This window comes from Pseudochrobactrum sp. XF203 (assembly GCF_020341615.1).
Taxonomy (GTDB): Bacteria; Pseudomonadota; Alphaproteobacteria; order Rhizobiales; family Rhizobiaceae; genus Pseudochrobactrum; species Pseudochrobactrum saccharolyticum.
The window spans coordinates 519043-749728 of the sequence record NZ_CP084392.1; the positions used below are offsets into that span (position 1 = coordinate 519043).

The 230686-nt window shown below is 51.1% G+C and carries 185 protein-coding genes, 2 tRNA genes, 1 pseudogene and 2 riboswitches (2 of these 190 running past the window's edge); of the genes and pseudogenes, 109 read left to right on the forward strand and 79 right to left on the reverse strand.

The window, feature by feature from the left end; all coding sequences use genetic code 11:
• Positions 1–893: the 5' portion of a LysR family transcriptional regulator gene (locus LDL70_RS02235; RefSeq protein WP_116086726.1), read on the reverse strand. The gene continues 16 nt to the left of window position 1, outside the view; 893 of the gene's 909 nt are visible here — the first part of the coding sequence; its start codon is at positions 891–893; its stop codon lies beyond the left edge, outside the window.
• A gap of 123 nt (positions 894–1016) precedes the next feature.
• Here LDL70_RS02235 and LDL70_RS02240 point away from each other — a divergent pair, with 123 nt between their 5' ends.
• The 3 genes from LDL70_RS02240 to LDL70_RS02250 all read left to right on the forward strand — a co-directional run bounded on the left by LDL70_RS02240 (position 1017) and on the right by LDL70_RS02250 (position 4637).
• Positions 1017–2219 (forward strand): M20 aminoacylase family protein, encoded by a 1203-nt coding sequence (locus LDL70_RS02240; RefSeq protein WP_225686600.1) that lies wholly within the window; start codon positions 1017–1019, stop codon positions 2217–2219.
• 27 nt (positions 2220–2246) lie between these two features.
• Positions 2247–3557: an MFS transporter gene (locus LDL70_RS02245; RefSeq protein ID WP_022709539.1), complete on the forward strand. Its 1311-nt coding sequence runs from the start codon at positions 2247–2249 to the stop codon at positions 3555–3557.
• Between the two features lie 147 nt (positions 3558–3704).
• Positions 3705–4637, forward strand: a complete 933-nt coding sequence (locus LDL70_RS02250) for a glutaminase (RefSeq protein ID WP_116086730.1) — start codon at positions 3705–3707, stop codon at positions 4635–4637.
• A 45-nt stretch (positions 4638–4682) separates the two neighbouring features.
• Here the strand turns inward: LDL70_RS02250 and LDL70_RS02255 are convergent, their stop codons facing one another.
• The 5 genes from LDL70_RS02255 to LDL70_RS02275 all read right to left on the reverse strand — a co-directional run bounded on the left by LDL70_RS02255 (position 4683) and on the right by LDL70_RS02275 (position 11852).
• Positions 4683–7226, reverse strand: a complete 2544-nt coding sequence (locus tag LDL70_RS02255; protein WP_225686608.1) for a hypothetical protein — start codon at positions 7224–7226, stop codon at positions 4683–4685.
• A 305-nt stretch (positions 7227–7531) separates the two neighbouring features.
• Positions 7532–8764, reverse strand: a complete 1233-nt coding sequence (locus tag LDL70_RS02260) for a Gfo/Idh/MocA family protein (RefSeq protein WP_225686610.1) — start codon at positions 8762–8764, stop codon at positions 7532–7534.
• 106 nt (positions 8765–8870) lie between these two features.
• Positions 8871–10052 carry an ABC transporter substrate-binding protein gene (locus tag LDL70_RS02265; protein WP_225688323.1) on the reverse strand — a complete coding sequence of 394 codons (1182 nt, stop codon included), beginning with the start codon at positions 10050–10052 and terminating at the stop codon, positions 8871–8873.
• 58 nt (positions 10053–10110) lie between these two features.
• Positions 10111–11121, reverse strand: coding sequence for an N-acetylglucosamine-6-phosphate deacetylase (locus LDL70_RS02270; protein WP_225686612.1), 1011 nt, complete (start codon positions 11119–11121; stop codon positions 10111–10113).
• The gene (locus LDL70_RS02275) at positions 11103–11852 is read right to left on the reverse strand and encodes a glucosamine-6-phosphate deaminase (RefSeq protein WP_225686614.1); all 750 of its coding nucleotides are present in this window, start codon (positions 11850–11852) and stop codon (positions 11103–11105) included. The genes LDL70_RS02270 and LDL70_RS02275 overlap by 19 nt, the downstream gene beginning before the upstream one ends.
• A gap of 212 nt (positions 11853–12064) precedes the next feature.
• On the opposite strand from LDL70_RS02275, the gene LDL70_RS02280 reads away from it, so the two are divergent.
• Positions 12065–13252 (forward strand): ROK family transcriptional regulator, encoded by a 1188-nt coding sequence (locus LDL70_RS02280; RefSeq protein WP_225686616.1) that lies wholly within the window; start codon positions 12065–12067, stop codon positions 13250–13252.
• A gap of 187 nt (positions 13253–13439) precedes the next feature.
• Here LDL70_RS02280 and LDL70_RS02285 read toward each other — a convergent pair whose 3' ends face one another.
• The 6 genes from LDL70_RS02285 to uxaC form a co-directional block, all read right to left on the reverse strand.
• Positions 13440–14279: an ABC transporter permease gene (locus LDL70_RS02285; protein WP_022710252.1), complete on the reverse strand. Its 840-nt coding sequence runs from the start codon at positions 14277–14279 to the stop codon at positions 13440–13442.
• Between the two features lies 1 nt (position 14280).
• On the reverse strand, positions 14281–15180 hold the full coding sequence (locus tag LDL70_RS02290; RefSeq protein WP_075654311.1) for an ABC transporter permease: 900 nt from the start codon (positions 15178–15180) through the stop codon (positions 14281–14283).
• 8 nt (positions 15181–15188) lie between these two features.
• A complete protein-coding gene (locus LDL70_RS02295; RefSeq protein WP_225686618.1) occupies positions 15189–16268 on the reverse strand; it encodes an ABC transporter ATP-binding protein in 1080 nt (359 codons plus the stop codon).
• A 59-nt stretch (positions 16269–16327) separates the two neighbouring features.
• Positions 16328–17506 carry an extracellular solute-binding protein gene (locus LDL70_RS02300; RefSeq protein WP_022710249.1) on the reverse strand — a complete coding sequence of 393 codons (1179 nt, stop codon included), beginning with the start codon at positions 17504–17506 and terminating at the stop codon, positions 16328–16330.
• 119 nt (positions 17507–17625) lie between these two features.
• Positions 17626–19122: a mannitol dehydrogenase family protein gene (locus LDL70_RS02305; protein ID WP_225686620.1), complete on the reverse strand. Its 1497-nt coding sequence runs from the start codon at positions 19120–19122 to the stop codon at positions 17626–17628.
• A complete protein-coding gene (uxaC, locus tag LDL70_RS02310) occupies positions 19119–20519 on the reverse strand; it encodes a glucuronate isomerase (RefSeq protein ID WP_225686630.1) in 1401 nt (466 codons plus the stop codon). The genes LDL70_RS02305 and uxaC overlap by 4 nt, the downstream gene beginning before the upstream one ends.
• A gap of 233 nt (positions 20520–20752) precedes the next feature.
• Here uxaC and LDL70_RS02315 point away from each other — a divergent pair, with 233 nt between their 5' ends.
• From LDL70_RS02315 to LDL70_RS02330, 4 genes are all read left to right on the forward strand, one after another.
• Positions 20753–21463, forward strand: coding sequence for a GntR family transcriptional regulator (locus LDL70_RS02315; RefSeq protein WP_370637750.1), 711 nt, complete (start codon positions 20753–20755; stop codon positions 21461–21463).
• A 70-nt stretch (positions 21464–21533) separates the two neighbouring features.
• Positions 21534–22742, forward strand: a complete 1209-nt coding sequence (uxuA, locus tag LDL70_RS02320; protein WP_225686639.1) for a mannonate dehydratase — start codon at positions 21534–21536, stop codon at positions 22740–22742.
• Between the two features lie 3 nt (positions 22743–22745).
• Entirely contained in the window at positions 22746–24278 is a 1533-nt protein-coding gene (locus tag LDL70_RS02325) for a UxaA family hydrolase (RefSeq protein WP_225686641.1), read from the forward strand.
• 62 nt (positions 24279–24340) lie between these two features.
• A complete protein-coding gene (locus LDL70_RS02330; RefSeq protein WP_225686643.1) occupies positions 24341–25219 on the forward strand; it encodes a sugar kinase in 879 nt (292 codons plus the stop codon).
• Positions 25220–25288: 69 nt separating this feature from the next.
• Here the strand turns inward: LDL70_RS02330 and LDL70_RS02335 are convergent, their stop codons facing one another.
• Complete coding sequence (locus tag LDL70_RS02335) at positions 25289–26866, reverse strand: ABC transporter substrate-binding protein (protein ID WP_225686645.1); 1578 nt, start codon at positions 26864–26866, stop codon at positions 25289–25291.
• Positions 26867–26889: 23 nt separating this feature from the next.
• Positions 26890–27474 (reverse strand): MarR family winged helix-turn-helix transcriptional regulator, encoded by a 585-nt coding sequence (locus LDL70_RS02340; protein WP_225686647.1) that lies wholly within the window; start codon positions 27472–27474, stop codon positions 26890–26892.
• A gap of 185 nt (positions 27475–27659) precedes the next feature.
• Between LDL70_RS02340 and LDL70_RS02345 the strand changes: the two genes are divergently transcribed.
• The 9 genes from LDL70_RS02345 to LDL70_RS02385 all read left to right on the forward strand — a co-directional run bounded on the left by LDL70_RS02345 (position 27660) and on the right by LDL70_RS02385 (position 46467).
• Positions 27660–28367: a creatininase family protein gene (locus LDL70_RS02345; RefSeq protein WP_225686649.1), complete on the forward strand. Its 708-nt coding sequence runs from the start codon at positions 27660–27662 to the stop codon at positions 28365–28367.
• Positions 28368–28474: 107 nt separating this feature from the next.
• Complete coding sequence (locus LDL70_RS02350) at positions 28475–29449, forward strand: ABC transporter permease (RefSeq protein WP_225686651.1); 975 nt, start codon at positions 28475–28477, stop codon at positions 29447–29449.
• Entirely contained in the window at positions 29449–30330 is an 882-nt protein-coding gene (locus LDL70_RS02355) for an ABC transporter permease (protein ID WP_225686652.1), read from the forward strand. Before LDL70_RS02350 ends, LDL70_RS02355 begins: the two co-directional genes overlap by 1 nt.
• Positions 30327–32006, forward strand: coding sequence for an ABC transporter ATP-binding protein (locus tag LDL70_RS02360; protein ID WP_225686654.1), 1680 nt, complete (start codon positions 30327–30329; stop codon positions 32004–32006). Before LDL70_RS02355 ends, LDL70_RS02360 begins: the two co-directional genes overlap by 4 nt.
• Before the next feature lie 72 nt (positions 32007–32078).
• Positions 32079–32381 (forward strand): hypothetical protein, encoded by a 303-nt coding sequence (locus LDL70_RS02365; protein WP_225686663.1) that lies wholly within the window; start codon positions 32079–32081, stop codon positions 32379–32381.
• 197 nt (positions 32382–32578) lie between these two features.
• Positions 32579–33685, forward strand: coding sequence for an agmatine/peptidylarginine deiminase (locus tag LDL70_RS02370; RefSeq protein WP_225686665.1), 1107 nt, complete (start codon positions 32579–32581; stop codon positions 33683–33685).
• 2 nt (positions 33686–33687) lie between these two features.
• Positions 33688–34146: a hypothetical protein gene (locus LDL70_RS02375; protein WP_225686667.1), complete on the forward strand. Its 459-nt coding sequence runs from the start codon at positions 33688–33690 to the stop codon at positions 34144–34146.
• Between the two features lie 421 nt (positions 34147–34567).
• Positions 34568–42709, forward strand: a complete 8142-nt coding sequence (locus LDL70_RS02380; protein WP_225686674.1) for an SdrD B-like domain-containing protein — start codon at positions 34568–34570, stop codon at positions 42707–42709.
• Positions 42706–46467: a TonB-dependent receptor gene (locus tag LDL70_RS02385; RefSeq protein ID WP_225686676.1), complete on the forward strand. Its 3762-nt coding sequence runs from the start codon at positions 42706–42708 to the stop codon at positions 46465–46467. Before LDL70_RS02380 ends, LDL70_RS02385 begins: the two co-directional genes overlap by 4 nt.
• Before the next feature lie 151 nt (positions 46468–46618).
• On the opposite strand, the gene LDL70_RS02390 is transcribed toward LDL70_RS02385, so the two are convergent.
• Together LDL70_RS02390 and LDL70_RS02395 are read right to left on the reverse strand one after the other, a co-directional pair.
• Positions 46619–47545: an alpha/beta hydrolase gene (locus LDL70_RS02390; RefSeq protein WP_221720325.1), complete on the reverse strand. Its 927-nt coding sequence runs from the start codon at positions 47543–47545 to the stop codon at positions 46619–46621.
• A gap of 49 nt (positions 47546–47594) precedes the next feature.
• Positions 47595–48230 carry an NAD(P)H-binding protein gene (locus LDL70_RS02395; protein ID WP_225686678.1) on the reverse strand — a complete coding sequence of 212 codons (636 nt, stop codon included), beginning with the start codon at positions 48228–48230 and terminating at the stop codon, positions 47595–47597.
• 111 nt (positions 48231–48341) lie between these two features.
• Here LDL70_RS02395 and LDL70_RS02400 point away from each other — a divergent pair, with 111 nt between their 5' ends.
• The 4 genes from LDL70_RS02400 to LDL70_RS02415 all read left to right on the forward strand — a co-directional run bounded on the left by LDL70_RS02400 (position 48342) and on the right by LDL70_RS02415 (position 52970).
• Positions 48342–49256, forward strand: a complete 915-nt coding sequence (locus LDL70_RS02400; RefSeq protein ID WP_028233662.1) for a LysR family transcriptional regulator — start codon at positions 48342–48344, stop codon at positions 49254–49256.
• 324 nt (positions 49257–49580) lie between these two features.
• Positions 49581–50495, forward strand: a complete 915-nt coding sequence (locus LDL70_RS02405; protein WP_225686680.1) for a DUF3313 domain-containing protein — start codon at positions 49581–49583, stop codon at positions 50493–50495.
• 439 nt (positions 50496–50934) lie between these two features.
• Entirely contained in the window at positions 50935–51606 is a 672-nt protein-coding gene (locus LDL70_RS02410; RefSeq protein WP_225686682.1) for a response regulator transcription factor, read from the forward strand.
• Positions 51607–51611: 5 nt separating this feature from the next.
• A complete protein-coding gene (locus LDL70_RS02415; RefSeq protein ID WP_225686684.1) occupies positions 51612–52970 on the forward strand; it encodes a HAMP domain-containing sensor histidine kinase in 1359 nt (452 codons plus the stop codon).
• A 731-nt stretch (positions 52971–53701) separates the two neighbouring features.
• Here the strand turns inward: LDL70_RS02415 and LDL70_RS02420 are convergent.
• Together LDL70_RS02420 and LDL70_RS02425 are read right to left on the reverse strand one after the other, a co-directional pair.
• Positions 53702–54319: a class GN sortase gene (locus tag LDL70_RS02420; protein ID WP_370637752.1), complete on the reverse strand. Its 618-nt coding sequence runs from the start codon at positions 54317–54319 to the stop codon at positions 53702–53704.
• Positions 54316–56478: a marine proteobacterial sortase target protein gene (locus LDL70_RS02425; protein ID WP_225686693.1), complete on the reverse strand. Its 2163-nt coding sequence runs from the start codon at positions 56476–56478 to the stop codon at positions 54316–54318. Before LDL70_RS02425 ends, LDL70_RS02420 begins: the two co-directional genes overlap by 4 nt.
• A gap of 251 nt (positions 56479–56729) precedes the next feature.
• On the opposite strand from LDL70_RS02425, the gene LDL70_RS02430 reads away from it, so the two are divergent.
• The 11 genes from LDL70_RS02430 (at position 56730) to LDL70_RS02480 (ending at position 71424) form a co-directional block, all read left to right on the forward strand.
• Positions 56730–57497 carry a helix-turn-helix transcriptional regulator gene (locus LDL70_RS02430; RefSeq protein WP_225686695.1) on the forward strand — a complete coding sequence of 256 codons (768 nt, stop codon included), beginning with the start codon at positions 56730–56732 and terminating at the stop codon, positions 57495–57497.
• Between the two features lie 300 nt (positions 57498–57797).
• Positions 57798–58013, forward strand: a riboswitch (cobalamin riboswitch).
• Positions 58014–58112: 99 nt separating this feature from the next.
• Complete coding sequence (locus LDL70_RS02435) at positions 58113–59084, forward strand: DUF1852 domain-containing protein (protein ID WP_075654335.1); 972 nt, start codon at positions 58113–58115, stop codon at positions 59082–59084.
• Positions 59085–59110: 26 nt separating this feature from the next.
• Entirely contained in the window at positions 59111–60139 is a 1029-nt protein-coding gene (locus tag LDL70_RS02440) for a methionine synthase (RefSeq protein ID WP_225686704.1), read from the forward strand.
• A gap of 321 nt (positions 60140–60460) precedes the next feature.
• Entirely contained in the window at positions 60461–60961 is a 501-nt protein-coding gene (locus LDL70_RS02445; RefSeq protein WP_022711055.1) for a flavin reductase, read from the forward strand.
• 222 nt (positions 60962–61183) lie between these two features.
• On the forward strand, positions 61184–61717 hold the full coding sequence (locus tag LDL70_RS02450) for an RNA polymerase sigma factor (RefSeq protein ID WP_225686706.1): 534 nt from the start codon (positions 61184–61186) through the stop codon (positions 61715–61717).
• A 115-nt stretch (positions 61718–61832) separates the two neighbouring features.
• Positions 61833–62747, forward strand: a complete 915-nt coding sequence (locus tag LDL70_RS02455) for a FecR domain-containing protein (protein WP_225686714.1) — start codon at positions 61833–61835, stop codon at positions 62745–62747.
• Between the two features lie 107 nt (positions 62748–62854).
• Positions 62855–66352, forward strand: coding sequence for a TonB-dependent receptor domain-containing protein (locus tag LDL70_RS02460; RefSeq protein ID WP_225686724.1), 3498 nt, complete (start codon positions 62855–62857; stop codon positions 66350–66352).
• A 924-nt stretch (positions 66353–67276) separates the two neighbouring features.
• Positions 67277–67645: a hypothetical protein gene (locus tag LDL70_RS02465; protein WP_225686726.1), complete on the forward strand. Its 369-nt coding sequence runs from the start codon at positions 67277–67279 to the stop codon at positions 67643–67645.
• Positions 67646–67917: 272 nt separating this feature from the next.
• On the forward strand, positions 67918–68898 hold the full coding sequence (locus tag LDL70_RS02470) for an acyltransferase (protein ID WP_225686728.1): 981 nt from the start codon (positions 67918–67920) through the stop codon (positions 68896–68898).
• Positions 68899–68975: 77 nt separating this feature from the next.
• Positions 68976–69254, forward strand: coding sequence for an HNH endonuclease signature motif containing protein (locus LDL70_RS18025; protein ID WP_225686730.1), 279 nt, complete (start codon positions 68976–68978; stop codon positions 69252–69254).
• Positions 69255–70173: 919 nt separating this feature from the next.
• Positions 70174–71424, forward strand: coding sequence for a site-specific integrase (locus LDL70_RS02480; RefSeq protein ID WP_225688336.1), 1251 nt, complete (start codon positions 70174–70176; stop codon positions 71422–71424).
• An 80-nt stretch (positions 71425–71504) separates the two neighbouring features.
• Here LDL70_RS02480 and LDL70_RS02485 read toward each other — a convergent pair whose 3' ends face one another.
• Entirely contained in the window at positions 71505–72056 is a 552-nt protein-coding gene (locus LDL70_RS02485) for an Arc family DNA-binding protein (RefSeq protein WP_225686740.1), read from the reverse strand.
• A gap of 127 nt (positions 72057–72183) precedes the next feature.
• On the opposite strand from LDL70_RS02485, the gene LDL70_RS02490 reads away from it, so the two are divergent.
• The 13 genes from LDL70_RS02490 to LDL70_RS02550 all read left to right on the forward strand — a co-directional run bounded on the left by LDL70_RS02490 (position 72184) and on the right by LDL70_RS02550 (position 81069).
• Positions 72184–72414, forward strand: coding sequence for a hypothetical protein (locus LDL70_RS02490; RefSeq protein WP_225686742.1), 231 nt, complete (start codon positions 72184–72186; stop codon positions 72412–72414).
• Entirely contained in the window at positions 72411–72815 is a 405-nt protein-coding gene (locus LDL70_RS02495) for a hypothetical protein (RefSeq protein ID WP_225686744.1), read from the forward strand. The genes LDL70_RS02490 and LDL70_RS02495 overlap by 4 nt, the downstream gene beginning before the upstream one ends.
• A 100-nt stretch (positions 72816–72915) precedes the next feature.
• Positions 72916–73512 carry a hypothetical protein gene (locus LDL70_RS02500; RefSeq protein WP_225686746.1) on the forward strand — a complete coding sequence of 199 codons (597 nt, stop codon included), beginning with the start codon at positions 72916–72918 and terminating at the stop codon, positions 73510–73512.
• Complete coding sequence (locus LDL70_RS02505; protein ID WP_225686756.1) at positions 73509–73802, forward strand: DUF6074 family protein; 294 nt, start codon at positions 73509–73511, stop codon at positions 73800–73802. Before LDL70_RS02500 ends, LDL70_RS02505 begins: the two co-directional genes overlap by 4 nt.
• Positions 73803–74043: 241 nt before the next feature.
• The gene (locus tag LDL70_RS02510; protein ID WP_225686758.1) at positions 74044–75411 is read left to right on the forward strand and encodes a hypothetical protein; all 1368 of its coding nucleotides are present in this window, start codon (positions 74044–74046) and stop codon (positions 75409–75411) included.
• A 32-nt stretch (positions 75412–75443) separates the two neighbouring features.
• Positions 75444–75614, forward strand: coding sequence for a hypothetical protein (locus LDL70_RS02515; RefSeq protein WP_225686760.1), 171 nt, complete (start codon positions 75444–75446; stop codon positions 75612–75614).
• 3 nt (positions 75615–75617) lie between these two features.
• Positions 75618–77018 (forward strand): dGTP triphosphohydrolase, encoded by a 1401-nt coding sequence (gene dgt, locus LDL70_RS02520; protein ID WP_225686770.1) that lies wholly within the window; start codon positions 75618–75620, stop codon positions 77016–77018.
• Between the two features lie 82 nt (positions 77019–77100).
• On the forward strand, positions 77101–77535 hold the full coding sequence (locus LDL70_RS02525; RefSeq protein ID WP_225686772.1) for a hypothetical protein: 435 nt from the start codon (positions 77101–77103) through the stop codon (positions 77533–77535).
• A gap of 129 nt (positions 77536–77664) precedes the next feature.
• Positions 77665–78369: a hypothetical protein gene (locus tag LDL70_RS02530; protein WP_225686774.1), complete on the forward strand. Its 705-nt coding sequence runs from the start codon at positions 77665–77667 to the stop codon at positions 78367–78369.
• A gap of 18 nt (positions 78370–78387) precedes the next feature.
• Entirely contained in the window at positions 78388–78597 is a 210-nt protein-coding gene (locus LDL70_RS18030; RefSeq protein ID WP_225686776.1) for a helix-turn-helix domain-containing protein, read from the forward strand.
• A 115-nt stretch (positions 78598–78712) separates the two neighbouring features.
• Positions 78713–79720: a hypothetical protein gene (locus tag LDL70_RS02540; RefSeq protein WP_225686778.1), complete on the forward strand. Its 1008-nt coding sequence runs from the start codon at positions 78713–78715 to the stop codon at positions 79718–79720.
• A 344-nt stretch (positions 79721–80064) separates the two neighbouring features.
• Positions 80065–80562 carry a terminase small subunit gene (locus LDL70_RS02545; RefSeq protein WP_225686780.1) on the forward strand — a complete coding sequence of 166 codons (498 nt, stop codon included), beginning with the start codon at positions 80065–80067 and terminating at the stop codon, positions 80560–80562.
• 96 nt (positions 80563–80658) lie between these two features.
• A complete protein-coding gene (locus LDL70_RS02550) occupies positions 80659–81069 on the forward strand; it encodes a hypothetical protein (protein ID WP_225686782.1) in 411 nt (136 codons plus the stop codon).
• A 117-nt stretch (positions 81070–81186) separates the two neighbouring features.
• On the opposite strand, the gene LDL70_RS02555 is transcribed toward LDL70_RS02550, so the two are convergent.
• From LDL70_RS02555 to LDL70_RS02575, 5 genes are all read right to left on the reverse strand, one after another.
• Positions 81187–81528, reverse strand: coding sequence for a hypothetical protein (locus LDL70_RS02555; protein WP_225686784.1), 342 nt, complete (start codon positions 81526–81528; stop codon positions 81187–81189).
• Between the two features lie 3 nt (positions 81529–81531).
• A complete protein-coding gene (locus LDL70_RS02560) occupies positions 81532–81963 on the reverse strand; it encodes a Panacea domain-containing protein (RefSeq protein ID WP_225686787.1) in 432 nt (143 codons plus the stop codon).
• Between the two features lie 112 nt (positions 81964–82075).
• Positions 82076–82849 carry a DUF4145 domain-containing protein gene (locus tag LDL70_RS02565; RefSeq protein ID WP_225686790.1) on the reverse strand — a complete coding sequence of 258 codons (774 nt, stop codon included), beginning with the start codon at positions 82847–82849 and terminating at the stop codon, positions 82076–82078.
• A gap of 459 nt (positions 82850–83308) precedes the next feature.
• Positions 83309–83384, reverse strand: a tRNA-Thr gene (locus tag LDL70_RS02570).
• A gap of 221 nt (positions 83385–83605) precedes the next feature.
• Positions 83606–84571, reverse strand: coding sequence for a nitronate monooxygenase family protein (locus tag LDL70_RS02575; protein WP_151158480.1), 966 nt, complete (start codon positions 84569–84571; stop codon positions 83606–83608).
• 397 nt (positions 84572–84968) lie between these two features.
• Between LDL70_RS02575 and LDL70_RS02580 the strand changes: the two genes are divergently transcribed.
• The gene (locus tag LDL70_RS02580; RefSeq protein ID WP_225686793.1) at positions 84969–85985 is read left to right on the forward strand and encodes a hypothetical protein; all 1017 of its coding nucleotides are present in this window, start codon (positions 84969–84971) and stop codon (positions 85983–85985) included.
• Here LDL70_RS02580 and LDL70_RS02585 read toward each other — a convergent pair whose 3' ends face one another.
• Together LDL70_RS02585 and LDL70_RS02590 are read right to left on the reverse strand one after the other, a co-directional pair.
• Complete coding sequence (locus tag LDL70_RS02585) at positions 85986–87608, reverse strand: cisplatin damage response ATP-dependent DNA ligase (protein WP_225686796.1); 1623 nt, start codon at positions 87606–87608, stop codon at positions 85986–85988.
• Complete coding sequence (locus LDL70_RS02590) at positions 87605–88621, reverse strand: ligase-associated DNA damage response exonuclease (RefSeq protein WP_225686799.1); 1017 nt, start codon at positions 88619–88621, stop codon at positions 87605–87607. Before LDL70_RS02590 ends, LDL70_RS02585 begins: the two co-directional genes overlap by 4 nt.
• Positions 88622–88813: 192 nt before the next feature.
• Here LDL70_RS02590 and LDL70_RS02595 point away from each other — a divergent pair, with 192 nt between their 5' ends.
• The 3 genes from LDL70_RS02595 (at position 88814) to pdeM (ending at position 93123) form a co-directional block, all read left to right on the forward strand.
• A complete protein-coding gene (locus tag LDL70_RS02595; protein ID WP_225686801.1) occupies positions 88814–89782 on the forward strand; it encodes a methyltransferase in 969 nt (322 codons plus the stop codon).
• Positions 89783–89887: 105 nt separating this feature from the next.
• Positions 89888–92416, forward strand: coding sequence for a ligase-associated DNA damage response DEXH box helicase (locus LDL70_RS02600; RefSeq protein WP_225686802.1), 2529 nt, complete (start codon positions 89888–89890; stop codon positions 92414–92416).
• Positions 92413–93123 (forward strand): ligase-associated DNA damage response endonuclease PdeM, encoded by a 711-nt coding sequence (pdeM, locus tag LDL70_RS02605; RefSeq protein ID WP_370637755.1) that lies wholly within the window; start codon positions 92413–92415, stop codon positions 93121–93123. Before LDL70_RS02600 ends, pdeM begins: the two co-directional genes overlap by 4 nt.
• 105 nt (positions 93124–93228) lie before the next feature.
• On the opposite strand, the gene LDL70_RS02610 is transcribed toward pdeM, so the two are convergent.
• The 4 genes from LDL70_RS02610 to LDL70_RS02625 all read right to left on the reverse strand — a co-directional run bounded on the left by LDL70_RS02610 (position 93229) and on the right by LDL70_RS02625 (position 100140).
• Entirely contained in the window at positions 93229–94083 is an 855-nt protein-coding gene (locus tag LDL70_RS02610) for a TIGR02186 family protein (RefSeq protein WP_370637756.1), read from the reverse strand.
• Between the two features lies 1 nt (position 94084).
• The gene (locus tag LDL70_RS02615; RefSeq protein WP_022711093.1) at positions 94085–95005 is read right to left on the reverse strand and encodes a sulfite exporter TauE/SafE family protein; all 921 of its coding nucleotides are present in this window, start codon (positions 95003–95005) and stop codon (positions 94085–94087) included.
• Positions 95006–95490: 485 nt separating this feature from the next.
• Positions 95491–98964: a peptidoglycan-binding protein gene (locus tag LDL70_RS02620; RefSeq protein ID WP_225686804.1), complete on the reverse strand. Its 3474-nt coding sequence runs from the start codon at positions 98962–98964 to the stop codon at positions 95491–95493.
• 414 nt (positions 98965–99378) lie between these two features.
• The gene (locus LDL70_RS02625; protein ID WP_220159138.1) at positions 99379–100140 is read right to left on the reverse strand and encodes an outer membrane protein; all 762 of its coding nucleotides are present in this window, start codon (positions 100138–100140) and stop codon (positions 99379–99381) included.
• 814 nt (positions 100141–100954) lie between these two features.
• Between LDL70_RS02625 and LDL70_RS02630 the strand changes: the two genes are divergently transcribed.
• The 5 genes and pseudogenes from LDL70_RS02630 to LDL70_RS02650 all read left to right on the forward strand — a co-directional run bounded on the left by LDL70_RS02630 (position 100955) and on the right by LDL70_RS02650 (position 107636).
• Positions 100955–102748, forward strand: a complete 1794-nt coding sequence (locus LDL70_RS02630) for an acyl-CoA dehydrogenase C-terminal domain-containing protein (RefSeq protein WP_225686806.1) — start codon at positions 100955–100957, stop codon at positions 102746–102748.
• Positions 102749–102800: 52 nt separating this feature from the next.
• A complete protein-coding gene (locus tag LDL70_RS02635; protein WP_225686808.1) occupies positions 102801–104009 on the forward strand; it encodes an acetyl-CoA C-acetyltransferase in 1209 nt (402 codons plus the stop codon).
• Between the two features lie 14 nt (positions 104010–104023).
• Entirely contained in the window at positions 104024–106240 is a 2217-nt protein-coding gene (locus LDL70_RS02640) for an FAD-dependent oxidoreductase (protein WP_225686810.1), read from the forward strand.
• A 173-nt stretch (positions 106241–106413) separates the two neighbouring features.
• Positions 106414–106653: pseudogene (locus LDL70_RS02645) on the forward strand (helix-turn-helix transcriptional regulator); the annotation flags it as partial.
• A gap of 41 nt (positions 106654–106694) precedes the next feature.
• Entirely contained in the window at positions 106695–107636 is a 942-nt protein-coding gene (locus LDL70_RS02650; RefSeq protein WP_225686812.1) for a thermonuclease family protein, read from the forward strand.
• A 56-nt stretch (positions 107637–107692) separates the two neighbouring features.
• On the opposite strand, the gene LDL70_RS02655 is transcribed toward LDL70_RS02650, so the two are convergent.
• Positions 107693–109342, reverse strand: coding sequence for a lysine--tRNA ligase (locus LDL70_RS02655; protein WP_225686814.1), 1650 nt, complete (start codon positions 109340–109342; stop codon positions 107693–107695).
• 281 nt (positions 109343–109623) lie between these two features.
• Here LDL70_RS02655 and LDL70_RS02660 point away from each other — a divergent pair, with 281 nt between their 5' ends.
• The gene (locus LDL70_RS02660; protein WP_028233671.1) at positions 109624–110031 is read left to right on the forward strand and encodes a tellurite resistance TerB family protein; all 408 of its coding nucleotides are present in this window, start codon (positions 109624–109626) and stop codon (positions 110029–110031) included.
• 43 nt (positions 110032–110074) lie between these two features.
• Here LDL70_RS02660 and LDL70_RS02665 read toward each other — a convergent pair whose 3' ends face one another.
• Positions 110075–110968, reverse strand: a complete 894-nt coding sequence (locus LDL70_RS02665) for a transporter substrate-binding domain-containing protein (RefSeq protein ID WP_225686815.1) — start codon at positions 110966–110968, stop codon at positions 110075–110077.
• A 280-nt stretch (positions 110969–111248) separates the two neighbouring features.
• Between LDL70_RS02665 and LDL70_RS02670 the strand changes: the two genes are divergently transcribed.
• On the forward strand, positions 111249–113192 hold the full coding sequence (locus LDL70_RS02670) for a glycosyltransferase family 2 protein (protein ID WP_225686823.1): 1944 nt from the start codon (positions 111249–111251) through the stop codon (positions 113190–113192).
• Between the two features lie 225 nt (positions 113193–113417).
• Complete coding sequence (locus LDL70_RS02675) at positions 113418–114725, forward strand: ATP-binding protein (RefSeq protein ID WP_370637758.1); 1308 nt, start codon at positions 113418–113420, stop codon at positions 114723–114725.
• A 29-nt stretch (positions 114726–114754) separates the two neighbouring features.
• On the opposite strand, the gene LDL70_RS02680 is transcribed toward LDL70_RS02675, so the two are convergent.
• A complete protein-coding gene (locus LDL70_RS02680; protein WP_225686825.1) occupies positions 114755–116023 on the reverse strand; it encodes a GNAT family N-acetyltransferase in 1269 nt (422 codons plus the stop codon).
• A 333-nt stretch (positions 116024–116356) separates the two neighbouring features.
• Here LDL70_RS02680 and LDL70_RS02685 point away from each other — a divergent pair, with 333 nt between their 5' ends.
• The gene (locus LDL70_RS02685) at positions 116357–117355 is read left to right on the forward strand and encodes a glycosyltransferase family 2 protein (RefSeq protein WP_225686827.1); all 999 of its coding nucleotides are present in this window, start codon (positions 116357–116359) and stop codon (positions 117353–117355) included.
• A 142-nt stretch (positions 117356–117497) separates the two neighbouring features.
• On the opposite strand, the gene LDL70_RS02690 is transcribed toward LDL70_RS02685, so the two are convergent.
• A complete protein-coding gene (locus LDL70_RS02690; RefSeq protein WP_225686829.1) occupies positions 117498–118793 on the reverse strand; it encodes a lipopolysaccharide biosynthesis protein in 1296 nt (431 codons plus the stop codon).
• A gap of 274 nt (positions 118794–119067) precedes the next feature.
• On the opposite strand from LDL70_RS02690, the gene LDL70_RS02695 reads away from it, so the two are divergent.
• From LDL70_RS02695 to LDL70_RS02715, 5 genes are all read left to right on the forward strand, one after another.
• Positions 119068–120624: a GumC family protein gene (locus LDL70_RS02695; protein ID WP_225686831.1), complete on the forward strand. Its 1557-nt coding sequence runs from the start codon at positions 119068–119070 to the stop codon at positions 120622–120624.
• A 15-nt stretch (positions 120625–120639) separates the two neighbouring features.
• Positions 120640–121959, forward strand: a complete 1320-nt coding sequence (locus tag LDL70_RS02700) for an O-antigen ligase (RefSeq protein ID WP_225686833.1) — start codon at positions 120640–120642, stop codon at positions 121957–121959.
• Positions 121960–122003: 44 nt separating this feature from the next.
• Positions 122004–122735, forward strand: coding sequence for a polysaccharide deacetylase family protein (locus tag LDL70_RS02705; RefSeq protein WP_213599815.1), 732 nt, complete (start codon positions 122004–122006; stop codon positions 122733–122735).
• Between the two features lie 136 nt (positions 122736–122871).
• A complete protein-coding gene (locus tag LDL70_RS02710) occupies positions 122872–124116 on the forward strand; it encodes a glycosyltransferase family 4 protein (protein WP_225686837.1) in 1245 nt (414 codons plus the stop codon).
• Entirely contained in the window at positions 124113–125240 is a 1128-nt protein-coding gene (locus LDL70_RS02715) for a glycosyltransferase family 4 protein (protein WP_225686839.1), read from the forward strand. Before LDL70_RS02710 ends, LDL70_RS02715 begins: the two co-directional genes overlap by 4 nt.
• Before the next feature lie 155 nt (positions 125241–125395).
• Here LDL70_RS02715 and LDL70_RS02720 read toward each other — a convergent pair whose 3' ends face one another.
• Positions 125396–125956: a GcrA family cell cycle regulator gene (locus LDL70_RS02720; protein ID WP_022711114.1), complete on the reverse strand. Its 561-nt coding sequence runs from the start codon at positions 125954–125956 to the stop codon at positions 125396–125398.
• A gap of 606 nt (positions 125957–126562) precedes the next feature.
• Here LDL70_RS02720 and LDL70_RS02725 point away from each other — a divergent pair.
• The 4 genes from LDL70_RS02725 (at position 126563) to LDL70_RS02740 (ending at position 130426) form a co-directional block, all read left to right on the forward strand.
• Positions 126563–127756, forward strand: a complete 1194-nt coding sequence (locus LDL70_RS02725; protein WP_225686841.1) for an aspartate aminotransferase family protein — start codon at positions 126563–126565, stop codon at positions 127754–127756.
• Between the two features lie 12 nt (positions 127757–127768).
• Entirely contained in the window at positions 127769–128695 is a 927-nt protein-coding gene (gene argF, locus LDL70_RS02730; RefSeq protein ID WP_116086858.1) for an ornithine carbamoyltransferase, read from the forward strand.
• 196 nt (positions 128696–128891) lie between these two features.
• Positions 128892–129890 (forward strand): Hsp33 family molecular chaperone, encoded by a 999-nt coding sequence (locus LDL70_RS02735; RefSeq protein WP_051139033.1) that lies wholly within the window; start codon positions 128892–128894, stop codon positions 129888–129890.
• On the forward strand, positions 129887–130426 hold the full coding sequence (locus LDL70_RS02740) for a GNAT family N-acetyltransferase (protein ID WP_225686843.1): 540 nt from the start codon (positions 129887–129889) through the stop codon (positions 130424–130426). The genes LDL70_RS02735 and LDL70_RS02740 overlap by 4 nt, the downstream gene beginning before the upstream one ends.
• Here the strand turns inward: LDL70_RS02740 and apaG are convergent, their stop codons facing one another.
• A complete protein-coding gene (gene apaG / locus LDL70_RS02745; protein ID WP_022711120.1) occupies positions 130427–130837 on the reverse strand; it encodes a Co2+/Mg2+ efflux protein ApaG in 411 nt (136 codons plus the stop codon).
• Positions 130838–130914: 77 nt separating this feature from the next.
• Complete coding sequence (locus LDL70_RS02750) at positions 130915–132111, reverse strand: O-succinylhomoserine sulfhydrylase (protein ID WP_225686852.1); 1197 nt, start codon at positions 132109–132111, stop codon at positions 130915–130917.
• 89 nt (positions 132112–132200) lie between these two features.
• A riboswitch (SAM riboswitch) is annotated at positions 132201–132280 on the reverse strand.
• A gap of 152 nt (positions 132281–132432) precedes the next feature.
• On the opposite strand from LDL70_RS02750, the gene LDL70_RS02755 reads away from it, so the two are divergent.
• The 12 genes from LDL70_RS02755 to LDL70_RS02810 all read left to right on the forward strand — a co-directional run bounded on the left by LDL70_RS02755 (position 132433) and on the right by LDL70_RS02810 (position 143038).
• A complete protein-coding gene (locus LDL70_RS02755) occupies positions 132433–133524 on the forward strand; it encodes a 2'-deoxycytidine 5'-triphosphate deaminase (protein WP_213596759.1) in 1092 nt (363 codons plus the stop codon).
• Positions 133525–133636: 112 nt separating this feature from the next.
• A complete protein-coding gene (locus LDL70_RS02760; RefSeq protein ID WP_225686854.1) occupies positions 133637–134482 on the forward strand; it encodes a glycosyltransferase family 25 protein in 846 nt (281 codons plus the stop codon).
• 140 nt (positions 134483–134622) lie between these two features.
• Positions 134623–135618, forward strand: a complete 996-nt coding sequence (locus tag LDL70_RS02765) for a GlxA family transcriptional regulator (RefSeq protein WP_225686855.1) — start codon at positions 134623–134625, stop codon at positions 135616–135618.
• Between the two features lie 101 nt (positions 135619–135719).
• Positions 135720–135986 (forward strand): DUF6460 domain-containing protein, encoded by a 267-nt coding sequence (locus tag LDL70_RS02770; RefSeq protein ID WP_022711125.1) that lies wholly within the window; start codon positions 135720–135722, stop codon positions 135984–135986.
• Positions 135987–136058: 72 nt separating this feature from the next.
• On the forward strand, positions 136059–136553 hold the full coding sequence (locus LDL70_RS02775) for a CAP domain-containing protein (protein ID WP_022711126.1): 495 nt from the start codon (positions 136059–136061) through the stop codon (positions 136551–136553).
• A 297-nt stretch (positions 136554–136850) separates the two neighbouring features.
• Entirely contained in the window at positions 136851–138209 is a 1359-nt protein-coding gene (locus LDL70_RS02780; RefSeq protein ID WP_225686857.1) for an MATE family efflux transporter, read from the forward strand.
• Positions 138210–138546: 337 nt separating this feature from the next.
• On the forward strand, positions 138547–139845 hold the full coding sequence (locus tag LDL70_RS02785) for a cell wall hydrolase (protein WP_225686859.1): 1299 nt from the start codon (positions 138547–138549) through the stop codon (positions 139843–139845).
• Positions 139846–140056: 211 nt separating this feature from the next.
• The gene (locus LDL70_RS02790; RefSeq protein WP_022711129.1) at positions 140057–140482 is read left to right on the forward strand and encodes an AtpZ/AtpI family protein; all 426 of its coding nucleotides are present in this window, start codon (positions 140057–140059) and stop codon (positions 140480–140482) included.
• A 180-nt stretch (positions 140483–140662) separates the two neighbouring features.
• Positions 140663–141415, forward strand: a complete 753-nt coding sequence (locus tag LDL70_RS02795) for a F0F1 ATP synthase subunit A (RefSeq protein WP_022711130.1) — start codon at positions 140663–140665, stop codon at positions 141413–141415.
• A gap of 181 nt (positions 141416–141596) precedes the next feature.
• Entirely contained in the window at positions 141597–141824 is a 228-nt protein-coding gene (locus LDL70_RS02800; RefSeq protein ID WP_022711131.1) for a F0F1 ATP synthase subunit C, read from the forward strand.
• Between the two features lie 111 nt (positions 141825–141935).
• On the forward strand, positions 141936–142547 hold the full coding sequence (locus LDL70_RS02805; RefSeq protein ID WP_022711132.1) for a F0F1 ATP synthase subunit B: 612 nt from the start codon (positions 141936–141938) through the stop codon (positions 142545–142547).
• An 11-nt stretch (positions 142548–142558) separates the two neighbouring features.
• The gene (locus LDL70_RS02810; protein ID WP_225686861.1) at positions 142559–143038 is read left to right on the forward strand and encodes a F0F1 ATP synthase subunit B; all 480 of its coding nucleotides are present in this window, start codon (positions 142559–142561) and stop codon (positions 143036–143038) included.
• Between the two features lie 147 nt (positions 143039–143185).
• On the opposite strand, the gene LDL70_RS02815 is transcribed toward LDL70_RS02810, so the two are convergent.
• From LDL70_RS02815 to LDL70_RS02850, 8 genes are all read right to left on the reverse strand, one after another.
• Positions 143186–143896, reverse strand: a complete 711-nt coding sequence (locus tag LDL70_RS02815) for a ribonuclease HII (protein ID WP_225686862.1) — start codon at positions 143894–143896, stop codon at positions 143186–143188.
• Between the two features lie 198 nt (positions 143897–144094).
• Positions 144095–145279: a PA0069 family radical SAM protein gene (locus LDL70_RS02820; protein ID WP_075654373.1), complete on the reverse strand. Its 1185-nt coding sequence runs from the start codon at positions 145277–145279 to the stop codon at positions 144095–144097.
• Positions 145280–145549: 270 nt separating this feature from the next.
• On the reverse strand, positions 145550–146098 hold the full coding sequence (gene moaB, locus LDL70_RS02825) for a molybdenum cofactor biosynthesis protein B (protein ID WP_151158448.1): 549 nt from the start codon (positions 146096–146098) through the stop codon (positions 145550–145552).
• Positions 146099–146110: 12 nt separating this feature from the next.
• Entirely contained in the window at positions 146111–147034 is a 924-nt protein-coding gene (locus tag LDL70_RS02830; RefSeq protein WP_225686864.1) for a 4-(cytidine 5'-diphospho)-2-C-methyl-D-erythritol kinase, read from the reverse strand.
• A 9-nt stretch (positions 147035–147043) separates the two neighbouring features.
• Positions 147044–147232 carry a membrane protein gene (locus LDL70_RS02835; RefSeq protein ID WP_022711138.1) on the reverse strand — a complete coding sequence of 63 codons (189 nt, stop codon included), beginning with the start codon at positions 147230–147232 and terminating at the stop codon, positions 147044–147046.
• Between the two features lie 113 nt (positions 147233–147345).
• Entirely contained in the window at positions 147346–148200 is an 855-nt protein-coding gene (locus tag LDL70_RS02840) for a S49 family peptidase (protein WP_221720398.1), read from the reverse strand.
• A gap of 82 nt (positions 148201–148282) precedes the next feature.
• Positions 148283–149464, reverse strand: a complete 1182-nt coding sequence (nhaA, locus tag LDL70_RS02845) for a Na+/H+ antiporter NhaA (protein WP_225686866.1) — start codon at positions 149462–149464, stop codon at positions 148283–148285.
• A 152-nt stretch (positions 149465–149616) separates the two neighbouring features.
• Positions 149617–150399, reverse strand: coding sequence for a tRNA1(Val) (adenine(37)-N6)-methyltransferase (locus LDL70_RS02850; protein ID WP_225686868.1), 783 nt, complete (start codon positions 150397–150399; stop codon positions 149617–149619).
• Between the two features lie 279 nt (positions 150400–150678).
• On the opposite strand from LDL70_RS02850, the gene LDL70_RS02855 reads away from it, so the two are divergent.
• The 4 genes from LDL70_RS02855 to glyS all read left to right on the forward strand — a co-directional run bounded on the left by LDL70_RS02855 (position 150679) and on the right by glyS (position 157237).
• Positions 150679–151695 (forward strand): polyprenyl synthetase family protein, encoded by a 1017-nt coding sequence (locus tag LDL70_RS02855; protein WP_225688347.1) that lies wholly within the window; start codon positions 150679–150681, stop codon positions 151693–151695.
• Between the two features lie 238 nt (positions 151696–151933).
• Entirely contained in the window at positions 151934–153784 is a 1851-nt protein-coding gene (locus LDL70_RS02860; protein WP_225686878.1) for a tetratricopeptide repeat protein, read from the forward strand.
• 216 nt (positions 153785–154000) lie between these two features.
• Positions 154001–155026, forward strand: a complete 1026-nt coding sequence (locus LDL70_RS02865) for a glycine--tRNA ligase subunit alpha (RefSeq protein WP_225688349.1) — start codon at positions 154001–154003, stop codon at positions 155024–155026.
• 60 nt (positions 155027–155086) lie between these two features.
• Complete coding sequence (gene glyS / locus LDL70_RS02870) at positions 155087–157237, forward strand: glycine--tRNA ligase subunit beta (protein ID WP_370637799.1); 2151 nt, start codon at positions 155087–155089, stop codon at positions 157235–157237.
• A gap of 77 nt (positions 157238–157314) precedes the next feature.
• Here the strand turns inward: glyS and LDL70_RS02875 are convergent, their stop codons facing one another.
• Together LDL70_RS02875 and LDL70_RS02880 are read right to left on the reverse strand one after the other, a co-directional pair.
• Complete coding sequence (locus LDL70_RS02875) at positions 157315–158415, reverse strand: quinone-dependent dihydroorotate dehydrogenase (protein ID WP_225686889.1); 1101 nt, start codon at positions 158413–158415, stop codon at positions 157315–157317.
• On the reverse strand, positions 158412–158777 hold the full coding sequence (locus LDL70_RS02880) for a DUF952 domain-containing protein (RefSeq protein ID WP_075654378.1): 366 nt from the start codon (positions 158775–158777) through the stop codon (positions 158412–158414). The genes LDL70_RS02875 and LDL70_RS02880 overlap by 4 nt, the downstream gene beginning before the upstream one ends.
• A 248-nt stretch (positions 158778–159025) precedes the next feature.
• Here LDL70_RS02880 and LDL70_RS02885 point away from each other — a divergent pair, with 248 nt between their 5' ends.
• Positions 159026–159502: a hypothetical protein gene (locus LDL70_RS02885; protein ID WP_225686891.1), complete on the forward strand. Its 477-nt coding sequence runs from the start codon at positions 159026–159028 to the stop codon at positions 159500–159502.
• A 56-nt stretch (positions 159503–159558) separates the two neighbouring features.
• Here LDL70_RS02885 and pip read toward each other — a convergent pair whose 3' ends face one another.
• Positions 159559–160515: a prolyl aminopeptidase gene (pip, locus tag LDL70_RS02890; RefSeq protein WP_075654379.1), complete on the reverse strand. Its 957-nt coding sequence runs from the start codon at positions 160513–160515 to the stop codon at positions 159559–159561.
• Positions 160516–161049: 534 nt separating this feature from the next.
• Between pip and LDL70_RS02895 the strand changes: the two genes are divergently transcribed.
• Complete coding sequence (locus tag LDL70_RS02895) at positions 161050–161700, forward strand: response regulator (RefSeq protein WP_022711153.1); 651 nt, start codon at positions 161050–161052, stop codon at positions 161698–161700.
• Between the two features lie 21 nt (positions 161701–161721).
• On the opposite strand, the gene LDL70_RS02900 is transcribed toward LDL70_RS02895, so the two are convergent.
• Positions 161722–165219, reverse strand: a complete 3498-nt coding sequence (locus LDL70_RS02900) for a PAS domain-containing hybrid sensor histidine kinase/response regulator (RefSeq protein ID WP_225686899.1) — start codon at positions 165217–165219, stop codon at positions 161722–161724.
• 232 nt (positions 165220–165451) lie between these two features.
• Here LDL70_RS02900 and mscL point away from each other — a divergent pair, with 232 nt between their 5' ends.
• Together mscL and LDL70_RS02910 are read left to right on the forward strand one after the other, a co-directional pair.
• A complete protein-coding gene (mscL, locus tag LDL70_RS02905) occupies positions 165452–165868 on the forward strand; it encodes a large conductance mechanosensitive channel protein MscL (protein WP_022711155.1) in 417 nt (138 codons plus the stop codon).
• 151 nt (positions 165869–166019) lie between these two features.
• On the forward strand, positions 166020–167096 hold the full coding sequence (locus LDL70_RS02910) for an AbrB family transcriptional regulator (protein WP_225686901.1): 1077 nt from the start codon (positions 166020–166022) through the stop codon (positions 167094–167096).
• 35 nt (positions 167097–167131) lie between these two features.
• On the opposite strand, the gene hemA is transcribed toward LDL70_RS02910, so the two are convergent.
• Complete coding sequence (hemA, locus tag LDL70_RS02915) at positions 167132–168376, reverse strand: 5-aminolevulinate synthase (protein ID WP_225686910.1); 1245 nt, start codon at positions 168374–168376, stop codon at positions 167132–167134.
• Positions 168377–168653: 277 nt separating this feature from the next.
• Here hemA and LDL70_RS02920 point away from each other — a divergent pair, with 277 nt between their 5' ends.
• Positions 168654–169370: a TetR/AcrR family transcriptional regulator C-terminal domain-containing protein gene (locus LDL70_RS02920; RefSeq protein WP_151158436.1), complete on the forward strand. Its 717-nt coding sequence runs from the start codon at positions 168654–168656 to the stop codon at positions 169368–169370.
• On the opposite strand, the gene LDL70_RS02925 is transcribed toward LDL70_RS02920, so the two are convergent.
• The 5 genes from LDL70_RS02925 to proC form a co-directional block, all read right to left on the reverse strand.
• Positions 169333–170868, reverse strand: coding sequence for an FAD/NAD(P)-binding protein (locus tag LDL70_RS02925; RefSeq protein ID WP_225686912.1), 1536 nt, complete (start codon positions 170866–170868; stop codon positions 169333–169335). The genes LDL70_RS02920 and LDL70_RS02925 overlap by 38 nt on opposite strands.
• Before the next feature lie 156 nt (positions 170869–171024).
• Positions 171025–171735, reverse strand: coding sequence for a polysaccharide deacetylase family protein (locus LDL70_RS02930; protein WP_213596797.1), 711 nt, complete (start codon positions 171733–171735; stop codon positions 171025–171027).
• Positions 171735–172475 carry a glycosyltransferase family 25 protein gene (locus LDL70_RS02935; protein WP_225686914.1) on the reverse strand — a complete coding sequence of 247 codons (741 nt, stop codon included), beginning with the start codon at positions 172473–172475 and terminating at the stop codon, positions 171735–171737. The genes LDL70_RS02930 and LDL70_RS02935 overlap by 1 nt, the downstream gene beginning before the upstream one ends.
• Positions 172476–172658: 183 nt before the next feature.
• Positions 172659–173006 (reverse strand): hypothetical protein, encoded by a 348-nt coding sequence (locus LDL70_RS02940; protein ID WP_213596801.1) that lies wholly within the window; start codon positions 173004–173006, stop codon positions 172659–172661.
• A 412-nt stretch (positions 173007–173418) separates the two neighbouring features.
• Entirely contained in the window at positions 173419–174231 is an 813-nt protein-coding gene (gene proC / locus LDL70_RS02945) for a pyrroline-5-carboxylate reductase (protein ID WP_225686922.1), read from the reverse strand.
• A 574-nt stretch (positions 174232–174805) separates the two neighbouring features.
• Here proC and LDL70_RS02950 point away from each other — a divergent pair.
• Together LDL70_RS02950 and folD are read left to right on the forward strand one after the other, a co-directional pair.
• The gene (locus tag LDL70_RS02950; protein ID WP_225686924.1) at positions 174806–175423 is read left to right on the forward strand and encodes a hypothetical protein; all 618 of its coding nucleotides are present in this window, start codon (positions 174806–174808) and stop codon (positions 175421–175423) included.
• A 141-nt stretch (positions 175424–175564) separates the two neighbouring features.
• The gene (folD, locus tag LDL70_RS02955) at positions 175565–176482 is read left to right on the forward strand and encodes a bifunctional methylenetetrahydrofolate dehydrogenase/methenyltetrahydrofolate cyclohydrolase FolD (protein ID WP_225686925.1); all 918 of its coding nucleotides are present in this window, start codon (positions 175565–175567) and stop codon (positions 176480–176482) included.
• Between the two features lie 58 nt (positions 176483–176540).
• Here the strand turns inward: folD and edd are convergent, their stop codons facing one another.
• The 3 genes from edd to zwf all read right to left on the reverse strand — a co-directional run bounded on the left by edd (position 176541) and on the right by zwf (position 181070).
• Entirely contained in the window at positions 176541–178355 is a 1815-nt protein-coding gene (edd, locus tag LDL70_RS02960) for a phosphogluconate dehydratase (protein WP_225686934.1), read from the reverse strand.
• 225 nt (positions 178356–178580) lie between these two features.
• Entirely contained in the window at positions 178581–179306 is a 726-nt protein-coding gene (gene pgl / locus LDL70_RS02965) for a 6-phosphogluconolactonase (RefSeq protein ID WP_075654390.1), read from the reverse strand.
• A gap of 288 nt (positions 179307–179594) precedes the next feature.
• Positions 179595–181070: a glucose-6-phosphate dehydrogenase gene (gene zwf, locus LDL70_RS02970; RefSeq protein WP_225686936.1), complete on the reverse strand. Its 1476-nt coding sequence runs from the start codon at positions 181068–181070 to the stop codon at positions 179595–179597.
• Between the two features lie 323 nt (positions 181071–181393).
• Between zwf and LDL70_RS02975 the strand changes: the two genes are divergently transcribed.
• Positions 181394–182143: a glucose 1-dehydrogenase gene (locus tag LDL70_RS02975; RefSeq protein ID WP_225686938.1), complete on the forward strand. Its 750-nt coding sequence runs from the start codon at positions 181394–181396 to the stop codon at positions 182141–182143.
• Positions 182144–182201: 58 nt separating this feature from the next.
• On the opposite strand, the gene LDL70_RS02980 is transcribed toward LDL70_RS02975, so the two are convergent.
• From LDL70_RS02980 to aceA, 4 genes are all read right to left on the reverse strand, one after another.
• The gene (locus tag LDL70_RS02980; protein WP_225686940.1) at positions 182202–183500 is read right to left on the reverse strand and encodes an FAD-binding oxidoreductase; all 1299 of its coding nucleotides are present in this window, start codon (positions 183498–183500) and stop codon (positions 182202–182204) included.
• A gap of 109 nt (positions 183501–183609) precedes the next feature.
• Positions 183610–185043: a glutamine synthetase family protein gene (locus LDL70_RS02985; RefSeq protein WP_213596819.1), complete on the reverse strand. Its 1434-nt coding sequence runs from the start codon at positions 185041–185043 to the stop codon at positions 183610–183612.
• Between the two features lie 623 nt (positions 185044–185666).
• The gene (locus LDL70_RS02990; protein ID WP_022710500.1) at positions 185667–185900 is read right to left on the reverse strand and encodes a hypothetical protein; all 234 of its coding nucleotides are present in this window, start codon (positions 185898–185900) and stop codon (positions 185667–185669) included.
• Between the two features lie 165 nt (positions 185901–186065).
• The gene (gene aceA, locus LDL70_RS02995; protein ID WP_075654394.1) at positions 186066–187355 is read right to left on the reverse strand and encodes an isocitrate lyase; all 1290 of its coding nucleotides are present in this window, start codon (positions 187353–187355) and stop codon (positions 186066–186068) included.
• A gap of 254 nt (positions 187356–187609) precedes the next feature.
• Here aceA and LDL70_RS03000 point away from each other — a divergent pair, with 254 nt between their 5' ends.
• From LDL70_RS03000 to LDL70_RS03020, 5 genes are all read left to right on the forward strand, one after another.
• On the forward strand, positions 187610–189037 hold the full coding sequence (locus LDL70_RS03000) for a short-chain fatty acyl-CoA regulator family protein (RefSeq protein WP_225686951.1): 1428 nt from the start codon (positions 187610–187612) through the stop codon (positions 189035–189037).
• 392 nt (positions 189038–189429) lie between these two features.
• Positions 189430–190542 (forward strand): polyamine ABC transporter substrate-binding protein, encoded by a 1113-nt coding sequence (locus tag LDL70_RS03005; protein WP_022710503.1) that lies wholly within the window; start codon positions 189430–189432, stop codon positions 190540–190542.
• A 150-nt stretch (positions 190543–190692) separates the two neighbouring features.
• Positions 190693–191838, forward strand: coding sequence for an ABC transporter ATP-binding protein (locus LDL70_RS03010; protein ID WP_225686953.1), 1146 nt, complete (start codon positions 190693–190695; stop codon positions 191836–191838).
• Between the two features lie 179 nt (positions 191839–192017).
• Positions 192018–192929 carry an ABC transporter permease subunit gene (locus LDL70_RS03015; protein ID WP_022710505.1) on the forward strand — a complete coding sequence of 304 codons (912 nt, stop codon included), beginning with the start codon at positions 192018–192020 and terminating at the stop codon, positions 192927–192929.
• A complete protein-coding gene (locus tag LDL70_RS03020; protein WP_022710506.1) occupies positions 192929–193753 on the forward strand; it encodes an ABC transporter permease in 825 nt (274 codons plus the stop codon). The genes LDL70_RS03015 and LDL70_RS03020 overlap by 1 nt, the downstream gene beginning before the upstream one ends.
• A gap of 61 nt (positions 193754–193814) precedes the next feature.
• Here the strand turns inward: LDL70_RS03020 and LDL70_RS03025 are convergent, their stop codons facing one another.
• Positions 193815–195797 carry an AsmA family protein gene (locus tag LDL70_RS03025; protein WP_225686962.1) on the reverse strand — a complete coding sequence of 661 codons (1983 nt, stop codon included), beginning with the start codon at positions 195795–195797 and terminating at the stop codon, positions 193815–193817.
• Positions 195798–195947: 150 nt separating this feature from the next.
• A complete protein-coding gene (locus tag LDL70_RS03030; protein ID WP_225686964.1) occupies positions 195948–199202 on the reverse strand; it encodes an ATP-binding protein in 3255 nt (1084 codons plus the stop codon).
• Positions 199203–199663: 461 nt separating this feature from the next.
• Here LDL70_RS03030 and LDL70_RS03035 point away from each other — a divergent pair.
• The 3 genes from LDL70_RS03035 (at position 199664) to LDL70_RS03045 (ending at position 200672) form a co-directional block, all read left to right on the forward strand.
• Positions 199664–199740, forward strand: a tRNA-His gene (locus LDL70_RS03035).
• A gap of 236 nt (positions 199741–199976) precedes the next feature.
• Entirely contained in the window at positions 199977–200150 is a 174-nt protein-coding gene (locus LDL70_RS03040) for a hypothetical protein (protein ID WP_225686966.1), read from the forward strand.
• A gap of 84 nt (positions 200151–200234) precedes the next feature.
• Complete coding sequence (locus LDL70_RS03045; RefSeq protein ID WP_225686968.1) at positions 200235–200672, forward strand: hypothetical protein; 438 nt, start codon at positions 200235–200237, stop codon at positions 200670–200672.
• Positions 200673–200881: 209 nt separating this feature from the next.
• Here LDL70_RS03045 and LDL70_RS03050 read toward each other — a convergent pair whose 3' ends face one another.
• The 6 genes from LDL70_RS03050 to LDL70_RS03075 form a co-directional block, all read right to left on the reverse strand.
• Entirely contained in the window at positions 200882–201286 is a 405-nt protein-coding gene (locus tag LDL70_RS03050; RefSeq protein ID WP_225686970.1) for a hemin receptor, read from the reverse strand.
• Positions 201287–202287: 1001 nt separating this feature from the next.
• Positions 202288–202791: a hypothetical protein gene (locus tag LDL70_RS03055; protein ID WP_225686972.1), complete on the reverse strand. Its 504-nt coding sequence runs from the start codon at positions 202789–202791 to the stop codon at positions 202288–202290.
• Positions 202792–202925: 134 nt separating this feature from the next.
• A complete protein-coding gene (gene xseA, locus LDL70_RS03060) occupies positions 202926–204557 on the reverse strand; it encodes an exodeoxyribonuclease VII large subunit (protein ID WP_225686979.1) in 1632 nt (543 codons plus the stop codon).
• A gap of 167 nt (positions 204558–204724) precedes the next feature.
• Complete coding sequence (locus tag LDL70_RS03065) at positions 204725–205597, reverse strand: LysR family transcriptional regulator (protein ID WP_022710512.1); 873 nt, start codon at positions 205595–205597, stop codon at positions 204725–204727.
• Positions 205598–205939: 342 nt separating this feature from the next.
• Positions 205940–207313 carry a glutamate--cysteine ligase gene (locus LDL70_RS03070; protein WP_225686981.1) on the reverse strand — a complete coding sequence of 458 codons (1374 nt, stop codon included), beginning with the start codon at positions 207311–207313 and terminating at the stop codon, positions 205940–205942.
• Positions 207314–207517: 204 nt separating this feature from the next.
• On the reverse strand, positions 207518–208255 hold the full coding sequence (locus tag LDL70_RS03075) for a 16S rRNA (uracil(1498)-N(3))-methyltransferase (RefSeq protein WP_225686983.1): 738 nt from the start codon (positions 208253–208255) through the stop codon (positions 207518–207520).
• Between the two features lie 474 nt (positions 208256–208729).
• Here LDL70_RS03075 and LDL70_RS03080 point away from each other — a divergent pair, with 474 nt between their 5' ends.
• Positions 208730–208870 carry a hypothetical protein gene (locus LDL70_RS03080; RefSeq protein WP_162994564.1) on the forward strand — a complete coding sequence of 47 codons (141 nt, stop codon included), beginning with the start codon at positions 208730–208732 and terminating at the stop codon, positions 208868–208870.
• Between the two features lie 134 nt (positions 208871–209004).
• Here the strand turns inward: LDL70_RS03080 and LDL70_RS03085 are convergent, their stop codons facing one another.
• The 3 genes from LDL70_RS03085 to LDL70_RS03095 all read right to left on the reverse strand — a co-directional run bounded on the left by LDL70_RS03085 (position 209005) and on the right by LDL70_RS03095 (position 211701).
• Positions 209005–209226: a helix-turn-helix transcriptional regulator gene (locus LDL70_RS03085; RefSeq protein WP_022709447.1), complete on the reverse strand. Its 222-nt coding sequence runs from the start codon at positions 209224–209226 to the stop codon at positions 209005–209007.
• A 469-nt stretch (positions 209227–209695) separates the two neighbouring features.
• The gene (locus LDL70_RS03090) at positions 209696–210520 is read right to left on the reverse strand and encodes an aldo/keto reductase (protein WP_022709446.1); all 825 of its coding nucleotides are present in this window, start codon (positions 210518–210520) and stop codon (positions 209696–209698) included.
• Positions 210521–210867: 347 nt separating this feature from the next.
• Positions 210868–211701, reverse strand: coding sequence for a L,D-transpeptidase (locus tag LDL70_RS03095; RefSeq protein WP_225686985.1), 834 nt, complete (start codon positions 211699–211701; stop codon positions 210868–210870).
• A gap of 303 nt (positions 211702–212004) precedes the next feature.
• Between LDL70_RS03095 and LDL70_RS03100 the strand changes: the two genes are divergently transcribed.
• The 4 genes from LDL70_RS03100 to hisG all read left to right on the forward strand — a co-directional run bounded on the left by LDL70_RS03100 (position 212005) and on the right by hisG (position 216135).
• Positions 212005–212655 (forward strand): DNA-3-methyladenine glycosylase I, encoded by a 651-nt coding sequence (locus tag LDL70_RS03100; RefSeq protein WP_225686987.1) that lies wholly within the window; start codon positions 212005–212007, stop codon positions 212653–212655.
• 123 nt (positions 212656–212778) lie between these two features.
• Entirely contained in the window at positions 212779–214302 is a 1524-nt protein-coding gene (gene hisS, locus LDL70_RS03105) for a histidine--tRNA ligase (RefSeq protein WP_225686989.1), read from the forward strand.
• 1 nt (position 214303) lies between these two features.
• Positions 214304–215446: an ATP phosphoribosyltransferase regulatory subunit gene (locus LDL70_RS03110; RefSeq protein WP_255618299.1), complete on the forward strand. Its 1143-nt coding sequence runs from the start codon at positions 214304–214306 to the stop codon at positions 215444–215446.
• Positions 215443–216135, forward strand: a complete 693-nt coding sequence (hisG, locus tag LDL70_RS03115) for an ATP phosphoribosyltransferase (protein ID WP_151158395.1) — start codon at positions 215443–215445, stop codon at positions 216133–216135. Before LDL70_RS03110 ends, hisG begins: the two co-directional genes overlap by 4 nt.
• 75 nt (positions 216136–216210) lie before the next feature.
• Here the strand turns inward: hisG and LDL70_RS03120 are convergent, their stop codons facing one another.
• The 6 genes from LDL70_RS03120 to LDL70_RS03145 all read right to left on the reverse strand — a co-directional run bounded on the left by LDL70_RS03120 (position 216211) and on the right by LDL70_RS03145 (position 223678).
• A complete protein-coding gene (locus tag LDL70_RS03120; RefSeq protein WP_075654409.1) occupies positions 216211–216612 on the reverse strand; it encodes a DoxX family protein in 402 nt (133 codons plus the stop codon).
• A 329-nt stretch (positions 216613–216941) separates the two neighbouring features.
• Positions 216942–218333, reverse strand: coding sequence for a class II fumarate hydratase (gene fumC, locus LDL70_RS03125; RefSeq protein ID WP_151158393.1), 1392 nt, complete (start codon positions 218331–218333; stop codon positions 216942–216944).
• Between the two features lie 180 nt (positions 218334–218513).
• Entirely contained in the window at positions 218514–218765 is a 252-nt protein-coding gene (locus LDL70_RS03130; RefSeq protein WP_075654411.1) for a hypothetical protein, read from the reverse strand.
• A 732-nt stretch (positions 218766–219497) separates the two neighbouring features.
• Entirely contained in the window at positions 219498–221141 is a 1644-nt protein-coding gene (gene groL / locus LDL70_RS03135; RefSeq protein ID WP_075654413.1) for a chaperonin GroEL, read from the reverse strand.
• A 109-nt stretch (positions 221142–221250) separates the two neighbouring features.
• Positions 221251–221547, reverse strand: a complete 297-nt coding sequence (gene groES, locus LDL70_RS03140) for a co-chaperone GroES (RefSeq protein ID WP_022711248.1) — start codon at positions 221545–221547, stop codon at positions 221251–221253.
• A gap of 412 nt (positions 221548–221959) precedes the next feature.
• The gene (locus LDL70_RS03145; RefSeq protein WP_370637763.1) at positions 221960–223678 is read right to left on the reverse strand and encodes a hypothetical protein; all 1719 of its coding nucleotides are present in this window, start codon (positions 223676–223678) and stop codon (positions 221960–221962) included.
• Positions 223679–224228: 550 nt separating this feature from the next.
• Between LDL70_RS03145 and LDL70_RS03150 the strand changes: the two genes are divergently transcribed.
• The 5 genes from LDL70_RS03150 to LDL70_RS03170 form a co-directional block, all read left to right on the forward strand.
• Entirely contained in the window at positions 224229–225077 is an 849-nt protein-coding gene (locus LDL70_RS03150; protein ID WP_151158391.1) for a TIGR01459 family HAD-type hydrolase, read from the forward strand.
• Between the two features lie 55 nt (positions 225078–225132).
• On the forward strand, positions 225133–226155 hold the full coding sequence (locus LDL70_RS03155; protein WP_225688351.1) for a bifunctional riboflavin kinase/FAD synthetase: 1023 nt from the start codon (positions 225133–225135) through the stop codon (positions 226153–226155).
• A 105-nt stretch (positions 226156–226260) separates the two neighbouring features.
• A complete protein-coding gene (locus LDL70_RS03160) occupies positions 226261–227082 on the forward strand; it encodes a MipA/OmpV family protein (protein ID WP_075654414.1) in 822 nt (273 codons plus the stop codon).
• 367 nt (positions 227083–227449) lie between these two features.
• Positions 227450–230356 carry an isoleucine--tRNA ligase gene (ileS, locus tag LDL70_RS03165; RefSeq protein WP_225687005.1) on the forward strand — a complete coding sequence of 969 codons (2907 nt, stop codon included), beginning with the start codon at positions 227450–227452 and terminating at the stop codon, positions 230354–230356.
• Between the two features lie 316 nt (positions 230357–230672).
• Positions 230673–230686 carry the 5' end (the start) of a hypothetical protein gene (locus LDL70_RS03170; RefSeq protein WP_075654416.1) on the forward strand. Its footprint extends 655 nt past the window's final position, so 14 of the gene's 669 nt are visible here — the first part of the coding sequence; it begins with the start codon at positions 230673–230675; its stop codon lies off the right edge, out of view.

Below are 230686 nucleotides of genomic sequence, written 5' to 3' on the forward strand. Positions count from 1 at the left end.
TCTTCCATTCTCTCACGAATGAGATTGCGCAGAATGGGAAACATCGGCGGCTGTGAACGACCGGACAGACGAATGATGGCGAATTGCGACGTGTCTGAAACCGGACGCACAGGAACTTCCACCAATTGTCCTGATGTTATCAGCTCATGTGCCGGTGCGATAACGCCGTAATAAATGGTCTGACTGCTCAATGTGGTCTGAAGCAACCCGTCAATCGCGTCGGAGTGGAAAGTTACGCTCTCATCGGGATGGGCTTCCGGTCCGTAGATCGCGACCATATTGCGTATCTGCTCCGGCGCGAGGATTGTGGTTGCCAATGGCCATGGCCGCAGATCAGAAAATTTGACTTGTTGATTTTGCAGCAAGGGATGCCCCTGACTGACCAGAAAACCTGTGCGCAATGCGGGCAGCATTTCAATATGCAGATCTGCGGTTATCGTCACACCTCTGATCTCCACGACCAGCATGTCCAGCGTTCTCTCCCGCAATGCCTGCACCTGCAGCGGAATGGAACCGCGCATCAGCAGAATATGCAAAGACGGATTGGTGGTGGAAAACCGGCTCAGAAGCGGCGCTGTGAGCAGGGCGCTTGGTGTTGATCCAAGCCCGATCCTGATCCTTCCCGCACTGCCTTCATGCTGCTGTTTGACCACACGATAAAGCTCTTCTGTCTCGAACAATACGCGGCGTGCATGGTCGAGCACCACATTGCCAAAAGCCGTGACTTCACAGCGCTTGCCGATGCGGTCGACCAGCTTCATTCCCAGCTCGGCTTCCAGCTGCGCAATACTGCGCGACAGTGCCGGTTGGGTGAGATGCGCATGTTCCGCTGCCCGTGTGAAAGAGCCTTTCTCAGCAAGCGCAATAAAATGTCGTAATTGCTGAATGTTCATGAAACTTTCCTAAACTGGTATGCCTATTATGCATGATTATCAAATTTACTATGCATTGGACAAATGAAAATGCACCTCGTAGCTAACATCGGTAATGGTTTTTAAGTCTAGGAGGGTGGAGTCATGAAAAACATCAGAACGCTGATTGAGCGCGATGTTGAGGAGTTTGTTGCGCTGAGGCGTGATCTGCACCAGCACCCTGAACTGGCATTTAACGAAATCAGAACCGGTGGCATTGTCGCTGATCTGCTGGAAAAATGGGGCTATAAGGTTGAGCGCAATATCGGCACGACCGGTATTGTCGGCCAGTTGCGCAACGGTGATGGCTCAGCGGCCATTGGTCTGCGTGCGGATATGGATGCGCTGCCGATTTTGGAAGCAACCGGTCTGCCTTATGCCAGCGTCAATAGTGGTGTGATGCATGCCTGCGGACATGACGGTCACACAACAATGTTGCTCGCTGCTGCAAAAGCGCTGGCCGAGCGCCGCAATTTCAACGGTACTGTTAATCTGATCTTCCAGCCTGCTGAAGAATATGGCCGCCCTGATAGTGGTGCAGCCCGTATGGTTGCTGACGGCTTGTTTGAAAAATTCCCGTGCGATGCCGTTTTCGGTATCCACAATATGCCGGGTTCGCCGCAAGGCCAGCTGCAGTTCTATGATGGTGCGATGATGGCATCGTCCGACAGTGTTTCCATCAAGATCACCGGTCGTGGCGGTCATGGTGCGCAGCCGCACACAACGGCCGATCCGATTGTTGCTACCGCTGCTATTGTTGTGGCCTTGCAGACTGTTGTCGCACGAAATGTTAATCCGCTGGATGCGGCTGTTGTTACTGTCGGTGTTATGCAGGCAGGTATGGCGAATAATGTCATTCCTGAGACTGCACAGATCGAGCTGACGGTGCGCTGTTTCAAGCCGGAAGTCCGCGATCTGCTTGAAGACCGTATTCGTGATCTGGTCGCCACGCAGGCACAGAGTTTCGGCGTCAAAGCCGATATTGATTATGTTCGCGGCTATCCTGCCTTGCAGAATTCCACTGAAGAAACTGAGTTTGCACGTGAGGTCGGTCAGCGCTTTGCCGCTGAGGGTAATTTTGTTGCCCAGACCACCCCGATGACCGGTAGTGAAGATTTTGCCTTCATGCTCGAAAAACGTCCGGGTTCTTATATTTTCCTCGGAAACGGCGATCAGCCGGGCCCTGTGAGCCGTGCGCTGCATAATGACGGCTTCGATTTTAATGACGCGAATATCGTTGAGGGAGCCGCCTATTGGGTGGCCTTGACGGAGGAATTTCTGAACGGCACCACAGGCCGTAAAGACTAAAACTATTATATCTGTTGGAGGATAACCATGAGCGCTTCTGTTATGCACGCGCCGCATACGGCTTCGGACGATCTGTCCGGCCAGTCTGAAAAACCACCGGTCAAGGCAATTGCTGCGGCCGTTGCCGGTAACGCTCTCGAATTTTACGATTTTATCGTTTATTCGTTTTTCGCGGTTTATATCGGGCAGACCTTCTTCCCGCTCGGCAGTGAAACAGCAAGCCTTTTGGCCTCAGTTGCGGTTTTCGGTGTGGGCTTTTTCACCCGTCCGCTTGGCGGCGTTCTGATTGGTGCTTTCGCGGATAAAGCAGGGCGTCGCGCTGCAATGATCCTGACCGTGACGCTGATTACCGTCGGTACCTTGGGTCTCGCCGCAACACCAAGCTATGAAACCATTGGTATTGCCGCGCCGATTATCGTTCTGCTGTGCCGCCTGTTGCAGGGGCTGGCACTGGGCGGTGAAGTCGGGCCGGCATCTGCTATGCTTATTGAAGCTGCACCACGCGACAAGCGCGGCCTTTATGCCAGCTGGCAGATTGCCAGTCAGGGTATCGCCGTTGTTGCCGGTGGTCTGATGGGCGTGCTGGTGTCATGGTATCTGCCGCATGAAGATCTGGTGTCATGGGGTTGGCGTATTCCGTTCCTCGTCTCGCTGGCACTTATTCCGATCGCGCTTTATATCCGCCGCGCTTTGCCGGAAACTCTGGAAAAGCCGAGCGATAAAACCGGTACGCAGATTGTGACTTCGGTTTTCTCCGATCACACACGTTTTCTGGTGCTGGGTATTCTGGTGATGATTTCGACCACCGTGTCGACACAGGTAGGCAACTACATGACCACCTATGCCATTCAGACCCTGAAACTGCCGGCAACACTGGCGCAGGCCGGTACAGTGCTTGGCGGTACGATGACTTTCATTTTCGCCCTTGTTGCCGGTTATCTTGCTGATAAATACGGCCGTAAAGGCGTGATGATCTGGCCGCGTATCGTGCTGATGATCGTTATTATTCCGCTGTTCTTCTGGCTGTCGGAATCCAAAGATGCGACTGTGCTGCTGATTGTAACCGCTGCGATTACACTGCTCACCTCGATGACAGGTGCTGCAAGCCTTGTCGCTATTCCGGAAATGATGCCGATTGCTCTGCGTGCCACCGGTGTTTCCCTGATCTATGCGATCGGTGCGACATTGTTTGGCGGCACCACACAGTTTATTATCACATGGCTGATCGGCATTTTTGGTGCTGTGGCACCGGCATATTATGTGGTTGCAACCAGTGTGATTTCGCTTGTGGCAATGTTTATGATGCCGGAAACCCGTAATTTTGACGTTAAACGTTAAAAGATCGCGCATTTGAGAATGGACAGAATGGCTGGCATTGTTTAGCCATTCTGGCTCACAAGCAGGCGGTGATGCGGTGTAAACCGGTCACCGCTGCTTTCATGACTGTTGGTTACGCAATAGCGGTATCTCAAAGGTGTAAAATAGTTGAAACAGCGTTTGCGCGCCGTACTCGATGAAATCGAGGCTGAAATCAAAGATACCGGTATCCGTGGCAAAGTCGCTGATTATATTCCGCCTCTTGCACAGGTTGATCCCGCGAAATTCGGCATATCCATTATGCTTCATGACGGCACATTGATTTCTGCCGGTGACGCTCAGGAAAAATTCTCGATCCAAAGTATTTCCAAAGTATTTGCTCTGGCGCTGGCTCTGGGCAAAAGAGGTGACGGCATTTGGCAGCGTGTCGGCCGTGAGCCTTCAGGCGATCCTTTTAACTCCAGTGTCTTGCTTGAGCTGGAAAAAGGACTGCCGCGCAACCCGTTCATCAATGCCGGTGCCATTGTTATCTCGGACATTTTGCTGAGCTCGCATCAGCCGCGTGAAACGATCGGCGAGATTGTACGTTTTGTGCAATCCATCGCTGAAGACGACGATATTTATATTGATGAAGTGGTGGCAAAAGCAGAAGACCGCACCGGTTTTAATAATGCGGCGCTGGCCAATTTATTGAAAGCTAATAAAAATCTCGACAATCTGCCGCCTCATGTACTGGGCGTGTATCACCACCAATGTGCTTTGGCGATGTCCTGCGAGCAGCTGGCGCGGGCAGGGCTGTTTCTTTCTGCATCCGGCCGCAATCCGGTCAGCAATCACCGTATTGTCAGTGTGGAACGTGCCTTGCGTATCAACGCGCTGATGATGACCTGTGGTCACTATGACGGTTCAGGCGACTTTGCATTCCGTGTCGGCGTGCCAGCCAAAAGCGGTGTCGGTGGTGGTATTCTCGCTATCGTTCCCGGTATTTCATCCATTGCTGTGTGGTCGCCGGGGCTGAACCAGCACGGCAACTCGCTGCTTGGCACACGCGCTTTGGAAATCCTGTGCCGCCGCATGGGCTGGTCTGTGTTCGGGAGCTGAAGCGGTGATCTCTGTGAAGTTTACCTCGGGCAAAAACGAAAACCCTCATTCCTGAAGGGGGCTTACACAGAAGCTTCGTTTTGAAACCGGATTGCGCCAGCACTTTGTTGCATCGATATGGCGAAGTCCGGCTGTTGTTGCCTCGTTGAGTAACCACGTACCATCTCTTTGATAGACGACGCTGCGGTCACCATCGGGCCATACATAGACTTCGAGCCTGATCTGACGGCGTTCTTCTTTGAGTTGCCCGGCAGCTTGGTAGAATGAAAATTCACGGCATATCTTGTCGGAATAGACAGACCCGCGGTCATCTTCAACGCGGCACTGCACGCGGTTATGGGAATATAGTCCCTTGCTCCAGTCGGTCAGCAATTTCTGGTTTGCCAGACAAGCCTGCTCAATATTGTCCATGCAGCCCATGTCATAGGCTCTGGAAGCTTCTGATATCATGTCACCTGAATTTTGCAGATCGTCAGGTGTTACAGAGGCTGCGCTGTCGGGGTTATCATGCGCCTCCAGCAACATATTTCCGTATTTGAGGCAGGCCTCGCCATCTGTCGTCTTCACGTAAGGATGAAAACATCCGTTCCGATAGGCTATAGCGGCTTTTTGTAAATCTGCTTCTATACCAAGTCCTGAGGCATAGATATTTCCGGCCAGTTTGCATGCATAAGGTGACAGCCCTAAATCTGCAGAATTGCAGGCAAATTCCGACCATTGCAGTGCATTGGCATAGCGGCTCTTCTGACTTAGTGCGAATTTGGCTGCATCATAGCAAATACGCACATCCGCAAGTCTTTCGCTGGCGTGAGTAACCTGATATCCGCACGTTCTGGTGTAGACATCCATCGCGGCGTTAACTTCACCGGCAGAGCTCAAACTATCTGCTAAGGAAAGGCAGGTACTGGCGGGGTTGTCATCAAAGCGACAACCGGTACGCAGCACGGATAACAGAGTGACGCTTTTGTTTTCCTCAGGTGACTGATTTGTCTCCGGATTATTTTGCGCTTTTGTAGCGATAAGCGATGCTAATGCCTGACAGCCATTGATATTTTCTTTATTACACGCATTCGCCAGCATTGTTTCAATATTGTGTACCTGATCTGTGCTTTCCAGAGAAGCATAGGCGGATACCGCAGCGCTGCACGCCTGCGGACCGTTGGACGTTTTGTCTGTCATGCATGTCATAACAAGCGTGTCGTAGAGTGTGCGCTGGGCAGGTTTTGCCGTTTCGAGATTTGGATCAAGCGCAACACCAAGACTGTCACAAATGCTGTCCTTGTCAGACTGTCCGGCGCACAACTTGATTGCTCTGGCTGCTGCCGCATTCCGGTCTTCAGCAGACCAGTGATCAGTTAGTTTGGTCTGTACTGCGCAGGCCGCCGGATCACCCGCGATACAGCCGCGTTCAAGCAAACCTTTTGCTTTTGCAATTCTTGTATCCGTGGCCGGCGGCGTTTTGTTTGCCTGCAGAAAATCACGATATTTATAATAAGCAGGTTTACAGTGTACAATATTGGGTTGTTTCGGGCCGGGCGTACAAATTTCTTCGGTCAATGATCCGAGTGAATAATTCTCGTCGGCTGTTGCAGATGTATATTCACCACGGGCTTGCACAACATATCCGAAGGCATCAGGAACTTCTTCACAAGCCCATGCAATACCGGATCTGCATGCTGTGAGTTTCGCGGTAAAATTCGATGCGGCCTCTGCAAGCGTAGGCTTTGTATAAGTTGCGGTGCCGCGGGCAAGCAGAATGCAGCTCACAGCCTGACGCGCGTCGCAGCCCGGCTTGGCAAGTTCAGGCAGTACAAGATCTTCAGCATTGCCGGTGCCGCCCTCGACCGCGCGAAACTGCGCATTCTCCAAGGTATTGTCTGTGCGGTTGATCGCCAGCTGACAGCCGCGAATGTCTCCGCCCATACAGCCCATCAGAGCGTAATGTGTAACCTTTGCAGGTAAAGTGCCGTCCGGATCTTCTATATTGTAGATCGCTTCAGCATAGCTGCTGCAGGCTTCGTTCAGTCCCAGATCGCAGGCTTTCTTAAGATTAGCTGCATCTCCTGTCTGCCCCATCAAGTTGCGGGCGGCCGCAAGACGGTCGGAGACAGAGGCAAAGCGATCATTCTCTCCCTCTGAAAATTCCTTTTCATTTTTCACTAATGCTTCAATGAATTCGGTTCCAGTTGAGCATTCGCTGTTTTCAGGAAGATTACTGGTGCGCCCCATAATATTGCCGTGCGCCCGAATATTCAGCAGGCCAAGTGAAAGCGCATATTGACCGTCAGCCAATCGGTAAGCGGCCATGGACGGGCGATATTCTTTCAGAGCAACGGCTTGCTTGTTCAAAACTGTTAGCGTGTCTGTTTTAACCGCGATCAGATGGCAGGTATTGGGAGGAGCCTGAAAACTGTGACCGCTGTCAGAACGCTTGGTGAAATCGCAAAAATGACTGATTTTTTCGACTGGCACAAAACCTGTCGCACGTTGCAGGCCTGTTCCGGTTGCATAGTCGACTGCAAAATAGGCTAGATTATCTGCCCCGAAGGTGACGTCCTTTACCTGAACCTCTTCGCCTGATTTTAGCATATGGGCAGGAGATTTTCCCGGAGCAGCCATCACTGATGTGGCTTCACATATGTGTCTGATACTCAGTTCCTGATAGGGAGGTAAATTTTGGGATAGAGCAGAATGAGTGACTGTGAAAACCGACAATAGCAGCACCGATAAGCGCACAGCTTCTTTTTTGATCCGGCTTATACTGATCACTCTGCAAATCATCATGCTTCCTTCGCAATAATTCCGACAATACAATGCCGGAATACATGCTTCATGTAACATAGATAATTATGATCTGAATATATTATCCTCGCGCGATCAAACACATGCGGAGTTCACAACTCAATGACCTGTCTGCTCACTCTGGCTTGTTCTGCAGTCAGCGCCATCAAATGACTTGTGACTGATTTTTGAGCGGCGGTTCTGATTTCATGTCCATAAGGAGCACGTAGCGCAGTGGCGAAATCTTCCATCAATCGCAGATCGCCGCCCATATGATCACCGGCAAGTGTTTCAATTTGAATTGTAATATCCGGCCGGTCATCAAAGAATTTAATCGCCAGACAGCCGTCTTCAAAACAACCGGTCAGTTCTCCCTCGCTGCCGCCGATATGAATATGGCGTTCGGTACGCTTGTTGAAGGCATGAACTTCAAAACTGGCTGTAATATTATTGGTAAATTCAATACCGACAATCTGCCGGTCAACTACCGTATTGTCACTGTGATAAACGCAGCGGCCATAAGGCCCGTTGCGGATCGCCTGTGTGCGCGCCTCAAGACTGGTGTCAACGGAGATCATGGAAACTGGCCAGCCGGTGTGTTCACCCAGATAAATCCGGCGTGCGGAATAGGGGCATGTCATTTCCACCAGACAGCCATCGAGACAGCGCTCAGCAGCGCCTTGCGGGGCATTTTCAGGTGTAAATTGTTTCAGGCTGCCGAAACTGGAAATACGTAACGGCGTTTCATCCGTCAGCCAGTGCAGAATATCCATATCATGGCTGCATTTCGCCAGTATCAGCGGACTGCCGTCTTCTAAGCGCCGGAAATTGCCGCGCACATAACTGTGCGAATGATGATAATAGCCGATATTTTCGGAAGCACGAATACTTTGCACAGTCCCGAAAGTCCGGTTCTCAATCAGCTCTTTGATTTTAGCAAAGAACGGTGTGTAGCGTAGCACATGACAGATCATCAGAAAGCGCTGGTTGCGGTCGGCGGCTTCTGCCATGCGCTGACAGGCTTCAACCGTGGAGGCCATCGGCTTTTCCAGCAGCACATTGAATTTGCGATCTAGAGCGGCAACGGCAACAGCTTCATGATCCTTGTCGAGATTAGCGACGACAACGGCATCAACATTCTTGAGCGCGTTGAGCATGGTGATACTGTCTGAAAAGCAGTTCTCCGGCGCAATGCCATGCTTGCTGGCAAATGCAGCAACCGCATCCGGTCTGATATCGCAGACGGCGGTAAATTTCATGAGATGCGGGTTTTTCAGGGCAATATCGCCATAGGCATTGCCGCGATAACCGGCACCGATAAGAGCAACCTGCGGGATTTGTGTCATAATGCTATCCGCTGTAACGGTAAAAAATGCGGAGCTTTAGAGCGCTGTATATCGAATAGACACACAAGGCTGCAGGCTCCGCAGTCTGGGGGTGAAGGTGTAATGGTTATGATTTGCGTGCGCCGACCAGCTCATCCCACTTTCGGAAAGCCTGCACCATTTTTTCCGGTTTCAGCGGCAGCTCAATCGGATTATTGGCAATCAGGTCATCATATTCAGGACGTCCGAATTGCTTGATAATATCCTGACTATGCTGCGGGGCCATGGATAGCGGTACATTTTTCACTGCAGGGCCCGGATAGAGCGAGCCTTCATTATAGGCAAAGGCCTGTGCTTCCGGTGTGAGCAGGAACGCCATGATATCCAGCGTCACCGCCAGAACATCCTCTTTCACGCCTTTCGGAATGCACATGAAGAAGGCATCGGAAACCCAGTGGAAGCCTTTCAGTGTGGAGATTTTAGCTGTTTCCGGTACAATGCCGACCGCGCGCGGATTAATGTCCCAACCGGTGGTGGTCACGATAATATCGCGTGAACCTTCGCCGAACTCTTTCATAGTTACGCCGGTACCCGCCGGATAATAATCAATATAATCGCCGAGTTCCGCGAGATAGTTCCATGTCTTCTCCCAGCCGTTGATCGGATCGGTCGGGTCTTTATCACCAAGAATATAAGGCAGCCCCATCATGAAGGTGCGGGCAGGGCCTGAATTTGTCGGACGGGCATAGAGGAAACGGCCCGGATTTTCTTTTGCCCAGGCCAGCAGTTCTTCTACACTTTCCGGTGCTTTTGCCACACGCTCCGGTGCATATTCGAGCAGCGGGCCCGAAGGGTAATAGGTGACAACCACACCGTAACCGGCACCCTGAATTTTATGCAGGTTCAGGGCTGCGGGCTCGTAATTGGCCTCAATATCAGGGAAAGTTTCATTAAATTCCGGCAGGATTTGCATCCACGTGTCTTCGACAAGACCGGCTGCGAGACCGTCACTGCCGGTCAGTACAAGATCAATATCAACGCGGTTGCTCTTTTGCTGTACTTTGAGCTTGCCGGCCAGTTCGGTCACCGGTGCTTTCAGGAACACAATACGGGAAACCTTATCCGGATTGCGCTCGGCATAAAGTTCAAGCGCAGGCTGGACGAGCGACAAAGCCCCGCCGACATCCATCAGCTTCACTTCGACCGGTTTGGCAGGCAGCGGCATTTTGCGAGCAAAACTTAAGCCGCTTCCGGCCAGAAATGCGGTGGCAGATGCACCTGTAATCAGCACGCGCCGGTTCATTCTCAGATCATTGATTTTCATCCTGTTCCCCTTTTTATTTTTATAAGTTGAGCGGTTTTGATGCTTATGCGTCATGCTCCGGAAAGGTTGCTTTCCGTATAAACAGATCAGATGTCCATTCGATGAAGCTCACAGGCTGCTTAATGTCTCGGGCAGCGAGAACAGGCGCCAGAAGTGCCTCAACATTACCGGATGCCATGCGCACTGCTTCATCAAAGGAGGCAATGCCCCATGCCACAAGATTACGTACAGCCTGATCGAGACACAGCGTTGAACCGGCGAGACCGGCACCATTCGGATTTTTGACCATGCCATTATCGTGGCGCTCAATCCGCATATCCGCGAAATGATAAAAGCCTGTCCCAGCCGCTGCTGCGGAAACCGCATCGGTTACCAAAACGGAGCGTGAAATTCCTTTTGCCCGTATCATGACTTTGAGCGCTTGCGGCGGAATATGGAACCCGTCGGCAATGAAGCAGGCGGTAAGGCGGTCTTCTGCCAATTGAGCAAACAGCGGATTATCCAGCTTTGGCATATGCTGCGGCAGGCCATTGCCGAGATGGGTGGAAAGGCTGGCTCCGGCCGAGGCCGCTTGAGCTGCAGTCTCAAAGTTACAATCAGAATGGCCGATGGCTGTGAGAATATTGCGAGCCTTCATGGCTGCAATGAATTCTTCAGAACCGGACAGTTCCGGTGCAAGCGTCACCAGCAGGATCGGTGTGGTGATCCGCGCTTGCAGCTCCTCAATCAGGCTGGCATATGGTGGTGTCATAACGCCAGCCGGATGGCATCCGGCAAAACCCTGTTGCGGGTTGAGAAACGGCCCTTCAATATGCAGGCCTAAGCACATCAGACGGCCAAGTCTGCTATGCTGAATGGCATTATCCAGCACTTGAATACGCTGTAACAGCAAATCCGGAGCAGCAGTGATCAGCGTCGGTAAACAGGCGGTGACACCTGACGCGAGCATAGCTTCTAATGCATGGTCGAGTTCAGATGCGGTAAGCTTGCCGGAGTTGAAATCAACACCGGCAAAGCCGTTGACCTGAAGATCGGTTAAGCCTTTGGTGAGCATGATAAAAGCGATGCTGATTGTGTGTCGAGCAAAGCCACAGTGTTGTTGTGGTTTTGCAGAATGGATGCCGGATGAAGCGGTGTTACTGGTCCTGCAAGGGCATTTTTAACAGCCTGCGCCTTACGTTGATCCGGCACGGATAGAATGATCAGGGACGATTTCATAATCTGTTTAATGCTCATGGAGATAGCCTGAGCAGGCACATCTTCCAGCGTGGCAAACCAGCCTTCACCCATTTGCTGGCGGCGGCAGGCTTCGTCCAGATCAACAATAATATAAGGTTTGTCAGTCTCGAAATCGGCTGGCGGATCATTAAAAGCCAGATGGCAATTTTCCCCGATACCTGCAAAGCAAACATCAATGCTTTCATTCATGATCAGTTTGCTGAGCCTGCCGGCTTCTGCTTCCGGATTGTCTTCGGCGTTGATTTCGTGGAGTGTGACTTTACCGCCGAGCGGTTCAACAAAGCGCTCAATCAGATAACGGCGGAAGCTTGCCGGATGGCTCTTTTTCATGCCGACATATTCATCCAGATGGAAAGCGGTGACTTTGGACCAGTCAATATCCGGTTCGCGGATCAGTACTTCCAGCATTTCAAACTGGCTGGCACCGGTAGCAACAATAATTGAGGCTTTCCCCTTGTTGCGCAGAGCCGATCTGATGGCTTCCGCACCACGTTTTGCCGCAGCCTCTCCCAATTGTTGTTTCGTGTCGAAAACACGTATTTCCACGCCACTCTCCCCGTTTTAAAAGACAAAGCATCAGCATTCCCGCGCATGACGCAGGCTGCAAAGCTCTGATTGTAAGGCTGATCGGTAATGTCGCTTTTTTAAGCTGGCACTGACCTCTGCCTCCTCCCAACTAAAAGAATACACCTTCATTTTAGGCTTGCAAGTTATTTTTGAATAATATTATTCAAAATAATAATATGGGATGAGTTGCTATGCAGAATTTTCAGAATCTCCGCTTTTCCGATGCCCATCAACGTGATTGTGCCCGTGTTGTCAGCAGTCTGCTGGAGGCGGACGGGCAGTCCCGCGCCAGCCTTGCGGCTGCACTGGATCTGACATCCATGACAACCTCCCGCATTATTGCGGATTTGCTGGATAATGGTTTTGTAACGGAAGACGTGGCGGAAAGGCGCGGACGCGGGCGCCCCGGAACACTTGTACGGCTGAATGCACAGCGGATCGGCTTCACTGTTATTAAAATGACCAGCTATCTGGTGGAGGGCGCTTTGCTGGACTTGCAGGGTAATATTATTGCCTCGCAGACCAAGCATTTGAATGCTGATGCTGATAATCAGCAGATGACGGTTTTTCTGCAACAAATGATACAGGCATTGCGGGCTTCGCAACCGGATATGATGGTGCATGTCGGCACGACAATTCTCGTGGCTGGTATTGTCGATGTTAAAAAACGGGTCTGGCTGATTACGTCCCGCTGGCCGCAGGTGCGGGACTTTAATCTCGCTGAAGCCTTGAACCCTGTTACGCCGCTTGTCTGTTTGTTCCGCCAACTGGATATCGAGCTGGATGTGCATTTCAAAGCAGAGACTGCGCCGGTCAATACAGCCGCATTATTGCATTGGGGCTGGGGGATCGGGCTTGCCTATTGTTCCCGCGATGTTGCCAGCATTGCCCATCAGGGGCCTTTTGGTGAAATCGGTCATTGGCGTTTTGATACATTGCAGGATCGCCCTTGCGGTTGCGGTAACCGAGGTTGTCTGGAAACGGCGGTTGCCTTGCCGGTCTTGTTGCAGCAATTGGGGCTGGATGAGCTGACAAGTTTGGGTCAAGAGCAGGATATCGGCGGATATTTGCAGGATGCATCACTTGCAGACCATGCTGATATGCAGCTGGCAATCCGTCTTGTGGCGCGGGCACTGGGCAATATGTGCCGCATTTTGTTTCCTGACAGAGTGTATCTGACAGGACCATTCACCTCAAACAAGGCTGTTTTTACCCAGCTATGCAGTCAGTTTCAGGCAGAAGGGCTGGTTGGTGCTTTAAAATTGCCCGATGTGATTATGGTGCAAACCGAAAATCAGGACATTTTGCACAGCGCTATTCGTCCGCTGATTGAGAGTGCTCTCGGAAATTTACCCGCTATTGCGGCGGGAGAATTATAGCGTATCCCGAAAAGTGTGAAGCGCCTTCGCGGGGAAATCAGTCCACCGGACTGATTTCTAAATCCCGCTTCGATCAGATAAGATATGCGTTGAAACAAAGAGTTAGAGCGATTTTACCGATTTAGTTTTAACGGGAACCGCTCTAAACCCGCCGTCAGATCATGTTATTTGACGGCGGGTGTATTTTTTAATTATTAGACTGTTTGGCGCGGGCAACAATCTGTGTCGGATTGACAAAGCGCAGTGCCAGTAACAGCCATACCAGAGTGGTAATCATATAGATCACTGCCATGGCATCAATAGACTGGACTGAGCGTACGCCCGAGGCAAAGACAGAATAATAGAGCGCCACAACAAGGGTCTGGCTGGTTGGTCCTGCGGTGAGGAAGGTCAGCTCAAACATGGCGACTGTGCGAACAAGCACCAGCAGCAATGCAGCCAGAATGCCGGGCAGCAGCATCGGCATCAGCACATAGCGAAACAGCTGGAATTTATTCGCACCAAAGACATGGGCAGCTGCTTCCACTTTCGGATCAATCTGCTCGATGAACGGGATCATCACCAGAATAACAAAGGGAACGGTCGGCACCAGATTGGCCAGCACAACGCCCCAGAATGTCCCGCCTACACCCGCCTGATAGAGCACGGTTGCCAGCGGAATACCGAAGGTGATCGGCGGCACCAGCAAAGGCAGCAGAAACAACAGCATCACCAGATTGCGGCCGGGAAAGTTGCGGCGCGCCATGGCATAGGCTGCCGTAACACCGAGCAGACCGGACAGAGCCACAACCGTGAAGACGATTTGAAAGGTGACAATCAGCACATCACCGAGCTGGAATTCCCGCCATGCGGTGAAGTACCAGCGCGTTGTCAGTGCCTGCGGCAGCCATGTACCGAGCCAGCGCGTTGAAAAAGACGAGAGCACGACTGTTGCGATCATTGCCAGCAAGTTGATGACAAAAAAGGCAACAATGACCCATACGGCGGTGATCCATAATTTGGATCCGATAGAGGTATCTCTGATCATATTAGCCTTTACCTCCGCTTGTCGCACCGCGATAAAACAGACTGCGTATGCCAAGGACTGCCGCGACAATAGCGAGCTGCACAGTGGCCATAATCATGGCAACGGCGGATGCCATTGAATAATCATATTGCTCAAAGGCTGCCTGATAGGCGGCAATGGAAATAACGCGTGTCGGTCCTGCCGGAGCGCCAAGCAACACGGCGGACGGGAAGACTGCGAAAGCCAGCACAAAAGACAGGCAGAAGGTAATTGCCAGTCCCGGCATCAGCAGCGGCAGAAGGACGTGCCGGAAGCGCTGCCAGCTTTTAGCGCCGTGAGTTGCTGCTGCCTGTTCCAGCGCCGGATCAATACCGGTGACATAAGACAAAGTGAGCAAAAAGGTGAAAGGAAAGCCGGTAATAATCAGCGATGCGAAGACGCCCCAGTAATTATTGGTCAGCTTTAAGGGGCTGTCGACAAGACCGATAAACATCAGCGTGCGGCTGAACCAGCCCTGAGGCCCAAGGTAATTGAGCAAGCCTTCAGCTACCAGAACTGTACCCAGCGTGACCGGCAGAACAAGAATGGTGGTGAGCAGGCGCTGACGGCGCATCAACCGGACACGGAATGCCACCGGCACAGCAATCAGCAGGCTGATCAGCGTGACAGGGATGGCCAGCCACAATGTCGTTCCGATGGTTTTATACAAAAACGGATCGGAGAAGAATTTGATATAATTGGCAAACATACCTTCCCCCTCTTGCGGGGTGAAGGAGAGCAGCAAGCCATAGATGAACGGATAGATAAAGACCCCCAGCAGGAAGATAACCGCAGGCAGAACCAGCATGGTTGTGCCGTCGATCCCTTTGACGGCGAGCCTTTGTCGCAATGACAGTTTTTCAAGATCGGAAGAGGTGTTCATGTGTCACCTCACGCCGGAAACACAAGGGCACGGGCAGGGTCGATAGTCAGCGCGATAGCGCTGCCCGGTGCTGCATTTGCTGAAGCGTGAAACACCAGTTCATGTGCATTATCGGTGCTGGCAGTGCCGACAAAATCGCGGCCGCGATATTCAATTGTCTCAACTTTAGCCAGAATATTTGATTGGATGGTTGATGCATTTGCAGCTGTGGTGCTCACATCATCCGGTCGCACTGCAAGAACAGCATTTTGCCCGACGGTCAGCGGTACCCGCGCGGTACCGGAAATCTGGGCATTGCCGATATCGAGTGTCACCTTGCCGTTCTGTTCGGCGATAACTTTACCGGAGAGGCGGTTGCGGTAGCCCATGAATTCGGCCACATCCAGATGATCCGGGTGTTCATAAAGCTCGACCGGAGAACCGACCTGCCGGATTTCACCATCGCGAAGCACCACAATCCTGTCGGCCAGCGACAGCGCTTCATCCTGATCGTGGGTCACATAAATTGTTGTTGCGCCAAGCTGATTATGAATGCGGCGGATTTCAGCACGCATTTCCAAGCGTAGCTTGGCATCAAGATTGGACAATGGTTCGTCCATCAGAACCAGAGGCGGTTCAATCACGATGGCGCGGGCAATGGCAACACGCTGCTGCTGACCACCTGATAGCTGCCCCGGTAATTTGTCTTCCTGACCATGCAAACGTACCATGGCAATGGCGGCTTCCACACGGCTGTTCATTTCCGCTTTGGGGGTGCCGCGCATTTTCAGGCCGAAACCGACATTCTGGCGTACAGTCATATGCGGAAACAGCGCATAATTCTGAAACACCATGCCGAAACCGCGATCTTCCGGTTTCAGGGTGTCGATACGGGTTTTATCAATAAAAATACCACCACCCGTTGTTGCGAGCAGTCCGGCGATACAGTTCAATGCTGTGGATTTTCCGCAGCCGGACGGGCCGAGCAGGGCAATAAATTCGCCTTTCCTGATCGAAAGGGAGATGCCTTTTAATGCCTGATGAGCTCCGAAAGACCGGCTGAGCTTTTCAAGCCGGATTTCCACAAAGGGTAGTGACGCAAGTTGCATGAAATACCTCATTGCCGGATGTCACCTGAAAGGCAGATGACATCCGTCGTTTACCGGTTTTATTTTGGCTGGCTGGCGACTTCTTCGTCCCAGCGGCGGAACGCGACGACCATGGCATCCGGATCAAGCGGCAGCTCCACCGGATTATTGGCGATCCAGTCGGCATATTCTGCGCGGCCATATTCCGCGATGGCATCCTGACTGGATTGCGGTGCCATGGAGAGCGGTACATCTTTGACCGCAGGACCCGGATAGAAATAGCCTTCATCATAGGTATAAGCCTGCTGCTCAGGGGTGAGCAGGAAGCTCATCAGATCAAGCAAAACAGCGAGTTTTTCATCGCTGACACCCTTCGGCACGCTCATGAACTGCGCATCGGCAACCCAATGGAAGCCATCCAGTTTGGCAACGGCTGCCTCTTTTGGCACGACACCAAGCACACGCGGATTGATGTCCCAGCCGGTTGTGGTCACAGTCATATGACGGGTGCCTTCGCCAAGCTCTTTCATCAGAGCGCCGGTGCCGGTCGGGTAATATTCAACATATTTATGCAGCTCTTTCAGATAAGCCCATGTCTTATCCCAGCCTTTGACCGGATCGCGCGGGTCTGCATCACCGAGCAGATATGGCAGCCCCATCAGGAATGTGCGGCCGGGGCCGGAATTGGCCGGACGGGCATAAGCAAATTTATTCGGGTTTTCTTTTGCCCATGCGAGCAATTCTTCCGCATTGCTTGGTACTTTTTTCACATGCTCAGGCATATATTCGAGCAGCGGGCCCGACGGATAATAGACGACTGCAACGCCGTGATCCTTGGCAAAGGCCTGCATGCGCCATGCCGGTTCCAGATAAATGGATTGCAGGTCAGGTAAGGCTGCGGTGTGGTCAGGAAACAGCTTGACCCACAGGTCCATTTCCAGTCCGGCAGCCAGCGCATCTGCGCCGGTCAATACCAGATCAATATCGAGACGTTTGGCGGCCTGCTGCGCTTTCAGCTTGCCCGGAAGTTCCGGTGCCGGTGCTTTGGTGAAAGTAATTTTTGAAACCAGTTCCGGCTTAGCTGCAGCATAATTTTCAATTGCTTTCTGGGTCAGCGCCAGATTGCCGGCGACATCAACAATGTTGATTGCGACCGGCGATGTCGGCAATGCCAGTTTGCTCTGTGCCCAGAGCTTTGTTGCCGGAAGTGTAGCAAGAGCTGCCAGACCACCCAATGTCTGTCTGCGTGTGAAATGCATGACTGTTCCTCCCCGTTGATTTTTATTGGTTGTACGGCCTGCCTCCTCAGAAAAGCCGTTCTTTTATTTTAATATATTAGTCTATCAATTTTGCAGGGCAAGCAAAAAATATCCCGTTCTTACGCCTTGGTGCTTACGGACTTGAAATTCTGAACTGTTTTAGCCGCGCCGTTTGTCAGTAATGTTTCAAGCTGCTGTAAAATGACGGATTTGAAATGTGCATTTTGGGCGAGTTCAGGTGCGAAAATACTGTCAAAAGCCAGCAATGCATTCAGTATATCCTGCGCAGTGGTGAGGCCCGCCGTTGCCTGTAAGAGTTGTTCACGTAGCGGATCGCGAATGTCGATAGCTTGTCCGTGTTCATCTTTACCGGTCACAAAGCGCATCCATGCGGCGACACCAAGTGCGAGGCGGTCAAAAGACTGACCGGCCAGAAGACGGTTCTGGATTGTATTGAGCAGGCGCTGCGGCAGTTTCTGCGAGCCGTCCATAGCAATCTGCGCAGTCCGGTGATGCAGAGCCGGATTACAGAACCGTTCAATCAGCTGGTCTTTATAGGTTGAAAGATCAAAATCCGGCAGAGCGGGCAGTGTCGGCGTTATCTCCTCATCCATCATGGCTCGGATGAATGTTTTAAAGCCGGCTGCGGCCATGGTCGCGGATACGGTTTCATGACCGGCGAGAAAGCCAAGATAGGCAAGTGTGGAGTGACTGCCGTTGAGCAGACGCAGTTTCATCAGCTCAAAAGCGGCGACATCGCGGACAAAACTTGCGCCGGATTTTTCCCATGAAGGGCGACCGGAAGGGAAATGATCTTCAATCACCCATTGGCTGAACGGTTCTGTGCAGACCGGCCATTGATCTTTCACGTTCAAAGCACGGCTGACACTTTCACGATCCTGATCGGTGGTTGCCGGTACAATGCGGTCAATCATACTGGACGGGAATGCAACATGTTCCGTGATAAAGTGACTAAGTTCCGGATTGGTCAGTTCGGCAAGCCGGACAGTCACACGCTTCAGTGTTTCACCATTGGCTGGCAGATTATCACAGGAGAGAATTGTGAAAGGCTGTAGTCCTGATGCGTGTCTTCTCCTGATAGCTTCGACCAGAAAACCGGGGGCAGAGCGCGGCGCATGCGGGTGTTTCAGGTCATGGACAATATCGCTGTTGCTCTCATCCAGCGTGCGGCTGGCGGGGGCGTAGCAATAGCCTTTTTCGGTCACAGTCAGCGTGACAATGCGGATATCCGGCTGGCACATGGCTTGCAGCACGGCTTCCGGATTTTCCGGTGCGACCAGAATATCGGTGAGACAGCCGATAACATGCAGTTTTTCACCGGCACCATCACGCACGGCAACACTATAGAGATAATCCTGCGGGGCGAGCGCATCTCTGGTGTCGGGACTACGCAGAGAAACGCCGGTAATGCCCCAGCTCGGGTCATCCTGCAGGATATTCTCCGTATACACCGCCTGATGCGCACGGTGAAATGCACCGATGCCTAAATGGATTATCCCTGTTTTCAGATCGGCACGATTATAGGCAGGCTTGCCCACAGTTGCAGGCAGATCGGTCAAGGCTTTATCGGATAGAGAATTGAGTGTTCCGGTCATAATTTATAAGCCTGTTTAGCCAGCCGGTAGCTGAGGTCATGAGCGACTTCATAGGCTTCTTCCTCATCAAGGCGGTGCTCAGCAACAAGACGGGCAAGGAAGGTACAATCCACACGGCGTGCCATATCATGGCGGGCTGGAATGGAGAGATAAGCGCGGGTGTCGTCATTGAAGCCGACAGTATTGTAGAAACCGGCACTTTCCGTTGTCAGTTCACGATAGCGTCTGATCCCCTCCGGACTGTCATGGAACCACCATGCGGGGCCGAGCTTGAGAGCAGGGTAATGCCCTGCCAGCGGTGCGAGTTCGCGGCTGTAAGCCGTCTCATCCAACGTGAACAGAATGAGCGTCAGGCGCGGATCATTGCCATGTGCATCCAGCAGAGGTTTAAGCTCTTTTACATAGCCGGTCTGGTTCGGAATATCCGCACCTTTGTCAAAGCCGAAAGCGGAGAAAATTTGCGGATTATGATTGCGATATGAGCCCGGATGGATCTGCATCACCAACCCGTCATCAATGCTCATGCGCGCCATTTCGGTCAGCATCTGCGCGCGGAACAATTCCGCATCTTCCGGTTTGACCGGCTGTTTGATGATGCGTTCAAACAGCGCTTCCGCTTCCCTTGCCGAGAGATTGGCTGTCTGTGCAGTCGGGTGACCGTGATCGGTGGATGTCGCGCCGCGTGCCTTGAAATAGGCGCGGCGGTTGCGGTGCGCCTGCAAATAACCCTGATAGGTCATCGGATTATTTGTCAGTGCGATAAATTTTTCCAGTTCACTATGAAAGTCCGGACGGGATGCATCAATCACTGCATCCGGCCGGTAGGCGGGAACAACGCGGCCATGCCAGCCTGAGCTAAGGATCGCATCATGATGTGTCAGGGGATCATTGGCGGAATCCGTAGTGGAGATCACCTCAATATTGAAGCGGTCATATAGCGCGCGCGGACGCATTTCCGGCGTCGCCAGCCTTTCGGAAATCAGATCATAAAGTCGGTCGGCATTGTTCTCGCTGAGACGTTCTGTGATGCCGAAAACGCTCTCCAGAGAATGTTCAAACCAGAGGCGGGACGGTGTGCCGCGAAACAGAGGCCAGTGTTTTGCAAATAATCGCCAGATGGTGCGGCTGTCGGTTTCCACCGCTGCGCCATCCAGACGGGCAATGCCTAATTGCTCCAGCGGAATGCCCTGTGAGTAGAGCATACGGCAGATATAATGATCGGGTTTGACAAACAGGGTTGCCGGATCGGGAAAAGCGGCATCTGTCGCATACCATGACGGTTCGGTATGCCCGTGCGGGGAGATGATCGGCAGCTTTTCGACCGATGCGAACAAGCGTCGCGCTATGGCGCGGCTGTCTGCCTCCGCAGGCAGAAGGCGATCCGGATTGAGTGCCATTGCTGGTCTTTTCCTCCCTGACAGACTTTGAGGTCTGTTTTCCGTCATTGCCGTCCGGCTTTTTCTGTCCGCGGTTTTTGATCCGTCTTGTACAGAATTTGCATCCGGCGCTTGGCGAACAGTAAATAATAATATATTAGTATGTCAACAGCGCATGGATTTTTTGTTTCGGATCGCAGTTGCGAGCGGATAAACAAGACCTGAAGACTTGAGATTCAGGCAGGAGAACAAGATTGAACACGCAGCCGACATTCGGGCAGATATCCTCAGGAAGGCGGCCTGCCGCAGGACGTGAAACCGCAGCAAAGCTGATTTATCGCGCATTACAGGCGGATATTGTTGCAATGAGGCTGCTGCCTGGCACGGCGCTGAACGAGAAAACTTTTATTGAGCAATTCGGTGTGAGTCGCACGCCGGTGCGTGAGGCACTTATTCGTCTGGCTGAAGAAGGGCTGGTCGATATTTTCCCGCAGTCAGGCACTTTCGTGGCGCGCATTCCGGTTGATCTGATACCGGAATCTGTGGTGATCCGTCAGGCGCTGGAAGGAGCGACGGCGGAACACGCGGCATTATCATCGACACCGGATGCAGTCGCTAAGCTGGATGAGCTGATTGATATGCAGCAATTTCATGCCAGCCGTGAAAAGCTCGGATTGTTTCATGAAGCAGACGATGCTTTCCATGAGACTGTTGCGGAAATCGCCGGTTATCCCGGCATCTGGCAACATCTGAAGCTTGTGAAAATCCAGATCGACCGTGCACGGCGCATGACCGTTCCGGTGCTGGGGCGTATGGATCAGGTTTTGCGCGAACATAAACTTATCAGGGATGCCATTGCCGCCAAAGATGCACCGGAAGCGATAAAGGCGATGAAGCATCATCTCAGCGCGGTTCTGCCTGATATTGACGAGTTGCGGAAAAGCCATCCGGACTTCTTTGTCTGATCAGGCGTTCGTCTGCTGTCGCAGATTTTCAAAATCATAAAATATAAAAACTTATTCGGAGGAGGGGTTAATGCGTCAAGCGTGGAGATGGTTCGGGCCGGATGCCGGTGTGCCTTTGGATGCTGTACGTCAGGCCGGAGCGACAGATATTGTATCTGCTTTGCATGATGTGCCGATCGGACAGGCATGGACATCCGGTCAGATTGCAGAACGCAAGACGCTGATTGAAAATACCCCTGCTGACCGCACGCCGCTTGTCTGGTCTGTGGTGGAGAGCATCCCGATTTCAGATGCGATCAAGCGTGAAGGCGGTGCTGCAAAACAGGATATTGCTGCATGGATTGCCTCAATGGAGGCTTTGGCGGCACATGATATTAAAGTCATTTGCTATAATTTTATGCCGGTTGTGGACTGGTGCCGCACCGATCTGGACTATGTCACGCCAAGCGGCGCGACAGCCATGCGTTTTGATCAGGATCGTTTTGCTGCTTTTGATCTGCATATTTTGCAGCGTAAAAACGCGGAACGGGATTATTCCGAAGCTGATCGTCTTGCTGCCCGCGCAACCTATGAGGCGATGAGCGAGGCTGAGATTAATCAGCTGATTTTCAATATTGCCAGTGCTTTGCCGGGTTCGACAACCGAGCCGCTGACGATACCGGCTTTCCGCGACAAGCTGGAAACCTATGCCCATGTCGAAGCTAATAAGCTGCGGCAAAATCTGATCGCTTTTTTGGAAGAAGTGACCCCTGTTGCGGACGAGCTGGGTGTGCGCCTGACTCTGCATCCGGATGATCCGCCGCGCTCCCTGTTCGGACTGCCGCGCATTGCTTCAAATGAAGCCGATTATGCCGCGATTTTTGATGCGGTGCCGTCACCGGCCAATGGTATGTGTTTCTGTTCCGGCAGTCTTGGTGTGCGGGCGGATAATGATCTGCCTGCAATGGCGCGCCGCTTTGCATCACGTATCTATTTCTCGCATTTACGGGCAACCACGCGACAGGGTGACGGGCGCAGCTTCTATGAAGCCGCTCATCTTGAAGGTGATGTGGATATGGTTGCATTGCTGCGTGCGCTGGTCGAGGAAGACCGCAAGCGGGATAGCGGATCAAAGATTATTTTCCGCTCCGATCATGGTCACCGTATGCTGGATGATCTGGCAAAACAGGTGACACCGGGTTATCCGGTTATCGGGCGGTTACGTGGCCTTGCAGAATTGCGCGGGGTAATCACTGCATTGGATGCCGGTGCTTTGTGTCCGGCAAAGGCGGGCGGGTGAGCGATGACCCGTCAGAACAGTCCGGTTATTGTCCTTCATTCGTCTGACCATGTGGCGGTTGCGCGGGTGACAATCCGCGCCGGAGAGCCTGTCGGCAGTGGTGAACTTGTAGCCGCTAATCTGATCGGCAAAGGGCATAAAATTGCACTTGTACCCATCACAAAAGGACAGGAAATCCGCAAATACGGCAATGTGATTGGTGTCGCGACAGAGGATATTGCTGCGGGTGCGCATGTGCATCTGCATAATCTGGCAATGCTGCCATCACAGCACGAGCATGAATTCTGTGTTGATTATGCGGAGCCGGAACTGTTTCCGGAAGCGGAAAGACGCAGCTTTCTGGGTTTCGACCGCGGTGCAGGGGGGGGTGGCACGCGCAATTATATTGGTGTGATTGCAACGGTAAACTGTTCAGCCACTGTTTCGCAATATGTGGCGGATCATTTCAACCGCATGGGCGGCTTGAAAGACTATGACAATATTGACGGTGTTGTGGTGCTTGGGCATGCGGGCGGCTGCGGGATCAATACACAGTCGGAAGCCTATCGGGTTCTGACCCGCACGATACAGGGCTATGCCCGTCATCCCAATTTCGGCGGTGTGTTGCTGATCGGGCTGGGTTGCGAAACCAATCAGATTGCTCCGATCCTTGAACATTACAAGTTGGAAGAAGGTGAGCGTTTGCAGACGCTGACCATCCAGCAATATGGCGGCACACGGAAGACAATTGAAGCGGCGGTTGCAGCGATTGAAACAATGTTGCCGGTTGTGAATGCAGCGCAGCGCACGCAGCAGCCTCTGTCGCAGCTTAAACTCGGTTTGCAATGCGGTGGCTCGGATGGTTATTCGGGCATTTCCGCAAATCCGGCACTCGGCTATGCATCGGATTTACTTGTGCGGCATGGCGGCACCAGTGTTTTATCGGAAACGCCGGAGATTTACGGTGCTGAACATTTGCTGACCCGCAGGGCGGCGCGGCCGGACATTGCTGAAAAGCTTTTGTCACGGATTGACTGGTGGCGCGATTACACGCAGCGCAACGGCGATGAACTTAATAATAATCCGTCTCATGGCAATAAGTTGGGCGGGCTGACCACAATCCTTGAAAAATCGCTCGGTGCCGTGGCGAAAGGCGGCTCTATGCCACTGCGTCAGGTTTATGAATATGCGCAGACGATTGATGAAGCGGGTTTCGTATTTATGGATACGCCGGGCTATGATCCGGTCTCTGTAACAGGGCAGGTGGCAGGGGGATGTAACCTCATCTGTTTCACCACAGGGCGTGGATCCGTCTCGGGTTTCAAACCGGCGCCAAGTATTAAAATCGCAACCAATTCAGATATGTACGAGCATATGAAGGAAGACATGGATCTGAATTGCGGTGGCATTGTTACCGGTGAAGAGAGTATTCAGCAGGCAGGCGAACGAATCTTTGAGGAGATTATCGCTGTTGCTTCCGGCCGCAAGACAGTGAGCGAGATTTACGGCTATGGCGACAATGAATTTGTGCCTTGGCAACTCGGGGCAACGACCTGAAAAGCAAATAACGTTACGGGGGAACGGTGAGGAAAAAGCTCTTTTTGTCTGCCGGTGAATGTATGATTGAAATGTCCTCACTGGGAGGCAGTGAGTTTCATCTTGGCTTTGCAGGCGATACTTTAAATACCGCATGGTATGCCCGTGCTTGCTTGTCTCCGCAGGAATGGGATGTGTCGTATTTTACCCGTATCGGTACGGACAGTTTTTCTGCCAAGATGAAAGATTTTCTGAACCGGAACGGGATCGGTACTGACTATATTGAGGAAGATGCGCAGCGTCAGGCTGGTCTTTATCTGATTGAAGTTGAGAACGGCGAGCGCCATTTTACCTATTGGCGCAACCAGTCGGCAGCACGTCTGCTGGCGGTCAATCAGCCATTGCTCGCCAAGGCTTTTTCCGATGCCGATATTATATATTTTTCTGCGATTACGCTGGCTATTCTTTGTCCTGAGCAGCGGACAGTATTTATCTCTCATTTGCGAGATGCTTCCCGCGCGGGAAAAACGGTGGTCTTTGATACCAATATCAGGCCGCGTTTATGGGAGAACCACGATATTTTGCGAGAAACGATCATGCAGGCAGCAGCGGTTGCGCAGATTGTGTTGCCGAGTTTTGATGATGAAGCGGCAATGTTTGGTGATCGTAGTTTAGAGGATTGCGCTGTCCGCTATCGCGCTGCCGGTGCACAGGTCGTTGTGGTTAAAAACGGCGGCGGTACAATGCTGATTGCTGATGACAATGGCACACGTCAGATCACGGATATTGAGCCGCTCATACCGGTGGACACAACTGGTGCCGGAGATTCATTCAATGGCGGTTTTCTTGCGGCACTGCTGAGTGGCAAAGATATTGAGACGGCTGTCAAAGCCGGACATGCTGTTGCCTCTCAGGTGGTGATGCAACGCGGTGCATTAATGCCGATGGGGCAATTAGTGTAATATACAAAAGTCATTTATTTGCAGAGCCTTAATAAAAAAGGCCGGTTTAAACCGGCCTTTTTTATTCATTTATTTTATTGGTTTGATATTCATCGCCAGCGTGTCTTCATCCGCACGCGGTGTCAGCTCCACCTTGTCCTTCTTCACAGCCCATGCGCTGAGCTGGATCGCAAGCGGCAGATCAGGGCGGTCTGTTGCCACCAGATTATTCGCCTTTTCAAGCAATGTGCGGCGCTCATCTGCATCCATCGCTGCCGCTGCATCTTCAATCAGCTTGTCCATTTCCGGATTGGCATAGCCGTGCACGTTAAATGCACCCAGCGATTTTGCCGGTTCATTGGAATGCATCAGCGATGACAGCATATAGTTGGCCTCACCGGTCAATGTGCCCCAGCTTGCCATATAGAGTGAATATTCACCGCGGGTTTTCGCAGGATTGAACACCGCTGCCGGAACACCGTTTACATCCGCAGTAATGCCGATAGCTGCCAGCATCTGGGCGACTGTAGGTCCCAGCTCATTCGGCATACGGTCATTCGAATAGCTCAGTGTAATTTTGAAACCATCCGGATAACCGGCTTCTGTGAGGAGCTCTTTTGCACGATTAATGTTGAATTCCGGTGCCTGCAACGACTTGTCATAGCCGAAAATATTGGAGGTCACCAATTGTGTCGGTACGGCTGCCATACCTTCCAGTGCAAATTCAACAATGGTTTCGCGGTCAATTGCCAGATCAAAAGCTTCTCGCACACGCGGATCAAGCAACGGGTTTTTATCCAGCTTGCTGCCATCCTTGGCAAATACCATCGGGCTTTTTTCGCGGAAGTCAAATTCGAGATAGCTGATATAGATGCTCTCGTTTTTGACAACCGTCAGCGATGAATCCTGTTCAAGTACAGGCACATCCGAGGCCGGCACTTTGGAAATAACATCAACCTGACCGGCTTTCAGCTGGGCAACACGGGCAGCATCGTTCGGAATTTCCTTACGGATAACACGATCCCATGGCTGTGCACCGCCCCAGTAACCGTCAAAACGCTCAACAACCAGATCCTGTGTCGGCGCCCATGAAACGAATTTATAAGGGCCGGTGCCGATCGTGGCTTTACCGGTATTGAAGCCTTCTGCTGCGGTTTCCTGCGTTGAATAGGCAGCCGCCGCTTTATGCGAAGTGATAAACAGACGGATAAAATCATTCGGCAATGTCGGTGCCGCAGAATTTGTTGTCACGCGCACAGTCAGCGGATCAACCACTTCTACCGATTTAACACGGCGCACAAAAATCGTTGCTGGATTTGGCCCTGTTACATGCGGAATACGCTCGATGGAGAATTTAACATCTTCCGCTGTAAAATCCGAACCGTCATGGAACTTCACACCTTCGCGCAGTTTGAATTCCCATGTCGTATCATCAAGTGCCTGCCAGCTCACGGCCAGCGACGGCTCAAGCTCAAGATTATTGCCTGAGCGGATCAGCGTATCGAAAATATGTTTCGTCGCTTCGGCATTGGCAGCGGTCGCCGTAAAATGCGGGTCCATTGAGGCAGGGCCGGCTTTAATTGCCATGACCAGATCGGCGGCAAAAACCTGTCCGGCGCTAAAAAGCAATGTTGTGCCAAGCATTAAAGCATGCAGTGTTTTTTTCATGTGAATAGTCCAGTCCCCATTTATTAGTCTTGTTCAAACTCTTCATCACGCTCCGGCAGATCGGAGGCAATTGTTTCCGGCCATTCGCGGGAGGCGATCACCAGCTTGGTCAGCAATTCCGAAAGCATCATGCGCTCAGCAGGGCTAAGTGTTTCCAGCATCAGGCGTTCCCGCTCCAGCATCGGCGTCATTTTCGCTTCAACAATGGCGCGCCCTTCATCGGTCAGGCACAGCACCACACGGCGCAGGTCATCACTGTCACCCTCGCGTTGCACTAGTTTCAGACGGGTCAGCTTTTTAGTGGCGCGGCTCAGTGTGTTTTTCGGAAAGCCGGAACCGGCAACCACTTCGGACAAAGTCGTGCGGTCGCGCAGAAACAGCGAATACAGCACCACAAATTCCGGCCGCAGCAGATCATGATCAGTACCGATCAACCCGTAGATCGGATTGTTATAATGCAGTGCCAGATAGTTGATCCGAAAGGACAGCCAGCACGGATTTTCCCATAATTTTGTATGCAGAATATCGCTTTCGCTGATGCGGCTGTCCGCCGCCTCGCTACGCCCCGCGCGCCCCTCTAACAGAGCGATTGCTACGCGTTCCTCCATCACTTCTCCCCGTGACAGTTTAGCAATTAAGTTCCATTCAGAACAAGATATAGCTTGTTTTAAGGATGTCAAACGTAATTTTTGTTCCAATTGGAACTTGTATGCGAAATATTTTCATGGATAATAGTTTTCAGAAACCCATGAGCGCAGACTCGGGAACACATTTGAAATGAGAGGAATTTCACATGCATATTAACGCCATGCACTGGGCACAGGTTGAAGAGCGCGTCAAACAGGACGATCGCTGCATCCTGCCGATCGGCAGCGTTGAGCAACATGCCCGCATCAGCCTTGGCACTGATATGATCCTGGCGGAAAAAGTATCGCTTGATGCCGCAGAGCCGCTGGATGTACCGGTATTTCCCGTGCTCCCTTATGGTCTTGCATCCAGTTTCGCCGATTTTCCGGGCACAGTATCCCTGAGCCTGCGCACCTATATCGGTGTGATTGAAGATATTCTCGACAGCATCTACCACGCCGGTTTCCGCCGTATTCTGATCGTCAACGGACATGGCGGCAATGCGCCTGCCGGTACTGTTGTGTCTGAGTGGCTGAACCGCAACCGCGATGCCAGCGTCAAAATGCACGATTGGTGGCGCGCACCACAAACCATGGGCAAAGTGCTGGAAATCGACAGCCGCGCTTCGCACGCCTCATGGATGGAAAACTTTCCGTGGACACGTCTTGCAGGCGTTCAGCAACCGGAACATGCGGTAGAGCGCATTGATTTCGGTGCCATGGCACGCGTTGACGCCGGTCGCAAACGTGCGCTGCTGGAGAGCTGCGAAGGCAATTATCACGGTCTTTTTGAACGTCCTGATGCTGACATGCTGGCGATCTGGGATGTTGCTGTGCGTGAAACCCGCTTTGAACTGGAAAACGGCTGGCACTGATAATCATAAATTTCCGGACAGGAGAAATCCTGTCCGGCGTTAGAAATAGTTAAGCGGATACGGCGGGAGGAAACTGTCTGTTATCCGCTTTTGGGGGAGCATAGCTGATGATTGCATTTATTGTCAGACGCTTATGGCAGGCAGCATTGGTGATGCTTGTCATGTCGCTATTGGTGTTTATGGGGGTCTTTGTCATCGGCAATCCTGTCGATGTGCTGATCTCACCAGATGCGACACAGGAAATCCGTGACAGGGTGATCGCCCAATACGGGCTGGACCTGCCGGTATGGCAGCAATATCTGCAATTCATGAGCAATCTGCTTCATGGCGATTTGGGGCGCTCCTTCGTCTATAATATGCCTGTCTCCGAGCTGATCGCATCACGCCTGCCTGCGACTGCCGAACTGGCGCTGACTGCTGTGTTCATGGCCAGTCTCATCGGTATTCCGCTTGGTATTTATGCCGGTTACAAGCCGGACAGCTGGGCGTCGAAAATCATTATGGCGCTGTCTATTCTCGGCTTTTCCGTTCCGACTTTCTGGATCGGGCTGATGCTGATTATGGTCTTTGCCGTGCAGCTTGGTATTATGCCTGCGGGCGGACGCGGGGCCACGGTTTCCGTGCTGGGCGTTCCTGTCAGCTTCCTCACGCTTGACGGTCTTCATCATCTGGCACTGCCCGCCATTAATCTCTCACTATTCAAATTATCGCTGATGATCCGTCTGGCAGCGTCCGGCACGCGTGAAATCATGCTGACTGACACGATTAAATTTGCCCGTGCCGCCGGTATTAACGAGCGCACAATTCTGCATCGCCATGTGCTGCGCCTGATCTCTATTCCGCTTGTGACCGTCTTTGGTCTGGAACTTGGCTCCACCGTTGCTTTTGCCGTTGTTACCGAAACAATTTATTCATGGCCGGGTCTTGGCAAGCTGATCATTGACAGTATCACCTCACTCGACCGACCGGTAATGGTTGCCTATCTGATGCTGGTTTCCCTGCTTTTCATCACGATTAATCTGATTGTGGATCTGTCCTATGCCGTGCTTGATCCGCGCATGCGTCAGGGAGGTGGCAAATAATGACATTGCTCAACAGCAGATCATTACAATTCTGGTCGGAGTTTAAACGCCATCCGGTACCGGTCATTGCCGCCCTCGTGGTACTGATCATTATCTTGCTGGCCGTCTTCGCACCGCTGATTGCACCGCAGGATCCGTATGATCTTTCCAGCCTTGTGCTGCGGGACGGACGCCGTGCACCCGGCTATATCGGTCAGGGCGGTTACACCCATATTCTGGGAACCGACGGGCAGGGGCGCGATCTCTTCTCCGCTATTCTTTACGGCTTGCGCATTTCACTGGAAATGGGCCTGCTCGCCGGTGCGATTGCCTTTGCCATTGGCGCATTGGTCGGTTCAACAGCAGCCTATGTCGGCGGTCGTTTTGAAGCTTTCATCATGCGCGTCATCGATCTGCAGCTCTCCTTTCCGGCGATTTTGCTCGCCTTTGTGGTGGCTGCGCTTCTCGGGCAGGGCAAAAGCCAGCTGATTATCGCTCTGGTCTTTTCACAATATGCCTATTTTGTGCGTACGGCTCATGGTGCAGCCTCTGCTGAACGCCATAAAGACTATGTCGAGGCGGCACTGTCTGTGCCGATGAGCGGCTGGTTCATTGTGACCCGTCATATCCTGCCCAATGCTATGCCACCACTCATTGTTGTGGCAACAGTACAGGTTGCCTCGGCAATTTCTTTGGAAGCAACCCTGTCATTCCTTGGTGTTGGTCTGCCGCCGACAGAACCGTCGCTTGGTATGCTCATTTCCAACGGCTTCCAATATTTGCTGTCCGGCCGCTACTGGATTTCGATTTATCCGGGCATTGCACTGATCATTCTTATTATGGCGATCAATCTCGTTGGCGATCAGATCCGCGACCAGCTTAATCCGAGGTTGAACAAATGACAGCTCATCTTCTTGAAGTCATTGATCTGCATACGCATTTCGAAACCCGTGCCGCTACGGTCAAATCTGTCGATGGTGTTTCTTTCTATCTCGACCGCGGGGAAATTCTGGGACTAGTGGGTGAATCCGGTTCCGGTAAATCCATCACCGGTTTTTCTCTGATCGGGCTGATCGACAAACCGGGACGCATTACGCAAGGCTCCGTCAAACTGGAAGGCCGTGAGCTTGTCGGTTTGAGCGAAAGCGAGTTGCGCAAATTACGCGGCCGTGAAATCTCGATGGTCTTTCAGGATCCGATGATGACACTCAATCCGGTGCTGACCGTTCTCAATCAGATGACACTGGCACTGCGCGCGCATGAAACCATCTCGGACAGTGATGCGCGTAAACGTTGTGTGGAAGCGCTTCGCCGAGTACGCATTGTCGATCCGGAACATAAGGTTGATTTCTATCCGCATCAATTTTCCGGTGGTATGCGCCAGCGCGTGGCAATCGCCATTGCACTACTGCACAATCCGAAAGTGGTGATTGCGGATGAGCCGACTACAGCACTTGACGTATCCGTACAGGCGGAAATTCTAACCGAGGTGAAAGCACTGGTCGCCGAGCTTGGCATTTCGATGATCTGGATCAGCCATGATCTGGCAACAGTTGCCTCAATTTCAAAACGTATTGCCGTGATGAAATCGGGCAAAATTGTCGAAACCGGCCCCGCTTCTGAAGTGCTGAAAGCACCAAGCCATCCTTATACACAAGGTCTGCTGGATGCTCTGCCATCCCGCTCCAAACCGGGGCAAATGCTGGGCAAGCTGACAGATGAAGAAGAAACATCGTTTCAAATCGCGACATCGGTAACGGAAGTCAAACCGGATTTTGTGACCGTTCGCAATGCGGTCAAACGCTTCGAATGGAAAAGTGATTTTTGGGGCAGACTTGGTCAGAAAATCGGCCTGCTCAAATCACGCAAACCGGTTGTCGCCGTCAATCATGTCAATCTGACCATTACCCGAGGGGAGGCGCTGGGACTGGTCGGAGAATCCGGATCCGGTAAATCAACGCTCGGCCGCATGGTCTGCGGGATTTATCAGCCAACTGAGGGGGAAATTCGGCTATCCGGCCAGCCTGTCATGTCTGACCATGTACACGGACGCAAACTGACGACTAAAATCCAGATGATCTTTCAGGATCCGTTTGCGTCGCTTGATCCGCGCCGCACCATCGGCCAGTCCATTGCTGAAGGCCCCATTGCTCATGGTCTGACCACTAAAAGTGAAGCCCGTGCCTATGTAGCACAGTGGCTGAAAGCAGTGAGCCTTGATCCGGCTTTTGCAGACCGTTATCCGCATCAGTTTTCCGGCGGTCAGCGGCAGCGTATTGCCATTGCCCGTGCTTTGGCGATGAAACCGGAAGTGATTGTCTGCGATGAGCCGGTGGCTTCACTTGATGTGTCCATTCAGGCGCAAATTCTCAATTTGCTCCTGCGATTGCGCAAAGAGCTGAACCTGACATTGCTGTTCATCAGCCATGACTTGTCCGTTGTGCGTCACCTCTGTGACCGCATTATCGTTATGCATCACGGCAAGATTGTTGAAGAAGGCATGGCTGAGACAATTTTCGAAGCCCCGCAACAGCCTTATACAAAGATGCTGCTCGATGCCATTCCGAAGCTGGCCTAGACGCGTGATACCTGCGAGTATATTCAACGCGGTTATACAGCCGCGTTGAATATCTGGAATAAGGGGATGCTATTGAGAAATACGGTGTTTTTCAGTCTTCTGGCATTCTTTATACTTGTCACAGCCTTTTTAAATTTGTTGCTCAATCCTGCACCCCCGCAATATCCGTCAATCGGCGGTGGCGGATATGACCTGTCCGGATTTGTTTACACGCTGTGCCTGCTGCTTTTTACTTGTCTCTGGTCAGTTATTCTGCTGATTGCCAGCCAATGCGTAAAAAAGCCGGTTACAGCACGCCGGCTTGTTATTCTGGCTATGATCGGTGCTTTGACATTCATTGCCTCGTTACTGTTTTATCACGACAATCTGACGTAAAAATATGATGTGCTTTTAACTGTCACCGCGTCATCTCTCGCCAATAATGCGGCATTGAACCGGATACAGTGTCAAAAAATATCCCTGCAATATGCGTGAATGTGTTCAACATCCGTTGACAGCGCTTAAGGGTGCTCTACTTTATGTAAATATATTCTAAAATATCGATTTTCCTTTTTTATTTTCATGGTGATAAGATGATGACACGCCGTCAAACTTTACTGGGTGCTGCCGCCGCTGCCGTTGGTCTGTCGATGCAAGCGCGTCGGGGGCAGGCGGAAGGTACATCAGCGCGTGCTGCGGGATTTTGGTATCCGGAAGAAACAGAACCGCATGAGCGCACTTTCATGCAGTGGCCGGTTAATCCTGTTGTCTATGATGATCCTGATTTTCTTGATGATATTCAGAAAACGATTGCGAAAATCGCCAATACGATCGCAGAGTTTGAGCCGGTTGTGATGCTGGCTGCAGCGAAACATCACGGTGCTGTTCGCAAGCTGGTATCGCAGAAAGTAGAGCTATGGGACATTCCGACTGACGATTTATGGTGTCGCGATTCCGGCCCTTCATTTGTCGTCGATGGAAAAGGCGGACTGGCCGTCACACAGTTTAATTTTAATGGTTGGGGGAACAAGCAGACCCACAGCGCAGACGGTAAGATCGCTGCACAGATAGCCGAACGATTAGGCTTGCAGGTTTTTGATGCAGGTCTGGTCGGGGAAGCGGGCGGCGTTGAAACCGATGGCCACGGCACGCTGATCGCTCACGAAAGCAGCTTCGTCAATGCCAATCGCAATCGGGGCAGTAAAGCTGAAATTGAGAAGATGCTGCTGGATACGATGGGTGCGCGCAAGATGATCTGGGCACCCGGAATTATTGGCGCAGATATTACCGATTATCATATTGATGCGCTTGCCCGTTTCGTTAAGCCGGGACAATTGCTGATCCAGATGGGTGATGAAATTGACGCCGAAGACCCATGGTCGGTTGCCTCCTTCGAGACGCATGACATTCTGGCCGCAGCGACTGATGCCGAAGGGCGTAAACTGGACATGGTTATTTTGCCGGAGCCATACGATATTCGTTCGAAGAGCCGCGATTTTGTGTCTTCTTATGTGAATTATTATGTTTGTAACGGCGGGGTGATTGCTGCTGAGTTCGGAGACCGTGAGGCCGACGAACAGGCTGCTGCTATACTTGGCAAATTATATCCCGGCCGCGAGATTGTTACATTAAATATCGATCCGGTAGGGGAGGTTGGCGGTGGTATCCACTGTGCAACTCATGAACAACCCAAGGTCTGAATATGTGGAACTGGTTACGGCGCAATACTGAACCCTTGGCCGCTTTGGGCGGAATTGCTACGGCCTTTGCCGCGCTTTCAGCACTGATTATTATTCCGTATCAGGTCGGTCAGGCCGATCTGATACAGCGGGATCAGACCGCGCGCGAAATATATCGAGAATTTCTGAACCTGACGGTGCAAAAGCCAGAACTGGCGCATGCTGATTATTGTTCGATCAACAAGAAAACAGAACTCACCGCTTACGGGGCATATGTCGAATATCTGCTTTATACGGCTGAGCAGATGGTCGAAACGTCACCGGACTGGCGCGCACCAATGGCCGGATATTTGAGTGATCACATGGAATATTTATGTGATCCCGAGGGGCTGGGTGCCCGTGACGGGGTGGCTGATCTGCTGGCGCAGACGGGACTTGTCTGCAAGCCTGAGAATACCTGCTCGCAAAACAGCAGCCCTTAAGACTATATGCGGGGAGGGCGGTTTACGCCCTGATAGCATTGGCGGGGTTGAGCAGGGTGGTTTCAATCAGCAGTGTACTGTTCGTTATCTTTTGCGCCAACCATTCGTTTGTCGCGGATGATCGCGTTCTTTGCGAGATCGATCTCCCATGCAACAGAACTTCCATTTAGGTTCGTTTTTGTGCTTAAGAGTCACGCCATGGAAAAATTATTCAAAAATATCAATTAATTATTGGTTAACTATTTCGAATCATGTAGTGCCCCTCATCAAGGTGGGGGCCTAATCGAATATGTTTTAATTACCCGCGAACTTTCAGTTCGCGGGTAATTGATTCTGCGCGCTTGTGTTTTTGTTAAACACGGGTGAGCAGCGCTTTCTTTTATGTCCCGACCGATGTGTAAGCATAGGTTTTAGGGACGAAATGAAACGGTTATTTACAGTGTTTATCATGGCGGTTTTTGCCATGTTCAACTCTCTGTCTGGCGTTTATGCGCAAAGCGTAACAGGCTGGACACTCAATATTAATGCTGACAAACAAAGTCCGCTGGCGGCCGGTACTGAGATTGAGTTTGCGGCGACTGTAAATAACAGTGATAATTTCCCGACCACGCCGACGAGCGTTGCATTTACGATCCCAGCATCGGTTAAGTTTTACGGCCTTGATGTTGATAAGGACGTTTTCAGCGGTTGCGCCCCAATGCCTGCCATTGGCGTAGAGCTGACTAACGATGCGATAATTACCTGTGAAGTGCGTATACTTCAGCCGCAGGAAAGCGTAACCGCTAAAATCCGTTTGAGCCCTCAGAAAGAGGGTGTTGTCGTTTTTAATGGTAAAATTGCCAAGAACGGCGCTGAGCAGAACCGCAGCATTACTGTTAACAAAGGCGCTGACTTAGCCCTGACATTGAATGCTCCTGCTGAAGTTAAGGGCGGTGGCAAAGTTAACTTTACCGCGACTGTTAAAAATGAAGGCCCGTATCCGTCAAAGGGTTCAACACTTACCTTCCCTGTCCCTGCAGGTGTTGTGATGGACCAGCCGATGGAAAATGGCTGCACATTGTCGGGCAATATTGTCACTTGTGAAATCAAACAGGAAATTGAACCAGGCCAGTCTCTGGATTTTGGCTTTTCCGGACAGGTAACAGTCGGAAACAGCTCTAACATTCTGATTGCGGCTGAGGTGATTGCAAACTCACCACTCGATCCGGACGTTGAAAATAATAAAGCACTTGCAAATATGAAGGTTCTTGCCGGTACGGATGTGAGTCTGAGCAAGGTGCGCTCCCCGCAAGGTCTTCTCCTAACCGGTTCTCCGGTTGAATTTACTTTGACGCCACAGGTTGCCGGTGATGAGCCTTCACAAGCGGTTATCAAAGATGTTTTGCCGGAAAATTATGAATTTGTTGGTTTTGGAGATCTGGCCGGCACCGGTTGGGCTTGTGCTTTAACCGGCAGAGAAGTGGTGTGTGAATATACCAAATCCGCTGGCAGCAACTATAAAGCACCGATCAAAATTAATACTACAGCTGTTAAGGCAACCCATGACGGTAAGGGAGCCGGTGCGCCTGTTACCAATAAAGCGACAATAACATCTAAAAATGAAGACCCTGATTATATTGGTAACAATACCACTGATGACGGCGGCGCGAGCATTGTTGATCCGGCGATTGATTTAAAGGCGCACAAATCCGGCCCTGAGCATGGTTTGCTCATCGTTGGTCAAGAATATGAATATGTTCTCAGAAGCAGCAATATTGGAAATGCCGCTTTCGCTGGCGAACTGACGATAACAGATCATCTGCCTGAGGGCATGATGATGGTATCGGCAGATACGCCTGATGGTTGGTCTTGTACTCCGGCTTCTGTCCCGGGTGAGGCCGATGTTGTTTGTAAAACAAACCAGTACACAAAAGATAATCCGCTTGGCGTTGGTGCCTATACCGCCCCGATCAGGCTGAAGGTCAAAATGACCAAAAGCGGCACATTTAACAACGGTATGACCGTTTCGCTGCCGGATAATATTACAGACGTCGATTTAACAAATAATAAAGTTCATGTTGGCGGTAATGCGGGTTCCGAAGACGACAAAACTCTGGCTGATCTGGAAGTCAAAAAGTCCGTCATCGGCAAATCGGCTGTAAAAGCCGGTGAAAAAATCGAGTTTGCTATCGAAATCATCAATCATGGTGACGCAGTGGCAACCTCGGTTGTCATGGATGATCGTATTGAGAATATTGTTGCAGGCGCACTGGGCGATAAGGCGGTTGTTACCCTTGATGTGCAGAAGGGCAGTGCAAGCGGCATGGTGTGTACGGCACCGCCGAGCGGTGCCTATCATGTCAATCTGAAATGCGACATTGCAACCTTGCCGGTTTGTGTGTCGGGCAAAGATTGCCCTATTGTTAAAATTAGTGCTTTTGCGGGTAAAGAAGGCACGCAGCGCAATACGGCGCATGTTTTCTCCACCAAAGTTCCGGATGCAAATCAGAACAATAATTCTTCCTTTGTTGATTACACTGTTGCACCGGTAACGGATGTTACTGTTCTGAAATCCAGCCCGTCACAGGCACTTGGTGCAGCCGCAGGTCAGGGGCTGGTTTATACCATTGCTGCCCGTGTCAATGATAATGGTCTGAGTGGTGCGGACAATGTTGTTATTGAAGATAAGTTGCCAGTCGGTGTTCGTTTCGTTGGTATTACCGAAAATGGCGCAATCTGTTCGACAAGCCTCAAGGAAGGTGAGGTCGTCACTTCCGCCAATAACACCATCACCTGTACATGGGCGCGTCTCGAAAACGGCACCCAGAAAGAAGTGGCTATTGAAGTTAAGCCTTCGACCGGTCAGGTTGGAGATGAGCTTGTCAATAATGCAACGGTCAGCACCACGACTGAAGAAACAGACAAGACCAACAATGCTGCCAGCGTTAAGGTGAAAATCCTTGCACCTGCGCTTGATCTTTTGGTGACCAAAACCGATACGGTTGATGGCAAGCAACATGATCCGGTCGAAAAAGGCACCAATACAACTTATCTGATTGTAGCCAAAAATGATGGCCCGTCGGATGCGTATAATGTCAATATTGTTGATACATTTCCGGCGTCCGGTTTTTCCTATGATAAAGTAGAGGGTCAGTCGGCAGGCCTTACCTGTTTACCACCAAATGTGAATGCTGGTCAGGCAGGCGGTACGCTTACTTGTTCTATTCCGGTGCTTAAAGCCGGTACTGAAGTGCAGTTCAAAGTCCAAATGAAGTCTTTTGTACGCGGCACTTATCAGAACAAAGTTGTAATAACTTCTGACGAAACAGCGAAAAACTATGACCGTAATCCGGCTAATAATGCGGATGATGAAACAACCACTGTTCGTGTGAAGTCCGATGTCAGCGTTATTAAAACAGCTGATAAAAAAATTGTTGACTTGCGTGAAAGTTTTACTTGGACGCTTACGGTTGAAAGCCTGTCAGGTGACGGCCTTGAGGTTGCTGAAGATGTTATTCTCACAGACACTTTGCCGGAAGGTATGGTGCTGACTGAAGTTCCTGAGATTACCAGCGGTAAAGGTGGTTCGTGTCTCGGTGTTATCGGTACACGTCAGATCAGATGTGAACTCGGTGATATAGAACCGGCGGAAAAAACAGTCATTAAACTTACCACCAAGATTATAGATATGAAGGCAGAGGCAATGACCAATGCCGCTTCTGTCACGACAAAATCTTTTGACAAAAACTCAGCGAATAATACATCTAGCGATAGTGTTAAAACTGTTCTCGGTGGTTCGGTAAGCGGTAAAATCTTCGTCGATTTCAACGAAAAAGCTGATTTCAATACTGGTATGGATACCGGCGTCGACGGTGTGACCGTTACTCTGACTGGTATTGCCAAGCATGATAATGAGAAGCTTACTTTTACAGTAATCACGGATAGCAATGGTAATTATAATTTCACAGGCGTTCCTGCCGGTGAATATCAGGTCAGCTACAGCAATGTGCCGGACAGCAGCAAATACCAGACCGGTGTTTCTGTGTCTGGTACCAATGATTATAATGATAGCAAGACCTCATCAGTGAACAACACAACCCTTGGTTCGGTTGTCATTGAAAAAGATTCCAAGAGTATTGAAAATAACTTCACACTCCACGTCACGCCTTCGGTTGGCCTGAGCAAGGTAGCCAATGCACCTGTTTCAGCGGGTGATGGTACTTATACTGTCACATATACATTCACGGCCAAAAACCTCAGTCAGGAACCGTTGAAAGACATCACGCTGACGGATGTTCTGAATGGTGGCGCACAGAATTTTGGTTCTCCATCAGCGGACGATGTTCCGCAGCCAGGGTTCTACAAAGTTACATCCGTCAGCACGAACAGCGGCACTTTGTCGTCTGCTTTTGATGGGGCAACCAATACGCTGATCGTTGGTAATGCCGTGCTGCAGCCAAATGCAACGCTGATTGCCACTGTAGTCGTGCGGGTTAATCCTGACAAACCATGGAAAGCCAATCCGCTTGTTCTGACCAATCAGGCCGACGTTACAGCAGTCGGTGAATATTCCGATAAAACCGGCATTGCGGACAAGTCAGATAACAGAGCCGGTGGTGAAAACTATCCGAACCGGAATGTGCCGACGACTGTTAATATTGTGCCGGAAGCAGCGATTAAGCTGGAAAAAACCGGTGCGCGCATTGGCGGAACTGGCGAGATTACAGCCGGTGACGTGATTGAGTATACATTCAAAGTTACCAATACCGGTAAAACACCGCTCTTTGATGTGGTTGTAACCGATCCGAAAACTGGTCTGGTCTGGACTGCGAATACAAAGATTGCAGAACTCGCCGTTGGTGCCAGTAATGATACGGCCTTTAAAGCGACCTATGTCGTCAAACAGACAGATATTGATAATGGTACGCTGGAAAATACAGCGAGGACTGAAGGTACTTGGGGTGACTTTAGCGGCACGCCGCAAACGGTTACTTCAACTGACAAATTTGACCTGCCGCTGAGTGAACCTTCTCTAAAATTTGAGAAGAAACTGAAGCAGTCAGACGTTAAGACCCCGTCAGTTGTCGGTGACAAGATCACCTATGAATTCATCGTCGAGAATACCGGTAACACGACATTGAACAATGTAGTGATTACGGATGAATTGGCTGGTGTGGTGGATAGCGGTGTCTTTAACATCGGTACACTTGCACCGAAAGCAACGAAGACTGTTGAGGCTTATTATCTGCTGAAATTGCAGGATATTAATGCCGGAAAAGTCGTCAATAAAGCACTGGCCACCGGCACTTATGGTCCTGATGACAAGAAGATCACCACACCGCCTTCAGAAGTAGAAGTTCCGACTTACCGTGATCCGAAGCTGACGCTTGTAAAGGCATTAAGCTCGGTTGTGCCGGAACCAGCCTATGCCGGTGATATGCTGGAATGGACTGTGACAGCGACCAACGAGGGCAATGTCACTCTCTATAATATCAAAGTCAGCGATCCGCTGGTGGGTGCAGTTATCGCACCGGCATCTCTTGCTTCATTGGCACCGGGTGAAAGTGGTACATTTACGGTTAAAGCACCGATCCAGCAGAACCATCTGAATGATGGTCAGGTGGTCAACACTGCCAAGGCTGATTTTGAAGACCCGACTGGCCCGCAACCGCCGGTGGATTCTAATGAAGTTGTAACGCCGCTTGCACATAAGCCTTCGATCAGCCTTGAGAAGGTGGCTATTCTTGATGGTCTGAGCAATCCGGCAAAGATCGGTGATGAACTTCGCTACAGCTTCACTATCCGCAATACCGGTAACGTCGCGCTTAATAGTCTGGTTCTGACCGATCATCTCGAGGGTGTTGTTATTGATGCTGCTGATCTGACACGTCTGGAAACATTGACTTTGCAGCCGGTCAACGCTGCTAAAGACAATGACGCGGAAGTTCAGACTGTTGTTTACGGTACTTATAAGCTGAAGGTTGCCGATATTAATGCCGGTAAGGTTGAAAACACCGCCGATGTTAAGGGTATTCCTGAGTACGGTGACAAGACACCGGTAACGGATGACAGCAGCACCGATACACCACTGGATCGTGATCCTTCCATCAAGCTGGTCAAAACACTTGAAGCCTCTTCATTGCCGAAGCCTGCTAAGGCTGGTGACGTTATCAAGTTCAACTTTGCCGTTCACAATACCGGCAATGTGACTCTGGAAAAGATCCGCATTGTTGATCTGGTTACCGATGTGCAGGTCGTCAATCAGTCCGGCTGGACTGGTCCGTTGGAGCCGGGTGAAGTTAACACGGATGCGTTCACTGCAACCTATGCATTGAAACAGTCTGATATTGATGCAGGTGTTTTTGCCAACACGGCACAGGTATTCGGCTCAAGTGTAAACGGTATGCCGGATGACGTAACCGATATTTCCGGTACTGATCTGACGAATGACGATAAAACCGTTGTGGAGTTGGAAACCTCGGCATCGGTGACGATTGTCAAATCGGAAACCCATGCTTTTTCTTCACCGACACAGGTGGGTGAAGTCATCACCTATTCCTTCCTCGTCACCAATACAGGCAATCTGACACTGACCAATGTCATTGTGGAAGATCCGCTTGTTGGTCTCGTGCCGGATATGCCTTTCACCATTGCGACATTGTTGCCGGGGGATGCGAATGCGGTCACGCTGACAGCAACTTATAAAGTCACACAAGCCGATATTGAAAAAGGTGAAGTCGTCAATCAGGCCACTGTTACCGGTGACTATGTTGACCCTGCCGATAAGACCAAAAAACCGGTAACACCGGATGTTTCAGAGGAAATTAAAGTTCCGCTGGAGCAGAAGCCGGGTATTGCTGTTGTCAAGGAAGCGAACTCCAAGCTGACCGAACCGGCAGAAGCCGGACAGGAAATTGAATATACATTCACTGTCCATAATACCGGTAATATGGTGCTGAATAATGTGGTTCTGAATGATCCATTGGCAGGTATCACACCAAACAGCTTTACCATTGGCACAATGCAGCCGGGTGAGCAGCAGGTATTCACAGCCACTTACGCCATTACTGAAGCGGATATTGATGCCGAAAAGGTTGTTAATCAGGCAACAGTGAAGGGTACCTATGGCGATCCGACTACCCCGAAAGACATTGAAGATCCTTCAGGCCCGACAGTGGATACAGATGAGCCGACTATTGTGCCGGTTATGCCTCCGCTGCCTGAATTGACGATTAAGAAAAGCGGTTATTGGAATGATGCTAACGGTAATGGCTATCCTGAAGTTGGCGAAACCATTGAATATAGTTTCGAGGTAAAGAATGTCGGTAATGCGCTGCTCAACAATGTGACTGTGCAGGATGAAGGTCCGCTTTTTGCTGGTCAGCGCGGCACCAATAAGCTGTCTGCCATTACACCTACATCAGTGACATTGAAGCCAAACGATCACCAGACTTTTACGGCCACTTATGTGCTGTCACAGGCGGATATTGATGCAGCGGCCGGTATTCCGGATATGGTGACCAATACCGCTTTTGCCAAAGGTGAGCAGCGTAACGGTAAGCCATATGAATCCGAGGAAGATCCGGCAAAAGTCAATCTGCCTGCCACAGAACCGTCTTTGGTAACAATTACCAAACAGGCATTGTTACATCAGGTTCGTCGTGGTGATCGCGTACCTTACATCATTAAGGTCGAGAACACTTCGTCGAGCAATGTAGGTTTGCTGAATATCATCGATACTATGCCTTCCGGTTTCCGCTATGTTGAAGGAACGGCTACTGTAAATGGTGAAAAAACTGAGCCGGAGATCAGTGGTCGTCGTCTCAGCTTTGATAGACAGCCGATGGGCGCAAACAGCACGATCGAGATCCGTCTTGAACTGCTGGTTCTGAGCTCGGCAGGTCCCGGCAAGCATATCAATATTGCCACCGTAACGGACAAGGACGGCAAGCCGGTTGCACCTGATGCACAGGCGATTGTCGAGATCATGTCTGAACCTGTTTTCGACTGTGGTGAAATCATCGGCACTGTCTTTGATGACAAGAACCGCAATGGTTATCAGGACGAAGGCGAAAAAGGTCTGGCCGGTGTGCGTGTTGCAACCGTTAAAGGCTGGCTGATCACAACGGACGAATATGGTCGTTTCCATGTGCCTTGTGCGGCGATGCCGGATCAGCGCATCGGTTCCAATTTCATCATGAAGCTTGATAACCGCACGCTGCCAACAGGCTACCGTCTGACGACTGAAAACCCGCGTGTTGTCCGTCTGACTGCCGGTAAAATGACCAAGCTGAACTTTGGTGCATCGATCAGCCGTGTTGTTCGTCTTGACCTTCAGGATGCAGCTTTTGAAGCAAACCGCGTCGAGCTGAAAAAGCAGTGGGCTGACAACCTGCCGCAACTCGTGGAAATCCTGAAACAGGAAATCTCGGTTCTGCGTCTGAGCTACAAAATGGCAGGCAATGAGCAGTCGCTGGCCAAACAACGTATGAAACATGTTCGCAAGCAGATCGCTGATCTGTGGAAGCGCAAAGGAGATAACTACCCGCTTGAAATCGAGACACGCGTGGAGGTGAGCAAATGAGCCGCTCAGTGAAAACCGCCACGCAATTTAAGGTTATGAAAATGTCTCAGTTCAAACTCGGTTCTTTCTCCCGCCTCGCTCTTCTGGCCAGTTCCACGCTGATGGCAGGCCATTTCTCAACCGTTTCAGTCTTGGCGCAAACCAAGACTGAAACCACTGAAGGCTCAGATTTGCGCGGTAAAATGTCGGATGACAGCTCGCTGCGTCATCTGACAATCGGCGAAAATACCGAAAAAGGTATTGCTGCCGATGCGGGCAATATTCCATTTATGATCAGTGTGGATGGTGACACGGTTGAAACCAGTGCCTCCAAACCAACAGCGCAAGCACCACGTCAGATTGATCGTGAGCGTAAAACCGATGTGGATTTAAGCAGCGTTGACATTCAGATCAAATTTGATGGTCTGGATGCATCGCCGATCCTCAATGTTTCCACCATGCCGGTGCGTCGCAGCTACAGCGCCAATGAAACTGTAGAGTTTCTGGCAACCACCAACTATCCGGCTTTTATTGAGCGTTCGGAAATCCGTATTTTCGCAATCGGTGAAGGTAAATCGGTGGATAAACCGGTAGCCGTTGTACCGGTGAAAACCAATGCCAAAGCGCAATGGGTGATGCCGGCACAAGCCGATGAGCGTGAATATACCTATGTACTGCGCGTTTATGATGAAAAAGGCCGGTTTGATGAAACCGAAGCGCTGACTTTGCGCCGTAGCGAAAAGAAAGACATTCTGGGCGATCGTGCGGAAGCTGTTGCACCGGGTATGGGCGAAGACAGAACTGCACTCCGCAATATTCGTGTGCAGGGCGGTGCGGTAACAGTTCATGGCACCAATGTACCGGATGGCTATAAGGTCAAAGCTTTTGGCGAAACCATTCCGGTTGACGGCCAGCAGAAATTTGTGGTGCAGCGCATTTTGCGTCCCGGCGATCACGATATTGATGTCGGCATTAATGACGGGTTGAAGGGCGACGGTCTGGCCTTTAACCGCGATATTAATATTCCGGATAATGACTGGTTCTATGTCGGTTTGGCCGACATTACGCTTCGCAAGCGCAACGGCGACAGCGGTATTGAAGCTGTGCGTCCGGGTGAATATGACAGCACCACGACTAATGGCCGTCTGGCATTTTATCTTAAAGGTAAAATCAAAGGCGAGTATCTGCTGACGGCTGCTGCTGACACAACCGATGACGAACTCGATAAGATGTTCCGTAATTTCGGCAAGCAGAACCCGCGTCATCTGCTGCGCAAGCTCGATCCGGATGATTATTATCCGGTCTATGGTGACGACTCCACTTTTCTGGAAGATGCACCGACCAATGGTAAATTCTATGTCCGTTTAGAGCATGGTGACAGCCGTGCAGTATGGGGTAATTTCAAAACCCGCATCACCGGCACAGAGTTCATGCGCTCTGACCGAGCGCTTTATGGTGCGCAGGGCATTTACCGTTCGGAAGAAACAACAAGCTTTGGCGAGCGTAAAACCGAAATTGATTTATATGCTGCCCAACCGGATACATTGCCGCAATATGAGGAATATCTGGCAACCGGTGGTTCGGCTTATTTCATGCGCCGCCAGAATATTGTTGAAGGTTCTGAAACCATTACGGTTGAGTTCCGCGATTCAGTAACCGGTCGTGTTATTGAACGCCGCACACTCAGAGCCGGAGAAGATTACCGCTTTGATTATATGCAGGGCGTGCTGATCCTCAACCGTCCGCTTTCATCCTCTGCCGGTACATCTGATCCGGTGCGTGACGGTGCATTGGGCGGCAACAAAACCTATGTGCTGGCACAATATGAGTTTGAACCGGTTGCCGGTGATCTCGACGGCTACAGCCTTGGTGGCCGTGGCCAGCAATGGCTGAATGAAAATGTGCGTGTGGGGGTGACCGGCTATCAGGAAACCACGGGCACTGCTGATCAGAAGGCCGGAGGCGTTGATATTCGTGTGCGCCATTCCGACACCACTTTCATCGAGGGAGAAGTGGCCGGTTCTGACGGGCAGGGCTTTGGCTTTACCCGCTCCACTGATGGTGGTCTGACCAATAGCAACACCCTTGCGACAGGTAATAAAGGTCGCACTGCTCTGGCATTGCGCCTGAAAGGTCAGATTGATCTGGCCGACATTCAGGAAGACGGCGTGCAGGGCAAAATCGGCGGCTATTATGAAGAAAAAGAAGCCGGTTTCTCCAGTCTTTTCGACAATACCAGTGTCGATAAACGCCTCTGGGGTGCTCATGCCGATCTGGATGTGACGGACAAAACCCGTCTGAAACTCATCTATGATGATTTCTGGGATGCGGACGGTCAGATCAAGCGTGAAGGCAAGACCTCCGTCAGCCATGAGATTGACGAATATTGGAAAGTGTCATTTGGTGTGACTTACACCGAACTGATGTCACCGACAGCGATCCGCTCAGGCAAAACCGGCTATGACGGTTCCCGCGTAGATACAGGTATGCGTATTGATTACCGTCAGGACGACGATCACCTTTATTATGTCTTCGGGCAGGTAACAGCCGGTCGCTCCGGTGATATCAAACGTAATGATCGTATCGGTGTTGGTACAGAACTGAAACTGACCGATACAATCGGCACGCAGGCAGAGATCTCCTATGGCACCAATGGTCTCGGCGGTCTGGCCGCTCTGACCTATGATCCGAATGCCGACGACCATTACTATGTCGGTTACCGTCTTGATCCGGACAGAGCCTTTGATCTCAATCGCAGCTATGATCTGATCGGCCGTGATAAGGGTGCCATTGTCGGCGGTGTGAAGCGCCGTATGAATGATGTGCTTTCGGCCTATTCGGAAGGCAATTATGACTTGTTTGGTGTACGCAGCGCGCTGACACACACTTATGGTGTGGTCTATACGCCGGATAATGTCTGGACATTTGACGGTGGTTTTGAAGGCGGGCGTGTCCGCGACAACACCACAAATTCCTCTGGCGTTGAATATTCTGACTTTGACCGTTATGCGCCGTCGCTGGCCATCGGTTATAAGGACGAGGAGCGCGGCATTACCGGTCGTTTGCGTGGTGAAGTGCGTGTCGAGCGCTCAGACGATCATACCCGTGACCAGAACACCTATCTGTTGGCTGGTGCCTATTCATGGAAAACCAATCCGGACTGGCGTGCACTGGTCAGTGTGGATGCGGTTCTCTCGGATACGAAATCGGATGTCACTTCGTTCCAGAACACGGATTATGTCGAAGCCTCATTCGGTTATGCCTATCGTCCGGTGGAAAATGACCGCCTGAACGCGCTGTTCAAATATAGCTGGCTCTATGACATGCCGGGCAATGGTCAGCTGGGCAGCGGTGTTTCCAACTATCGCTATGCGCCTGCACAGCGCAGCCATATTCTGTCGGCAGACTTTACTTATGATCTGGTGCCGTGGCTTTCAGTCGGTGCCAAATATGGTTTCCGTATTGGTGACGTGAAATACCGTCCGGCAGAAAATGATCATAAATTTGACAAGGATTGGCAGCGTTCATCCGCCCATTTGGGTGTTATCCGTGCCGATCTGCATGTTGTTAAAAAGTGGGATCTGCTGCTTGAAGGTCGTGTGATGCATATGCCGGAAGCCAAAACTACCGATTTTGGTGCGCTGGCAGCGGTTTATCGTCATGTGGGCGAGAATTTCAAAGTTGGTGCCGGTTATAATTTCGGCCGCTTTTCGGATGATCTGCGTGACCTGAGCCTTGATGACCGTGGCATGTTTGTGAATTTTATCGGCAAGTTCTGAGCCGGATCACTATACGGATAATAACAATACGGGCAGCGAAAGCTGCCCGTATTGTTTCTGCGGCATTTTGCAAAATTCCAAGGATTTATATTGCTGAGCACGGATTGTAACATTCATCAGGATTGTGACGTTAGAAGCCGCCTGAGCGTGCTTAGAGATTTTCCTTGTAGAACGGAACGAGCTTGGCGAGTGCCAGTCTGACCGGTTCTTCCTTGTCATACAGGTCGTAATGCGACCAGCCTTCGAGAACCACAAGCTCCTTTTGTTTGGAGGCTGCGCGCTCAATAATCTCGCAGCCGTCGCGATAGGCGCCGAATGCGCCGACCTTATCGCCGACCACGATGCAAAGCGGCTGTGTCAGGAGTACTTCCGCCAGATGAAAGGCATCCCAGCCCACTGCTGCTGCCTGATGCGACAGGAGCGAGCGGTTCAGACCGTTGGGCTTTTGACCACGTGGTGTGCGGTAATAATCAGTTGCCTCCAGCGGATCGCGATCAGTGATGCCGGCAGCGCGGGCTTCCTCAACAGAACTGGCAAGCAGATTGTCAACGTGGAGCTCTGCGCCGCGCGCTTCAGCTGTACGCTGTCTGGCCATTGCTTCCAGCGCGGCGATCGGATTGAGGGCAGTGAAATTACCGCGCATCAGACGGCCATAATTCGCGCCGGTAACGGTGCCAACCGCCTTGATGCGGCGTTCAGTCATTGCAGCATTGATTGAATAGCCGCCGCCACCACAAATGCCGAGTACCCCAATGCGTTCTTCATCGACATAAGGAAGCGTCACCAGATAATCGGTAACATGGCGGAAATCTTCGACACGCAGTGTCGGGTCTTCGATAAAGCGCGGTTCGCCACCGCTGGCACCCTGAAAGCTTGCATCAAAGGCGATGACAACAAAGCCTTCTTTGGCCAGCGCTGCACCATAGACATTGCCCGAGGTTTGTTCTTTGCAGCTTCCGATCGGATGTGCGCTGATGATGGCCGGATATTTCTTCGTTTTGTCGAAATGCGGCGGGAAGTGGATATCGGCAGCGATATCCCAATACATATCGTGATTGCGGATTTTCACGGTTTCCATGATGTGATCTCCTTAATTCCGGAGGCGAGTGACATTCTCACTGGCCGGTTTACATGAAGGCAGGTTTGTCGCCATCGGTATTTGGTTTGTTAATGCCGATATTGCGGTTGCCAAGTGCACCGGTCGTTTCGGCTAGTTTTACGACCACGGCTGCCACGCTTTTGCGTGAGATCTCCGTGCCTTTAAAAGGCTCGTGGCGCTCAGTTGTTTCGTAGGTGACTTCGTCTGCATCAGTCAGCCAGGCAGGGCGCAGAACAACATAATCCAGACCTGATGCCTCCACGAGATCGGCAGCCTTGCGATATGGTGGTAAATATTCACCGATTTCCCGGTTGTTCCACGCACCGAATTTGCCGGGGACTTCGTCATAAATGCCAAGCGTTGTGCAGAAAATCAGCTTCCGCGAACCGGTATCTTTCATGTCGGTGATAATGGCGGTGGCCTGCGCATCGACATCTCCGGCAAGGTTCGCATAAACCACATCCTGACCGCTCACGGTATCTCTCAGCTTGGCAGTGTCGTGAACATCGCCCTCAATCACACGGGCATTGTCAGGAATATCCCGACCAAGCTTCCTCACATCGCGAAGAAACAGCGTCATCTCTGTGTCGCCGCGTTCTGCCAGCATATCAATCACATGCTGTGCGATCTGACCGCTTGCGCCAAGGATTGCAATTTTCTTCATTATTCTGCTCCGTATATTCATTTCATGAATTTAACATAATCCACTCGACCTAACGGAAAAATGGGGGCATCCTTCAATCAGTTTGAAGCTGTAATTCATAATGAGCATATAATGGACCGTAATCTTCTGCCTGCTCTTGCTGCCTTTGCGGAGGTTGCCCGCGAAGGGAACTATACCCGTGCGGCCGGGCGTATCGGTATTTCGCCATCGGCTTTGTCGCAAACGATCAGAATGTTAGAGCAGCAGCTCGGCGTTCGTCTGCTTAACCGGTCGACACGTTCGGTATCGCTGACAGATGACGGCCGGAAATTACTTTCCCAGATCGAGCCGGGTCTTGCAATGATATCACATGCGGTCGTCGCTGTCGGTGAGGCACGCGAAAAGCCAAGCGGTGAAATCCGGCTGAACGCACCGCGGGTTGTCACGCATCATTTTATTGAGCCGTATCTCGGAGAGTTCGCCCGCCGGTATCCTGAGGTTCGCGTTGAGTTATTTGTCGATGACGGGTTAGGTGACATTATTCGGGAAGGCTGTGACGCGGGTATTCGCCTGCGTGAAAGTGTGACAGACACGATGATTGCAGTGCCGGTCACTCCGCAGGTTTCTCTTGCCGTGGTTGGTTCACCTGCTTATTTTGCAGCTAATCCTCCGCCGAGAGTGTTCAGGGATCTGACACAGCACAATTGCCTCGGTTTTCGTCTGTCGGGTAGCGGAGCTGTATTCCGCTGGGAATTGACCGATCCGCTTACAGGGGAGGAAAGGCTGTTTCAGCCTGCCGGAACATTCGCCACGAATAATGATGATGTCATGCTGAATGCTGCGCTTCAGGGAATAGGTCTGGTGATGCATCTGGACTTTGCAGTCAGCCAGCATCTTGCATCCGGCGCTTTGGTGCGCGTGATGGAAGATTGGTGTCCGCCCTTTGATGGTTTCAACCTCTATGTTCCCTCACGGGATCAGATGCCTGCAAAACTGCGCGTTTTCGTTGATTTTTTGGTTGAGAAGCGGCGGCAACTGGAGCGATAGAGCAATATGATTGAGCGCATTGCGCAGATTTGTAAGCAAATTGAGGATAAACTGTTTATTATTCGGGAATTTTCAAATTGCTATTAATAATATTCCGGTCAGAATTATTAAATATACTGTAAGAATAATTAGCATAAGAGCTATGTACATTGTGCACCTGTTCAATTTTTTTGAAAAAGAACATCGGAACATTACCGTAATATTACGATATTTGTAATGAAATCACTCAAAGAAAATTCATTGTTATAATTTGCGTAATGTTGCCGCAAGGTACAAAGGTCAGGTTGCTCCCCGAATTGCTGTTTAAAAGCGGGGTTACCGGTCGTGCGGAGCAACAAAATAAATTTCGGAAAAACAATAACTTGGGCGTTACAAAAAAATACATCAAACTTGATAAAATATTTTCCGATTATCGTCCTGTTAAGTGGTTGTGCGAGTGTTCCCTTAAAAGAGGGGGGGACTCTTACTTCCTATAGTAATTTAAGTGAGCCGAAAGGAAAGTTTGCCAAGAAAAAACTTTACTTGAATTTTGGCGTGTTAAAAAAAGTAAGAACCGTAAGTATATTTCCGACGTCCTTTATAAATACTGCTGAACGGCGCGTTGATAAAGTACAGGACAGAACCCTGCTGGCAAATGCGATCGATCGCGCTGTTTGCTACACTCTGAGTGAAAAATATAAAATTGTTCCTACCGGTGAGCCGGCTGATCTCACAATCCGTACCGTTATTACTGATGTTGTGCCTACAAAGTCTGGTATTGCGGGCGCTGCAAAGGCGATTTCTATCGGTACAGCCATTGCCTTACCTGTAGGGGTTCCGCGATTGCCGTTCGGGCTGGGCGGACTGGCTGTTGAGGCGGAGGCTACGGATCCGCAAGGGGCTCAGGTTGCGGCAATCGTCTGGTCGAAGGGGGCAAACTCATTCACCAGTGAGGCGCGTGTGTCGCAGGTGGGGGATGCCTATGATTTGGCTGCGGCTTTTGGTTCTGAATTCTCCAGACTGATTATCGAGGGTAAAGAGCCGGGTAATTTTGACCTTCGTTTGCCGTCCGGATATGAAATTCGCACAAAACTGGGCGGAAGACCGGGATCGGTTCTTTGCGAAAATTTCGGTCGTCAACCAGGTGTTTTGGGGGCGATCGGCGCTTCATTGGGAGCGCCTCCGTCATGGACAGATAAAGGTTCTAAATCTCTTTCTGCGCCAAAACAAAACAGCTTGTCTGCGCAAACAACTCCCTGACCGGCATGACTATTTATAGCTTGGCACCTGCCACGTAACGTTGCCGTAATGTTCAGGCGGGATTGGTCACATGCTGACATATATAAACTTATTGAGGATATTATGCGTAATTATTTTGCGATAGGTCTCCTGATGGCGCTGATGGGCTGCGAGACAACAGACTATAGAGGCCGTTGTAACGAATACGGATTTCTTCCCGGAACAGATGCCTATGCGCAATGTGTGCAGCGCCTGGATATGTCCGACAAAGACCATTTGAGAAGGGCATATCCACCTCCGGCATATGGTGTTTCCCGCGGGGATCTTCTCTAGTTCCGGTTGTCCGTTTTTACTGACACGTTTTTTAATGTGGTCAGCTAAGCGGCCCTGAAAACATGCTAAAAACTTTGGTGTTCGCAATGTGCAATCAATTTGACTCTGATCATATCAATGGCGGCTCATGCATATTCTGATAGTAGAAGATGATCGTGAATTGGCGGCCTCGCTGAAGGCTATGATGGAGGCATCCATTGGTGTTGCGGACATATTTGACACCGTTGCAGATGCAGAGTCTGCTTTGCTTGCTTTCAAATTTGATCTGGCAATTATCGACCGTCATCTTCTGGATGGTGACGGTCTGTCTCTGCTGCCCACTTTACGGCAGCTTCGACCGCGACCAGCTACCCTGATATTAACAGCATTAGATGATCCGGCTGATATTGTTGCGGCTCTGGATAAAGGAGCGGATGAATATATCAGTAAACCATTTGAACCGATGGAGCTTATTGCCAGAGCGCGGGCTGTGCTTCGCAGATATAATCTGGATGAGACCGGATGCACGCAGTTCGGCAATTTATCATTCGATCTTATCAACCGTTCCGCCATGGTTGAGGGGAGTATTATGAATACTCCAAGACGTGAGCTTGCTATTTTAGAGGCGCTCATCAGACGGGCGGGACGTGTTGTCCAGCGTGATAATCTGGAAGCATCCGTTTACGGCCTTGATGATGAACTGGGCTCTAATGTCATAGATTCCCATGTGTCGAGACTGCGGCGGCGTCTGCGGGAAGCGAAGTGCAACGTAACAATACGCACTATACGCGGTATAGGTTACATGATGGTGCAGGAATGAAATTCATGCGCTCCATCGCTTTTCCGGTTGTCGTTATGCTGGTTATCGGCATGGCGCTGATGATGACAATCAGTACAATATTAACACTCACGTTTTTATTGTTATCTTCGGACACGGAGGGCCGGCAAACTGTACCGCTGGATATTCTGGGAAAACTACTGCAGTCCAGTAAGTCCTATACGCCCTCAGGTCAGTTAAAGCTTAATATTGGCGGCATATCTGCCGATATTATTGGTTCTGCAGAGCAGCAACCGGATTTTTGGTATTTGCTGAGTGACGGAACTCAGACGATAACCCATGGGGTTGTACCCCCGTCTGTTCAAAAAGCACTTAATACAGTTTCTGATCAAATATCTTCATTTCAGTTTCATTACACAACGGGTGAAGTAACCTATCAAGGCCTGCGCCTTGTTGATGACGCCAATCCTCAGGCATTTGTTGTGCTGGGCGGTGTTTCATTTACCGGAGTGCAAACAATTTTCGTTGCATTATGGGGGATAGGTTCTCAGGGCTTGTATCATTTGCTTGGGCTTGTGCTGATTGCTACGGCGACGATTGCGGCGATAGCGGTTAAGCGTGTTATCGCATCACCTGTAAGAAGGGTTGTAAACTCTGCGGAAAAGATTGACGGTCTGCCCAATGGCCGCAGTATTTCAGATCGTGATACTCCCTCGGAATTAAAGCCGATGGTTGCTGCATTTAATACGGCTCTGTCGCGTATTGATGATGCGTTTGAAGCGCAGCGTTTTTTTCTTGCCAGTGCATCGCATGAGTTGCGAACGCCGTTGACCAAGCTGAGAATAAAACTGGAAAAGATAGAAGAGCCGGCAATACGCGAAGTTCTGATACGGGATACGGCGCGTCTGGCTTCAATCGTGACGACTTCTTTGCAACTGGCGCGATTATCCGGCCAGTCATTGGCATTTGCTCCGGTTGATCTCGCGCATGCAGCCCGTCAAATTGTTGCTGAGCATGTTCCGGCTGCTCTCAGGCAGGGCGTGGAGATTGAGTTCAAAGCGCCTGAAGAACGGATAATAATTTCCGGCTCAGAGGCGGCGCTTCGGGTGGCGCTGGATAATTTAATCATGAACGCACTGTGCCATGCGCAAGGAACAGAAATGCTGGTGATCGAAGTGCTTCATCCTTGCATATTGCGCGTTACTGACAGGGGGCCGGGTATTCCCGATGCAGAGCGGAGCAGTATGCTGAAGCCTTTTGTGAGAGGGGCGGGTACTGCGGTTGAAGGGGCGGGGATGGGACTTGCAATTGTGTCCCAGATTATGAGCGCCCATAATGGATCGGTTGCATTATCCGATGCGACTGGCGGGGGATTGGTCGTGAGTTTGACCTTCCCCGCAGGTTAAGCGATTAATATCAAAGTGAATCTATTCTCGATATTATAGCTATGGCGATTGGCCCCCATAGTAAAGATACGGGTATGATCGTTAAAAGCATAAAATTTATTGCGGATCTGATTTTTTTATAAATCATAGATTTAATCCATTTGTTGAGATGGATTTGTCTGTGATTTCGTATGACGGCGTGGAAATCTTGTGATTATTTACAATATTTGCAAGGCAAATTCCGATGAATATTACGAAAATTTCGAATGGTTTTTCATAGAATTTTCTTGATAGTTTTCTTTTCAAAGAACATCTCCATCTCTATGTCACCTGCTTTTAGGTGAAGCATTGAATTGGAGTGATGTTTAGAATTTGACTGTTACGGCAACATTACCTCTTTAAAGCCAGTTCTTGAACTTGAAACAAGCGGTTGTGATCGACAGAAATATGGGGTGTGAGAAGGAAGGGCAGATTAGGTTTATTATGCTCAAGAGCTAAGTTGTTTGAGAAGGGGGAGAGGTTCCCCATTTCTGTACCCGGCGACATCCCAGTCCATTTTAGCCTGACCGGCGCCGACAATACCCGATCAGATGGTTGATACCTTAGCGTGCCAAAGTCTCAGGATAATTACAACTTGTTGAAATGACGGGGCATTGTTGTGCTATGAACAGATCCATCGTTCATTCGGGAAACATAAATGTCAGGGTCGTGCGGTATCCCCATGAAAATTGCTTGTCTGCAGCAACCTTAAATCACTGGATCAAAGTGGCATAAACGAGATAGCGAAACGGACCTTGTGTAACCGCATCAAAGGGATAGCAGGTTGCAAGAACGAGCTGAGAACCCGCTGCGTGAATATCGATCTGCGCCTCATCCCAACGCGCAACACTCATTTGAGTGGCACGATAGGTATAAGTTTTGCCGTCAGTGCGGGTAATGCGAAGAAGATCGCCCTTCTCAATATCTTTAAGAAAAGCAAAATGCGTATCGCGGTGGGCGGTATAAACTGCCGTTCCTGTCTCCCCCGCATGGGGGGTGTTCTGGAGATGGCCGGGCCCAAAAGCCAGAGCTTGTCCGCTTGCGCCATTAAGAGCGATTGCTGATGCAGCCAGACGCGGCGCTTCGATACGTGCTACCGGCCATGTATCCGCCCATGCCCACGGTTTAACCTTTTCACCTGTTGCAATACTCTGGGCGAAAGCACGCTCAAGCAGGAATTGAGCTGCATAGGCTTTTGCATGGATCCACAGACCTTGACTGAGAAGTAGAAGACCACAGGCCATCACCGCAATTGACAACAGGATGAGAGGGGAGCGCACCAAAGTGCGCTCCTTTACCTTTGTATCTTCTGTAACAAGAATTCCCATCATGCATTCTCCTTGCGACGTGCCAACCAGAAGATGAGAAACCCGATGAACATAATGCCTAATCCCTGAAGCATATTTAGCATTGCCGGAGTTGCGGTTTGCGGCAGTGACATGACGGGTGCCGGAATATTCGGTGCGGCAGCACGGTTTTTGCCTCGAGCCAATATCTGCTCTTTGCCTGCATCGGCATGATCAAGCACGCTACGATCTGCACGAATACCGAACAGTGTCTCAAAGTCCCAACCGGCAGGAAGCTGCAAAGGAATGTCGGCGCGGGTGAGCGGGGTATTTGCTGGGCGGCTCGGTGTCTGATCAACGGCAACAAGACTTGTGAGACGTGTTACCAGATGATGCTCTAATGCGAGGCTGAGGATACGCGTATCGGCTGCCAGCTCAGTGATCTTGCCGAGCTTCATGTCCACTTCAGCATCGTCGATCTTGCGACGCGCCCAGATCTTGGAAATACCTTCCGCCGGACTGGCTGCATCAAGCGGCAGGGTCACTGTCCATGGACGGTTTCCGACTGTACCTTCAACCGTCATCGTACCGCTGACCTGTTTGGTCCGTGCAGCGAGCGCCAATGGTTCCCCCTGATAAAGATCAGGAAGCAGACCCGGTGTCAGGCTGATACCCTCCTGTGAGAAACCGGTTTTTACATTGGTGACAACCGGACTTTCGAGTTTATCAAACAGTTCACGCATGCGCTGGTCGACTTCTTCCACCGCGCCGATATGTGTGAAGGTGCCACGGCCAAGTTCAGATGCTTTGTTCATCAGATAGGTGTTGGGTGCCGAGCCGATGCCAACCATAAAGAGACGGGAGCGGTCGCGGCGGGATGCGATGACATCAAGCATTTGTCGTTCATTGCTGATCTCGCCATCGGTCAGAAACACGATCTGGCGCAAGCCATCCTTTTGGTGGCTGTCATCAAGTGCGGCGTGCAAAGCAGGCAGCATTTCTGTGCCGCCAACCGCTTCAAGTGCAGAGACATAGTCGCGTGCATTGGTAATATTGAGCGCTGTGGCAGGAACAGAGTCATCGAAAAACTTGGTCAGCGTGTCATCAAAACGAATGACGTTGAAACGGTCGGTGGGTTTTAAGCGGGAGAGGGCATAATCGAGACTGGCTTTGGCTTGCTTGATCGAAGTGCCACCCATCGAGCCGGAATTGTCGATAACAAAGATGATTTCCCGTGTTTCATTGACAGGGCTTTTGATGCGCGGCGGAGTTATGTAGGCCAGCAGATAATTGTCATTGCCAACATGTTCACGGAACAGGCCGACGGTGGGCATTTCGGATTCAGCAGCCTGCCATTCGAGAACGAAATCACGATCGGCCGTGGCCTTGCCATCCAGAGTAATTGTTGAGGCCAGTTCGTCCTGCTGGTTGATTTTGACAGGGTGATACAGGCTCTTAATATTGGCAGCGGGGAAACCGGCTTTGAGATTGATAGTGATTGTCACCGGATTAATGCGGTCTTCATCCGGCATAATCAGGGGTGTTTCAATGGCTCCGTTGTCTGAACTTTGCGCTGGTTTTGTTTTCTGCTGCCCCCAGCCGCCCTGCATATCTGCGGTTTCAACAATCGGGTCTCTGTTTTCAGGATTATAGCGCGGTGCAACAACAAGCGGCACACGCAGAGAAAAGCGATTATCGCTCAGGCGAACGGCCTGCTGATATTCGATCTGAATGACAAGTTTTTCATTCGGACCAAGATTGGCAACCGCATTGGTGAAGATGTTGGGGCGCTGTTGCTCGATGAGAGCAGCCTTCTTACCTTCGCTTTTCGCCTTCTCATAGATTTCGCGTGCTGCCTGTTTTTCTTTGATGTCGGCAACAATAACCCTGTCGCCGACGATCATCTTCAGGGAGTAGACTGCACTGTCTTCAGGCAGAGGAAAGACGTAAAGCCCTTCAACCCAGCCATTGGTCGGATTTTCAAAAACCTGACTGAGGCGCGCGCGGGCGGTGGGGCCGCTGACATCAATGTTGAAATCACTGGCAAGTCGTGGTGCTTCGATATATTGGCCGGCTTCACCGCTTTGCAGCAGCAGGCTGCCGCTTTGCACCGCATTCGGCGTTACATAGGCTGGCTGTTCAGCACGGGCGGAAGCTACGTTGAGAAGCGAAAGAACAACGGCCAGGATTGGCAGTAATAGCATATTCACAAACCAGATGAATTTGCAGAATTGCGAGAGGCTGATTGCCCTTGCGTTGTTATGAGAGTGTCTGAAGGCAGGCGACATTGTGCGCTCCTGTATCTGTCGGATGACTGGACACAATTTGCGCCGGAGTGCTGTTTCCTCACCAGCGTAAGCTTTGCCAAGTTTTGTCCGTACTTTGCCGCAAGCCACCTTGCAGGCTCCGCTTATGTGTGGAATTGTGAAAGAAAGTACGGATTCAGGAAGTTCTCATGTCTCAGCAAGATGCGGTTTTGTCCGATCAATTGAATCTCCGCGTTGCTGAACGTGTGCGTGAGGAGATCGCGCGCCGCAGGATTTCGCGCCAGCATCTGGCTGATGAAGCACGTATCAGCCTCTCTACACTTGAAAAAGCGCTCTCAGGGCACAGGCCTTTCACGCTTGCGACGATCATCCGGCTTGAGCAGGCGATGGGATTTGAACTGCGCGATCAGGCGGAAACAGAAAAGCCAAAGCCTGCTGCTGCCAACGGACATGCGGCGGAAGAACTTGGTGCCTATTCACACGCTGCCGTTTCCTGGCTTGAGGGAACATTTCTCACGCTTCGTCCTTCTTTTGGCAATAGCAGCGATATTTTTGCTTATTGCACAGACATCGTCTGGGATGCCGGAAATACACAGCTGAAATTTGAAGAACGCGAGCGTACCGACGCGTCATTTTCGCAGCATGGATGTGTCTCCGTTCCGCATCTCTCAGGTCATGTCTATCTTGTGACCAATACGTCCGGACAATACCGCATGGCGGTGCTTTCGCGCCCGAGTATCGCGGGTGAAATGTATGGTATTCTCACAACATTGCGCGCAGGACAGGGCGCACAACTGACACCTGTATCCGTACCTCTGGCACTCATCCCGATAAGAGTTTTTGAAGCGCCGGTTTTTGGACGAATTACAACCGCAGATCAGGTCTATGATCAATATGCGCGTTTCCTTAACAAGACGCTTGGCGATGGCTATGCAAGTTTTGTGATGCCGTCATAATCGGGGCTAAGGATAATCTATCCCTCTCATTCTCTACGACCAAATCAATCGCAGCGGAAATCGATATTACAGCAAGACAGCCTGAGTAATTACATCGGGTGGGTAACGGTTGCGGCGGATCATAAGGCATTGCCAATCTGATGCTGCTTATGTGCGGGCTGTCTGCTTTTCTCCTGACGTCGTTTTAGCTTGCAATGGTTCAGTCCTGAATGGTCTTCGCTCGCGCAGGCGCGTCCACACTTTGAGACTTGGAGATATAAAAATATCTTTATATGCGCTTGACACTTCGTTGCGATTGCAGCTAGGTAGAGATGCCTAGGTTCTCCGGTCGTTGCCTGCAGCGTGCCGGAGCTAAGAGGGAAGCCGGTGCTCCGTATTATGTGGAAAAGCCGGCGCTGCCCCCGCAACTGTAAGCGGCGAGCTGACGTCCAGCATGTCACTGGGATTTAACCCGGGAAGACGGACGGAAGCGATGACCCGCGAGCCAGGAGACCTGCCTTGGCGAAAGAACGTCCACGGGCGGGGTGTCCCAGTGTGCCGTAGCGGAGGCCGCATCGCGGCCTGTACTGCTATGTGTCCGCAGACCCATGCCCCCCAACTCCATTGGGGCAGAATATGTCGCAGAACTTCAATTTCGCTATCAAGAGCGTTCCGTTTAACGAGGATTATCTTCCCTCGGAAAACACGCGCATCACCACCAATTTTGCCAATCTGGCCAGAGGCGATCGTCGTCGTGAGAATCTCTGCAACACCTTGCGGATGATCGACAACCGGTTCAATGCTTTGGCGCATTGGGATAACCCCAAAGGCGATCGCTATTCGGTCGAGCTGGACATTATTTCCGTCACGTTGGGGATTGCTGGCGATGAATTCCCGCTGATTGAAATCCTCAAGACAACCATTGTCGACCAGAAAACCAATGAGCGCATCGACGGTATCGTCGGAAACAACTTCTCGTCCTATGTGCGTGATTACGACTTCAGTATTGTTCTTCCCGAGCACAATCAGAACCAGCCCATATTCAGCATTCCGGCCAATTTCGGCGATCTGCATGGAAAACTTTTCAAATCTTTCCTGCGCTCAGAGACATATGCATCTCACTTCGGCAAAGCGCCCGTCATCTGCATCAGTGCTTCGACCAGCAAGACCTACCACCGCACAGACAATCATCATCCCATAATGGGCACCGAATACCGGCAGAATGAATCCTCGTCGACAGATCAGTATTTCGCAAAAATGGGGATGCAGGTTCGCTATTTCATGCCGGCAGGCAGCGTTGCGCCTTTGGCTTTCTATTTTATCGGTGACCTGCTTGGCGATTATTCCAATCTCGAGCTGATCAGCACCATCAGTACGATGGAGACGTTTCAGAGAATTTATCGGCCTGAAATCTATAATGCCAACGCTGCTGCAGGCGCGGTTTACCGGCCGAATTTGAAGCACGGGGATTATTCGCTGACACGCATTGTCTACGATCGTGAAGAGCGCAGCCGGTTGGCTGTGGAGCAGGGCAAATTCACCGAGGAAAATTTCATCAAGCCATACCGGACCGTTCTCGATCAATGGTCCGCTTACGACGTCGCCTGACTGAAACGAAACAGAGGTCACCTATCTTGAAAACACTTCTCCCTACATCGACCGCAGGCAGCCTGCCTAAACCCTCCTGGCTCGCCCAGCCTGAAAAACTCTGGTCGCCCTGGAAACTGCAGAATGAGGAATTACTGGAAGGCAAGCGGGATGCCTTGCGGCTGTCGCTGGCCGACCAGCAACATGCAGGCATTGATATCGTCAGCGATGGTGAACAGACACGTCAGCATTTCGTGACGACTTTCATCGAACATCTCGACGGCGTGGATTTCGACAAGCGCGAGACCGTGCGAATCCGCAACCGCTACGATGCGAGCGTACCGACTGTCGTCGGGGCTGTGTCACGCCAGAAACCGGTTTTCGTCGAGGACGCCAGATTTTTGCGTCAGCATACCACGCAGCCGATCAAATGGGCCCTGCCGGGTCCCATGACCATGATCGATACTCTCTATGATGCCCACTACAAGAGCCGCGAAAAGCTGGCTTGGGAATTCGCCAAAATCCTTAACGAGGAAGCCAGAGAGCTGGAGGCTGCTGGTGTCGACATCATCCAGTTCGACGAGCCTGCCTTTAACGTCTTCTTTGATGAGGTGAATGACTGGGGCGTCGCCACGCTGGAGCGCGCAATCGAAGGTCTCAAATGTGAGACTGCCGTGCATATTTGCTACGGCTACGGCATTAAAGCCAATACGGATTGGAAGAGCACGCTTGGTTCAGAGTGGCGGCAATACGAGGAATCATTCCCCAAGCTGCAGCAATCCAGCATCGGCATGATCTCTCTGGAATGTAAGAACTCCCACGTTCCGATGGATCTGATTGAGCTTATCCGCGGCAAGAAGGTGATGGTCGGCGCCATCGACGTGGCATCCAATACCATTGAGACGCCTGAGGAAGTTGCTCAAACGCTTCGAAAAGCGCTTCAATTTGTTGATGCTGACAAGCTTTATCCGTGCACCAATTGCGGGATGGCTCCGCTCTCCCGGCCCATCGCTATGGGTAAGCTTCAGGCCTTGAGCGCGGGCGCAGAAATCGTCCGCAGAGAACTCACTGCCTAGAGCATAATTCCTTAAATTTGGAATAGTTTAAGGTAAAATTATGCTCTCATTTTAAAGTGTTAGGGCGAGTTTTGTGTGCCAAGTCTGGCACACGGCGCTCTAGTGCTGCAAGCAATGTCTCGCGTTCAGTAACAAATACGCGGTTTCACGAAATCCGCACTCCGGAATTGGCCGTTAGAGCATTTCACAGTCAAGTTGGATCAACTTGACGCCCGTTATAATGCGACCAAATAAAGAATCTAGAGCGAGCGCTATGATCCAATCCGGACGTAAACCGCTCTAGCGGCCATCTCCCACACTTCAACCCGATACGGGGACCGAATGGATATATTTGATCAACCTCTGGAAATCGTGGACAGGGCGGCATTCCGCAATGGCATGTCGCGGCTCGGCTCAGCCGTAAGCGTCGTCACCACTGTTTTTGGCGGCAAGCGCTACGGTTTTACCGCCTCGGCGGTCTGCAGCGTCAGCGATACACCGGCCACGCTTCTTGTCTGCATCAATCGGACAAGCTCGTGTTTTCCGGCTTTTGACAACGCGCGCCATTTCTGCGTGAACACGTTGACGCCGGGTCAGGAGGAGATCTCGGATGTCTTTGGCGGCAAGACACCAGTTGCGGATCGGTTTGTGTTTGGCGAATGGGAAAAAGGTCTCACGGGTGTGCCGGTACTGGCCGACGCATCGGTAAGTTTCGAGTGCGAGCTCACCAATGCCATTGAACAGGCGACGCACCGCGTCTTCTTCGGGCGGGTCATCAATATTCGTGAGAACGACGAAAAGGCAACGCTATTTTACTGCAGGCGACGTTATTTCGGGGGCTAAAGAACCGTCTCGGCACTGTATCCGTCACTTGGCGCCCGCCGCGTCGAAGATGTATGAATGTCCGGTATGCCTAAGGCAGCGGTTAAGCCGAAATATCCGTGCTTTATAACTCCTGCTCGTGATTAAACTTTTCGAATAGCAGAAAACGGCTTCAATTTCCGAAAAAACATGATTATATAACTCAACAATTAATTGAAACCGATCTGCCTCAGAGAGTCTCGCTTGCAAACCGTCGATCATAATAAGAAGGATGGGTCGTATTTCGTTGAGGTATTTTTCTCCGTACGAACAAGGCTGACAAAGGTCATTGACGGCTGCCTTAAAGACCGTGTGGAAACACAGGACCTTGTGCAGGATACTTTCGTCAGATTGTGGGAGCGAAAAGGTATTCTTGGCGATGTCAAAGATCTCAAAGGCTACTTTATACGCACCGGCCGGAATATTGCATTTGATTATCGCAGACGACTTCAACTCGCTCCCGTCATTGTCGATGTGCAAGAGCTTGAGTGGGTTCAGGATAATGCGCCATCTGCCGAACAGCATCTCATTTCTCGTGAAGAGCTCCTGCGATTGCAGAAGATTATCGCGAACATGCCGCCGCGTGCACAGCAGGTCTTTATTTTGTATCGTATCGAAGGCATGACATATGCTCAGATCGGTGTGCAGCTTGGTATCTCACCTAAAACAGCATTCAATCACATGGTGACAGCGCTTAAAAATTTGCAGGCTGAAAAATCATCATTTGATCGTTTCTGACCAGCGTTTTTTGCTTCGTGTCTCTTGGCGGAAAACCGCTTCATATTTTCAGGGTGCGTCCACGTTAAGCGGCCTCTGTTCAACGCTCTGATATCTTATCTGCCGGAAGTGAATTGTGTCTAAGTCAGAAGAAGAGAATATTTCCAATCAAGCGGCACATTGGTTTGCATTGCTTCTGGAAGAACATGTTGAAGAGGCTGAACTGGCAGGTTTCAGAGTCTGGCTGGAGGCTGATAGCCGCCATGCGCAAGCATACTCCCGGCTTGAACAGTTATGGAGCGGTGCAGGCATGGTGCCGGATTTGTCACAAACGCAGCTTTCCCGGAGAAAACTGTTGAAGGGTGGCGCTACAGGCCTCGCATTGCTTTTAGCAGGCGGTGGGTATTATCAATTCAGTGTAAACCGGCCCGATTATTATAGTGCAACCGGTAAGGTGGAAGCCGCGGTTTTGCCTGACGGGTCGAAGCTGCAATTGTCGTCAGCGAGTTCGGTTTCAGTTCATTTCACAGAGCAGAAGCGTCTGGTGAAACTTATCGCCGGCGAGGCGTTTTTCGACGTTGCTCCGGATAGTGCACGCCCCTTTACGGTCAGCGCGATGCATGTGAACACTACAGCGCTTGGCACTGCTTTTTCCGTTCGTCACGAAGATGACGGCGTAAGTGTCGTCGTCTCTGAGCACTCGGTCAGAGTGGAGACCCCATCGCAGTCCGTAGAGGTCGAAGAGCGTTATGCGGTGCGAAGTCGCGGGAATAATCTCAGCATTCCGGAACCAGCCGAGCTTGATACGAGGCTGTCGTGGCTTGATGGTCGTCTTGTCTTTATTTCCCGTCCGCTTGGCGAGGTTGTCAAAGAGCTGGAACAATGGCAGCGCGGAAAAATCATCGTCACCGATGCTGCATTAGCACAAAGACCGGTAACTCTGATCATCAATATTGAAAGAACGGATCAACTCACACAAAAACTCGCCGAGGCACTGCCGGTCCGCGTCGAAAACTGGACGCCATTACTCACTCTTATTCGTCCGCTTTAAATTATTTTATTTTTTCCATTTTTTGACCGGGATTTTTCGACCAGCTCTTCGTCCTTATAGATAGAGGCGCCTTTTAACACGGCCGAAATCTTTTGAAGGAGACGTTTATGCTGGCATTAGTAACACGAACCGGATCCGGTTCGAAAATCCAGCAGGTCTTCAAAACCACACTGCTCGCATCGGCCTTATATCTTGCATTGGTGCCATATGGGGCGACAGATGCTTTTGCTCAGGCGACAACGCCTTACAGTTTCTCCATTCCGCCACAGCCATTGGCACAGGCGTTAGTCCGTTTTTCTGCGGTTACCGGCGTAGATATTGCCTTTGACGGAGCGTTACCATCAAACATCCGTTCAAACACCTTACAGGGCACATATTCAGCGGCCAGCGGACTGGAGCAACTTCTTGAAGGAACAAATCTGACCTATCGGTTCAGCGGCGCTTCAACCGCACTGATAATCAATCCGGCTCAAACGTCCGGCAATCGTCTCGGCGCTGTCGATGAGGGTACTGTTCTTCTTGATACAATTACAATTTCGGGCGGAACCGGTATAAGCGCGGCAGACGCACCATATCAAACGCTAGGATCAAGCGCCTATATATCCGCTGATGAGATCGAAGCACGGCGTGGCACATCACCAGGGGATATTTTCTCAGGCATTCCGGGCGTTTTGAACGGAGAATCGCGCAACTCCGGCGGAGTTGATGTCAATATCCGCGGTATGCAGGGGCAAGGGCGCGTACCGGTCATCGTGGATGGCGCTTCGCAGGAAGTGTCTGTGTATCGCGGTTATAACGGGTCGCAATCACGCTCTTATATTGATCCTGATTTCATTGGTGGCATGGCTATTGAAAAAGGGCCAAGCAACGGTGCAGATGCTACCGGCGCAACGGGTGGTGTGGTACGCATCAGCACAATCAAGGCGGAGGATATTCTTCTGCCCGGTGAGACTTTTGGTGCACGTCTCAAAGGAGGCTTTGTTTCCAATAGTTCGGGCGTTCCTGCTCTCGGCACGCCTGCAGGACTAGGCAGCAATAATGACATTGGTTTGGATCGCCCTGGCGCATTTGTCCCGACATCAGGTAATGGCAGCGTTGCCATTGCAAAAACATCCGAGAATTTCGATATAGTCGCAGCCTATGCCCGACGTAAAACCGGAAATTACCACGCGGGCACACATGGATATGATGCCGACCTCAGCAAATTCCGCCCTGGCGAAGAAGTACTCAATACTTCGACAGACAATACATCCTGGATGTTAAAAGGGAATGTTCGCTGGGATGGCGGACATTCGCTGGAGCTTGGCTATACCAAATATCTCAGCGAATACGGCGAGATCATGCCAACCCAATTATCTCTGTTTGGCGGTGTACCATATCAGGGCTTTCTTAATAAAATTGATCTGGACACTTATACAGGCCGCTATGGCTGGAAGCCTGATGATAGTGACCTCTTTGATGTGCGGCTTGATACATTTCTCACAAAAATGGATTTGCGTATCAATTCATCTCTGTATTCTTCAGGCTACCCGATCGGGCTCGTCGATTATTATACAGGCCAGACACGCTGGGGTGCGACGCTTTCCAATACGTCTTTGTTCGCAACAAGCCTTGGTGATTTTTCATTGAACTATGGCACATCTTTCACCAGAGAGAATGTAGGCCTGCCGAGCGGCTACGAATTTGCATCAGCCGGTACAGCTGGCACGACGCCCGCACCAAGAATGGGTAACCGCGAGGAGTGGAGCGGTTTTGCCACAATGGACTGGCAGCCTCTTGATTGGCTGACACTTTCGCCAAGTCTGCGTTACTCCCGCTTTCATTCCTTTGATCGCGCGCCAAAGCTTTCCAATACCGGTGATCTGATATTTGGTTCACCCTTGGAGACTGAAGCATCGGGTTGGTCGCCGCTTGGCACAATCAAAATTGAGCCGGTCGATAATCTGCAACTCTATGCCAAGGCTGGCAGCGTGCTGCGATCGCCGAGTATTTTTGAATCTCTCACCAGCCTGTCCTTTACAGTTCAGCCTGATGAAAATCCTATCCGTCCGGAGCGCAATCGCACTGTGGAACTGGGTGTTAATTACATGGCGGATGATGCTTTCCTCGCTGGCGATAAGCTCAGGCTACATGCCGCTTATTTCGATAACCATGTCAAGGATTACATCACCCGTGCAGAAGGCACCGGTGGGCTGAGACGCATCAATCTCGACTACGCTGATATGCGCGGTTTCGAAGTGTCCGGAGAATATGACACTGGCCAGTATTTCGGGGGACTTGCCTGGAACCATTATACCCATGTCATGTTCTGTGCACCAGAAGGGGTAATGTCTGCACGCCATTCAACCTGTGCGCCGGGAGGCATTTATAATAGTTTTGCTGTTCAGCAGGTGCCGCCAAAGGATACTGTGGCCATTCATTTAGGGGGGCGTTTTCTGGACGACAAACTGACCCTTGGCGGACGTATGACCTATGTCGGAAAGCGTATGGTGAAAGGTCTAGGTGATGGTACAGTTGAAACCGGTTTAACGAATATCCGCCCCGGCAGCTGGAACCCCTATGTGCTGCTTGATCTCTATGCAACCTATGAGCCGAACGAAAACGTACACATGCGTTTCTCGGTCGATAATGTTACAGACCGCTACTATATGGATGCGCTGAGTGCCTCGCTGATGCCTGCACCCGGGCGCACTTTCCGATTTGATCTCACAATCAAACCATCCCTTGAGGGAGCATATAGTGGCGACGGATCGCTGTTCTCAGGCTTAACCTCAACAAGCGAAGCAGAAACTGTGACCACGGACTGGACAGGCTTCTTTGTAGGGGCAAATATTGGCATGGACTGGTCGAAACTCAGTGGCACAACAACAGCCCTGAATGGCACATCCAATGCCTATGCCGCTAATGAATCGGCTGCACTCGATCTCTCCGGTGCGTCCTTTGGATTACAGGCAGGTTATAATCACCAGTTTTCAAACGGCTTTGTTGCAGGCTTTGAAGCAGATATTTCAAAGCCAACCTTTTCAGGCAATCAAACAACCTATTCGACTGAATCCGCAGATTATAAGGATGGCACCATCCAGTCAGTGCAGGACTATCAGTATGATGTCGCGGCTTCTGCCAAGGCAAAATTTGGCTACGCCTTCAACAGGATGTTTGTTTACGGTACGGGCGGAATAGCACTGATGAATGAAGTGCAGACGCGGGATCAATATATTTCAACCGGTGCAACATCTTCTATGTTGGGTGGAACAGGAACGAAATTCAATTATTCTGAACAGGAAGAGGTAACCCGTCTCGGGTTCACACTCGGCGCTGGTATGGAATATGCTTTGAGTGATAAATGGTCGATAAAGGCTGATTATAACTACACAAGATTTAGTTCCAAAACATTCAATTTCGACGGTGCAGCTTCAGGTGTCGTTGCCCCCTATGATGAGCGTATTCGATGCGGTCGGGTTAACAGGCCTGCAGCATGCCCGCCAGGTTTCAACGGATTTCATAATGTCAGCTCAAGTGGTACGGGCGCAAAAATCGACGGTCGTAAAGCCGAAAATAAATTACAAAACCACAGCATCAAAGTGGGTTTGAACTATCGTTTCTGAGCTCACTTTTTCAGAGATGTTGATGTATTAGGGCATTTCACCGTCAAGTTGAGCCACTTGACGGTGAAATGCTTTGTGTTCGAGGGTGCAGCGTTCCTTTAACCTACATCTGAACATAATTCGGGTTTTGGTGTGTATAAGAAGCTGGCTTAGTTTGCCTGAACAATTTCGGGCGTTTCTGCAAGGTGTAGGGGGGCTTTGTTACACCGACTGCAGATGTCAAAATCTTTTAAGCTATTGTTTTATAAGATAAATTACGGTTCATGAGCGCTTTTTTGTGGGCGGCAATGCAAAAAAAAACGCGGTGAAAGTTCGGATAAATCTCACATTCTTTATCAGCTACCGTGCATTCTACCGCCAAAAGTTACGCATTGCCCTGCATACCCCCTCATTTATCCATAAAGCCCGCAGGATAAGGTTTTTTAAGTCGCAATGAGAAAACCCCAACGCTGAATAAACACTCCCGTGCAGGCCTTAATTAGGAAAATGCACTAAGAAAGCAGCTACAAGGTCGGCAGTTTATGCCGACCTTCCACTTAAATTGCCGACCATTTGTAAACTTTTGAAAATAATAGATTTTTGAAACTTTGTACTACTATCTATTCAAAAGCGAGGTCGGCAGTCGAATAGGACCTGTAAGCGTTAGAAATTGTGTGACGAAATATGTTCTAAAGCTATGGCGCGCGGTAAAAATAAACGACACGACCCATGACTATCAGCTGGTCAGCTCGGTCTGATTTAACAGCTTCGACAGAATAAATCGGATTATCCGACGCCAATTCAATAATGTCGTCGAGCCGGCGACATACACGCTTTACCAGCAAATCCCCGCAAACATTCACAACGCTGATCCACCCAACCATGCAGCCCCCTACTGGTACAATGCAGTATTCGTTTGCAGCCACCTTATTGGGGAGTATTTAAATGAAAATTGCCATTACAGTTGAGGATTTGACGAGTTTGGCCCTCGCGAAGCCACAAGTCGCGGAGGTTGGTGTTTATGATGGATCACATCTCGAAGTCCCTAAAATTCTTGGAGAAGAAATCAACTTTCTCCTTGCTGGCAATCAATTCCATGGACTGGCGCTATCGGCGCTTCGGCATGCACTGATAGGCCAAGTCGATAACGCTACTGAAACCGCACGCTTGAAGTACATCACGCTCGGCTATGTTCAGGCGATGACCTATCAACAGAAGGTGGCCGAGGCGCAGGCATTCAAAGTCGCCACCAATACGCAGCCAGCAGATTATCCGATACTGTCTTCGGAATTCGGAATTCGGTATCACGGCTAAAACGCTTGAAGAGGTTGTTAATGTTGTTCTTGCAGTGTTTTCGCAGTGGCGACAAATAGGTGCAGCTATAGAAAGCATCCGCCTTGGTGCCAAACGCGACATTGATGCCAATGATGATGAGGCTACTGCTCGCGCCATTGTAAATGCCATCTCTGGCCTTCCGCGTAAGTGCAGTCATGACGGCGGTTGTGCGTATTTTTGTTGAATTTGTTGCAACTAGTCGATTTGCAGGCTAGGCGTGAAATGAAATCGTGAAACAAAAGGCTGAAACAATGAACCGCAATGCACCGTTTGATTTTGCCCGTCTACTTGCATGTTGCGCGGTGATCATACTGCATGTTTCAGCAGGCTATTTATATCAGTATGGAAGTGTACCCTCTTATCAATGGCATTTCGCGAACGCTGTCGATTCTGCTGTTCGTTGGTGTGTTCCCGTCTTCGTTCTTTTAAGCGGTGCCTTGAATGTCACATCGAAGAACACCCACTATAGCGGGTTTCTCACGCGGCGTTTAACAAAACTCTCGTTGGTCATTATTTTTTGGAGCGCAGCATTTTTTGCTTATGCGGGCATTTTTGATGCTAACGATATGGTAACGAGATTGCTTGCCGGACAACCCTATTACCACCTTTATTTTCTCTTTTTGATTGGCGGACTGTATCTCTTAACACCTGCATTTGCCTCTTACACTAAAGCTGTTGGTGATCGACAGGCGATAATCACTGGTTTGGTTTGTCTGATAATAGCTATGGCAGCATGGGCGATTACAGATCGCAGGATGACTGCATTTACTTGGTTCATACCGTTCATCGGATACTACCTCATCGGCGGACCACTCAGCCGGAAACCCCTTTCACTTTCAATAGCTGTGACAGGCTTTGTGATTTCATATCTCGTCACTGTCATAGGCACATGGCTACTGGTGGAACATTTCGGGCCGGGAGCAATTGGCCTCTATCTCTATAATTATCTTAGTCCGTCAGTCATTTGGATGTCGATCTGCATCTTCTCGATTTTTGTCCGGCTTCCGGTGAAGTCAACATCACTGCTGGTAAGCTTAAGTGCAGTTACACTTGGCGTTTATGTTCTTCATCCAATGATTTTAGAGACCTTACAGAAGTGGATGCCGATAGTTTTGCCTTCGATGGGAGCCGTAAAAACCATAACTCTGCTTTCGGTTGTGACAGTCGTTTTAACTTTCGCCTTGGCTTTTGGAGCGGCTCATATACCACTATTGAGAAAAGTTTTCCGATAGGGCTCTAAAGTGGCAACACGTCAACGGCGAGTATCATCAAAAATAAAAGGCCATCTTATCGACGAGGCTGGCGGTAAGTGCGCGAATCCGGGGGTGTTAGAACACACGCGCTTCATCATATTAAGCACTGGTCGGTCTATAAGTGCCACAATGCAGAAGATATGATTGCTATATGCCCTGCATGCCATGATAGGGCCCATTTTGGGCCTTTGACAATAAGTGACGATCCTCTTGGAAAGTGGAAAGCTATATGCCGAGGTGACCGGACACAGCGTAGCTTCCTTTATGTGGAACCTGGTCAAAAAATCGTTTACTTTTGGGAAGTATCGAATTTGAAAGTGATGCAGATCGTCTGAACGTCTTTAATTTTGCAGGTTTCTCTTTGTATCAAAAACAACAAGGGGAAAGAGGCACTTCGGGTTTTTGATAATCATATTCGGCTCAACTTAGAGCCGCATCTTAAGTTATTATCAGGACCGGGAAGGTTGGTTGTGCAAGCTGATCATATGGAGGAATATCTGTCTAATTCCGCAATGGATCAGATTACAATGTTCGACCCCGAGTTTGGAAATAGCAATATCTTATTGGATTTAGAAGTTATGCAACCAGGAATTGTAAAGGTTCTGGGTTGCTGGACTCAGGGGGGGATACTGCCATCGTAATCACTAATGAAGCAACCAGCTTTTGTGACCCTAGTTTGAAAAGACCTATTTCCTTCATCGGAGAAGTAGGGGCGGTAGTTCGCAATACCGGCTCTGTGGGTGTTGCTTTATTTGGTTTTGGCGCGGAACAATCTGTTTTATCTATTTGAGAAAATGAGACATCGAACTGTTGCCACTCGATCTTGTGTTCACTGTCACGCGATTTTGCGCACTACAGCTTGGCGTTAGCAGTTTTATCTTTTTGTCCAGAAGCTAACGTCGAACTGTGCCAAAGGCAGCGCCGCGCCACACAAAGCAATTTATTAGTTTCCCTAACAATCACGGATGATTCCTGATTGCTGGCTTAATTTTAGCGTATTGAAATTTATGCTAAGTCATTGATTTTATGGTGCCGCTTACGTGACTCGAACACGTGACCCCATCATTACGAATGTCTCAAAGTCGTATTTCCCAAGTTTTTCCCGTATTTTATTTTCATATCTAACATATTATAAATAAACGGTAATATGTTGTTTTAATCATTCTTGCGTTTACCGGACGCTTCCCTTCTTTTCAGTTTTGTGGTGACACTATGGTGACACTTGCAGATCTTGAATGATGGAGTCATGCCTTGGTGAAGCTGAATAAGACTGTGCTGGATGCTGCCGAGCTGCGTGATAAAGCATATTTCATGTGGTGCTCTGATCTTGCGGGTTTTGGTGCGAGAGTGTTCCCAACCGGTAAGAAAACATTTTACGTCGATTACTATAATCAGGCTGGGCAACGTAAACGTATGTCTCTTGGCGGCTTTGGTAAGCTGACTGTTGAGGAAGCACGTAAGATGGCGCGTATCCATCTGGGTGACGCTTTGAAAGGGGAGGATCCAGCCCTAGAGCGCAAAACCCGCCGTGCTTCGCTTACAATATCCGAATTGTGTGATCAGTATTTAGAAGCTGCAGGAAAAGGGCTAATTCTCGGCCGAGGTGGTAAGCCAAAGAAAAAGGCATCCATAGATACTGACCGTAGCATGACTAATGCTCACGTGAAGCCACTGCTTGGTAATAAGCTGGTTATTGATCTCAAGCGCGCTGATATTGTCAAATTCATCCGTGATGTGACGGCGGGAAAAACAGCTAAAGCAAAAACCCCGTCTGGCAATCTTCGCGGCATGGTGAGGGTGTCTGGTGGTGCTGGATCAGCAACGCGTACTGTGGCCTCTCTAGGGGCAATCCTGACCTATGCCGTGTCTGAAGGCATCATTGATGTAAACCCGACCTTCGGCGTGAAGAAGCCTGCAATAGGAAAACGTGACCGGCGCTTGTCTCCCGATGAATATGCCGCTTTCGGCAGGGCATTACATGAGTTCGATCAGGATGAGGCGAAGGCATGGCAAGGAGCGGCCGCACTGCGCCTTGCAGCTCTAACTGGTTGCCGTATAGGCGAGATTGAAAACCTGAAATGGTCAGAGGTTGATCTCGAGAATAGTTTGCTTGTTCTGGATGATACAAAGACGGGTAAATCAATTCGCCCTCTTGGGAATCCAGCTCGTGTATTGCTGGAAGGCTTGTCCCGTGATCCGCTCAACCCGTATGTGTTGCCCGCACCGACATTAGAGGGCAGGCCATTTGCAGGCATCAAACGTTTCTATCGAGGTCTATTTGCTTCTGCTGGCTTTGATGATGTGACCCCGCATGTGTTGCGGCATTCATTTGCCAGTGTCGGGGCGGATATTGGCTTTTCAGATAGCACTATAGGTGCAATGCTCGGCCATACAGGCAGTGGGATAACCAGTCGTTACACGCATAGGCTTGATAGCGTGCTGATTGCGGCGGCGGATAAAATTGGAGAGGAAATAGACCGGCAGATGCTCTCAAATTTGAGCTGAATGACAAGAGTGCAGAAGTTCTCGCTTTGGAGACCTCAAATCTGGGGACTCAGGTTACTTGTGTGTCCTGCACTCGCGGATCAATTCTGCATTTTGTCTTTTGCCTTGTAGGCCATCAAAAGAGCCGCATCAATGTCGTTACTTGCCAGTTTATCAAGAATATCAGGCATTATATCTGCTGGCGCATTGCGAAGAAACTCCCTCTCTTCTGGCGTAGCTTGTCTCGGTAAACGGTATCCGGCCTCAGCTTCTAAAACCATGCCTTTCTTTTGTAATTCGCGGATTACGACGCGGCCTACTGTTTCGGTTCGATCTGCTATGATCCGATTTATTTGCTTTACAAGGTCTGTTTCTGGTTTTCCGGTCGGAATATCGGACATGGGGTTGTCAGTTTTTCCCGCCAAATACTCATCCTCAATATAACGTTGATCGGCCTTATAGAAGGATATTAGTTTATTCCAGTCAGCTCGTTCTTCATCGGTCAAAAATGATTTTTCCAATCGGTCTACGATTTCTGCGTTCAAGGAGCGATTATTCGCACGCGCCGCTTCTTCTACTCGAACTTTTAGCTCCGGCTGCATGCGTAATCCGAAGGGAGTAATATTCGCCATTGGTTTGCGTTCTTCGTTCATTGAAATTTCCCGACAGTTAATAACTACATAATGTAGCTATCCACCTTGACATAGTAGCAACATTATGTAGTTATCGTAAATTGACTACAAATTGTAGCCAATTTACCTGAAGAGGATTTAAAAAGTTATGAATGAGCGCCCACGCCTTCGTCGCAATGAAGTTCCTGCCTATCTGATGGGGAAATTCGGTATCCCTGTAGCACTTAGAACACTGAATAAAATGGCCACAGTTGGTGGTGGTCCCGCAATGCAATATTCAGGGCGCATCCCTCTTTATCACGTGGATGATCTGGATGCATGGGCAGAGGCTCGGCTGTCAAAGCCTGTTAGTTCGACGGCTGAGCGGAGCTTAGCATGAACCGTAAAGCAAAAGGCTCGGCAGAGGCGGCAACCTCAATACCGAGCCAAAGTTCAAACCAAACCATAGCAGGGATGAAGAACATGCAGAGGAATAACACAAAGAGTGTTCCGCAGGCAACTACGGTGATAGCGCCTAAGATAAACGAAGCTCTGTTCAATCTTGAGAATCCAATCAATGATTCAAAGAATATGGCTTCAATCCTTGGCGGATTGCTCCATGATGTCTTCGACAAAGATCACTCGTCCGTAACCGGCAATCGTGAATTTTACTTTGTGTCTGAAAGTGATGCCTCGAATATCATTTTTGCGGCCGGCCAGCTGCAGCGCTTCATCAAGTCCAGTCTTGATACATGGAATGAAGCCCTTGAGCACAGCGCGGGAGCAGGCCAATGCGCTTAATCCTCATTCTTATAGGTCGCGCTCACCTCGCTTTTGCCAAGTGGCATCATAGACAGGCCACCCGCTGTGCCAAGACCGCGCAGGCCAGAAAGAGGTCTGCATGAGTAAGTATAAGCGCAAGGGTAAATCCAAGTTTATTATGATTGAAGCATACGTGAAGCGTTCTGCTGCATGGAAAGCGCTCACGCCAATTGAGCGGTGCGCTTATCTTGAACTCAAATGGCGTTATGACGGCATGAATAACGGTTACATTGGGCTTGGCTGCCGTGAGCTATCTGATGAGCTAAATATGGGGCGTGATACTGCCAAGCGAGCATTAAATAAGCTTCTTGAGGTTGGGTTTATTAACAAGCAGAAACCTTCGGCCTTTAGCCTTAAAAATCGGGCTGTAACAGAGTGGCGGCTAACTGAATATCGGTGTGACGTAACCGGCGAGTTACCCACAAAAACCTTCATGAGATGGGAGCCAAAGAAAAAACAACAGGCGCACCCATCGGACACACAGGCGCACCCATCGTACTGTGACCAAGAAGAAGAGGAGCGAAAAGCCCCTTGCAGGAGCACCCATGCGCCTGTCAGAGCTATATCTTTAGTTTCACAGGCGCACCCATCGGACACATATAGATATACCATAGGGGGTAGTGCTGACTGCTCTCTGGATACACAAGATCAGATTGCGGAGGTTGGTAATCAATGAGCGAGAATAAACTTCCTCTTTTGGACTGGCAGCCCGAGCCCAAGGTATTGGTATTTCCACTCGATGCGCGAGTCGGCAAAGTCAGACACACAGCTTCATTGCTTTATAAAAAACAAGGTGAGGATGCTGACTTGTACTGGAAACAGGTCATTGCTGCTAACCGCAAGCATCTTACTCGGATTGGTCTCACGGATGAGCAGCAGCATGTGCAGCTTTTAGGGTTTTCTAATGCGGTTCAACGTGAATTAAATTTGATCGCATCCGTTCCAAGCGGTGGAGGGGCGGCATAATCAGTTCTTGTTGTAGCAGGTAACAGGACGGTGGTCCGTTTAGGCTGGGGGATTATCCCCCAGTCAGGAGTTTGAGGATGAAGTCCTCATAGTCACATGCTTAAAGTGAGCGCTAGGCAATATGATAGTTATAGTGGGGGGCACATAATTTATGACTGAAATGCATAGTTATCATTGTGATATTGGTTTGCTATCGTGTTAACACCCGATTCCGTTGATTTTAGTAAGTTTTGAGGCCCAAATGGCTTTTTTTCGTAAAGACGAAAGTCTTGATGCATTGGCGGATACGTACAATGTTGCACAGTTTGTGAGCTTTGCGCCAGTCGCGGGTGATCCCGAGCAGCAGTACTCGCGTGTGAAAGGCTACAATGCCAACCATTCGTTCGGAAGTTTGGAATTTGCAATTGAGGCATTGTTGTCAGCTTGTAATTCCGGAACGATAAATATCAGAAGCTATAATGCTGAGGAAATGCAAAGCCGAGAATTTTTGTATGGATTATCAGATGTCGAGGTCATTAAAGGACATGTGATGCGCCATATACAAGAGGATGCTTTTGTTATTCTTAATGAGACCATTGATGTCTCCGATGGTGGCGTGTCCGGTGTCGTTATGGGGGATGTTGTTGAGTTTAGGCCGGATGCTACTCCAAGAGGTGTTGAAAAGCCTGGATTCGCATCGTTGCCACGGAAAATTGCTGAGCAGCTGTTGCAGGCCGTCTATGGCTTTGATGTGAAATTTCCTGATCTTGGCGCATCAAGAGTTGAGTTTAGTGTGCATCCAATTAGACGTGGTTGGAAAAACTCACATCTCATTTTTTGGGAATACGAGAAACTTGCTGAAGTGCAGGCTGTGCCTTCATCCATCACGTGGCCTAACGATTTTTCCAGATTGTTGGGAGATAAAGTATATGGCTTGTTGATCGGATGGTTTGTCGGAGCAAAGGTTCCGTTGACACAGGTATTTTCGCGACGAGTAGCTCCGTTTACGTTTGGGGCGCCAACCTCAACTGGTGAGGTTTGGATGCGTACATGTCCAACAGAACAGGTGCCTGGAAAGTACTCCACAACTTTTGGTTGGAGTGATCCTTATAAAGTAATGTCATTAGAGGATCCTGACCATAAGGCCATTGCATCGGTGATTTCACAGCATTCAGTTGATGCCGTTTGGTCGGGGGCAGCGATGGAGGATGCAAATGGCGAATTGCTTGTCGAAGGAGTTCGTGGTTTTGGCGATGGGTTTATGCAGGGCGTTGATTTGCCACAGGACCTTCCCGCTGAAGTAATAGCTTTGGTTTCTGAATTAAAAAACTTCCTAAGGCAGGCTCTTGGAGCAGTTCGATTTGAATGGGCATTCGATGGTTCTGAGGTATGGCTATTGCAGCTCCATACTGGTCGCAGTGTATCTACATCATCCGTAATTGTCCCAGGTGACGCGAGCCGATGGTTTGCGTTCGATATTACCTTAGGTTTGGAGGAGCTGAGGCTCTTCATTGAAAAATTGGATGTTGATGCTGGAATAACGTTCACTGGGCACGTAGGGACAACAAGTCACATGGCGGATGTCGTTAGAAAAGCTGGTATTCCTACTCGAATAATGAATGAGTCTTAATAACGCAGTTTGATAATAAAGGGATGGTCAAAATGTCTTACGCAGCCGTCATCGATGCTAGAAGAAAAGCTTCTCTTGAAATGGATACTTTGAGAAAAGCGATCAGAATTTCAGAAGAAAAGAAGAAAGCCAATTCCGAGAATGCTTCTGTAAAAAGGTCAGAACGCGCAACTCAGATTGAAGCTGTTAAAAAGAAAGTATGATCGATGTCAGTGGGGGCAAAATTATACAACGACAGTGACTATGACCGAGAAGTATCTGGTGAAGAAAAGCAGCAGGCGGACTATCGTCCGAGCTTTTCCCGAGACTATGGTCGTATAATTCATAGCGCTAGTTTCCGTCGCCAACAGGGAAAAACACAGGTTTTCCCAACTAGAGAATCCGATTTTTTTAGAAATCGGCTCACCCACTCTCTAGAGGTTGCGCAGATCGCAGAAGGTATTGCTGATCAGATTAATCATAATTTTCGTGAAGAACTCAATGGTAATATAATTGACGGTAAGCTGTGCGCTACAGCTGGATTGGTCCATGATATTGGTCACCCGCCTTTTGGGCATAATGGTGAGCGTGCGCTCGATGCTGCAATGCTTGAGTATGGGGGCTTTGAAGGGAACGCACAGACACTCAGAATTTTAGCTCGTCTTGAAAAAAAGAAAACTTATGAGAAGGGCAAGGAAGTCGACGGTGATGAACGCGCCGGTTTTAATTTGTGTTACCGCACTTTAGCTGCTGTTTTGAAATATGATAGAGAGATCCCTTCTACGAGACAAAAAGGCGCGAAACTCGTAAAGGGTTATTACAACAGTGAAAGGCTTATTGTTGATAGAATTAAGCAGGCTGTTTTAAATGGTTGTGCTGCTCCTGAAGCCGGTAAATTTAACACTATTGAGTGTTCAATTATGGATTTGGCAGATGATATTGCTTACTCGGTTTACGATCTTGAGGATTGTCTAAAAGCTAAATTTTTAACACCAGCAGGTATACTTGCAAGTGATCAGGATTTATTAATTCGTGTAGCGAATGAAGTTGGTGAGAGGCTTGAACGAAAAGTCGAGACAGGTGAGGTTTTGGCGGTTTTCACTGATTTATTTGATAAAGTCACTAGCGATAATTATGGTCCTTCTGAAAGTCCACTTATCTCTTTCATATTAGCTTACCGTACATCAGAAGAACTATGTGAAAGTGGTTATTTTCGGACAGCACTATCATCACAACTAGTTCATGATTTTATTAAAAATGTCAGGCTGGAATATAATCATGAATGTCCAGCATTAAGTACTGTATCTCTTGATGAAGAAAATAATTTCAAAAAAGAGGTTCTTAAAGAGTACACTTACCAAGCGGCTGTAACTTCTAACCGTGTCAAAATGGGGGAGTACAGAGGAACGGATTTGGTTAAAGAGATTTTTGATGCTCTTATGGGACCCAAGGGTGAGCTTTTGATGCCTTCAGATGTCAGGAAAAGATACGAGTTGGCAAAAGATAAGCGTTCTGAGCAAGCAAGAATTGTATGTGATTTTGTCGCTGGAATGACTGATAGATATGCCATCGAGTTCTGGTCGCGTCTAAGGTCTGACAATCCCGAAAGTATCTTCAAACCGATTTGATGGTTTTAGAAAGCGCAGACTTATTGGTTTGCGCTTTTTTATATGTTGTCACTGTTGAGTATTGATTTCTCTGGGGGTGGACATGAACGAAATCGAGTTTGGTAAAATTTTAGTGCAGGGGCACACACCCGTAGCTTTGAGATTTGGTAAAGGTCATAAATTATACGTTCGCGTACCATATGCAGACGATAATAGGCGATGGCTCCAGTCTGGTAAAAGAACTTCTCCGGTTTGGCTAAAAGAACGTAAGCAATGGGAGCTTCCGCAGTCATGGTTTAATGACTTTGTAAATAAGTGCCTTCAAAGGTATCGTCGAGTATATGTGGTGCAACCTTTTCGTATAATGGAAAAGTGTTCACCGGCGTGTCGTAATGCACAAGGTCACGAATGCCAATGCTCCTGTATGGGGGCTAATCATGGTAGTGAAAGTCATGAAGGCTGGTTTGATATCTCTGATACGTTCTCATTTAAATGGAAAGATCAGGAATTGGCTTGTCGACTATTAGTAGTGAAATGATATTTTAGCGTAATTTTTATTTATTATTTTGTTGTTGCCGCTTAATAAATTGATAGATTTTGCGGGTTGTGTTACTTTATTTACATATAGAATACTATACGTCTTTTACGTTTTGTGAAGGATATTCGTGTGAAAAATATTGCGCCACACTTACTTACTACCGCTGAACATATTTTAGGCAGAGAACTTCATCCGCTTAGAAAAGACGCTGAATTTGTCAGTGCTGTTGCTACTGCGTATGAAGCAATGGGTTTTGGATCAACTAACGCTGAAATCTTAAAGCGTGCGGAAGCTGTATTTGCAGAAGTGCAGGCAAATGCCGCACCTTTGGCAGAACCTGACCCGCTTATGCCCGCGACAACAATCTCCGTTAGTGAAGCGCGTGCGGAAGCCCTGAGCTTAGGCGAGAAGAGTGGAGCTATTGAAGAGCGCCGCCGCATCAGTGCTATATTGAGTGATCCAGTAGCCGCCAAGCGTATGGAGGCAGCGAAGCATTTGGCCTTCAATACAGACATGACACCGGCAGCGGCTATCGCGCTTTTGCACACGGTACGGCCATTCAATACAATTTCGTCATTTGCTGATTTTCCACGTGATGCTCTCAGAGCCTGTAATGCACCAGGAGGGCTTGTCGCATACGATGCGCTGGCTGAGAATGTTGGGGCGCCAGAGACTGTCGATCAGCCATTAATGAGCGCAACACTTTGCTCTGTTGAAGCAACTTCCGATCCATATGCAGCGATTAGAAAGACGCCGGAGCAAAACAACAAAGCGCTTTGGAAGCGCACCACGGATGCACTTAATGCTGAAACGGATCACGCGATCCACATCTAAAACGATACGGCGCGAAACATGGATCTCTACGATAATACAGACCCTCACTGGCCAATTTGTGCTCTGAATATTGATCTGAATGATGGTTCTTGGCTAACCCCGCAACAAGCGGCCGCGGTAGCACGAATATCTGAGCGGACACTTTGGCGATGGGTGCGGGAGAGGGACATATCCATCAAAGTTGGTGGCAGGCTATGGGTGAATAAGCGGAGACTATTTGGACAATAACGGCAGCCTTTGGGCTGTTTTTCTTTCTCTGGCAGTCAATGGCGTATTCTGTCAGACGATCTCGCAATGTGCTCCTGCTACGGTTTGGTAAAGAACAACCGGTGGAGACAATGTTATGAGTTTCTTAAAAGCCCGACAAGTTTTGTCAGATACCGTTGCAAATCTAAATGCAGCATTTGATGCCTCTGCGGGGATTAATTCCTCTGCTGTTGCTGGTTCGACCGGATTGCCTGATATGGCGGCCGAAAAACTTCGTCGCGCGCGTGCTGACCGTGAGGATGCCCACATTCTCTATCTTCGCGCCTCGGATGCTGAGCGTGAAGCCCGTACAGACTTGTTGGGCGCGCAGAGTGTAGCAAACAGGCAGCTCGAGGCGCCCAGAGGCTATTCGTTTGATGCTGGTACTGTCGCAAAGCCTGCCGCAGACGATAAACTCACCGCGCGTATAATGGCGCCGGTACATAAGGCTGAGAGCGCTCTAAAAGCCGCTGTATCTGATAAAGAAAGAGCAGCAAAGCGTTATTCTTCATATGATTATGTACCGGAAGTAGAGGAGTGGCTTTCTCGTTTCGGTGGTCATGGCAGCTTCAAAGAAGTCGAGAGCATTACGCCCAGAGTTAAGAGCGACATTTATGCTGCGGTTCTTTCAATTCGGTCTGAAATTGCGAAGTTGACTGAGGAGATAGCACATATTGAAGCTGCTCCTACGCCGGCCGAAGTACTGCGTGCCCAAGCTTACGCCGAAATTGATAATGTGGCAGAGCAAGGTGCATTAACAATTCATCCACAATCCCGCAGCGGTTCTCCGTTACGACTTAGTGAAAAGTTGCTCTTACGCACGGGCAACAACGGCGCAATTATAGGCGATGCCGGTAGTGATATCTGGGCTTGGCTTCTGCGCGATCAATTAAAAGCCAAGGTTGATCAGATGATTGCCGATCTTGATCTTAGCGGCGCGATGACTGTGGACGAACAAGACGCGGCAACACGCACGATTGCACATAAACGTCTGGAACTTGAACGTCAGGAAGAAGCCCTCATTGTATCGGCTGAAGTTAGTGGACGACCAGTTACTCGCCGTGTTGATCTCGATCCACGCGCCTTTCTCGGTATTGATGCCTAATCTAATCGTCTGGAAAACGGGTTTCCATCCCAGCAGTCCCCAGACGTAGCGAGGCGAGTGAGACCGCGCCCTTACTCGCCTCGATCAGTTCAACAACAAGCTTATCCATTTGTGCGATAGAGCGGCCTGTGCGAGTGCGGAGCGGCTCATGGCACCCAATCATTCGTTTGCCTTCACCGCTCTGTGCGCCTCTGCATCGTGACGTTAAGGGGCAAAGAAAAGGTACCTTACCCCATAGGCAAGCTGTGCGGGCACGCTGCACCCCCATAAATGAGTGTTTTTCAAATTTGGAAAATCGGGGTTGGTGTTGGTGTTCCCGCGGTCAAAGAAGGTTCGAAACCGGCATGTCTGACTTAAAAGATTTTACCGTCAATGCCTCGCAAATAGCAGTGCTGCTTATGCTCTCCACTGAGCGTATCCGGCAGCTTGTAAACGCCGGTTACATACCCAAGATTGGTAAAGGCAAGTACGCTGTTATCGACGCGGTTCAAGGCTACATCCGCTTTTTGAGAGACGAAGAAAAGCAAGCATCAAAATCAGCTGCCGACAGCGGACTCAAGGCCGCGCGGCAAAGAGAGGTGGAGCTGCGGATTGCACGCGAGGAAGGTCGCCTCGTCGATATGGAAGACGTTGAAGCCGTCGTCTCAAATGTTTTTGCAACACTACGCGCAGAACTTACCGGCATCCCCGCAGCGGTAACGCGCGATGTGAAATTGCGCGTGGAGATTGAGAAGGGATTAAATGGGGCGTTTGCTCGATCACAAGGCAAGTTCAGAGAAGCGGGTGAGGCTTTACGATCTGGGCGTGATCCTCTGGGAGCCGACGGAGAAAACGACGGTTGACAAATGGGGCGCGGAAAATCGCGTCTATCCGTCAGCATAACAAAATCCCAGAAGGCGGGAATACTGCCTGTAATAAACTAATATGAGAGGTGCTTTATGGCTAAAGGTCGTCTTGATAGCTTGATGGATCAATTAGGCGTTAAACTGGTGCCAACATACCGGCGTAGAGCGCGTGGCCAGAGCCATGCCCGTGGCACAATGAAAGCCATACGGGATGCACATGGCGAGGGGCATTTGGTCTTTGTTGTGAAAACCATAAAGCAAAGCAACGGCAATATTGATGAGCTGTGGTCTGAAACCATAGGCGCCGTCTCAGATATCGTTATCCAGCGGCCAGACTTAGCAGAAAAGCGTGCCGGTGACTTTATGGCAGCATTCGATCAGATTGATCTTGCTGCTCTCCGTCGCCGCTCTTTGGCGCTCAGGCCGTGGCCGATACGCGGGACACTGCGGACGCTGATACTTTCGGAGCTTGAAGGATTGGTCGTGCCAGCAGGTGAAGTATAGCCCCCCCCCCCTGAACCGATTAGCTCTCAGCCGGCAACTCGCCACTGGGCAACGTTGAAGGATATAGAGGATATGGTGGTCTAGGTACTCGAAATTATAACTCCTGAATAGGAGTTTTTAACCGCTGTCAGATGGATCCTGGGCATTGCTAGCTACTCGATCCAGGGCGCGGCTGAGTATTTGCTTTACTTCTTCCATGCCGAGTCTGCTAGCAAGTGGAATAAGAACAAGTAACTCTAAAATTAAGAGAGCAATTGGCCCGCCGAAAGAAGGCATCACACTGAAAAACACAACGTTCAATAGAATTACCGTGACCGCAATGAAGATAAATCTTTCCTCATTGCGGGCGTCCTTTTCCGCAGTTAAGCGTTCCTGCAGTTCAGCAATTTGCTCATCACGAAGGTCCGACGTGTCAGAAAAAATGTCTGAAAACTTATGTTCTTCGTTGTGACTGCTCAAGCTTTATAACCCCTGATATTCTTCAATAATGTGTTGCGTAGGGATTAAACTGTGTCGTTCGCCTGGAACGTAATTCCTTTCCCATGCGCCGTCTTTGCGATGGGTTGCGTTGACTAATCGACCAGCTCCAACTTTGCCGATATTATCATAAGCTTCATCAAGAATTTCCTGTTCTCTTCCACGAGGTAGATCAGGAGTATTATGGAATATGTTCTCGACCTTATTGCGCCCAAAGATACGCGCTACGCGGTACAACTCTGGATGTACAGGGCCGTAATCCCAAGCCTCAAAATGACCATTGACCAACGGCTCCCCTGTTCTTCCTAGGAAAAACATGTGAGCTAAATAAATTAGTTTTTGCAGTTCCAAATTTGATAAAGACCAGCCGGAACGCTCAGCCATGTGTTTGGCGGCTGATAAGACGCTTACTGCCATTGCAACCTCCTTGGCTCTATAACTTACATCACAAATGATATGCCTGCTTATAAAAGTCAAGGAAACCATATCTAATGTCATCAAGTTCACTCGCAATTGTTCGACCGCCTATTCAGGCGGGCGTTTTAGGTGTCGCTAGTGACTTTTTTGTCCCGCTCCTAGACTTGCGGGGCGGCACCTTTCCCTTAACTTTAGCAACACTCTCGTCAGTAGCTTTTTTCTTAGCTGGTAGCACGAATGAATCGTGAATAAAGCTTTCAAGAATATCCATAAGTGTGTTGAGGTCTTCTACATGAGGGAGCCAGCCCCGGTGTGCAGATGCACCGCCTGCATCGATAACAACTTCAAGGTGGTCTTTTTGTGAGCTGGTAATAAGGTTCTTAGCAACCATCTCATTTAGTTTTTCAATGAATGGAAGTTCACTATCAATGCCCAGAATTTCTGTGGCAATATCAAACACTGTTCGAGTGCCAATACCGGCAAGAATATTTAAATCATGATCCAGAGCTTCATAGACTTGGAGCAAACACGATTGAAAATCGTGGGATTTATTATGCTTGATTGATTTGTGTAGCCCTTCAAGCCAGCTTGGCCTATCGCGCTTGAAGCGTGCAGGCCAGCTTCTTATCTCTTCATGGTGTTCGTACTCTGGCTCTCCGTCAGGAGATATACCAACTTGATAGTGAGATTCGGAGTCACTTGAAACCGACTCTGCAAAAATATGATCACAGCCGCAGCACACTAATAAATACCAGTCAGTCCACCAGTACATGTGGTGATCAGATTCGCTTTCACGATGATGCCCTTTAATTTCACAGTGGCGATCACCTTTGCAGTTTGCGCAAAACGCTTTCCGCTTTGTCCCGATCCGGTTTACAGTTGTCATAGTTCCCCTCAATTTGCCGCAAGCTGGCAGAGGGGCGACGGGTGGTCAAGGGGCTGCATAAAACTATGAATACCTAATGCGCCTAAATCTGGATGTACTTCTATCCGCGCCGTGTGGCGAGTGGTTATTCGGAGTTTTCTGAAAAAGGCATCTCCATTGTGGGGACAGCTTAACGGGCATTACATGTACGCTGGGTGCTTGTGAAATAGAGGCGCCCAGCGTTGATAATTTTATCAACCGTGAAATCCGTACCAACCCCGGTAAATTTTTACCAATCGCACCAATCTGGGTTGGTTGATTTCAGCCATTCGATTTGAGTGAAAGGTTGCTCGCCCCACATTTGGGCTGAGTGTCACGAAGGTTTAAGTGGTGGTGACACATAGGTGACAGGTGAAGAAAATTCGAACATCTGCCATAATTTGATTTTAGCTTATATTGTTGTTTTTGTTTGGTATTTTGTGGTGCCGCTTACGTGACTCGAACACGTGACCCCATCATTACGAATGATGTGCTCTACCAACTGAGCTAAAGCGGCAGGGAGATGCTCCCGCACAGAATGCGTTGATTTTATGCAGTCTGTTCGGGCGCGTGATAGCGAAATCTCATTCTGATTGCAAGGCGCAAAAGCAAAAAGAAGCGGTTTCCGTTATGCCATTCTCGAAGTTTAAAACTCCCTGATAAAATGAACAAGATTGTTTATTTTGTCAGGGAGTAAATCTCAGCTATAGTACTGTTTTCTGAAGCAAATTGACGATCTTATTGAGCCTGGCAAAGCGCGGATTTTGCCTCTTTATACTGCTCAATCCAGCGTTCCACCAACTCTCCGGCGGGCAGCACTTCTTTGACTGCGCTGATCCCCTGACCGCAACCCCAGATATCTTTCCAGGCTTTTGCACCGGTGGTGGCTTTATGGAAGTCCATTTTGCTCGGATCAGCCTCCGGTAAGTGATCAGGATCCATTCCTGCGGCTTCAATGGACGGACGCAAATAATTTCCATGAATGCCGGTAAAATAATTGGAATAGACAATATCTTTCGCGCTGGATTGCACGATCATGTCCTTATAGGCATCAACAGCATTGGCTTCTTTGGTCGCAATAAAAGGCGAGCCGATATAAGAAAGATCTGCGCCCATTGCCTGTGCTGCGAGAATGGCACGGCCACTGGAAATGGCGCCGGACAGGGCAACAGGACCATCAAACCATTCGCGGATTTCAGCAATCAGCGCGAAAGGGGACAGTGTTCCCGCATGGCCACCGGCACCGGCGGCGACAGCAATCAGTCCGTCCGCGCCTTTGCGGATGGCTGAATTGGCATGGCGGTTATTGATAACATCATGCAGAACAATCCCGCCATAGGAGTGAATTGCAGCATTAACCTCAGGCACTGCGCCGAGAGAGGAAATAACAACCGGAACCTTATATTTGACACATAATTCCAGATCCTGCTGCAAACGCAGATTGGAGCGGTGCACAATCTGGTTGACGGCAAAAGGGGCTGCGGGTCGGTCAGGATTTTCCTGATTATATTGCTGAAGTCCTTCGGTAATCTCTGCCAGCCACTCATCCAGCTGTGTGGCGGTGCGTGCATTCAGCGCCGGAAATGCACCGACAATGCCGCTTTTGCACTGCGCCATAACCAGTGCAGGATTGGCGATGATGAAAAGCGGTGCACCGATTGCCGGTAAGCGCAGATTGTTTTTGAGAATATCCGGTAGAGCCATGTCGCAGTCCCGTAATTGACGTAAACGTAAACGGTATATTGCTGGTAAGGATTGCAGGATGTCAAAGGCAAAATATAAAAAACCGCATCATTTTAGTTCAGTGAAGCTTGGCGGTTGACTTATATGTAATATTTACTGTGAAATATGCAGAATGAACATGTTTATGCCATGCTGGCAATTTTACTAAAGATGCGCCGGTGCGGCATATTTCGGAAATAGAGGTTTTTTGCACAAATAGTCTTTGTGGAACAATATGTTAAGATCGTATATAATCTTTTTATATCCCCGTGATAGTTAGGATTTCATAAGACTTAAAAATAAGTTAATGCGTTGGTCTGCTTATTCGTGCATCAATAAGAGTAACAGCGCATCAAGCCGGTAGTAGGAAGGGACAATTTTGCAGGGCATCGAAAGTGCAATACGCAACGCTTTGACCAAGGCGGATTCGTCTGATCCGGCTATGCGCCAGCGGATTTATGAATCCGTCTGGAGCGCGCATGAACGCGCTATGGCAGCGAATGCCCAGCTTTCAGACCCGCAACGTGCTGAGCGGCGCGAGAAGCTGAAGGCCGCAATTTCCCATATCGAACAGGAAATGCGCGCGAATGCGAACCGTGTTTCTGATGAGGAAATGCTTGCTCCTGCGTCGCAATATGATGGCGGATTGGGTGTTCCTGATCTTGATCATAGTGATGTACGCTCTGAGGGTAAGGGCTCCCGTAAGCGTAAAAGCAAAGCGGAGGCCGAGCCTGATCTGGGTTATGAACAGGGGCTCAGCCAACCTGCAAAACCTAAAAAACGCAAAAAATCTCGTATTTTCTCTCTGGCGCTGCCATTGGCATTTTTGGTGACTGCCGGTTTGATCGGCTGGTCGCTCTATAATAGTTTTGTCACCATCGGGCCGGTAGGAAACGCACCGCTTTCGCAATCGGGCAATGCCGGTCCTGCGATGCAGGGTAATGAGGCTGACAGCAAAGACTGGGTGACAATTTTTACTCCTGCACAGCCGGATCGTATTTCTGTTCAGGGAAAAGCTACCGCTGAAATCGGCGGTTCCGGCAATGCCCGTTATGTCCGTATTAAATCGCCGACTGCAACAGATACGGCCAGTTTTGACATTGGTCAGGGTGTGCTGGATCAGCTTGAAGGCAAGCAGGCGACATTTGAAGTCATGGTGCGCAGTGACGACGGCGGAACCGTGCAAATGTCTGTCAGTTGCGATCTGGGCTCTCTGGGCGATTGCGGACGCAAGCGCTATGATGTGACCGACCAGCAAAGCAGTCTGCTGTTTGATCTTCCGGTTCCTGAAGTATCGTCGGCAAACAGTTCCGGTCGTCTTGTCCTGACCAGTGATATTAACGGCACCGGCAAAAGCGTCGATATTTATACAATCCGGGTTAAAACCGTAGAATAATCAATTATCCGGCAGTAGCTGCATCAGATTTTGTATACTGTCGGCTTGTGCCGGTGGTTTGTCCCAGCGCAGTCTGGAAATGCGCGGAAAGCGCATAGCCAGTCCTGATTTATGGCGTGTGGAGCGGTTAAGCCCTTCAAAGGCAACCTCTACAACAAGCCCGTGCTGCCGGTCTGCCCTGACAGCCCGTACAGGCCCGAAACGCTGAATTGTGTTCTCCCGTACAAAACGGTCGAGCTGTTTCATTTCCTCATCGGAAAAGCCGGAATAGGCTTTGCCGATGGGGAGTAACTGTGCCTGTTCACTGGCATCAGACCAGACTGCAAATGTAAAATCGGAATAATAGCTTGAACGCTTGCCATGACCGCGCTGGGCGTAAATGAGAACGGCGTCGATAATATAGGGATCGCGTTTCCATTTGAACCACGGGCCTTTTGGTCGCCCTGCACTGTAAATGCTGTCCGTACGTTTGAGCATCAGCCCTTCAATCACGGCATGCGGCGGGTGGTTGCGCAGGTGCCGCAGCTCGGCAAATGTCCGAAAGGAGAGCAGGGGAGAAAGATCAAAATAAGACGGATCAAGCTCTTTGATAAAGTCTTCAAGATGCTGCCTTCTTTGCGCAAAAGGCAGATTGCGCAAATCCGATCCGGTGAGGCGGTTGCCGCGATGCAGCAGATCATAGACACGGATGAAGGCAGGATAATCCTGCAATTGACGGGCAGTGACAGTTTTACGGTTCAGCCTTTGCTGCAAAGCATTGAAAGAGGCTGGTTCTGTTTTGCCGTCTGCATGGCGGATCAGCAATTCTCCGTCAATTGCGCCCTCAAAACGGATGGCTGAGACGATATCGGGAAAGGCGTGGGTAATGTCATCACCGCTGCGGGAATAGAGCTTTTTGACCCCGTTTTCACTGACGGCCTGTACGCGGATACCATCCCATTTCCATTCTGCCGCAAAATCCTCCGGCGTGAGTTTCTCTGTTTCAGCCTCATCCAGCGGCGTCGCCAGCATGACGGGACGAAACGGTGCCGGATTATTATTTTCCGGCTTGCTGCTCCTGCCGTCGAGCCAGTTGAACAGGCTGACATAGGGCGGGGTCAGCCCGTGCCACAATTCCTCAATCTCGCTGAGTTCAACCTGACCGAAATCCGCAAGTGCCTGCTTTGCCAGCCTTGCGGAAACACCGATCCGTAAGCCGCCGGTGACGAGCTTCAAAAGAGCATATCGCTCAGAGACATCAAGCGCATCCAGCAAAGTCTCAACCAGTTGCGGCGCGGCATTGCGCGATGTTTGCTGGAGTGTTGTGATAACAGTGCCGAGGGACAAGTCATTGACCGGCTGCACATTATCGGCAGCAGGCCAGATCAGAGAAATCGTCTCCGCGAGATCGCCGACATAATCATAGGAATAGGCAAATAATTCGCTGTCGACGTGTGTCATGGTCAGTGCGCGCAACAGTGCGGGTTTTACACTGTTTAACTCAAGTGTGCCTGCAAGCGCGGCCAGTGCATAGCCGCGGTCAGGATCAGGTTGCGCACGGAAATACTCGGTCAGCAATAGCAGCTTTTCATTGCGGCGCGGCGTGAGTACCAGCCTGTCGAGCAATGCGGCAAAGGCTTTCATATATCTGCCTCATCTTCATAGCCGACGAGATGCAATGGTTTCGCTGTAATGGAGTTGAGAGTGCACCAGCGTACCAGAGCTTCCTCGCGCCCGTGTGTCACCCAGACCTGCGAAGGGGAGAGTTCCGTGATCGTATCAGTCAGCTCATCCCAGTCGCAATGGTCGGAAAGGATCAGTGGCAGTTCAATACCGGATTGTTTGGCTCTCTGGCGGATACGCATCCAGCCGGAGGCATAACAGCTGACAGGATCAGGAAACCGTCTTGACCAGCGGTCAGCCATTGCGGCAGGCGGGGCAATAATCAGGCTGCCCGCGAAATCTGCTTTTTGATGTGTTGTTTCTGAAGTTGCAGGACGGAGTTCTCCGAGGGCAACACCCTGAGATTGGTAATATTGGCAAAGCTTCTCCAAAGCTCCATGCAGATAGATGGGGGCATCATAACCGGCCTGTCGCAGCAGGCTGATAACCCGTTGTGCCTTGCCAAGCGCATAGGCACCGACAATATGGCTGCGTTCGGGCAAAAGCTGTAAGGATTGCAGCAGCTTGGCAATTTCATCGCTTGGTCGCGGATGCCGGAAAACCGGCAGGCCGAAAGTGGCCTCGGTAATGAATATATCGCAGGCCACGGGTTCAAACGGTGCGCAGGTTTTGTCCGCAACACGTTTATAATCGCCGGAGGCGACAATTCTGGTTCCTTGATATTCCACTGCAATTTGTGCGGAGCCCAATACATGACCCGCCGGATAAAAGGTGACTGTAACGCCGTTGATATTAAGCGGTTTTCCGTAATCAGCGATCTGACTGGCGCGCGCATAATGCTCGCCAAACCGGATGCGCATAATATCCAGCGTCTGGCTTGTCGCCAGCACATGATTATTGCCTGCACGGGCATGATCGGCATGGCCATGGGTAATCAGCGCGCGGTCAACCGGTCGCACCGGATCGATATGGAAATCACCGGCCGGACAATAGAGCCCCTCAGGGGCAGGGTGCAGCAGCTCTTCGGGACGCATGGAAATAACATAGACCGGATGCAGCTTTAAACAAGACCGTAGCCGGTGCGGATCGATGCGGCCGCCTGTTTGCAGTGAGCACTAAAATTGAACCCGCATTGGCTGTGTGAAATCCGTTCGGGTTTCAAAAAATATCTTGTCAAATGCCCCGCATCACTGCATATCGCGTGCTCTGCAACAAATGCGGTAAGAATGGCGCGGGCATTTTTCTCTTCCGGTGATCTGATAGCGGATCGCCGTGCTCATTATGCGGTCATGATGTCTGAGGCGGGAGACCATTCCGCAGCAGCCGACCTGATGCGCCAGTCGCTTGATTATCTGACATCTCAGTTCCGGCAATGGCCTGCGGGTCTGTTTATGCTCAGCGAAATGCATGAAAATGCGGGCGAAACAGATGAAGCTGTGGCTCTCTGGCGACAGCTGCTGAAGCTTGATCCTGAAGACCGTTTTGGCGCGGCGCTGAAACTGGCACAATGCGGCCTTGGTGAAACACCGGATGCGGCACCGCCTGCCTATATTGAGGCACTGTTTGATGCCTATGCGCCGGATTTTGAAGAATCTCTGGTCGATAAACTGCAATATTGCGGGCCGCAAAAACTGGCGGAGCTGATTACCAGACATTTTCCGGAGCGCAGCTATCAGCATGTACTGGATCTGGGCTGCGGCACCGGTCTGATGGGAGAGGAAATCCATCAGCGCAGCGGTTTGCTGAGCGGTGCGGATCTCTCAGAAGCCATGCTGAAAAAGGCGGATGAGAAGCAGATTTATACAAGGCTGATTAAGGCAGATGTAAACCAGTGCCGCAAGGCGGATCTGGTCGATGAGGCTCTGCCACAACCGGATATGATCCTTGCTGCCGATGTGTTTATCTATATCGGCCAGCTGGAGCGCGCTTTCGCCCTGGCAGCGGAGTGTTTGCGGAGAGGAGGGGTGTTTGCCTTCTCGGTGGAAACACATGACCGGTCTGAAGCGCAGAGTTCAGACGGTTCATGTGATGATATGATTTTGCAGCCGTCTTTACGTTTTACCCATTCTGCCCGCTATATCGAAAATTTATTACAAGTCAGTCGTTTTGAATTGCTGGATTATCAGCGCATTGCTCTGCGTCTTGATCGCGGAGAATATCTCGATGGTTATGTCTTTATTGCCCAAAAATGCTGAGCTGGTACGGTTTCGGCTTTCTGTTGTCTGAACAGAGATCAATCCGTGACGCTTTAAGCACAAACGGGACTTCACACCTGTCGGGATGCACCCTACATTCACCCTGTGAAACCAATATCCGCTGCCGATAAATCTTCCGGTCATGATGTTCTGCCCGCTGTCTTTGCACAGTGGTTTGCGGATAAAGGCTGGCAGCTGCGCCAACACCAGCGTGAATTGCTGGAGCGCAGTCTGGCGGGGCAGTCTACATTGCTGATTGCACCCACAGGAGCCGGTAAAACACTGGCCGGTTTTTTGCCTGCACTGACTGATCTGACATTGCGCGCGCAGAGCGGTGCGCGTAATCAGCCGCGCCGTTCCGGTATTCACACACTTTATATCTCGCCGCTCAAAGCGCTGGCTGTTGATATTGAACGCAATCTGGCGAAGCCGGTTGCGGAAATGGCGCTGCCGGTAACTATTGAAACCCGTACAGGGGACACGCCTGTCCATAAAAGGCAGCGGCAGAAACTGGCGCCGCCGGATATATTGCTCACCACACCGGAGCAACTGGCTCTGTTACTGGCGGGCAAAGATGCGGCAGATTTCTTTGCGGATTTGCGTTTCGTAATTTTTGATGAGCTGCATGCGCTGGTTACTTCAAAACGCGGGCAGTTGCTGGCACTGGGGCTGGCACGGCTGCGCAATCTTGCACCGCAGATGCAGACAATCGGCCTGTCGGCAACAGTGGCAGAGCCGGATGATCTGCGTCACTGGCTGGTTACGCAGAGTGATACTCCTGCACTGGCCGGACTGGTTACTGTGCAGGGCGGCGCAAAGCCGGAGATCAGCATATTACAATCCGGCGAGCGGATACCATGGGCCGGTCACAGTGCCGGCTATGCACTCGGCGATGTTTATGAACTGATCCGGCAATTCCGCACGACATTGATTTTCGTGAATACCAGATCGCAGGCAGAGCGGATTTTTCAGGAGCTCTGGCGTATCAATGAGCTGACCTTACCGATCGGCCTGCATCACGGTTCGCTGGATGCCACACAGCGTCGTCGTGTGGAGGAGGCGATGTCCCGCAATGCTCTGCGCGCAGTTGTGGCAACCTCGACCCTTGATCTGGGGATCGACTGGGGTGATGTCGATCTGGTTATCCATATTGGCGCGCCGAAAGGTGCCAGCAGACTGGCACAGCGTATTGGGCGCTCCAATCACCGTATGGATGAGCCAAGCCGCGCAGTTCTGGTGCCTGCAAACCGTTTTGAAATGCTGGAATGCAATGCGGCGCTGGTTGCCAATGTAGAAGGGGTGCAGGATACGCCGCCTCTGGCCGACGGTGCTCTGGATGTGCTGGCGCAGCATATACTCGGCATGGCCTGTGCCGGACCGTTTCATGCGGATGTGCTTTACGCAGAAATATGCTCGGCAGCACCCTATCAGCATTTATCCCGTCATCAGTTTGATCATGTGCTGGATTTTGTGGCAACCGGTGGCTATGCGCTGCGTGTCTATGAGCGGTTTGCAAAAATCCGCCCGATGCCGGACGGGCGCTGGCGTGTCAGCAATGGCAAAGTTGCACAGCAATATCGCCTCAATATCGGTACGATTGTTGAAGCGCCGGAACTGAATATCCGCATGATCCGTAAGGGGCGGAAACTTGCAGGAAGCGCCGCCAGCCCCATGCGCGGCGGGCGGATATTAGGGCGTATCGAAGAGTATTTTCTCGAAACGCTGACACAAGGCGATACGTTCTTTTTTGCAGGTCAGACTGTGCGTTTTGAAGGTATCCGCGACAATGAATGTCTGGTGTCGCAGGCCTCCGGCGAGGATGCGAAAGTGCCGGTCTATGCGGGCGGGAAATTTCCGCTCTCAACCTATCTGGCCTCGGAAGTCCGTGCGATGCTGGCGGATGACAAAAGCTGGCAGCAATTGCCGGATCAGGTGCGTGACTGGCTGCAATTGCAGCGTGACCGCTCTCTGTTACCGGCACAGAACGAATTGCTGGTTGAGACTTTTCCGCGCCAGAACCGGTTTTATATGGTGTGCTATCCGTTTGAAGGCAGGCTGGCGCATCAGACATTGGGGATGTTGCTGACGCGGCGGCTGGATCGGGCAGGTGCGAGGCCGCTGGGATTTGTGGCAACGGATTATTCGCTGGGGCTGTGGGCGGCGCGTGATCTGAACGCGATGATGGAAGGTGGTGAATTATCGCTGGACGCATTGTTCGATCAGGATATGCTCGGTGATGATCTGGAAGCATGGCTGGATGAAAGCTATCTGCTGAAACGCACTTTCCGCAATTGTGCGTTGATTTCCGGTATGATTGAACGGCGCCATCCGGGTAAGGAAAAGACCGGCAGACAGCTGACGATTTCCACCGATCTGATCTATGATGTGTTGCGCAGCCACGAACCGGATCATATTTTACTGCAAGCCACACGGGCAGAGGCCGCAACGGGGCTGCTGGACATTGCCCGTCTCGGAACAATGTTGCAGCGTGTACGCGATGACATTGTTCATCGGAACCTGTCGCATATTTCGCCTTTGGCATTGCCTGTGATGCTGGAAATCGGCAAAGAACGGGTTGCCGGAACAGATGACGATTTGCTGGAAGATATGACCCGTGAGGCACTGGAAAATTGACAAGTGTGATTAAGCAGGCGCATCAGGGCGGCGCGGATATTCTCATCAATGATACGCTGTGCCATCTCGATCCGCGCGGGATATTATACCTGCCGTCATACCGGACGCTGGTGGTGTCTGATCTGCATCTGGAAAAAGGGTCATTCTTTGCTAAGCGCGGCATGATGCTGCCGCCTTATGATACGCTGGCCACATTAGCGCTGCTCAAGACCATCATTGATGATTATCAGCCATCTTGTGTCATCAGTCTCGGAGATAGTTTTCACGATTGTCATGGCGCATCGCGGCTGGCAGATGAGGCATCCGGTTTGCTTCGCCAGATTATGAAAAGCCGCCAATGGCTATGGATTGAGGGTAATCATGATCCGGTACATCCGGCGGGGCTTGAAGGGGAGAGCATGGCGCAATTCAGGCTTGGCAGTCTGATCTTCAGGCACGAGCCGCTTGCGGGAGATAATCCCGGTGAGGTGGCTGGTCATTTGCACCCCGTAGCAAAGATTATACGGCAGGGGCGCAGTGTACGGCGTTCTTGTTTTGTCAATAATGGGCACCGCCTGATCATGCCGGCATTTGGTGCCTATACGGGTAGCCTTAACGTGCTGGATAAGGCATTCCGCGGGCTGTTTGATGTGAGTGGTTTTGACGTGCATTTGCGCAGTGAAACGCGGATATTCACTGTACATCCGCGTTTTTTACGACCTGACTAATTAGAGCGGTTTACGTCCAGATTGGATCATAGCGCTCGCTCTAAATTCTTTATTTGGTCGCATTATCACTGCCGTCAAGTTGATCCAACTTGACTGTGAAATGCTCTAGTCTTTACGGAACAGCAATTGTCCGAGCCAGCCTGTGAGACCGGCGAGAAAAACGGCAAACAGACCATAGGCAAGACTATATTGATGCGCCGCCTCAAAAATCTGCTGCTCGAGACCGGCTTTGACAATATTGAGATGGGTATTAGCTTCCCCGATGAACACGCCATGGCGGAACAGCAGCGCACGGGCTTTATGCCGCCCGACCGGCACATTGGTTGAAAGCGCCAGTGTTGCGCGGAACAAAGTCTGCGAAACAAATTCGACCGAGCCGACTTTCTGGCTGTAAAGTCCCTGACGGGATTTCAGATCGCGCAACTCCTGCCCGAAGCGCATGGCATTCGGATCTGTCAGCGTGCCATATTCAGGGTTCAGCGCGAAATAATTGACGCCGAGCGAAAGCTGGCGATAGGTTTTCTCGTCGGTAATATCCTGCAGAGGTCGCGTGGATGCCAGAGAATAGGAAAGCGGCACAGATGTGAATGTTTCTGAATCCGCATTAACCCAGACGCCGAGATAGCGTGACTTTTCACGAACGACGAGATTACGCTGCGGGCCTTCCAGCACCACGATAATATCGTAGCGTCCTTGCCTGCGGATCAGCGGATCGGCATTATCCAGCGCACCGAAAATTGTCAGATTGGTGCCGCTGAAATTGGAAGCAATGGCAATCGTTTCTGTCGAAAGGCCGATTTCGATTGTTTCAGGCAATTGCTGCGGGTCTTGCAGATTGGTGACCGCAGCCATTTCCTGTCCGCGCTCTTTTATCCGTGTCGCGGCATTACCGCTCTGGAGCGGTACCAGTGCGGTGAGCAAAACAGTTGCGAGTAAGCTTTTGCGGATGATCTGTTTCATCTTACTCATCCGCAAAGCCGATGGAGAAAAGATTATCCGGCTGAATGAACAGGCCGAAAGCCAATCGCAGAGCAACGGCCAGAACCAGCAATGCCAGCAGCATACGCAATTGCTCGCCGCGCAATTTGCGTCCTGCTCTTGCGCCATATTGCGCGCCGATCACGCCGCCGACCATCAGCAAAAAGGCCAGTACAATATCAACAGTATGGTTATTGGTTGCCTGCATCACCGTTGTGAATGCGGTCACAAAAGTGATCTGAAACAGCGATGTACCAACAACCACATTTGTCGGAACGCGCAGCAGATAAATCAGCGCCGGAACCATGATAAAACCGCCGCCGACACCCATTACGGATGAGAGCAGGCCGATGCAGAAACCGATGGCCAGTACCGGAATAATACTGACATAGATCATCGAGGCGCGGAACCGCGCCTTGAACGGCATACGGTGAATCCAGTTATGTTGCCCCGAGCGGCGGACATCCGGTGCTTTGCCGTCTTTGTTGCGGCGAAGGGTGCGCCAGCTTTCAACGGCCATCAGGCCACCGACAGAGCCGAGAAAGACCACATAAAGCAGGGAGATAATCAGATCGAGCTGACCGAGATCTCGCAACAGCGAAAATATGTAAATACCGACCAGAGAACCGACAAGACCGCCGATCACCAGCAATATGCCAAGCTTGAAATCCAGCGTCCGGCGTTTGAAATGCGTAAGCGCGCCGGAAACGGAGGAGGCGATAACCTGATTAGCGCCGGTGGCAACAGCAATAGCGGGTGGTATATTGTAGAAGATCAGCAGAGGAGTAATCAGGAATCCGCCGCCAACGCCGAACAGACCTGACAAAAAGCCGACAGCCGCCCCCATGCCGAGAAGAACCAGCATGTTGACTGAAATTTCTGCTATTGGCAGATAAATACCCACGACCCACTACCATTACTATGACACTGCCGGAGATTGAAATCTGTATCCCTTTATCCGGTGTACAGCTAAGCTCCCCGCAGAGTTCTCCCGAAAATAATACCCGGCCTATCGTCAGACTTTGCAGCTTTTCGATGGCGGCGGGCGGTTATTCTTCGTGACCTGACAGAATTCTGAGTTTAACCGCCATTTGCGGCGTTAAACCTGAAAATACATATGCTGATGTCGTTTTTTGCGTGCTTTTTGAATGCAACACACCCATCGTCGCAAAAAACTGTTAATTTTCTGCGCCTTTGGCAGCGCCAAGTCAAACCATCACTGTGCATAAGATGATGCGAAACCGTCAGCCTGAATAGTCACCGGAGATTGTGTGCGGCAGGTGTTGCAGTTAGGCCGCAATTTTATGCGTAACCGCCGTAAAAATCCCCCTCTGCCAGCACGGCAAAGGGGGATGATTTCTTGTTATTACTGATTGTTGCCGGTGCAAATCAGCTGTTCTTGGCGAGCAGTGCTTCAACCAGTTTCTGATCCACTTCGCCGGTCGGCTTCATGCCATTGGCTTTCTGAAAAGCGGAAATCGCTTCTCTGGTTTTATTGCCCATAACACCGTCTGCCGTGCCTGCATCATAACCGTTTTTCTGCAGGATCAGCTGAATATTACGGACGGCTTTTTTCATGTCGACGGAAGCTGTGGTGACAGCTTTGTCATCAGCCCAGGCATCCGGAATGCTGACCGAGTTGGCATCCTCAATCATGTCCTTCGGCTTCCAGAGCTTGGTCAGGTTGATTGCCCGCTCCAGCTGTTCAGGCTTGAGGGATTTTGCAATCTGATCACGCTTGTCAGCCGCGTCCGTATCACCGGCATTGGCAGCCAATGCGAACCATTTATAGCTTTCTTCCAGATTTTGCGTGCGACCCAAACCCTTAGCGGTCAGAATACCCAGATTATACTGGCTGTCTTTTACGCCGAGTTCTGCAGCGCGGAAGAACCATTTGGCAGCATTGTCATGATCTGCCTTGCCGTCCGGCCCCATAGCATAGAGCACGGCAAGATTATGCATGGCGCTGGCATTGCCCTGTGCAGCAGACTGCTCATAGAGTTGTGTTGCCTTGATCGCATCGCGCGGCATACCAAGGCCTTTTTCGTTGAAATTGGCAAGACGGTACTGGGCAGGTGCAAAACCGCGTTCCGCAGACAGAGCATACCATTTGGCAGCTTCCGCAAAATCGCTGGCAACACCGCGGCCGTCTGTATAACGCATACCGATTTCATAAAGAGCACGGGCATCGCCGCTTTCGGCGGCATTGCGCAGTGCAATCGGGCCGGCTTCTTTCGGCACAGCAGGGACTGCGGTCAGTTTCGCCGTTGCAGCAGCTTCGCTCTTTTGCGGCAGGCTTTGCGTTGTCGTCTGATCCGGTGTTGTTGTCTCAGCCTGAGCCGTGTGAACCGGCGTGTTGTTTGCAGGCAGTTCCGGCATTGGCTGCATGTCCGGCGCGGCTGCTACCGGCGGATTAATAACAACAGGCTTGATAACGGCCTGTGTGCTGCCGGTCATTGGTCTGGCAGAGAGAGGCTCGGTCGGAAATTCGCGTGAACCAAGCGGCTGCGCTTCTGTACCGTCATAAACCGGACCATGGTTCAGGCTGGTAATCTGAAGCGTGGATGCAGTCTGCTCTTCCGGTTGCGCCGGATTATCAAGCGTGGTGATTGTCGGCAAAACAGGTTTCTTGTCTTCAATCACAGCCGGAGCGGTATTAACCGGTGCAGGCTGCACACTGGCCAAATCCGGTGATTGCGGAACAACGCTGTCCTGCTTTTCAGTCAGATAGCTGTTGCCAAGCTGCAAGCCGGTTACAGCAATGATGATGGCGCCGATAGCCAGCAGAAGCGGCTTGCGCAGGGAGCGCTTTGGCTTGTCTGGAGCAGTCGTGCGGTCTTCATCGGATGTGATATCGCCGCCCAGAGTACCGTCGCTCAGGTTCTGATCGCGCAGACGTCCGGTTTCATCCGCTGCAGCTTGCGCCGCACGGCGTGCCGCGCTGATAAGATCGGATTTGCCGGAGGAGGGATTATGATCCGGCCCGCGGCCACGCTGTTCATCGCGAACACGGCGGATAATGGCGTTAAGATCCGGCATTGCTGCAAGGGTCTGGTCGGTGCTTTCTTCTTCGGATTTGACCGGAATACGGTTTGCCGCAGGCGGGGTATCCAGTGTCAGCAGATCCGCGTCTTCAATCTCAAAAGCATCGGTTGTTGCCGAAGTCGGGTTGTTTGGCTTGGAACGGCGCACAGCCTGAGCCAGACCGCTTAGCAATGATTTGCGTGCTGTACCGGTTGTTTCGGCCTCTGTATCTGCAGCTATTTTCTCCGGTGCAGGATTGGCAGCGGATTTGACAGCGGCACGTGCAGCTTCAATAGCCGCTGCAGCCGGTGAAGGCACAGCGGAAAATGCTGCATTGCGTGAAGAATTACCTGCTGTTGGTTCCGGATCATTGCCCCATTCAGGAATAGAGAACTGGCTGGTAAAGCGTGTTGCATTATGCTGTTCGCGCGACTGAGCGGCAGGACGCGAAGGCTGCGCAAAAGGCGGCTTCTGCAGATTGTCTTTTTCAATCTGTCCAAGACGCTCGGCAATTTTCAATAATGTATCATGAACCTTGTTAAAGGTGCGGCTGTTACGTTCATCCGTATCACGGGTCAGTTGTTCCAGCGCCTTGAGATCATCGGCAAGCTGGCGGGCAAAATCTGTGTCGCGGGAAGGGCCTTTGTCCACAACCTGACGAATGGCTTCCTCTGCGGCTTCACGGGCAGCGCTCAGAACTGTGTCGCGGTTAATGTCGATGGCGCGTTCAATCACATCGAGACGCGGCTTGATCTCTGCCAGTTCAGGCAGCAGGCTTTCCGGCTTGCTGAGCTGTTCTGTGATAAAACCAAGCTGCTTTTCGAGATTGCGCATCAACTGCTGATCGGCCGCCGGCGCTGCAGGCACAGCCTGCAAAACAGCGGTTTGTTCCGAGACCTGACGGGTAATCAGATCGAGGCGGTTTTCCAGTGCCTGAATAAAGCGGTCATCATTCAGCGCGGTTTTATGGGCGCTGTTGCGATATTGCTCGTCCAGATGACTGGTCAGATCGGCAAAACGGCGATCGAGTTCTTCAAAAACAGCATTTTCCTGCTCCGGCTGCTGGCGATGATAGCTGGTCGCAAGAATTGCGCGGCTGATTTCATCCAGACGTTCGTCCAGCTGACGCAGGGAGTGGCTCTGATTGTCCGGCAGCTGTTCAATGGCATGGCGCAAATCATCGAGGCGTGTCGTGATCGCATCCAAAGCCGGATCAATATGTGCCGACTGGCTTGCATGGAATTTTTCAGTCTGCTGCTGTTCAAAATTGTCAAAGCGCTCATCCAGCGCATCCCAGCGATGGCTCATACGGCGCAGGGATTCTTCCCGTGCCAGAGTCTCAACAGTCCGCTTCAGCTCCTCAAAATCACGACGCATAATTGCATCGGTATTCGGGCTGTTATTGGCGGACAGATTGCTGGTGCCAGCGATAAAGCGGTCGGCAGCGGAAAGGCGTGCCGGATTGTGCTGCACACCTGTATCAGACAGATGCAGTTTTTCGCTGATTGCTGCTGCCTGTCTCAGTTCTGTACGGGCGCGCAAACGCTGTAATTCGTCGGCAATAGCAGCCAGAGCTTCCTTGTGCGGATTGTCCGCAGAAGCCGGTGCAGATGGTGCGCGCGGTGCAACTGCCGGATCATTACGCAGAAATTCAAGAGCATCAGGTGATGCCGTTTCATCGGCAGCCTGCGTGTGACGGGAAAAGTCTTCCGCCTCCCGCCGCTCGACAAGATGATTTTCAAGGGCGGACAAAGTGCGGTTCAATTCCTCAAGCGATGCAAGCGGACGGCGCTCACGACGCATATTCAGATTATCGAGAGGAGACCGCTGATTTGTCATCGCCGTTTACACTTTTCAAACTGTGCGCCTTAAAGGAGCTGGTCAGATTGTCCGTTTGTTTTCGCCTGCAGGTCTTGCTGGCGGATCAAAGCAGGGTCTTTGTTGAGGTGGTTGCAAGGCACCACACGAAACACAGACTTTGCCTCAGACGCAGTTTTGTCGAAACGTGGTAAATAAGCGGTTAATTTTGGTGATAATTCTTAACTTTATCTTTGTCTGAGAATGAGTGTGTTCTTATTTACCGGTAGAGACGCTGGTGTTCAGGAGATCCGCAAGGGCGACAGGCAGGCTTTGAAACGATTATGTTTTTAAGAATGTGCTGATTTATGTAATGCAATTTTCATTTAATAAAAAAGCCCCGCCTCATAGAGGCAGGGCTTTAAGTTCCGCTTGTGATCGTTAACGATCAGCAGATTAGAACTTGTAGTTTACGCCGATACGTACTTCGTTAACGTAGGTTTTGAAGTTACGATCATTCTTGTAAAGATCAGCCGCTTTGAGGTTTGGATCGGTCAAGTTAACATTGTTTTTACCGAAGTTCTTGTGCAGATACTCGGTTTTAATTGTCCAGTTGTCTGTAACCGCATATTCAAGACCTGCGCCGACAGTCCATCCAACAACTGTTTTGGAGTTGTTTGAATCAAATGCTTGTCCGCCTTTTCCGGCCCAACATTTGCCAACAGTTACTGAGACCAGAGTGCTGTCACAGCCGAGATTGTACTTTGTATTACCCCAGGCAAGACCACCGGTGACGAATGGCAGGAAGCGGTCGGCTGCGTAACCCAGACGGGCACGTACTGTACCATTGGTGCCAAGCTTGTCTGTGCCATAATACGGGCTGTACTGATTATCGTCGCGGCCCATCCAGCTTTTCTTTACGCTTCCGAAAGAAACGTCAGCTTCTGCACCGAGAACGACATTGTTGTCGAACTGCCAGTTGTAACCAGCCTGCAGACCACCAAAGCCACCTTTGATTTTCTGTTCTTTGGCATCTGGATTGTTGACGTCGTGTGAGCGACCCCAGCCGTAACCGGCATGCGCACCGATATAACCACCGGTCCAGCTGAATGCGGAATATTCAACCGGTGCTGGTTCTGGAGCAGAAACAATAGCGTCTGCGGCGAAAGCCTGACCGGACAGTACAGTCATGGCGAGAAGGGCTACGATTTTTTTCATATCAAAAGTCCGTTCGTTAAAGAATTTGAACTGACCATATCGGTAAAAAAATTAATGAACACCCTAAAATTATAGTTTAAGAATTGCTAATTAATATTTGCCAAGTTGCTGAAATGTCTTGTTTTTCCATAATAATGGACGCGTGAATACACTTAAAATGTATTAACTGATTGAAAATCAAAATGTTAAATTATTTTAGAATGAAGTAATTTTGTGTTGATTTAGTATATTTTAGATTTTCTTGATATATTGTTTCTTGGTTTTTACACTTACTTATGTTGCAAAAATGTATCTGTTTTTCTGTGTGAATTCTAAATTTATTTTCTGCAAAATTGCGATTTTCATTCAAAAAGCCCGGTTTTGAAGAATCGAACAGCAGTTTTTGGGTGTTTAAATAGTATTTCCTCTTCAGAGGTCTCTGTTTGGTGCAGCCGGTGGCAAAATCCTGAATTTAAATTTTCAAAAAATGGATTTTTGACGTTTACGCAAACGTCAAAATTTATTAGGCTGATATCCGAAGGTGCCGTAAAGTTTTTTGCTGTCTCATAAAAATGACGGTTTTCACGCAAGAGTGCATACTGTCAGACTGATCCCGTGATAGGCTGCTAAAGACGCCATGGGAAAGCGAGTAGATGCTGCCGGAGAGGAGTCCGGTCGTATCAGGGCAGAAAGAGAACGGCACCACAGGACGCGGATTATTCTGTGTTCTGAATGTTTGAATGACAACGCGCGGGAGAGGTGGCGTCTTCATGAGCACCTCCGCCTGCATTCCGGCAGAGCAATCATCTGCCGACGTCAAACTTGGAGGAAGTGCATGCCAGTCTATCGCGCGCCGGTTCGGGATACACAGTTTATTCTGAATGATGTTTTGGGCGTCCAGTCCCGTAATGATCTGTCGTCTTATGCGGAAATGAGCGCAGACACGATTGAAGCTATTTTGCAGGAAGGCGCGAAGCTCGCCGAGCAGACATTGTTCCCTGTCAATTATAGCGGGGATCGTGAGGGCTGCGAACGTCTGCCCGATGCTTCTGTGAAAGTGCCGCAGGGTTTCAAAGAAGCCTATGATCAATATTGTGCCGGTGGCTGGGTTGGCCTTGCCGCACCGGAAGAGTTTGGCGGTCAGGGGCTGCCATATCTGCTCCATGCTGCCGTGGGTGAATATATGTCATCGGCCAATATGGCGCTGATGATGTATCCGGGCCTGACACAGGGCGCGATTGCCGCCATTATTACCCACGGTACAGATGAGCAGAAGCAGGCCTATCTGCCAAAGATGATTGAAGGCCGCTGGTCAGGCACTATGAACCTCACCGAACCGCATTGCGGTACGGATTTGGGCTTGCTGCGCACCAAAGCTGTGCCGCAGGCGGATGGCTCCTACAAGATTACCGGTTCGAAGATTTTTATCTCTGCCGGTGAACATGGCATGACTGACAATATTATCCACCTGGTGCTGGCACGAATTGAAGGCGCACCAGAGGGTAACAAAGGCATTTCGCTGTTCATCGTGCCGAAATTCAATCTTGATGCCAATGGCGAAGCAGGCACACGCAATGGTGTGGCTTGCGGCTCTATTGAAGAAAAGATGGGTATTCACGGCAACTCAACCTGCGTGATGAATTATGATGACGCGACGGGTTTCCTGATCGGCGGTGAAAACAAAGGCCTGCGTGCCATGTTCACCATGATGAATGAAGCGCGTCTCGGTGTGGCGCTGCAGGGTCTGTCGATTGCCGAAACCGCCTATCAGAATGCTGCTGATTATGCGCGCGATCGTTTGCAGGGACGGGCGCTGACCGGTGCGAAATATCCGGACAAAAAAGCTGATCCGATCATCGTGCATCCGGATATCCGCCGCACATTGATGACCATCCGCGCTTTTAACGAAGCTGGTCGTGCCTTGCTGCTTTCAACCTCGCTGCAATCCGATATCGCCCATCACTCTGCTGATGAAGCTGCACGCCAGCTGGCCGATGATCATGTCGGGCTGCTGACACCGGTGCTGAAAGGTGTGCTGACCGACAAAGGTTTCGACCATGCGGTTATGGCGCAGCAGGTCTTTGGCGGCCACGGCTATATTGAAGAAAATGGCATGAGCCAATATGTGCGCGATGCCCGTATCACCATGATTTATGAAGGTGCCAATGGTATTCAGGCGCTGGATCTGGTGGGGCGCAAACTGCCTGCCAATGGCGGCCGTGCCTTGATGGCCTATTTCAAGGAAATCGGTGATTTTTGCGAAGAAAACCGCGCAGATGAAGCCCTGTCTTTCTACACTAAACATCTGAAAAAAGGGCTGAACGATCTGCAGGGCGCATCCATGTGGCTGATGCAGAATGCAATGGCCAATCCGGATAATGCCGGTGCCGCCTCAACAGATTATATGCATCTCTTTGGTCTGGTCGCTTTCGGTTATATGTGGGCGAAAATGGTGAAAGCCGCACAGGCAAAGCTGAATGCCGGTGCTGGTGACAAAGCCTATTATGAGGCTAAACTTGTCACAGCCCGTTTCTACATGGAGCGTATCATGCCGGAAACGCAATTGCGCTTAGCACGTATTCAGACCGGTGCCGATACGATGATGACACTGCCGGAAGATGCTTTTTAAGAAACGCTGAGAGCGTCTTAAAAAGTTGGAAAAGTTGGGAGTTAATTGAACTATGGCTGATGCTTTTATTTATGATCATGTGCGCACTCCGCGCGGACGCGGCAAGAAAGACGGGAGTCTTCATGAAGTGCCTGCGGTGCGTCTTGGTGCCAAAGTGCTGGAAGCTCTGCGTGATCGCAACGGCATTGATACTGCAAAAGTAGACGATATTATTTTCGGCTGTGTCGATCCGGTGGGGGAAGCCGGTGCGGTAATCCCGCGCTCGGCAGCCTTTGAAGCAGGATATGATTTTAAAGCACCCGGTATGCAAATTTCGCGCTTCTGCGCCTCCGGTCTTGATGCGGTTAATCTCGCTGCCGCTAAAATTGCAGGTGGCACAGACGAGCTGGTGATTGCCGGCGGCGTGGAAAGCATGTCACGCGTCGGCATGGGGATGTCCGGCGGTGCATGGTATATGGACCCGTCGGTTGGTTTTCCGGGCTGGTTTATGCCGCAGGGTGTATCGGCTGATCTGATCGCCACGAAATATGGCTTCTCCCGCGAAGATGTGGATGCTTATGCGGTGGAAAGCCAGCGCCGGGCAGGCGAAAGCTGGAAGAAGGGTTATTTCAAAAACTCCGTCATTCCGGTGAAAGACGTCAACGGTCTGACTATTCTTGATCATGACGAACATATGCGTCCGACGACCGATCTGGCAGCTTTGTCCGGCCTTAATCCGTCTTTTGTGATGCCGGGGGAAATGGGCGGCTTTAATGCTGTGGGTATTCAGGCGCATCCGGAAGTCGAAACCATCAATCACGTTCACCATGCAGGCAATTCATCCGGTATTGTTGATGGTGCGGCGGGTGTGCTGGTCGGTTCCAAGCGTGCGGGTAAGATGCTGGATATTCGCCCACGCGCCCGTATCCGCGCTTTCACCAATATCGGCTCCGATCCGGCATTGATGCTGACAGGCCCTGTGGATGTCACGGAAAAACTGCTGGATCGCGCCAAAATGAAGCTCTCGGATATTGATCTGTTCGAGCTGAATGAGGCTTTTGCGGCTGTGGTTCTGCGTTACATGCAGGCTTTCAATATTCCACATAGCAAGATCAATGTGAATGGCGGCGCGATTGCCATGGGCCACCCTCTGGGCGCAACCGGTGCAATCATTCTCGGCACTGTGCTCGATGAGCTGGAGCGGCGTGATCTCAATACGGCACTGGTTACCCTGTGTATCGGTGCAGGTATGGGCACTGCAACCATCATTGAGCGTGTGTGAGGGAGGGTAGTCCAATGACAAATTACAAGAATTTTAAAGTTGAAACCGGCGCAGACGGTATTGCTGTTGTCACATGGAATATGCCTGACAAAAGCATGAATGTTCTGACCGTAGAGGTGATGACAGAGCTTGACCAGATTATTGATCAGGTTGTGGCAGATAGCACGATTAAAGGTGCGGTGATTACCTCCGGCAAGGATACATTCTCCGGCGGTGCCGACCTCACCATGATGCAGGAAATGCTTGCGCGTTTCAAAAAAGAGCAGAAACAGGATGCTGACAAAGCTGTCCAGAACCTGTTTGACAATGTCGGTCGCATGACCGGTCTTTACCGCAAGCTTGAAACCTGCGGCAAGCCTTGGGTCTCGGCAATCAATGGTACCTGTATGGGCGGGGCGCTGGAGCTGTCGCTCGCTTGTCATGGCCGTGTGGTTTCCGATGCGGAAGGCGTGAAGCTGGCGCTGCCGGAAGTTAAAGTCGGTCTGTTTCCGGGGGCCGGTGGTACGCAGCGTGTGCCGCGTCTGGTCAACCAGCAGGATGCCCTGCAGATGATGACCACCGGTTCCAGTCTCACCGCAGCCCGTGCCAAAGGCATGGGACTTGTGCATGAAGTGGCTCCGGCGAAGAAGCTGGTGGAAACCGCTAAAAAGATGATCCGTAACGGGTTGAGGCCTGTTCAGCCTTGGGATGAGAAGGGCTTTAAGCTGCCGGGTGGTGCGATTTATTCCGCTGCGGGTGCCAATCTCTGGCCAGCGGCGACAGCCATTCTGCGTCGTGAAACTTCCGGTAATTATCCGGCAGCACTGACCATTCTCAAATGCGTTTATGAAGGTCTGCTGGTACCGTTTGATACCGGCTTGAAGATTGAACAGCGCTATTTCACGCATATTCTGCAGACCACTGAAGCGCAGTCGATGATCCGCTCGCTTTTTGTATCCCTGCAGGAGTTGAACAAAGGCGCACGCCGTCCTGAAGGCATCAAGCCGACCAAATTCAAGAAAATCGGTGTTATCGGCGCTGGTTTCATGGGCGCAGGTATTGCCTATGTCACGGCCAAAGCCGGTATTCCGGTGGTGCTGATTGACCGTAATCTGGAAGCAGCGGAAAAAGGTAAAGCACATTCTGCTGATCTGATTGCCAAAGAGATGCAGAAAGGCCGGATGACAGCTGATGATAAAGACAAGCTGCTGGCATTGATTACGCCTTCTGCCGATTATGCGGCGCTGGATGGTGCCGATCTGGTGATTGAAGCTGTCTTTGAAGATCGCGGCGTCAAACAGGCGGCAACAGAACAGGCAGAAGCGGTACTGGGGCAGAATGCAATTTTTGCTTCCAATACCTCGACCCTGCCGATTACCGGCCTTGCCAAAGTCTCGCAGCGTCCGAAAAACTTCATCGGCCTGCACTTCTTCTCACCGGTTGATAAGATGATGCTGGTTGAAGTGATTATGGGCAAGAAAACCGGCGAAAAAGCTCTGGCAACAGCACTGGATTATGTGCGTGCTATCAAAAAAACGCCGATCGTTGTCAATGATACACGTGGTTTCTACGTCAATCGTTGCGTGCTGCGTTATATGTCTGAAGCCTATAATATGCTGGTTGAGGGCGTGCCGCCTGCGATGATCGAAAATGCCGCCAAAATGGCCGGTATGCCGGTCGGACCGCTGGCACTCAATGATGAGACAGCGATTGATCTGTCGCAGAAAATTCTCAAGGCAACGCTGGCTGATCTGGGTGACAAGGCTGTTGATCCGCGCCATGTTGAACTGGTCAACACGCTGGTGGATAAATATGACCGCCTTGGCCGCAAGAACGGCAAGGGCTTCTATGATTATCCGGCACGGCCTGCCAAGAAACATTTGTGGCCTGAGCTGAGCACACTCTATCCGCAGCAGGATGCGGACAAGGTGGATGTGGAAGTGCTGAAAGAGCGTTTCCTCGTCACTATCGCTCTGGAAGCTGCCCGTGTGATGGAAGAAGGTATTGTGACCGATCCGCGTGAAGCCGATGTCGGCTCCATTCTCGCTTTCGGTTTTGCACCTTATACCGGTGGCACACTGTCTTACATCGATGGTATGGGCGCAAAAGCTTTCGTCAAACTGGCGAAGAAGTTGCAGAAGGATTACGGAGCGCAGTTCAAGGCACCAAAACTCCTGACCGATATGGCCGAGAGCGATGAGACTTTCTATCAGCGTTTCAATCCCTATAAGGCCGCGGATAAAGCTGCCTAAAGCATTTCCAGCAAAAGTGGGAACCGGTTTTGCGTCCGGAAATGCTCTAACACGCAGTTTTGATCGGGAATGATAAAATGGCGCGGATATCTCTGCGCCATTTTCGTTTTTGTTGATGTTCTGATGTATGAGCTGAGTTATACTTATGAGGATTTTATTCCTTCGGATGGCTTATGTTTACCCATGCAGAACTCTGGTCAGCCATTGATAGTGTGGCAAAGCGGGCGCAATTGACGCCATCCGGTCTGGCACGGCGTGCCGGGCTTGACCCGACGACGTTTAATAAGTCCAAACGCTTTGCGGCGGATGGCAGGCCGCGCTGGCCATCAACGGAATCTCTGGCTAAAATTCTGGAGGTCACTGCAATGGATGTGATGACATTTGCACAATTGCTGGCAGGCGAAAAATCTATTAATTCGCAGCAGAAGAAGCATGACAATGAACAGGAGTAAGTATGCGTAAACCGGCGACCCTTCGGACAATCCTGCCGCCGATCCTTGCTTTCAGTGTTGGTGCTACTTTATTTGCTGCCTATGTTGCCCCGTTTTACGGCGCGCTTGATCGTGAAACAGGCAGCGGTGAAACCGGTATTGTCATAGAAAATTTCGATCTGCCGGAAGATATGCCGCCGGAGCGTTTGCCGTCCGGCAATCTTGCTGGATCTTCAGAAAGTGACGAAAACAATACACAGCCGGATAATCCTTTGCCTGATGTTTCCGGTGAAATGCAGACTAAGCCTCTGGAACGCGTAGAGCCGCGCCCGCCTTTGAGCGATCTGGGGCTGGCTACGCCGGTGCAGGAAAAAACACCTGAGGCAACACAATCTGAGAAACTGACTGAAGAGCAGGCGGCCGCAGGCGGTTTGTTCTATCGTCCTGTGGCATTGGCTGCAGGCAGACTGGCTGTGGGCAATCGCACGATCGAGCTGAACGGCATTGATATTGTCGAGCCGGATGCATCCTGTTCCGATGTGAATGGTGACGTCTGGCAATGTGGTATGCAGGCACGCACAGCATTTCGTTCATGGCTGCGTGGTCGTGCTGTCAGTTGTAATATGGATGGTGTTGAGCAAAATCAGGAGCTGATCCGCACAAGCTGTACATTGGCGGGTACGGATGTTGCACGCTGGCTGGTGGAAAATGGCTGGGCACGGGCAACGTTCGGCGGCCAATATGCAGACAGCCAGACACAGGCCGAGAAAATGCTGCTTGGTGTTTTTGGCCGCAAGCCGGTAACGGATATGCCGCAAAACTCAGGAGATAATCCGGCTGGTATTGCGCCTGCACCATCATTGCCTGCGGAGAATCCGGTGCCTGATATAACTGCGCCTGAAGTCACCACGCCGGCACAACCGGTCGCGCCGGATTTACCGTTTCCACCTGCACCCCAGCAGTAAAGCATAAAAAAAAGCCGCGTTTCAGAAACGCGGCTTTTTCTTTTTATTCTGAAGTCTCAGGCGCGCTTGAGTGCTTCCGCAATCAGACCGCGTGTTTCATCAATCCCGTAAAGTGCAACGAATGAACCAAAGCGCGGGCCGCGTTCCTGTCCGATCAGCACTTCATAGAGCATCTGGAAGAACGAGACGGACACGCCAGGGCCGCCGTCAGGGCTCTTCTTATTGTGATCCTGATAGCGCTCGATAACACGCGCCACATCCAGAATGGCGTTCTGGATTGTTGAGCCGTCTGCACCGCTGTCCAGAGCGGCCAGTGCTGCATCCAGATCACGCAGAGCCTGCTGCTCAACTTCATCCGGTGCACGGAATTTCTTGCTCGGCTTCACGAAATCATTGAAGTAGCGGATGGCATATTCCACCAGAGCATTGAGTTCCGGATGGGTGGCCGGTGTCGCTCCCGGTGCATAGCGGGATATAAAGCCCCACAATGTGCTGGCATTTTCCGCATTGGATGCACTGACAAGGTTCAGCAACATGGCAAACGGCACCGGCAGATCAACCTTTGGCGGGTTGCCGTAATGCTGATGCCAGACCGGATTGTTCAGGCGTGCCGCCCAATCCTGTTTTTCATAGGCTGCCAGATAGGTGAAATATTCATCCACGGCTTTCGGAATCACGTCGAAATATAGCTTCTTCGCTGTTCTCGGCTTCTGGAACATATAGAGGCCGAGGCTTTCGGTCGGTGCATAGGTCAGCCATTCATCAATGCTGATGCCGTTGCCTTTGGATTTGGAAATCTTCTGGCCGAGATCGTCGAGGAATAATTCATAGACGAAATGCTCCGGCGCACGACCGCCAAGAATTTCACAAATCTTGTCATAGATCGCCTGATTGGTCTGGTGATCTTTACCGAACATTTCAAAGTCAACGCCGATCGCGGCCCAGCGCATGCCGAAATCTGGCTTCCACTGCAGTTTTACATTGCCGCCGGTGACAGGCAGTGTTGTTTCCACGCCGTTTTCATCGTCAAAGGTGATGGTGCCTGCTTTGGCATCAACCTTTTTCATCGGTACGTAAAGCACGCGACCTGTAGTCGGTGAGATCGGCAGAAACGGGCTGTAAGTGGCGCGGCGTTCTTCACCCAGTGTCGGCAGCATCACGGCCATGATGTCGTCGTAGCGCTCGGCAGCGCGCAGCAGCACTTCATCAAAGCGGCCGGATTTGTAATATTCCGTGGCACTGGCGAATTCATAATCGAAGCCGAAAGTGTCGAGGAAGCGGCACAGCATGGTGTTGTTGTGATCCGCAAAGCTCTTATAGTTGCCGCCAAACGGATTTGGCACAGCCGACAGCGGCAGTTGCAAAGCTGGTTCAAGCGCTGCACGATCCGGAACATTTTCCGGAATCTTGCGCATGCCGTCCAGATCATCCGAGAAGCAGATGAGCTTGGTTTTGACTTTATCTTCGGTCAGAACGCGGAATGCATGGCGCACCATGGATGTGCGTGCAACTTCGCCGAAAGTACCGATATGCGGCAGACCGGACGGGCCATAGCCGGTTTCGAAAATCACGACTTCGGGAAAGCCGGTTTTCTCGTACCGTTTTATGATTTTCCGAGCCTCTTCAAAGGGCCACGCTTTCGCCTGTGCTGCTGCCGCAATCAGGTCGGGCGCAAGGTCGATGTGGTTTGAGCGGTCGGTTGTCATAATATCTTTCCTGATAGGAGGTGTTGGTTTGAAATATCCGCACTTTTTACGCGTACGGACAGACAGGTCTATGGTGAGATGCGGGTTTCGTCAATGATGTGCTGCGCTTTCTTTACAAGCGCTGGGGGATATGATGCGCTTTCTTTGCAAGCGCGGGTGTGTAATGCAAAAATGATGGGGGTTGTGTGCATTATCCTCAGGCTGAAATGCAGTTGAACACTTGTTAAGCCCTGTGGAATAGTTTCAAAGTCATAAAAAAGCCGATGCAGGAGTTCTTGGAAATGAAAATCACGCCGCAAGATGCGCTGATCTATATTATGGTAACAGTTTCAGCTGCGGATACGCGGATGACAGATGCGGAATTGTCCTCCATCGGAAATCTTGTGCATCGCCTGCCGGTTTTTACCGGCTTTGATGATGAAAGAGTGCCGGAAATTGCCGAGCGCTGCTATGAATTGCTGACCAAAGATGATGGTCTGGATCGTATTCTGGATATTGCCCATCAGGCCCTGCCGGAAAAACTCTATGAAACAGCCTATGCGCTGGCTGTTGAAGTTGCCGCAGCCGACCTGCATGTTGAACAGGAAGAGCTGGCATTCCTGCAGCTGATGCGTGATCTATGGAATCTTGACGAGCTGAGTGTTGCTGCAATTGAGCGCAGTGCGCGCGTGCGTTTCCGCAAATTGTAATTTGATGATGAGCGCATCTTTTTTGAGATGCGCTCATTTTTATTTAATAGAAATCGACCGGAAAATAGCGCAGATACAGGTCGTCCAGCACACCTTTGCGCTCCAGTGCATTGAGTGCATTATTGAAGGCGAGACGCAGATCCGCATCTTGCTTGCGCAAAGCAATCGTCATTCCCTGTCCGAGAAACTCCGGTGCCGGATAGGCGCCGCCAATAAAGCGGCAGCAGGAGCCGTCCGGCGCGGTATTGCCTGATATCGTGCTTGGGTTCATCCAGAGCGACAGGCTCATCGCATCACCGAAAAGCAGCTGGATTTTGCCATCTCTGAGATCCTTATAGAGAAACTCGCTGTTGCTATAAGGACTGGTTTTTGCTTTCGGGAAATAGGTTTTCAACAAGGCTTCATGGGCGGAACCGGCGAGAACACCGACTGTTTTCCCGTCAGGTGAAAAGTTTTTATCGGCCAGTTCCGATGTTTTCACTGTCACAAAACGGGCTGGCAAGCTGAAATAAGCGCGGGTGAAGCTGAGTGTGGTGCGTTTTTCCCGATCCGGTGTCAGTCCGGCAATCAGCGCATCAGTTTCGTTTTTCTGCAAGGCGGGAAGCAATTCATTCCACGGGCGGGCTTCGATCAGGCAACGACTGGTGATCGCCAATTCCTGACAAAGCGCACGGATCAGATCAATATGATAGCCGCTCAGCCGTCCTTGCGGGGAGAGGCTGTTGAAAGGTGCAAAATCTGTGCCGGTCAGGAAACGTATCTGCGCTCTTTGTGAAATATCCGGTTTTGCCGGTTTCTGGTCATCTCCCGCAAGATAAGGCGGGGCGGCGTAGGATGCCGAGATGCCGGAGGCGAGTATCAGCAGGATCGCAGAGCTGACGGCTGCGCAATATTTTAACGCCCGTTTGAGCGGGGCGGAAAGAACATCATTGCGCATTGGCTGACTGCAGCTCCTGTTGGTTTGTCCAGATTTTGTTCAGTATAAAATTTTCTCCTCTTTATAGAAAGCAGAACCCGCGTGAATAATAAATTTATTTTTTGAACAATAATTAATGTTGGTATTATTGAAATTGAATGATTTGTATATTGTATTTTTTACAGTTGATATTTTTTTAAAATGATTATTATTGTTAAATTATCGTAAATTTCAAAATAGTTTTGTTTTGTTGCTTCTAATTTAATTGAGTTGATTTTGGTTAAATATTCGCGGGGGCGAAATGACAATACATTTGTTGTTTACACAAAGCTTTATAAAACTCTGCGCAGCATTCTCGGTCCGGCTTGTCGCGGCGGGATTGGGTAAAGCGGATATTATTGCGGCCTTTGCCAGCGCTGCACGGCATAATACGTCTTTTAATGATGAACTCGTGCACAAAGGCGCAATTTCTGAAGCGGCACTTTACAGGCTTTGGGCTGAAGAAACGGGGCTGACTTATGATGATGCGCCGGATGCGGGAGAGGTTTTGTTACGCCCTTTTGACGGGCCGGCTCGTCTCAGCAGTATCCGCCATATATTGATCGCGGGGCCTAAAGGTCAAAGCCTGCTTTATATGGCACCGGATCTTCGGGAATTGGCGATGCTGAAATTCTACTTACGGCAATATCCTGAAATGCGTGAGCGTTTAAGACTCTGTCCGCCCTCTGTATTGGTGGCATTATTGCATAACCGTTATGGCAAAGCCGCTGCCGGACGGGCACAAAAAATGACACCCGCACATCTTTCCGCCAGTCTGGTGCTGAACGGCTGGCAGGGTTTCTGTTTCGCAGGCTTGCTTATCGGGCTGTTATGGATGTTTCTGACGGAGGGCGGTTCCCGTTTGGCCTTTCTCTATTGGGGCATGACATTGTTTTTCTTTGCCTGCGTAACCATTCGCCTTCTGGCGGCGTGGAATGCACGGCCGCTGCATATCAGACCGCTGGCACCATACCGGCTTCATGATCTGCCGGTTTATACTGTGCTGGTGCCGCTTTATAAGGAGGCAGGGATTGTGCGGCAGCTTATACAGGCGCTCAGTGCCTTGAACTGGCCGGTTGCAAAGCTGGATATCAAACTGATTTGCGAGGCTGATGACAGTGAAACTCTGGCGGCGCTGTCACGGCATAAATTACCTGCGCAATTTGAAGTTCTGAAAGTACCCTCTATTGGCCCGCGCACCAAACCCAAAGCTCTGAATTATGCACTGCAATTTGCCCGTGGCGAATATCTTGTCGTCTATGATGCGGAGGACAGGCCGCATCGCGATCAGTTGCTGGAGGCATGGCAGGCGTTCCGGCGTGGTGGCAGTGATCTGGCTTGCCTTCAGGCGCCGCTGGTGATCGGAAATTTCAGCTGTAACTATCTGACGCGCTATTTTTCTTTTGAATATGCAGGATTATTTCGCGGGCTTTTGCCATGGCTCAGCCGTCGTGGTGCCGTGATGCCTTTGGGCGGAACATCCAATCATCTCCGGCGCAAAATACTGCAGAAAGTTGGTGGCTGGGACAGCTATAATGTGACGGAAGATGCCGATCTGGGGATGCGTCTGGCACGCTTCGGTTACAGGGTGGACGTGATTAACCGTCCGACGACCGAAGATGCGCCGGAAAATTATAAGGACTGGAAAACGCAACGCACCCGCTGGTTCAAGGGCTGGATGCAGACATGGTTGGTGCATATGCGCTCGCCAGTGCAAACCTGCCGTCAGTTAGGTGCAGCACGTTTCAGCCTTTACTTGTTATATACAACAGGTCTGCTGTTATCCGCTTTGCTGCATCCCTTTATGCTGGTCAGTCTGATTTGGGGTATTGCTCTAACAATCTCCGGTTATCACGACCAGTCGGTTGTGGCTGCGGTTTTGTTTAATGGTCTGAATTTGCTGACAGCTTATCTGAGTTTTCATTTGCTGTGTCAGAAGACACTGCGTTATGAAGAAAAACGCCGGTATTTTTATCTTTGGGGCGTGCCTTTATATTGGCTTCTACTGTCCGTTGCATCATGGCGGGCATTTTATCAGATGTTCACTGCACCCCATCACTGGGAAAAAACACCGCATTTTCCTAGCCGTATTGAGAGCGGGTTAAAACACGTTGAAGAAGACAGAAGAACTGTGCAGACTTTAGCGGTGCATTATGCACAGGAAGGCATAATCATCCGGCCGGATTGTCACAAAACCGCAATATAAATCATAAATAGTCCGGATGTTCTTTCGGGGCGGACTATGCGCTTTTCCGGAAAAACATTTGTAATCAGCAAAATAAATGTATTCTGTGAAACTGTGCTGCTATCGGAAAGATAATATGCGCATCTGTTGGAATAGAACATAGCAGGCTGCAACAGGGCAGGCATAAAGGCGGCATTCAGATCTATGGTTACCGGTCAGAAACAGCAAGGCGGCGTTTCAAACATAATGGCATCAGATACAGACGGAGAGCGGAGACAGGAGAATAGTCAGCAGAGATTGCTAAAATCTTTGCGTAAATCGGCGTCTTCTTTACTGATAATTTTGCCGTTGTTTTTACTGCTGCGCTATTGGGGCGTTTCCGTATCCCTTGCTGCGGCAGGCTGTGCGCTGCTTTTTATTCTGGTGATTGCTCTGGCGTTTTTCAGTACACCGAAACCAGTTGCGGTTGCGACCAAAACCGGCAAGCGGGAAGGGCCGTTGTCGCGCCTGTCCGGTGAGCGGCTTGCCGATTTTCTGCCTGATCCGCTGGTGCTTTTTGATACGGATGGTACGATCCTTTATGTCAATCATGCGGCTCGCGAAGCCTTCCCGCCACTGGCTCGGGATGCGTCCCTGTATTTATGTTTTCGCTCGCCGGAAATGCATTCACTGATACAGGGGATTATTGCTGACGGGCAGGCGCGGTCATCGGATTATCTGGAGCGGCTGCCGTTTGAGCGCTGGTATCGCGCTTCCGTCATGACTTTTGAAACGGCAAAAGGCGAGGCAGATTGTTTTATCCTGATCTTCCGCGACCAGACGGAGTTACGCCGTATTGACCGTATGCGGTCAGATTTTATTGCCAATGCCAGTCATGAATTGCGCACGCCTCTGGCTTCATTGCGTGGTTTTATTGAAACGCTGCAAGGCCCTGCGCGCGACGATGCCGTTGCGCGCGAGCGTTTTCTTGGCATTATGCAGACACAGGCAGACCGCATGTCGCGTCTGATCGATGATTTGCTGTCTCTTTCCCGTCTGGAAATGAAGGCCGCTATTCCGGTAAAAGAACGCATTGATATCGGGCAGGTGCTGAGCCATGTGGTGGAGACACTGGCACCTATGGCCTCCGGTGTTGGCGTAACCATTGAATGGACAAAGCCGGATCATCCGGTCTGGCTGCCCGGCGACAGGGACGAGCTTATTCAGGTGTTCCAGAACCTGATTGAAAATGCCTGTAAATACGGGCAAGCGGGCAAGCGTGTTATTGTCAGCCTTGATGAGCAGGGTGGAGAAGCAGCACCAACCACTGCAGATGCATTGCGTGGCTTTTCCGTCAGCGTAGAGGATTTCGGCCCCGGTATACCGGCTGAGCATTTACCCCGTCTGACCGAGCGTTTTTACCGTGTTGATGTGGATAGCAGCCGCGCCCATAAAGGCACGGGTTTGGGGCTCGCCATTGTTAAACATATTCTGACCCGTCATCGCGGAAGGTTGATCGTACGCTCGCAGCTTGGAAAAGGCGCTGTATTCACCGTCGTATTTGCTGGGTCATAATCATAGGGTGCGATCCGCGGGCTGGCTAATCAGCGTTTAACGCCGCGGATCAACTGCCATTTCAATGGCCGCAGAGCCTGCCAGAATGACGTGCCACGCAAACGCGCCATTATTTCTTTATGTGCTTCATAGAGGCGGCCGCGCAAGGTGGCGCAGACGGTGAGGCGTTTGAGCGGAATGGTCAGATCACAATTCTGCAATTTCCAGTCTTCGTCACCAGCGCCAAGATCAAGGCAATTATAGCCTTGCTCTTTCAGGTCTTTGATCAGCAGATAATGCAATACATGGCCGGGGGAATATTTCGCCCAGTTTTTCAGATTAGAAGCAATCATGATGCCGTAATAATGTGGCCCGCTGACCAGTCCCCACATACAAGCGAGAATTTCACCATTCAGTTTCAATGCAGAAAAATGCAGCACACCGGCTGATTGAAATACCCGTGTTGCTTCATTGAAATAGTGAATTTTCTCAGGATATTGCTCAAATCCCGGTACATGCGTTTCAATAAAACGCTGTTGTTTTTCCCGTAACATGAAGTCCAGCAATGCCTGATTTTCAGCGTCATTTTTCGCGATAAAAAATTCGCAATCGCCTAATTCATGGAGGCGGCGGAGTTTGCGCCGGATAATTTTCGGGCGCACGAGGCTCTGCTGTATTCTGTCCCAGTCATGAGACAATATATTGGCATGGCTGTCCGCTGAGTTGCTCTGATTGGCCAGCAAAAATATCGGATTGGTCAGATTGCCCAGTTTTTCAGGCATATTATTAAAATCGGCAAAATCAAAAGCCGGCAGAGCTTTTTCTATCTGCTGCCACACATTTTCTGCCTGCGCACGGGTCCAGATCATTCCGCAGGCAAAGAGCACGGGCGCATTATAATCGGCCACGCCCTGATCTGTAAAAGACAGGATGCGCGTTCCGTTGCGCACAAAGATAGCCAGAGGCAGAAACATAACCGGTCTGCCGTCTTCTGTGCGAACTTCGATAAGGCACAGCTTGGCCTTCAATGCCGGAGCATAGGTTTCTTCCCAGATTTTCAGAAATGTTGTGGTCTGAAAAATATGATAATTCGGACTTGCATGGCTGTGCAGTTTGCCGGGCCCGTTTTTTTCAGCGGCAGGCCAGTCGCCGGAAACATCGTCAACGGACTTAAAATAGCGGATCTGATAAGTCGGGCATAGGGAGATGTGCGGATCAGAACTGAGGGCAAGATATTCGCTTTTAGGCACCTGAGCAGGTTCGATCAGGCTTAAATCCGGCTCTCCTCGGGAAAGCTGTATCGAACTGATTAATGCCATGCCGCTTTGCCCTGTTTTGTTCAATGATAGTCAGGCGTGATACTGAAAGCCGTTTTACGTTTGATTGAAGCTGAGGCGACTCTGGCAGAATTGTGTAAACAATGTCCTAGGGAAAAATTTGAAACACAGAATTATTATATCGCTTTGCGGATAAGCAAAAACAGGTCGTTGCTTTGTAGTATTTGAGTGAGTTTTATTTAAGTGAAATAATAATATTAAGGCATTTTGAGAATATAGTCTGCCAGCATGTTCCATGGCCGTGTTAATTGCATTTTATATGTCTTATGCCTATATGCGCGTGATAACCCGATGCTCAGACAAGCAGGATGTAAGATGGCGGTCTCAATCATTATCAAAGCATTGAATGAAGAACGACGGATTGCCGCTGCGCTTGAAAGTGCTCTTGCGGCTTTGCCTGACGGGCAGGGTGAGGTTATTCTGGCTGACAGCGGTTCCCGCGACCGTACGATTGAGATTGCAAAGCAATATCCTGTAAAAATTGTTCAGATTGAAGCGCCTGCCAAAGCCAGTTGCGGATTGGGGCCTCAATTGGGCTATCAGTATAGCAGCGGCTCTTTTATCTGTCTGATGGACGGTGATACAGAACTGGCACCGGACTTTATTATCGAGGCGCTGAAATATCTGGAAGCAAATCCGCGCGTTGCCGGTGTTACCGGCCATGTGATGGAGCGCAATAATGAGAGCCTTGAATATGTCCGGCGCGGCTTGCGGAAAACCGCGTATAAAGCAGTCGGAACGATCGACCGTATTAATTGCGGAGGACTTTACCGGCGCGAGGCGATAGAAGAAATCGGCTATTTGTCTGACCGTAATCTGCATAGCTATGAAGAATATGATCTGGGTGTGCGGTTGCGTGCCAAAGGCTGGACATTGTTTCGTCTCGACCGGCGCTTCGTGTATCACACGGGGCATAGTGCCAATGCATACAAGCTTCTAATTAAGCGCTGGCAGTCAAAATATATTCGCGGCATCGGAGAATTGCTGCGCTCGGCAACGGGCAAGCCACATTTCAAAATGTTGTTTGCCGAATTGCCGGAATTGCGTCTGTGGATGGCAGTCTATGGATGGATTATCGCTATGCTGCTGGTGCTGGCTGTCTTGCCAACCGGTATTGCGCTATTGATTGATCTGGCGATGATTGCTGCTGCAGTAGCTTTGATGAGTGTGAAACATCACAGTTTTTCAATCGGGCTCTATTCAGTTACAGCATGGTTTTTCCATGCAGCGGCACTACCGCTTGGCTTTTTCACGCCACGCAAAAATCCTGCTGCTATGATCGAGAGCAAAATCATTCAGGAAAACAAGCATTAGAGCATTTCACAGTCAAGTTGGATCAACTTGACGCCCGTGATAATGCGACCAAATAAAGAATTGAGACGCGAGCGCTATGATCCAATCTGGACGTAAACCGCTCTAGAGCGACGGGCACCTCTTCGGGTGCAATAAGGTCACTCTAAACTGAACTCTGTTTTGCCCTGCGCATCAAGCGCAACAGCACCAGCCATGCGCAGATGGCGATAGAGATTTCAATCAGATAGATCGAAATAAATGTACCTGTCGGCGGCATCAGCCATGTGGCAAATGCCAGTATCGGCGCGCCGATTATATTGCCGGTGTTAAGAATAGCCGCGCGATAGCCGTGCTCACCGGCGGATCCCATTACCTCGACGCTGACAGACCATAATGCATAGAAAATAATGACCCAGCACAGCACCTGCGTAAAATATACCATGGACTGATATTCCTGACCGAAAATCAGTGGCAGATATGGTGCCAGAAAATAAACAAATGTCGCCGTGAAAACGGAGATACCCAATGCCATCAGCGTGGCTTTTTGTGCCAGAGGCCAGGCTTTGTCGATGCCGTTCGCACTCATTTTGGCAAAGCGGGGATAGAGCAAACGGCTCATGGCATCAATATTCAGATAGCTGCTGTCGACAATCCGTCGTGCAACGCCGTAGCTGCCGATGACTGCGGGGGAGAGGAGAAGACCAAGCAGCAGCAAGTCGATATTCTGGCGAATGGCGCGGAAGATGAACGGGGTGGCAAAGAAGATACCGAGTTTGATTTCCTCACGCATAATATGGAAGATGGGCTTGCCCAGCCGCATTAAAAACAGCCAGTATATTCCGGCAACTAATACGTGGCAGGCAAATTGCCACCAGGCCCAGCCGTTAATGGTGCTGACGCCAAACACAACACAAGCCAGAACCGCCGCAAGCGTACGGGCAAGGGCGAAGCCGACCACAGAGAGATTGGCTGCTTTGAAATTGCTGTGTCCGATATAGACGGTCTCAGCCAGCAAAATCATGCGCAGCAAGACAATATTGGTGACAAGATAGAGAAAGAGACTGATCGCGTTGGTAACAGGATCAGGTGAAAATTCGATCCAGTAGGGCAGGATAAGCATTCCGGCAGCTACGAGCAGAGCACCGCTGATACCGATCAATATCAGATTGTGACCGAGCATGACCGGATATATTTTTTTATTCTGCGCCACGCGCCGCAGCAGGCTTTCAGCGCTGCCAATGCCGCAAATATGCACGACAATGCTGGTGATTGCCATGATAGTGATGAACATACCAAATTCAGCCGCGCCGAGAAAACGCGCGAGAATAGCAAATGTCGCAAGCTGTGCTACACTTGCCATGATGAGGCTGCCGCTGGAAGCCATATAGGAGAGGAGCGACGGTAAATATCGTCGGATACGTGCAGACATGCGGTTGTCCGGCAACTCCGTTTCACTCATAGTTTTATTTCCCTTGTCGCAGCCTCTCTATAGCATTTTCCTGTGAAAGGGAACAATTTTAGACCGATTTAGGCCGGAAAACAAAAAGGCAGGGAAGCCTGTTATTAATTATTATAAGTAAAATTTAAAATAATGCTTTTCATGGAATCTAATACTTAAACTATGCCGATGAGGCTTTGTTAACCTTTTTTTTTAATATCTCTGTTACTGCATAAGTAGATACAGCAATTGAGCCCTCTATACGGGTTTTGCCTCAAGCTATTAGAGATGTCTGATGTATACGCTGCAAGAATTAGCTAAAAAAGCCAAACCCGCGTCTGCCGGCAGCCGTGGTGCAGAAGCTGTTTTGCAGCCGGGTACAGATATACGAGCCTCTCAAACCGTTTCTTCTCCTTCGCAACAGGATTATGCAGACAGTGACGAGGCGCGTTCTGCACAGCGCAGCTGGGTTTTTCCGGTTGTTGGTTTTTCAGATATTATCAATTGGTTGCTGCGCTTTTGGTGGCTGATCCTGCTGCTGGCTCTGGTGGGAGCAGCTGTCGGCATAGGTTTTGGTAAAACCGCCAAGCCGCGTTTCACTGCGGGTTCGGATATCATTGTTGCACCATCAAATTTGCAGGTTGTGCCGAATGATGTTTATGCCACCAGTATGCAGGCAGAAAGCCAGCTGATGGATATTGAAAGCAAGCTGCGCTTGCTGACATCCGGTAATGTGATGCAACGGGTGGTCGACGAACTGAAATTGCAGGATGATCCGGAATTTAACGGAACAGAGAAAACATTATTCTCCGGTCTTCTGGGTGAGCCGAAGAAGGATGAAGCAGTTGATCCGCAGCAGGCAAAGAATATTGCAGCCTTGCGTGAATTGTCATCGCGTGTTGAGGCCCGCCGTCCGGAACGTTCTTATCTGATTAATCTCACTGTCTGGGCGCGGGAGCCTGAAAAGGCCGTTATATTGGCAGATACTGTCGCCAAGGCCTTTCAGGATGAAGTTGCGCAGAATGAGCGGGATGGTGCCGCACGCGCTGCCCGTGCTTTGACAGAGCCGCTGAGTGAGCTGAAAAAAGCTGCAACTGAAGCCGAAATGAAAGTAGCGCAGTTCCGCAATGCGCAGGGACTTCAGACCGGTAATACCGGTGAGCTGGTCAGTGCACAGGCTTTGACAGAAATCAATTCGCAGCTTGTCGGCGCTCTGAGCCGTCAGGCCGAGGCAAAATCCCGTTATGCAGAACTGACCAGTGCCGGCAATCAGGCTCTGGATCCGTCCGGTACATTGCAATCCCCGACGCTGACTGCATTGCGCACACAATATGCGACCCTGAAACAGCGTCTTGATGCTATGACCATGACTTATGGTCCGCGTTATCCTGAACTGGCCAGCACGCAGTCGCAGATTACAGGTCTGCAGGCACAAATTTCGCAGGAAACGTCACGGATTTTACGTGCCGCAAAGCTGGATCTCGATCAGGCAAATTCTGTGGTTGAAACTTTGCGCCGTCAGATTGAGACTGCACGGTCAGCGGTTTCCCTCGATACGGATGCACAGGTTACGCTGAATGATCTTGAACGAGACCGCCTGACAAAGACAACTCTGTACCAGACCTATCTGACCCGTGCGCAGGAAATTGCCCAGCGCCAGCAGATCGATGCGACTAATATCCGTATTGCTTCACCGGCCTTGCCGCCGAAAAGCCGTTCATGGCCTCCGGGTACAGCTCTTCTTACTGTTGCCGGTGCCGTTGTCGGCGGTGGTCTTGGTACGGGTTTGGCGTTGCTTTTCGGATTTATCGGTCTCTTACGTGCACAGTCCCGCGCTTCTTATAAAAAATAGTGAAGCAGGTTGCAGATGATCCGCACCTCCAGCATGAGCGATATAAGGGGTTTTCTTGCTGCGACCTTATTCATGGCGCAGTTCTTTTACCTCTGGGTGACGATCGAGCCTTTTCCTGCGGAAACGGCTTCGGCGGCGGCTGAAGGCGGCTCAAGCCTGTTTAATCAGGTCGTTTCCTTGCTGCTCTTTGCCAGTGCCATTTGTTATGTTGCCCTTAGCCCGTTAAAGAAGCTGGTATTGCAACCCAGACCTTTAATCGTGTTGCTAGTGGTATGGATTTTACTCGCGGCGCTTTTCTCTGCAGAGCGGGTTGAATCCTTAAAACAGCTTATTCTTTCCTGCATCATTATGCTCAATGCCTCGGTATTCCTGCTATTGCCGCGTTCTGAAGAGCAATTCGCCAAAATGATTATGGTAGGGCTGTTTGTCATGCTGGGGCTTGCCTATTTCGGTGTGATGTTCAAGCCGTTAGTGGCTATACATCAGTTCAGTTCCGAATTGGGCGACGAGCAGTTAGGGAACTGGCGCGGTCATTTTGCCCATAAGAATGTTGCCTCTGCAGCCATGCTGGTCAGTGGTTTCTTCGGGCTCTACCTGAAAGATAAAGGCTATCACCTTGCGGGCTGGCTGATCCTTGTTTTGTCGGTGTTCTTCTTGATGCATACCGGCGGCAAGACATCGACAGCCATGTTCCCGATGATCCTGCTGATTGCCTATGTTTTCGAGAAAATTAAGTGGCTGCGTGTGCCGATTGCTGTCGGCGGTGTGTTAACGATCAATTTTTTAACGGTCGGCGCTGCATTGATACCGTCTGTCTATGAGTTTATTACATCGCTCGGCATTGATGCCAGTTTCACCAACCGTTCGGATATCTGGCGACTGGCTGTAGGGGCAATTGCTGATAGGCCATTGATCGGGCACGGGCTTCATGGTTATTGGTTGACTGACGCTCTGGTTAATAATGATACAGTGGAAAACTGGTCTCCGCGTGCTTTTAACGGTCACAATGCATGGGTCGATGCGTTAATTAATCTCGGTGTTATTGGTTTTTTGCTTGTCTTTATCTGGATTTTAGTGCTGCCATTACTTTACATCAGGCGGATTTCACAGCAAAACCTCTATACGCCTGTTGTGCGGCTTTATGTACGTATCTGGCTTTACGGTTTGTTTGGGGGCGCGCTTGAAAGTGTATTCTTTGAAACCGGCAGTTTATTATGGTTCAGCGTTATGATGGCTCTGTTCGGCTTGCGTTTGCAGGCATTGGCAGTGCCGGTTCCTTATGACGATGCGCCCTCGCTTGCGTTCGCATCAGGCAGTATCGGAGTGACACGGTGAAGCACAAAATTAAATACTGGGTCGCTCGTTTACAGGCACGGCTGATGTCCCGCCTCGCTCCTAAAACACTTCATGTGCCAACGGATCATGCGGTGATCACGTTCACTTTCGACGATGTACCCGACAGCACTTTGTATTATGGCGCGGCCATATTGGAAAAATACGGATTGCGCGGAACATTTTATGTGGCCGGAGGGCTCGCCGGTACATCAGAAACCAGCCGTAAACTGATTACAGAAAGCGGAATTCGTGAACTGGCGGAGCGCGGGCATGAAATCGGATGCCATACATTTTCACATGCGAATGTTGCGACACTCAAGGATGCGCAGTTGCAAAGTGAGATTGACCGAAACCGGTCATTTCTGAGCCGGATTCTGGGAGATAACAAAGGCGGACATGGTCCGAAGTTTAATTTTGCCTATCCCTATAATGCGGTTTCCTATTTTGCCCATCGGCGGTTGGCGCGTAATTACCGTACTTGCCGCGCCGGAGAGAACCGGATCAATCGCGGGGCAATAAGCCCGCAAATGTTGTATGGTATGGAGATCCGCCAGCCAGAGGCACATTCATTACAATTGACGCGGGAAATTGATGCGGTGAAAGCGCAGCCGGGCTGGCTGATCTTTTTTACGCATGACATTTCTGAAACACCGACATCCTATGGCTGCACACCGGCGACCTTTGAAAAACTGGTTCAATATGCGGTGCAAAGCGGATGTGAAATTTTAACAGTTGATGAAGCACTGGATGATTATGCATCTGCACATGCTGTGTGATGTGTAAAATTTATAAAGCTTTAGAGCGCCAGACACCCATTGGGTGCACAAAACTCGCTCTGACACTTTAAAGTGAGAGCATAATTTCTGTTCCAAGTTTAAGAAATTATGCTCTCAGGCCTGCTTGAGGGAACGCATGACCTTAGATGAGAAGCAGATGCGTCTGCTGGCAATTAATAATTATTTTTACCGGCGTGGCGGGGCGGAAGCGATCTTTCTCGATCATATGAGCCTGTTTGAGGATATCGGCTGGGATGCCGTGCCTTTTGCCATGCAGCATCCGGAAAATCTGGCTTCAGACTGGTCACGCTATTTTGTATCTGAAATTGAATATGGCCGTGAAAGCTCTGCGCTGACCAAGGTTAAGCAGGCTGCCAAGATCATTTATTCCCGCGAGGCGCAGCAAAATCTGAGCCAATTGCTGGAAGCCGCGAAGCCGGATATCGCTCATGCGCATAATGTCTATCACCATTTGTCACCGTCAATTTTTGCGACGCTGAAACAGCATAATATTCCGGTTGTAATGACCGTGCATGATCTGAAACTGGCCTGTCCTGCTTATAAAATGCTGGTTGACGGTCATATTTGTGAACAGTGCAAAGGTGGCCGCATTTATAATGTTGTTGCCAATCGCTGCATTAAAGGGTCGGTTTCGCTCAGCGGGCTGGTTTTTGTCGAAACTGCCGTTCACCGGATGCTCGGCCTTTACCGCAATAAAGTTGATCGCTTTGTGGTGCCGAGCCGTTTCTACCGTGAGAAGCTGATTGAATGGGGCTGGCCGCCAGAGCAGCTGGTCTATATTCCGAATTTCGTGGAAACGGATCATCTGAAGCCGGTTTATGAGGCGCAGGACTATCTGCTGTTTGCCGGTCGCCTCGCACCGGAAAAAGGTCTCAAGACGCTTATCACTGCAGCGGCAAAATCCGGTGTGAAATTGGTCATTGCCGGTACGGGGCCTGATGAGGCCGAATTGAAAGCACTGGCAGCGGAACTCAATGCGCCGGTAGTTTTCGCCGGTTATGTGACAGGTGAAAAGCTGCATCGTCTGATCGGAGAGGCAAGGGCGCTGGTTCTGCCGTCTGAATGGTATGAAAATGCGCCGGTCAGTATTCTGGAAGCCTATGCGCTTGGCACACCGGTGATCGGCGCGCGCATGGGCGGTATTCCGGAGATGATCCGTGAAGGCGAGACTGGTCTGACTGCCGAGGCCGGTAATGCCGACGATCTGGCTGCACAACTAAGCCGCATGGCTGCTATGCCACTTGCGGAGCGTAACCGGATGGGACTGGCCGGGCGCGAGTGGATTTTGAATGAATTCTCCGCTGAAGCCTATCGTAATCGTATGCTCGCTCTTTACGCTGATCTGGGAGTAAGCGCATGAGTAAGCGTCCCAAAGTGATGATGCTCGGTCTGCGCGGTGTGCCGCAAGTGCAGGGCGGTGTGGAAAAGCATGTTGAGGAGCTTGCCCGCGTTTTCGTTGAGAAAGGCTGGGATGTCGAAGTGCTGGGGCGCAAACCCTATCTGACGCAGAAAAAGCCTTATCAATGGGAGGGTGTGCAGGTCACGCCGCTTTGGGCGCCGCTTTCCACGAAATTTGAAGCGATTGCCCATACATTTCTCGGCGTGCTGGTGGCGGTAGTTCGTCGACCTGACATCCTGCATATTCATGCAATCGGCCCCGCTTTACTGACCCCTTTGGCACGTTTATTCGGGCTTAAAACCGTCGTCACCCATCATGGTTTTGATTATAACCGCGATAAATGGGGCGGACTTGCCCGCAAAATGCTGAAAACCGGCGAATGGGCAGGCATGCGTTTTGCCAGTCAGCGGATTGCCGTTTCCCGTCATATCGCTGAGGCCATGGCAGAGCGCTATCATGTCTCCGCACAATTTATTCCCAATGGTGTGACCTTACGGGAAACCGGTGGGGCAAGCGCTGTGTTGCAGACATTCGCGCTGGAGCAGAAGAAATATGTGGTGATGGTTGCCCGTATCGTGCCGGAAAAGAACCAGCATGATCTGATTGCTGCTTTTGCTGCCATGCAGGCTGCGGGTTTTCACACGGATAAGAAACTGGCGATTGTCGGTGCCGCCGATCACCAGTCACCTTATGTCGATCAGGTGAAAGCTCTGGCTGCCAAAACGCCGGATGTCGTGCTCACCGGCATGCAGCGCGGCGATGATCTGACGGCGCTTTACAGCAATGCAGTTTTGTTTGTTTTGCCGTCCAGTCATGAAGGCATGCCGATCGCGATGATGGAGGCGATGGGCTACGGATTGCCGGTTCTGGCCAGTGATATTACCGCCAATCTTGAAGTCGGCTTGCCGGAGGCTGATTATTTCCCTCTCGGAGATACGCAGGCCTTAGCAAAGCAGATGGCTGAAAAACTGGATCAGCCTTTCAGTGCAGCGCAGGCGGCTGAACAGAGTGCGGAAATTGCAAAAAACTATAGCTGGTCTGGAATCGCAGATCAGACTTTGGCGGTTTATCAGCGCCTGCTTTAAGTTTTGCGCGCTGAGTGGTGCAAAAAGCAGTGCATTTCCTGCTTTGCCTTTGCACTATATACGGATGAATTAATGCCGCTTGCGCATGATACGCCGGATATCAAGACAATAAAAAAGGCGCTGAAAAGCGCCTTTTTTTCTGAATGTATTTCCGCTTAGCGGGCGCGGCGGCGCTCTGCAGTCGGCTGGAAAGCCAGCTTGGAATGATAGCTGCAATAAGGGCTGGATTCACCGGATTCATGACCGCAGAAGTGGAAATCTTCGTGCAGCGGATCACCGACCGGCCATTTGCATGTGCGTTCTGTCAGCTGCAGCAGGGTCAGGTGACGGGAAATCGGCACAACAACATTTTCATTGTGACGGATAATCGGTTCCGCAACGGCATCAGCCAGAACTTCTGCCTGCAGTGCTGCGGCACCGGAGGTTTTCATCACTGTGGCACGCATTGTCGGCTGCGGTGCACTTGCACTGCCGGATGACATGCTGCTGCTTGATGTTGTTGTCGGGCGTGGTGCAGCGACCGGAGCGGGAGCCGGTTTCTTGCTGCGTGGCGCGGCAGTTGTTGTTTTGCCGCGTCCGGATAGTTTAAGCCGGTGCACTTTCCCGATCACCGCATTGCGGCTGACGCCGCCCAGCTGGGCTGCGATCTGGCTTGCACTCAGACCTTCACTCCACAATTTCTTGAGAAGCTCGACGCGTTCATCTGTCCAGTTCATTGTGGCTCAGGCTCCGTTCTTTATAATCTTTATAGCGTCCGGCTATCGTTTTTGCGGGCCCGTCCAAGCAGGCACCATATGTACCGGACAGCTGGCGCTGTCGCACTAAATCTAGTCTTACTTTAATATGAAACTACCTTAAGCAAGGACTCCGTGACAAGCGCGGCGCCCGGTGCTGGAATGGTTTTCCCCAACCTTGGAGATCAGCGGGCATTTAATAGACCGGTTTTTTTTAAATACAAGGTTTTCGTGCAACACTTCGGAGTTTATTTCACAAGGGCAGGGCTAAAAATTGACAATTATGGTTGTACCGGTCTGTTGTTCAGGCCGGATCCCTTGTTGAGCCCCGTGGAAGAAAATTGCGCTACAGCGACATTTTTGCACATTTTAAGGGGGCGGTTTTCACCCCGCAAGGCCGCGGTCTTTGATTGACATTTATATATTGGCGAACAATAGTGCATTGTCGAGCCGCCCTGAGGGCGGCTTTTTGATTTCATCCGCGCGCAACAACCGCTTCTCCGGGGGAGTTTGAGAGAACTCACGGAGACCGGTGAAGACTGATGTTGATGCCCGCTTCAATTTAAAGGCTTTGGAGGCCTTATTGGCATGACGACTGCGACTGTGCACCCGCTTTACGACACCTATAATCGTGCAGCGTTGCGCTTTGAGCGAGGGGAGGGCGTTTGGCTGATTACCGAGGGCGGCGAACGCTATCTCGATTTCGCAGCCGGTATTGCTGTAAATTCACTCGGACACAGCCACCCGCATCTGGTAAAGACACTTCAGGATCAGGCCGCCAAATTGTGGCACCTTTCCAATGTCTATGAAGTGCCGGGTCAGGAGCGCCTTGGTCAGCGCCTCGTCGATAATACTTTTGCCGATAAAGTTTTCTTCACCAATTCCGGTGCCGAAGCTCTGGAATGCGCGATTAAAACCGCGCGCCGCTATCATTTCGCCAATGGTCAGCCTGAGCGTTATCGCATCGTTACCTTTGAAGGTGCTTTCCACGGTCGTACACTGGCAACCATCGCAGCCGGCGGACAGGCCAAATATCTGGAAGGTTTCGGCCCGAAGGTTGATGGTTTTGATCAGGTGCCGTTCGGTGATGAAGCAGCCCTGCGTGCTGCTATTACACCGGAAACTGCGGCTATCCTTCTGGAGCCGGTACAGGGTGAGGGCGGTCTTCGCTCCTTCTCCAATGAATTCCTGCGTCTGATCCGTCAGATCTGCGACGAAAACGGCCTGCTGCTGATTTTGGATGAAGTGCAGACCGGTGTTGGCCGTACCGGCAAATTCTATGCCTATGAATGGGCAGGTATTGAGCCTGATCTGCTGGCGACTGCCAAAGGTATCGGCGGCGGTTTCCCGATGGGCGCCTGTCTGGCAACCGCTGAAGCAGCCAAGGGCATGGTCGCAGGCGTGCATGGCACCACCTATGGCGGTAACCCGCTGGCGATGGCTGTGGGTGAAGCTGTGCTGGATGTAATGCTGGCCGATGGTTTCTTTGGCCATGTTAACGAAATGGCATCGCAGTTCCGTCAGGGTATGGCGTCGATCATCGATCGCTATCCGGATGTGTTCACCGAAGTGCGCGGTAAAGGCCTGATGATCGGTCTGAAATGCGCCGTGCCAAATACAGATGTAATTACCGGATTGCGCGCCGAGCATATGCTGAGCGTTGGCGCCGGTGACAATGTTGTGCGTTTGTTGCCTCCGCTGACAGTAACGGCAGATGATATGCGTGAAGCTCTGAACCGGATTGAAAAGGTTGCAGCCAAGCTTTCCAAAGCTCCTGCATAACGGTGACTAATAATGGCAAATGATAAGACTTTAAGGCATTTTACCGATCTCTCTGCAGTCAGCCCGCAGGATCTGCGCTTCATCCTGGATGAAGCGCGTGCCCGCAAAGAACGATTAAAAGCCGGTGAGCGCGATAAGCCGCTTGATGGTAAAGTTCTGGCTATGATTTTTGAAAAGCCGTCCACGCGAACCCGCGTCTCTTTTGATGTGGGTATGCGCCAGCTCGGCGGCGAAACAATCATGCTGACCGGTTCGGAAATGCAGCTTGGCCGCAGTGAAACCATTGCGGACACAGCCAAAGTTTTGTCACGTTTTGTCGATGCCATTATGATCCGTACAACCTCTCATGATCGCATGCTCGAACTCGCCGAGCATGCGACCGTGCCGGTTATCAATGCGCTGACCGATGATACTCATCCGTGTCAGATCATGGCCGATATTCTGACTTTTGAAGAACATCGCGGACCAATCAAGGGCCGCACGGTCACATGGAGCGGTGACGGCAATAATGTGCTGCATTCCTTCATTGAAGCTGCGGCGCAGTTTGATTTCCGTCTGAATATTGCAACACCTTCGGGCAGTGAACCGCTGTCGCGTTTTGTTGATTGGGCAAATGCGAAGGGTGCTAAAATCTTCTCGACCACCAGCGCGGAAAAGGCTGTGGCCGGTTCTGACTGCATCGTGACCGATACATGGGTGTCGATGGGGCAGGAAGATAATGCGCGCGGCAATAATGTTTTCATGCCATATCAGGTGAATGCGGATCTGATGGCGAAAGCCAATAAAGATGCTTTGTTCATGCACTGTCTGCCAGCCCATCGCGGTGAGGAAGTGACGGATGAAGTGATCGACGGCCCGCAATCCGTAGTCTTTGATGAGGCAGAAAACCGTATGCATGCGCAAAAAGCGATTTTGACCTGGTGTCTTGAAGGACGCTGATCGCTTCTTATCTATAGGATAACGTATGGATCGGCTGCCCTGATCCTGATTTGAAGATTGAACCACGGCTTGCAGGTCGTATAACGCCTGCGAGCCGTGTGTTATTTATGGTGCAGTGATGCAGCCCCAGTGGCGACACCCGTGGCAGCCAATAAAAAAGAGATAAGTGATGAATAACCAGACCAGTACAGACCAGATGATGATTGATAGCCCGATGCCAGACCATATTACCCTGTCCGGTGATGATGTTGTTGTGCCTTTTCAGGTTGAGGGTCTGGATGTGCGCGGCCGCACAGTGCAGCTTGGTGCGGCGCTGGATGCTATTCTGAAACGCCATAATTATCCGGAAGTCGTGTCTCGCCTGTTGGGCGAAGCCGCGGTTCTGACCGTGTTGCTCGGCACATCTTTGAAATTTGAAGGCAAATTCATCTTTCAGACCCGCTCGGATGGTCCGGTGGATATGCTGGTGGTGGATTTCCGCACGCCGGATGCAATCCGCGCTTATGCCCGTTTTGACGAAGAGCGTGTGGCAGAGTTCGTGGCTGCCGGTAAAACCAAGCCGGAAGAATTACTGGGCAAGGGTACGCTGGCGCTGACGGTCGATCAGGGTGAGTTCACCCAGCGCTATCAGGGTATTGTTGCACTGGACGGCTCGTCGCTGGAAGATATTGCACGCAATTACTTCATGCAGTCTGAGCAGATTGCGACTGAAGTTCAGCTGGCTGTTGCCAAGCTTTTCGAGCGCGGTGCCGATGGCAAAGCGAGTGAACAATGGCGTGCCGGTGGTCTGATGGTGCAGTTTCTGCCGCAGTCCGAATTGCGTGCGCGTCATCGCGATCTGCATGGCGGCGATAATCCGAATGGTGCTGAGGCTGAACAGGCTCCGGTTGAGGATGAATGGCAGGAAGCCCGCTCACTGGTTGCGACCATTGAGGATTCCGAGCTGACTGATCCGCAGGTGCCGTCTGAACGTCTGCTTTATCGTCTGTTCCATGAGCGCGGCGTGCGCGTTTATGAAGGCACGAAAGTTGTCGATCATTGCGCCTGTTCGCGGGACAAGATTTTTGGTGTGCTCAAAGGCTTCTCGGCTGAAGAAATCGAACACAGCACTGAGAATGGCAAAATCTCTGTGACCTGTGAGTTCTGCTCCAGCCGTTATGATTTTGACCCTTCGGAAATTAACGCGCCACAATGAGTGCTGAGCATGACAAAAGTGCCTGCCTGATAAGGCGGGCACTGCCGTCTGATGCTGCGTTGCTGCCGGAGATTGAACGCTCGGCAGCTTCAACATTTGCAGCTGACCCGTCTTTGCATTTTATTCTCGATATGCCTGTCATGTCTGCCGAGCAGCATCTTGATTTTATGCAAAAAGGCCATGTGCTGGTTGCAGAATGCAATAGTGTGCTTGGCGGCTTTTTGGTGGCAGAAACCATGCCGGATGAAGGTTGCCTGCATGTCTGGGAGCTATCTGTGCATCAGGATTTCCAGCGGCGCGGGCTTGGCCGTAAATTGCTGGATGCTGCGGCTGACATTGCCAAAGCGCAGGGCTGCGCAAGTCTCAGCCTGACGACATTCGGCGATATACCATGGAACCGGCCTTTTTATGAAAGCTGCAGCTATCAGGTATTGCCGGTATCGCAATATAATGCGCGGTTCCGTTCCATTGCCGAGCTGGAACAGTCCATCGGCCTGCCGATTGAACGCCGCGTGGCGATGATCAGAACTATATAGTCAGTTCAGAACCGGTCTGTGTCCGGGCATATCGAGCGAAAATGCCGGAATAGTAATGGGGAATAGTTTGCCTTCATCAGGGCTGCCAGCCTCATGATTTTGCATCATATAGCTGCCGGACATCATGCCGGATGAGGTCGTCAGCGGACAGCCGGACGAATATTGATAGCTGTCACCCGGTTTCAGAAACGGTTCTTCGCCAACGACACCGGGGCCGCGCACTTCTTCAGTCCGCCCGTGGGCATCGGTGATCTTCCATGTCCGTGAGCGCAATTGCACCGGAATATCCGAATGATTGATAATCGTTACCCGATAAGCCCAGACATAACGGGATTCATCCGGTGAAGATTGCTCTTCCAGATAAAACGGCTCAACGGTTACTTCGATATTCTCGGTAATTGCGCGATACATAGAGGTTACTCTGGAAGGCCATGGGAGCTGGCTGGATATGACGGCTGCCGGCAAATCAGCAGCCGTCTGATACCAGTTTAGCCTTGAGCCGCTTTCAGTGCAAAGCCAATATCGTCAATCAGATCATCTGTATCCTCCAGACCAATGGAAAGGCGCAACAGGCCGTCGGTAATGCCGAGTTCTGCCTTGGCATCGTCGCTGAGATTTTTATGGGTTGAGGTGGCCGGATGGGTAATCAGGCTTTTTGCGTCACCGAGATTGTTGGAAATACTGATGACTTCCAGCGCATTCTCAAAAGCAAAAGCTGCTTTCTTGCCGCCTTTCAGCTCCAGTGCAATCATGGTTGAGCCGCCGCTCATCTGTTTGGCGATAATGTCTGCCTGCGGGTGATCTTTGCGACCCGGATAAATTACGCGGGCAATGGCATTCTGTTCGGCCAGAAAATCGGCAATCTTAGCGGCAGAGCGGGTCTGTGCTTCCACACGAACGGCCAGTGTTTCCAGACCTTTGAGCATTGTCCATGCATTGAACGGGCTGAGACCCGGACCGGTATGGCGGAAATAATCCTGCAGAACTTCCGTAATCCATTCACGATCAGACAGAACAACACCACCGAGGCAACGTCCCTGACCGTCAATATGTTTGGTGGCAGAATAGACAACAATATGAGCGCCGAGCGCCAGTGGCCGCTGATAGAGTGGGGTGGCAAATACATTGTCAACGATCAGCTTAGCACCGACACTATTGGCAATGCCTGCAATTCTGGCGATATCCATCACTTCCAGTGTCGGATTGGTCGGGCTTTCCAGAAACAGCACTTTGGTATTCGGACGGATGGCGTTTTCCCAGTTCTCAATATTCACGCCATCAATCAAAGTGAATTCAACGCCGTATTTCGGCAGAAGGGTTTCAATGATGTACCGACACGAACCAAACATCGCTTTGGCAGCCAAAACGTGATCACCTGCACGAACCTGACAGAGAATGGCCGCAGCGACAGCAGCCATGCCGGAAGCAGTGGCGCGGGCTTCTTCCGCGCCTTCAATCGCGCACATGCGCTTTTCAAACATATCCGTCGTCGGGTTTGCATAACGGGAATAGATGAAACCCGGATCTTCACCGGTAAAACGGGCCTCGCAAGCCTCGGCGCTGTCATAAACAAAACCCTGCGTCAGAAACAGCGCTTCTGATGTTTCGCCATAAGGCGTGCGGGTTGTGCCGCTATGCACAAGCTGAGTTGCAGGGCGAAGGGTACGAATATGTGTCTTTGTCATCGGTCCAGCCTATATAAAAGGATGGTCGGCAGGGTTCGGGCCACACCGGCCAATAAAAAACCGGCCTTTGCATGAAGACGCAAAAAGACCGGCTCGGAACCGCGGCCATATTTAGCGACTTCTTTAACGTGGCTGCAAGCCGGCCGGCCAAATCACCACAACTGATTTTGTAGGACTGTTATGATTATAATGTCAAGCACTCGATTTCACAGGACTTGACAGCGGGGAGTGAAATCTATCTGTAAATGCGCATATCACAGTAGCCCTCTTTTAACCGTTCAAGGCTAGATTGCGGCAAAATAGTATTTTATGACTGGACAAATGATGACCCGAGATAGCGGAATTTTGGCAGACAGCGATATTGCAGCTCTGTTTGAAACCGGTGCGCTGACTTCAGCGCGGGACTTGGATCACGATCAGATACAGCCTGCCAGTCTTGATCTTCGTCTTGGTGAGAAAGCCTATCGCGTCCGCGCATCTTTCATGCCGGGGCCGGACACACCGGTTGCCAAAAAACTGGAACGCCTGAAGCTGCATGAGATTGATCTGCGTGAAGGTGCGGTGCTGGAAACCGGCTGCGTCTATATTGTGCCGCTGCTGGAAGGGCTGGCGCTGCCATCGGAATTGTCCGCTTCTGCAAATCCGAAAAGCTCGACTGGTCGCCTTGATATTTTCACCCGCGTGATCACCGATAATGCGCAGGAATTTGACAAGGTGCCCGCCGGTTATAACGGCCCGCTTTATCTGGAAGTCAGCCCGCGCACATTTCCGATTGTGGCGCGTACCGGTTCGCGCCTGTCGCAGATCCGCTTCCGCAAAGGCACTGCGCATATCAATGAAGCCGAACTTGCTGCATTGCACGCGGCGGAAACGCTGGTGGCTTCCGCTGTGCCGAATATTTCCAATGGCGGGATTGCCCTGTCGATTGATCTGAGCGGCGGTGAAAACGGCCTGATTGGCTATCGCGGCAAACATCATACGTCTGTTGTTGATGTCGATAAACGTGCGCAGCATGATGTGCTGGATTTCTGGGAGCCGATTTATGATCGCGGACACCGCGAATTGGTTCTCGATCCGGATGAATTTTACATTCTGGTTTCACAGGAAGCCGTGCATGTGCCGCCGCTTTATGCTGCGGAAATGACCCCTTTTGATCCGCTGGTCGGTGAGTTCCGCGTGCATTATGCGGGTTTCTTCGATCCGGGTTTTGGTAATGTCTCTGCCGGTGGCAAGGGCAGCCGCGCAGTGCTGGAAGTGCGCAGCCATGAGGTGCCGTTTATCCTTGAACACGGACAGATTGTCGGCCGTCTGATTTATGAACACATGCTCAAACGGCCGAAAGCGCTCTATGGCAGTGATCTTGGCTCGCACTATCAGGCGCAGGGTTTGAAACTGTCAAAACATTTCCGTTAAAAACTCATAATTTCTTGATTGTATCTCCGCAAATGAACATCTAGTGATACGTCGCTGATGCGCGCCTGCCGGTTTTTGGCAGGAGGCTTTAAGCCATTTTATGGCGGAGACTATGGTGAGAACCTATCTTGTAAATCTTGACGGCAGTCAGGAACGGCTTGACATTTCCCGCGGACAATTGGAGCGCGCGGGTATAGAATTTATCCGCGTTCCGGCGGTGGATGGCCGGAAAAGTGATCCGAGAGCGCATCCGGCCTATCACGAGAAACGCGCTTTGGCGTTTATGGGCTGTCAGGTCAGCGGCGGAGAGCTCGGATGTTATCTGAGCCATCTTAAAGCGGCACAGATGTTTCTGGATTCCGGCGAGCAATACGCAATGGTGCTGGAGGACGATATGTCCGTTCCGGCAGACCTTGCTAAAATGACGGAAGAGCTGCTGTCATGGCTCGAAAAAGACGGGCGTTACTGGGATCTCATTAATATCGGCACAGACGGAATAAAACGTCATACCCCGCTTTGCACTCTGCAGGGGCAGGATCAGCAGCGCAATCTGACCAGTGCGCATTATTTTCCGATGACGACGGGCGGTTTGATATGGTCGCGTGCCGGTGCGCAGAATTTCGTCAACAGTCAGCATGAGATTTTTGCGCCGGTTGATAATTATCTGCGTTTCTGGCTGACAAGAACCAATACAGGTCTGGCCGTTTGGCCGCCTTTAGTCAAAGCGCGCGGCGCGCAAAGTGACATAGATGCGCTAGGAACCGGATCAAGAACGGCTGCGTCCGTTGAGAAACATTTCTTCTACAATCTGATCCGGCAAAGATGGTTTGTGCTCAACAAATTGCGCTCCTACCGGCATTTATGGACAGCACGTCTGAAGCGGCGCCTGAGCGGTAATTCTGCTCTGCCGGTGGCTGATCAGATTGTTTTGCCGCCCAAAATCAGCCCTGCCGAATGAGAGGTCGATAAGAGCGCGTATTGTACTCACAATTCTATGCGCTCTTTACAAAAGCTGTGACGGACTTTATCGCTCAGATTGGCCTGTATGCCGGATGACAGACAGGATTATGCGTTTCAAGGGGAGTGATACGCACGATCATGGCAATGGAAAAGAACCGAACAGTTTTAAACACAGAAACAGAAACACAGCGTCTGACGCTGGGTATTGTTGTTTTGCCCGGTTTTACCTTGTCTGCACTCAGCCTGTTTCTCGATCCGTTTCGCCTTGCCGCAGATGATAAGGACAAAAGCCGCCAAATCCGTTGCGGCTGGAAAATCTGTACGCTCACCGGTCTGCCGGTGGAATCCAGCTCCGGTATGGCGGTGGAGCCAACCGCCCCGATCGGTGCGCTGGATGATTGTGATTATATTGTTGTTGTCGGCGGGGTTCTTCCTCATTACCGGCCGGGGCAAAATACGCTGATTGAAGTGCTGAAACGCGCCGACCGTCAGAAGAAAAATGTCATCGGCCTGTGCACCGCCGCCTTCATTGTGGCTGAAGCCGGATTGCTGGAAGATCGCAATTGCTGCGTGAACTGGTTTCATAAAGACGATTTCCTGCAATTATTTGACGGGTTCACGGCAGATACAACCAGCCTGTTTCATCGCAGTGGCAGGCATTTTACCTGCGCGGGCGGTTTGGGCGCTGCTTCACTGGCACTCTCCATCATTCAGGCGGAAATCTCTGAGGAACTGGCACGTAAAAGCGCTTCTATCCTGATGTTTCCTTTTGAGTTGCTGACATCGGAGCAACCTGCGTTGAGTTTCAACGGCGTGCGTTCACCGATGATCCGCAAGGCAATCCGTATTTTTGAGGAGACGCTGGAAGATCCGCTGGCAATGGCTGAAGTCGCACGCCGTCTTGGGATTTCCACCCGCCAGATGGAACGCGGGTTCCGGTTGGGATTAGGCAAAACCGCTTTTCAGGTGCGCGAGGAATTGCGGGTGCAGCGTGCCAAGGAATTGCTGATGAGCGGCAATGCATCTCTGTTGGAAGTGGCTGTCGCCAGCGGCTTCACAGACACACGCAGCATGAACCGTTCTTTCCTGCGCCAGAGCCAGAACCTGCCGCGTACCTATAAAAACAGCCGCTAAAACCTGAATGTGAAACGCAACCGGTCAATATCCGGCACAGGGAAGGCTTGTCTCTTCAGATATTCGCGCTTATTTGTTGGTCTCAACAAAGGAGTGCTTCTATGTCTGACCGTGCTACCCGCTTTTTGGGCGATACACCGGGTCGTGTCATCGTTAAACTGATACTGGTGTCACTGATTGTCGGCGTTGTGATGCATGCCTTTAACTGGACACCTTATGATATTCTCTGGAACATTCGCGATTTCTTCGTGAGAATCTGGAATATGGGCTTCTCGGCCTTGTCTCGTTTTGCTGATTATCTGCTGCTGGGCGCGGCAGTTGTGATCCCTGCCTTTATTTTGCTCAGAATTATCAATTACAGGAAATAAAATGCATTCTGAAGGCGTGTAGCGGCTTCGGGAATACATCTGAAAAATCCTTCTTTTTATTTATGGTTTTCGATGACTGATACATTGCTGCCTTCTGCGCTGATTTCACGCCGCCGGTTACTGGTTACCGGTGGCGCTTTGTTGCTGAGCCCTGCCATCCTGCCGCTCTCTGATGCTTTTGCGGAAGAGGATGTGGCGGCTATGGTGAATAAAGTGCGCCGCCAGTATGGCGCGCCGCCGATGATGCCGGAAGCAAAGCTTGAAAAGGCCGCACTGCATCAGGCACGGTTAATGGCAAAGCACGGCAAAATCGGTCACAGTATCGGCTGGGGAAACAGTTTTGGCGGCAGGCTGAAACAGGCCGGTATCCGCGGCCCTGCTGCGGAGAATGTTGCATCCGGTCAGAAAGACGTGCCGGACGCACTGAATGCCTGGCTGAATTCTGCTGGTCACCGTAAAAATCTGCTCGATCCGATCTTTACCCGCTATGGTCTTGCCTATGCGGCGCGGGCAGACAAGCCGCATTATCTCTATTGGGCGATGCTCTACGGAGTTGATCTGCCGTAAATTGCAATGACAAGCGGCCGCGACAAATTGCTGTCCTGATGCAGAAACCTGCTGACCATGACAGGAAAACAGGATATGACAGTGCAAGATCTTCTGCGCTGACCGGAAAAACTATCTGCACTTACTATCTTCAGGTGAGGAGCACGCACGGCTGACAGCAGGATCTTTTTATTCGCTGACAGTATTCGTGTGGTATCTAAGCATTCCCATTAGCAGTGGAAGCCGGTTTTGCGCCGGATAATGCGTTAATACCCAAATAGAGCGGTTCTTTGAGGCCGCTTTAAGTGGAACCGCTCTATGTTCAAGCCAGATAATGACGCGCTCGAAACGTCTCTCGTTCGCCCGTTCACCGTGACGCACCGCATGGTGCTGACAATCGCTATTCCTATGACATTGGCCGGTATGACCACGCCTTTGCTCGGGCTGGTGGACACAGGTGTGATCGGGCAGCTTGGCAATGCCGGTATGCTCGGCGGTCTGGCCATGGGCGCTCTGGTCTTTGATTGTCTGTTTTCCATTTTCGGTTTTTTGCGTTCCGGCACGACAGGGCTTGTTGCACAGGCCATGGGGCGCGGTGACCGTTCGGAAGAAATTATGGTGTTCTGGCGCGCAATTATTGTGGCGCTGGTTGCCGGTTTGCTGATGATCGCGCTTCTGCCGCTCACACTCTATGCGGCCAATGATATTCTCAAGCCTACATCCGATACGGCCAAAGCATTGAACGAATATGTGTCGATCCGTATGCTCTCGGCACCAATGGCGTTAGTCAATTTCTCAGTTCTTGGCTTGTTGCTGGGACGCGGTAAAGGCTTGTTTGGCCTAGCGCTGCAATTCCTGCTGAATGGTATCAATATTATTCTGGCGCTGGTTCTGGGTTTGGGGCTTGGCTGGGAGGTTTCCGGCGTTGCATGGGCGACAGTCACCGGCGAAACCGTGGCAGCTATTACAGGTATGACCGTTCTGATCTGGCGCGGCGGGGCTTTGCGCAAGCTGGATGTCAACCGCCTGTTCGACAAAGCCGGTATTTGGCGGATGATCGTTATCAGCCGCGATATCATGATCCGCTCGCTGTTGCTGATGTCGACCTATGTATTCTTTGCCCGCGTCGGCAATGAAATGGGCACAATCACTCTGGCGGCCAATGCGGTGCTGATGAATTTCTATCTCGTTGTCGGCTTCTTTCTGGAAGGGGTAACGATTGCTGCCGAGCAGCTGGCAGGGCGGGCAGTCGGTGCGCGTTACAGTCCGGCTTTCCGGCGTTCCATTCAGCTGACCTTCTTCTGGGGCATGGTCATGGCTTTTGTCATGGGGCTGATCTTCCTCGCTTTCGGCGATCGTCTGGTCAATATTCTGACAACGGAGCCGGATGTCCGCATGATGGCGGTTTATTATCTGCCTTGGGTGTCGCTCACTGCACTCACCGGTCTTTATGCTTTCCAGATGGACAGTATTTTTATCGGTGCCTCCTGGTCTAAAGACATGCGCAATATGATGTTCCTGTCGCTGTTTGTCTTTTTCGGTGTGCTCTATGGTACCCGTGACTGGCTGGGTAATCACAGCCTGTGGCTGGCGCTGAATATGTTCCTGTTTATTCGCGGCGTTACTCTGTCTGCGATGTTGCCAAGGCGCTATCGCGGGGAGTTTCCGGTCGCCTGACGATACCGTCTCTGCATTAAAGCCTGTAATGGACAATATTAAACCTGCCGGATCATCATGCCCTGATGATCCGGCAGGTTTATTTTTGGACTAATGATTTTTCTAAATTAGAAATATTTTTTCTGAACTATCCCTGCGGGTAAAGTCCGGATTTTTGCCGCCCTGCCACGGGAAAGGTCAATAAAAACTAACCGCTTAAGGTGACTGGCAATCTTCGTGTTAATTAAAAATTAATAAATAAAATCAATGACTAAACGCTGCCGGCGTTAACGAAGCATCAAGGTTAATAGATCATTATCTGACTATAGTCATCTTGTTGAGTGAGTGGAGTATTCCGGTGCGTAGTGTAGCTTTGCGGGCCCTGTTTGGCCGATCCGGCAATGAGCCAGCACAGGTCTGGTATTATCCTTCCGAGGGTTACTGCCCGCAGGATGGCCGCTATTATCCGGTGGCCGTAACGGTTAAGCAGAAGCGCAAATCCGCGACCCTGCCAAAGCTTCTCGCCGGAGTAGGGCTGTTTTTCTATTCAAGCAATGTCATCGCCTATCAGGATATGGCCAGTATGATGAGTGTTGCCGAGCAATCGGGCAGCCGCTGGGCAACATATATGGTAGATGCGCCTGCCGGTTCCATTCATCAGGCGGAAATGCCGTTTGTTGATTCGTCCGTGGTCACAGGTAGCCTGAGCGCTGCGGCAGATATCAGCGGCGTGGGTCGCGTGGTAATGAGCGGACGCGTTGCCGGCGGAAAACGCGGTGTCGACGATCCTAATCCCGATGAAAAACGTATCAGCCGCACTGACAAGCAGGGGCGTCTGGTTTCCGTGCAGACTAAAGCTCCGGCACGCATGTTCAATGCCGGTTCGCTGGCAGAGCAGGTTTCATCGGTGAGTCCCAGGCTGATGCAGCCGGTAGCCGGTAAAAAAGACGTCAAAACAGCTTTCGTTAAAGGTCCGATCCGCGGCAAGGAAGTGGAAATCACACTCGCTTTCCATCGTCCGGAAGTGAAGCCGGTCGTGCCGGTGCCGACCGCACTCGCATCACTGATTACCAATGATACACCGGATGTGCTGGCGCTTGGTTATGCACCGTCCAAGCCGGATTATGCCAAAACATCGCCTTTCGAGAGCATTCTGGTGCCTGAAAAGGACAATGGTCGCTTCATTCCGCCAATCAGTGCGCGGGATCACAATTGGGCGGCGACCCCGTTGCCACCGGCAGCATTCAGTGCGACAGAGCAGAAATGTCTGGCTGAAGGTATCTATTTTGAAGCACGCGGCGAGCCGGTCAAAGGGCAGGCGGCCGTTGGTCAGGTCATTCTCAATCGCGTGCGCAATCCTGCTTATCCTTCCACGATCTGCGGCGTAGTTTATCAGAATAAAGACTGGCGTAATGCCTGTCAGTTTTCCTTTGCCTGTGACGGTTTAAAACATCGTGTCACAGAACCGGGTCACTGGCGTATGGCGCAGCAGGTAGCGAAAGCTGTCACTGCGGGTCAGATCTGGCTGCCGGAAGTGGGTTCGGCGACCCATTATCATGCGACTTATGTACGTCCCCGCTGGGCTTCAACGATGGAAAAAGTCAAAAAGATCGGCCTGCATGTTTTCTACCGGACTTATGGCGGCGGCTGGAGCTGATCTGTCAAGGATTCGCTGTCTGAAATCACGGTGTGAAGCAGGATTCAAGGCCTGCTTCATGCTGCTGCCTGTTAAGTATATGATTTAATAATACAAAAAACCTTCAACTTCTGTGCAGACAGTGCCTTGACGAATGAGTTGGCTGTTAATATGTTGCGGCCGACTTCAGAGTGGGGTGGAAACCTCGGTTTTCTTGCCAAAGGAGGCATGAATGGCAGTCGGGAAAACACCCGAAAAGCCTCAGCAATCCGATGATGCGGCAAGCGAAGCTGGTGGTCCGGTGCAGACCGGATCTCAGGCCGACGCTCAGGGGAGTCTGGACGACCGTCTTCGTAAGCTTGAAAGCCATTTGGCTGCTAAGGGCGTGGGGGTGGAATCCAAAAAAGATGAACAGGCTGAGAAAAACGCAAGCTCTATGGCGCAGGCCATGAAATTATCCAGTGAATTTATCGCTGGTATCGTGGTAGGTGCGGTTTTAGGTTGGTTTTTTGACCGTGTTCTGGGTACGAACCCTTGGGGATTGATTATCTTTCTCTTTTTAGGATTCGGTGCCGGTACTCTGAATGTTTTACGCACCGCAGGATATGTTGCAGAAAGCGGCAATAATGTGGGCGAGAAGCAACAGAAAGAAAAATAATGTGCATAAAGGTTATCCTTCATATGCACGGCAGTGAATAAGCCTGTAAAGGCAATCAGGGCGGCTCAGGCAGATTTGCTTTTGAGTGTTCTGAAAAGACCGGAACGCAAGTTTGCGGTTGAGAAGCGCCCTCGGGCATGAATGTAACGCCTTCGGGCACGGGTGACAGGTGAGGTTAAGGTGGCAAACGATCCGATCCATCAGTTTCAGGTTTCCAGATGGATTCCTATCGATGTCGGCGGTGTCGATCTGTCGTTTACGAATGTGTCCGCCTTTATGGTGCTGACTGTCGTAACCGCTTCCGCTTTTCTGTTTCTGACATCAGCAGGTCGCGGCATTGTTCCGACACGCCTGCAGTCAGTTTCTGAGATGGCCTATGAGTTTGTGGCATCCTCCTTGCGGGATTCTGCCGGTTCTCATGGGATGAAATTTTTTCCGTTTGTGTTCTCTCTGTTCACATTCATCCTTGTAGCAAACTTTATCGGTCTGTTCCCGTATTTCTATACCGTAACCAGTCAGATTATTGTTACTTTCGCGCTGGCGCTGCTGGTGATCGGAACAGTGATTATTTACGGTTTCTTCAAGCACGGTTTCCGCTTCCTCAAGCTGTTCGTGCCAAGCGGTGTTCCTATGGCTATCGTGCCGCTGGTATCCGCGATTGAAATCATTTCCTTCCTGTCCCGTCCGATCAGCCTCTCTGTGCGTCTTTTCGCCAGTATGCTGGCCGGTCACATCACCGTAAAGATTTTCGCAGGCTTCGTGGTTTCCATGGCTGCACTCGGTCCGCTCGGTGTTGGTGGTGCGATCCTGCCTCTGTTCATGACCGTTGCTATTACCGGTCTGGAATTCCTGGTCGCATTCCTGCAGGCCTATGTGTTCACTGTTCTGACCTGCATGTATATCAATGATGCAGTTCATCCGGACGGTCACTAACTGAAATTACTGCTGTCCGTTATCGGGCAGCAGTCTTGCCTATCTACCAATCAGGCTCTGCATTTTGAAAATACCTGTGTCTGACACATGATTTTGAAATAACAGGTCGCTCTGAAATATCACCGGCGGGTTTCCGCCAGAACTGAAATCCGCATTTATATCAATCCAGAAGGAGCTTAACATGGAAGCGGAAGCAGCAAAGTACATCGGCGCAGGTCTGGCCTGTTTCGGTATGGCCGGTACGGCTCTCGGCCTCGGCAACATTTTCGGTAGCTTTCTTTCGGGTGCACTGCGCAATCCGTCTGCCGCTGACAGCCAGTTCGGCCGTCTGGTATTCGGCTTCGCCGTAACTGAAGCTCTGGGCATCTTCTCGCTGCTCATCGCGCTTCTGCTCCTGTTCGCAGTTTAATCTTAAGCTGCCGGATTAAATCGGCCGCATATGCAAAAATCTCCTTGTGAGACCTGAAGGCATATGCGGCTGGTTATCGTTTATTAAGCCTGAGTGATAAGGGGAAAATGGATGTTCGTGTCCACGGCGTTTGCCCAAACCGCAACTGACTCTCAGCCGGCACCAGTGTCGGGAGCTGACAGTGGCAACTCTGTTGTGCACACTGAAACAGGTGTGGCGCACGATGCCGGTAAAGGCGTGTTTCCACCATTTGATTCCACCCATTATGCATCGCAGCTTCTGTGGCTCGCGATTACCTTCGGGCTGTTCTATCTGTTCATGTCGCGCGTTGTGCTGCCACGTATCGGCGGCGTCATCGAAACGCGTCGTGACCGTATTGCACAGGATCTGGAACAGGCTGCACGCCTGAAAACCGATGCTGACAATGCAATTGCTGCTTACGAGCAGGAACTGGCTGAAGCCCGCAAGAGCGCGGCTGTTATCGGTCAGGAAGCCCGCGACAAGGCAAAGCATGACATTGATGCTGAACGCAAAACCGTTGAAGCATCGCTTGAAAAGAAATTGGCTGAAGCTGAAGAACGCATCGCTGCCATTAAGGCAAAAGCGATGAGCGATCTCGGCTCGATTGCTGAAGAAACAACTGCAGAAATCGTTGAGAAACTGCTTGGCGGCAAGTCCGACAAAGCTGAAATCTCGGCTGCTGTTAAAGCTGTCAGCGCGTAAGGGAGACCATTATGGATGCAACATTTATTGCCCTCGTCGGTCTGATTATTTTCCTGGCGCTGCTGGCCTATCTTAAAGTGCCTGGCATGATCGGCCGTTCGCTTGATGAACGTGCTGCCAATATCGCCAAGGAACTGGACGAAGCACGCACATTGCGTGAAGAAGCTCAGGCTCTGCTTGCTGAATATCACCGCAAGCGCAAAGAAGCTGAAAAAGAAGCCAGCGAAATCGTTGCTGCTGCACAGCGTGAAGCTACAGCTCTGCTGAGCGAAGCAAAAGCGAAGTCGGAAGATTATATTGTTCGCCGCAACAAGCTGGCTGAACAGAAAATCGCTCAGGCTGAAAGCGATGCTGTTAATCAGGTTCGTGCATCTGCAGTGGAAATCGCTGTTGCTGCTGCCGGTTCGCTGATTGCAAATAAAATGGACGCAAAAACTGCCGGTGAAATGTTCAAAGCATCACTGGACCAGGTTAAAACCAACTTGAATTGATTGCAGTTCATAAAGTTCAAAAAAAACGCCGCTTTATGCGGCGTTTTTTTATGTCTGAAATCGGGCTTGTTGTTCTGCGGCGATGCTTATTTCTTGCAGTTAAGAATATCCTGAAACCGGCTCGGGGGCGCGTATTCGGTGCCTCGCTTATTTATCCGCTGTCCAGCGTCCCTTAATCGGAGCGAAGCTGTAGCGGTGCAGACCTGCAACCGGCCCTTGTTCTTCAATCGCCTGCCGGTGCGCCGCAGTGCCGTATCCTGCATGTTTCTCAAGGCCGTAAGCCGGATGGATAAGACCGGCGCGTTCCAGCATCTTGTCGCGGGTGACTTTGGCGATGATCGAAGCGGCCGCAATGGTCAGGGATCGTTGATCGCCTTTGACTAATGTCATGGCAGGGCAGGGCAGTCCGCCTGGGGTTTTATTACCGTCAATCAAAGCATAATCCGGACTGATTGTCAGACTATCTACGCAGCGTTTCATCGCCAGCAAGGATGTCGCCAGAATATTGCTTTCATCAATCGCACGCGCACTGAGGCTGCATAATGTGACGGCAACAGCCTTTTCCATAATTGTTTCAAACAGCCGGTTGCGTTTGGCAGCCGTAAGCCTTTTTGAGTCATCCAGACCTTCTGGCAGATTATCAGGGTCGAGGATTACGCAGGCAGCAACAACAGGCCCTGCAAGAGGGCCGCGGCCGACTTCATCGAGCCCTGCAATCAGTTTGTACCCCTGAGCTTGCAGCTGCTGCTCATGGCTGTAATCCGGTATGAATATTTCAGACTTGTCAGCCTTTATCTTGGCTGGCGACTTCGGTCGCTTTTCAGAAAAAAGCGGAGAATCAGATGGTGCTTTACTCATGTGCTGAGATTGCATCCTATCTAATTCTCCGCAAGCCACATCGCAAAAAGGGGGGGGCACGATGTGGAAGGCTGCCGGCAAAAGGACGGGCAGCCTATATCTGCCGGAGCATTTCCGATGCATACGGAAATGCGTGAAAACAAAGAAAAAGAATGGTTCCACCGTATCGATATTGATTGGAGCCGCTCTGAGGGCAGATCAGAAAAGCGAGAGCTGAACACCGCTTGTTTGCGGCGGGGTGAACAGATCACAACGCAGGCGCCGTTTATGAATATTCAGCCCGAGCTTTTTACAGGTAATCTCAAAGCGGCGGCCAATCTGCCACGCATAAGGACCATCACCACGCATCCGTTTGCCCCATTCCGCATCATAGTCCTTGCCGCCGCGCATTGAACGCAACAGGGACATGACATGGCGGTAACGGTCAGGAAAATGCTGCAGCAGCCAATCCTTGAAGAGTGGCGCGACCTCATAAGGCAGGCGTAGCAAGACATATCCGGCTTCGCGTGCGCCCATCGCATAGGCGGCATCCAATATACGTTCAATCTCGTGGTCGTTGATGCCGGGGATCACAGGGCCAAGCATCACCGATGCCGGAATACCTGCCTCATTCAGTTGTCGGATGGCCTGTAAACGCAAGCCTGGTGTTGAGGCACGCGGCTCCATATTCCGTGCTAATTTGGCATCCATCGTGGTGACAGAGAGGGCAACCTTTGCCAGACCACGCTCGGCCATCGAACCCAGAATATCAATGTCGCGGGTAACCAGTGCGGATTTGGTGACGATGCCGACCGGATGATTGGCGGCATCCAGCACACTCAATATATCCCGCATAATCCGCCATTTTTTTTCTACCGGCTGATAAGGGTCTGTATTGGTGCCAATGGCGATCGTCTTGGGAATATAACCGGCTTTGGAAAGTTCTTTTTCCAGTAATCGTGCTGCATCGGGTTTGGCAAAGAGTTTGGTTTCAAAATCAAGACCGGCAGACAGTCCCATATAGCTGTGGGTAGGGCGGGCAAAGCAATAAATACAGCCATGCTCGCAACCGCGATAAGGATTGATTGAGCGGTCGAAATTAATATCCGGCGAGTCATTGCGGGTGATGATGGTGCGCGGCTTTTCGATCTGGACTTCTGTCTTGAACGGTTCCAGCTCTTCCAGAGAGTTCCAGCCATCATCACTATCGATGCGTGTCTGACTTTCAAATCGACCGGAAGGATTGATACCTGCACCACGTCCGCGACGACGGCTGTGGTCAATCCGCAAGCCGGTGCCGTCAACAATAGCATTTGCCTGATCTGTGCGCTCCGATCCGAAGACAGCCGAACGGGAGAAGACGGCCTGATCGGCTGGTCCGAAAACCTCCTGTAAAATTGCCATAGCTATCTCCTTGCCGGAAATGCCGTGACAGCATGACCGGAGCAAAACAATTAAAATGAAGCAATGAATACGGCGCGAATTATGCGACTCTGATGCGCCGTTTATGGTTCAAATTTAATCTGAAAATAAGAACAAAGCAAGAACTTAATTTATGTCTTTTCCGCAATTAGAGCGCTGTGTGCCAGACCTGGCACAAAAAGGTCGCTCTAACACTTTTAAAATTAGAGCATAATTTCACTTTAAACCGATCCCAGCTTAAGGAATTATGCTCTAGCTTTTGCGTTTCAAATGTTCATCAAGGCGCGGCATGATTTCAACGAAATTACACGGGCGGTGACGATAGTCGAGCTGCTGGGCGAGAATACCGTCCCAAGCATCGCGGCAAGCGCCGCCGGAACCCGGCAGGACAAAAACAAATGTCTGGTTGATGAGACCGGCAGTTGCGCGGGATTGGATCGTGGAAGTGCCGATCTTGGCATAGGACTGCTGATGGAAGATAACCGAAAACCCGTCCATACGCTTGTCGAAGACCGGCTCCAAAGCGTCAGGTGTTACATCGCGTCCGGTGAAGCCAGTGCCGCCGGTGGTAATCACCACATCAATTGCCGGATCTTTGGACCATTGCACAACCAGCTCACGGATTTTTGCAGCATCATCGGTCACAATCTGCCGGTCACGCAGCAAATGGCCTGCCTCTTCAATACGGGAGGCCAGAAATGCACCGGATGTATCTGTTTCCAGCGTCCGGCTGTCTGATACCGTCAGCACTGCAATACCCACCGGAATGAACGGACGCTCGGCTTTGGCTGTATCGGACATGGTTGTCTCCGGTTAAATCTTGTCGGGCAGGGTCGTGGTTGCGCAGACAAACCAATGCGGATTTTGCTGTTGCAAATGCATTGCCGCCTGTTGCGCCTGATCCGCTTTATCATAAATGCCGAAGCAGGTCGCGCCTGAGCCGGACATTTGCGCATATTGTGCGCCGCTGTTCCGCAAAACCTGCAGAATTTCCGGTAATTGCGGTGCAAGCTCTGCGGCGGGTGGCAGCAGATCATTGCGGGTTGATTGCAGGAAGTTGCAAAGCTCCGCCTGACTATTCAAGCGCGCCAGTTCCGGTAGTGCAGGATTATCACGCTTCTGCATATGTTTGAAAATCTGCGGCGTGGAAATTGCTGTTCCGTCATTCACAAGCACCAGTGACAGCACTGGCAGGCCGGTCAGCCGCTGCACGTCTTCACCGATGCCCTGGGCAATCAATGCACCGCCGTTGAGCTGACCATGCAGGCACATCGGCACATCGGCGCCAAGCTGCAGGCAAATCTGCTCAAGCAAAGCCTGTTCCGCTTCGATATTCCACAGGCGCATGAGCAGTGCCAGCACTGTGGCGGCATCACTTGACCCGCCGCCGATACCGGAAGCAACAGGGAGATTTTTTTCCAGATGAATGGCAACGCCGGAGCTGTGTTGCGGAAATTGTGCGCGCAGAAGATCACGCGCTTTTAAGACAAGATTGTCGCCATTGGCTGGCAGCCCCGCACCAAAGCGGCCGGAAAGCGTAAAACTGTCTTCCTTCGCAGGGAAAACTGTGAGTTCGTCACCGTAATCGGCAAAGGCAACAAGCGTATCCAGCAGATGATAGCCGTCCTCGCGCCGTCCGGTCACATGCAATGCCAGATTAAGCTTGGCATAGGCTGTGGCGCGAAGATGTGAGGCAGTCTGTTGGCTCGCTGCCTGTGAAGCTAAAATATCTGGCATGCTTTAGGATCAGTCTTTATCTGCCGGACGGTAAACACCGGTTTTCGGGTCGCGTACCAGCGTGCCGCTGGCTCCTGTGCGGGCTTCCTGTTCGGCCTGACGGACTTTCTGGGAAACACGTGCCGCTTCGCGCTTGAAGGAGCGATAGCCATAGATTGCAGCTGCAACCAGAAGGATCAGAAAAATCAGCTGTGGCATACCGGCTCCTTTCCGGAAAAATAACATGCCTGTTGATTTAATCAGGCTGTAACCTCGTTTCAAGAAGCTCTTATAGCATCTTATTCTGATGATATTATGATAACATAAGCCTGTTACAGGCCATAGCGTGACCAAAGAGCTTTTTCTTCGAGTACATTCATCAGGCTTTCACCTGCTGCGCCAAGCATTTGCGCATGAGAAATACCGCCGGTATTTTTGCGCCCCAGCAGTCCGCGCGAAGGCTGGATCAGATTAAGCTTGGTTTTTTCGCCATAGAGCTTGCGCAGATGCGAGCGCATATCATCAAGACCATCAATCAGCCCGAGCTGCAAAGCCGTAATGCCTGTCCAGAACTGACCGGTGAAAAGATCGTCATTGTCCTGCAATTTACTGCCGCGGCGCTCTTTCACCATATCAATAAAGGTCTGGTGAATTTCCAGTTGCAGCGCTTTGATATGTTCGACATCCGATGCCTTTTCCGGCTGAAACGGATCCATCGTGGCTTTGTTTTTGCCGGCCGTATGCACGCGGCGTTCAACGCCGATTTTCTTGATCAGTTCGGTAAAGCCAAAGGAAGCGGAAACCACGCCGATCGAACCCAGAATGGAAGACGGATCAGCAATAATCTCGTCTCCGGCAATGGCAATCATATAGCCGCCGGAAGCCGCCACATCCTCAACAAAGACATGGACTTTCTTGTTCTTTTCTTCGGCCAGATCACGGATACGTTTATAGATCAGCCGTGATTGTACCGGTGAACCGCCGGGGGAATTAATGCTCAGTGCCACAGCAGGACTGTGCTTATTGGCGAAGGCTTTTTCCAACTGAACCGCGATGCCTTCGAGCGACAGATTTTGCCGTAAAGGGCTGTTGCCGGTCATGATTGCACCGCTCAGCCGGACAACCGGAATTTCAACACTGGAAGCCCGGAAGCGACGCGGGATAACACGGCTGATGAGTGACGGCACTGAAAATCTCCGGTGTGAAAAAGCAGACGATAAAATAGTTTTCACCCGCTGTTATAGCCGCAGCGGGTGAAAACTGAACCTGTTATTTTACAGCGCGGTTGCGTGTGGAAATGCGCAGCAATGCCCAGCCACAAACGGCGGAGAGCAGAGAACCGAGCAGAACACCAATCTTGGTTTCGCTGTGCAGCAGGTCATTGTCAAAGGACAGCAGGCCGATGAACAGGCTCATGGTAAAGCCGATACCGCAGAGCAGTGCCACGCCATAGAGCTGTGTCCAGCTTGCGCCCATCGGCTTGGTGGCAATCCCTGCGCGGATAGCAATCCATGCGGCACCGAAGACACCAAACTGCTTGCCGACAAACAGACCAAGCGCAATGCCGAGTGTGAGCGAGTCACCAAGGATCGACGGACTCATACCGGCGAAGGAAACGCCTGCATTGGCAAAGCCGAAGATTGGTACAATGACAAAGCCGACCCATTTTGCCAGCGCATGTTCCAGCGTGTGCAGCGGAGAGCTCATATCATCAGGACGGCCAAGTGCCGGCTTGATCGGAATAGTCAGCGCGGTCAGCACACCGGCAACCGTTGCATGAACACCGGAGCGCAGTACAAAATACCAAAGCACGGCACCAAGGATCAGATATGGGGTGAGGCGCATAATGCCCATCTTGTTCAGAATAAACATCAGCGCAAAAATACCGGCAGCACCGGCGAGATAGAGCGTGGCAATATCGGCAGTGTAGAAGACGGCGATAATCGCAACGGCCGCAAGGTCGTCAAGAATGGCGAGCGTTGCCAGAAACACTTTCAGGCTGGTTGGTACGCGTGGGCCGAGCAGCGACAGCACACCAAGTGCAAAGGCAATATCGGTTGCCGACGGAATAGCCCAGCCGCGAATGGTTTCCGGATTTGACCAGTTAAAACCGGCAAAAACCAGTGCCGGAACAATCACGCCACCAGCGGCGGCAATGCCCGGTAAAGCACGGTTCGACCAACTGGCAAGCTGGCCGTCGAGAAATTCACGTTTGATTTCGAGACCAACGAGAAGGAAGAAGACGGCCATCAGCGCGTCATTAATCCAGTGCAGAACGCTCATCGGGCCGAGCTTGCTCTCCAGAACCTGAAAATATGTGGCTGCAAGCGGCGAATTAGCAACGATCAGAGCCAGAGCAGCGGCAATCATCAGAGCGATGCCGCTGGCGGATTCACTGTCGAGCCAATGGCGGAGCGTTGAGAAGGGGCGCTTGGTCTGGCTTTGTGTCATCCGGTATCGGCCTTTTTCTTTGCGGGCAGCGTTTTGACAACGCTCAACCCTTGAGCTGTCCTCAGAGTTCCGCGCTTTAAATAGAGCGAAAGACCTGTTCGGACAGTCCGTGTTTTCGGGAAAATGTGCTCCGTCCTCCTGAACAACAACCGTTACAGGCTGTCGCAACCATTAATGAGGCTTTCTGCACGTGGCGTAAATTCATGGCCGGAACTTTTATGCAAAATTAACGGCGGCGCAAGGAAAACCGGAGCGCGGCTGCCTTTTATGCCCGTAATTACGACACGGATGGCCGGTTCATCCGGTCTGGCATAGAGCGGAAGAATTGCGATGCCGCCAAAACGGCGCTCCATCGCGGACAGGATTTCATTCAGATTGGCGGGACGTGCGATAATCGCAATATGTCCGCGCGGACGTAAAATGCCCGATGCCGTGCGTATCCAGCTTTCAAACATGCCCTGATGCATCACATGCGCCTGTGCCTTTAAATCGTCCGGCGTGGCACGGTCATGGCTTTGGTTGAAAGGCGGGTTCATAATCACATAGTCAAACTGATTATCAGTCAGCCCTGCTTCATTACGGGCAGGGCCGGTCATGGTTACATCAGCCTGCAGGCATGACAGACGGCCATGCATATGGGCATTTTCGGACAATGCGCAGGATTTTTCCGCATAGAACAGCATTTCCGGTGAGCGCTCAATCAGGGTGACATCTGTGTTTGCGCAGCGTGAAGCAACGGCCAGTCCTGCCGCACCGGCACCGGCGCCAAGATCCGCAACTTTACCTTTGAAATCCGTTGGCACCGCACTTGCCAAAATCATGGCATCAATCCCCGAACGGTGACCTTTTGCGGATGGCTGCACCAGATAGAATACACCACGGTGAAAGGCATCGAGAGTTTCGCCATAGGGCAGAGAGCTGAACGGAGCAGACATAAAGACGGCAGTTTCCTGACTTGTTGCAGACTGAAAGCGATCAAACCGGCTTTAACCGATTCTGTATAGAGGCGGTGAAAGCCGCAATTCTGTTTGCTGACAGCAATTTGACATCTTATATCAGCAGAATATGCTTTATTGTGTTGTGTTGCGGCTCGCAACACTTGCCTTTAGCACGGCTTTTGGTGCATTTGACGCTTGAGCATAAAGGCCGCCTTGAATAATGTGTGGCTATAAAACGGGTCTCATTGTCAGGCCGCGTGAACTGGAGATATGGCATTGGGTGTGGTTCTCAATCTCGATGAGAAAAAAAATCAGCAGGCGTCCATTCAGAAGCTGGTTGATCTGACGAAAGCGGATATGGGACGTGTCAATGCGCTTATCCTGTCCAAAGCCGGTTCTGATGTTGAGATGATACCGGAAGTGGCCAATCATCTGATTTCATCGGGTGGTAAGCGTTTACGTCCGATGATGACGCTCGCTGCTGCAGCCATGTTCGGCTATGAGGGCGAAGGTCACGTGCAGCTCGCAACCAGCGTTGAATTCATGCACACGGCAACGCTTCTCCATGATGATGTGGTGGATGAGAGCGATCTGCGTCGCGGCAAAAGCACAGCTCGGATGATCTGGGGCAATCAGGCCAGCGTTCTGGTCGGCGATTTCCTGCTTGGTCAGGCTTTCAAAATGATGGTGGATGTCGGTTCGCTCGACGCGCTGGATGTACTGGCAACTTCGGCTTCGGTGATTGCCGAAGGTGAAGTGATGCAGCTCGCCGCCGCCAAAAATATGGAAACCACGGAAGACGAATATCTGGCCGTTATCAAAGCCAAGACTGCGGCGCTGTTCTCTGCTGCTGCCGAAGTTGGTCCGATCATTGCCGATGCACCGCGTGCACAGCGTCTGGCACTGCGCTCCTATGGCCTTAATCTCGGTCTTGCTTTCCAGCTGATTGATGATGCGCTGGATTATGGCGGTTCGGCTGCGGATCTTGGCAAGAATGTCGGTGATGATTTCCGTGAAGGGAAAATCACCATGCCGCTGTTGCTCAGCTATCGCCGTGGTTCCGAAGGCGAACGTGCTTTCTGGAAGTCATCCATTGAACAGGGCAATAATGATGATGAAGCCTTGCAGAAGGCTATCGGCCTGATGACCAAGCATGGTTCGATTGCCGATACCGTACAGCGTGCCCGTCATTTCGGCGAAATCGCCCGTGATGCACTGGCACCGCTGCCGCAGAGCCCGCAAAAAGATGCTCTGATTGATGTGATTGATTTCTGCATCAGCCGTGTAAACTGATTATTGACCGGTACCGGCGCATATTTCCGGTACCGGACTTTGAAATACCCTTTTCTCCGGCCATATAAAAACCACGACATGGCCGGATGGTGTGTTTGTTTCGGAAATAAGCCAAACCAGAGCATTTCCAGCAAAAGTGGCAACCGGTTTTGCGTCAGGAAATGTGTAAAATAAAGAGATAGAGCATTCTTTCTGTTTCAAAATTGGAAATGCTCTATAAATGCAAGGGGAAATGCCGATGCGGCGGAATACAGTTAAAGCGCGTGCTCTGGTTTTCGCTTTGATGGCAGGGGCGGCTTTCACAAGTGGTGTCTCCGGCGCGGCCTATGCTGCATCTGCGGCAAAGACAGCGGTGGCGACAGACGAGCCGGTGATTGTCTCGCGTGCAGGTTCTTTCCCTGGTGCTTATCTGGCCGGTCGCATTGCCGAGATCGACAATAATCTTCCTGTAGCCATCGCTTATTATCGTCAGGCACTGGCATTTGATCCGTCAAACCAGCCGATGAAGCGTGACCTGTTGCTGTCCTATCTGACCGACGGTCAGCTGGATGAAGCGCTGCCCTTTGCCCGTGCGCTTAAAAATGAGCCGGAAGTCGAGCGTTTCTCCCGTATTATTCTGGCGATCAAGGCTTTCAACGACAAGCATTACCGCACTGCCCGCACCAATCTGAAGCTCACGCAGCAGTCAGAAATGGATCGTTTAGCAACCGGCCTGATGACGGCATGGACATTCTACGGTGAAGGTCGTCCGAAAGACGCGCTGGCAGCAGTTGATAAGCTTGACGGACCGGTCTGGTACGATCTTTTCAAAACCTACACATCGGCATTGATTGCAGACAGCGCCGGTCAGACCAAGGCCGCGGATAAATTCTATGCGCAGGCCGTGGCTGATAAAGAAGGCGGCAGCGCTGCCCCCGATACTTATGAGCGCATCATTTACGCCTATGCTGATTTCAAACAGCGTCAGGGCGATAAAGCCGGTGCGATTAAACTGGTGGAAGATGCCGAGCAAATTCTCAGTGGCCGCGTGATCCTGCGCGAAGTACGCCAGAAGCTTGAAGACGGTGAAAAGCTTGATCCGCAGATGCGCAGCCCGCAGCAGGGCGCGGCTGAGGTTCTGTATTCTTTGGGCACCGCGATTAACCGCGGTGGTGCTGAGGCTTTTGCAACCATTTATCTGCAAATGTCCGGTGAGCTGCGCGAGAATAATGACGCTACATTGTTCCAGCTTGGCGATATTGCTGCCAAACTGCGCCAGCCGGAAAAAGCGATTAAATATTACGGCCGCGTTGCAGATAAATCGCCTTATAAGCGCGATGCGGAAATGCAGCTGGCGCTTAATCTGGCTGAAACAGACAAGCCCGATGAGGCGATTGAGCATCTGAAAAACAATCTGCGCAGCAATGATAAGGACAACCGTTCCTATCTGGCGCTTGGCGGTGTCTATGCCCAGAAAGAAGACTGGGCAAATGCGGCAAAGACTTATGATCAGGCCGTTGCGGAAATTAAATCGCCCGTGCGTCAGGACTGGCCGGTTTTCTATCAGCGCGGCATTGCTTATGAGCGTCTGAAGCAGTGGGATAAGGCTGAGCCTAATTTCCGCAAGGCACTGGAACTGTTTCCGAACCAGCCGCAGGTGATGAATTATCTTGGCTATTCATGGGTCGATCGCGGTGAAAATCTGGAAGAAGCTTTGCAAATGATCCGCAAGGCTGTCGAGATGCGCCCGCAGGATGGCTATATCGTCGATTCCCTTGGCTGGGCTTATTACAAGCTTGGCCGCTATAATGAGGCCGTTGTCGAACTGGAAAAGGCAGTTAAACTACGGCCTGAAGATCCGACAATCAACGATCATCTGGGTGATGCCTATTGGCAGGCAGGGCGCGGGCTGGAAGCGACTTTCCAGTGGAACCATGCCATCGCCGGTAAGCCTGAAGCGGCAGAACTGGCCAAGATCGAGAAGAAGCTGAAACAGGGGCTGACACAGACGGCGGAAGCTGATGTGAAAGATATTGCGCCAGCAAAGCCTGACACTGCACCGGAGAAAGCACCGGATGCTAAGCCTGCCGATCCTGCTGCCAAGCCATAATGCTTGCTATCCGGCTTTAAGTCTTGACCGTTTAACGCGGAATAATTAGGACAAACTATCTGTTTTTCGGCGGAGCTGAGCTGTTATGGCTCAGCTTTCACCGTTTTCACCACGCATGATTTGCAAGAAGATCAGTTTTGATCGCCGATCTCGCCAAGAATGCTCCAATGAGGCCTTCCCGTGACTCGTATCATGACCAGCACATTGCCTGAACACCTGCATCCGACCCGCTCTTTTCAGGGCTTTATCATGGCGCTCCAGCATTACTGGGCGCAGCATGGCTGCACAATTTTGCAGCCTTACGATATGGAAGTCGGGGCGGGTACGCTGCATCCGTCCACCACTTTGCGCGCATTGGGGCCAAAGTCGTGGAATGTTGCCTATGTGCAGCCGTCACGTCGCCCGAAAGACGGCCGCTATGGTGAAAACCCGAACCGTATGCAGCATTATTACCAGTATCAGGTGTTGCTGAAACCAAGCCCGCCGAACCTGCAGGAGCTGTATCTCGGCTCGCTGAAAGCGATTGGTATTGATACGGAGCTGCACGATATCCGCTTTGTTGAGGATGACTGGGAAAACCCGACGACCGGCTCTTGGGGCTTGGGCTGGGAATGCTGGTGCGATGGTATGGAAATCTCGCAGTTCACTTATTTCCAGCAGGTTTGCGGTATTGAATGCTCACCGGTTGCCGGTGAGCTGACCTATGGTCTGGAACGTCTTGCTATGTATGTGCAGGGCGTGGACAATGTTTATGACCTGAACTTCAATGGTCTCGAAGGTGAGGACAAAGTTACTTACGGTGACGTGTTCCGCCAGACCGAGCAGGAATATTCACGCTACAATTTCGAAATTGCCGATACTGATATGCTGCACCAGCATTTCATCGATGCGGAAGCGGAATGTAAAGCTGTGCTTGCTGCTGGAGCCAAAGATATACAAGAGGCGACGAGTGCCGAAGGCACGAGCGGGAATAAAAAAGAGACAGGGAACTTACATAAATGCGTATTTCCGGCCTATGACCAAGCGATCAAAGCCTCGCATATTTTCAATCTGATGGATGCCCGTGGCGTGATTTCGGTGACCGAGCGCCAGAGCTATATCCTGCGTGTGCGCAATCTTGCGCGCCAGTGCGGTGAAGCCTTCCTTCAGACCGATGCCGGTGGTTTCAGATTACCCTCAAATGGGCAGGATGAGATTGACTTAGAATATTATAAAAATAATCCGGACTTCGGAATCTTTTGAGTAGGAACTGTAATGCCTGATTTGTTACTGGAACTTTTTTCCGAGGAAATCCCGGCGCGCATGCAGCGTAAAGCTGCCGGTGATTTGAAGAAAATGATCACCGATGGTCTGGTTGAAGCCGGTCTTACCTATGAGGCGGCAACGCCTTACTGGACACCGCGTCGCCTCACGCTGGATATTCGCGGTCTGACTGTGCGTTCAAAAGACGTGCATGAAGATATCAAAGGCCCGTCCGTTACTGCACCTGAAGCCGCTATTCAGGGCTTCCTGCGTAAAGCTGGCTTGAGCGATATTGCGCAGGCGCATGTGCATTCCGACCCGAAAAAAGGCGATTTCTACGTCGCGCACATCACCAAATCCGGTCGTGCAGCTGAAGAAGTTATCGCGGAACTGGTGCCGAATGTGGTGCAGAATTTCCCGTGGCCGAAATCCATGCGCTGGGGTAAGGCCTCGGCACAGTCCGGTTCCTTGCGCTGGGTGCGTCCGCTGCAGTCGATCATCTGCCTGTTTGGTCCTGAAACCGAAGAAACCGTCGTGGTGGATTTTGAAGTCGGCGGCGTGCGCTCCGGTAACACCACGCGTGGTCACCGGTTCATGAGCGATGGTCAGCCGATCACCGTGCGTCGCTTTGACGATTATGTCGAAAAGCTGGAAAAAGCGCATGTGGTGCTCGATGCTGAACGCCGCAAGGAAATCATTCTCACCGATGCCCGCAATCTGAGCTTCGCTTCCGGTCTGGAACTGGTTGAAGACGAAGGCCTGCTGGAAGAAGTGTCTGGTCTGGTTGAATGGCCGGTGGTGCTGATGGGCGAATTTGAGGAAGAATTCCTCTCCATTCCGCCGGAAGTTATCCGTTTGACCATCCGCGCTAATCAGAAATGCTTTGTCACCCGCAATCAGGGCGAGACAGATGCACTTTCCAACAAGTTTATTCTGATCTCCAATATTGCTGCCCGTGACGGCGGCAAGGAAATCGCTTTCGGTAACGGCAAGGTTGTTCGTGCCCGTCTGTCCGATGCGCTGTATTTCTGGCATACCGATCAGGCCGATATGCCGGATATGGACAAGCTGAAAGCGTCTGCCTCGAAATTCGCGCTTGATCTGGTCAAACCGCTCGATCAGCGTATGGCGCGTCTGGATGCGCTGAATGTGACCTTCCATGCCAAGCTCGGTACACAGGGCGAACGCGTGGCGCGTATCAAGGCGCTTGCAGAAGCAATTGCACCGCTGGTCGGTGCAGATGCTGCGCTGACTGCCCGCGCAGCCGTGCTGGCTAAAGCTGATCTGCAGACAGAAGTTGTCGGCGAGTTCCCTGAATTGCAAGGCGCTATGGGGCATAAATACGCTTTGCTTCAAGGTGAAGATGCTGCTGTCGCAACAGCGCTTGAAGATCATTACAAGCCGCAGGGCCCGTCCGACCGCGTGCCACGCGATCCGGTTTCGGTGGCCGTTGCACTGGCCGACAAGATCGACACGCTGGTTGGTTTCTGGGAGATTGATGAAAAGCCGACAGGTTCGAAAGACCCTTATGCGCTACGCCGTGCAGCCCTCGGTGTTATTCGTCTGATTTTGGACAATGATGTACGTGTTGCGTTGTTAGATGTTTTTGAAGCACATGGAGACAGTTTTCCATTTGTAAACAAGTTAGATGGTCGTAAGGAAGTTAATGGAAGGAGGGTAAATACAAAATCTATTGACCTGCTGACCTTCTTCCATGACCGTTTCAAGGTCTATCTGAAGGATGAAGGTGCACGTCACGATGCAATTGATGCAGTCCTGTCAGCTGATGCTGATAATCTGCTACTGGTTGCCCGTCGTCTTGAAGCGCTGATCGTTTTCGTCAATGAGGAAGACGGTAAGAACTTGTTGGCAGGTACCAAGCGTGCAGCCAATATTCTCGGTGCTGAAGAGAAAAAAGGCACTGTCATTGCTGACAGTGTGGATGCTGCACTCTTCAACAATGAAGAGGAAAAGGCACTATTTGCTGCTGTGCAGTCGGCAGAGACTAAAGCGGCTGCGGCCATTGCCAAGGAAGATTTCTCGGCTGCTATGTCGGCAATGGCAGAGTTACGTGCGCCGGTTGATGCCTTCTTTGACAAGGTCATGGTTAATGATGAGAATGAAGCTATCCGCGCTAATCGCTTGGCACTGCTGGCTAAAATCCGTTCGGTGACCGGTCAGGTCGCTGATTTCTCAAAGATCAGTGGCTAATTACACGTATTGATAAGAAAAAGCCGGAGTGGTGAGAACCACTCCGGCTTTTTTATATTCAGTTTTTTAAAAAAAGATCAGGCCGGAATATCTTTGGCTGCCCAAGCCGCTGTTTCCATGTCACGCAGCTCGGAGATATTGGCGACGCCTGCCTGCTTCACCAATGCGGAGAGTTCTTTGACGATCTCTTTCGGTACGGTCGGGCCGCGATAGATCATACCGGTATAAAGCTGTACCAGATCGGCACCGGCTTTAATTTTGGTAAGTGCGGTTGCACCGCTGTCCACACCGCCTACGCCGATGATCGGCATCGTTTTGCCGATGCGTTGACGCATTTTGGCAAGCACAATGGTTGAGCGTTCAAAAATCGGCGCGCCGGAAAGGCCGCCGGTCTCTTTCGCTTCCACCTGATTAACAAGATTGGTGCGTGACAGCGTGGTGTTGGAGATAATTAAACCATCGAGCGGATGAGCGAGAGCCACTTCGGCAATATCATCCAGACCTTCTTCTGTCAGATCGGGTGCAATTTTCAGGAATACAGGGCGTTTCAGGGTGCATTTTTCAGCTTCTTGATCGCGGGCTTCCAGAACTTTTTCCAGCAGAATATGCAGGCTGTCTTTCGCCTGAAGGTCGCGCAGACCCGGTGTGTTCGGGGAAGAAATATTGGCGGTGAAATATTTCGCCACGCTGTAGAAGCGGTGAATACCGGCCACATAATCGGCCACACGGTCTTCACTGTCTTTATTGGCGCCGATATTCACGCCGACAATACCGCAACTGCTACAGCTGTTGCGCTGGCTGAGGCGTTTATAGGCCGCTTCATGGCCTTCATTATTAAAGCCCAGACGGTTGATCACCGCACGGTCTTCCACAAGGCGGAAGATGCGCGGCTTCGGATTGCCAGCCTGCGGGCGCGGCGTAATGGTGCCGACTTCTGCAAAACCAAAACCGAGTTTCAGCAGTGCATCCGGCACTTCGGCGTTTTTGTCAAAACCTGCGGCCATACCCAGCGGATTGGTAAATTTGAGACCGGCAATAGTTTGCTGCAAAGCAGGGTCAAGCGGGGCAGGGCTGGAGAGAACGCCGGTTTTCAGCGCTGCAATCGACAGGCCATGCGCCTGCTCACCATCCATCGCAAAAAGTGCGCGACGGGCAATATTTTCAAAAAAACCGCTCATTGTCCAAGCTCCGGAAACTGATGCTTGCCGTCGCTGTCGAGCGGCAGGTCTTTCACCCAGCGTACCGCAGTGAGCTGTAGATGTGCGTAGAGATGCGGGAAGGCTTTGCCGCCGCGGGAAATTTCATAACGAAGTTCATCGCCCAGCTGGTTTGCATCAACAGCCACCAGCAGCAGGTCATCCTGACCGGCAAAATGCTTGGCAGCGGTCTCGGCAACCGTGTCATGGGTGGAAAAGTGGATATAACCATCCTGTAAATCAACAGGGGCACCGGAAAAATGCTCTGCCTTTTCAGCGTCTGCCCATTGGGCGCGCGTGGCGATCTTGTAGATGGTATGGTGTGACGGATCACTGTTTGACATGAAAAACGCTATTGTTGTGAACGGAAAAGCTGTTCAGACATTTTATATATCTGGCCGGTTTGGCGCATCCGGCAGCTTTTAAGACAAAATTAAGTCACAAGCCACCTCTAAATTTTAATAAAGGGTTAACGCCATTTTTGCAAATGAGCAAAAGTGCGTTCTGACAGCTCTGTGTTTTTGACAGGATGCACTGGAAAATGCTTGGATAAAACCCATATACCATGCAGACAGATTAAAGGAGTGGGCAGATGAAGAACCGGTCCGGTATCGCGATTGCGGTGGCAAAAGAAAACAAATCCAAGCTTATCATACGCAGTGCCGTTCTTTCGGCTCTCACAGGACTGGCTCTGGTTTGGGGTATGAGCCCGTCTCCGGCACAGGACATGCAGCGCTATTCCATGGAAAAAACCGAAACCGGTATTATCCGTCTTGACCGCCAGACCGGTGAGTTTGCACTGTGTAAGGAACAGGCCGGTAAAATTGAATGTGCTGAAACCAAACCGGCACAGCTCAGCAATGATGAACGCACAGTGCTGCTGGAAAAACAGGTTGCTGATCTGACCGCGCGTATCGCCAAGCTTGAAAAAAGCGGTGTCGCAAACAGCACCTTGCCAAGTGAAGAAGAGTTCGAAAAAGGGCTCGGCTATATGGAGCGTTTCATGCGGTCTTTCATGGGGGTAGCCAAGAGCCTTGATGAACCGGCACCGGTGCCGAACCGCACATAATTTCTCCCAAAGAAAAAGCGCCGTTTCCGGCGCTTTTTTATTCTCTTAAATTGGTTTTAGCCGATATTGGCAAAGCGGCGTGTCGCTTCGATTAGCTCGTGGGTAATACCCGGCTCGGTCACTGCATGACCACCGTCTTCGACGATGCGCAAATCGGCTTCCGGCCAGACTTTCTTCAGGTGCCATGCATTGATGAATGGCGTGCACATATCGTAGCGGCCATGGATGATAACACCCGGAATATGGCGGATACGGTCAGCCAGACGCAACAGTTGATCATCTGTATCAAAGAAAGCGCGGTTCTGGAAATAGTGGCATTCGATACGCGCAAAAGCGATGGCGAAGTGATCCTGCGCAAACGCATTTTCGCGTTCCGGATCCGGCAGCAGGGAAATTGCCGAGCCTTCCCAGCGTGACCAGCGGCGTGCCGCTTCAATCTGCACCTGCGGATTCGGATCAGTCAGGCGGCGGTAATAGGCCGCCACCATATCGCCACGCTCGGCTTCCGGAATATGCAGCTGATAGGCTTCAAAGCGATCCGGATAGATAATGCTGGCGCCGTTGCTATAGAGCCAGTCCACTTCAAAACGGCGTGCCAGAAAGATACCACGCAGCACCAGTTCGCTGACGCGCTCCGGATGGGTTTGTGCATAAGCGAGGCCAAGGGTCGAACCCCATGAACCGCCGAAAACCTGCCATTTTTCAACGCCGAGATGAGTGCGCAGACGCTCCATATCCGCAACCAGATCCCATGTGGTATTTTCGCGTAATTCCGCATGGGGCGTTGAGCGGCCGCAACCGCGCTGGTCAAACAGGATAATGCGATAGGCTGAAGGATCATGCAGACGGCGCATAGTCGGCGAGATGCCGCCGCCCGGGCCGCCGTGGATCATGATGACCGGCTTACCGTTCGGGTTTCCGCATTCCTCAAAATAAATCCGGTGCAGCGATGAGACCTGCAACATCTCTTCCCGATAGGGTTGAATTTCCGGATAGAGGCTGTGGCGTGTCATAGGTCGTCCTTTTGCGTTATTTTATCTGCGAAGCAATAAGATTTTCTCTTGCATATAGAGCAGGCATCACCCTAACTGACAATACGGCACCATCGCGGCAAAAGCAGAAATCAGACTGTATATTGTACGCTTTGCCTGTAATATTGCATAATGAATATGCATGCCGTCTGCTATAGGCGGCTTTTATTGTGCTGGAAATTGCATTCACCGGTTTTCTCAAGCCGGATTTATCATTGAAATGAAATGCCGGTGGCCGGAGCGCATTGCGAAATTGTGAAGCGCTGAGGTGTGGAAACCAGTTTGTCTAACCGGTTTCTGATCCTGATTACGGATCAGTTCTGTTGCATGTAAAAACAAAGAACAGAGCATTCTTAGGAATGCAGGCGGAGCGGGAAGGGCTCTATGCCTGAAGAAAATGCAAGATGAAAACAGGTCATTTCTAACTTTATCTTTGGTTATATAAAGAGATAAGGTGCTTTCAGGAGATGATTTGCGGGGAGACTGCTGAGGGGGCAGGCAAGGGGTAGGAAATTTATGGAATTGAATTTTATTATTGCCGACGATCATCCTTTATTCCGTGGCGCATTGCGACAGATATTACAGGACGGTTTTCAGCCTGAGAGTGTGACTGAGGCTGACAATTATCAGCAATTGCAACAGGTTGCAGAAGAGGCACAGGATGTTGACCTGTTGTTTCTCGATCTGACTATGCCCGGTGTCAGCGGTTTGTCCGGCCTGATCAATCTCAAGGCGCAGCATCCGCAGCTGCCGGTTATGATTGTTTCCGCCACCGATGATGTCACCACAATCCGCCGCGCCATGGAGCTCGGAGCCTCCGGTTTTGTTTCTAAATCCGCGAGTCTTGAGGAAATCGGCGAGGCCGTGCGCACCGTGCTGGACGGCGGGGAATGGGTGTCCGGTGATATGGAACTCGGCGCGGAAAATGATGCGGAGATTGCCGATCTGATTGCCCGTATCCGCGCGCTCACCCCGCAGCAAACCCGCGTGCTTTCAATGCTTGGACAGGGGCTTCTGAACAAGCAGCTGGCTTATGAGCTGAATATTTCAGAAGCCACGGTGAAAGCCCATGTATCTGCGGTTCTGCAGAAGCTGGGCGTGGACAGCCGCACACAGGCGGTGATTCTGCTCTCGCGGCTTGGTCCGGGTTTTGCACTTCTGGATTGAGCCGGAGCATTTCACAGTCTCTCACCGCATATGATAATGCGCCAGCAAAGCCCGCAATGCTGCGGGTTTCAGCGGCTTGTTCAGCACATGAACATTTTCTTCTGTGGCCTGTAATTTGACCTCTTTTGAACGATCGGCCGTCAGCAGAACGGCCGGTATGGTATGACCCAGCGTTTCGCGGATATAGCCGATCATGTCCAGCCCGTTTTCACGGTTGAGATGATAGTCAGCCAGAATAATATCCGGCAATATTCTGACGCTCGCTTGTGAACGGACGATATGATTGCACCAGTCTTTGAGTTGTGCGCCGTCACGGATCAAAGTGATATCGCAACCCCAACCCTCAAGCAGAATACGCATGCCGTCGAGGATCAGCGGATCATTATCAATACACAAAACCCGCATATTTTCGAGCGCATTGCTGCGGCGTCTGGCCTGTGACGGTTCAGGTGAAACTTCAACCGCAGGCTCCTGAGACACCGGCATAATGATGCTGAAACAGGTGCCTTTGCCATGTTCGGATTGCAGACGGATCGTCAGATCCAGCACACGGGCAATACGGTCGACAATGGAAAGGCCAAGTCCCAGCCCGTCTGCCTGACTGATCCCTTCATCCAGCCGGTAAAATTCGCGGAAAACCAGCTGCTGTTTTTCCGGTGCGATGCCGATGCCGGTATCGGCAACCTTGATTTCCAGATCACCGCCGCGACGACGCACACCGAGAAGAATTTTGCCGCTGCGGCTGTATTTGATGGAATTCGAGATCAGGTTTTGCAGCAGGCGACGCAGAAGATTGCGGTCGCTATAGACTGTGAGGGAGCAGGGCACGACACGAAGTTTCAGACCCTTTGTGGCAGCAAGCGGTGTGAAATCTGTGACAACCTGTTGAAGCAGGCGATCCAGACGGAACAGCGAAAGCTCCGGTTTGAGCGCGCCGGTATCAAGCCGTGAAATATCCAGCAGCGCACTGAGAATGCCTTCAACCGCTTCAAGGGAGGAGTCAATATTGCGCGCCAGTTGCGCTTCCGATGCGCCGAGCCTTTCGCTCAATGCTGTGCTGTAGAGGCGGGCAGCATTGAGCGGTTGCAAAATATCATGTCCGGCAGCGGCGAGAAAACGTGTTTTGCCGAAATTGGCCTCTTCCGCCAGTTTCTGCGCACGGACAAGCTGCTGGTTCACTTCAAGCAGTTCGGTGGTGCGATCGGCGACGCGTTGCTCCAGTGTTTCATTGAGACGCTTCATGGAATTATCGGCTTCAACCGAAGCGGTAATATCAGTGTAACTGGCAACAATGCCGCCATCCGGCATCGGATTGGCTGCAATTTCAATGATTTTGCCGGTGGAGTGTAAGAGGATACGGCTTGGCTCATGGGTGCGCTCCAATGTGCGCATCATCATTGCGGCATCACCCGCATGAATTTCACCATTATGCAGCAACCGGTCGAGCACATCGGAAATCGGTGTGCCAACCTGTGTCAGTCCGTCCGGTAGTTGCAGCAGATGGCGGAAACGCCGGTTCCAGCAGGTCAGGCGGAAATCCTTGTCGAGAACGGTGATGCCCTGTTCCATCTGATCCAGCGCGGTTTGCAGCAGGTCGCGATTGTGCTGCAAGGCTTCTGAAGCATCATCCAGCAGGCGCAGCGTATCCGGTGCAGTATTGTCCTTGCGCTGAAGCAGCAGTGACAGTACCAGCCGCGCGGAAGATGAGCCGATGGCACTACCCAATATTTGCTCGGCAAAACGGATCAGCGGCACATCGGCGACAGCTTTATCATCCAGCGGCTGATCGCCATTATGTTCATAGCGGCTGAAAGCAAGGGCAACGCGGTCTTCACCCAGATAGCGGGCAATCGTATTTTTAATTTCCCCGACAGTGACACTGGTGCGGAAACGGCGCAGAACCGGCACGGTTTTCAGATTGCGCGGCATGAATGTGCTGGCCTGAATGCGCTCCAGCGGGGTGGACTGGCGGGAGAGCGAACCGATCACGAAGAACAGTGCATTAATGGCGAGGCTCCACAGAGCGCCATGGGTGAGAGGCAGGGCATCAACGCCGAAGAGTGCCTGCGGACGCAGATAGGAAAGCCCCCATAAACCTTCCCGCAGGATCGGCGCATCGGGATTTGCCAGTGTCGGCAGCAGCAATGTATAGGCCCAGACAGCAAAGCCGCTCACCATGCCCAGAACGGCCCCGCGTGCATTGGCATTGCGCCAGATCAGCCCGCCGATCAGCGGCGGCGCAAATTGTGCAATCGCTGCAAAGGAGACCAGACCGATAGAAGCCAGCCCGAAAGTGCTGGAACTGGCGCGATAATAGCTGAAAGTCACCGCCAGAATAATCACAATGGTTGCACGGCGGGTATAGAGGATAAGACGGGTCAGATCCCGTTGCTGATGTTTTTGGCGACGATAGACGTAGCGGATCAGCAATGGCAGCAGCAGATGGTTAGAGATCATGATCGACAGCGCCACGCAGGCCACAATCACCATCGCCGTTGCAGCAGAAAGCCCGCCGACAAAAGCCAGCAGAGTTAAAAGATGTGAGCCTGCTGCCAGCGGCAGAGCCAGAACATAGAGATCTGCATTGGTTGTGGGGCCGAGATTGATAATGCCTTGCAGGGCAATCGGCAGGACAAACAGGTTAATCAGGATCAGATAGACCGGAAACAGCCAGCGGGCGGTGCGCAATTCTTTTTCACTGCGGTTTTCAACTACGGTGACGTGAAACTGGCGCGGCAGCATCAGAATAGCCGCGGCACTCAGAACGGTGTGAACAATCCAGGTGCTGGGGCTGGTGCGGGTTAACATGCCCCAGAAATCAATATTCCGTTCCTGTAATTGCTGCGGCAGATCAAAAGGTGAGCCGAAGAGGAAGAAGGTTGTGGCAATGCCGACAATCAGAAAGGCGGTGATCTTGATGACGGATTCTAACGCAACCGCAAGAATCAGCCCGTCCTGATGCTCAGTCGCATCCGTATGTCTGGTGCCGAAAAGGATGGCGAATATAGCCAGCAGCGCAGTAACAAACAGCGATATATCGCCGAAGACATAGACAATCGGGTCATAGGAAGCCTGATATTCAGCCAGAACCATATCGACACTGCCGGATACGGCTTTCAGCTGCAGGGCGATATAGGGCATCGAGCCAACCACGGCGATGCAGGTGCCGATCGTGGCGACGCTGGTACTTTTGCCGTAACGGGCGGCGAGAAAGTCGGCGATAGAGGTAATGCGCTCGGCTTTTGCCAGCCGCACCACATGACGCAGAAATTTATTGCCGAAGGTGAAAACCAGAATGGGGCCGATATAAATGCCCAGAAACTCAAGCCCGCGGTCAGCTGCAAGCCCGACCGAGCCGAAGAAGGTCCATGATGTACAGTAAACAGCAAGGCTGAATGCATAAATATAGGGTCTTGGCTTGGAGCCCCAGCGCGATGCTTTACTGTCACCGATACTGGCAACCGCAAAGAGCAGGATCAGATAGAGAAATGCGATGCCGATAATGATCCAGCCGTGCATTCAGCCCCCTTGCTGACCGGTTAATGATTGCGGGACAGAAAGATCCTGTATATGGCTGCAATAATGGCAGTCTCTGTCCGCTGATTATTCTGTACCTATGTTTGTATGCAACACTTCAGGATAATCAAGCAGTAAGCTGCTTTCTGATCTTGAGACTATAATAATCTCCGCTACTTTGTTTTTATTGCCGGATATAAAAAGAGTAAGCCCCCGTACTTGTAAAGGATAGCTCATGCTAAAGGAATTTCGTGAATTTGCCCTCAAGGGCAATATGGTCGATCTGGCCATCGGTGTCATCATTGGCGGTGCATTTGGTGGTCTGGTCAATTCCATCGTGAATGACATTATCATGCCGATTATCGGTCTCATCACCGGCGGTATTGATTTCTCCAACATGTTTATCCAGCTGGCCGGTGAGCCTAAGGGTACATTGGCGGCAGCGCGTGAAGCCGGTGCAACCATTGCTTACGGTAATTTCATTACGCTGCTGATTAACTTCCTGATTATCGCATGGGTTCTGTTCCTTGTTGTTAAAGGCATGAACCGCATGAAGAAAAAGGAAGAGGCCAAGCCTGAAGCTGAAGCCGCAATTCCGGCAGATCAGGTTCTGCTGACAGAAATCCGTGATCTTCTGGCGAAAAAAGCCTGATTATAAAATCCTAAACCCGGCCTCAGAAATGAAGCCGGGTTTATTTTTAATTTGTCTGATATTTTGGTTGCATAAAATACGGCCAATTCAACAAGACTCCGGCGCGACGATTATGCCTGCCATCCGGAAATGCTCTGGTTAAGAATATCCCATGTCCCGTCAGTTCTCTCTGAAAAATATCTATGCACTTTTCCTGACATTTCTGATTGCCGGCAGCGGTGCCGCAATTGCTTATCTGACCGGACTGCCCATTCCTTTTCTGCTCGGCTCAATGTGCAGTGTGACCATTGCATCTCTGAGCGGTATCCGCATTTATCTGCCTGTCTGTTTGCGTAATGCGGTTTTTATCATGCTCGGCCTGCAAGCCGGTTCTGGTGTGCGTCCTGAAACGCTGAGCCAGATCGGCGAATGGCCTTTGAGCTTTATGCTGCTGTTTGTGATGCTTGTGGCGGTGACCGGTTTTACATTTATGCTGCTGCGCTATGTGTTTCGCTGGGATGCGCAAACGGCTTTTTTCTCCTCTTTGCCAGGTGCCTTGTCTTTTGTGATGGCTGCAGCCAGCGAAACCCGTGCCGATCTGGTTAAAATCACCATTATTCAGACTGTGCGGCTGCTTTTGCTCATCGGGTTATTGGCGCCGGTGCTCAATGTGCTTGGGCAATCCGCACCGCATATCGATTTTGTAGCAGGTTCAGGCAGCCAGCAAAAAGAATGGCTTTGGTTGTTCGCTGCGGGTGGCCTTGGTGCGCTGATCGGCCATTACAGCCGTTTGCCGGGCGGGATGATGCTGGGCGCATTGCTCGCCAGTGCGCTGGTCTATGTGACCGGTTTTGTAACCGTGCGCGTGCCGCCTGAAATGGCGGATTTTGGTATGGTTGTTCTCGGTGCTCTGATCGGCTCGCGCGTTGATGCACGGCATCGCGGCGCTATCCTGAATTATTTGCCGGTGGCGCTGATGGCTTTCATCGTTGGTACGGGAACCGCCGCCGCAATCTGTGCGCTGGCATGGCTGGCAACAGGGCTGCATCCGGCACAAATTGCGCTGGCTTTCGCGCCGGGTGCATTGGAAGCGCTGACTGTGATTGCTTTCTCTCTGGGTGTTGATCCGACCTATGTGGCTTCGCACCATGTTGTGCGCTTTATGATGATTGCGATCTTTGTGCCGTTTCTTGCCCGATCGCTGCGACGTATGGATGAAAAGCAAACAGCCGCACAGGCGGAGCTCTGAGCGGCTGTCAGGATTGGGATCGGTACACGGCGCTATTAAGCGGATTGTTTCAGCGGGCTGCCGGTAAAATCCGTTGCATAAGGAATGTTCAGAGCCTGCCATACTTCCAGCAGTGCCTCTTTCAGACCGGCAATCAGCTCTTCCCCGTGAACAGGGGTCGGTGTGATGCGCAGGCGTTCAGTGCCGCGTGGTACGGTCGGGAAGTTGATCGGCTGAATATAAATGCCATGAACTTCCAGCAGGCGATCCGAAGCTTTTTTGCACAAATCCGCATTGCCTACAAAGAGCGGCACAATATGTGTTTCTGTCGGCATAACCGGCAGGCCGGCACGTTTCAGCGTGTCCTTGGTCAATTGTGCATTCTTCTGCTGCAATTCGCGTTCGGTGCCCGAGGCTTTGAGATGGCGAATGGCTGCAACAGTCGCATTGGCAATTGCCGGTGGCAGCGCTGAGGTGAAGATAAAACCCGGTGCATAGGAGCGCACAGCATCGACCACAGCTTTGGAGCCGGTAATATATCCGCCCAGTGTGCCGAAGGATTTGGCCAATGTGCCTTCAATAATATCAATGCGATGGCTCAGGCCTTCGCGTTCTGAAATGCCGCCGCCGCGTGCGCCATACATGCCAACGGCATGGACTTCATCAAGATAGGTCATGGCATTGTATTTTTCTGCCAGTTCCACAATTGCTTTCAGCGGTGCCACATCACCGTCCATGGAATAGACGGATTCAAAAACGATCAGCTTGGCGCGGTCATTGCCCGCAGCCTTCAAAAGCTCTTCAAGATGCTGCACATCATTGTGCCGGAAAATCTGCTTGTCGGCACCGGAATGACGGATACCGGCGATCATCGATGCATGATTGAGTTCATCCGACAGGATCAGGCAATCCGGCAGGAGCTTGGCAATGGTCGAGATAGAGGCATCATTGGAGACAAAGCCGGAGGTGAAAACCAGACCGGCCTCTTTGCCATGCAAATCCGCGAGCTCATGTTCAAGCTCAACAAGCGGATGATTATTGCCGGAGATATTGCGTGTACCACCGGCGCCGGACCCTTGCGAGACGGCTGCATCGGTCATGGCTTTCAGAACATCAGGATTTTGCCCCATACCGAGATAGTCATTGGAGCACCATACGGTGATTTCACGCGCCTGACCGTTATGGCGCCAGATTGCTTGCGGAAAGCGGCCGACAATACGCTCCAGATCAGCAAATACACGGTAACGATTTTCAGTGTGAAGGCGGTCAATGGCCGCTTCAAAAAACCGGCTATAGTCCATGAGGCATCTTCCTTTTCTTCACCGTTACCTAATCCTTTAGAGGCGCGCCGTCTATAAGGACATGTGCGGTAAATAGACCTAGGCCGGTTTTGCGGCATTGATTTCAGTCAATCAGGCCGCCTCAGTCACGGGTTTTCGATATATTCCGGTTGAAAAGGCCGGAGCTGTCCGCAATTTTAGTCACACTCTGTTGTAAAAGGGCGCATTCAACGCTAATTGAGTTTGCAACAGAGTGTTTAATCCTTACGTGCATGCATAATTTTCGGACGGGGCGGCTATGAAAAAGCAAATTTCGGCAAAGTCATGTGTGGCGCCAAGCCCGCGTATCGGTCGTCCGGCGCGGATTTCTCTTGAGGAAATCGCGCGTGTGACGTTGAAAATCGGTCTCGATGATGTGACGATGATTGCTGTCGGTCAGGCGCTGGGGGTCGATCACTCATCCCTTTACCGCTATGTCAAAGGCCGCAATGAATTGCTGCTGGCTGCTGCCGATCTGGCCATTACCGAACTGGACTGGCGCGGTAATCCTGCCGACTGGTATGAGTTTGCGCAAAATGTCGCCAATTCGGCCTGGGAATTATTCAACCGGCATCCGGGGCTGGCCGATGCCATGCGGGAACTGGAAGTATCCCCGCCGTCCGGTATCCGCGCTTTTGGCGAAATGGCTAACCAGTTTGTGGAATATGGTTTCTCGGCTGAGGAAGCCGTTGTGCTGATCGACAGTATGATGGATATGACGGTCGATTACTTCACCGGCTGGCGCAGAGCTTATAAAAAACCGGGTCGCATTGGCGAACGCGGAATTGAGAAGGTTGTGCAGTCGTGGCAGGCAGAAGCTGCCCGCAATCCGGATACGGCGCGGCCGATCCTGATTATGAGCCGTATGATGACAGATCATCCGAAGGATTGGTGGGACAAAAAACTGCTTCTGATCCTTGATGGTGCGCAGGCCGTTTTCAACAGACGTCAGCAGATTTATGAGGCTGCTGAATAAGCGCAGTAGCCTGTCTGATGACGTCCGCCAATGTTTCTGTATAGCGCGCCACTTCCGGCGCGCCCATTAATTCCCCGAATGTACCGCGGGCTAAAGGCCCTGCGATGAACAGATTATCAGCAATGCTACCGTTTTTGCCGATGGCACGCATGGTTGTATCCGTTCGCTCGGTGCGGCTTGTATGCAGGCCAAGACCTGTAGGATCCATTTCAATCAAACCGTCTTCGCAGAGCATTGCCAATGGCGGGCACTGACCGATAATATCGCCATGCGCAGGGCCGGTTGTAACAATAATAGCGTCAAAATGCTGTCTGATTGTTTCGGATTGTCCGCGCAGGCGATAGGTCACGATAAAGCCGTGACCGTCATCAGCACGTGCAGCATCCGTGAGGTGTGCGCCGAGAAATTTCAGTGTTCCGGCACGGCAGCGTTCATCAAGAACATCATCTGTCTGTGTTGCTAAGCGAAACCTATGCGCATCCCAGAACGTGCGCAGATGGCGGACAATGCGCTTGCGCTCAATGAGCGGCAGAGCAAGCCATGTCTCGCCGCCCTGATCGCGCAAAGTATCAATCACCGATTGCCACGGCACGGATTGTTGTGCCGCTTCGCGGATTGTCCGGCGGATTTTGTGCAGCAGGCGCACGGCCGATGTTTCCGGCGGATTGATAAAATCACCGAAGAAACGCGGCGGTCTTGGCTCATCTGCTTTGAGCCGCAGATTGGAGCGGGAGCGCAGACCGTGACGGGACAAAACGGTGATATTGCCGCGATGTCCGTGTTGTGATAGCCCTGCAACCATATCGGCAGAGGTGAGACCTGCGCCGACGATCAGAACCGAACTGTCCGGACCTGTCTCCTGAAGCAATTGCTGCAGAGCACCTGCCTGATAAGGATTGGCGATCAGTCCTTTTACATGGCTCTGGCCGGATTGCTGGAGTTCTCGCAATGGTGCGGGGAGGGCGGGCAGCGGATGAGACGCAGCGATCACCAGAAAATCCGCTTCCCGCGTTTCGCCTTTATCTGTGGTAACCTGATAGCGGCCGGAGGCGCAGCGTTTTGCGCCGGTAGCGCTGGCACGAATATGCTGCACTTGTCCGCTGGCAAGCAGCGGTGCAAGCTGTTCCGCCATATAGGTGCCGAAAGTGCTGCGCCTTGCGTAAATCTGGCCGTTCACCGTCATGGCTTCCGGATCATTGTTCAGACTGTGCTGCTCTTCCATCCAGCGGGCAAAATGCGGCTTGTCTTCATAAAATATGCTCATCCGGTCGGAGAGAACATTGAGGCGGAAGGCATCCTCATTGGTGGAATAAGCCAGACCGGCACCAAGAGAGGAGCGCGGTTCTATGATTGTAATTTGAAGTTTTGCCGGATCGGTTATCGCTGCCAGATGATAGGCCAGAGAGGCGCCGGAGAAGCCGCCCCCGATAATGATGATGGATTTGTGCCGGTTTTCATGATGCGGGCGGTCAGTGCAGGCAGAAGGCAATACAGTCAAAACATATATCCGGCTTCAGGTGACGATGCTGTAATCTGTAAGAAAAAATTATTACAGGTCGCTGCCAGTTTATAGTAATGAAATCCGGTTTTGCAATTCTGCGGTAAAGTAATTTTCTTTGAAATGATGCCGGAATAAAAGTTTTCTCTCCGGCGGTCAGAGGCCGAAGAGCTTTTTCAGGAACAATAATCCGCCATCGGTGCGGCGGATATAACGGCGCGGCAAGCCAAACGGATCATCTGTTGCGCGGGCATGACCGCGTTTTGTGGTGGTGGCGTGAACATAACCCGCTTGTCGGGCCACATCGCGCACAGCCTGTGTTTCGCCGCCATAAGGGTAGCAGAAATTGGTGACTTCAGCGCCGAGTATCTCTTCAAGAATTTTCTTTGAACCGGCGATCTGCCGTTCTGCTTCCTGCAAATCCGCATCCGGCAGATAAATATGATCAAGCGTATGTGCGCCAACCTCATGGCCATGTGCAGCCCAGTCGCGCAATTGTTCGGCACTCATGCAGGGAATTTCAACCGCGCCTTTCGGAATGTCCCATTCATTACGTCCGCCGATCTGGTTGGCGACGAAATAATTGGTGGCAGTAAAACCCAGCTCATTCAGCACCGGCATGGCATGCTGATAGACATTGAGAAAACCGTCATCGAACGTGATAACCGCAACTTTTCCCTGTTTTTTGCCCTCAAGATAAGGGCGGGCATCGCGCATGGACAATCCCTGATAGCCCAGTCTTTTCAGCCAGCGCATCTGTGAGCGGAACCGGTCCGGATGCACATGCAGGCTGCGAAACGGCTTGTCGCGTGCAGGCGGTACATCAATCGAATGATAGAGAAGAATGGGAATAGCAGAAGATTTCATCAGGCTTTTCCGGATTTGCGGGAATAGGTTTTGACGCTGTGCCGGTAGAAAGGCCGCATCAGTTCTCTGTGCAGTTTATGCGCCAGAGAGCGGTTCTGTTTCAAGGTGCTACCGCCCAGATTGGCAGATATTTCCTGCACACCGCCCGGAACAACGGAAAGCGGTTGCAATCCGGTTACCCAGTTCATCTGGGCAAAAGTATCAACGGGGCGATCAAATTTCTCGGTTGCTTTCAACAGTGCCTGCGCGGCATCACGGGTAATCAGCTGCGCGACCATGCCCAGCCCGACAGGTACGGGACGAATGACTTTCGTTGTTCTCTGTTCGAGCACAACAGCGCCGGTCTCACGGTCGGAGCGGAACGGCAGACGTACCAGCCCGCCTTGCTCGGCAATCGCCGCGGCCGCTTTAAAAGCAGCAGGAAAGTCCGCTGTCAGTGCCACGTCATCTTCCAGCACAAGTGCTGCATCGAGATTTTGATCGATGATTGTCTGCCATGTTTTGCGGTGCGACAGAAAACAGGCAATTTCGTTGCGGCTCAGGCGGAACGGATAATAAGGCTTGTGCAGGCGCGTCTGATAGGCTTGTGCGGCATCTGCATCGCTCAGCTGTTTTGCATCAACAGCTGTAATGATTTCTGCCGGTACCGGTAATTGGGAGATCAGTTCATTCACCTGCGCACGGCGTTCTGTTGCGCGCTCCAGATGAATGATGAATGCTTTAATCTGCGGTTTCTGCATGACTAACCTTTGCCGGAGCGGCTTATATTTTTCGCTGATCGCAGCTCTGCGACCGCATATAAGAATTGCCTATAGCAGCTTAAAGGTCTTGTCGGAAAGTGAGAAATATTACCTATGTAAAATGGAAAACGGGCAGATAGAAAATCTGCCCGTATGTTGTGTTTTTGTAAAGCTTAGCCCCGTTTAATTGAAACGGGCCGCGATCACCGGATTGCGGGTATAATTCCGCAGAGCCTGACGCAGCAAACCACTTGCATCTGCATAAGTGGCAGGGAAATCTGCAGGCTGATATTTCATAATATGCGGTATCGCCGCTTTGAGTGATTGCAGAACATGTTGCGGCAACCGGTCTGAACATTGGGTCAGACGGCGGAAAATCACGCTGATGCGGACGGATTTTCCGTACACGGCAACCTGTGGTTCCTGACCGGCCATATCCCAGTCTTCATAGGCATGAACAGCTTCGTGGAAGCCGTTCAGCAGATAAATTGATGCATGTCCGTTATGGAGCGGCGGCAGTAAACTTGACATTCCTGTCTCCTCTGTCGGGCTGCTTACTGCAAACTTTCCTTGCATGGAGTTCGCAGTAATTTGAAAAAATGCCTGTTTCTGTGTTTTGCGGCGCACAGACAGGCCGTTGAAAATATAAATCTGTTTCCGGCATCAAAGCCTGAACCGGAAAGTGTCGGCTGATTATCGCCTGATTATATGACAGTTCTATAATGGACGGCTGTTTCAGCCGTGTTTTCTGTTCGGGCTTTTAACCCGCAAAGACGATCATGAAACAAAGATCGTGCCTGTCAGAGTAACGAAAATATCGCTCCGGTAAATCCCGATATTATCGTACTTTCGGATAATGCTGTAAAAAAGAAAAATCTTTTTAAAATACGAAAAGGAAGAAGACGACCCGTCCTCTCCCTCTATGGTAATGCGGTATTCTGTTTCAGCTTTTTCCGAGTTCCACAGAGCGGTTACGGGCAGCTTCAACTGCTTCGCTGACAAGATTTTGCAGGCGATTATCACCCATCAGCACTTCGAGAGCGGCGGCTGTTGTTCCGTTAGGGCTGGTGACATTAATGCGCAATTGCGATGGCGTATCCGTGCTTGCCGCAGCGAGCGCGCCTGCACCGTAAACTGTCTGCATGGCCAGCATGGCAGCAATATCCTGCGGCAGACCGGCGGTTATGCCGGCTTGTGTAAGACATTCAATGAAATGAAACACGTAGGCGGGACCGGAGCCGGATATTGCGGTTACGGCATCCATCAGGTTTTCATCTTTGACCTGTGCCACCTGACCGCTGGTTTCCAGCAATTCTTCGGTAAAGCGCATGACATCTGCCTGCACATTTTTATTGGCAAATGTCACCATCATGCCTTTGCCAATCGCTGCCGGTGTGTTCGGCATACAGCGGATAATCGCGGCCTGCGCGCCCAGAATTTTCTCGAATAAGGCAACCGGTGTACCGGCAGCCACGCTGAGAAAAGCCGAGGCCGATGCGTGGTTTTTATAGGCAGGCAGAATGTCCTGAATGACCTGTGGTTTGACCGCAATGATAATCAGCTGCGGAGAGCCGGTAATGCCTGTGCTGTCCGGCAGTACTTTAACGCCGAGTTTTGCCGCACGTTCGCGCAAAGTGTCTGCCGGTTCAACCACTGTCACGTCAGAAGGCTGTAACTTGCCCGAGGAGAGCCATCCCTGCAGCATGGCAAACCCCATATTGCCGCAACCAACCAGAACAACAGTGTTATTTGCCATCAAATGCCTCTCCTGTGATTTGCCCGACCATAGAACATTCGACCGGCAGATGGAAATATCGTTCGCTGCGCAGAGGGAAATTCCGGCTTCATGACAGGCGCGGTGTCACATTAATCAGATAAATGTGAAATTTATTTCTTATAGTGGTTGCCAGAGTCATTAAGGTTTTGTTAACCATAAGACAGAGTGATTTGCACCGGCTTCGCCGTTCTGCAAAGGCGTAACGGGTAAACGTGATTTACATTGTGAAATGCGTTGCTTCTGGCGTGTCGCTTATCTGCGAACAGTTTTGAAAAGCTTTCATGATCTGCTGTGAATTTTATTCCGGTCGGTCAGGTTCTTATGAGTCCGTTTTTTCGGGCAGAACAGGCGTTTCAGGCATGGAATTTCCAAAAAACCTCGGTTTTGGCCGGATTTTTGGAATGTGCAGAGGAGGGGCAAAACACTCTGATACCGGATGCCGTTTGCGTGTCCGGCGCATATTATACCTGCGTCTCTGGCGCATATTATGCCTGCGTGTCCGGCGCATATTATGAAATGACTGTGTAAATAAATTTTAAGACGGGGCGGCATTATGGAACGTGATAATAAATTTTCCGGCACATTACCGCTTTTGGCCTATGCACCGCAGGACTTCGGCCTGAACATCCAGCGTTCCCGCGCTTACCGTGCACGTGCCGCAATGGGGCGCACCGGTGTGCAGCCGCTGCGCAGTCATGCACAGGCTCCGGCACAGGCTCCCGCACAGACATCGGTAAAAGCTGACAGAGCTGTACTTGCCGAACCTGCACCGGCTTCGTCATCTTCGTTGTTCAAGAAACTGTGGCTGAACCTGTCCGGCCTTTTAAAGCGCGGCAAACAAGCTGAAACCGCTGCGGATCAGCCTGCGCAGCCGGTGGTTATAAGGCAAATGCCTGTCGCGTCTGTGGCAAAGCAAATGCCTGTGAAACAGGCCGATGCAGAACCGCAGGAGCTGAAACAGCAACCGGCGGAAGAGGCTATTGCGGAAGTGCGCCAGCCGGTTTCCAAAACCTATGCTGCCATGCGCAAAAATGCGCTCGGCAATGCCGCAGCGGATCAGATTATTCCTGAAGCTGCAGACCTTTCCCATGCACTGGCCGAAATCCGGCAGGCATTGCGTGAGCATGAGAAGCTGGCCAGTGCCAGACAGAATGAAAATTCGTCACGTTGATGCCGTTATTCCGATAGCATGAGTGTTTTTTGATTGTCATCATCGCGCTGGCAGATTATGCGGGGGCAGGATGTGAGCGCGTGGCTTTGTGATCCCGCAATTTCGGCCTTGCATTGTTTTTTTGTCTGACGGAGTTGTGAGATGGCGACTGAGACGAGCGGCGCAAAAGTAATCGACGGTAAATTGCTGGCGGAAGATGTGGTGGCAGCGGTTAAAGCTGCAACATCCGACTTGTTAAATACAACCGGCACAAAGCCTGGGATTGCTGTGGTGATCGTCGGGGAAGATCCGGCCAGTCAGGTTTATGTCGCCTCCAAAGGCCGCAAAGCACGCGAATGCGGTTTCCACTCTGTACAGCACACATTGACTGAAGATACATCTGAGGCGGATCTGCTGGATTTGATCGACAGTCTCAATAATGACCCTGCCATTCACGGTATTCTGGTGCAGTTGCCGCTGCCGAAACATATTGATGAAGGTCGCGTTATTCAGACTATCGCGCCGGACAAAGATGTCGACGGCTTTCATTATATCAATGTCGGCAAGCTCGGTACCGGCGCTGTGGATAGTGCCTTTGTGCCATGCACACCGGCTGGCAGCATGATTATGATTGAGCGCCAGCTTGGTCGTGATCTGTCTGGTCTGAACGCAGTTGTCATCGGCCGCTCCAATATTGTTGGCAAGCCGATGGCGAATTTGCTGCTTGCAGCCAATGCGACTGTCACTGTTGCCCATAGCCGTACTAAAGACCTGCCGGCCTTGGCACGCACCGCTGATATTCTTGTGGCAGCGGTTGGTCGTCCGCAAATGGTCAAAGGTGACTGGATTAAGCCGGGTGCAACTGTGATTGATGTGGGTATCAACCGCATTGATGCACCGGAAAAGGGTGAAGGCAAGACCCGTCTCGTCGGCGATGTGGATTATGCAGAGGCTGCAAAAGTGGCCGGAGCGATTACGCCGGTTCCGGGCGGTGTAGGACCTATGACCATTGCGATGCTGATGGCCAATACGCTGGTCGCCGCTTGCCGTGCAGCCGGTGCGAAAGCACCAAAATTTTGATTTTAAGTAGTTAAAAGGACGGCGCGGTCATTTTGATCGCGCCGTTTTTTGTTGCCTTTTAAAATACTGATGCGCCTTGATCCGCATGGCCTGCAATGTGCCGGAAAGCGGAGAACAGCTCCCGTCCCATGCCGAAATGATTACGCGTGAGATCAGGTGTTTCAATATTGCGCGATTGCAATTCATCCCCGCTTAGCAAGACAGACAGGGTGCCTTGCACGGCATCAAGGCGGATAATGTCGCCTTCCTGAATTCTCGCGATCATGCCGTTGTCCAGTGCTTCCGGAGTGACATGAATGGCAGAAGGCACTTTACCGGATGCACCGGAGAGGCGGCCATCGGTCACAAGTGCCACGCGCTGTCCGCGATCCTGCAAAATGCCAAGCACAGTCATCAGCTTGTGCAGTTCCGGCATGCCATTAGCCTTCGGTCCCTGATAGCGGACAACGGCGATGAAATCACCTTCGAGCTTGCCTGCTTTGAAAGCATCCTGCATTTCCGACTGATCATGGAAGATTTTCGCAGGCGCTTCAATCACATGGCGATCCGGTTTGACGGCAGAGACTTTAATGATCGCGCTGCCAATATTGCCGCTCAGCACTTTAATGCCGCCATCCGGCTGGAAAGGCGCATTGGCTTTGGCCAGAACTTTTGCATCAGCACTCACTTCAGGGGCAGGGTTGCGTGCAATCGTACCATCTGCATTGAGCGCCGGTTCAATCGTATAGTCGCGCAAAGTCTCGCCCCAGACGGTGCGCACATCTTCGTGCAGCAGACCGGCATCCAGCAATTCACGGATCAGATAGCCCATGCCGCCTGCCGCATGGAAATGGTTCACATCGGCAAGCCCATTCGGATAGACGCGGGCAAGCAGCGGCACAGCAGCCGAAATATCGGATATATCCTGCCATGTCAGCTTGATGCCTGCGGCTGCGGCCATGGCAATCAGATGGATGGTGTGGTTGGTGGAGCCGCCGGTGGCATTGAGGCCGACAACTCCATTGACGAAAGAGCGCTCATCCAGCATTGCGCCGACCGGCGTATAATCATTGCCGCAGGCGGTGATCTGCAAAGCGCGCTTGGCGGCTTCCTTCGTCATCGCATCGCGTAATGGTGTATTCGGATTGATGAAGGATGAACCCGGAATATGTAGTCCCATGATTTCCATCAGCATCTGATTGGAATTGGCTGTGCCATAGAAGGTGCAGGTGCCGGGGCCGTGATAGGATTTGGACTCGGATTCCAGCAATTCTGCACGACCGACTTTGCCTTCCGCATAAAGCTGGCGGATGCGGGCTTTTTCATCATTTGGCAGGCCGGATGTCATAGGCCCTGCCGGAATAAAAATCGCAGGCAAGTGACCAAAGGTGAGGGCGCCGATCACCAGCCCCGGCACAATCTTGTCGCAAACACCGAGATAGACGGCAGCGTCAAACATATCATGGGACAGGCCGACGGCAGTGGCCATGGCAATCACATCGCGTGAGAACAGCGACAGTTCCATGCCCGCAAAACCTTGCGTAACACCGTCACACATGGCAGGCACGCCACCGGCCACCTGCGCAATGCCGCCTGCTTCACGCGCTGCCTGTTTGATAAGCTGCGGAAAAGTCTCAAATGGCTGATGCGCGGAGAGCATATCATTATAAGCGGAGATAATGCCGATATTGAGCAGCTGATCGCCTGCCAGTCCTGCTTTGTCGGAAGGGCCGCAGGCCGCAAAACCATGAGCCAGATTGGCGCAGCCAAGTGCAGTACGTACAGGCTTTCGTGATGCAGCTTCACTGATGCGCCCCAGATAGGCTTCACGGGTCGGGCGGGAGCGCTCGATAATCCGGTTGGTGATCGCCTGCAGGGTGTGATTCACGGTCATTTCAGTCTCCCGTACCGGTCAGAAACCGGTCATGCGCATTAATATTTAAACCGATTTAATGGCAGTTTAATATACGGAAAATAAGTATAGCGAAAGAGTGGAAAAAGGCTGATGCGTCTATAAAGCGCACGGGAATGGACGGGGAGAAAAGGGTGTGCACTCCGGCTCATTCTCCGGCCGTATATCATCGGAGAATGAGCGGATAATGCAGTAATCGCTTTGGATTTATGGTGCCCAGTAAAGCTGTACGGCTTGTTTTGCATGGGCAAAAACGGCGCGTACGGGCATCAGATTAATATCTGCTTCGCTGAAGTCGCTGGCCAATGCTTCTTCCAGAACAGCCAGTTTCTTCTGCCCTTCAATATGCAGGATCAGCAGATCGGCATTTGCAATCACCGGCAGGGTAAGGGTCAGACGCGGTTCGCCTGCGCCTTCAGCCTGCATTGGCAGCACAACAGCACGGGTTGTCGGATCAATGGCCTGATCCAGCCTGCTGCCGCCGCGGAAGAAAGAGGCGGTATGGCCGTCATTGCCCATGCCGAGAACCACGACGTCAAAGGGTTTCGGCAATGCATCAATGCGGTTTGCAGCAGTGACCGCAGCAACACTGGCTGTCTGGGCAGGAATATAAAGGCTGACAAAAACGGCCTGCGCCGCCTTGTTTTGCAAAAGATGTTCGCGCGCCAGTTTCTCATTCGAACGGTCATTGTCCGGCGCTACAAAACGTTCATCGACAAGAGTAATCGTAACCTGTTTCCATGCCACATCCTGCATGGAGAGCGCCTCAAACAATTGTACCGGCGTTGTACCGCCGGATACAGCGAGTACGGCCTGTCCTTTGGCCGCGACTGCTTTATTCAGTTGATCCGCGATTGTTCCGGCTAATTGCAGTGCCAAAGCGGATGGCTCTGCAAAATCATGCCTTTCAATATTGGTTATGTCAGTCTCCATCAGTGTTTCTGCGCCTTCACACCCCTATGTGGAGTGTGGCGCAGTCATTTTGTATCTTTATACAGAATACCGCCCCAGACGGTATTCATTTCCTGCCTTTTTAGCGGTGCTCCGGCCTCAATTTTTATTACGGTTATTGTATCCCCAGTCTCGTCAGAGACTGTCATGCCCCCGTCTCGTAAGAGACAGTCATAAGAAGATCCTCGTAAGAGACAGTCATAAGCAGCATCTCTTACGAGACTGTCGTGCCCCCCAGTCTCGTAAGAGACAAATATGGGAAGAGTCTCGTCAGAGACTATCATGCCAAGTGCGGCCGTCACGCTCGATCAGGGCGATAGAACCGGAAGGCCCCCATGTGCCGGATGTATAGCCCTGAACTTTCTGTTCATTGCTCTCCCAGGCTTCCAGAATAGGGTCGATCCAGCGCCATGCAGCTTCAACCTCATCGCGGCGCATGAACAGCGTCTGGTTGCCGCGCACGAGGTCCATAATCAGCCGCTCATAGGCATCCGGATTGCGTTCGTCAAAAGAATCCGCAAAGCTCATATCCAGCGGAATATGACGCAGACGCATACCACCCGGACCCGGATCTTTAATCATGATCCACTGTTTCACACCTTCGTCCGGCTGCAGGCGGATGACCAGCTGATTGGCAATAATCTGCCCCGCACTGCTTTCAAAAATCGAATGGGGAATAGGTTTGAATGTCACCACGATTTCTGAAACGCGTTCGGCCAGTCTTTTGCCGGTGCGCAGATAAAACGGCACATTTGCCCAACGCCAGTTGCCGATCTCGGCTTTCAGCGCCACAAAGGTTTCCGTATTGCTGGTAGTGCTTTCCAGATCATCGAGATAGGATTTAACCGGTCCGCCTGCAGAAGCACCGGCGCGATACTGGCCGCGTACAGTATTTTCCTGCGCATTGTCGGCGGTAATAGGTGTGAGCGAGCGCAGCACTTTAACTTTTTCATCATGCACTGCATCGGCTTCCAGTGAAGCCGGTGGCTCCATAGCGACAAGGCACAATAATTGCAGAATATGGTTCTGCACCATATCACGCAGCGCACCGGCTGTGTCGTAATAGCCTGCACGCCCTTCAAGTCCGACAGCTTCGGCTACGGTAATCTGCACATGATCAATATGGGCGGAGTTCCAAAGCGGCTCATAAAGCGCATTGGCAAAACGCAGCGCCATCAGATTTTGCACGGTTTCTTTGCCGAGATAATGGTCGATACGGAAAATCTGGTCTTCGCGGAAAACACTGCCGATCGTGTCATTGAGGATTTGCGCGGATGCCAGATCACGGCCAATCGGCTTTTCAACGACGATGCGCGTATGATCGCTGATGAGATCATTGCTCTGCAAACGCTGGGCAATATCACCGAACAGGCTCGGGCTGACAGCAAGATAAAAAGCGCGGATATCCGCCGGTTTGGTTTTGATGAGTTTTTTCAGTGCAGGCCAGCCCTGATCGGACTTGGCATCAACTGCCACATAGGAGATGCGCTGCAGAAACTGTTCGATCTGCGCTTCATCAATCTCGTCTTTTTTGACATGTTCATGAATGGCATTGCGGGCAAATTCACGATATTCGGCATCGCCCATTTCACTGCGGGATGCACCGATAATACGGGTCGGTTCGCTGAATTGTCCGGCACGCTGGCGCTGGTATAAAGCGGGGATCAGTTTACGTTCGGCAAGATCGCCTGAACCGCCGAAAACGATGCAGTCAAAGGGCTCTACCGGAATTGTCTGGCTGGTCATGAACCTGTCTCTTTATTCGCGTTTTCCTGATGAGTTCAAAGAATATCTCAGGATATGGAGAGAAAGTGGTGGGATTTGGTCCGGGAACGGAACGATGGTCGAAGCAGTGATTTGCATTATAATCTAGCGAAATAACAGTGTTGACAATAGTGACTTTTTAAATCGATTTAATAAATCAATTTAAAAATGTTAATTTTACGGATAATTATGCCTGAGCATACAGAAAACCGGCGCTTTCTCCTGCAAGATTCCCTTAAGGTCTGAAATGCTTTATGCATTGGGGTGACTGATTTGCATTGTAATGAAAGTTTCTGGAGAAGAGTATGGCACGATTGAAAGATAAAGTGGCTATTGTGACCGGCGCCGGTTCTGGCTTTGGTGAGGCAATTGCCCGTCGTTTTGCGCTGGAGGGCGCGAAAGTAACCGTTGCCGATATTAATCCGAAACGTGCCAATGATGTTGCAAGTTCTATCGGTAAAAGTGCTGTGCCGCTTGCTGTGGATGTATCGCGGAAAGATGATGTTGAACGGCTGGTCGGGATGACGCTGCAGCAATTCGGCCGTCTTGATATTATGGTCAATAATGCCGGTTTTGCTTATAAAAACATGCTGCTGACTGATGTGCCGGAAGATAGTTTTGATCTGATTACAGCTGTGAATATGAAGGCGCTGTATCTGTCCACGCTGGCAGTTGTGCCGGTGATGCGTAAACTGGGCGGCGGTGCGATTATCAACACAGCGTCCATCGGTGCACAGCATCCGCGTAAAGGTCTGACCTGGTATAATGCATCCAAAGGCTGGGTGATGAGCGCGACCAAATCCATGGCGCTGGAACTGGCCGATGATAAAATCCGCGTCAATGCAATTTGTCCGGTGGAGAGTGAAACCGAAACGCTGAAACTGATCCTCGGTCAGGATACGCCGGATGCTCGTGAAGCGCTCAAAGCTTCCATTCCTCTCGGGCGCTTCTCTAAGCCGGATGATATTGCCAATGCCGCTCTGTGGCTGGCCAGTGATGAAGCCGCATTTGTCACCGGTACATCTGTTGATGTGGATGGCGGCTACAGCCTGTAAAACAAAAACAGCCCGCCGGTTACACATAACCGGCGGGCTGTTGTCATTGATTAGTGGTTTATATGCGATCCATCATGGCAAACCATGAGAGCGCAAGGAAAAGCAGCGGTGCACGGAATGTGCGACCGCCCGGAAATGCCGGTACTTTCAGCATTTCAAACTGGCGCAGGCGTTCGCGATTGCCGGTCACCGTCTCGGCATAGAGTTTACCCATAAAATTGGCGAGCATCACGCCATGGCCGGAATAGCCGCCCGCGCTGATGACATTGGGCATAACTTCGCGCACAAAAGGCTGGCGCGGCATGGTAATGCCAACTGAGCCACCCCAGCTATGGGTGATCTCAATATCTTGGAGCTGCGGATAGATTTCCATGATCTGGCGGCGGATATGGGTGGTAATATCGCGCGGATTATCGGCCGTATAGGCTTCACGTCCGCCAAATAGCAGCCGCCCGTCTTTGGAACGACGGAAATAACGCACCACAAAACGGGAGTCGTCGACGGATTCACCTCCCGGTAAAACGCGGCATGTATCATCCAGCGGGACGGTTGCACCAATAAATGAGCGGATCGGCATCACATGCGCAGCGCTGACCGGCTCCAGATTACCGCCATAGGCATTGACTGCGATCAGGGCCTTTTCCGCATTGATGATGCCTCGTGCAGTTTTGACGATTACACGGCCATTGGATGAAGTAATGCCGGTGGCTTTGCTGTTCTCATAGAGCTTTGCGCCTGCCTGAGATGCGGTTTTCGCCAGACCGATCAGTAATTTGAGCGGATGGATATGGCCGGTGCCGCTGTCATAGGTGCCGCCGAAATAGCGTTTTGAGCCGAGTTTTTCGGCAACCTCATCACGCTCCATATAACGCAGATGCGGATAGTTGAAGCGTGTAGCCATAATTTCGCTATGGGCTTTATATTGTTTGTCATAGCGCTGTTTATGCGTCACGGACATGTGCCCCTGCACATATTCCATGTCGATATTATGCTGCACAGCAAAGCTTAAAAGATGATGTTTGGCTTCTTCCGCCAGATCAAAAAGTGCTTTGGCATGGTCGAAACCATATTGTTTTTCCAGATCTTCCGCCCCGCAGCGCTGGCCGGTATTCAGCTGGCCGCCATTGCGCCCCGATGCGCCGTCACCGAAACGCGCTTCATCAAGCAACACGACTTTAATACCCTGAACCGCCAGATGATAGGCGGCAGAGAGGCCGGTATAGCCACCGCCGATAATCACGACATCTGTCTGGACTGATCCGTCAAATTCGGGATAGCGCGGCCGCTCACTGATACTTGCCTCATACCATGACAGTCCTGGAGAAATCGGGCTCTGATAATGCTGTGACTGCTGCATTGGGTGCCTTGAGCTGGTGCTGTATGTCGGAGAGCAGAAAATTTATGACGTATATTTCGGCAGAAATTGTTCCGGCACATTGATTAAAAGCAACGTGCCGGAAGGAATATTATACGTTGAGCAGCAGATATTCCCGCTCCCACGGGCTGATCACTTCCATGAAAGTCTCAAATTCTGCCCGCTTGATCGCGGCATAGGTGGTAGCAAAACTTTCGCCGAGCAGAGCTTTCAGTTCCGCGTCCTCTTCAAACAGGTTGACTGCCTCGATCAGACCGCGCGGCAGTTCCACCTCATTGCGGTTGACGGATGTAGCAACCGGCGCGTCCGGCATGATCTTGTTTTTCAGCCCGATCAGACCGCAGGCAAGCGAAGCTGCCAGTGCCAGATAAGGATTGGCATCGGAAGACGGAATGCGGTTTTCCACGCGTCGTGCCTGCGGATCAGACCGTGGTACGCGCAGGGCGGTGGTGCGGTTATCATAGCCCCATTTGACATTGACCGGCGCAGAGGCATCCGGTGTCAGACGACGATAAGAATTCACATAAGGCGCAAACATCACCAAGGCATTCGGTACATGTTTCTGCATGCCGCCGATGAAGTGATAAAATGCTTCGCTCTCAGTGCCGTCTTCATTGCTGAAGATATTCTTGCCGGTCTTTTTATCGACAATAGACTGGTGAATATGCATGGCAGAACCCGGCTGCCCCTGAATAGGCTTGGCCATGAACGTTGCATACATATCATGTTTGAGTGCAGCTTCGCGGATAGTGCGCTTGAACATGAATGCCTGATCGGCCAGTTCAATCGGATCACCATGACGCAGGTTGATTTCCAGCTGACCGGCACCTTCTTCGTGGATCAGTGTGTCAATCTCCAGCCCCTGTGCTTCCGAGAAATGATAAATATCGTCAATCAGTTCGTCGAATTCGTTGACACCGGCAATGGAATAGCCCTGACCGCCGCCAATGGCGCGACCTGAACGGCCAACCGGCGGAGTGAGCGGATAATCCGGATCGGGATTTTTGCGCACCAGATAGAATTCGATCTCCGGCGCAACAACAGGCTTGAGGCCGAGTTTGGCATATTCATCGACCACACGTTTCAGCACGTTGCGCGGGGTGAATTCCGCCACGCGGCCATCCTGATAAACGAGGTCGCACAGAACCTGTGCTGTCGGGTCAGATTCCCACGGTACAACGGTGAGAGTTGAGAGGTCGGCGACAAGGCGCAAATCGCCGTCATCTTCCGGATAGACGAAGCCGTGACCATCATCAGGATAGTCGCCGGAAATCGTGACCATGAAGACGGCGGATGGCAAAGCCAGTGTGGAATTGGAGATGAACTTCTTGGACGGCATCATCTTGCCGCGGGCAACACCCGCCTGATCGGGCGTGATGCACTCAATATCTTCAATGTCGCGCCATGCCAGCCATTCAGAAGCTTCTTTCCAGTTTTTGACGCCGCGCAGCGACTTGACATAGGCTGGTGTACCGCGACGTACAGTTTTGCGCGGTTTTTTCTTCTCAGTAGGTGTGACAGGCATTAATCACCGGATAGCTGTTTACGTTAAGGTCACTATAGCTTCTCACGTGACCTTTAACAAACAGAGTAGCATTTGTGTGCGTAAGCGTAAGTCCTGTTGTCAAAAATATTTTTTGGCGGGAGTTGTTGAAAGTGATGGTTTTTGAAATACGCAGGCTGCCCGGAAATACCTTGGAGAATTTGAGGATAATGCAAGGTAATCAGTCATGATATCAGAGCAGCCTGCGATTGTGCGGCCCCATTCATGTCTGATCTAAAATCACCTGACATGGCTGCAAATGGCAATTTTCTGTGCTTCGGTACTCACGTACTCTTTGTACGCTCCGTTCCGATGCTCGCAAACCACCATTTTCGCTCATGCCAGCCGCTTTTTGATTTAGACACTTAAAAATACCACCCTGAGGAAATGCGGGAAGGGTGGTTGGGGGGGATGGAGCCGAACCTGAGAAATCTGGATGCTGCCCTGCCGCCTTAAAAACAAAACGGCAGGGCAATAGGAGGATGCAAGGTTTTAATTGCGGGTTACAACAACCGGTGTCAGCAGATCACCCCACTGGCCTTCGCCGTCCCGCATTGCCGCAGGCATGCAATTTAAAAAGAGCATGGTGGCGAAGGCTGTTGAGCTTAACTGCGGGTTACAACAACCGGTGTCAGCAGATCACCCCACTGGCCTTCGCCACCATGATGGCGGGCGGAGCGCACCAGCTCAACGGATACGCCTGCATCAACGGCTTTCATAACAGCGTGGTTGAGGCGGTGAAGATCGTTGGCCAGCATGCGGATTGCAGCCTTCTGGTCTTCTGTCATAGCCGAAGCTTGTTCTTCGGCCCGTTCTTTAACCTGTGGTTTGGTCATCATGGTCTTTATCCTTGGGTTATAGTCAGGTCGTGAGCTGAAGTTGCGTTTGAGGTGGATATCCGTAGCCGGAAGGTTGCCATAAGGCTGGGTGAAGGAGAGAAACCGGCTACGGATGGCTGTTATGCAGAGTTGACTGGAGTCCGGCTCTGCTGATCCGTCTTCTGCTTATTCGGCAGCAGGGCGGAACTGGTCATGTTCGGTCGATTCACTCATGGCCGTTGTCGAAGACTGACCGCCGGTGATCGCCATGGAAACGGCATCGAAATAGCCTGTGCCAACTTCGCGCTGGTGTTTGGTTGCAGTGTAGCCATTAGCTTCTGCCGCAAATTCTGCTTCCTGCAATTCCGAATAGGCTGCCATTTGACGGTCTTTGTAGCCGCGTGCCAGTTCGAACATGCCGAAATTGAGCTGGTGGAAACCGGCCAGCGTGATGAACTGGAACTTGTAGCCCATCGCACCCAGCTCACGCTGGAATTTGGCGATCGTGGCGTCGTCGAGATTCTTCTTCCAGTTGAACGACGGCGAACAGTTATAGGCCAGCAGCTTGCCCGGATGGGCTTTATGCACGCCTTCGGCAAATTTACGCGCCTGTTCCAGATCGGGTTTCGAAGTTTCGCACCAGATCAGATCGCAATGCGGAGCATAGGCGACAGCGCGGGCAATACATGGCTCAAGACCGTTCTTCACATGGTAGAAACCTTCAACGGTGCGACCTTTGTCATAATCAACAAATGGCTGATCGCGTTCATCAATATCCGAAGTCAGCAGCTTGGCGGCTTCCGCATCGGTACGGGCGATAACCAGTGTCGGCGTACCCATAATATCAGCGGCAAGACGCGCGGCATTCAGATTGCGGATATGCGCTGCAGTCGGGATCAGAACCTTGCCGCCGAGATGGCCGCATTTCTTTTCCGATGCCAGCTGATCTTCAAAGTGAACACCGGCGGCACCAGCCTCAATGAAAGCCTTCATGATTTCGAAAGCGTTCAGCGGGCCACCGAAACCTGCTTCAGCATCGGCAACAATCGGCGCAAACCATGTGTCTACGGACAGGCCTTTGCCTTCTGCGGTTTCAATCTGGTCAGCGCGCTGCAAAGTGCGGTTGATGCGTTTTGCCAGTTCCGGTGCAGCATTGGCCGGATAGAGTGATTGATCCGGATACATTGCGGAAGCGGTATTGGCATCGGCCGCAACCTGCCAGCCCGAGAGATAGATGGCCTGCAAGCCTGCGCGAACCATCTGCATCGCCTGATTGCCGGAGAGGGCGCCCAGTGCATTGACGAAGTTTTCCTCATGAATGAGTTTCCACAGACGGTTGGCGCCCATTTCGGCCAGACTGTAGCGGATTTCAACCGAACCGCGCAGGCGCTTTACATCTTCAGCAGTATGCGAGCGCTGCAAGCCGTCAAAGCGGCCTTTTGGTGCGGATGGAACCAGATTGTAAAAATCAGTCATGATCAGATATCCTGTAAAACTGTGTCATCAGATTTTGAGTTGAATGCTTGTTTTGTCTATGACCAGATTTACAGATGCTGCATATATTGGCGAGAAAAATGCGCAATAACAGCATTTTATTCGGGTTATGCTGTATGTGTTTTGACAATATGGGCTTGTAAATTTGTAAGTTTTGTAAATTTGACAAATCGTAAGAATTAGTCACATTCTTTACAGATCAGATAAATCCGGTTGTTTCTTGGAGGGGCAGACCTGTGGCAGAACGTAAAATATTTGCCGGTGCGCGTATTCGGCGTATCCGCAATGAGCGGGCGTTGACACAGGTTGCGATGGCCGAGGATTTGGGTATCTCGCCATCCTATCTCAATCTGATTGAGCGCAATCAGCGACCGTTAACGGTGCAGCTGCTGCTGAAACTGGCCTCGGTCTATAAAGTTGATCTGGATCAGTTACAGGAAGAAACCGGCTCGGTGCTGGCCGGATTAAAAGAAGTGTTTTCCGAGCCGCTTCTGGCCGGTGAACTGCCGGGCGATCAGGAGCTGATTGATATTTGCGAGGCCGCGCCAAACGCAGCTGCGGGCGTACTGAAATTATTCCGCGCCTATCGTGAGCAGCAAAAGCGTCTCACAGACCTGTCCGATATGATGGTGCGGGAGGGCAAAGCGCTGAGCCTTGCGCCGACACGCCTGCCATTGGATGAAGTGCGTGAAGTGCTGGCGCGCAAGCCGCATTATTTCGAGCGGATTGAAGCGGAGGCCGACAGTTTTAACCGCCTGCTGAAATCGGAAGACGGGCTGGCCGTTGCACTGAAACAATGGCTGAAACGTGAGCAGTCGATTACCGTGCGTACATTGCCCGCCGCGACTATGCCGAACTGGCGGCGGCGTTATGACCGCCACTCATTGCGGTTGTTTATTTCCGAGCGTTTGTCGATCTTTGACCAGACACGCGAGATTGCCATGGAAGCTGCTTCTATTCGTATGCAGGTGGTGATCGGTGCAGAGCTGGAAGATCTGAAGCTGAGTTCAGCGGAGGCAAAGCGCATCGCTCGGTTTGAACTGCTGCGCTATGCAGCTCATGCATTGATGATGCCCTATACGCCGTTTCGTGAAGCGGCACAGCGGGCAAAATATGATATTGATGTGTTGCGCGCGCGTTTCAACGTGTCTTTTGAGCAGGTGGCGTGCCGGTTGACCAGTCTGCAAAAGCAAGGCGCTTCCGGTATCGCTTTCTTCTTGCAGGAGATCGATCAGGCCGGAAATCGCTTGCGGCATTTCGGGGCGCAGGGGTTTCCGCAGGCGCGTTTTGGTGGTGCCTGTCCGAAGTTACAAGTTTACAATGCTTTTTCCCATCCGCAGCAATATCTGGCGGAGCAGGTGGAACTGCCGGATAAAACGCAATATCTGACCATCAGCCGCACGGTTGAAGGGCCTATGACTGGTTTTGGCGAACAACCGCGCCGGACAGCTCTGATGCTGGGCTGTGATGCATCTGTGGCGCAGGATACGGTCTATGCTGCTTATCTGGCAGGCATGTCTTCCGGCTCAGCTGTCAGTCCGGTTGGTACGGCCTGTCGTTTATGCGAGAGACAGGCTTGTCTTGCCCGTGCCGAACCACCGCTCACCCGCCCGCTGGCGCTGGATGAAATGGTGTCAGGTTTCTCTGCCTATGACTTCCAGTAAAGGGGCGGAGCATTTCCAGCAAAAGTGTGTAGCGGTTTTGCGTAGGAAAATGCGTAAAATTAAAATTTAGAGCGGGTAAGATTCGGGCATTTTGCCTGTTATGGTTTCTGTGTGGCATATCTTTGAAAGATAAGGCTTATATCCCCGTTCTTCGGCACCCGTTCTGACCGGATAAAATACCCCTTTGTGCGCCCTGAAGGACACACAAAGTTTAAAATTGTGTTCATTAAATTCAAATAATCGGCGCTATGCGGTTTAAGCGTCATCTTTCCGTTGACGAAAGCAAATTAATCTCAAAAGGTAACGGAGAATGCACATTGAAGGGCAATGTGTGAGGGATGATTTGGCTTGCAAGGCTTTTGCCCCATAAAGCTTTCTGGACGGAGTGACTGATGAAGATCAAAGCCCATTTGCTTTCATATGTTTCTGCCAGCTGTGTGGCACTTGCCGCGCTGCTGCCTGTTCTGCCGGCTGCTGCGCAGGAGCGCGTGCTGAACATCTATAACTGGTCTGATTATATTGATGATTCCATCCTGAAAGATTTCACCAAGGAAACCGGCATCAAAGTCGTTTACGACGTGTATGATTCCAACGAAATCCTTGAGACAAAATTGCTGGCCGGTGGCAGCGGTTATGACATTGTTGTGCCTTCCGCTGAATTTATGGGCCGTCAGATTCCGGCAGGCGTTTTCCAGAAACTGGATAAAGACAAACTGCCGAACCTGAAAAATATGTGGGACGAGATCACCAAACGCACTGTCGCTTATGATCCGGGCAATGAATATTCGGTCAACTATATGTGGGGCACCACAGGGATCGGTTACAACAAAGCCAAGATCAAGGAAGCGCTTGGTGTTGACGAAATCGATAGCTGGGATGTGCTGTTCAAGCCTGAAAATTCGGCAAAGCTGAAAGATTGCGGTATTTATCTGCTGGATTCAGGCAGTGAAATGCTGCGTCCGGCGCTGCATTATCTGGGCTTTGACACCAATAACCCAACCGCTGAAAGCTTCGCCAAGGCTGAAGAACTTTACTTAAGCATCCGTCCGAATATCCGTAAATTCCATTCGTCTGAATATATTAATGCGCTGGCCAATGGCGATATCTGCATGGCTGTCGGCTATTCGGGTGATATTTTTCAGGCACGTGACCGTGCGGAAGAAGCCAAAAACGGCGTGGAAATCGGCTATTCCATTCCGAAAGAGGGCGCTCTGATGTGGTTTGACCAGATGGCCATTCCGGCAGATGCCAAACATGTTGAAGAAGCGCATGAATTTATCAATTATATCATGCGTCCTGAAGTGATCGCCAAGGCTTCTGACTATGTGTTTTACGCCAATGGCAACAAGGCTTCGCAGGAATTCATCGACAAGGAACTGCTGAATGATCCGGCGGTTTATCCGAGTGAAGAAGTGATGAAACAGCTCTTCGTTCCGATGCCTTACCCGCCGAAAATCAACCAGATGGCAACCCGCACCTGGACCAAGATTGTGACAGGTCACTAAGCAGATCAGGGAACAAACGGGGCAAATGCCCCGTTTGTTTTACGGCCTGTAACAAGCACCACCAACCGGATGCACAGGCTTCCGGAATTTTATCCGCGACATTTCAAATATGTTTAAGGCTTACAAGACCCGCAATATGAGGGGAACAGCATGAAATCTTTTGGTAGTTTCCGCCGCAAGTTCTCACCTTGGAACGATCCGGCAGCCAAGCCCTATATTTCATTCGAAAACATCGTCAAAAAATTCGACGATGTGACGGTGATTGATGATCTGTCGCTGAATATTTTTAACCGCGAGTTTTTTGCGCTGCTGGGCGCATCGGGCAGCGGTAAATCCACTTTGATGCGTATGCTGGCGGGTTTTGAAGAGCCGACTTCCGGTCGTATCATGCTGGATGGGCAGGATATGCGCGGCATTCCTCCCTATAAACGTCCTGTGAATATGATGTTCCAGTCCTATGCTTTGTTCCCGCATATGACTGTTGAGCAGAATATTGCTTTTGGTCTGAAACAGGACGGCATGGCCAAATCGGAAATGGCAGATCGTGTGAACGATATGCTGAAACTGGTGAAGCTGGAGAAATATGCCAAGCGCAAGCCGCATCAGCTTTCCGGTGGTCAGCGCCAGCGTGTGGCTCTGGCTCGCGCTGTGGCCAAGCGTCCGAAAGTTTTGCTGCTGGATGAGCCGCTGGGCGCGCTGGATAAGAAACTGCGCGAAGAAACCCAGTTTGAGCTGATGGATTTGCAGATGAATCTTGGCCTGACCTTTTTGATCGTGACCCACGATCAGGAGGAGGCGATGACCATGGCAGACCGTATCGCTGTGCTCGACAAAGGCCAGATCATGCAGGTTGCGACACCGGCTGAGGTCTATGAGGCGCCGAGCAGCAAATTTGTAGCCGACTTTATCGGCAATATTAATATTATTGAGGGCGAGGTCAGCCGCTTTGCCAATGGTGAAGCGGATATTGACAGTCCGGCAAACAATGTCGCCATCCGCACCAAAACCGGTAAAGATCTGCATGCCGGTCAGAAGGTCTGGTATGCGATCCGCCCTGAGAAAATCACTATCAGCCGCGAGAAGCCGGAAGATGCGTCGATCAATGCCTTGCAGGGTGAACTCTGGGATATCGCCTATTTCGGCGATATGAACGTGTTCCATGTGCGTCTGCCGAATGGCCGCATCATCAAGGCTTCCAGCATGAACTCCGTGCGCCGCACTGAAGATCCGCTGGGTTATGATGAACAGGTCTGGGTATCGTTTGAAGATGATGCCGGTATGGTTCTGGTTGCCTGATCACCAAAAGCGCATTCCGAAAAATGTGAGCGGTTTTCGGACAAAATGCGCGTCATTAGAGCGCCGTGCGCCCGATAGGCGCACAAAGGTCGCTCTAACACTTTAAAACTAGAGCATAATTTCATCTAAAACTGTTTCAAGTTTAAGGAATTATGCTCTAAAGAATTGAGGGGTAGTCCATGCAAAAAATAATTGCAGCTATTGCTTCCAGAGCGGTGATCGCCGTGCCTTATATCTGGCTCGGTTTGTTTTTCCTGATCCCGTTCTTCATTGTCTTTAAAATTTCGCTGTCGCAGGTGGCGATGGCGATACCGGCCTATGATCCGCGCTTTTTCTGGAGTGACGGCTTAAGTGTCATCTGGCAGAAAATTCAGCAATTTTCTTTCGAAAACTATATCTGGCTGACGCAGGATTCGCTCTATTACAAAGCCTATTTGTCGAGTGTAAAAATTGCTGCCGTTTCGACTTTTCTGGCACTGCTGATCGGTTTTCCGCTGGCCTATGGCATGGCGCGCGCACCGCTGACATTGCGCCCGACCTTGCTGATGCTGGTGATCCTGCCATTCTGGACATCCTTCCTGATCCGCGTTTATGCGTGGATTGCGATCCTGAAACCGGAAGGCCTGCTCAACCAGTTTCTGATGTCGCTGAATATTATCGACACGCCGCTGACGATCCTTAATACCGATACCGCGATTTATATCGGTATCGTCTATTCCTATCTGCCTTTCATGGTGCTGCCGATTTATTCCGCACTGGAAAAGATGGACTATTCGCTGATTGAAGCGGCGCAGGACCTCGGTTGCACACCGCTGAAAGCCTTCTGGAAAATTACATTCCCGCTGGCTTTGCCGGGTGTGATTGCCGGATCGATGCTGGTTTTCATTCCGGCAATCGGTGAGTTCGTGATCCCTGATCTGCTTGGCGGTTCCAGCACATTGATGATTGGTAAGACCCTGTGGAGCGAGTTCTTCTCCAACCGCGACTGGCCGGTTTCGGCTGCCGTGGCAGTGGTATTGCTGGTTATTCTGGTTATTCCGATTGTGCTGTTCCAGAAAATGCAGACTCGTGCCGAGGGGAGTGGCAAATAATGAACACAACATCCTGGTCACGTTTTAACATTGTCTCGGTGGTGCTGGGCTTTGCCTTTCTCTATTTGCCGATTGTGCTGCTGGTGATTTACTCCTTCAATGAATCGCGTTTGGTGACTGTCTGGTCGGGTTTCTCGGTCAAATGGTATGTCGAGCTTTTCAACAATCAGGGGCTTAAAGATGCCGCGTGGGTAACGCTGCGCGTTGGTGTATTGTCAGCCACGATTGCCACCATCCTCGGCACTCTGGGTGCTCTGGCTTTGACCCGCTATACGCGCTTTCGCGGACGCACCTTGTTCTCCGGCATGATCTATGCGCCGCTGGTAATGCCGGAAGTGATTACCGGCCTGTCCTTGCTGTTGCTGTTTGTGGCTGTCGGTTTTGACCGCGGCTTCTGGACAGTGACATTGGCGCATATCACCTTTGCCATGTGTTTTGTGGCGGTGGTTGTACAGTCGCGTCTGGTGAGTTTTGATCGCTCGCTGGAAGAAGCAGCGATGGATCTCGGTGCGCCGCCGGTGACAACTTTTATGAAAATCACCCTGCCGATTATTCTGCCTGCGGTGGTTTCGGGTTGGATGCTGGCTTTCACTTTGTCATTGGATGATCTGGTGATTGCGAGCTTCACTTCGGGGCCGGGCGCTACTACGCTGCCGATGAAAATCTACAGTCAGGTGCGTCTCGGCGTAACACCGGAGATCAATGCGGTCTGTACATTACTGATCGGTCTGGTGGCTACCGGCGTGATTATCGCTTCGGTCGTCAATAAGCGTCGCGTGGTACAGCGCCAGCGTGATGAGCAGGCGGCCTTCCGCCTCGGTTGATCTTTGCGATCAGAGTACGAATTAAAAAGCCGGTGCATCATAGGATGCACCGGCTTTTTGTTTATTTCGATGGTGAGATAAACGGTCTGTCCCATGAGCCGCCGACAAAGAAATGCAGATTTTCTGCCGGTGGGACGAGCGGCTCTGTTACCGTCAGTTCTGTGGTTTCCGGTGTGGCAACAGGAGCAGGCGGCGTTGCTTCACCACTATCTGCCGGTGTACCCGTGGCTTCTTTTGCCGGTTGCGGCAGCGTCAGTGTGCCGGACAGTGCCAGACTGCGGTCGGTCAGCGGGATAATGCCGGTCAGCGATAAAGCGCCTTGCATGGTCTCGGCTTTGGTGGTTTCCAGTGTGGCCACCCCATCGCCAAGCGAGGCTTTGACATCGAGGCGCTTGAAATCAAGGCTGACTTTGTCACGGCGTTGCAGGGCAAAGAAGCCCTCGCTTTTCATTTTGGCAATGAAATCATTGAGGTCAAAGCCCAGCATCCGACCATTATTTAGTGTGAAGCTGATTTGTCCGCGTGCATTGCGCAGCATGCTTTGCAGGCTTTGCGGTGAGGTTTCGGCTGTCACAGAGAGATTGCCCTGACCACTCAAAATCGGATCGCTCAAACCGAGAGCCGTCAGAAATGCAGCACTGTCAATATTGGCCGCGTTGAGGCGGACGCCGATATTATCCTGCCCGTCTTCAGTCTGGGACAGTTTGATACTGGTCTGGATGGAGCCTTTAAAGGCTTTGGCATCGCCAATATCGAAAATTGCCTGACCATCGCGAATTTGCAATGCAGCAGCAAGGCCGGTCATCTGGGCAGCGCCGATACTGGCATTCTGTGCAGAGAGGCGAATATCCAGATCAGCGCTATTCAGCAGCCGTGTGTCAATCATGCGTGGCGGAGCATAACGATAGCCGCCGTAATTCTTCGCCTCTTCATCCTCACTGACTTTTGTGACCAGTGTGGTCACGGTGTGAAAGAAAGAAACGGCATTTAGAGTCTGGAAAGCCAGAGTTCCGGTCACCACTGGCCGCTGTTTGCCGAAGCCGATTTCCGCAGCGCCTTTGGCCGGCATATTGTTGAGGTTGAGCACAATATCAGACAATTTAATACGCAGCGGCGTGGCACTGACATTGGTTTCAATGCTGAAAGCATCATCTGCTGTAGCACGCAGAGAATAGCTGGCATCGGATGACAGGCCCATCCAATGCAGGCTTTCGCTGAGCGACGGGCTGGACAGGCTGAACGCACCTTCCGTGAAGATGTTTTCAGAAATATTGCTGCGTCCGTCAAAGCTGATGGTCAGCGGTTTGCTGGTTATCTGTGCGCTCATCTGGCTCATGCCGCGCGCCAGCAACAAAAGCGGCTGCGCAACATTCAGATTATAGTCCACGGTTTCATCATGCCAGACGGCCTTGCCTTTGACTGTTGCCGCGCTGGTTGTCTGCGGCCAGTCGATGCTGGCATTGATCTTGCTGATTTGTTCCTGACGTTCGGTATTACGGGTTGTGAAGCCGATACTGCTGTTTTCCAGAACCAGCCTGCCGAAAGGCATGGTTTGCAACTGCTTGTCGCTTTGCTGATCGCTGTCCGTTTTACGTGCTGTCACATTGCGCGCCTGCCGGATGGCAAGGCCAAGACGACCGGAAGATGAAGCCAGCGTATTCACAAATTGCGGCAGGTCTTCCACCGGCTCACTCAGAGCGAAATGTGCATTGATGAGACGGGTTTCCGTAAAGGCAACACGGCCGAACAGGGCATCAAGCGGCGACATCTCCACTTCAATGCGTTCCGCAGCCATAAACGGGGTATTGGTGTCGCCCATTTTGCTGACAGTGACATCGCTGAGCGAAGCACGAAAGACCGGAAAGAAACTCATACGCGGTGGCTGGCGGATTTCGACGCTGTAGCCTGTCCATGCACTGATATTCTGAGCCAGATGCAGCCGGATGGAATCGGTTGAAACAATATAAGGCAGTGCAGCCAGTGCCCCTACAAACAGCACTGCTAAAATAACGATAACAGCCAGAACGGGGCGTATCAGCTTCATTGTGTTCCGATCACGTAACAAATTACATCAGGCTGAAATGATTTACAGCATTTCCAGCAAAAGTGTGAAGCGGTTTTGCGTTGGATAATGCGTAACGCAAAGAGATAGAGCGGTTCCACGATCCAAACTTAACCAGAACCGCTCTAGATCTCATTCTGCGAGAACGCGGGTCGGCGGGAAAGTAATTTCCACAGTCGTGCCCTGTTCCGGTGCAGATTCAATGGAGAACTGTGCGCGGTTTGCCTCCACCATTGCTTTCGTCAGAGGCAGGCCAAGTCCGGTGCCTTGCTGACGCCAGTCTTTGGTGTCGGGATTTTTGAGGGTTTGCGTCTGGCTATTATGATTGCTGACCTGCCGGAAAGGTTTAAGCGCTTGTTCCAGCTCGCTCTGGTTCATGCCGATACCGGTATCGCGCACGCGCATCACCACATGGCCTTCCGGTTCATAGCTGGTTGAAACAATCACCTGACCACCCTGACCGGTAAAGCGGATTGCATTGGACAGAAGATTGAGCGCTACCTGACGGATCGAACGGGCATCTGCCACAATGTCCGGCAAAAAGGCTGAGAAACTGGAGCGGATAATTACGCGCTCCCGATTGGCCTGCGGCTGCATTAGCGCTACAGCCTCTGCCAGCGCATCATTCAGCGCCACGGCTTCAAATTCCAGATCAAGCGCACCGGCTTCAATTTTTGAAATATCCAGAAGATCATTGACGAGCGCCAGCACATGATTGCCTGAACGATGAATGTCACGCAGATATTCACGATAGCGGTCATTGCCGATCGGGCCGAATTTCTCTTCCGCCATCAGTTCGGAGAAACCGATAATCGCATTCAGCGGTGTGCGGATTTCATGGCTGATCCGCGCCAGAAACTCGGTTTTATGGGTCGAGGCACGCTCGGCTTCCTGACGCGCTGAGGTCAGTTCCTCTTCCGCACGTTTCCACTGCGTAATATCGCGCATTACCGCGCAATAGCCTTTGGAAGCCGGCAGCTTGCCTATGGTCATAAACAGCGGGATAAAACGGCCCTGCGCTTCACGGCCGATCACTTCCCGCCCGTCATTGAGCAGGCTGGCAACGCCGTCGCCGGACAGACCGTGAATATAGTCAATTGCTGCACGCTGGCTTTCAATGGCAAAAAGAACGGCGAAGGATTTGCCTGATAATTCATTGATATCATAGCCGAATAGCGCCGCAGCAGACTGGTTGAGTGAACGGATTTTGCCGTCCTGCCCGATAATCACCACACCGTCTGTTGCCGTATCCAGAATGGATGTCAGTTCATCAATCTGGGTTTGCAATGCATGAAAATCAGGCTGTGCACGATTGTCCGTTACAGGGTTTGCCGTTCCGGCATCTTCAGTTTTTGGTTCTGTTGTCTCGGCAGACTGAAATGCCAGTTCTGATTGCAGCTGATGAACGGCATTGTCCTGCGGCGCAGTCTCTGCTGTAATGCTATCGACCAGTTTTAACCGGCTTGGCTGCTTGCTGATATCGTCATCATTATCCGCTTTCAGCACCAGCTCTGGCAGCAGGCTCAACATCAAAGCGCGTGCACCCTGCCATGGAACAGACTGGAGATGAGCTTCAACAATCTTATGTCCGCCATCGGCGAGGCACAGGATCATGCCGCTGAGATTGCTGTCGTCGGACTGGGCAAACAGCGCGTCAATGCCACCGGCATGGCGCAGATCATCCAGCGAATTATAACCGGTCATGTCGAAAAATGCCTGATTGGCAAAATGCAGCCGGTCTGCACTGTGGATCAATACCGGAACAGGCAATCCGCTCAGCACATGCAGGTCTTCATCTTCCTGCGATGTCGTATCAGCCTGTGCCGGTTTTTGTCCGGCTTGTTCGTGATGCTGGTTGTGGTTCGCAGGCTGAGTGTCATGCGGATAAGGGATATCTGCGGTTTCAACAGGCAGCTGCGGAGCCGCAATAACCGGCTCCGCCTGCGGAAGTACGGGGGTATCTGCCGCAGTAGGCTGCTCTGTTGTCGGAGATTTAGGTGTTTTCTGGAGGACCTCACGGCGCAAACGATCGGCTATCTCGCGGAAGGCACTGCGCTCGGTTGGCGATAGGCCGTTTTCCGGACGGGCAGGGCGGATTTCCGCAATAATATTGGCCTTATCTGCGGGAAGATTCTCGCTGGCTGGCTCAGTATCCTGCTGACGCTTCTGTGAGGCGCGCAGTGCTTCCATCAGAATGATTTTTTCACTGGAAAGAGATGCACTTTTCGCATCTTCGGTCTGGGGCGCAGGTGCATCCGGTACGACAGGCCCTGATATCAGCGCCATACCAATGGCTTCAGGATCCTGCTCCGTTAAAGACGGATAGAGAACGCCAAAACCGCTGAAGCCGGAAAAAGCCTTATCGCGCGCAAAAGCAGGCAGTGCAGCGAGATCAACAGGAACGCGCTGATCTGTACCCTGCACAGGCCAGAAAATTCTTTTACCAGACCATGTTTCCTGCTGCTTCAACAGGGCAGCAATAACACCGTCATTATCAAAGCCGAAAACTTTAGCCACATCGGAGAATTTACGGCCGATAATATCAGCGGCATTGTCACCGACAATTGCTGCAAATTCCGGTGAGATTTCCGTAAAGCGGCTGTCAGCATCTACTTTCCAGATAAACCGTGCAGGGGCGCTTTCTTCAGCCGCAGGAGCATTAATTTCCGGCTCGTCTTGCGTGATTTCGGTTATGTCAGCGACTGCGATAGCCTCAGTAGCATCCTGTGCAGGTGCAGTTGTAGCCGTGCTGTCCTGTGTTCTCTCAACGAGAAAGAGATAGGGTGCCTGTTCATTCTGATCGTCAAGGCGGATCATCATTGCAGGCAGGGTGCTTTGTCCTGCGCGTACACGACGGCGCACAATACCATCAGCTTCATCCTGCGCTTCAACGATCAGATCAGCCAAAGTGTTGTTGTTGATGTTCAGGGCATCAAATTGCGCATCGCTGTTCAAAATGGTTCCGTCTGCCTGCACTTGCATCAGGTGATGATGCGGCAAAGGCGGGATAATGTTGTTTGCTGTATCTGTTGCAGCTGTAGTCATGAGAATGACCGGCTCATTAGTATGTACAGCAGCCAGCGGTGTTACAGTGCATTGCTGCAAGGCTGAGTGCAAACCGCCGCCCAGACGCAGCATAATTGTTTTTGCACCCTCTGTGCCAAGATCGAGAGCCAGAATCTGACGCCGTGTCTGCGGACTGAAATCTGCATCCTGTCCGATAAGTGCGGCTGCCGCATCTTCGCCGAGAAGACGGGCGCCGCTGTCATTTGCCCAGAGAACAGTTTGCAGGTCGTGCGACAGCACCAGCATAGCGTCTCCCCTTGCGAGAGCCGCACGGATGCCGGAAAGAGGGATCAGCTCCATGAAATCCAGATGCTGTTGCATATATTTAGTTCCGTACCCGACCAATAACTGATTTGATCTGTCTTAAGCTGTTGTCTGTTATCGGAAAATTTTGGTTCCGACAGAGAATTTACAGGCATTATCACCACAAAGCGGGCGGTTCTGACAAACACTTTCTTAACTATTAGTTAATGTCCCCAAGGGGCAAAGCGCTGTCTGATGAAACTTGCGGATAAAAATCTCCTGCTGCGGTTCCATCTGTCAGGGCGCATTATGGTTAATCAGTGGTAAATACAGGGTTTACATGGCATAATCATGATGAAAACATAAAAGCACCGCATTGGTTTTCAGGTTTTTCAGGCAGACAGAATGAAATCCTGAGCAATAATCCGGTAAGGCATCATATTTTCACAAAGTTTTTTTGATATATGCTTGCAATATGCGATGATTTTACGTATCTGACCCCTATCGGCAGCCTGATTGATTCACTGCCGGATTGGTACGCGGTCGTAGCTCAGTTGGTTAGAGCGCAGGATTGTGGCTCCTGAGGTCAGTGGTTCAACTCCACTCGACCGTACCATTCATTTTTTAAAACACTCCCATAACGCATTGAATTTACGGCGCAATTTAAATTGATTGCGCATAGTGGATTGCTGTTTGCTGATTTTATGGTCACATATAGGTGCCCAAACATGTGCACATATAGGTGCATAAATGCTCAAGCTGTATGGTTTTTCACATGGGTCGCAGAATGGATGATAGCAGTCCTGACCACATCTGACGCAGATCAGAGGCATATATTATTATAGGCGGCGTTTGCCGGGCAGCGTTGCAGCGCGCGATCCGCGCGCGCCCATCGTGAAACAGTCTTTATTAACAACTGACCTTGTTGTTGCCTGCGCTAAGCAAGATTTGCTGGAAAAGGCTGATGGTGAGCTTTGGGCTTCGCTTGTTGTCGGTGGTGACGCTGATGCTGCCAGAGCGAAATAAGACGCTGCCGTTAAGCGGGTTGAAGCGCTGGGTTTCACATTCCATACGGCTAAGGAAATCGCCTCTGAGCCGCTTGATGCTATTTTGAAGCGCATTGAGACGCTACTGGTACCATCCAATCAGCAGGGTGCGGTTGCATCTGCTGTTCTTGGCTCGGTCGATGAACCTAAAGTAACTTTCTCGCAGGCATTTCAAATATACCGCTCCCAGATTGCGGCTGATCAGTTGCGCGATAAAAGCGAGGCGCAACGGCGCAAATGGCAACAACAGAAACAATCCGCGATAAATTACTTTATAGAAATCAATGAGGATAAGCTCATTGATGACATTACGCGTGCGGATGCATTGAAGCCATATAATTTCTGGCTGGGGCGCATTGCATCTGAAAAGGGTGAGGCGGCACATACGGCAACAGCAGGCAATCGTATTATCGCCGATCTGCGCATTATCTATGGCCGTGACTATAATGGTAGCGGTTGCCACAGGCGCGGCGATGAATCCTGTATGGCTCCCACATCTTGAGCAAGCGCTTTCTCTTAGCCTTTCTGTGCTGGGGGTGACTTGGTTGGTTGTCCAGATGGCGCATAAATTGAAACACTGGAAATAATTGAAGCCACGCCGATCTTGAGTGATTGGCGCGGTTTTTTAGCTTAATGGTTATTAAAAAGAGTGTACTAACTTTGAAACAATAGCTTTGGTTGCTTGTTAAAGTTCATTCATATTTTGCTTTTTTAAGAAGTTTTGTGTGGTCTCTGGCCATGTTGCCATCTTTCCACAAAATAATCGACAGCTTCTTTATCGTATCCTAACAGATAACCATCGATACGATGTAGATCTTCCGGAGTAAAATCCAACGCTTGGTTTTCACTTCTAAGCTTCATCATTAAGCTGGATAATTTTGCGCGCCAGACTTCAGATGGAAGGCAATAGTAATACATGGAATAGGGCATGTGTTCATTCTTTTGGATGATTTTTACAAATGTCCCGTTTTGAACATATTCTTCAAAACCATCATTTCCATTTTCCCCTTCATAAGGCATGTCCATCACAACAAAAGAAGCCATTGGCTTTTGTCCTGACAGCATAAGTTCCAATTCTTTGCCGTTATGAGGGCCAATTAGATGATTGATATCCATTGAACTTTCCTTGAACTTATTCATGACACGCTTGGCAAGACGGTGCGCCTCCACCTCCACCACCTCCATGGCCTGTTGGTAATTTAGTTGGCGGCGGTGGCGGAGGTGGCGGAGGTGGTGGAGGTGGTGGAGGTGGAGCGGGTAATGAAGGTGCCGGTGCAGGCACCCAGTCTGAACCATTCCATATTGGCGGGTCATAGCCTTTATTAAAACAGGAAGGGCACATTGGTTATCCTGAGAATGGATCTACATAGATCCCACCAAAAGGACCTCCGCAAGTATCGCACCAAACTGGTTGACCTCCAGCCGAAAGCGCTAAATTTGAAAATGGTATTGTTAAGCTTACAATACATAAAAAGAATAATATTTTGGCGTAATTTTCATGAGTTCCACCTTCAAGTTTTATGGTGGAACAGTCGCTAATTTCTGTATTTAAATAAATTCCAATGAATTAGGAGTTAAATTTTAGATGCATTTTAAGAAATATGCTTGCTCTATGTTCGGTATTTCGTTGTCGCGAAAAATAAGCATTGGCTTGTTATATTTACCAAAACTTGGCGAATTACGCGGCTTCATGCGGCAATGCCTGTATGTTTATTATGAAGCCTTTGTGTTGCCCAAATAGTTCGCCTGCTGTCATCGAACGTTTGAACTAAATCACCAGCAATACGTCTATGGAGTGTTATAAGGAACACAAGGCAAACTAGTGCAGTTTTGTTCTATAAATGATCTGATTGCAGGTGTGAAATAGTCAAGGTTTGTGGTTACATATGGGTGCACTAATGAGTGCACATATATGCGCACATAAAACTAAATTTAATTGATTTTATTGAGTTAATTTAACAGTTGTTGGCCAGATGGTTCCACTCGACCGTACCATTCCAAATTTCCCGCTTTCATATCAATAGATTGCGATCTGATGCCTCATCTGTGGGCAGAGCAGTTTTGTCTTTATTTTGACAAAAGCGGAGATGCTCCGCTTTTGTCCGGTATGATTTTACTTAATAGTTCCGGCTCGGATCGACGTGGATATTGCCATCGTCATAGACCTGAATTTTCACGTCCGGATTACCCTCAAATATCTGATATTCAACTCCGCGACGCATTTTCCATTGGTAGCCGCGCTGAGGATCAGAGGCATTCGAGGGCTCCCATTTCATTTCTGAGAATTCTTTGCCCTGAGACCAGCGATTTTCTTTTTTGGCAAAGACCTTGCTTGGTGTGTCAGCCTGATCGCGCAAATTGAAATCGTAATAATTTTTACGATCCTGAAGAAGAATATCGCGGGCATTTTTCAGGGGCTTGCCCTTTTCATCAACCTTATCACGATCACTGATATGTGCCGTATAGGTCTCAACCAGTTTGGCCGGTTTTGATGTATCATTGCTTGCAGATGCTGGCTGATTTTGGCTGGCTACGGGCTTGTCCGTCTGTGTTGCACTTGTTGTGCATGCCGTAAGCACGGAAAGCGATGTAAAGACTGTAATAATGCCTGTATACTTCAATCTTTCTCTCCCCCGCTGATTGAAGTCGCAGATATATGTTATTTTTTACGCTATTAAAACTATAGAAATGCGTCTCTTCCGCTAGTGACGGGCGAAATAGTAAAAATAAATCTGAATAGAATGCCGGATATATTTTAGAAAAGTGTTCCCTGACCGCTGTCTTTGGCACGCGGAGCTTTAGTTTTCTTGTCTTTGGCAGGTGGTTCGGCAGATTGCATTTTTGGTGTCTGAACTGCCGGAGCTGGCGCTGAACCATCCGCAATGACGGAGCGATCACCGTCATGAAAGCGCAGTGTCAGATTTTCGCCTGTTTGCACTGCCGCTGCTGCTTTAACCGGCAGCCCCTGATCGTTCAGCACAATAGCAAAGCCACGCTTGAGGACACTTGTATGGGACAAGGTTTCCATCAGTCGGGACAGTTCCAGACTGCGGGTACGGTATTTCTGCAGGCTATGACGCATGGCCTGATCGCCGCGTCGTTGCAGATTGGCAATATTGAGCGCCCATTGACGGGAGCGGCGCAGGATCAGCTCGCCGGTCAGTCTTGATGATGTCTGTCGCAGCAAGTTGCGGCTGTTCTGCGTTTTGAGAGACAGGCCTCTCGGCAGGCGCTGATTGAGCTGTTGCAACTGCAAGCGGCGCTCTCTGATTTGCTGATTGAGCAGGCGCGGGGAGAGGTGGCGCTTCAATCCGTCAAAACGCGCACGTTTTTGCTCTGTGCTGACCAGCAGCGCACGGCCCAGTCTGGAACCGGCTTCATCAAAGCGGCGTCTCGGCAAGGCAAGTAACTGATCGGTCGATGGCAATGCTCTTTGCAAAGCGCGATAGGATTCACGTCGCCTGTCGATCAGCCGTGTCATGGCTGATGCCAGTCGTGCACTGTAAGACGCAAGCTGCGCTTGTAAATCTGTCCGAACCGGCACGGCCATTTCTGCTGCGCCGGTTGGTGTCGGGGCGCGTATATCTGCCGCGAGGTCTATCAGTGTCCAGTCGGTTTCGTGCCCCACGGCTGAGATAACCGGAATATCGGAGGCCGCAACGGCGCGTACCACATTCTCATCATTGAAGCCCCAGAGATCTTCCAGACTGCCGCCGCCACGGGCAACAATCAGCACATCCGGTCGGGGCAGCACTTCGCCGAAATAGGCTGAGTTGAAACCGGCAACGGCACGGGAAACTTCCTCTCCGGTTGTCTCGCCCTGCACACGAACCGGCCAGACCAGTACATGCAGAGGAAATCGGTCGGTAATCCGGTGAATAATATCGCGGATTACCGCACCGGTCGGAGAGGTGATAACGCCGATTGTGCGGGGCATGAACGGCAGCAATTGCTTGCGGTTTGCATCAAACAGCCCTTCACGTGCCAGCCGCTGTTTACGCTCTTCGAGCAAAGCCATCAGTGCACCGGCACCGGCAGGCTCCATCTGCTCAATCACGATCTGGTATTTGGATGAACCCGGATAGGTCGTGAGTTTGCCGGTGGCAATCACTTCTATACCTTCTTCCGGCCGGAATTTAATGCGGCTCATGGAGCCGCGCCAGATCACAGCCTCAATCCGCGCACGCTCATCCTTGAGGGCGAAATAAGCGTGGCCAGAAGAATGCGGACCGCGATAACCGGAGATTTCACCGCGCACCCGCACATGACTGAACGTATCCTCAACAGTACGTTTCAGCGCACCGGATATTTCCGATACAGAATATTCCGCAACATTGGTCGCGTTGTTTTCTGTCTGACGGTCGGGCGAATCTGGAAAAAAACTCATGACTCTATTGGCCATTTTATGGGCTTAGCGGTCAAGAGACTTTGCTGTTGTCCAGCGTGAAACGGTTTTCGGATAAGATACGCGTTACAATAAAGAGTTAAAGCATCGATCTGATTCAATCAGTCCCAAATGCGTTCTGAAGACAGTTTTGCCGGAAATGGATTTGATTATTCTGAAAAGCGGATCGGTTTTCGGAAACTGGTTTTAATGGCACCGGCGATCAGATCAATGGCGGGTGCATGAATACCCTGTGCGCGAATGAGTGACAAAGCGCAGGACGGTAGTTTGGGGAAACCGTCTTCCTCATTGAGCACGCGCATGCCGCTTCCCACCATATTGTCAGGCAGAATCGAGATTGCGCTGCCGGAACGCACCGCCATGAGGATGGAGCGGGCGGAGGATGTGGATAAAACGATACGATATTCGCGCTGTATCGTGTTGAGTGTATCCGTCAGCACTTTGCGCCAGCTGCAATTTGTCTTGTTCATTGCCAGCGGTATAACAGGCTCTTCATGCGGAGAGTTTTCCGCTGAGGTTGCCCAGACAAAACGGCTGGTATTGAGAACTTCCGAGCGTTTTTGTCCCGTATTATGGGTGATGAGGGCAAGATCCAGTGCCCCGCGGCGGATATGGTCGATCAATGCATCGGTTGGTTCACAATGCAGAATGGTTTCAAAAGCCGGATAATCACGGAATATCGGCTGCAAAGCATCCTGCACCATATGTTCCAGATAAATATCGGGCAGGCCGATACGTATATTGGCCTTCATTTTATCAGTGCGGAATGAGGCAACCGTTTCATTGTTCAGCTCAATAAGGCGCCTTGCATAATTCAGCAGTTTTTCGCCATGCGGTGTCAGCAGGAGATGACGCCCTTCGCGGGCAAAAAGCGGCTTGCCGATACGCTCTTCAAGGCGGCGTATCTGCATGGAAATCGCAGACTGGGTTCGGAAAACACTGTCAGCCGTTTTGGTGAAACTACCGGTTTCGGCAATCAGCAGGAATGTACGCAACTGATCCAGGTCAAGTAGTGTCTGCATGCCATGCTCCGGTTAAGTTCCGGTAATCATATGGAATATCTTAATGAAGGCAAATAGTTTTATTGCAGTTTTTCAACATCTTTACTTGGATAAATATAAGATAATTCAAATTTAATATATTGTGGTTTGCTTTTATTAAGACCTGTTCAGCTTTGTTAAGGAAATCATTGTGTATGTTGACACAATGTCAGGTGCAATTTGCAAAAATAAAAAGAGCGGCTGCATTTTTGAATCAGGCAGCCGCTCTTTATTCATGAAGGCGATTAGAGCATAATTCCTTAAACCTGGATTGGTTTAAAGTGTTAGAGCGACCTTTGTGAGCCAGGTCTGGCGCACGGCGCTCTAGTAGGAATAGGCCTTAAAAACCGGCTCGACAGACTGGTTCCAGTTGCTGTCAAAGTGAGACAGCATCACCTCAGCCAATGGTTTTCCTGACTTGGCAATAGCTTCCAGTGGTTCAACATAGATACTCTCGTCGCGGTCGTTTTCATCCGTATTTTTACGGTTCTTAAGGCCCTGAGACGCGATTGCGACTGCCTGTGCGGCAATATCTGCGACTTTGCCCTTGCCGAATGGCGTGGCAAGGCCGCTTGCTGGCACAGCGTTACGCATTGCAACCACTTGCTCGAAATCCCAGTCCTTTGTCAGATCCAGTGCCGCATTCAGTGCATCCTGATCATAGAGCAGGCCAACCCAGAAAGCGGAAAGTGCTGCAATATGGGGCAACGGGCCACCGTCAGCACCACGCATTTCGAGGAAACGCTTAAGGCGGACTTCCGGAAACAGTGTGGAAATATGGTTTGCCCAGTCGCCCATATTAGGCTGTCCGGCAGTTGGATGATCCTTCATTGCGCCGTTCAGAAACTGGCGGAATGTAATATGCGTGCAGTCAATATAGTGGCCGCCGCGCATGATGAAATACATCGGCACATCCAGCGCCCAGTCTACATAATCCGCAAAGCCGAAGCGCTCTGAGAACACGAATGGCAGGACACCTGCACGTCTGTTATCCGTGTCGCGCCAGATGTCTGAGCGCCATGATTGCAGGCCGTTTGTTTTGCCTTCCGTGAATGGCGAGGAAGCAAAAAGCGCTGTCGCAACAGATTGCAGCTTCATGCTGACCTGCATCTTGTGCCGCATATCCGTTTCAGAACCGAAGTCGAGATTCACCTGAATGGTCGAGGTGCGATACATCATATCCAGCCCCTGACTGCCGACTTTAGGCATATAGGCTGTCATAATGGCATAGCGGGATTTCGGCATAACCGGCGTTTCAGCACGCGTCCATTTCGGGCTGCCGCCCATACCAAGGAAACGGATGCCGAGCGGTGCCGCAATTGTCTGCACATCTTCCAGATGCTGACTGGCTTCCGCATAGGTCTGATGAATGGTCTGCAGCGGTGCGCCGGAGAGCTCAAACTGGCCGCCGGGTTCCAGAGAAATTGCACCCTGACCCTGCGGGCTGACCAGCCCGATCAGTTTGCCTTCGTCGATAATCGGATCCCAGCCAAGACGCTTTTGCATCGCTTCCAGAATGGCGCGGATGCCTTGCGTGCCTTCATAGGGAACAGGGCTGTTATCTTTGGTATAATAGGGAAATTTCTCATGCTCAGTGCCGATGCGCCATTTGTCCTGTGGCTTACAGCCTTCTGCGAGATATTCAGCCAGTTCCTCTATGCCGGAAATGGCTGTTTCGTCTGTGGTATCCCGAGCCATGCTTTGCATTACCCTATTTTGTAGTTGTCACTATTCATATATGTGATTGGCGTTTTTTTATCCAACACGCAAGTGGAATTATTGGACATAATTATTTGGAATAATAACAGGACGCGTAATTGAGCCTTGTCCTGTTGCGAAGAACCCTGAAAAAAATGCGCTATTGCCGGAATTATGCTGTGAGTGCTGCATAAAATAACAGGATTACTGCCAATCGCCGATACTTGCCTGAATCACAGCCATGGCTGCTACCGCAGCGGTATCAGCGCGTAAAATTCTGGGGCCAAGCGGAATCGCTGTCACAAAATCCTGCTTATGCAAATATTGACGTTCATCTTCTGAAAAGCCGCCTTCAGGACCAATGAAAACACCGGCAGGCTTGCCTTTCAGGCCGGTCAATAATGGCAGGGGATTGTTGCCCTCGGCAGCCTCATCACAGAATATCAGTGCGCGTGCCTCATCCCATTGCTCCATGAATTTATCAAAGCGCAACGGCTCCCTGTATTCCGGCAGGATGAGAATTCCGCATTGTTCTGCGGCTTCACGCATATTGGCCTGCATCCGCTCGCTGTTGAGCTTGGGCATCTGGCAATGCTGGGTGATAACCGGCTGTAAGACGGAAGCGCCCATTTCCACGGCTTTCTGTATAATATAATCCATGCGGCCGGTTTTCAGCGGGGCAAAACAATAATGAAAATCAGATGCCGGCGGCTGCGGACGTGTCTGCTCGGCAGGGTGCAGAGAGACGCGTTTTTTGCCCGTTTGCTCTATATGTGCGAGCCATTCACCATCCCGCCCGTTGAACAGCAAAATCTTATCGCCGTCCCGCATGCGCAGAACATTGAGCAGGTAATGTGCCATATCAGCCGGAGCCTCTATGAGGTGATCCGGTTGCAGGGGAAGGTCAATAAGCAGTCGTTGCATTCTGTAATTTGCGCGCATCGGCTACGGATGGCAGAGAGAAGGCTGGCAGGTCAAGTGATAAAGAGCGCTGTAACCTTGATGTTAAAAACAGAGCAGCAAAATAGACGGAGAAATCCTCGGTAAAGGAAATGCAGTGGCCATTTGTGGCGCTGTCATTGCGCTTGTCACAGAGACTCACTGCGGTGGATCAGCCGGAAATTTGGAGCTTGGGCGGCGTATTTTGCTTATGCGTAAAGATCTATGGTTACTATTTGATTGAGTGAGATCGGGTTTTTACACTGCACAGAGCCGTTTCAGTTGCTGATCTGCCACAATGAAAATCAAACTGATTTTTGTATGTGTTTTTAGCGTGTATCTTGCGCATGTTTTATTGCTGTTAAGATCGGCTGCTTATATCTGGAAGCACCTTTCAACAATGCTGAGTCCGTGTGCATCTTTATGCAATGTGCCGGTTCATGCTGAATTTAGTCCGCTTCCGGGAGACTTGTTTCCATGTCCGCAAAGAGCGCCACGCTCCTGACCGTCCTTATGTTGTCTGCAATCCTGTTTACCGGATTGGGCCTGCTCTCCGTTGAAACCGGCGGCAGCGCAGTTGCAAATGACGGATACGGCATTTCGTCTTTCCATCATTAATAATCAGGATCAGCTGATGTTTCTCTGACGGGAAATATTGGTTTCTTATAAAAAAGCCGCGCTGGTCACTGATCGCGCGGCTTTTGTGTGTCTGATTTTTAAACTGTCCTATATGTGGTCAGTCGCCGGTTGCATTAATGCGGGGTGCGAACCTCATCGCGATATTCAAGAATATCGCCTGGCTGGCATTCAAGGACACGGCAGATTTTTGCCAGTGTTTCAAAGCGTATGCCGCGCACTTTGCCGGATTTGAGCAGGGATACATTGGGTTCCGTAATGCCTATATCGGCCGCCAGCTGGCGTGAGCGGATTTTTTTACGTGCTAAAACAACATCAAGATTGACAACAATTGACATTTTTCACCTTAAAAAATTGAATAAAATATATTTATACTTGGCTCTGTTTTAATTCTTAAAATTGCATGGAATTTTCATAATCTGATTTCAGAAAAAACCGGAAATATAATAAATTAACAGGCGGAAAAAAATCGTCCTTTCTCTATTGGAAATTTATAACTCATCATATGAAAAAAACCATAAATGGATACTGCAATAAAATGCAGGTAATAAAAAGGGTCATGGTGAATATTAGTTGCAATTTTGATGTATTGGTTAATTAATTTTATGTCTTTTTGTATTTAGAAATTTAATTAATTTGATAAATATTTATATTTTAATTTAGTTTTTCAGTAAAAATAAAATCAATAGTTTGACAACATCAGGTTTTTGTTGATTTATTCATGTTAAAATAAAGCACTCGTATAATTTATACGAGTGCTTTGATAATTAAGCAAATTTTTTGAAAAATATATTTCGAAATGACAGATTAACCGAAGGTTGTCGGATCAGGCCCGATACGTCCGTCAGAAGCATCCAGCTTGTTGATCTCGTCATGCTCGATACCCAGAAGCTTGAAATCTGTGACTTCAAAATTTTCTTTAATACGGGCAGGGGTGACTGATTTCGGAATGACAACATTGCCGATATCCAGATGCCAGCGCAGAATGACCTGAGCGACAGATTTGCCGTGATTGGCGGCAATGGCTTTCAAAACCGGATTGTCCAGAATTTTACCCTGTCCGAGCGGGCTCCATGCTTCTGTAGCGATATTATGCTGCTGGTGGAACTGGCGCAGATTATCCTGCTGGAAATAAGGGTGCAGCTCGATCTGGTTGATGGCCGGTACAACATCTGTTTCACGCAGGATACGTTGCAGATCAGCTGTGCGGAAATTGGAAACGCCGATTGATTTCACACGGCCTTCTTCACGCAATTTGATGAGTGCACGCCATGTATCAAGAAATTTATCTTTATTCGGCATTGGCCAGTGAATGAGATAAAGATCAAAATAATCTGTGCCGAGGCGCTCAGCCGAAGCATCAAAAGCTTTCAGGGTGGAATCATAACCCTGATCGTCATTCCAGACTTTCGTTGTCAGAAAAATATCCTGACGTGCGATGCCGGAATTACGAATTGCCTGACCGACACCTTTTTCATTCTTGTAAATTGCGGCGGTATCAATGTGACGGTAGCCGGTTTCAAGTGCGGTTGTCACACTGGCGACGGCTTCTTCATCGCTGACCTGCCATACACCGAAACCCAGTTGCGGAATGGAGTTGCCGTCGTTCAGTTTGATCGCAGCTACGGTCATGTCCTTATTCCTTTTCTGTTTTTTGCGCCGGTAATTTCATCGCATTATTTGGGATAAACCGGCGAAGCACTTTGCAGAACGCAATCTTGAATCAGTTCTTACAGTTTTTGCAAGACCGGCTTATGTCAAAAGCGATAAATTCTTGGGGGTGGTTTTTCACAAGCCTGTCTGTTGCCGGACAGATTTCTTCTTGCGCGTGCAATGCCTGACAGGCTGCCGGAGGCGAGATGCGAGTAAAACCCAACTTGCCATGCGATGAATAGAAAAGCCCTGCATCAGTGTCTGATGCAGGGCTTCTGGTTTGGAGGCGTTTAAACAGAAATCCTATTCTGCTCTTCAGGATAGATTCAGAGAACGACGACTTTCGTGCCCACCGGCACCCGTTCATAGAGATCTTCCACATCCTGATTGCGCATGCGGATACAGCCGGAGGATACTGCACGCCCGATGGTGGACGGCGCATTGGTGCCGTGAATACGATAGAGCGTATTACCTAAATACAGCGCTCGTGCGCCGAGCGGATTGGCGATGCCGCCTTCCATACGGACAGGAAGAATGCGGCCTTTCTTGCGCTCGCGGGCAATCATTTCTTTCGGCGGGTGCCATGTCGGCCATTCGGCCTTGCGGCTCACGGTTTCTGTGCCTTTCCAGCTGAAACCTTCTTTACCGACACCTACGCCGTAGCGGCGGGCTTTGCCATTATCTCCGACAAGATACAGAAACTTGTTTTTCGTATCGATCACGATTGTTCCGGACTTATGGGAAGCTGAGTAATCAACTTCCTGCGGCAGATAGATCGGGTTCATACCGCCTGCAGCCTTTGCAGGATTTTGCGGAGCTGCCGCGCTGGTGCGGATGAATGAACCCTGCTGATAGGTTGTATTCCGTTGCAGAGCTTTATTCTGTTTTGTGCGTGCTTGCTGGCGTGTGGCGGAGCGTTGTGCAGGTGCCTGAATGCCTTGTGATCCGCTGTTGCGGTAGATACGCGGCTTTGATGGCGCAAGCTGAGTGGCATAGCGCTGTGGCTGCAATTGAGTGACCCAGGGCGCACTCAAATCAGGGCTGAGAACCAGAGGCGGCGGTGTGGCATAACGGTCATTGGCAAATGCTCCGCCAGCTGAAATGGCGGACAGGGCAAAAGCAGTAATGGATGCGATCAGCAGCAGATGACGTGGTTTCATCAGATCGTCCTGTGTTGAAGTCATGCCTGAAACTGTGATGCACTGTTCAGCAGGCGAGACATGCAGATTCCTTTGCCTCGACTGTGATGCCTGACCCTTTTGAAAAGGTGAATCACTGCCTTGCGGATGTGCAAATGCGGTGAAAACTTTCTCTTTTGGTTATCAGCAGGTAAATATTCTGAGTTGGGTTTCGCGGCTGCTTTCTGTCTTGAAACGGAAGATATGTTCTTTTTTTGTTCCATGTCAAATGAAATATGCTATAGAGAGACTCGTTGGTTTGGGCAGATATGGCGCGGGTGAAAAATGACGCAGGATATACCGGTTCTGGAAGCAGGATTGCATTTGGGGGAAGACGGGCGTGTGCGCTGTGGTTGGCATGGCGGTTTGCCGGATTATCTGCTTTACCATGATACGGAATGGGGATTTCCGGTTGATAATGATCGTCGTCTTTTCGAGAAAATCTGTCTGGAGGGCTTTCAGTCCGGCCTGTCATGGCTGACAATTCTGCGTAAGCGTGAAAACTTCCGCCGTGCTTTTGCAGAGTTTGATTTTCATAAAATGACGCAGTTTACTGAGGAAGATGTTGAGCGTCTGATGCAGGATAAGGGCATTGTACGCCACCGCGGCAAGATCAAATCAGCGATTAATAATGCAGGTCGTGCGATTGATCTGATTGCCGAGAAGGGCTCGCTGGCCGCTTATTTCTGGAGCTTTGAACCGCAGCCGAAAGACCGGCCGGCACGGTTTGATCTGGCGGCCTATAAAGCGAACCCTTTAACCGAGATTTCTACCCGTATCAGCAAGGATCTGAAGAAGCGCGGCTGGTCATTTGTCGGCCCGACGACAGTCTATGCTTTTATGCAGGCGATGGGGTTGGTGAATGATCATCTGGAAGGTTGTTATTGCCGCCCGGTGATTGAGCGCTTGCGGCAGGATTTTGTGCGGCCAGCATAATATGTTTCTGCGCGGATCTTGCTCTTGCCGCATGCAAACTGATCGGTTAGGAAACATACGCGCCTTTCAAGCATATTAAGGCATTTAATCTTCAAGATAACTCAAGTTTAGCGGATCAGTATCATGGCAAATAAAGCGGAGAAGATGAAAGCGCGGTTGCCGCGCGGCTTTGTGGACCGTGAGCCTCATGATCTGCGTGCTGCTGAGAAAATGCTGGCGACAATCCGTGAGGTTTATGAGCGCTACGGTTTTGATCCGATTGAAACGCCGCTTGTTGAATATACTGATGCGCTGGGCAAATTCCTGCCGGATCAGGATCGTCCGAATGAAGGTGTGTTCTCGCTTCAGGATGATGATGAACAATGGTTGTCGCTGCGCTATGATCTGACTGCGCCGCTGGCGCGTCATGTGGCTGAAAACTTCAATGAAATTCAGCTGCCATTCCGCACCTATCGCAATGGCTGGGTATTCCGCAATGAAAAGCCGGGCCCTGGCCGTTTCCGTCAGTTTATGCAGTTCGATGCTGATACTGTTGGTGCGCCGGGCGTGTCTGCCGATGCGGAAATGTGCATGATGGCAGCGGATACGCTGGAGCGTCTCGGCATTCAGCGCGGCGATTATATGATCCGCGTCAATAACCGTAAGGTTCTAGACGGTGTGCTGGAAGCGATTGGTCTGGCCGGTGATGAAAATGCCGGACGCCGCCTCAATGTGCTGCGTGCCATCGACAAGCTCGACAAATTTGGCGAAGAGGGCGTGAAACTGCTGCTCGGTGAAGGCCGCCGTGATGAATCCGGCGACTTTACCAAAGGTGCAGGACTGGATGCGGCGGCAATTGCCAAAGTTCTCGACTTTACTGCTGCGGGTGCGGAAGATGGTCAGCAGACCATCGCAAATTTGCGTGCTGTTGTTGAAGGCAATGCCCGCGGCACAGAAGGCGTTGAAGAACTCGCGCAGATGCAGATTTTATTTGATGCAGGCGGTTATGCCGGTCGCGTCAAAATTGATCCGTCCGTTGTACGTGGTCTCGAATATTACACCGGTCCTGTTTATGAGGCCGAACTGCAATTCGATGTCACCAATGAAAAGGGTGAAAAAGTCGTCTTCGGTTCTGTTGGTGGCGGTGGTCGTTACGATGGTCTGGTGTCGCGTTTCCGTGGCCAGCCGGTTCCGGCAACGGGTTTCTCCATCGGCGTTTCCCGTCTGATGACTGCGCTGAAAAACCTCGGCAAGCTCGGCACTGAAGATGCAATGGCACCGGTTGTCATTACGGTGATGGATGGTGATGCCGAAAGCCTCGGCCGCTATCAGAAATTCACGCAGGATCTGCGCGATGCCGGTATCCGCGCCGAGATGTATCAGGGCAACTGGAAGAAATTCGGTAATCAGCTGAAATATGCGGACCGCCGCAATGCGCCGCTTGCGATTATTCAGGGCGGTGATGAACGTGCCAATGGCGAAATCCAGATCAAGGATCTGATCGAGGGCAAGCGTCTTTCCGGCGAGATTGAAAGCAATGAGGAATGGCGCGCCAGCCGTCCGGCGCAGATCACTGTCAAAGAAGCTGATCTGGTTGCGGAAGTGAAGCGTATTCTGGCTGAACAGGCAGAGGATCGTTTGCAGGAACTAAGCAGGCAGGCGAAGTAAAATGAGCAATCGTCAAACAGCAGATATTGCCGCTGATCTGGCGTCTTATTTTGCAACCACGTCGAGTGAAGCCGTTGATATTCCGATCCTGCAACCGGCCGACCCGTTTCTTGATATGGCCGGTGAGGATCTGCGCAGCCGGATTTTTCTGACCGAGAATGAAAATGGCGACAGCCTGTGTCTGCGTCCGGAATTCACCATTCCGGTCTGCCGCAATCATATTGCGCTGAATGCAGCCACGCCGAAGCGCTATTCTTATATTGGCGAGGTTTTCCGTCAGCGTCGTGAAGGCGGCACCAGTTTTCATCAGGCCGGTATTGAAGATCTTGGCGGCGATAATGAACCGGCCTCCGATGCGCGCTCGCTGAGCGATGCGTTGAATGCTGTGCATCAGGCGGCTCCTAATGCGTCATTGCAGGTGCTGCTCGGCGATCAGTCTGTGTTTGAAGCTGTTCTGGCATCTCTCGGCCTGCCACGCGGCTGGCAGAAAAAGCTGGCGCGTGCTTTTGGTAGTGCTGAACTGCTGGAACAGGCCTTGCAGGATTTGGCATCACCGCGTCTTGGTAATGTCATTCCTGAGCGTTTGCGTCAGATTGTGGATGAACAGGGCGAAGATGCTTTGGTCACTGCACTTGCACAGGAAATGCAGGTTGCAGGTATTTCGCCAGCCGCGGGCCGCAGTCCTTCTGAGATTGCACGGCGTCTGATGGAGAAGCAGCAACTGGCTGCGGTTCAGCTGGCAGATCGGGTGCTGACAGCACTTAAGACATTCCTGTCCATTCGCGTGCCGCTGGAACAGGCGACTGTACAGCTGACAGAATTTGCTGAACAAAACGGTCTTGATCTCGGCGCTGCATTGCAGAGCTTCGGCAAACGTGTTGAGGAAATGCATAAGGCTGGTATTGATCTCGGCATCATCACTTATGATGCAGGTTTTGGCCGTCCGCTCGATTATTATACCGGTCTGGTTTACGAAATTACCAGTCGTGATGCTGATTGCGGTGTGATTGTCGGTGGCGGACGTTATGACCGTTTGCTGACAATGCTGGGCGCGAAAGAGCGTATTTCCGGTGTTGGTTTCTCCATCTGGCTCGACCGTTTACAAAAATGTGCCGAGGCAACACAGACAGGAGCGCGCTCATGACTGTAACACTGGCTTTGCCTTCCAAAGGCCGTCTGAAAGAGCAAACAATTGCAGTGATGGCGAAAGCCGGATTGCATGTCGTTCTGCCGGAAGATGACCGCAATTACCGCGCCCGTATTGAAGGCGTGGATGATGTGGATATTCTGTTTCTCTCTGCGTCAGAAATTGCCCGTGAACTGGGTTATGGGACAGTTGATCTCGGTGTAACCGGCGAAGACCTGATCCGTGAGACGCTGGCGCGTGCAGATGAAAAAGTGCAGATTGAAACGCAGCTTGGCTTTGGTCATGCGGATGTAATCGTTGCCGTGCCGGAAGTCTGGCACGATGTGGCGACAATGGCCGATCTTGATGATGTGGCTGCGGATTTCCGTCAGCGTCATGGTCGCCGTTTGCGGATTGCCACCAAATATTGGCGGCTGACACAGCAGTTCTTCTCTCAGAAGCACGGTATTCAGGTTTACCGTATTGTTGAGAGCTTGGGTGCGACCGAAGGTGCACCGGCAGCCGGTTCTGCGGATATTATCGTTGATATCACATCGACCGGTTCGACATTACGAGCCAATAGACTGAAAATTCTGGATGATGGCATTATGCTGAAATCGCAGGCTTGTCTGGTTTCTGCGCGCCGCAGCCTGGATAATCCGCGGGTGACGGAAATTATCAGCCGTATCTGTGACAGTTTGAAATAAGCTTACATATTTAAAAAGAAAAGGCCGCAATTCTCATGAATTGCGGCCTTTTTGATAGGTAGAAGTGTTCAGCTATTAGCGACCGCGACGGTCTACTGAATATGCACCGGCACCGGTTACGGCGAGCAGAAGCAGACCACCTGCAATTGCGAGATTTTTCTGTGCCATCAGTGCGTTCATGCCTTCGGCAAAGTCCATATGGGCTACCAGTGTGGCGCCGATGGTGAACAGGGCAACAACGACCGCTGCGATACGGGTCTGGAAACCGATCAGAATGGCGAGGCCGCCAACAAATTCAACCAGACCAACGAGAACTGCGGTCACGCTTGGCATTGGCAGGCCGATCGCACCGAAATATTGCGCAGTGCCTTCAAGGCCAGTCAGCTTGCCCCAACCTGCAAGAATGAAAAGAATAGCAAGAAAAACGCGGGAGATCAGAATAATAATGGAATTCTGGGAGGCGGAAACAGTGCTCATTATGAGGCTCCGGATGATATATTGCTGGAGGAGGGTAAGAGGCTTCCAGGCAATAAAAGTTAACAATAGAAAAGTGATTTATGCTGCAGGCTCATTGTGCGCAGCATGAATTGCTGTTGCGCAATGGATAACTAATAAGTGACTGTATTGTAAATATAGACAGATATTGACATATTGTTCATCAATAGTGAACCCTAAAATAGCATGTTGAAATTTAACACCGATAGCCCTGCGTTGATAGCAAGTTAAGGTTACAAGAGCTTATAAAAGAAAGCAGCCCGTAACAGTGCGCTGTTACGGGCTGCAATTCATTCATCATGCAGAGCAGTTTATGCAGGGTGTAACATCAGTTCCGGACGCACTAAAGCTTCATATTCTGCTTCACTGACAAGACCACTTTTCAAGGCTTCTTCGCGCAAAGTCGTGCCATTATGATGGGCAGTCTTGGCGATTTTTGCTGCTGCGTCATAGCCGATCTGCGGTGCGAGAGCCGTCACCAGCATCAGTGAATTTTCCATCAGTTCATGGATGCGGGCTTCATTGGCTTCAATCCCGTCAATACAATGATCGACAAAGGAATTCATGCCGTCAGCCAGCAAACGGATAGATTGCAGCACATTGGCCGCAATCACCGGCTTGAAAACATTCAGCTCAAAATGCCCCTGACTGGAAGCAACTGTGACGGTGGTGTGGTTGCCGAAAACCTGTGTGGCAACCATGGTCAGTGCTTCTGCCTGTGTCGGATTGACTTTGCCCGGCATGATCGATGAACCCGGCTCATTTTCCGGCAATTGCAATTCGCCGAGGCCGGAGCGGGGGCCGGAACCGAGAAAGCGGATATCATTGGCAATCTTAAACAGATCGGCGGCAAGCGCATTCAGACTGCCATGAAGATTGAGCAGAGCGCCGTGGGAGGCGAGTGCCTCGAATTTATTCGGGGCGGTTTTAAATGGCAGGCCGGTAATATTGGCAACCGCATCAGCAAAGCCGGTATCAAAACCCTTTGCTGAATTCAGCCCTGTGCCGACCGCTGTGCCGCCCTGTGCCAGCAGATAAACATCTGTCAGGCTCTGCACAATACGGTGCTTGCCATATTCTGCCGCCGCACGGTAACCTGAGAATTCCTGTCCCAAAGTCACCGGTGTGGCATCCTGCGTATGGGTGCGGCCGATCTTAATCAGATGCGCGAATTTCTCTTCTTTAGCTTTCAGTGCATCAATCAGATGATCGATGGCTGGCAGTAGGCGGGATGTGACTTCAATCGCCGTGGCAATATGCATGGCAGTCGGGAAACTGTCATTGGAGGATTGCCCCATATTCACATGGTCATTCGGGTGAACCGGCTTTTTGCTGCCGATCGTGCCGCCGAGCATTTCAATCGCGCGGTTGGAGATCACCTCGTTGACATTCATGTTCGACTGGGTGCCGGAACCGGTCTGATAAATCACCAGCGGAAAATGGTCGTCCAGCTTGCCTTCAACAACCTCTGCAGCAGCCACAGTAATGGCGCGGCCTAAGACCGGATCAAGTTTGCCCAGAGCAATATTTGTCTCTGCTGCGGCCTGTTTGACAATGCCGAGTGCATGAATGAGCGGCAGTGGCTGGCGATCTGTTCCGATTTTAAAATTTTGCAGAGAGCGCTGGGTCTGCGCACCCCAGTAACGATCATTATCAACAGCGATAGGGCCGAAACTATCGGTTTCGGTACGTTGGTCAGACATTTACAGCTCCTGAAGTTCTGTATTCTGGGAAGATGTCAGAGTGTCATATGGTATCGGTTACAAGTATTGCGAGACCGTGCAAAACACAGTTTTGTGTAGGCTTCTGCACGATCGCGAGTGAAAATAAGTTTAATATTTTCAGTGCGGTGCCGTTATTGCGCGTGCAATATTAAAGGCGGTTCAGTCGTCCTCGGCCTCATCATCCGGATTTTCTATCCAGGCAGTCGGGTCGATTTTTTTCTGGGTTGTGCTGTCAATGAAAGTCCACCAGCCGGTATCGCTTTCATTCCAGTCGCCACCGGCTTTTTGAAGCTGTTCAAGCCGGCGATAACGGGCAGGGGATTCATTGAGCTGACCATCAAAGTCTGTCCAGAGTACCGTGACTGTGCGTCCGTCCTGCGGTGCCGTTGTAATAGGGTGTTCTTTACGCATTCGTCTTCCCTCCGTTGCGGTGCAATGAAAGCACTGTCCAGATCAGAACAGCGAAGCTTGTAAATACAAACCTATAGCGCATTCCGGACAGTGTGAAGCATTTATATGTAAAACAGAGTACTGAGATGAAGCGGCCAGCCAACAGGCTGAACTATGAGCTTCACAGGCGCAAGCGGCATATCGGAGCTCTTATATATGACTTGTGAAAAGCGGAAATTGTGCTGAGAAAGGCGTGGGAAGACGGGTTTCCCCGTCTTCCCTATGCGCGGTCAGCAGTTCCTTCAAGCGGGGGCAAATAGGAGTGCCGACCAGCGCAAGCTGCAGATTTTCAATCTTTAAAGCCTGATCCTTAAGGAGATACTAAAATAATTTTGAGTTATCATTAAGTACAGTAACTTTAAAAAAATAATGCATTGCAATTGTGATGGTCGCTAATCGCATTGGTTACAATTTATTTAGAAATATCTCTCCTGAAAAACGGAGAGGTTACATAAACAGCTTAAATGCATAAGGCAAGCTATATCCTGTGCCGCATCGCTATGCCGTGCAGATTTTAGTGTTTTGATATAAAAAAAGCCTCCGATAAATCGGAGGCTTTCTCGTTTCAGAACTGCTTTGCAGCTCTGATTATTTTGGTAAACGAGCTTTATAGACTTCTTAGAAATCCATGCCGCTACCCGCACCGCTTTGCGGTGCAGGCTTATTCTCTCATGGGCGAGCTTTATGGACTTCTTAGAAGTCCATGCCGCCCATGCCGCCCATGCCGCCGCCTGGCATTGCTGGCATGCCGCCGTCTTTCTTCGGCAGTTCAGCAATCATGGCTTCGGTGGTGATCATCAGACCAGCGATAGAAGCTGCGTTCTGCAGGGCAGTACGTACAACTTTAACCGGATCAACAACACCAGCTTTGATCAGATCGCCATATTCGTTGGTTGCAGTGTTGTAACCAAAGGTTTCGGAAGCGTTTTCGAGGATCTTACCAACGATTACGGATGCTTCTTCACCGGCGTTTGTGGTGATCTGACGGGCAGGAGCCTGGATCGCACGACGGATGATGTTGATACCGGCGTCCTGATCAGCATTGATACCTGTAACGGTAATCTTGGCCGATGCGCGGAGCAGGGCAGTACCGCCACCAGGTACGATACCTTCTTCAACCGCAGCGCGGGTTGCGTTCAGAGCATCGTCAACGCGGTCTTTGCGTTCTTTAACTTCAACTTCAGTTGCACCGCCAACGCGGATAACTGCTACACCGCCGGCGAGCTTGGCAAGACGTTCCTGCAGCTTTTCGCGGTCGTAGTCGGAAGAAGTTTCTTCGATCTGCTGTTTGATCTGGCCAACGCGGGCTTCGATTTCAGCTTTCGAACCGGCACCATCAACAACAGTTGTGTTTTCTTTGGTGATCGCAACTTTCTTCGCACGGCCGAGCATGTCGAGGGTCACGGATTCCAGCTTGATGCCGAGATCTTCGGAGATAACCTGACCACCGGTGAGGATAGCGATATCTTCGAGCATTGCCTTACGACGATCGCCGAAGCCCGGAGCCTTAACAGCAGCAATTTTCAGGCCGCCGCGCAGCTTGTTAACAACCAGAGTTGCCAGTGCTTCACCTTCTACGTCTTCAGCGATGATGACGAGTGGCTTGGAGGTCTGAACAACAGCTTCGAGAACCGGCAGAAGAGCCTGCAGGTTGGAAAGCTTCTTTTCGTGCAGAAGGATGTAAGCGTCTTCCAGTTCTGCAACCATCTTTTCTGGGTTGGTTACGAAATAAGGAGACAGGTAGCCGCGGTCAAACTGCATACCTTCAACAACTTCCAGCTCGGTTTCAGCTGTCTTGGCTTCTTCAACAGTGATAACGCCTTCGTTGCCGACTTTCTGCATTGCTTCCGCAATCATGCGGCCGATTTCAGCTTCGCCGTTAGCGGAGATGGTGCCAACCTGAGCAACTTCTTCAGAAGTGTTGATTTTCTGAGCTTTGCCGAGAAGGTTTGCAACAACTTCGGTCACAGCCAGATCAATACCGCGCTTCAGATCCATCGGGTTCATGCCGGCAGCAACAGCTTTTGCGCCTTCCTGAACGATAGCCTGACCGAGAACGGTCGCGGTTGTTGTACCGTCACCGGCAGTGTCATTGGTCTTGCTTGCGACTTCGCGCAGCATCTGTGCGCCCATGTTTTCGAACTTGTCTTCAAGTTCTACTTCTTTGGCAACCGATACACCGTCTTTGGTGATGCGTGGCGCACCGAAAGATTTGTCGATAACAACGTTACGACCTTTAGGGCCGAGCGTTACTTTAACAGCATCTGCAAGGATATCGACGCCGCGCAGCATTTTTTCGCGCGCTGAACGACCGAATTTTACGTCTTTAGCAGCCATTTTTCTCTCCTGGAGCCTGAGGTCTTGCCTTCAAGGCTTCCCGATTTGAACTGTTGAAAAGGGATGATGAATAAGCCCGGGCTATGAACTGCTCAGGCTAAATCGAAAATCAGGCGATGATTCCGAGAATGTCGGATTCTTTCATGATCAGCAGGTCTTCGCCGCCGATCTTCACTTCTGTGCCGGACCATTTGCCGAACAGAACGCGGTCGCCAGCTTTAACGTCCAGAGCAACCAGCTTGCCGCTTTCATCGCGGTTACCGGAACCAACGGCGACAACTTCGCCTTCAGACGGCTTTTCTTTGGCTGAATCAGGAATAATGATGCCACCGGCTGTCTTTGCTTCCGATTCTACACGACGAACGACAACGCGGTCATGAAGAGGGCGGAAATTGATCTCTGCCATGGATATAACCCTTGAAAATACGCCTTGAAATAAGGCAGCAAAATGAGTTGAAGGCCTTTCAGCCCGTGGATTATTAGCACTCTCTTTGTGTGAGTGCTAACGTGCTTTTGATATAGGAAAGAGCCGTTTCGGAGTCAAGGTTTCCGGCGGGCATAAAAGACAATATTGCCGGTGATAAACCCTGTAAAAACTGACAGGGGGCATCGTAAGTCAGATGCTTAGGCACAAATATGATGCCCGTCCTGCGGATTTATAAGTGCCTGACGGCAACAAATTTACATGTCTCAAAAGCGTGTCGCTGGGTTTCAGATATTATTGCCTGAATGTGAAAGCAGTATGAACTCTGTTGGAAGGGTGAGAAAATAAAACCACGGCGGGCTCTGTGTAACCGCGCCGTGGTTTTTCTCATCAATCATCGGACAATACGCAGATTGGATAATTCATCAGCAATTTCGCGGAATGTCTGTTCCAGCTCGCTACCGGTTGTATTCCAAAAAAGCTTGGCGCGTTTTGTCGGAGCTGCCGGATCGAAGCGAACGCGAGAATCCGATGCGCATTCTTTCATGATTTCCATCTGCTTGCGATCTGTCGCATTGTTCTGCCGCAGATCAAGCGCAACTGTCATCACCATGATTTTGTCCTGTTTTGCAAGCTCGCATAGCCTTTTAAAGCGTGCATTCAGTGCTTCAGTATAATTGGCATTGTCATGAACATTGCTGGCGCCGCGTGCCTCCTGAAAAATACGTGTTCTGTCATAACCCGTGGTTCTGACTGCGGTATATCCCAGCGATGAATAGTTGGATATGTTGTTTGCATTATCCGTACCGCCGAGTGAGTTGTAACGATAATAAGTGTTGGCACCATCGGTCAGAACTATAACAACCTTATCGTTCCCTCGCTGAGAAGTAGCCCTGCCACCTGTAAATGGAGAGTTTTGAATGAGCGTGCGCCATCCCCAGACCATGCCTTCCGGTACGTTTGTACCGCCATCCGGTTGCATTTTGGCAATGGCATTTTTTACCGCTCTCAGGCCATTGTCAGTTGTTACATCTGTAAGTGTAGTGATCGGCGTTGTTGTGCAGCTGTAATTGGGGCCGGTTGTACCTTCGCCGGATGTGTTCTGCGCGATGTAGTATTTTTTCAAATCCCGCTGCATTGTTTGATGGCTGTCGTAGCGTCCTCCATTATCCGACCACCAATGGTTCAGAGAGCGACTGGAGTCATATTCATCAGGGGCGAACATCGGCACATACATCGTGTCAGGTTTATCAACTGACGGGCGATCCGCATTGATTCCATACTCGCCCGGGCGCGCTTCTACGCAACCTTTCCAGCTTGTATATGCTCTCCCGCGTGTTGTCTGCATGTCATTATACAGACTGAACCGCGTGAAATAATGGCTGTTTTCACTACCCCATCCTGACCCTTCTTTGAAATAGGCGTTATCACGGAAAACGATATTCTTATTGCGTCCGACGGTGACGGGGTTGTTTGCCGTAGGCATAGTGAAGTTTTCATAATGAACCGGCGAAATGCCGGTCTGATCCATCCATAACTGGGTCTGGTTTTCAGGGCCGATATTGACGGAAGCGGCAAACGGAACCAGTGAAAACTGTACCGGATTTTCAAGATGCGTAATGAGTTTGGCCTGATCTGCCAGCTTATCCACGAGCTGAGATGATGCCTGTTTTAGCAAGTCGATGCGCTTGAGACCTGAGCCCGAGCCGCGCTCAGCCATCGAGCCGGAATTATCCAGTACAAGAGCGACTTCCAATGTATTCTTAAGGCGCACAGTTGCAGACATTGAATAAGTATATTTGTCCCAATCAGTATTACCTGAAGACAATGATTGTACTGCTCTGCCAAAAAAGGAGATATACCGGAAGGAGGCGTTGACTACAATTTGCTGATCGGAATCGCGACCTTTTGGAAAATCCAGAGTAAATTCGGTTCTCTCCGGTTCAATGGCACGCAGATTGGCTTCGAATATTCTTTTGCCAAACTCACGGATCTGGTTTTCTTCAGAAACGATAGTGAAGCGTTTCCCTACAGCCAGTCCCGCAGCATCTAAGGAATGCTGAACATTTCCGCGCACACGCATCAGATTGGCAGTGTCAATCGCCAGCATCATTCCTATAAGAATAGGTGGGAGCATCAATGCGAAAAGCGGGGCAATAGCGCCGGTCTGGTTTCTGCGAAACCGCATTATCAGTGCAGAAAAACTGCCGGATCGCTGTTTTGGGCTTTTTACGCAACGCATAGTCTCTCCTGCCGGCACAGGCCGGAATATAGTCTTCTTATTATCCGTCTGTTTCCGGTCGCGTGACGTTTCAGAAAACGGCAGGCAAGACAGGAAACGCGATTCAATCTTTTCATTTTCTCTGATGGTAATGGATTGGTTCTAACAAGCCGTCACGAAACACAGTAAAAAAACTGGGTACAGGGTAGAGTTAATGAAACATGAGCGACGTGGTTCCGTGCTGCGTCAAAATATAAACAGTGTTGTGATATTTTCGCTCACGTAAAACGGGTGACATATGCTGCCTGTTGGTTTAGAGCATTTATAAAATCCGGCGCCTGAAGCTTTGGCTTTAACCGCGTCTTTCATGCAGATCCGTGCGCGCGAATGGTGCGCCTGTGCTCCGTTTAGCCGCGGAGATAATTGATTTAAGGATAGTTTTATGCTGCATCCGGCGAAACTCGATGATCTTTTTGACCGCTATGATGTGATCTTCAGTGATGTCTGGGGCGTGTTGCATAATGGGGTGGAAGCCTATCGTCCGGCTGCGGATGCTCTGAAACGTGCCCGTGAAGCCGGTGTCAAAGTGGTGCTGATTACCAATTCGCCGCGCCCTTTTCCCGGTGTTGCCGCCCAGATGGAAATGATGGGCATCACCAATGAGAGCTACGACCAGATCGTGACATCCGGTGATGTTACCCGTGATCTGATCGCTGCGGGCCCGCGCAAAATCTATCATCTGGGGCCTGAGCGCGAACTGGCGATTTATGACGGGCTGGATGTGGAGCTGGTTGAAGAATATGAGGCATCCGGTGTTGTCTGTACCGGTCTGGTCGATGACGAAGTGGAAAAGCCGGAAGATTATGCCGAACTGTTGCAGCGTTTCCGTTCGCGCAATCTGCCATTCATCTGCGCCAATCCTGATATTGTTGTGGAACGCGGCACCCGCCTGATCTGGTGTGCCGGTGCACTGGCGCGTGATTATACGCAGCTCGGCGGTCGTACGCTCATCGCCGGTAAGCCGCATCACCCGATTTATGCGGCTGCAATGCAGGCCGCAGAAAAACTGACCGGCAAGCCTGTTGATAAATCCCGCATCCTTGCTATCGGCGATGGTATGCTGACCGATGTGAAAGGCGCGCAGAATTACGGCGTGGACGTTCTGTATATTTCCGGCGGTATTCACGCGGCTGATTATGTGGCCAAGGGCGAAGTCGATCACGACAAGCTGCTGGCATTTCTTGGCCGTCACGGTGAGGCACCGGCAGCAGTGATGCGTTATCTGGTGTGATTGCCGGAAGTTTTTAATCCCTGAACAACTGATCTGAAACAACTCAATGACTGCGATGCCTTCAGAATTTGCTGCAAAATCCGCAATTCTTCGTCTCACCTGCGGTGTGAACGGCAGTGAGCCGCTGCCTGCGCATATGCGCGGCGGCGTCGTGGCAATCGGCAATTTTGACGGTGTGCATCGCGGTCATCAGGCTGTGCTTGAGAAAACCCTGCAACAGGCCAAAGAGCGCAATTGTCCGGCTGTTGTGCTGACATTTGAGCCGCATCCGCGCAGTTTTTTCAATCCGGATCAGCCGGTTGATCGCCTGACTGATGCGCAGGAAAAGGCGGCTATTCTGGGTTTGCTCGGTTTTGATGTTGTGGTGGAGCAGGGCTTTGATGCCGGATTTTCCTGCCTGAGTGCGCAGGAATTCATCGATCAGGCATTGATCGAACGGCTGGGTGCATCGGAAGTCATTACCGGTGTTGATTTTCACTTCGGCAAAAAGCGGCAGGGTAATCCGGAATTTTTGAAACAGGCGGGCGAGAAACACGGTTTCGGCGTCACACTGATTGAGCCTTTTACCGATGAGGGCGGCGAGGTGGTTTCCTCCTCGCGCATTCGCTCCCATCTGGCTGAAGGTGATGTGGCGGGAGCCGCGGGACTGTTGGGCTATCGCTACACGCTCGCCAGTACTGTAATTAAAGGCAAGCAGCTGGGGCGCACGCTTGGTTTTCCGACAGCCAATATGGCGCTGCCGGAGCAGACCAATCTGAAGCACGGTATCTATGCTGTGCGTTTCCGCCGTGCTGACGGCACGCTTTATGATGGTGTTGCCAGTTTTGGCCGCCGTCCGACCGTGGACAGTGACGGTTGCGCATTGCTTGAGACATTCTTGTTTGACTTCTCAGGCGATCTCTACGGCGAATTCTGCTCTGTATCTTTCTTTGCTTATTTACGCGGAGAAGAAAAATTCGATTCGCTTGATGCATTGATGGTGCAGATGCGGCAGGATGAAGCTGAAGCGCGGGCAATATTATCCGCTGTACAGCCGCTTTCTTTGCTGGATTCCTATCTGACATTCTCCCGCAGCTGAATTGATCTCAATATTTCAGAATATATTTACCGCTTTACTTGAAAAATAACCGTATACCTGTTTGTCCGCCTGCAAATGGCGTCTGGAGTATGCGTTTTGCGTAATATGTTTAACCGGTTCCGGATTGCCGGATTGGCTGTTTTGTCTGCTGCATCATTCATTCATCCGGCTTTGGCGGAAGAGGGCGGACAATCATCAGGAAAACATTTCTGGTCAGGTGACTGGTCGCTGACCGTCGGCGGCGACTTTTACCGCCAACCCCGTTTTACAGGCTCCAGCAAATATATAATGAGTGCGCAGCCTCTGATTTCTTTTGGTCGCACAGGTGTTGCCGAGCGCTTTTCATCCCGCAATGATAATATTTCCTTCGCCCTGATGGATATGGAAGATTTTCGTGTGGGGCTGACCGGCGAGTTTTTGATGGCGCGTGGCGGCAGTCAGGCCGATGGTTTGAAAGATGTGCCATGGGGCGGTGAGGTCGGCGGTTTCATGGAATTCTACCCGACAGACTGGTTTCGTCTGCGTTCAGAACTGCGTCACGGAGTTCGGGCGCATAATGGTATTGTCGGCGAACTGGCAGGGGATGCATTTTATGATGTGACACCGGCGATCCGTGTTTCCGGCGGGCCGCGCATGTCTTTTGCTTCAGAGAAATATCTGGATACCTATTATGGTATTAATGCTGAGGAATCCGTTGCCAGCGGTCTTTCCGTTTATGATCCGGATGGCGGGGGAATTACATCTGCCGGACTGGGTGGTGCAGTGACATGGATGACAACCGATAAAATCACAACCAGCCTTTATGCCGAATATACTAAATTGCAGGGTAAAGCGGCACGCTCCAGCCTTGTATCCGAGCGCGGATCGCGCCATCAGCTGACGGTTGGTGTTTCGGCAACCTATCGTTTTGATTTTACGCTGGACTGATGTTTTGAGCGAAAACCGTCAGCTTTTAGAAAAGTAACGGCTTATTTGCTTTGAAAATCTGCCGGAAGGGCAAAGTTTATCTGTCTTGCCTCTTTATTCTGCGCGCCTGCATTGGTAAAAGCATCACCATGATGAGACAATACTCGATATTTATAATGCTGCGCTATGCCGGCCGAATTATTGGCCCGGCCTTTTCTTAAGCCTGACCGGATGGTTCAGGGGGAAAGGTCCGGGAAGAATAGCTGACATCCTGAGGTATGATGAACTCTGCCGCAATTTCAGGATATATATTTTCTTAAGACTGCCTGCCTGAGAGCAGCATAGTGCCTGCATTATGCTCCGGCAGTCCAACTGAATGCTCAAGATAATGACTGCTGAAAAAATCGATTATTCCAAAACGCTTAACCTGCCGCAGACCGATTTTCCGATGCGCGCCAGCCTTCCGCAGCGTGAGCCGCTGCTGGTCGCCCGCTGGGAAGAGATGAATCTTTATAAGAAGCTGCGTGAAGATGCCAAAGATCGCCCGCTTTGGGTGCTGCATGACGGCCCTCCATACGCCAATGGTAATATCCATATCGGCCATGCGCTGAACAAGACACTGAAAGATGTGATCACCCGCTCGTTCCAGATGCGCGGCTATAACTCGAACTATGTTCCGGGCTGGGACTGCCATGGTCTTCCGATCGAATGGAAGATCGAAGAAAAATACCGTGCGCAGGGCAAGAATAAAGACGAAGTGCCGGTCAATGAATTCCGCAAGGAATGTCGTGAATTTGCTGAAGGCTGGATCAAGGTTCAGACCGATGAGTTCAAACGTCTGGCAATCACCGGTGATTTTGAACAGCCATACACCACAATGAATTTCCATGCGGAAGCCCGTATTGCCGGTGAATTGCTGAAATTCGCCCGCTCCGGCCAGCTCTATCGTGGTTCCAAGCCGGTGATGTGGTCGGTTGTTGAGCGCACTGCTCTGGCCGAGGCGGAAGTTGAATATCACGATATTGAGTCGGATATGATCTGGGTGAAATTCCCTGTCACATCCGTGCCGGAACTGGCTGATGCGCATGTGGTCATCTGGACGACGACACCATGGACAATTCCGGGCAACCGCGCCATCGCCTATTCGCCAAAGGTTTCCTACGGTCTTTATGAAGTGACCGGTGCGGAAAATGACTTTGGCCCGCAAGCCGGTGAAAAGCTGATCTTCGCTGATAATCTGGCTGAGGAATGCTTCAAAAAAGCCAAGCTGACTTTTAATCGTTTGCGCGATGTTTCCACTGCACAGCTGCATGGCATGACCGCAGCCCATCCGCTCAAAGGCTTTGGCGGCGGTTATGAATTTACTGTGCCGCTGGTTGCCGGTGAGCATGTGACTGATGATGCCGGTACAGGCTTCGTTCACACTGCCCCAAGCCATGGTCGTGAAGACTTTGAAGCATGGATGGATGCTGCACGTGAACTTGAAGCACGCGGTATCAATCCTGCGATTCCTTTCCCTGTGGATGATGCCGGTTTCTATACTGCCGATGCGCCGGGCTTTGGCCCTGACCGTGAAGGCGGTGCTGCCCGTGTTATCGATGATAACGGCAAGAAGGGGGATGCCAATGAAGCGGTTATCAAAGAACTGATCGCGCGTGGTCTGCTGTTCGCCCGTGGCCGCATGAAGCATTCCTATCCGCATTCATGGCGCTCGAAAAAACCGATCATCTTCCGCAATACACCGCAATGGTTCGTCTATATGGACAAAGAACTGGGCGACGGCACAACGCTGCGTTCCCGCGCTCTGAAAGCCATTGATGATACACGTTTTGTACCGGCTGCCGGACAGAACCGCCTGCGTGCGATGATTGAAAACCGTCCTGACTGGGTGCTGTCACGCCAGCGCGCATGGGGCGTGCCGATCTGCGTTTTCGCAGCCGAAGATGGCACAGTGCTGATTGATGAAGCTGTGAATGAGCGTATTCTCGCGGCTTTTGAAGTGGAAGGTGCTGATGCATGGTTTGCAGAAGGTGCGCGTGAGCGTTTCCTCGGCAACCGCGCCGGTGAGGCTTGGGAGCAGGTTACCGACATTCTCGATGTCTGGTTTGACTCCGGCTCCACCCATACGTTCACGCTGGAAGACCGTCCTGATCTGAAATGGCCTGCCGATCTTTATATGGAAGGTTCGGATCAGCATCGCGGCTGGTTCCATTCCTCGCTGCTGGAAAGCTGCGGAACCCGTGGCCGTGCACCTTATAATGCAGTGCTGACCCATGGTTTCACCATGGACGAGCATGGCAAGAAAATGTCGAAGTCGCTCGGCAATACAGTGACCCCGCAGGAAATCATCAAGGATTCCGGTGCCGATATTCTGCGTCTCTGGGTGATGACCTCGGATTACTGGGACGATCAGCGCCTCGGCAAGAGCATCATCCAGACCAATATTGACGCTTACCGCAAGCTGCGTAACACCATCCGTTGGATGTTGGGTACATTGGCGCATGATGAAGGCGAAGAAGTTGCCTATGCCGATCTGCCGGAACTTGAAAAGCTGATGCTGCATCGCCTGAGCGAGCTGGATGAAGTTGTGCGCAATGGTTATGATGCATTTGAGTTCAAACGCATCACCCGCGCACTGATCGACTTCACCAATATCGAGTTGTCGGCTTTCTATTTCGATATCCGCAAAGATGCGCTTTATTGCGATGCACCATCGAGCCTGCGCCGCAAAGCTGCTTTGCAGACCGTGCGTCACCTGTTCGATAATATCGTGACATGGCTCGCACCGATGCTGCCTTTCACAACGGAAGAAGCATGGCTTGACCGTTATAAAGATGCGGTTTCCGTGCATCTGGAGCAGTTCCGCAACATTCCTGCCGAATGGAATAATCCGGTTCTGGCTGCGAAATGGGACAAGGTGCGCGATGTTCGCCGCGTTGTTACCGGCGCTCTGGAACTGGAACGTGCGGACAAGCGTATCGGCTCGTCGCTGGAAGCTGCACCTCTGGTGCATATCACCGATGCGTCGCTGCTCTCAGCGGTACAGGGGCTGGATATGGCTGAGATCTGCATCACCAGCGGATTGACCATCAGTGACCAGCCGGTTGCCGGTGAAGCATTCGCGTTGAGCGATGTGAAGGGTGTTGCTGTTGTGCCTGCCAAGGCCGACGGTACAAAATGCGCCCGTTCATGGCGTTATACCAATGATGTCGGCAGTGATTCTGAGTTCCCTGATGTATCGGCACGCGATGCTGCGGCATTGCATGAGCTGAAAGCTCTTGGTCGTTTGGGATAGGTATGAATCTGCGGCGATCACAGGTAAGCATTTCCAGCAAAAGTGCGAAGCGGTTTGCGTTGGATAATGCGTAAAACAAAGAAAAAGAGCGGTTCCGGTAATTCAATTTTAACAGGAACCGCTCTGACAAGCAGTTATCAGTGATTGCCGCATATTTTCTGCCGTGCTAAGGCACTGCATTGAAATATCTTGTCGGCAGTGAAAATCTGCTTTCATGCCTTGGAGTTGCCGGAAAGTACCGATAACGCCATAATGCATGAAATTTAATGTAGCGGTGGTTGGGTAATCTGGCCGAATACGGATAAAAGTGGTGCTCATGAAGATTGAAGG

Coding starts and splice junctions, on each gene's coding strand:
- LDL70_RS02715 (WP_225686839.1), top strand. CDS start 124,113: ATGAGTAAGCGTCCCAAAGTGATGATGCTCGGTCTGCGCGGTGTGCCG.
- LDL70_RS02430 (WP_225686695.1), top strand. CDS start 56,730: ATGTCTCAGCAAGATGCGGTTTTGTCCGATCAATTGAATCTCCGCGTT.
- LDL70_RS02920 (WP_151158436.1), top strand. CDS start 168,654: ATGAAAAAGCAAATTTCGGCAAAGTCATGTGTGGCGCCAAGCCCGCGT.
- LDL70_RS02790 (WP_022711129.1), top strand. CDS start 140,057: ATGGCAGTCGGGAAAACACCCGAAAAGCCTCAGCAATCCGATGATGCG.
- LDL70_RS02830 (WP_225686864.1), bottom strand. CDS start 147,034: ATGCCAGATATTTTAGCTTCACAGGCAGCGAGCCAACAGACTGCCTCA.
- LDL70_RS02490 (WP_225686742.1), top strand. CDS start 72,184: ATGAATGAGCGCCCACGCCTTCGTCGCAATGAAGTTCCTGCCTATCTG.
- ileS (WP_225687005.1), top strand. CDS start 227,450: ATGACTGCTGAAAAAATCGATTATTCCAAAACGCTTAACCTGCCGCAG.
- LDL70_RS02860 (WP_225686878.1), top strand. CDS start 151,934: ATGCGGCGGAATACAGTTAAAGCGCGTGCTCTGGTTTTCGCTTTGATG.
- LDL70_RS03110 (WP_255618299.1), top strand. CDS start 214,304: ATGAGCAATCGTCAAACAGCAGATATTGCCGCTGATCTGGCGTCTTAT.
- pip (WP_075654379.1), bottom strand. CDS start 160,515: ATGACACGCCACAGCCTCTATCCGGAAATTCAACCCTATCGGGAAGAG.
- LDL70_RS02875 (WP_225686889.1), bottom strand. CDS start 158,415: ATGAGCGGTTTTTTTGAAAATATTGCCCGTCGCGCACTTTTTGCGATG.
- LDL70_RS02380 (WP_225686674.1), top strand. CDS start 34,568: ATGAAACGGTTATTTACAGTGTTTATCATGGCGGTTTTTGCCATGTTC.
- LDL70_RS02515 (WP_225686760.1), top strand. CDS start 75,444: ATGTCTTACGCAGCCGTCATCGATGCTAGAAGAAAAGCTTCTCTTGAA.
- LDL70_RS02895 (WP_022711153.1), top strand. CDS start 161,050: ATGGAATTGAATTTTATTATTGCCGACGATCATCCTTTATTCCGTGGC.
- LDL70_RS02340 (WP_225686647.1), bottom strand. CDS start 27,474: ATGGAGGAACGCGTAGCAATCGCTCTGTTAGAGGGGCGCGCGGGGCGT.
- LDL70_RS02585 (WP_225686796.1), bottom strand. CDS start 87,608: ATGAAAGCCTTTGCCGCATTGCTCGACAGGCTGGTACTCACGCCGCGC.
- LDL70_RS02660 (WP_028233671.1), top strand. CDS start 109,624: ATGAAAATCACGCCGCAAGATGCGCTGATCTATATTATGGTAACAGTT.
- LDL70_RS03050 (WP_225686970.1), bottom strand. CDS start 201,286: ATGGATATCAATCATCTAATTGGCCCTCATAACGGCAAAGAATTGGAA.
- LDL70_RS02665 (WP_225686815.1), bottom strand. CDS start 110,968: ATGCGCAATGATGTTCTTTCCGCCCCGCTCAAACGGGCGTTAAAATAT.
- LDL70_RS02780 (WP_225686857.1), top strand. CDS start 136,851: ATGTTCAAGCCAGATAATGACGCGCTCGAAACGTCTCTCGTTCGCCCG.
- nhaA (WP_225686866.1), bottom strand. CDS start 149,464: ATGACACAAAGCCAGACCAAGCGCCCCTTCTCAACGCTCCGCCATTGG.
- LDL70_RS03150 (WP_151158391.1), top strand. CDS start 224,229: ATGCTGCATCCGGCGAAACTCGATGATCTTTTTGACCGCTATGATGTG.
- apaG (WP_022711120.1), bottom strand. CDS start 130,837: ATGTATCGCGCAATTACCGAGAATATCGAAGTAACCGTTGAGCCGTTT.
- LDL70_RS02550 (WP_225686782.1), top strand. CDS start 80,659: ATGGCTAAAGGTCGTCTTGATAGCTTGATGGATCAATTAGGCGTTAAA.
- proC (WP_225686922.1), bottom strand. CDS start 174,231: ATGGCAAATAACACTGTTGTTCTGGTTGGTTGCGGCAATATGGGGTTT.
- LDL70_RS02740 (WP_225686843.1), top strand. CDS start 129,887: ATGAGTGCTGAGCATGACAAAAGTGCCTGCCTGATAAGGCGGGCACTG.
- LDL70_RS03025 (WP_225686962.1), bottom strand. CDS start 195,797: ATGAAGCTGATACGCCCCGTTCTGGCTGTTATCGTTATTTTAGCAGTG.
- LDL70_RS02390 (WP_221720325.1), bottom strand. CDS start 47,545: ATGGAAACCGTGAAAATCCGCAATCACGATATGTATTGGGATATCGCT.
- hisG (WP_151158395.1), top strand. CDS start 215,443: ATGACTGTAACACTGGCTTTGCCTTCCAAAGGCCGTCTGAAAGAGCAA.
- groL (WP_075654413.1), bottom strand. CDS start 221,141: ATGGCTGCTAAAGACGTAAAATTCGGTCGTTCAGCGCGCGAAAAAATG.
- LDL70_RS02690 (WP_225686829.1), bottom strand. CDS start 118,793: ATGAGTGAAACGGAGTTGCCGGACAACCGCATGTCTGCACGTATCCGA.
- LDL70_RS03095 (WP_225686985.1), bottom strand. CDS start 211,701: ATGAAACCACGTCATCTGCTGCTGATCGCATCCATTACTGCTTTTGCC.
- LDL70_RS02360 (WP_225686654.1), top strand. CDS start 30,327: ATGACAGCTCATCTTCTTGAAGTCATTGATCTGCATACGCATTTCGAA.
- LDL70_RS02770 (WP_022711125.1), top strand. CDS start 135,720: ATGTCTGACCGTGCTACCCGCTTTTTGGGCGATACACCGGGTCGTGTC.
- LDL70_RS02470 (WP_225686728.1), top strand. CDS start 67,918: ATGAACCGCAATGCACCGTTTGATTTTGCCCGTCTACTTGCATGTTGC.
- LDL70_RS03030 (WP_225686964.1), bottom strand. CDS start 199,202: ATGCAACAGCATCTGGATTTCATGGAGCTGATCCCTCTTTCCGGCATC.
- LDL70_RS02260 (WP_225686610.1), bottom strand. CDS start 8,764: ATGACACAAATCCCGCAGGTTGCTCTTATCGGTGCCGGTTATCGCGGC.
- LDL70_RS02800 (WP_022711131.1), top strand. CDS start 141,597: ATGGAAGCGGAAGCAGCAAAGTACATCGGCGCAGGTCTGGCCTGTTTC.
- LDL70_RS02930 (WP_213596797.1), bottom strand. CDS start 171,735: ATGAAATCTTCTGCTATTCCCATTCTTCTCTATCATTCGATTGATGTA.
- LDL70_RS02445 (WP_022711055.1), top strand. CDS start 60,461: ATGGATATATTTGATCAACCTCTGGAAATCGTGGACAGGGCGGCATTC.
- LDL70_RS02375 (WP_225686667.1), top strand. CDS start 33,688: ATGTGGAACTGGTTACGGCGCAATACTGAACCCTTGGCCGCTTTGGGC.
- LDL70_RS03130 (WP_075654411.1), bottom strand. CDS start 218,765: ATGCGTAAAGAACACCCTATTACAACGGCACCGCAGGACGGACGCACA.
- LDL70_RS02410 (WP_225686682.1), top strand. CDS start 50,935: ATGCATATTCTGATAGTAGAAGATGATCGTGAATTGGCGGCCTCGCTG.
- LDL70_RS02910 (WP_225686901.1), top strand. CDS start 166,020: ATGTCCCGTCAGTTCTCTCTGAAAAATATCTATGCACTTTTCCTGACA.
- dgt (WP_225686770.1), top strand. CDS start 75,618: ATGTCAGTGGGGGCAAAATTATACAACGACAGTGACTATGACCGAGAA.
- LDL70_RS03005 (WP_022710503.1), top strand. CDS start 189,430: ATGAAGATCAAAGCCCATTTGCTTTCATATGTTTCTGCCAGCTGTGTG.
- argF (WP_116086858.1), top strand. CDS start 127,769: ATGGCAAATGATAAGACTTTAAGGCATTTTACCGATCTCTCTGCAGTC.
- aceA (WP_075654394.1), bottom strand. CDS start 187,355: ATGACTGATTTTTACAATCTGGTTCCATCCGCACCAAAAGGCCGCTTT.
- LDL70_RS02355 (WP_225686652.1), top strand. CDS start 29,449: ATGACATTGCTCAACAGCAGATCATTACAATTCTGGTCGGAGTTTAAA.
- LDL70_RS02370 (WP_225686665.1), top strand. CDS start 32,579: ATGATGACACGCCGTCAAACTTTACTGGGTGCTGCCGCCGCTGCCGTT.
- LDL70_RS02305 (WP_225686620.1), bottom strand. CDS start 19,122: ATGACCGGAACACTCAATTCTCTATCCGATAAAGCCTTGACCGATCTG.
- LDL70_RS02385 (WP_225686676.1), top strand. CDS start 42,706: ATGAGCCGCTCAGTGAAAACCGCCACGCAATTTAAGGTTATGAAAATG.
- LDL70_RS03015 (WP_022710505.1), top strand. CDS start 192,018: ATGCAAAAAATAATTGCAGCTATTGCTTCCAGAGCGGTGATCGCCGTG.
- LDL70_RS02625 (WP_220159138.1), bottom strand. CDS start 100,140: ATGAAAAAAATCGTAGCCCTTCTCGCCATGACTGTACTGTCCGGTCAG.
- LDL70_RS03070 (WP_225686981.1), bottom strand. CDS start 207,313: ATGGCTCGGGATACCACAGACGAAACAGCCATTTCCGGCATAGAGGAA.
- LDL70_RS02285 (WP_022710252.1), bottom strand. CDS start 14,279: ATGATCAGAGATACCTCTATCGGATCCAAATTATGGATCACCGCCGTA.
- uxuA (WP_225686639.1), top strand. CDS start 21,534: ATGCGTCAAGCGTGGAGATGGTTCGGGCCGGATGCCGGTGTGCCTTTG.
- fumC (WP_151158393.1), bottom strand. CDS start 218,333: ATGTCTGACCAACGTACCGAAACCGATAGTTTCGGCCCTATCGCTGTT.
- LDL70_RS02765 (WP_225686855.1), top strand. CDS start 134,623: ATGGCAATGGAAAAGAACCGAACAGTTTTAAACACAGAAACAGAAACA.
- LDL70_RS03120 (WP_075654409.1), bottom strand. CDS start 216,612: ATGAGCACTGTTTCCGCCTCCCAGAATTCCATTATTATTCTGATCTCC.
- LDL70_RS02685 (WP_225686827.1), top strand. CDS start 116,357: ATGGCGGTCTCAATCATTATCAAAGCATTGAATGAAGAACGACGGATT.
- LDL70_RS02420 (WP_370637752.1), bottom strand. CDS start 54,319: ATGATGGGAATTCTTGTTACAGAAGATACAAAGGTAAAGGAGCGCACT.
- LDL70_RS02680 (WP_225686825.1), bottom strand. CDS start 116,023: ATGGCATTAATCAGTTCGATACAGCTTTCCCGAGGAGAGCCGGATTTA.
- LDL70_RS02735 (WP_051139033.1), top strand. CDS start 128,892: ATGATGATTGATAGCCCGATGCCAGACCATATTACCCTGTCCGGTGAT.
- LDL70_RS02820 (WP_075654373.1), bottom strand. CDS start 145,279: ATGGCAATTTTACAGGAGGTTTTCGGACCAGCCGATCAGGCCGTCTTC.
- LDL70_RS02590 (WP_225686799.1), bottom strand. CDS start 88,621: ATGCGTCCCGAAGAGCTGCTGCACCCTGCCCCTGAGGGGCTCTATTGT.
- uxaC (WP_225686630.1), bottom strand. CDS start 20,519: ATGGCACTCAATCCGGATCGCCTTCTGCCTGCGGAGGCAGACAGCCGC.
- mscL (WP_022711155.1), top strand. CDS start 165,452: ATGCTAAAGGAATTTCGTGAATTTGCCCTCAAGGGCAATATGGTCGAT.
- LDL70_RS02775 (WP_022711126.1), top strand. CDS start 136,059: ATGACTGATACATTGCTGCCTTCTGCGCTGATTTCACGCCGCCGGTTA.
- LDL70_RS02810 (WP_225686861.1), top strand. CDS start 142,559: ATGGATGCAACATTTATTGCCCTCGTCGGTCTGATTATTTTCCTGGCG.
- LDL70_RS02980 (WP_225686940.1), bottom strand. CDS start 183,500: ATGCAGCAGTCACAGCATTATCAGAGCCCGATTTCTCCAGGACTGTCA.
- LDL70_RS03075 (WP_225686983.1), bottom strand. CDS start 208,255: ATGCGCGCAAATTACAGAATGCAACGACTGCTTATTGACCTTCCCCTG.
- LDL70_RS02815 (WP_225686862.1), bottom strand. CDS start 143,896: ATGAGTAAAGCACCATCTGATTCTCCGCTTTTTTCTGAAAAGCGACCG.
- LDL70_RS02495 (WP_225686744.1), top strand. CDS start 72,411: ATGAACCGTAAAGCAAAAGGCTCGGCAGAGGCGGCAACCTCAATACCG.
- LDL70_RS02485 (WP_225686740.1), bottom strand. CDS start 72,056: ATGAACGAAGAACGCAAACCAATGGCGAATATTACTCCCTTCGGATTA.
- LDL70_RS02505 (WP_225686756.1), top strand. CDS start 73,509: ATGAGCGAGAATAAACTTCCTCTTTTGGACTGGCAGCCCGAGCCCAAG.
- LDL70_RS02940 (WP_213596801.1), bottom strand. CDS start 173,006: ATGTCAAGTTTACTGCCGCCGCTCCATAACGGACATGCATCAATTTAT.
- LDL70_RS02560 (WP_225686787.1), bottom strand. CDS start 81,963: ATGGCAGTAAGCGTCTTATCAGCCGCCAAACACATGGCTGAGCGTTCC.
- LDL70_RS02295 (WP_225686618.1), bottom strand. CDS start 16,268: ATGCAACTTGCGTCACTACCCTTTGTGGAAATCCGGCTTGAAAAGCTC.
- LDL70_RS02460 (WP_225686724.1), top strand. CDS start 62,855: ATGCTGGCATTAGTAACACGAACCGGATCCGGTTCGAAAATCCAGCAG.
- LDL70_RS03145 (WP_370637763.1), bottom strand. CDS start 223,678: ATGATGCTGGCGATTGACACTGCCAATCTGATGCGTGTGCGCGGAAAT.
- LDL70_RS02985 (WP_213596819.1), bottom strand. CDS start 185,043: ATGCCTGTCACACCTACTGAGAAGAAAAAACCGCGCAAAACTGTACGT.
- LDL70_RS18030 (WP_225686776.1), top strand. CDS start 78,388: ATGGATCTCTACGATAATACAGACCCTCACTGGCCAATTTGTGCTCTG.
- LDL70_RS02270 (WP_225686612.1), bottom strand. CDS start 11,121: ATGCTCACCAAAGGCTTAACCGATCTTCAGGTCAACGGCTTTGCCGGT.
- LDL70_RS02835 (WP_022711138.1), bottom strand. CDS start 147,232: ATGCCACAGCTGATTTTTCTGATCCTTCTGGTTGCAGCTGCAATCTAT.
- hisS (WP_225686989.1), top strand. CDS start 212,779: ATGGCAAATAAAGCGGAGAAGATGAAAGCGCGGTTGCCGCGCGGCTTT.
- LDL70_RS02415 (WP_225686684.1), top strand. CDS start 51,612: ATGCGCTCCATCGCTTTTCCGGTTGTCGTTATGCTGGTTATCGGCATG.
- LDL70_RS02345 (WP_225686649.1), top strand. CDS start 27,660: ATGCATATTAACGCCATGCACTGGGCACAGGTTGAAGAGCGCGTCAAA.
- LDL70_RS02575 (WP_151158480.1), bottom strand. CDS start 84,571: ATGGCTCTACCGGATATTCTCAAAAACAATCTGCGCTTACCGGCAATC.
- LDL70_RS02240 (WP_225686600.1), top strand. CDS start 1,017: ATGAAAAACATCAGAACGCTGATTGAGCGCGATGTTGAGGAGTTTGTT.
- xseA (WP_225686979.1), bottom strand. CDS start 204,557: ATGAGTTTTTTTCCAGATTCGCCCGACCGTCAGACAGAAAACAACGCG.
- LDL70_RS02885 (WP_225686891.1), top strand. CDS start 159,026: ATGAAGAACCGGTCCGGTATCGCGATTGCGGTGGCAAAAGAAAACAAA.
- LDL70_RS03080 (WP_162994564.1), top strand. CDS start 208,730: ATGTCCGCAAAGAGCGCCACGCTCCTGACCGTCCTTATGTTGTCTGCA.
- LDL70_RS02525 (WP_225686772.1), top strand. CDS start 77,101: ATGAACGAAATCGAGTTTGGTAAAATTTTAGTGCAGGGGCACACACCC.
- LDL70_RS02650 (WP_225686812.1), top strand. CDS start 106,695: ATGCGTAAACCGGCGACCCTTCGGACAATCCTGCCGCCGATCCTTGCT.
- LDL70_RS02695 (WP_225686831.1), top strand. CDS start 119,068: ATGTATACGCTGCAAGAATTAGCTAAAAAAGCCAAACCCGCGTCTGCC.
- LDL70_RS03065 (WP_022710512.1), bottom strand. CDS start 205,597: ATGCAGACACTACTTGACCTGGATCAGTTGCGTACATTCCTGCTGATT.
- zwf (WP_225686936.1), bottom strand. CDS start 181,070: ATGACCAGCCAGACAATTCCGGTAGAGCCCTTTGACTGCATCGTTTTC.
- LDL70_RS02620 (WP_225686804.1), bottom strand. CDS start 98,964: ATGACAAATCAGCGGTCTCCTCTCGATAATCTGAATATGCGTCGTGAG.
- LDL70_RS02850 (WP_225686868.1), bottom strand. CDS start 150,399: ATGTCTGCTCCGTTCAGCTCTCTGCCCTATGGCGAAACTCTCGATGCC.
- LDL70_RS02350 (WP_225686651.1), top strand. CDS start 28,475: ATGATTGCATTTATTGTCAGACGCTTATGGCAGGCAGCATTGGTGATG.
- LDL70_RS02395 (WP_225686678.1), bottom strand. CDS start 48,230: ATGAAGAAAATTGCAATCCTTGGCGCAAGCGGTCAGATCGCACAGCAT.
- LDL70_RS03155 (WP_225688351.1), top strand. CDS start 225,133: ATGCCTTCAGAATTTGCTGCAAAATCCGCAATTCTTCGTCTCACCTGC.
- LDL70_RS02935 (WP_225686914.1), bottom strand. CDS start 172,475: ATGCAGAAACCGCAGATTAAAGCATTCATCATTCATCTGGAGCGCGCA.
- LDL70_RS02290 (WP_075654311.1), bottom strand. CDS start 15,180: ATGAACACCTCTTCCGATCTTGAAAAACTGTCATTGCGACAAAGGCTC.
- LDL70_RS02710 (WP_225686837.1), top strand. CDS start 122,872: ATGACCTTAGATGAGAAGCAGATGCGTCTGCTGGCAATTAATAATTAT.
- folD (WP_225686925.1), top strand. CDS start 175,565: ATGGCGACTGAGACGAGCGGCGCAAAAGTAATCGACGGTAAATTGCTG.
- LDL70_RS02805 (WP_022711132.1), top strand. CDS start 141,936: ATGTTCGTGTCCACGGCGTTTGCCCAAACCGCAACTGACTCTCAGCCG.
- LDL70_RS02435 (WP_075654335.1), top strand. CDS start 58,113: ATGTCGCAGAACTTCAATTTCGCTATCAAGAGCGTTCCGTTTAACGAG.
- LDL70_RS02425 (WP_225686693.1), bottom strand. CDS start 56,478: ATGCTATTACTGCCAATCCTGGCCGTTGTTCTTTCGCTTCTCAACGTA.
- LDL70_RS02325 (WP_225686641.1), top strand. CDS start 22,746: ATGACCCGTCAGAACAGTCCGGTTATTGTCCTTCATTCGTCTGACCAT.
- LDL70_RS03085 (WP_022709447.1), bottom strand. CDS start 209,226: ATGTCAATTGTTGTCAATCTTGATGTTGTTTTAGCACGTAAAAAAATC.
- LDL70_RS02335 (WP_225686645.1), bottom strand. CDS start 26,866: ATGAAAAAAACACTGCATGCTTTAATGCTTGGCACAACATTGCTTTTT.
- LDL70_RS02760 (WP_225686854.1), top strand. CDS start 133,637: ATGGTGAGAACCTATCTTGTAAATCTTGACGGCAGTCAGGAACGGCTT.
- LDL70_RS02705 (WP_213599815.1), top strand. CDS start 122,004: ATGTCCCGCCTCGCTCCTAAAACACTTCATGTGCCAACGGATCATGCG.
- LDL70_RS02640 (WP_225686810.1), top strand. CDS start 104,024: ATGACAAATTACAAGAATTTTAAAGTTGAAACCGGCGCAGACGGTATT.
- LDL70_RS02900 (WP_225686899.1), bottom strand. CDS start 165,219: ATGCACGGCTGGATCATTATCGGCATCGCATTTCTCTATCTGATCCTG.
- LDL70_RS02255 (WP_225686608.1), bottom strand. CDS start 7,226: ATGCTAAAATCAGGCGAAGAGGTTCAGGTAAAGGACGTCACCTTCGGG.
- LDL70_RS02245 (WP_022709539.1), top strand. CDS start 2,247: ATGAGCGCTTCTGTTATGCACGCGCCGCATACGGCTTCGGACGATCTG.
- LDL70_RS02510 (WP_225686758.1), top strand. CDS start 74,044: ATGGCTTTTTTTCGTAAAGACGAAAGTCTTGATGCATTGGCGGATACG.
- LDL70_RS02670 (WP_225686823.1), top strand. CDS start 111,249: ATGACAATACATTTGTTGTTTACACAAAGCTTTATAAAACTCTGCGCA.
- LDL70_RS02400 (WP_028233662.1), top strand. CDS start 48,342: ATGGACCGTAATCTTCTGCCTGCTCTTGCTGCCTTTGCGGAGGTTGCC.
- LDL70_RS02300 (WP_022710249.1), bottom strand. CDS start 17,506: ATGCATTTCACACGCAGACAGACATTGGGTGGTCTGGCAGCTCTTGCT.
- LDL70_RS02950 (WP_225686924.1), top strand. CDS start 174,806: ATGGAACGTGATAATAAATTTTCCGGCACATTACCGCTTTTGGCCTAT.
- glyS (WP_370637799.1), top strand. CDS start 155,087: ATGCAGCGTAAAGCTGCCGGTGATTTGAAGAAAATGATCACCGATGGT.
- LDL70_RS03010 (WP_225686953.1), top strand. CDS start 190,693: ATGAAATCTTTTGGTAGTTTCCGCCGCAAGTTCTCACCTTGGAACGAT.
- LDL70_RS02500 (WP_225686746.1), top strand. CDS start 72,916: ATGAGTAAGTATAAGCGCAAGGGTAAATCCAAGTTTATTATGATTGAA.
- edd (WP_225686934.1), bottom strand. CDS start 178,355: ATGACCGTGAATCACACCCTGCAGGCGATCACCAACCGGATTATCGAG.
- LDL70_RS02545 (WP_225686780.1), top strand. CDS start 80,065: ATGTCTGACTTAAAAGATTTTACCGTCAATGCCTCGCAAATAGCAGTG.
- LDL70_RS02880 (WP_075654378.1), bottom strand. CDS start 158,777: ATGTCAAACAGTGATCCGTCACACCATACCATCTACAAGATCGCCACG.
- LDL70_RS02565 (WP_225686790.1), bottom strand. CDS start 82,849: ATGACAACTGTAAACCGGATCGGGACAAAGCGGAAAGCGTTTTGCGCA.
- LDL70_RS03020 (WP_022710506.1), top strand. CDS start 192,929: ATGAACACAACATCCTGGTCACGTTTTAACATTGTCTCGGTGGTGCTG.
- LDL70_RS02700 (WP_225686833.1), top strand. CDS start 120,640: ATGATCCGCACCTCCAGCATGAGCGATATAAGGGGTTTTCTTGCTGCG.
- moaB (WP_151158448.1), bottom strand. CDS start 146,098: ATGTCCGATACAGCCAAAGCCGAGCGTCCGTTCATTCCGGTGGGTATT.
- LDL70_RS02330 (WP_225686643.1), top strand. CDS start 24,341: ATGATTGAAATGTCCTCACTGGGAGGCAGTGAGTTTCATCTTGGCTTT.
- LDL70_RS02675 (WP_370637758.1), top strand. CDS start 113,418: ATGGCATCAGATACAGACGGAGAGCGGAGACAGGAGAATAGTCAGCAG.
- LDL70_RS02610 (WP_370637756.1), bottom strand. CDS start 94,083: ATGAAACAGATCATCCGCAAAAGCTTACTCGCAACTGTTTTGCTCACC.
- LDL70_RS02750 (WP_225686852.1), bottom strand. CDS start 132,111: ATGACAAAGACACATATTCGTACCCTTCGCCCTGCAACTCAGCTTGTG.
- LDL70_RS03090 (WP_022709446.1), bottom strand. CDS start 210,520: ATGACCGTAGCTGCGATCAAACTGAACGACGGCAACTCCATTCCGCAA.
- LDL70_RS02630 (WP_225686806.1), top strand. CDS start 100,955: ATGCCAGTCTATCGCGCGCCGGTTCGGGATACACAGTTTATTCTGAAT.
- LDL70_RS02635 (WP_225686808.1), top strand. CDS start 102,801: ATGGCTGATGCTTTTATTTATGATCATGTGCGCACTCCGCGCGGACGC.
- LDL70_RS03100 (WP_225686987.1), top strand. CDS start 212,005: ATGACGCAGGATATACCGGTTCTGGAAGCAGGATTGCATTTGGGGGAA.
- LDL70_RS02655 (WP_225686814.1), bottom strand. CDS start 109,342: ATGACAACCGACCGCTCAAACCACATCGACCTTGCGCCCGACCTGATT.
- hemA (WP_225686910.1), bottom strand. CDS start 168,376: ATGGACTATAGCCGGTTTTTTGAAGCGGCCATTGACCGCCTTCACACT.
- LDL70_RS02280 (WP_225686616.1), top strand. CDS start 12,065: ATGCAGAATTTTCAGAATCTCCGCTTTTCCGATGCCCATCAACGTGAT.
- LDL70_RS02990 (WP_022710500.1), bottom strand. CDS start 185,900: ATGATGACCAAACCACAGGTTAAAGAACGGGCCGAAGAACAAGCTTCG.
- LDL70_RS02755 (WP_213596759.1), top strand. CDS start 132,433: ATGATGACCCGAGATAGCGGAATTTTGGCAGACAGCGATATTGCAGCT.
- LDL70_RS02725 (WP_225686841.1), top strand. CDS start 126,563: ATGACGACTGCGACTGTGCACCCGCTTTACGACACCTATAATCGTGCA.
- LDL70_RS03160 (WP_075654414.1), top strand. CDS start 226,261: ATGTTTAACCGGTTCCGGATTGCCGGATTGGCTGTTTTGTCTGCTGCA.
- groES (WP_022711248.1), bottom strand. CDS start 221,547: ATGGCAGAGATCAATTTCCGCCCTCTTCATGACCGCGTTGTCGTTCGT.
- LDL70_RS02465 (WP_225686726.1), top strand. CDS start 67,277: ATGAAAATTGCCATTACAGTTGAGGATTTGACGAGTTTGGCCCTCGCG.
- LDL70_RS02540 (WP_225686778.1), top strand. CDS start 78,713: ATGAGTTTCTTAAAAGCCCGACAAGTTTTGTCAGATACCGTTGCAAAT.
- LDL70_RS02595 (WP_225686801.1), top strand. CDS start 88,814: ATGGCGCGGGCATTTTTCTCTTCCGGTGATCTGATAGCGGATCGCCGT.
- pgl (WP_075654390.1), bottom strand. CDS start 179,306: ATGGAGACTGACATAACCAATATTGAAAGGCATGATTTTGCAGAGCCA.
- LDL70_RS02720 (WP_022711114.1), bottom strand. CDS start 125,956: ATGAACTGGACAGATGAACGCGTCGAGCTTCTCAAGAAATTGTGGAGT.
- LDL70_RS02975 (WP_225686938.1), top strand. CDS start 181,394: ATGGCACGATTGAAAGATAAAGTGGCTATTGTGACCGGCGCCGGTTCT.